The organism is Nocardia sp. NPDC058519 (assembly GCF_042719755.1).
Classification (GTDB): domain Bacteria; phylum Actinomycetota; class Actinomycetes; order Mycobacteriales; family Mycobacteriaceae; genus Nocardia.
The window spans coordinates 1-230686 of sequence record NZ_JBHXNK010000004.1; the positions used below are offsets into that span (position 1 = coordinate 1).

Sequence of the window (230686 nt, forward strand, 5' to 3'; positions counted from 1 at the left end):
CCGATCACCGACAGTCGCCGCCACGGCGAACATGATGCCCCACCCGAGGACCTATCGGACGAGAACCGGAAACTCGATTGGGAGACATGACCTAGTCCGTCGCCCAGGATTATGACGTCGCCACTGTCGACGGCCTTGGCCAGATGCTCGGCGAGTGGTGCCCGCTGGTCGATGTCCACGAAGTCGGCGATCGCTACGTCGATCAGCCGGGTGATAGTGATCTGTTCGGGTCGCCCTTCGAGCAGGCGTGGCAACGCGACTCGGATGGGAATCGGTGCATGAGGATGCGTCGCACAATGCGCCGCGATCTCCCGTAGCGCGACAGATTTGCCGGCGCCGGGTTGACCCATAAGCAACATACGTCGCCACCGCCGGACATATTTCAGCAGGTCGCTGCCTTGGCGTGAACCTCCGACTCGGACGCGCATGCCGGCGAGGAGGTTGTCGACGGCGATCGGTGGAAGATCATCCGCAAGCAGGCTCAGATCAACTCGTCCCGCACTGGAGGCGATCTGTTTCAGGTAGGCGGCGACAGCGGCTCGACGAGCGGCGATTCTGCCTCCTGCTGCGCCTTCCCAGTTGGGGGTGGGCGCCAGGCTGGCGATGGTGAGTGTGGTCACCCATTCTTCGATATCACTGCTGAGGGCTTTGCCAGCTCTCTGGTGCAACCGATCGGCAAGAACGGCGACTGCCTGGGGGCCATTTCGGCCGCCTACGATGGGATCCATCATCGCCGCTTGTACCGATCGCGCTTCGCCTGTTTCAGTCGCTCCCGAGATGGTGAGCACTCGTGCTCGGCTGAGGACCAGCTCGCGAACCTCTTCAGGGATCAGATCGGTCAGCACACGGAGCGTGCTCTGCTCTGCTTTGGTGTCCATCGGCTGACCTTTCCGGCGCCGCTGTAGAACGTTGTCGAGCTGCCGCGCGGAACCGGTGAACTCCTCGCCCGCAATGACGAGCAGATCCTGCTCACCGAGTAGCGGGGCCTGGCCGACCCAGCCCGCGATCGTCTTCTTCAGCGGATCGCCCGCGTTTACCGCTCGCTTGGCGGAGATGAACGCACGACGCCCGTCGGAGAAGGTCACACAGATGTCGTCTGTGGGGTCGGCGGTCTCGAAATCGAGCCGCACCGCGTAGACGTTGTCGGGGAGATCCAACCCGGGAATCGGGCGGCTGGCGAGCCCGAATACGGCGAGATGGGTGGCAACGACGTTGCGGAAGACGCTGCCGACCTCGTTGGCCTGACCCGCACGGCTCGCCACAGCCCGCCTTCCTGCTCAACCCTGTATGCCTAATGCCAGCGGATAGTTTGACACACCGAGCAGCTGGAACTCCCTGCCGCTGCCGAAGTGGTCTTCCTCGCTGACGATCCGCTGCGCCGGGTCCTGTGCCTCCCGGCAAAGGTGAGCACCGGACTCGTGAAGTGCACCCTAAAACACCGGGTTCTTCCCACATGGATAGCCGAGTCGTCGATGGCGGACACCATCCAGCGGTCCAACAATTGCTGCGAATCGTCGGCGCGCGGGATCGAGTCACGGAGCTGTAGCGCAGTCGTGGCGGATTCGGGAGGCGGGCTCGGCAACGGTTCTTCGCCGTGATCGAGGGTCGAGTCTCTGAACTGTAGTAGCGCACCGCCTGGATCGTCGTCCGCCAGTACACATTGGGCGAGCTGGAGAGCCCACAGAAACTCCACAGTTTTGACCGGAATCAATGGGAATTGATGCGAATCGATGAGAACGGTCGCTTCGCGAAAACGCGTGGTGCTGAGCACTATTGGGTACTGATCGGTAGGTTTCGGGCAACTGGAACGCGCGCCAAGTGGTCACAGGTTCAAATCCTGTCAGCCAGTGTCGCCGTGTCGCGGATGGTGGCCGCGGGTGAGCTGGTACGTGAGCATCGCGCCTACACGCTCGACCCCGCGTTGCGGGCGCGTCGGACCGAGCTCGCCGCGCCGCCTGTTCGTCTCTGGGGCGGTGACTGTGAGCATGTCGTCATCACTGTTGTGGGCCGTCCGTCGGCCGAGCGCGCGAGGCTGCTCTCGCTTCGTCTGGCCGAACTCCGCGAGGGAGTCTGGCTGCGGCCTGCCAACCTCGTCCGCGCGCTGCCCGCGGACCTGGCCACCAGGTGCGCGACGTCGGGTCGCGCCGGCCCGCGCATTTCGCCGATGCGGCGGCGTGCGAGGGCCGACGTGATCCTGAACCTCGCGCACCGGGCAGCGGTGCGCGGCGACGGGTGTCGGCGGCTCAGATCACCGTGCCCACGTCGGTGTGGACGATGTTGTCGAGCGCGCGTTCGGCGACGGCGGCGATCGTCATCGAAGGATTGCATGCCGCGGTGTTGCCGGGCATGAGTGCGCCGTCGATGACGTAGAGACCGCGCTGGCCGAGCACCCGGCCGTCCAGGTCGCAGACTGTGCCCATGTTCGCGCCACCGAGTGGATGCCAGGTGGAGGGGAATACCGAGCTGGTGTCGAGGAGCATGCTGTCGGGTCCGGCGATGCGGCGCACGGCGGGGTCGATGTGGCCGTCCTGGATTGCCCGGTCGCCGTCGCCGGGCCAGCGCAGGGTCGCGCTGTCGGTGCCCGACTCGTAGACGAACTCGCCGCGCCCGGTGCTCACGCCGTAGCCGACCAGCATCGTGCTGCCGGGGTCGACGGTCAGCGGTGGAATCGAGGCTTGGATGACGGTGAACGCCGCGTTCGGGTCGTCCCAGTTCTTGCTGCCGTATACGACCGGTCCGCCCTGCGCGGTGCCGAATCCGGCGGACGGGTTGCGCCACACATAGATTCGGTCCGCGTTGGTGCCCCAGCCGCCGCCGAGTCCGTCGGGCAGGTCGGGGATCTGGCCTTTCGCGCCTGCTCGCACGAGCAGCCGGGTGGTGTTGAGGCTGCCTGCCGCGAGAACCAGCGTGGGAGTGGTGATGATCTTGTTCTCGAGCACGGTGCCCGTGATGTCGAGTCGGTCGACGCGCACCACCCAACGGCCGTCGGGGGCGCGTTCGATGTCGGTGACCTCGTGCAGGGTCTGCACGTCGACCCGGCCGGTGGCCTCGGCCGCTGCGACATAGGTGACGTCGACGGAGTTCTTGCCGCCGTTGTTCACACCCATCGCGCCGTCGCCGTTGGTATAGGACGGCTTCATCTCGCCGCGCAGTTCGGCCAGCGCGTAGTCCCAGTCGATGGGCATCGGGATCTTCGACAGCGGCATGCCGGCGGCGCGCACACGATCGGCGAAAATCCTTGCCGCCAGGTAGTTCTCGTGGTTGACCAGCTCGTCGGGAGCGGTGGCCAGCCCGAGCATGCGGGCGACCCGTGGATAGTGAACCCGGTCCATCAGCCCCCAGTCGAGCTCGGCCGGGAAGTGCGTCTCGAAGACCTCGCGGGTGGGCTGCAGCGACATGCCCTGGTAGATCAGCGAGCCGCCGCCGAGGCCCGCGGCGCACAGTGCGGTCATCCCGGCCCCGGCCACCGCCTCCACCAGACCGGCGTACGGCTCGAACACCATCGGGCGGCCGAACAACACCGGGTTGGAGCGGTGCCAGAGCAGACGCTTGTCGGGTTGAGAAGCGCGCGGGAAGGTCTCGGAGTTGGGGCCGGTCTCCCACCTTCTGCCGCGTTCCAGCATCAGCACATCGACGCCCGCCTGCGCCAGTCGCAGCGCGGTCACGCCGCCACCGAATCCGGAACCGATGACGACGGCCCGGCGCTCGTGCCTGGTCAGCGGCACGCCGCCGGTGCGGACCGCGATGCCGCTGTGGGCCGAGGCGGTGCGCGAGGTGGCCAGGGCGAGCCCGGCAGCCGCGGCGCCGGTCAGCAGTGAGCGGCGGGTGAACTCGGACATGTCAGCAACTTTCATTCTTGGGGGTGGTTCGACGATCAGGAGCGGAGGTTCAGCCGCTACGTCGAGCGAGTAGGAGGTCGAGCAGACCGGCCTCGCGGCCCTGCTCGGTGAGCATGCCGCGCGCTGTGCGCTCGACTTCGCCGCCGGTGAGCAGTGCGTCGGCGGCGGCGGCCATCTCGATGCCGCCGTAGTGATGGCGCTGCATGAGCCGCAAGAACAGCACCTCGGCCTGCGGGCCGCGGGCGGCGGCGAGCTGGTCGAGTTCTGCGGTTGTCGCCATTCCCGGCATGGCCGAGTCGGGTGATGCGGCGGCAGCCCGATGAGGGTGTGTCCCGGACTGGTGCATCCAGGCCATCGGATGCGGGGCGGTGACCGGTGCGCCGGCCAACCGCAACCAGCCGAGCAGCATTCCCAGTTCGGTGCGCTGCGTGTCGGCGATCTGGCCGGCCAGCGTCGCCACCGACGGCTCCACGCCGGGGTCGAGCCGCTGCACCAGCATCAGTGCCTGACTGTGATGGGTGACCATGTCCTGCACGAAGCCGATTTCGGTGGCGTTCAGCACCGGCTGCCGCGTGGGTTCATCCGAGATCAGCACCGGCCGCAGCGCCATGCCCATCGCCAGCAGTAGGACGGCGAGACCGGCCACGGCCGACACACGGACAAGTTTGTGCCGGTTCATGACCCGGTGGTCGATGCCTGATCGGCAGGCGGGGTGTACACCGTCGGTGCGAGCTCGAGCGCCACGAAACCGTTGTCCGCACAGGTGGTCCACAGCTGGTTTCCACGCCATTCCGGCGGCGAGAAGCACCAGTCCGTGGACAGATCACCGAAAGTCAGTGTGCCGGTGCGCGAACTGAGGGCCTGCTGCGGATCGAACTGCCCCTGCAACATCGCCTGGGCCACGGTCGGGGCCGCCAGCAGCGGTGGCCCGATGATCGAGGCGAGCGCGTGCGGTGAGTTCCACAATTCGGCGTTCTCGTTGGTGCGCGCGGGCGGGTTGAAGTAGGCGATCTCGCGAATCGCCGCGGGATCGCGCACGTCGAACACGCGGATGCCAGAGGAGGTCCAGCTGCAGGCCAGGGCGGTGGGGTCGGTCGGCCGGTCGGCGGCGCAGTAGTGCGCGTCGTAGGCGAACAGTGAGCCGCCCGAGGCCGAGGCGATCAGGCTGTCCTGGTTCTCGGGCAGGTTGATCGCGAGTTTGATCGACTGCGTCAGCCGTGGTCGGCGCTCGTCGGTGACATCGATGAGCTTGACCCCGCCCGAGCCTGCCTCGTCGACGGCGAAGACGTACGGCGTTCCCCGGTAGGTCACGGGAACGGCATGCTGGGTGGCCCAGCCGTCGGACCACGGCATGTCGGCCAGTTCCTGCACGCGTGGTTCGGCGTCGCGGCGCTGCACCGCGCTGACATCGAGGATCTTCATCCCGCCGATGTTGTTGGCCAGATACATCCGGTTGCCGTCGGGTGAGATGCCGAATCCGTGCATCGACAACCCGGGCAGGCCCTGCCAGATCACCCGTGGGCTCGCCGGATCGGTGAGATCGACGGCGCTGAGCAGACCGGGTGCCGTTCCCGAGGCCCAGTAGGTGCGCCCGTCGGGGGAGAAGCCGCCCTCATGTGCGGTGATCGGCACCGGCAGCGCCAGATCGGTTCCGGGTCCCGGATTGAGCAGTCGCGGGTGCGCGCAGTCGGAGATGTCGTACACCGACAACAGCCCGGCACCGGTCAGTGCGGGAACACCCGCGCCCACCAGCAGTTTTCGCGCCGCGTTGACCTTGAGGCTCTCCCAAGTCCCCGCGAGCATGGCTGGTTCGGTGAGGGTCGTGGTCTGTACCGGCGCGGTCGGATCGGCGATATCGAGCACTCGCACACCCATGTCGGGGCCGAGCAGATTGCCAGGGAAGAAGGTGCCGATGTAGGCGCAGTGGTCGTAGGTCACCGAGGTGATGCCGCCACCACGGCCTGCGGAGCTGCCGAGCAGACGCATATTGCATCGGAATCCGTCACGGGTGCGGCCGCTGTCACGGTCGGCGGCGGGCACATCGCCCTGCAGTCCGGTTTCCGGGACGGAACCGGGTAGGCAGTCGGCCGGGCTCACTGCCTGCGCCGTCGGGGAACCGGCGGCAGGCTGGGTGGACGCCGCACCGAGCGGCATCAGCAGCGTTATCGCCGCGACGGCGGCGCAGCGTCGCGCCGTCCGTGTGAACAAGGAGGTCATGGGTTGGGTGTCGGCCCCGTCGGTGGGGCCGCCTTTCCGGGAAGATGTCGGGCGGCTGCAGTAGTTGGGTGCGGCTCGACGTCTGCCGCATCCATGAGTAACCGTGTTACTGGTGGCGCGACGCTACCACTCGGAGAACGGTGCCCGGACCCGATTCGCAGGTATTGGGTCGGTTCAGTCGTGGGTGGGCGCGGCTGCGGTTCGTTTCCGGCGTGCTGTCGTCTGTTCGATGCGCGGATCCTCGGTCACCGCGAAGTGCTTGACGTACTCGGACAGGAACGCCTGCAATGTCGCGGTGGCCGGGATGGCCAGGAGCGCACCGACCGCTCCGAGTAGCGCACCGCCTGCCAGTACGGACAGCAGTGCGATCGCGGCGTTGACGTCGACAGTGCGCGCGGTGATCCGGGGCTGCAGCAGATAGTCCTGGAACCACTGGTAGACGACCGCGAACAATAGGATCCACACCGCGTCGAGCGGGTCGACGGTCAGCGCGACGAACACCGGCACGATCGCGGCGATGTAGGTGCCGATGGTCGGGATGAACGCGGAGATCACGCCGAACCACACGCCGAGGGCGATGGGGTTGGGGATGTGCAGGATCGACAGGAACACCCCGTGCGCGATCGCGGAGATGATTGCCAGGAGCACCCGCGAATAGAGGTAGCCGCCGGTTTTGTCGATGGCGAGGTCCCAGGCGTGCAGGAAGGTCTGCTGACGGGCGGGTGGCAGGAGCGAGCACACGGTGCGCCGAACCCGCGGGCCGCCCGCGGTGAGGTAGACGCTGAACAGTGCGATGGTCAGGATCTGGGCCAGACCGCCGAGGACCGTTGTGGACACGCCCCAGGCGTTGTCGGCGGCGGTGTGGGCGTAGCCCTCGATCAGATCGGACTCGTGGAGCAGTCGCTGACTCAGATCGTGCACCGTGAAGTGCTGACCGAAGGTGTGATTGATCCAGTCGACGCCCTCGTTGAGCAGGCGCGGCGTCTCATGGGCCAGGTTGGTCGCCGTTTCCACCAGCAGCGTCACCAGCGCGGCGAGAAACGCAAGTACACAGGCGAAGGTGCCCACGAACACCAGGCCGGTGGCGAGTCCGCGCGGGACACCCCGTCGCACCAGCACCGCGACGGCTGGTTCCATCGCCAGGGAGACGAAGAACGCGACGAACAGGACGATCAGGAGCCCGGTCAGTCGGTGGAACGCCCAGTCGGCGAGCAGGAACAGCCCGAAGAACACCAGGGCCAGCACCATCGCCCGAGGCAGCCACTTCGGCATTCTGGTCCGCGCGGGCGCCTGCGGGGTGTTGTCCGGGGAGTCGATGTCCACGGCTCCCAGTGTCGCCCCGGACCTGCCCATTTTCCGGCACCAACGCGGCTGTCGGTGCCCGCAACGTCGACGTGGGATTCCCCGGTCGCGAATGGGCCGTTGTCGACGAGGTTCAGCCGTCGAGCAGGTGCGGGAGGCCGGCGCGGAAGCGATCGGCATCGATGGCTTTGGCGGCAGCGAACGCGGGCAGGGATACCAGCGGGAAGATCTGCGCGCGTGGACTCGGGTCGTCGGCGGCATCGAGGATGGCGTTGGCGGCGGCGCGGCCGGATTCGTTGGCTCCCTCCATGGTCGCCAGGTCGATGTGGTTGCGCACGTGATCACCACCGAAGTAGAGGTTGGGAATCGCGCAGTGCGCGTCGGGGCGATTGTCGTAGGAGCCGATCGTGTTGACCAGCAGTGGGGTTTCGTTGTGGATGTCGCCGCCGGACCAGGTGATGCCGGGGTCGAGGTGCCAGGAATGGATGTCCTCGTCGCGCAGCCAGTCGGTGCCGGTGTTGAGCCAGGCCTTGAGCTGAGCCCAGGTCTCGGTGGCGATCTCGTGCGCGGTGCATTCTTTTGCGGTGCGGCCGAAGCGGATTCCGGGTGTGTCCCAGTCGGAGATGTCGACCGACAGGCATTCCAGCACCGAGCCGTCGCCGTAGGTAGCGGAGAAATCGCCCACCCACATGGGCGCTTGGCGCAGGGCGGTGAGGGCCCAGGGGGAGCCGAGTGCGGCGATGTGTCCTTCGGGTATGTCGGTCGTGCGGCGTAGGTAGTACTGGATGCCGACCATGCAGTCGGTGACGAGGTTTCGCATTCCGCCCAGGCGTGGATCGGCGTCGATGATCGCCTCATCGAGGAGATCGACGGTGCGGTCGACGGGCATGGCGCACAGATAGTGGTCGGCGGTCACCGTAGTGCTCCCGCTCGTGCCGGTGACCGTCGCCGACGCGATGCGGCCGCCGGACATCCGCAGTGCGCCGAGTCCATGACCCAGCACGAAGCGGACCCCGAGCGATCGCAGATACTCGACCCACGGATCGATCCACGCGATGCTGGTCGGGCGGTTGAGAATACGGTCCACGCCACCGGAGAACTGCGGGATCGTGCCGGACGCGGCGAGGACGAGTGCCTCGCCGATCGTGCCGATGGTGCGTGCCGAGCTGGTCTGAGGTTTCGCGGCGACGGTGATCCGGGTGAGCGCGTTCACCAGATACTTCCGGTAGGCGGGCGACTTTCCTTCGGCGTGCATGATCTGTTCCCAGGTCACGTATTCCCACTGGCCGAAGCGCCGTTCGGTGCTGGAGGTGAACCACACGAGCATCTGTTTGGCGAAGAACGCCAGCTCGTGCGCGGGTAGTTCGGGGATGAACCCGAGCGCGCCGATGATGCTGTTGTGCAACAGTTCTGGCGTCAGCTGGCTCAGTCCACCGAGCTCGACAGGGGCGAAGATCGGCGGGAGGTCCTGGAATCCGGCGACCGTACCCTCGACCCGCACCAGGTTGTCGAGCACGCCGTTCGGGTTGCCGGGGAACGGGATTCGGCGCATCGTGTCGGGAACGTGCTGATAGCAGCCGGGGAAGAAGCGGAACCCGTGCTCGCCCGGCAGTTCCTGGCGACCGGGTGACGCCGTCCCCGGCACACCCATGCTGCGCGCCTTGCCGCCGAGGAACGCGGGTTCGTAGACCGTGACGTCGTATCCGCGCTCGGCCAGTTCGTGGGCCGCGCTCAGTCCGGCCATGCCGCCACCGAATATCGCCACCGTCTTGCCGCCGGAGCGCAACAGTGGCGAGCGCCGCGCGCTCGGCCCGGCGGCGGCGACCGGGGGAGCGACGGCGAGCGCGGCTCCGGCGACGAGTCCGGCGCGCAACGCGGTGCGGCGGGTGACCGGGGCTGACAACGGTGTCGGCTGATCAGGCATGGTGTTCTCCTGGACCTGCGATGGTGAGGGTAGAGCGCGGCGTGGACGGTGGCGCGGCGAGCGGTGCGCTGCCACGCAGAGTTGTTCGCGTGGTGCGCCGTTCGCGGGTCGAGTCGCGGATCTCGCGCGCCATGTCGGTGAGGACGGCGGGCAGGTGTGCTCGCTGATGGCGCAATGCGCGGACCGCGAGACCGAGCGCGCGTGTCGGGGTGTACAGCTCGGCGGGCCGGTGGGTGCGAGAGAAGATGCCCACGGTGATCTCCGCCAGCTCCGGATCACCGACGGCGGCGCGGTAGAGCTCGATCTCCAAGGGCCGCATGTTCTCACCACGGGCCAGCCGATTGGTCCAGTGGAAGATCTCGCGACACTCGATGACGCGACGGCACTCCCACTGCGACAGCGCGGCGTCGAGTGCGTGCGGGTCGTCGAGTGCTTCCACGACCGACTCCGCGAGCGTGCGTCCGTAGTGCAGCGCGTCGCGGATGCCCTGTGCGGTGACGGGATCCTTGAAATGTCCGGAGTCGCCGGGCAGAGCCCAACCAGGACCGGCCGAACGACGGAAGTACGAGGAGATGCCGGTGGCGGAACGAACCCGGCTCACCCGCTCACAGTCGCTCAGTCGGCTGGTCAGGTCCGGAATCCGTGCGAGAGCCTCGGTGTAGCGGCGTTCCGCCGCACCGGGACCGCGTCCGTGGTCGCTGACGGCGGGCGGCTGCACCAGACTGAGCACCAGGCCGTCATCACACGGGAAGGCGGTGCCGAGGTCGGCGCCCACACGCCACTGGGCGGCGATGTGGCGTGGGGCGTCGGCGGTGTCACGCCAGTACGCGAAGAAGCAGTCGCGCCCGCTGGGCACGGTCAGGAACGGCCGTTCGGCGCCCACCTCCCGGGCGATGGTGCTGCGCCGCCCGTCCGCGCCGACGACGAGCGCGGCCCGGAGCTCCACGGTCTTGCCCGCGGCGTCGAGATAACGCACACCGGCGCAACGGTTTCCGTCCCACACCACCGAGGTCACCCGACAGCGCGGCCGCACGTCGGCGCCCGCGGCCACCGCAGTGCGCAGCAGCGCGGCGTCGAGTCCGGTACGGCGCACGCACATCGCGTAGTCGATGCCGTCGACCGGCGGAAAGCCGGAGCCGACACCGTAGCCGGCGCCCTGTGCGTAGGCCCGCGTCAGACGTGGCGCGCCGAGGGCTTCGACTGCTGCCAACGCGTCGAGGCGCTGGAGTTCGGCCAGACCGCCCGGCCAGAGCAGATGGGTGGACAGCGTGTCCGACGGCAGAGCGGCGGCGTCGAGCACGACGACGTCGTGGCCCGCCTTCGCCAGTGTCGCCGCGGTCGCCGATCCCGCGCAGCGCGTGCCGACCACGACGACGCCGACTCGTTCGACCGCGGTGGCAGGGGCATCGACCATGGGAACCACCTCGGTCACTGAGTCTCGGACAGTATGTCCGATTGATGATGAGGCGGGCCGCGCGCAGGTGTCAACAGCGAACCGGGACAGGGGGATTGGCGCGGCCCCCACCCCGCCGCCCCGGCCGCCCGCCGCGCTACGGGCACAATGGGCGCATGGTCAATGTCAGCGCATCAGCTGCTGCATCGGCGACGGATCGCCGATGCCGTCGCTGACCCGTGTCCCGCGATCGGCGCGCAAACCCACCGACGATCGGCGGGCCGAATTCGAGCGTCGCGTACTGACCGCGGTCGAAGACCTGCTCGCCGACGGAACGCCGTTCACCGAGCTCGCCGTGCAGAAGATCGCGGCGGCCTCCGGGGCGGCCAGGTCCACCTTCTATCGCTACTTTCCGGACAAGAGCAGGCTACTGATCCGGATGGCGGAATTGGCGACCACCGATCTGTTCGCAGCGGCGGAATCATGGTGGCGCGCCGAGCACACCGATCAGCAGGCCGGCGTCGTGCGAGCGATGCGCGCGATGATCGGCGGTTTCTGCGACCATCGCTATCTGCTGCTCGCCCTCAGCGAAGTCGGCTCCTACGACCGGGAAGTCGGTGCCTACTGGCGTTCCAGGGTGGCGACCTTCGCCGAACTGGTGCGTGCGCGGCTGGAGGTCGAACAGGCCGCGGGCCACATCGGACAGCAGCTCGATCCCCGCGCTACCGCGCTGGTGCTCACGTCGATGGTCGAACGCACGATCTCGGTCGCCTTCGCCGCCGAAACCGGTATCGGGGAGGAGGAATTGGCCGAATCGCTCGGGCGCGCGATCTGGCTCGTCATCTATGGTGACGCTCCTTAGTGCGCGACCGGGCGCCGCGCTCGTTCCCCGATCAGCCGAGCGCCTCGAGCTCGCGTTCGATAGCTGCTGCCGCGTAATGCATCCCGGTGCCGCGCAGGTGCTCGATCCTGTTGTGCACCTTGTCGATCCCATACGATCGGACGACCTCGGCGATCCCGACCCTGCCGCACGAACCGGCGGCGAATCCCGCAGTCATGTCACTCATTTTCATTGTCCAGCCCCCAACGGGAATCCCTACCGATCCCCTCGTGAGTCTACGGCCATGCACGTGCATCTGCACGTGCAGAGCGTTGGGCATCGGGATGTAAGAGGTTGTGGCACACTCAGGTTCGCGAACTTGTTGCCGACAGGAGTGGTCGTGAGTGAGGATTTGAGCGCTGTCGCCGGCGCCTGCACCGGGCAGGATCCGGATGACGATCCTGCCCTGCTGCGCCGGGTACTCGGGGTTCGCCTGCGGCGGTTGCGTGAGGCGGCCGGCATCAGCGGCGACGCCGCCGGCCGGGCGATCCGCGCCTCGCACTCGAAGATCAGCCGACTCGAAGCCGGTCGAGTGGGCTTCCGCGTCGCCGACGTCGACGATCTGCTGACCGCGTACGGCGTGCGCGACGGCGATCTGCGCGACGAATACCGGCGACTCGTGCAGCGGGCCAATCGGACCGGACGGTGGCAGGCCGGTCCGGATCTGACGGTCGCGCGACCGGATACCTATCTGGCACTCGAGGACGCCGCCGCGATGATCCGTTGCTACGCGCCGAACCTACTGCCCGAACTGGTGTGGACGCCCTCGTACGCGCACACGGTCTTCGCGATCGCAGACCGGCAACCGGCCACCGACATCCAGCGCCGCATCGAATTGCTGGCCCGGCGGCAACGACTGCTCACCCGTCCTGATCCGCCCCGGGCGTGGTTTGTCATCGAGGAAGCCGCGTTGCGCCGCCCGATCGGCGGGTCCGAGATCTGGCAGGGGCAATTGGAACATCTCGCCGAGCTGGCGGACCGTCCCAACATCACTGTGCAGGTGCTACCCGACTACATCGGCGGCCCCGCTATCAGCGGTACCCCGTTCACCATGCTGCGGTTCGCGGCGCCCGAGTTGAGCGATATCGCGCACTTTCTGCACCTGTCGGGCCCCCAGTTCCTCGAGAAGCCCAGCGAGCTGGACCGATTCAACGGTGTCTGGGATCGGTTGTGCGTCTGCGCCCTTCCGCCCGAGCAGACCACTCAGCTCCTCGACACGCTCCGGCCGACCCCCACCACGGTCGACCTCTCCTTGTAGCCGAAACCGATCAGAACAGAGATCCGATGCCCGACAACGCCCTCGGTGCCCAGCTGTCCACCGACGTCGACACCACCATCGCCCACGAAGCACGCGTCTACGACTACTGGCTCGGGGGCAAGGACAACTACCCCGCCGACCGTGCACTCGGCGATGTCATCGCCGAGCATGTTCCCGCCATCAAGACGATGGCGCGCGCCAACCGCGCCTTCCTCAGCCGAGCGGTCCGCCACCTGGTCGGCGAAGCGGGGATCACCCAATTCCTCGATATCGGCACCGGAATACCCACGGCCGGAAACACTCACGAGGTCGCCCAGCAGCTGGACCCCAATGCGCGGGTCGTCTACGTCGACAAAGACCCGATCGTGCTCGCCCACGCCCGAGCGTTGATGAGCAGCACCCAGCAGGGGCGCACCCGCTTCATTCACGCGGACCTGCACGACCTGCGGTCCATCCTCGACCACCCCGACCTCGCGAGCACTCTCGACCTCACCGAACCGGTCGCCATCATGCTCGTCGCGATCATGATGTATTTCCCGGACAGCGACCGTCCGCAGGACATCATCGCCGAGCTGCTCGACGCGGTCCCCGCCGGCAGCTACGTGGTCATCACCCATCCCACCGCGGATTTCGCACCCGAGGCGATGGCCGGAGTCAAGGCCGCCGCGGAAGCTTCGGGCATTTCCTTTCACCCCCGCAGCAACTCCGAAACCAGCGAGCTGTTCACCGGAACCACCCTCATCGAGCCGGGTCTGGTCCCCGTAGCCGCCTGGCGACCCGAACTCGTCGACCGTCCTGTCGCCGTCGCCGATGCCGAAAGCGCCTGGTACTGGGCGGGTATCGGTCGCAAGGACTGAGTTCAGGTAGCGGCGCGCAGGGTCCCGATCTCCGCCAGGATCGCCCCGGCCGCGCGTTCTCCCGACCGCACCGCACCCTCGAGATACCCGGTCCACTGTGGCGCAGTTTCGGTGCCCGCCCAGTGGATCGGGCCGGTCGGCCTTGCCGCCCGCGTCAGGGCGTGGAGCGTCCCCGGCATCGGCAGCGCGCTGTAGCCACCACCCACGTGCGGGTCGTGATGCCACGACTTCTCATGCCAGCTCAGCGGGTTCATCGTCCGCGGACCGAAATGGTCGGCCAGCGAGGCCAATACGGTGTTGCGGCGATCGTCTACCGAGAGCCGATCCAGAGCGCGCGCGGCGCGGCCGGGGACCAATACGCACAGATGCCCTGGACCGTCGGTCGGTGAGATATCGAACGAGACGGGAACCGGACCGCTCAGGTCGAGAACTTCTCCGCTGTATCCGTTCTCGCGCCAGAACGGGGTGTCGTAGACCGCGACCGCTTTGTAGATCGTGCCCATCACTGTGCTGGTCTGAGCCCGCAGGCGTTCGGGGGGCAAGGGCGGCTCGTGCGCGATCGCGTCGGCGATCGGCGGCGGTGCGGTGACGATCGCCCGGATGGCACGGATCGGTCCGGACGGGGTGTCCACCAGGACACCGTCGGCCGTGCGCGTCATGGCCGTGACCGGTCGGCTCAGGTGCACCACCGGCCCGAGTTCGGTGGCCAGTGCGTCGGCGAGACCCCCGGCTCCGCCGGACAGGAGTGATTCCTGTGCGCCACCGGCGGTTCCGAGCATGACCCGCAATCCACCCGCCGACCGGATCCCGGTCCCGAGCGCCCCTACCGACACCTGGTCGAGGTCACACGCGAGCGCTTCGGACAGGACGACTTCGAGCAACCGCCGCGTCCGGCTGCCGGGAATCTGTGCGATCCAGTCGGCCACGATCACCTGGTCCGAACTCGCACGGAAAGGCAAGCGGGACAGCACCTCCAGTCTCAGCAGTGCCAGTCCGGCCGAGAGTGTAGTCAGCGGTGCGGATCCGATCCTGCGACCGCCGTCGACCAACAGCGGTGTTCCCTGCGAAGCGGTGGGGAACAGGCGGATACCGAATTCCGCCGCGAGTGCGGTCACTCGCGCGTGATCGTGACCGATCCACTGGCCACCCAGATCGACCGGCGTGCCAGCGGCGGATCGCTCGGTGTAGGCGCGTCCGCCCACCCGATTCGCCGATTCGAGCACGAGAACGTCCACACCATTGGAGTGCAGCGCCCGTGCCGCGGCCAGACCGGCGAATCCTGCCCCCACGATGACAACTGTTGTCTCTTCCATGACCGCCTCCCAGTTGTGCAACATGTGTTGTACAACAAGTGTGACATAACCGGGTAGGCTGTGGCTATGCCTCGACATGTCGATACCGCGGCCCGACTCGTCGCCGTCGGTGATGCGGTACTTTCCCTCGCGGTCGAACAGGGATTCGGCGCGGTGACAATTCGTGCGGTGGCCGACCGCATCGGCGCGTCCACCTCGGTCGTGACCCACTACGTGGGCGGCCGGGACAATATGCTGCGCCTCGCGATTCGTCGTCAGATCGACCTGCGCCGCGCCGAGGGCGAGGCAGTACTCGACGAGGTGAAGGGTGCGGCGGGCCTGCGTGCACTCGTCGAATGGGCGGTGCTGAGTCCCGATGAGCAGACGCACAGGGTGTGGCTGGCGCTCGTGCTCGGCAGTCGTGGCGACCCTGTTCTGCGTGCCGAACTCGATCTGTTCAACGACTGGTGGGACGGCCGGGTGCGGCGCCTGCTGGCCGACACGGGCATTACCGAGCCCGATATCGATGCCGCGTGCGACGTCCTCGATGTGATGGTCGACGGGCTGGTGCTCACAGGGTTCGACGAGGGGCGCCCGTGGTCGCCCGCACGTCGCAAACGCGCGCTGACCGCGCTCTGGAAGGCCCTCGACTTGTAATTATCCCCAGATACGCCGGGTCGCGGGCATATCGGCGTTCCCCGTTGCCTCCGGCACCACGCCGAGAACCTGGTGAATCCCGAGTCCGCCGTCCTCGAAGCCCAGCGCGGAGGCGGCCATATAGAGACGCCAAACTCGTGCTCGCCCCTCGCCGACCAGTGAAACCGCTTGTTCCCACGCGGTTTCCAGATTCGCGACCCAGTGGCGCAGGGTGCGCGCGTAGTGCTCGCGCAGGGCCTCCACATCACGGACCTCGAATCCGGCGCGTTCCATGGCCAGTACGACTTCGCCCACGTCGAGGAGTTCACCGTCCGGGAAGACATAGCGCCCGACGAAGGAACTGTTCCGCATCACGGAGCCGCCCGGGGAGGAGATGGCGTGGTTGAGCAGCCGCCCGCGCGGGCGCAGCAGTGCGCGCAGGGTGCCGAAGTACTCCGCGGCACGCCGGGAGCCGACGTGTTCGAACATGCCGATCGAGGAGATGGCGTCGAACTCTTCGCCGCGCAGGTCCCGATAATCGGCGAGCCTGATCTCGACGCTGCCCGACAGCCCCGCGTCGGCGACCCGCTTGCGGGCGAGTTCGACCTGGGCACTGCTGATCGTGACGCCCACGACCTGCGCCCCATAGGTCGACGCCGCGTGCATCGCCATGGACCCCCAGCCGCAGCCCACGTCGAGCAGGCGCATACCCGACTGCTCGGCCAAACCCAATTTGCGGCAGATCAGGTCGTGCTTGGCGCGCTGGGCGTCCGCCAGAGAGCTGTCGTCTTCCGGCACGAACCGCGCGCAGGAGTAGGTCATGCTCGGTCCGAGCACCAGCCGGTAGAAATCGTTGCCGACGTCGTAGTGATGACTGATCGCCGCCGCGTCGCGACGCTTGGTGTGCAATGGTCCGCGTGGCGGCCGGGCTTCCTCCGGCGGTCGTCGCGGGCGGCGACCGAGCGCCCCGAGTCGGCGCGCCGTGCCGATGGCTTGCCAGGCGGCTCCGGGACCGAGGCGTGCGTCGTTCGGCGCGGTCGACTGGAGGGCTCGAAGCATCGTGAAGATGTCGCCGTCGAGATCCACTGTGCCGGAGACGAATGCGCGCGCCAAGCCGAGTTCGCCGGGCGCCCAGACCAGGTGGCGCAGCGCGTCCTCGGATCGCAAGCGCATCGTGCCGGGGCTGTCACCGTCGGGCCGGATCGAGCTGCCGTCCCAGAATTCGAACCCCACCGCAGGGTGTGGGCCCAATGTGGCCCGCAGCAGTGGTTCGAACGCGGCAGCGATCGTGGCGTTGTTACCCATCCGACCACTATGGCCCGCGTCGCGCCGCTGCAGTGGCAACGACGCGGCGCCATCGGTTCCCGATCAGGGCGAGTCCAGCACGCTTGCCGGCACACCGTAGGGGAGAAACCGCACCCGACGACGATCGTCGGTGTTGTCGCGGTGGGCGCGTAATGCTTCGAGCTCGTTCGGAAAGACCTGGTCGATCCTGGCCTCACCGGTGTCCTCGACGGTGTAGATCGCCCATACTCCGCTGCCGGTCTCACCGGTGGTTTCGCCCTCCGGCGCCGGTGGACGTGTGCCCTGCGGCTGGACGAACTGACCGAGCAGCGACGACAGCGCACCGACGCCGGCCTGATCCACGCGATCCAGGTATCCGGCGGCCTTCCCGAACAGTTCGCTGAGTTCGGCTCCCGTCCCACGCAGTGCGCGTTCGAAGTCTTCCGGATCGATGCCGAACGGCCCAGTGTTTGCCATCGCGTGCCCTCCTGCGGACGAGTTGGCTTGTCTCTCCACAGTGTCCTCGCCGAACGGCATATTCGCCATGATGTCGCTGGTCGGTCCGCGGGTCGGTGCCAGGAATGTGTCCGTTTTGCTCGTAGGTTGATCACAGCCGTACCACTTCCACCACGAGAAGGGGCTCACACGTGTCGACTCACAAGATCGCCGTCGCCACCGGCATCCTCGCCGCTTTCCTGACCGCGGGCACTGTCTCCGCCCAACCATCGGCACCTGCCCCGCAGCAGCAACACAGTGATGTCGCCGGGAACGCGAATGGTGGCAAGGCCGATATCGCGGACGATCCCGGGAGCGAAGCCGACGACAAGGGCAAGGGCAAAGGTAAGGGAAAGTCAGAGGGCAAAGGTAAAGGTAAGGGCAAAGGCAAAGGCGAGGCGGATCGATGACCGCGATCGGATTGGTCTTCATCGGAGTGGCAGTGCTGCTGCACGGCTACATCTTCGTGATGGAGTCGCTGCGGTGGACCGAACCGCAGACGCGAGCGACGTTCGGGATATCCGCGGCCGACGCGGAGGCCACCAAGGAGATGGCCTTCAACCAGGGGTTCTACAACCTCTTCCTGGCCGTTGTCGCGGCGATCGGGATGGGGTTCACCGCGTTCGGCGACAAGGGAATCGGGCTCGCGCTGGTGCTGGCCGGGGCAGGCTCGATGGTGGCGGCCGGTGTGGTGCTGCTGGCATCGTCACCGAGTAAGGCGCGTCCGGCCCTGATCCAATTGATCCCGCCCCTGATCGGTTGCGTCGCCTTGGTGATCGCCCGGCTCTGAGCACGTCCACGGCGATCCGCAGACGAGGGCTATGCGCTGGGATCGGGTGATACGGCGGAGCCGGGCGACGGTGGGGCCACGACAGCGTCGTCCGGATCGGACTCGTCTGCCTCTGGTGGTGTTGCGGTGGCAGTGTCGATCTGCTCGCCGATGTAGCGGATCACCACCGCGACCATCGCGACCACCGGTACCGCGAGGAAGGCGCCGGTGATGCCGTAGAGCGAGCCGCCCGCGGCGACGGAGAGCAGCACGATAACGGCGTGCAATTCCATGCTGCGGCTCTGCAGGACCGGTTGCAGCACATTGCCTTCCAATTGCTGCACCGCGATGACGACGCCGAGCACGATCAGCGCGGTGGTGAGCCCGTTGCCGACCAGCGCGACAAGGACCGCGAGCGCGCCGGCGACGAAAGCTCCGACCATCGGGACGAATCCGCCGATGAAAGTGATCACCGACAGCACCAGCGCCAGCGGAACATCAAGGATGAACAGTGCCGCGCCGATGAGCACGGCGTCGACCATGCTGACGATCGCCTGCGTACGGATGAATCCGCCCAGGGTCGCCCAGACGCGTTCCAGGACGGCTTCGACGTGGCGGCCGCTGCGGTTGCCGAACACCCGATGCATCCAGGGCAGAAAACGTGTGCCGTCCTTCAGGAAGAAGAACACCAGCACCAAGACCAGGAACACGGTGATCAGGAGCGAGGTGGCCGTAGACACGCCGGTGAACACGCCGCTGGCGATCTGCGCGCCACTGGACTGGAGTCGCCCCACGATCGCTTCGACCGCGGAATCGAGTTGCTCGTCGCGAAGGCGCAGCGGTGGTCCCTGGATCCAGTTGCGTACCTGGTTGACCCCGGCGGTGGCTTTGTCGGCGAGTTCGGGTGCTTGATCGGCCACCGAAGGCACGATCAACGCGACGACCCCGGCCAGCAATGCCACGAACGTGAGCAAGGTGATCGACGCGGCCAGCGCCGGCCGTAGCTTGTGCTGGGTCAGCCAGCGGGTCGACGGCCACAGGATGGTCGTCACCACTATCGCCAGTGCGACGGGCAGGATCACCACCCAGAGCCGGGCGGTCACCGTACCGAGTACCCACGCGCCCGCCGCGATCGCCACGATGCACAGCGACCATTTCGCCAGCCACAGGATCCCGCCGCCGATCACGTCACCTCGCTCACGCGACGGCTTCCCGTTCGGTTGCGCCCCACTGGTTTTCTTCACCGGCCCGCTCACGTTGCTAGTTTGGCACGCCTGCCGGATCAGCGCGTCGTCGACGGCGGCTCGTCCTCGGCGCGATCGAGTTCTTCGTCGAGCGCGATGGCGGCGGTGATCAGGGCCAGGTGGGTGAAAGCCTGAGGGAAGTTGCCCAGCTGCTCGCCGGAGGGACCGATCTCCTCGGCGAACAGGCCGACGTGGTTGGCGTAGGTGAGCATCTTGTCGAAGGCGTAGCGGGCCTGTTGCAGGCGGCCGGTCCGGGCGAGGGCTTCGACGTAGAGGAAGCTGCACAGGTTGAAGGTGCCTTCGGTGCCGCGCAGGCCGTCGGGTGATGCCGCGGGGTCGTATCGGTAGACCAGGCTGTCACTGACCAGCTCCTTGTCCATCGCGTCGAGCGTGCTCAGCCACATCGGGTCGGTCGGGGACAGGAATCCCATCCGGGGCATGAGCAGCAGCGAGGCGTCGAGCACCTCGGTGGCGTAGTGCTGGACGAATGCCTGGCGTTTGTCGCTCCAGCCCCGTTCGACGATCTGCCGGAAGACCGCGTCGCGTTCGGCTGTCCATCGGGTCACGGCGGCGGGTCTGGCGTTCTCGGTCGCCATGCGGATACTGCGGTCGAAGGCCACCCAGGTCATCAGTCGGCTGTAGGTGAATTCCTGGCGGCCGCCGCGCGTTTCCCAGATGCCCTCGTCGGGGCGGTCCCAGTTGTCGGCGAGCCAGTCGATGAGACCGGTGAATGTCCGCCAGCCGGCAATGGCGGCCATATCCGATTCCTGCGCCAGCGCGTCGGCTGCCTCGCCGTAGATATCGAGCTGGATCTGATCAGCTGCGCCATTGCCCACCCGCACCGGTGCCGAACCCTGATATCCCTCCAGATGGGTCAGGGTCACTTCGTCCAGACGGGGGTCACCGTCGACGCAGTACATGATCTGCAGGGGTTCGCCGGAGGCGGTGCCACCCGCTTCGACCCGTTCGCGCAGCCAGCGACGGAAGGCATAGGCCTCCTCGGTGAAACCGAGGTCGATCAGCGCGCGCACCGACAGCGAAGCGTCCCGGATCCAGGTGTAGCGGTAGTCCCAATTGCGTTCGCCCCCGATCTGTTCGGGCAACCCCATGGTGGCCGCGGCGATCGGCGCGCCGCTCGGGGCGTAGGTGAGCAGTTTGAGGGTGATCGCGGAACGGTTGACCATGTCCCGCCAGCGCCCGCGGTAGGTGGACGAGCGCAACCAGGTCTGCCAGAAGTGACGGCACTGGTCGAACTCGAGGGCGATCGACTTCCACACCGGTGCCGAGGAGACTTCCGCGCCTGCGGGGGCGGTGGTCAGCACGACCGCGGCGCGCTCACCGGCTGACAGTGTGAATCGCGCGGTGATGTCCGCACCGTCGGGGTGCAGGGCGATCGGGTCGGTGGACTGCAGGTGGAGATCGGCGGTGGCGGAACGGAAGACGGCGGTTCGTTCGTCGACGCGATCGAGGGTGTGGGTGGCGCGTGCGTAGTCGAACCGGGGGCGGCACGCGAGGGTGAACGTCAGACTGCCGCGTACCACTCGCACGACCCGCACCAGCCTGTGCCGCGCGGCGGGTTCGGTGTCGCGAATCGGTTCCATGAAATCGGCGACCTCGCCCACACCGTCGGGCCCGGAGAACCGCGTCAACAGGACAGCGGTATCGGGAAGGTACAGCTGGCGGACGGTCACCGCGCTGGTGGTGGGTTCGACGGCGAGCGAACAATGTCCGCCCTTCTCGCTGTCGAGCAGCGAGGCGAACACGCTCGGTGAATCGAATCGGGGAGCGCACCACCAGTCGATCGTCCCGGTGGACGACACCAGCGCCGCGGTCTGCAAATCGCCGACGATGCCGTGCTCGTCGATCGGCGGGTACGTGTTCACGAACGCTCCTCGCCTCGGACCGCCGTCCGTGCGGGCGGTGAGATCCAGCAAACCAGCGAACATCGGTGACGCCCTCACCCGGAACGGGTGAATCCCAGTGCCGGGCCGTTGGATCACGTCGGCACGAGGTTGGCGCGTTCGGCACGAGGTTGGCGCGTTCTGTCCTTGTCGTGGTCCCGATGAAATTCGACACTTACGTTCGTATTGTCGGTCTGTGAACGATGGGAGTGTGCGGTGTCGGTTACGAGGGAGAGCGCCACCGCCTACGTGATCTCCGCGCTGGAGGCGAAGGGAACCGCCACCCGGGACGATTTCGATGTCGCCGGGATAGTGACGGCGTTCCGGGACATCATCGATGGGTGGGACTTCCGGCTGCTGGAGCGGGATACCTTCTGGCAGATCGCCTCGACCTACCTCAGGACGTGATGGTCCCGATCGGATGTGCACCCGCCGACCAGCGTCGAGCCGCCCGGCGCAACGAGCCCGCATCGGAGTAGCCGAGGAGCTCGGCCTGCTTGGTGCCGCTGAGCGACCCCGTGGACACCGCTTGCGACAACCTGGCGCTGCGGGCCCGATCCAGTTCGGCCCGCCACGTGGTACCCGATTCGGTCAGCCGTCGCTGCAGGGTTCGGGGGCTGATGTTGAGGATCCGGGCGACACAGTCGAGGGAGACCACGCCTGCCTCGATGGCCTCGTCCAATGCGGCGGCCACCCGTTCGGGCCAGGCCGAGGCGAGGGTCGGTGGGGGTGCCAGCGCGGCGGCCAGCGGCTGCAGGACCGCGGCCAGTACTGGATCGGCGGTGGTCAGTGGCAGATCCAGGTCAGTGGCGCGGAAGGTCATGGAATCGGTCGGTGCGTCGAATTCCAGTGTGGCGGAACCGAATACGTCGCGAAATCCATCGACACGCGCGGGAGCGGCCTGACGCAGCGAGATGCGCACCGGGTTCAATGGATCGTTGACGACCCGGCGTGCGCGGCTCAGGACGGCCGACAAGCCCCACAGCTGGGTGTGGTCCCGTCCTCGGCCTTCGCCGTCGAGCATCTCGAGATACAGGGTGGACTCGTCCTCGGTCTCGGAGACCAGGTCGAACCGGTGATTGGTGGTGACCGCGGTGACGTAGGGACCGCAGGTGGCCAGGCCGGCGCCCAAGGTCGGCGCGGACGCGAACAGATAGTCGTACAGGCCGAGGCTGGACAGCTTGTAGCGCCGGGCGACCTGCAGGGCGACGTCCGGACCGAGACGATGTTCGCCGACCTCCCACAGTCGGGAGAACGTCGAACTGGGTAGATGCACGTCGTCGCCGGTCATCGACCAATCCGGGACCCCGGTGTCGCGAATGAGCTGCGCACGGTCCAGCCCGGCAGCGTCGAACTGGGAAATGACGAAACGATGCAGCAAACTCTGGTCGGTAGCCATGACGTCTCCTCGTGGCAGCATGCCGATCTGCGAACGGGTCGCGGCTGCAGACGCCGACCGATGGGGGAGAGTCCGTCGGTCAACGTCTGTCGTTTCGAGATCGGCACCTCTGGTTTGATCCGGTTCTACAGTATTCGACCCCGTCATGTCCGTAGAGCGCCGGATATTCTCGAGCCGGAGTAGGCGTGTGCCCGCAAAAATGCGTGACGCATGGCACCTGTTCTCGGATCAGGCCTCTGACGCTGCGGCCCGCCGTGAACCTCGGGTGACGAAAACGCGTTCCAGGAGCGCGTAAAGACAGTCCCGGTCTTGGTCGGTGAGGCTCTTCAGGCCGTCTTGGGTGGCGCGCATTTTCGCCCGGATCGTATCGGTGACCTGCTCGCCCTCGGGGGTGATGACGAGGTTTGTGACGCGGCGGTCGGATGCGCTGGTCTCGCGGCGCACGAGGCCGCGTTTCTCCAGCCGGTTGATGATTCCGGTGACGTTGGAAGCGTCGCAGGCCAAGGTGTCGGCCAGGGCGCGCATCGCGACGGGACCCCGGCGCAGCACGGTGAGCGTTTTGCCCTGGCTCGCGGTGAGGTTCTCACTCGCCGCCGCGGCGGTGAAGTCCCCGTAATAGACGCCGAGTGACACCGAGAGCAGCTCCATGAGCTGGGCCGTATCGACGCGCGGAGCTTCTTCCATGAGAGTCAGCTTATCCGCAGAAACTTGACTATCTCAAATATTTGCCTCTAGCGTGTGGGCATTGCTTGAAGTTCTCAACCATCGATGTTGTCAAGTAGCTCTGAGGAGTAGCCAGTGATCGTCACCCCGTCCGAGGTCGCCCGTACGGCCGAGATCCTGTCGCGGCCCGTCACGCTGAACGGTCTGACTGTCCCGAACCGCATCGTGATGGCGCCGATGACGCGCATGTTCTCGCCGGGCGGCGTCCCCGGTGACGACGTGCGGTCCTACTACGCCCGTCGCGCCGCCGCCGGCGTGGGCCTGATCGTCACCGAGGGGACCTACGTCGGCCACGATTCTGCCGGGCAGAGCGATCGCGTGCCGCGGTTCCACGGCGAGGAGCAGTTGGCGGGGTGGGCGAAGGTCGCCGAGGACGTGCACGCGGCCGGCGGCACGATCGTGCCGCAGCTGTGGCACATCGGCATGGTCCGCAAGCAGGGTGAGGCGCCTTACCCCGATGCGCCCGCCGTGGGCCCCTCCGGCATTCGCGTCGACGGCACCGAGGGCACCGGCAAGGCGATGACCCAGCGTGACCTGGACGACGTCATCGGTGCCTTCGCCGAGGCAGCCGCGGCCGCCGAGCGCATCGGCTTCGACGGCGTCGAACTGCACGGTGCCCACGGCTATCTCCTCGACCAGTTCCTCTGGTCGCGGACCAACCGCCGCGACGATGTCTACGGCGGCGACGCGGTGGCCCGGACGAGGTTCGCCGCCGAGATCGTGGCCGCGGTCCGGTCGGTGGTCTCACCCGAATTCCCGGTGATCTTCCGCTACTCGCAGTGGAAGCAGGAGGCCTACGACGCGCGGCTCGCCGAGTCCCCGCAGGAGCTGGAAGCGATCCTGGCCCCGCTCGCCGCGGCCGGTGTCGACGCCTTCCACGCCTCCACCCGCCGCTACTGGCTCCCGGAGTTCGATGGCTCGGACCTGAACCTGGCCGGCTGGACCAAGAAGCTCACCGGCAGGCCGACCATCACCGTCGGTTCGGTCGGCCTCGACGGCGACTTCCTGCGTGCGCTCTCGGGCCAGGGCGCCGAGCTCGGCAGCCTGGACAACCTCCTCGACCGCATGGAACGCGACGAATTCGACATGGTCGCCGTCGGTCGGGCCCTGCTCCAGGACCCGGAGTGGGCGTCCAAGGTCCTGGCCGGTCGGACCGACGAGGTGCGGCCATACGACGGAGCGGCGCTCGAGACCCTGAGCTGAGCGACCATCGACCCCTGATCCCGCCGTGGGGATCAGGGCCGAGGCGGTCAGCCTGTGACGGCGCCGTGCGCGGCCGAGCTGACGAGCTTGCGGTACTTCGCCAGCACGCCCGAGGTGTACTTGGGTGGGAGCGGTTCCCAGCCGACCTTGCGAGCGGCGAGTTCGCTCTCGTCGATCTCGACGTCGAGGATGCGGTTGGCGACATCGAGGACGATCGGGTCGCCGTCGCGGACGAAAGCGATCGGGCCGCCGTCCACCGCTTCGGGTGCGACATGGCCGACGCACAATCCGGTTGTGCCGCCGGAGAATCGGCCGTCGGTGAGCAGTAGGACGTCCTTGCCGAGGCCTGCGCCCTTGATCGCGCCGGTGATGGCGAGCATCTCGCGCATACCGGGTCCGCCCTTGGGTCCTTCATTGCGGATGACGACCACATCACCGGCCACGATCGTGCCGTCCTCGAGCGCGTTCATCGCCCCACGTTCCCCGTCGAACACCCGAGCCGTGCCGCGGAAGACATCGGAGTCGAAACCGGCGCTCTTCACGACGGCGCCTTCGGGCGCGAGCGAGCCGTGGAGGATGGTGAGCCCGCCGGTCCGGTGGATCGGCCGATCGAGGCGCCGAATGACATCGCCGTCGAGGCCGAGTTCGATATGGGCGAGGTTCTCGGCCATGGTCGCGCCCGTGACGGTCATGACGTCGCCGTGCATGAGACCCGCGTCCAGCAGGGCTTTCATCACGACGGGGATGCCGCCGACTCTGTCGACATCGTTCATGACGTACCGACCGAACGGCTTGAGGTCGCCCAGGTGCGGCACCTTGTCACCGACCCGGTTGAAGTCGGCGAGGGTGAGGTCGACACCGGCCTCGCGGGCGATGGCCAGCAGGTGTAGCACCGCGTTGGTCGACCCGCCGAGCGCCATGACGACGGTGATGGCGTTCTCGAACGCCTCCATCGTCATGATGTCGCGTGCGGTGATCCCCTTGCGCAGCAACCCGACGACTGCTTCGCCGGACTTCTCGGCGTAGTCGTCACGACGACGGTCGGGGGCAGGCGGGGCGGCCGACCCGGGCAGGCTCATCCCGAGTGCCTCGGCCGCCGAGGCCATGGTGTTGGCCGTGTACATGCCGCCGCACGCGCCTTCACCCGGACAGATCGCCCGCTCGATGCGATCGACCTCGGCGGGGGTGATCAGCCCCTTGATGCAGGCGCCGACAGCTTCGAACGCGTCGATGATGGTGACGTCCTTGCCGTCGATATTGCCGGGCAAGGTCGACCCCGCGTAGAGGAAGACACTCGCCAGGTCCAGGCGCGCGGCGGCCATCAGCATGCCCGGCAGGCTCTTGTCACAGCCCGCGAGCAGAACAGAACCGTCGAGGCGCTCGGCCATCATCACGGTCTCGACGGAGTCGGCGATGATCTCGCGGCTCACCAGCGAGAAGTGCATCCCCTCGTGCCCCATCGAGATGCCGTCGGACACCGATATCGTGCCGAACTCGAGCGGGTAGCCACCCCCGGCGTGCACGCCGCGCTTGACCGCCTTCGCCAGCCGGTCGAGCGACAGATTGCACGGGGTGATCTCGTTCCAGCTGGATGCCACACCGATCTGCGGTTTGACCCAGTCCTCGTCACCCATGCCGACAGCGCGAAGCATGCCGCGGGCGGCAGTTTTCTCGAGTCCGTCCGTGACATCGCGGGAGCGTGGCTTGATATCGACGGGCTGTTCGGTGTCGTGTGCCATAGCGCAAGCCTACGATCCCCAGTCGCGAAATCGCCACGATGGCACAGCTACGAATAGTGCGGTCTACCCGATGGCAACCGAGGACGACGAAGTCCCGATAGCGCCAAGGTTCGCGGGACCTCGGGCATTGGCGATGGAACTGACTGTCGCGGTACCGAATACGCCTTTGCGGTCATACATCGCCGCGGTGCCGACCGCGATTCCGTCCTGGGTTATCCGGTCGAGGCCGACCAGTCCTGCTTCGTCCCCTTCTGGAAGCCGGGTCAAGGTGAGCGTGGCATCGGCGTTGATGAATTCCAGTCCGCTGCTGCCGAGGTTGGTGACCACATTCGTCACATCGGCCAGCCCTGCGACGAACTGGAAAGGAGTCGGTTGCTCACCGACCACGACCGCGATCGGATGGTGCCAGATCCCCGTGCGTGTGGCGTTGTGGTGGGTGCTCGGATCCGGACCCCACCCTTCTTCTTCGCTGAAATACACCCGATCCCGACCGGACGAGGGTTCCCGATCGGCAGGTGGAGGGTCCGCGGTCGTACCAGGCGACCAACAGATGCCATCAGGTGACGGTCCCGGGCGCAGGAACAGCGCCCCGGCACGGGCGACAGGTCGGTCGTCTTGGATCAGAATCGCATCGACCAGCGCCAACCGGCTGCCGTCTCGAACGACCTCGACGCGAGTTGTGCAGGGCCGCATGAACACTGGGCGGAACAGATCGAGCGTCCATCGCACCGGTCGAAGGTCGGCCCGCTCGCGGATGATCGGTTCCCGTTCCACCGCGCGTGCCAGGACCGCCCCGACAGCCATGCCGCGCAACTGTCGGCCGATCCACCCACTGCTTGCCTCGGGTTCGGGATGAAGTACTTCCGTGCGACCACTCGGGTCGGGTATTGCGCGAAAGAAGGCGTGACTCACCGGCGGACTCCTTGAACATGGGCAGTCTCGCTGGATACGCGGCATCGATGGCGCGCGACTGACAGATGCCCCAGGTCTGAAAGTCGGCGATATATCAATGATGCGCCCACCGGAAGTGGGCGGCCACCCGGCCGTGGAAGATCACACGGATGAACTGTGCGGGAACAACTCTCGGGGTTAGGCTCGGATATGGCCCGCCGATCTGTTGTTCTCGGTGCGATGCTCATCGCGATGTCGTTGCTCAGTGCGTGCAGTGTGTTCGGCCGGGGAGAGAACGATCCGCCCGCCGCGCGTGACGCGGACGTGTTGGTGTCGGTCGCGGAGTCACCGGGGTTCCTGCAGACCGAACGAGTGGGGAGCCGGCGCGTACCCTTCTTCGAATTACGGCGCGACGGTACGGTTTTCACCACCGTGGACGACGGCGCCGAGCAGAGCGCGTTCGGCGTGTACTGGGCTCGGCTCTCCGCGGAAGGCATCGAACAGGTTCGTGCCTGGATCGACGAACTCTCGTTCAACGATGACCACTACCGCGAGCTCTCACCGTCCACGGACCAGCCGACCACGTCGGTGTACGCGAACTTCGATGGGCCGGTCGGTGTGTCGGTCTACGGCTTGGACACCGAGCCCGGTGCGCGATCCGGTAATGGTGAGATGCGCAGGTTGGGGGGCGTGATCGATCGCTTGCGAGCTCTGCCCGACGACGAACAGCTCACGGTGCAGCGACGTGCGCCGTACACCCCGACCGCCCTCGATCTGGCGTTCCAGCCCGCGGTGCCCGTTGACGACGAGCAACTGCCCGCACCGACCAGCTGGCCGTTCGCGACCCCGCTGACCCAGCGCCCGCTGGGTATCGGCGGCTATGGGAAGGTGCTGTGCGCCACGATCGACGGCGCCGAAGCAGCCACGATCATCGAGCTCATGGCCGGAAACGACCAGGACAGCCCACCGCACTGGTCGACCGGGGCGGCACCGGGATCCGGACAACCCACCTCGGTCTTGGTGATGGTGAACGCACTGTTGCGCGGTCAATCCGGTTGCAGCGCGGCACAATCCACCCCGACAGCGTCGAACCGCGTTGTCGTCGAGCCGCTCCAGGACGTGGTACTCGCCGATCCGGCCGCCTGGAACGGCGTGTATCCGGCCGACCGGTTCACGACCGCGGCAAGCCTGGAACTCTATGCGGCGGTGCCGATTCTGGTCCGCGAACTCGAGAATCGGGAAGCAGTCGAGGATGCGAACGGCACCGGCGACAGCACCGAACTCCAGGTGCCGACCGGATCGGACCTCACTTGGTACGACTACCGATTCGTGGCCGCCGAAGTGGGCGGCGCCCGCTACATCGACCTCGAGGCCCGCTATCAGGGCATGGCACCCGATCCGTGGGAGCCGCCGACCTGGCATGCCCGCATCGCTCTCGGCCCCGAGACCGTCACCGACCTCGACCTGCGCTAACCGGCGCGGCGGGATCGAGCGAATTCAGGTCAGTTCGATCGGTCCGCGGAGCTGGCGGGCGACCGCGCTGAACCAGCCGAGGTGATAGCGGCCGCCTTCGGCGTCGAAACGGGAGCGCAGCTCGTACCAGCGCAGGCCGGGGTGCCGGTGGTGCACGTCGTGCAGGTTGAAGCTGAGGGCGAACCGTTCGAGCATGCGGGGGAGGCGCAGATTCATTGCCGCCCTTGGTAATTCGAGGTCGGTACCGTAATGGTAGGCGTTGTCCGACAGCGAGATGATGAGCGCGCGGCCGCCGATCGCGGCGAGCAGCATCCAGCCGTGTGCACCATAGGCGAGGAATGCGGCGGTGTGGATGACGACGATCGCGGCGGCGTCGGTGCGGAACCTTCCCAGCACCACCGGCTGGGCGACCCGTTCGAGCACAAGACCGCCCACCGAATCCGGTGCGTCCGCCCAACGTCCCAGCGCGCGAATGGCACGCTCCGGCATCGGCGCGAGGAGTAACGCGACCACTTCGAGCAGGTACAGACCCCCGAAGAGCTTGAGATAGAACAGCGGCGCGGCAGCCCGCCAGCTGGTCTGCGCCGGATCGTAGATCTCGCTGCGCTCACGGACCCGGCTGTACCGATGGTGCAGCAGGTGACCGGCTTTCAGCATCGCGAACGGCGACCCGTACACCACCGCCAGAATTCGTCCCATCCGGTCGTTGCGTGGCCGGCTCTTCAGTAGCGATCCGTGAATGGACTCGTGGATCAGCGACCAGAACGGGGTGATGGTCAGCGTAAGTGGCACCAAGGCCCAGCCCCACGCGGGGTTCCGTGGCAGCAGGACCAGCGGGATGACGTACAGCTGGGTGGCGCCGATTGTCAACGCCAGCACGAGAAGTCGGACATTCACCAGGTCGCCGCCGACTGTTCGCGGCACATCGGAGGGGCGCGGGGTGCGAGTTCGATTCATGGTGCAGTGGCGCTCCGGGTAGATCAGGCAAACTCCGCCCTCATCCTGCCATCACCGCAGGATGCGTGACAGGCCCGAAGGAGCCGCGAACCTGGTGTTCGCCCACAATTCAGAATGGCTGCTGATCGGGTTCGAGATCCAGCTGGAGCGGGAACTGGCTCACGGTCCAGGCGGCCACCGCGGTCGACGCCAGTACGTGGAGCAAGTAGATCGAGCCGACCAGGCCGATGCCGTAGTCGCGCATCCAGGCACCGAGCGGAATCAACGCCACCAGGTCGAGGCCGAGCATCAGCATCGAGAACAGCAGGGCGGGCGCTGCCCACGACGGCGGCCCTGGTTCGGCCGGCGAGTCACGCTCGGCAGCGGACTGGGCTGATGTGTCATCAAAGGGGTTCTCGGTGACCATGTTGTCCTCACAGGCAAGCCGGTGGTGCGGGTGGAGTGGTCGACACCGCGTCGTGTGCGTCCGATGGCGGGATGCTGCGTACTTGCTGATCTGTCAGGTATTCGGGGTCGCAGACGGCCTGGATCGGCGGGCGAGGTGAAAATCTCGGCATCCGCAATCGATCGGCAACATGGACACGAAAGGTGTGCCATGCGGGCAGCTTCCGGCTCCGAGAGTTCGATGGGACCCGTTGTCTCACAAGGCGGCAACCCTGATGAATCGGCACCGATCGGAACTTCGGTCGATGGGAAGACGGGTTGGTCCCGGATTTGCCGCGGAGGTCAGGCGCGCGAGCACCCTCTGCGCTTCCCCCTTCTACTGTATACACGATTCCGGGCCCTCATGAGGCGCTGATTCCTGGTCCATAATCGCTCGCGAAAGACCGAAAACACCAGGTGAGGAGTAGCGGGATGGCCTATGTGCTCGGGTTCGGTGAGATCGATCGGACGCAGATCGCGATCGTCGGCGGCAAGGGTGCGAACCTCGGTGAGTTGTCGCGAATCAACGGTGTCGAGGTACCGGACGGCTTCTGTGTGACGACCGATGCCTTCGCGCGGACGGTGGCGGGGGTGTCCTCGCTCGATGATCGGCTCGACGAGTTGTCGCGCCTCGAACCGGGGGATCGGTCGGCGATTTCTGTGCTGAGCGCGGAGCTCCGGCACACCGTCGAGGAGTTGGTCGTTCCCATGGAGGTAGCGGACGAGATCCTCGCCGCACACGCTCGGCTCGGCATCGATGGCGCCTACGCCGTGCGATCCAGCGCCACGGCCGAGGACCTGCCCACCGCGTCGTTCGCCGGTCAGCAGGACACCTTTCTGAATGTCATCGGATCGGCGGCGATCCTCGAGCAGGTGCGCCGGTGCTGGGGTTCGCTGTTCACCGAGCGGGCCGTCACCTATCGACTGCGAAATGGCTTCGACCAGAAGAAGATCCAGATGGGCGTTGTCGTGCAGCGGATGGTGTTCGCGCGTGCCGCGGGCATCTTGATGACGGCCGACCCCGTCACCTCCGACCGGACCGTCGTGTCCATCGACGCCGGTTTCGGTCTCGGCGAGGCTCTCGTCTCAGGTCTCGTGAACGCCGACGTCTACCAGGTTCGCGGCGACCACATCACCGGCAAGACGATCGCGACCAAGAAGGTCGCCGTGGAGTCGGTGCCGACCGGCGGAACGCAGGTGAGCGAGATCGCGCGGGAGCGCCGAAACGAGCCGGTCCTCTCCGATGCCGAGGTACTGCGGCTCGCACAGCTCGGCCGCCGCGTCGAGGCACATTTCGGCAGCCCTCAGGACATCGAATGGTGTGCGGACGGTGATGATTTCCGCATCGTGCAGAGCAGGCCGATCACGACACTGTTCCCGATCCCGGTCGCGGCCGACGGGGAGAACCACGTCTACGTGTCGGTCGGCCATCAGCAGATGATGACCGATGCGATGAAGCCACTGGGGATCTCGGTGTGGCAGCTGACGAGCAATGCGCCGATGCGCGACGCGGGCGGCCGGTTGTTCGTCGACGTCACCGCGATGGTGTCCTCGCCCGCGAAAGGCGCTGCCCTGGCAGCGGGCCTCGGCAAATCCGACCCGTTGATGGGGGACGCGCTACGGACGGTTCTCGACCGCGGCGATTTTGTTCGTCAAGTGCCGGAAGAGGATTCCGGTGCACCGGCCGCGCCGGTCGGTACCGCTCCCGCGCCGATCGAGACCGATCCCGCCATCGTCACCGAGTTGATCGCCGCGAGCGAGACTTCGCTCGCGGCCATGAAGCGCGATATCGGTGACCTGTCCGGCGCGGCGCTGCTCGATTTCATCCGGTCCGATATCCAGGAGGAACTGCGCCGGGTCCTGTTCGCGCCGCGGGGTTTACAGGTGATCATGGCCGCGATGGAGGCCACGGAGTGGCTCAACGAGCGGTTGCGAGAATGGCTGGGCGAGAAGAACGCCGCCGACGCGCTCACCCAGTCGATTCCCGGGAACGTGACATCGGAGATGGGTCTGGCGCTGCTTGACGTCGCCGACGTGATCCGACCGCATCCGGAGGTGGTGGCGTACCTGGAACGGATCGAGGACGACGATTTCCTGGTCGGTCTGGCCGATTACCCGGGCGGCGACGAGGCGCGCGCCGTGATCGAGGACTTCCTCGACACGTACGGCATGCGTTGTACAGGCGAAATCGATATCACCAGGCCGCGATGGAGCGAGAGCCCCGCCACGTTGGTGCCGACAATCCTGGGCAATATCAAGAACTTCGGACCGGGCGCGGGCAGCCGGCGCTTCGAGGAAGGCCTGCGCGACGCCGAGCAGAAGGCACAACAGATCCTGCAACGCCTGCGCGCCCTACCCGACGGGGAAGGAAAAGCCGTCGAGACCGAGCGGATGATCGAGCGCGTTCGCATCTTTTCCGGATATCGGGAGTACCCGAAGTACGGCATGGTCAGCCGCTACTTCGTCTACAAGCAGGCGCTGTTGCGCGAAGCCGAACGACTGGTGCGCTCCGGCGTGCTTCGCGAGTCCGACGACATCTTCTTCCTCAGGTTCGATGAGTTGCACGAGGTGGTTCGCACGCACCGAGCCGACCAGGACCTCGTCGACGCACGAAAAGACGCGTTCCGCTTCTATGAGTCCCTCGCCGCGCCGCGAGTGCTCACCTCCGACGGCGAAGCGCTCACCGGGGCGTACCGGCGCGAGGACCTGCCCACCGGCGCATTGCCCGGCTTGGCCGTGTCTGGCGGGACCATCGAAGGCCGCGCCCGCGTCATCGCCGATATCGCGCAGGCCGACCTCGAATCGGGCGACATCCTGGTCACCGCCTACACCGATCCCAGCTGGACCCCGCTGTTCGTCGGGATCGCGGGGCTCGTCACCGAAGTGGGCGGCCTGATGACCCATGGTGCGGTGATCGCCCGCGAATACGGCCTGCCGGCCGTCGTCGGCGTGGAGCACGCCACCGAGCTGATCCGCGACGGGCAGCGCATCCGAGTCAACGGGACCGATGGCTTCGTCGAGATCCTCTCGCAGCCGTAGCGGAGAAATCCTTCTGTCTCACGGAATGATGGCGGACATGCGCGTAGGTGTGGTCGGTTTGAAAATGGGGTTGTACCTTGCGACGTGGTGTCGCCGACTGGGTATGGAGGTGGTGGCTGCCTGCGATCGCGACCCGATCCGGCGGGCAGAAGCGGCCGACCTGCTGCCACGGGTGGCCCTGTTCGAGGACTGGAGTGCCCTGCTGCGCTACGACCTCGACGCGGTGGTGCTCGCCAACGATTTCGACGAGCACGCTCCCTTGGCCATCGCCTTCCTCGAACGCGGGATCCACGTGCTCTCCGAATCCGCCGCCTGCGTGGACGAGCGGCAAGCAACCGCCTTGCTCGCGGCCGAACGACGCTCGGCAGCGACGTACTCGTTCGCCGAGAACTACGTCTTCCATCCGCATGTCCAACTCATTCGAAACGCCGTGCGAGCGGGGGAGATCGGACGGGTAACTCTCGTAGAAGCGGACTATCTGCACGGGATGTCACCCGATGACGTGTCGAGCCTGATCGGCGACCCGAGCCATTGGCGTGGCCGCATCGAACCAACGGCGTACTGCACCCACACCCTGTCGCCGATCCTCGCGCTCACCGGCGAGCTGCCGACCGAGGTGACGGCTTTTCCGATCGACTCCACCGATTCGAGGGCCGCTGTGGTGATGCTGGTCCGGCTCAGCGGCGGCGGGTTGGCCATCAGCCGGCACGGATTCCTGCAGGGCGAACCGGACAGCCACTGGAGTTGGGTTTCGGTGCGCGGCACCGAAGGGCTCGCCGAATCGGTCCGAGCATCCGGCAGCCGCGCATGGTCGGTGCGCGTGCGCAAGGAAGGCTGGACCGATCGCAACGGCGTCACCCGCGACGAGGAACGGAGACCCGCGCCGTTGACTCTCTCTGATGGCACGCTCGTCGAACCGAAAGCAGAAGGGACGGTCCGAATCCTCGAAGGCTTTCGTGCGTGCGTCGAGACGGGTGCGCCACCGCTCGTGCCGGTCGGCCAGGCGGTAGCGGCATCGCTGGTCGGCGTTGCGGGTGCGCGCTCGCTCCGGGATGGATCACGCCCGGTATCGGCGCCGAACCTGTTGCTGTGAGCGGAGATTCACTGTCGGGTGGGCCGAGGGTGGCTGGATCAGCTTTTCGGCGGTCGTCGCACCGTCGGACGGGCCGATTCGATGCGGGCGGCGAGGTCGACCAGGTCGGCCGCGGGGCCCGACGGTGGGGTGCGGCGGTGCCAGATGGCGCGGAATTTCCGGGTCAGAACTATCGAGTCGGCCAGGTCCACCTCGTGCAGCGTGCCCGCACGTAGTTCGTGGGCGACGATCAGACGGCTGACCACCGCGGGGGCGAGGCCGCTGCGGGTGGTCGCGAGAATCGCCGCGGCGGAACCGAGCTCGGCCGCGGGACGCGCGGGGGTGCCGTGAATTTCGAGCGCCGCCCAGACGGTGTCCCTGGTGCCTGAGCCCTTCTCGCGCCACACCAGTGGCGTGTCGGCGAGTTCGCGTGGGCTCACCGGGCGAGCGCGGGTGGCCCACGGGTGGGTCGGTGCGACAACCACAACGAGCTCGTCGGCCACGAGTACCCGGCTACCCAATCCCGAGGGCGCCTGCGGCCCCTCGACGAATCCGAGCGCGACCTCGCGATCACGGACCGCCGTGGTCACCTGATAAGAATTCGCCACATCCAGTTCGACGGCAAGTTCTGGCCGAAGCTTCCGCAATGCCGCGAGCCATTGCGGAATGCGATGGTCGGCAATGGTTTTCGAGGCGATCACGTGCAGCTGTGGTGACAGCTCGCGGTGCAGGTTCGCGACACCGTCCATCAAGGCACGGCTCGCGGCAAGCACCGGCCGACCCAGTTCGACCACGGCCGCACCGGCATCGGTCAATGCCGAACCGGTGGGTCCGCGATCGAGCAGACGCAGATGCAGCCGCCGCTCCAACGCGCTGATGCGCATGCCGACCGCGGGTTGGCTGATGCCGTGTCTGCGCGCGGCGGCACCGAGGCTGCCCAGCTCCGCCACCGACACCAGGAGATCGAGCACCTCCAGATCAGGTGTTCCCGGCGGCAAGCTCATAAGGAAACCTTACGAGGTAGTGGATATCGGGGTCTACCCGACTGTGGGCGCTCGCAGCAGGATCGGTACTACCGCAAGTCGCGGGTCAATACAGCTGAGGAGAACACCGTGACGTTCGTGATCGGCGCCGCCTGCGTGGACATCCTGGATCGGGCCTGCGTCGAGGAGTGCCCGATCGACTGCATCTTCATCGGCGATCGGATGGCCTATATCCAGCCCGACGAGTGCATCGACTGCGGGGCGTGCGAACCGGCCTGCCCGGTGGAAGCGATCTATTACGAAGACGATCTGCCGCCGGGCCAAGATCAGTTCATCACCGAAAACGCCCGTTTCTTCCACGAACCACTGCCCGGCCGAGCGGAGCCACTAGGCCAGCCGGGCGGCGCGACATCGGTCGGTGTTCTCGGCGTCGATACGGCCTATGTGCGGGAGTTCCAGGCGTAGTTCTGCGAATCGAGGCGGTAAATCCCGCAGGTCGGCCCAGTTGTGCGCCAGAATGTCGCCATGCGGACATTCGCCAAGATGTTGCACGCCGTCACTGTCGGGGTTCTGATCGTCGCCGCTGGTCACGGCGTTGCGGCCGCCGCACCCTCCGGGAGTGCTGACGGTCTGCTGCCGTGGCCGGCGGCCGGGCCCGACGGTGTGCAGGCGTCGGGTGCAGCCCTGGCGGACGGGTTCACCGGGACGGTGGTGTGGTCGCGCGAGGCGAACACCCCGGTCCCGATCGCCAGTATCGCGAAGGTGATGACGGCGGTGGTCGTGATCGTCAGCGGTGACCTGGAACGGCCGGTGACGGTGCCGCAGGAAGCGGGCGCCTACTGCGCCAGGGAAAACGGAAGCACCGCGGGGCTGGTTCCTGGCGAGGTGCTCACCGCGCGCCAGCTCCTGTACGCGCTGCTGCTGCCGTCCGGCTGCGACGCCGCCTACACCGTCGCCGAGTCGTTCGGTCCCGGTCAGGGCGGTTTCCTGGCCAGAATGAACGACACCGCTCGGTTCATGGGTTTGGCGGGAACATTTTTCAGCGACCCGGCCGGCATGCCGTACCCCACCGACCACTCCACCTATTCCACACCGGCGGATCTCGTGGCACTGGGTGTCCGTGCGATGAACCTGCCGCTGTTCCGCGAGATCGTCGGTTCGCGGAACTTCCACGTTCCGGCCGGTCCCGCCAACCGCGAGCACCACTGGGAAACGACGAACCGCATGCTCGATGAATATCCCGGCACCATCGGCATCAAGACCGGCAACACCAACGCCGCGGGACACTGCTTGATGTTCGAGACGGTCCGTGCGGGCATACCGATGATCGGTGTGGTCCTGCACAGCTCGGACCACAGTAGCGCCGCGGCCCGACAGGACGCCGAGCGCATGCTGAACTGGGCCTACGACCCGATCATGCGCGTTCTGCAACCAGTCGGAGGCTGACGACCGGCGCGATCCGAGTACAACGCGTGTCGGGCCGACCCGGCCGTTCGGACGGCCGGTTCGAGCGTGTGCAGGACAGCTGGTAGTGACGGAATGCGAAGTCCGACTTGCCTATTGGGTAGCGTCGCTCAGATCATCGCCTTCCAGGTCGACCTGCAAATCCACCGAGAAGTTGTCGATCGGTAGCGGATTCCCCGACTCGGTCATCGTCAGATTCTCGGAGCCGAGCCCGATCCGGTGCAGGAACACCGTGGTGACGGTGGAGGCTGCCCGCGCCTGATCGCGCTCGGTCGGCCATATCCGCGTGGAGCTGCCGTCACCGCAGTCCACGAAGCCCAGCCGGTCCAGGTGTGGGCGGGTGGACTCGGTGGTGAAGGCGCGCAGGCGGATCTCGGTCGGGGACAACTCGAGTTGGGCGTAGCGGTCCGGCGTCTTGTCGCGGTCGAAGAAGTGCAGGACGAGGGGCTCGGGGCCGGGACCGAGCGCGCGCATGGCCAGGTGAACGCTGTGCAGCAGGTCGGTCAGTAGGCCGCGCAGGTGGCCGAGGGTGTAGACGCTCCAGATCGCGCTGCCGCGGCCACCCGAACCGGCAGACCAGGTGAAGCTGACCTCGTAATCGTCGGCGCTGGTGTGCTCGAGATCGTGCTCATCAGCCGGAATTCGGTCGTCCGCGTCGACGAAATCGGGGTAGTGGTACTGGGTCTTCCAGTTCCACCACCTGCTGTTGGCATCGGAATCGGTGGACTCGACCCGCACGAACAGGCCTCCCCAGTCGGCGAGCTCGAGCGTGCGCAGTGTTTCGCCGTCGACCCAGCCGACACCGAGATCCGACAGACCGCAATACCAGGTGGGCGGACCCCACGTGGCCACCGCGAGATCCAGGTAGCGGCGGAACTGTTCGGGCTCGATCGTCGCGACGTCGATGGTCAGCTGCGTTCGCTGGTCGCCGTCGGCATACGGATCGTGGTCGTCGCGTATCCGGCCACCGGTGGGTGTGTGCGGGATGTCGACCGCACCGTCGCTCGTCGGCATCCATCCCGCGCTGCGGCACACCTGTTCGACGTCGGCTCGGACGAACGTGCGGAAGTCGCTCGCACGCAACTGTGTCAGCAAGTCGGCGAAACGTCCATCGGGCATCGTGTCCATACCCGAGCACGCTAGCGATGACCACCGACACGAATCCGCCCCGGAACCGGCGGACCGGCCAACGGAAGCTGTTGTCGCGCTTGACTATCCGGTCCGGATGTCGGTGAGGGCCTCAGCTGAGCGCGGGTACCTGCTCAGCGGGCACCGGTGGCGGTGGCGGGGTGCCGTCGCCGAAGGGGCGTCCACCCAGTTCCTCGCGATGGTGCGGAGTGAGCCAATTCGACAGGTCCGGCCCCGCGGGGATGATTCCGGTGGGGTTGATATCGCGGTGCACGACGTAGTAGTGCTCCTTGATCTGCCCGAAGTCGATGGTGTCGCCGAAGCCGGGGGTCTGGAACAGGTCGCGGGCGTACGCCCAGAGCACCGGCATCTCGCTGAGTTTGGTGCGGTTGCACTTGAAATGGCCGTGATAGACGGGATCGAAACGGGCCAGCGTGGTGAACAGCCGCACGTCGGCCTCGGTGATGGTGTCGCCGACCAGGTAGCGCTGAGTGCTCAGGCGATCGGTGAGCCGGTCGAGCGCGGCGAAGAGCCGTGCGTAGGCGGCGTCGTAGGCGTCCTGATCGCCGGCGAAACCACAGCGGTAGACACCATTGTTGATGTCGCCGAACACTTCTCGGTTGATCTCGTCGATCTGGGCGCGCAGCGGTTCGGGATACAGCTGCGGGGCGCCCGGCCGGTGATAGGCGGTCCATTCGGTCGAGAAATCGAGGGTTATCTGCGCGTAGTCGTTGGTGACGACCTGCCCGGTCGCGATGTCGACCACGGCGGGCACGGTGATCCCACGCGGATAGTCCGGAAACCTGGCCAGATAGGCGTCGCGCAGACGGTGGATGCCGAGGATCGGATCGACTTCGCCCGGATCCAGATCGAAGGTCCAGCTGAGCTTGTCGTGGGTGGGTCCACACAGGCCCAGCGACAGCACCGGTTCGAGCCCGAGCAGCCTGCGCACGATCAGCGTGCGATTGGCCCACGGGCAGGCCCTGGCCGCGACGAGCCGGTACCGACCCGGTTCGACGGGGTAACCATCACCTCCGTCGGCGGTGATCCGCGTGGTGATGTAGTTGGTGTCGCGACGGAACTCGCCCGCCTCGACGTAGGTGCCCGCACCGGCATCGCTCACCGCCCCAGTCTCGCACACCGACACGGTGTGCGACGCGACGCGACGAGCGCGCATCGACGTGTGCGGCGTACGAACCTTCGATGAAATCGCGGTGCGCACCTCGTCGGGGAGTTTCGCGGTACGGCCGGTAGCGGGCGTGCGGCAACGACAAAAGGTCAGCAGGTGGCAGCGGGAATACCCCTGCCACCCTGGCACTTCCGCCGGGGATCGCCGATCCGACACCTCCGGGCGGTGTCCGCGGTGCGTCTGGCGTCCGGGTGACCCCGCCAGTACCCTGTGCCCGTGAGACCGATGGGCAATGCGCCGGGCGGGACGGCGCGACCGCGTGTCGCTCTGACCGCAGTCGCTGTAGTGGTATTTGTGACCTTCCTCGACACCACCGTCGTCAGCGTGGCGCTGGGGGAGATCCGGCGTGATCTGAGTGCCGACGTGACGGCGCTGCAGTGGGTGGTCAACGCCTACACCGTGGTGTTCGCCGGGCTGATGCTGGCCGGTGGGTCGCTGGGGGACCGCTGGGGGCGCAAGCGGGTGATGATCGTCGGGTTGGTGATCTTCTGTGCCGGGTCGGTGGTCTCCGCGCTCGCGAGCAGCGTCGCGATGCTCATCGCCGGTCGCGCGATCATGGGGCTCGGTGCGGCGGCGTCGGAGCCGGGAACACTGTCGGTGCTTAGGCACATCTTCCCGGACGACCGCAAGCGCGCGAAGGCGATCGGGGTGTGGGCGGCGGTGTCCGGACTGGCACTGGCGGCAGGACCGGTACTGGGTGGTGTCCTGGTCCACGCGTACGGATGGCGCTCGATCTTCTGGTTCAACCTGGTGATCGCGGCGGTGGCGCTCGCCGCGGCGCTGTGGTCGGTTCCGGAAAGCGCGGACCCACGTCCCGAACCGATCGACTGGGCTGGGGCCCTGCTCGGCGCGACAGCCTTCGGGTCGGTGATCTACGCCGCGACCGTCGGTCAGGATCGGGGCTACACCGCACCGTCGGTGCTCGCGCTGTTCGCGATCGGTGGTCTCGCGTTCGCCGCGTTCATAGCCGTCGAACTGCGAGCGCGCGCACCTATGCTCGACTTCCGCTACCTGCGCCTACCTGCCGTGCGGAGCGCGCTGGTGGTCGCCTTCGCCGTCTACTTCGGAATCTTCTCGATCTTCTTCTTCACGGCGCTGTATCTACAGGTGATGCAGTCGTATTCGGCTGCGCGCACTGCCACGGTCTTCGCGCCGATGGCCGCCACGATCGTGATCGGGTCGCTGGTCGCGGGCTATTGGGTGGCGCGGCGCGGCGCCCGCATCCCGATGATCCTGGGCTGTGTGGTCGGCGCGGGTGGGATCCTGCTGACCCGCCACATGCTGGCCGGAACACTGCACGATCCAACGCTCTCGGCCGCGATGGCGGTGGCGGGCTTCGGTTTCGGCATCGCGGTGGTGCCGTTGACCTCGGCGGTGCTGTCGGGCGTGCCGTCCGAACACTCGGGAATGGCTGCCGCGGTGACCAATACGATGCGCCAGGTCGGCTCGGCGTTCGGTGTGGCGGTCCTCGGAGCGCTGGTGAGCGGATTCCTGTCCGCGGACCTGAAGGCGCGCATGAACGAACTGGGTTTGCCGACGTCACTGCAGCCCGACGCCATTCAAGCCGTGGAACTCGGGAAAATCCCCGAGGGCGTCGACATCGGCCCGTATCTGAAATATCTGTCGAAGGTTTCCGAGGTGCTCAACGCCGGCAAGGCGGCCTTCCATCACGGACTCGATGTGGCTTTGCTGGTTTCGGCGTTGATGATCTTCGCCGCGGCGGCATTCACCGCGCTCGACGCGGTACGTCACCGCGAGGACATCACCTAGATCTTCTCTCGAATTCCGTACCGCGCCTCTGATTTCGACGGGTTCCGGCCGACGCGCATCGCGTCGGCCGGAACCGGCGTCAGGCGCTGACCGAAGCCGTCACTTCACGCGTCAGCCGCGACGACCACGGGCACCAGAAACAGCCGGGCAAGAATGCTCCGCATGCTTCGTCGAGGTGGTCCTCGGTGTACACGATGCTCGAGTCGCAGACCTCGATGGCCATGGTGAAGAAGGTGATGGTGTCGGGATCCAGGTGGAAGCTCCACCCGGGGTTGTAGCTCTGTGCGGTCTTACGGATCCTGCCCATCACGTGGATGGACATCGTCTCGTCGCCGGACAGGATCCGTCGCGCCTCCGCGATCCGTTGTTCGTTGTTCAGCTGGACGATGAAATCTTTTCCGCTGTAGTCGGTGAATGCAAAGAGCGCCATGACATTTCCCCTTTGTCGATGTGTTCGAGCGAACGGGTGTCGAGCGTGATGCGAGGTCGAGTGTATCGGCCGAATCGCGCCGCATGGGCGCATTGCGGTTGAAAACTATTGGGAAGCAACAGGTTTAGGGAATCGGTTGGTTTCTGTCTGTGAAACGGGGCAACGGGGAGCGCTTATCGGCGCGTCCCCGAGGCGAGCTCGTCTCGACGCGGTGACCGCCGACCCGAATCCGCCTTCGCCGAGGTGATCAACTCCCGGACCGCGATCGCGCCCCGGGCGACAGCGCCCGCGACCCGCCCGTCCGCGCCGATCAGCACCGCCGACGGCGTTCCCCGGACCCGGTATCGCAGGGCCGCTTCGTTGCCCTGCTGCACGAGGACCGGTATGTCGCCTACCTCCTGTGCACGGCCCCAGGCGGCATGCTCGGTGAGATCGCCATTGCCGACCAGCACGATCGTGAGTGCTTCCCGGACCCGTGATTGCCAGCGCGGCAACTCGCGGGCCAGCGCCGCGCACAGTTCGCAGCCGGGATGGACGAACACGAGCAGTACTGCCTTCCCCGGCGCCAGCAGCGACTCGAGGCTGATCCGCCCGCCCTCGACAGCCAGCAACTCGAACTCGGGTGCCACGGCGCCCACCGGCAGACCCTCGGCCCCGAGCGTGGACAGGGCCTGCTCGTCGACCCGCCGACGTAGTTCGCCCAGCTCACCGAGCGTCCAGAGCAGAACCATCGCCAGCACCGCGATCAGCGCGAGCCCCACGCTGGCCTCGGCGGGCAAACCGGCGGGGACCTGCGGATACCTCAGCGCGCCCACCGTGACCAGCGCCGCGAGCATCACAAGGAGTCCGTTACGCACCAGCGTCGCGGGCCCGATCGGCCCCGCGCTCACCGCACCGAAACAGGAGCAGTTCGGGTGCTCGCCCCGCAGCAGTAACCGCACGATCGCCGCGGTGAACACCGTCAACAGCAGTAGTGACACCGCGCCCGCGATTCCCGCCGTCCATGGCAGCACCATCCCCACCGCCACCAAACCCTCCGCCACCGGCAATCCGATCGCCACCCCGGGAACCCACCTGATGCCTATGCCGAAGTCGACCAACGCCTTCCGTGTCGCGGGCCCGTCCGCCAACTTCCCCCATGTCGACAGTCCGAAGGCCACGGCCAGTACCAATCGCGAACCCCACACTCCGTATTCGATCAGCATTGCGGCACCCTCCCATAGACGACCGGTTCTGAAATGCGATTTGCTGGAACAGCTTTCGCCCTGCGATCCCGCAGCGCGATGGATTGTGATTCGGCCGAACTCACTGCCCGCCGCGGTGACCGACCAGTGGCGACGTCGGTCACGAAGGTCCGCTCCTGGAGCGGATCGCCGGGGCGATCCGGTTGTCCGGCGAGCGAGAAACGCGGCGATGACCTGGCGATCCGGACGTCAGCCCCGGATGATTGGCAGGAAGTACCGGTGGCGACTCAGGATGCGCGAGGGAGAACGGTACTGCTGCAAGAACTTTCATGAAGCTGGACACGAGTGGTCCGGCATCAGTATGACATCACCGCGCACTCGTCGTCCGCGAATCGTGGGTGAGCAGGGTAGCGGAATTCGAGCCCTGCAGTAACCGTGTTACTCTCTGTCGGCGCTGGTGTGACAGGCATCATGATCTACTTACCCGGCGACCTGAGTCACTGCGGCGACGACGCCGGTCAGTGGTGTGCGACTGAGAGGTTCTCGATGAAGCGACAAGATCTTCGACGGGTGCGGCCGCGGGCCGGGCGCATCGCCGCGGTGTTGGTCTTGGCTTGTGCGACGGCGGTAGCCGGTGTGGTGACCCAGACACGGGAGGTCTCGGCCGAGCCGATCAGCTCGTTCTACACCCCGCCGGACCGGATTCCGCAGGAACCGGGCGCGATCATCAAGACTGCGCCGATGACCTTGTTCGTGACACCGCCCACCGAGCAGGGGTGGCCGGGCCGCGCGCAGCACGTGATGTACACGTCTCGACAGCAGGACGGGTCCGCGGTCGCGGTGAGCGGGACGTTCATCGAGCCGACCGGTCCGTGGCAGGGAGCGGGACCGCGTCCGACGGTGGTCATCGGCCCCGGCACCTCGGGTCAGGGCGACCGTTGCGCGATGTCGATGGCGTTCTCGACCGGGGTGGCGGTGTCCACCCAGCCGTTGGGGCTGTCGGCGAACCAGGAGCTGCCGTCGTCGACGGTGTGGAGCGGACTGGGTGCGCGTGTTCTGGTGACCGACTATATCGGTCTCGGCACACCCGGCATCCACACGTACGCCAATCGGTTCGACAGCGGGCACGCGATTCTCGATGGTGTTCGTGCTGCGAACAATCTGGGCGGGGTCGGACCGGAAACGCCGGTCGTGCTCTGGGGCTACTCCCAGGGAGGTGGCGCCACCGCGGCCGCAGCGGAAATGCAGCCGACCTACGCGCCGGAGCTCAATCTCAAAGGCACCTGGGCCGGCGGGCCGGTCGCCGACCTGCCCGCGATCCTGGAAAAGATCGATGGCGCGCTGATCGGAGGTGCGATCGGGTTTGCCGTCAACGGCATGCTCGCGCGCTACCCCGAACTGCAGCGTGCGGTCGACCAGGTCATCAGCCCGTCCGGTCGCGCCATGCTCGAGACATTGAGCAACTCCTGCATCGCCGACGTGATCACTCACCACCCATTCCTGAAAACCGAGTCGCTGACCAGGGACGGCCGGTCGCTGTCGGCCCATCTCGCCGAATTGCCCGAAGCCGCACCGGTGATGGCGGAACTGCGCATCGGCAACTCCACGCCGGCCACGCCGGTCCTGATCACCAGCGGTCTCAATGACGACACCGTCCCGTACGGTCAGGCCCGCCGACTCGCCGAGGACTGGTGTGGCAAGGGCGCGACGGTCACCTTCCGCACGAACGACCTCCCGCCGATCCTGCCCGGAACCACCATTCCGAATCATTTCGGTCCGGAGATCATCGATGGTTTCGGTCCCGACAACGCGTTCACCTATCTTCTCGATCGTCTTGCGGACAAGCCGGTCGCCGGCTGCAGCATCGACTGAGCAAGGATCGAATTGCGTCGGTGACAGGACGAGCCGATGGACTACTGTGGCGTGGTGGCTAGAAAGGGCGAAGGTGATCCCGCGCGCAAGATCACCGAAACCACCTTGTCGCTGCTCGAATCGGAAGGTTACGACGCGGTGCAGTTGCGTCGGGTGGCCCGCGTCGCGCAGGTGTCGCTGACCACGGTCTACAAGCTGTATCCCACCCGTGACGAACTCGTCCTCGCCGCGGTCGCCCAGTGGATGGCCACCAACACCTACACCGAACTCGAGCCGCCGCGCGCCGACGAATCACTCGCTGACGTGCTGATACGGGTGACCCGCTATGTGTTCGAACCGTGGGAGCGCCAACCCCGGATGCTGGCCGCCTACTCGCATGCCCGTTCCGGACCAGGCGGGCAGCGACTCGACGCCCAAGGCTTCGCCGCGGTGTTGCCCGCCGTCGGCACGATGTTCGCCAGTCTCGACGAGGACTACGCCGCCGATCTCGCACTCGTGCTGACCAACATGGTCTATGCCCTGTTAGGGCGTTTCGCGCACGGCAATCTCGCGATCACCGAGATCCTGCCCGCACTCGAACGCACCATCCTCCGATTGACGCAGGACAACGTTCCGTTCGCCGCGGCTGCCGAGCGGACCGCCGATTCGGGTGCGACGCCGTTCGAATGGGTCCCAGGCTTCAGTTCGCCGTACTCGCCGGGAACCGAGGCCGACGAGTCGTAGCCGTGCTCCGGACCGGCGGGTCCGCCAAACGTTTTCACGGCCCACCGGAGCAGTTCAAGCTTTGGCAATCCCGATAGGGGACCCTGGAGATTCGGCGCCACCGCCGTTGTCCAGGAGGAGGAGCCCGAGCGGATGGATCGCCGGAACCAAGCGTTCAGTCGGCGCCGCGTGCTGTGCGCGGCGGGGGCGGCGATCGCGCTGACCGCGGTGGGGCAGCCGACGCAGGTGGGGACGATCATCAGGGGCCGTTCTGCCGACCTCGGTGCGCGGGAGCGGGCCGAGCTGGCTGAACAGGCGATCGTGGAGCGGCATGTGCGCTCGCTCTGGGGGCTGCCACAGCGTCGGTTGGGCGCGCTCGTGTGGCCGGCGGATCTGGCCGAACGGGCGTTCGGGCGATGGTGCTATTGGTGGCAAGCGCACTTGCTCGACTGTGCGGTGGATGCCGCGCACCGCGCACCCACCCCCGAACGCATCGACCGGGTCGTCGCACTCGCGCTGGGTATCCGGACCCGCAACGTCACCGGTTGGACCAATCGGTACTACGACGACATGGCATGGATGGCGCTGGCGCTCGAACGTGCCGAGCGGCTGCTCGATATCCGGTTCGATGACGCGGTGGGGGATTTGCGGGCCGCCTTGCTCGATGGCTGGAATCCGGATGTGGGTGCGGTGCCGTGGCGGTCCGGCGACGGCTACTACAACACGCCGGCGATCGGTCCGACCGGTATCGCGATGGCTCGCCTCGGCGAGCTGTCCCGTGCCGTCGAACTCGCCGATTTCCTCGACACTCGATTGCGCGACTCCGACAGTGGCCTGATCCACGATGGTGTTCACGAGCCCGGCGGGCGAGTGGATCGAACCGTCCACACCTACTGTCAGGGCGTGACGATCGGGCTGGAAGCCGAATTAGCGCTGCGCACAGGCGAATCCGCCCATCGCTACCGCGCGGCGACACTCGTGGCCGCAGTCGGGAACCGGCTCACCGACGGGGGAGTGATCGCCGCGGCCGCCGGAAACGACTCGGGGCTCTTCATGGGAATCCTCGCGCGGTATCTGGCCGAAGCGGCACTGTCGCTGGGCAACACGACCGCGGCGGATATCGTGCACGCCTCGGCGCGGGCGGCATGGGCCAACCGCGCCGAGGTGGACGGCCTACCGCTGTTCGGCGCGGACTGGAACCGCCCGGTCGCGGTGCCGGAACATCCTGGAACCTTCCTCCAGCTCGCGGACGCGACCGCTGCCTCGTCGGCGAACCTGAGCCGCGATCTCTCGGTGCAGCTGAGCGGATGGATGCTGCTCGAAGCCGACTACCGGCTCACCGCCGCGGGCCGCTGAGCTCACCGCACGGTTCATCAGTCGCACAAGGCATCTCGACGGTGATCGGCGCTGCCGAACCGCGCGCCGGGGGCAAGCATCACACCCGCTGCGCGAACTCGGATACATTCGAGGGCATTCACCCGGCGAGAAGGGGCCTCGACATGTGGATGATGCCGCCGAACGACCTCGACTGCTTCTCCGAGGCGATGTTGTTGGCATGTGCGCTGATCGGTGCTGATCCGATCTATATCGACAGCAATCTGCAACTGCTGGAACAGTATTCGCGCTCGGCCCCGGCTGATCTTGCCGCTGTCTCGGAGGATCGCGAACGTGGCATCGAGAGCCTCTCCACGCATCTGCGGCACATCGACCGTGACGGGCAGGTGCGTGAGGGCTGGGCGCAGGTGCGTGCCGACCTGTCCGGGCGTCTACACGACACGCCGCCACCGGAAGCTGGGGCCTGGCGCACACTCGACGTGGACCTGACCCGAACGCCCGCGCGCGACCGGCTCGCCGCGCTGGCGCCTCGTGCCTGCCGGGTCGCCGATGAGCGCCTCGGGCAGTTACAGGCGTTCATCGGCAACGCCGTCACGATCACGGCACCCGGCGCGCGGCCGCCACTGCGAGGCGGGCTGCTCACCCTCATCCGGGAATTGCGCCTGGGCGAGCTCGTCCGTCCGGGAATGGATCCACTCGAGGTCGTCGCCGCGCAGGAGCAACGACTGGCCGGGGCGGTCTGGGAGCAGCGCGAACTCGGCTTGGTCGACGGTGCCACCGCCGCCGACGCACTGATCGCGATCATGCTCGCGGGCACCATCGCGCACACCGCGGACCCGGTGACCGGCATCGGCCTGTGGGCGCGCCAGCTCGCCTACGCGGACGCCTATATCACCGCAGGCCAGCCGATCGCACCACTGATCGAACGGGCGATCCGCGACGGCCATCAGGGGATCGTGGAGCAACTGGCCGAGGGATTCCTGGACTGCGGGGAGCAAATGCGTGACACCGCGATGAACCAGCCGACCTACGACCGGGGTGGCTTCGCCAAAGCCCTCTACGACACCTACCCCTACCTACATGCCGCGCGTACAGTCGCCGCGACACTGGCTTCGATCACCGCAGACGAGGCGCATACGCGCATCCACCAGGTCGCCGACGAGTGGGCCGTTCGCGTCGTCGACGGACTGTTCCATCAGTGGCTCGACCTCGGCAACGAAGGTTTCGATCAGGAACGCCGCATCATCGCCGCGGCCATCGCCGATGGCGACCAGCGTCGCGTCCGGCGTATTCTGCTCGACGGCGAGACAGCGCTGCTCCGACCCAAATCCGCACGGGCCCAACTGCTTCCGGCTACGAAAGGCGACACATGAGTGACCTCGAGGCCTCGGCCGCGGCGATCGCGGACGAACTGGCGGCGGATCTGCCCCGCCTGCAACCTTCGGGCGAGGTGCGCTTCGACCCCGCCACGCTCGGTGTCGTGGTCGGCCTGTGGCTGCTCAAGAATGTGGCGGACGGTATCGCGGAGGCGATCAAGGAACAGTCCCAAGTCGCCACTCAGACCCTCGCCCAGCGCATCGGTGCCGCCATCCGCCGCCGTGTCCGCCGTGACCTGCCCGAGGCCATGAATTCCGGCACCGACGACACCGCGCTGGACAACGCCGTCGCCGCGACCGAATCCGCCTGGACCGCGGCCCGTTCCGCCCGAACCCCCGAGATTCCCACCGCCGACCTCGTCGAGGAGGCAACGCTCAACGTCACCGCCGCCCTGATCGAAGCGGGCCTGCCGCCGCTGCCCGCCGACCGCGTGGCCGCCGCACTGCGCGCCGAGATCCGCAGGCTCCTCGACGAGAGGTAGAGCACGTCAGGGCATTTCGATCGTTTCAGCCCTGGCGATCTCGTTGATGGCGCGTTGAATGGACTGCTGCGTCGGTGTCCGGGTGAGCTCGGCGAGGTACTCGATCAGCAGTACCGCCGCGGGTTGGGGGTTTGTCCCGATGCGGTCCGGTACCGCCGACTCGTCGATCCCGAGCGCCCCGGTGAGCGCACTGATGACCGCGGCGGCATCGAGTCGGGGCAGCCAGGTGGCCGATCGCCGCACCACTGATTCCAGCACGGCACGCACAGCGTCGCCGGTGAGGCCGTCCGGATGCGCGGTCTCGAGGAGTTCTCGGACGATGGCCGACAGCACCGCGGTGACCTGATCGGCCGGGAGTTCGGACAGCTCAGCGGTGGTCGCGCTGAACCCGGATGCGTCGGCCGCCTTCGCCGCGGTGACGGCGGCCTCGACAGCGGTCGCGATCGCACGGGCGGACGAGGGCCAGTCGGACGGCCACATGGGTAGTTCTCCTCGCGGGTCGGCGCACGTGCCTCGCATCCCTGTGTATGCGGGCTGCGCTCAGCGTAGTCAGTGGTGACGCATGTGCCGCGCAGGCGTCATAAGTTACTGAGTATTCCGATCCTGATGCTGCCAGATGTGCCACCTGCGTTCCGAGCGGTCGGGGTCAGCAAACGCTCGATGAGGAGTGAGGTCATGGGTGGATTCGGCAGACGTACCGCGTTGAAGGCAGGCGGGATCCTGGGGCCCTCGGCCCGTGACGTCGCGCAGGTGCCCGCAGGTAGAAGTCGAGTGGTCCACTACTCGTGACCGGCACCGCGCCCGCGCCCCACGCTGAGTACCCCAGCACATTCTCCGGGCGAGGTGACCCATGGATACCGACAGTGAAGCACGCACCGCCGCGTGGCACGAGCAGATGGACGCCGCATCGCAGCGATTCGATGACACCGAGGCGGAACGCGACGAGGTTGCCCGCCGCCGTGAGGTGAGCGAGTCCGATGTCGTTGACACCGAGGAGCAGATCCTCGCCCGTGCCGACCGCCTGCTCGTCACCGGCGAAGTCCCCGCGCAGGCGGTGATCGAACTGGGCAGGCAGGACCCGGTCGACAGCATTCGCTCGCTCGAGCGGGTGATCGGCTTCGCCAACGAGTTGCAGGCCGCCAACTTCCTGACCCGCGGTGCGAGAGCCGCCGCCGCGGTGGCCCGAATCTCGTTGGCCGACAACGGACGTGAGGTGCCGATGGGCACCGGGTCGATGGTGTCACCGCAACTGCTGCTCACCAACAATCATGTGCTGCCGACGCCCGGGGCGGCCGAATCGGTGGTGATCGAGTTCCGCGCGGAGGCCGGTATCGACAACGTCCCTGGTCCAACGGTGCGCTTCCGGCTCGCGCCCGCCGATTTCTTCGTCACCGACAAACACCTCGACTACACCGTGGTCCGGGTGGCGCCGGGACCGGACGGTGTGGCACCCGGTACCGCGTTCGGCTGGAACCCGTTGATCGCCAAGCCGGGCAAGATCGTGATCGGCGAGGCGATGAACGTCGTCGGGCATCCCTCGGGGCGGCTCAAGGAGATCTCGATCCGGCACAACCGCCTGGACCTGCAACTCGACCATTTCCTGCACTACGCCTCCGATACCGAGCCGGGGAACTCGGGCTCGCCGGTCTTCAACGACCAGTGGGAGATCGTCGCGCTGCACCACGCCGGAGTCCCGAAGAAGGACGACAAAGGCCGGGTGCTGCGCAAGGACGGCAAATTGTGGCAGTCCGGCGACGGCGATGACGCGATCGACTGGATCGCCAACGAGGGCGCGCGGGTGAGCGTGCTGCTGCACGATCTGGGAAAGCGACAGTTCGATCCGGCACAGCGCGCACTACTCGACGAAATGGGGCTCGCGGCGATCGCGCCGCGCGAGCCAGCCACGACAACGCCGGTGCCGCACCGGGTCTCGGCCGCCGAAAGCCTGGTGCGCGGCATGCGTGGCAGGCCGAGCGCGTTCGGTGGCCGCCGCAGCGTGCTGTTCCTGCACGGGCGCGGACAACAGGGTCGCGACCCGGTCGAGCTGCGCCGCAACTGGACAGCCGGCTTGAACAAGGGACTCACCCTCGCCGGCCTGAGCCCCATCGACCCCGCCGATGTGCACTTCCCCTTCTACGGTGACCAGCTCATCGCGAGCATGGACACCCGCGAGGCCGTCGACACCGGTCCCGCACTGTACGAAAGCCTGGTCGCCGAGGCAGCTCGCCGTGCCGGGATGCCGACCGCCGAGGAACTGCCCGCCGACCCGCAGGCGCGAGAACTGTTCGGCGGATTCGGTCCGGTGGTGCTGGGGCGACTGCACGACCAGCTCAGCTGGATCGCCGCTCGCAGCGGCCTCGACTCCGCGCTCATCGGCGCCATCTTCAAAGATGTCGCCGCGTACCTCGACAACGAGCGGGTCCGCAAGAGTGTGCTGGACACGGTGCTCGTCGATGCGCCCGCCGCCGGCGAACTGATCCTGGTCAGCCATAGTCTCGGCACCGTGGTCGCGATGGATCTGCTCACCCAGCTGCCCCGCGAAGTGAACGTGAGCCTGCTGGTGACGGCGGGTAGCCCACTCGGAATGGACGGCGTGTATCGCAAGTTGCTGAGCGGCGGCGCGAATCGGCCGGAGCGGGTCGGCGAATGGCTCAACACCTGGTATGCCGGTGATCCGATCGCCATCGGCTGCCCGCTGCGCCAGGCCTGGGGGTCCCAGCTGCTCGAGCTCCCGGTCGAGAACCCCAAGGAACGGGCGCACGATATCGCCGAATACCTCGCCCATGCCGTTGTGGCCGCCACCATCGGGCACAAGCTGTCCGCCTGAGCGACAACACATTCACGCCGTCGCCGCGATCGACCTACCCGCGACGGCGGTGAGTCCGGCCGGGTCGGTGGCGGCGCGTTCGGCCACGTCGAGGATCGCTGATGATCGGCACCGCACCTGTGCGTATTGGGGTAGTGGATTACGCATTCGGGCCCACGTGCCGGCGCGCGACTATAGCTGCACACATTGTTTCGCCGAGAAAGGGCAGCGAAATGTTGGCGACGGATACGGAGGACGCGGTCGTGGCAGCGAGCGCGGATACCGAAGAAGAAGACGTGTTCGAGTCGGCGAAGATCGGCAACGGTGCCGAAGAAGCAGGAATGCGGGTGATCGGCCGGATGAATATCACGTCGATCTTCTGGGCACAGAAGATTTTGCGCACCCACGGAACGGGTGCCTGGGTATTCGGCTTCCCGAGTGCCGACGTGCGGGCCGACAGTCAGGTCTCGGTCAGCTTGACCGAGATCGACACCGACAACACCCCGTTCCTCGGGCCGGCCACCACCCAGGTCCTGAACGTGGTTCCGCATGCCGACGGCACCATGACGGTGCGATATCACGTCGGCTGGAGCAGCAATATCAGGGTGCTGTTCAACTTCATCATCGCCAATTGAGCCATCGCGATGGCAGTGTCACGCGCTACCTCGGATGCCCGCATCGACAGCGTGGTCGATTCGGGCTACCGGGCCCATGACAGTCGCAGGGCAGGTCCGCGTCGCCGACGAAGTCGACCAGGACCGGCCACCGACCCTCTGCCAGGAGTTACCCGAGCCTGCGTGCCGCCGCCAGTGCGGTGAGCACCTGCTCGGTCTTGGTGTCGCCCGTCGCGATCGTCAGGCCCAGCGTGCCCAAGGCGGCTTCGAGCGCGCGCTGGGCATCGAGCGCGCGTAGATGCAGATCGACGGGCGAATCACCCTGTCGGGGTACGACTTTGAGCGTCAGTTCGACGAGATCGAGACCGGCGGCGGTCCACCGTTCGACGTCGGCGGCCAGATTCCCCACCGATACCCCCGTCCACCGTGCCGAAGCGACCGGGCCCATCGCGCGCAGGTTGTCGACCGCTACGCCGGGGGGTGTGCAGCTCACCAGGAACTGCCGCTGGGCCGAGTTCAGGGTGTCGGTGACATCTACACCCTGGGTCACGGCGTCGCGCAGGGAACCGGGGGACCGCAGGCTGATCACCGAGGCCGACAGCATCCGCCGCTCGCCCGACCAATCGCTTTCGATGCGGTACCGGACTCCGGGCTCGGTGAAGGGCGCCGCCCAGCGGCCCGTCAGCTGGGAGCGCACGCACGGTCGCAGTTTCACGGTGAGGTCGTCTTCGTCGCCGCTGCGCAACCGGATGACGATGCGGCTCGACAGCAGGGTGGGCGCGCCGGTGGAACCGGGGCGCAGCGGCTCGGCGAACCAGATGTCGCGGTAGACCGCGGCGGTGTCGGCACATCGGAGCCGGTGCAGTGCGCCCGCGACATCCCCGTCGAGGTTCACTTTGATCTCGATCGGCGTGATCACCCGGGCCCCCTTTCTGTCGCTGTGACGGGTACCGCCCGCGGTGTGCGGGCGCCCTGGATGTCAGATTCGCCCATCGACCGGCCGTGGCGCGCGCGTAGTGCGCTACCCGATCAGGTCGGGCGTCCGGGTCGCGGGACGACCATCGACGACGGCAGCCACGGGTTCGGCGATGCGGTGCGGCTCGTCCGGCTTCGCGCGTAGTCGACTACTCGTGACAGGCCTGACCAGGTGTCGCCAGACTTGATCGATCAGTCCGGTAGGCGCCGAACCGGCGCCGTCCCGTGGAGGTTCTCGATGGTCGACGCACAGCAACAGACGCTGGTCACTCGCGCACTCGTCGCCGCGGCCGAGGCGCTCGACCGGCGTGTCGGATGGTTCCGGTTGCCGACGCCGCTGGGGTTGGCCGTGCTGGTCGGCCTGCGCAGCAGGCTACGGTCGCGCAACCTCTTCGATACCGGCCCGCACCCTGCCGGGCCACTACCCCCGGACGCCACCGGCGAATATCGGAACGCGCGCACCGTCGACGGCACCTACAACACCCCCGACGACCCGCGCGCGGGGTCGATCGGCTGCCGGTTCGGCCGCAATTTCCCGCTGGATGGCACCTATCCCGAGGATCCGGCGCGGATCATGGAACCCAACCCGCGCACGGTCAGCAGGCAACTGCTCACACGCGACCGATTCCAGCCTGCGACCACCCTGAATCTGCTGGCGGCGGCCTGGATCCAGTTCGAGGTACACGACTGGTTCGTCCACGACCCCGCCGAGCACGAACCCTTCACCGTCACCCTGGACGACGACGATCAGTGGCCGTACCCCGAGATGACGATCCCACGAACGGTGACCGCGGCTGCCCCCGGTCCGACCGACCCTCCGACCTTCCTCACCGGCGAGACACACTGGTGGGACGCCTCCCAGATCTACGGCAGCACCGCCGAATTCGCCGCATCTTTGCGCTCGGGAAAACACGGCCAGCTGGTGATCGACGAACTGGGACTCCCGCCGCTGGACGCCGAACGGCTGGTGGCGCTCTCGCCCGCGGCGACCAGTGCCTGGGTCGGCCTCGCGCTGTTGCACTCGCTGTTCCTGCGCGAACACAACGCGATCTGCGCCCGCCTGATCCGGCGCTACCCCGACATGGACGACCAGCAGCTCTACGACACCGCGCGACTGGTCAATTCCGCGCTGATCGCGAAGATCCACACCGTCGACTGGACACCGGCCATAATCGCCCATCCCACCACGGTCGCCGCCATGCGCGCCAACTGGTTCGGCGTGCTGGGGGAGCGGGTATCGCGTCGCTTGGGCGATCTCATCGGCAACGAAGTGCTGTGTGGCATACCGGGTTCCGCATGTGAGGACAACGGAGTGCCGTACTCGCTCACCGAGGAGTTCGTCGCGGTGTACCGCATGCATCCACTCATCCCCGACGAGCTCCTCGTCCGCAGGATCGCCGATGACACCGTGCTGGCCGAGCATCCCCTCCCCGAACTCGGCGTCGCCCACATCCGCGAACGTCTCGCCGAGACTTCGATGGACACCCTGTTCTACTCCTTCGGCCGAGCCAATCCCGGTGCGTTGACCCTGCACAACTACCCCGCGCACCTGCAAAAGCTCGAACGCCCCGGCCAGCCGCTGCTCGACCTCGCGACCGTGGACATCCTGCGGGTCCGTGAGCGAGGTGTGCCGCGCTACAACGAGTTCCGGCGCCAACTTCGGCTGCCACCGGTCACCTCGTTCGACGAACTCACCGACGATCCGCGGTGGGCGCGCGAACTCGAACAGATCTACGGCGACGTGGACGACGTCGACCTCATGATCGGCCTCTACGCCGAACCGAAGCCGCCCGGTTTCGGCTTCAGCGACACCGCGTTTCGCGTGTTCGTGCTGATGGCGTCGCGGCGGTTGTCGGCCGACCGGTTCTTCACCACCGACTTCCGGGCCGAGGTCTACACCGAGGCGGGCATGGCCTGGGTGCGCGACAACACCATGCGCAGCGTGCTGCTGCGCCATTTCCCCACTCTGGCGCCCGCACTCGACGGCGTCGGAAATCCGTTCGCACCGTGGCGGAGTCCGCGATGAGCTACCTGCGCTACCGCGACGACCTCGAACAACCGCGCCCCGATGAAGAGCAGATCATCGACAAGATCATCGCGGTGCTGCGCGACAACAACGAACGTGCCTACCGCAAGTACAAGCGCGGCATGCGCGACGCGCACGCCAAGAGCCACGGCATCCTGCGCGGCGAACTGACAGTGCCCGCGGGCCTGCCGCCCGAACTGGCGCAGGGCATGTTCGCCACCCCGGCCACCTATCCGGTGATCGCGAGGCTGTCGAGCACCTCCGGGGTGATCCGCAGCGATCAACTGCGCGGCGTCCGTGGACTCGGGATCAAGGTGCTCGGTGTGCACGGGCCGCGCGCGATGCCAGAGGACGAGGCGAGCACGCAGGACTTCGTCATGGTCACCCACCGCGAGTTCCTCTTCGCCGACGCGCACGCCTACCTCACCAAGGGCATGCCGACCGCCTGGGTGCTGGCCCGGCTGCCCGATGCCGCCCTGCGTGCGGGCAGCGACCTCGTCGCGGCGCTGAACACCCACGTCCTGCGCAGGATCGGGCGCAGCGTGCCACCGAATCTCGGTGTCTTCGTCGCACCCAACACCCACATCCTCGGCGAGACCTTCTTCACCTCGGCGCCCCTTCGGCACGGGGACTACGTGGCCAAGCTGCTCTACGCGCCGGTGTCGCCGGAAGTCGTTGCGCTGCAAGGGCAACCGGTCGACCCGGACGCGGGCGTCAATGTGCACCAGGAGCTGATCGTCGACTTCTTCGCCGGGCACAGCGCCACCTACGAACTGCGCGCGCAACTGTGCACCGATTCCGCCACCATGCCGATCGAGGACGCGACCGTGGCCTGGCCCGAGGCCGAGTCACCGCACCGCACCGTGGCGACGATCCGCTTCGACGTGCAGGATCCGTACACCCCGCAGCGACGTGCCTACGGCGACGATGTGCTCTCGTTCAACTCCTGGCGTGGCCTGGACGCGCACCGGCCGCTCGGATCGATCAACCGGCTCAAGAAGCGGGTGTACGAGGCATCGAGCAACTTCCGCCACGACGTCAACAACGCGCCGCGCGTCGAGCCGCGTGACGTCACCGAGCTCCCGCCGTGACCACCACGCCACTCGCACGTCCGTCGCGCGCGCTCGCCGCGCCGGTCCGCCCGCGCGCTACCCGTGTCGCGGGGCCGATTCGTTGTGACGGCGCCGGACGAGAACTACACTTTTCATGCATGGGCGGAATCTGGCAGCAGCTCGATCGCCCCACCGAATACGAAGCCGTCCGTAGCGCTTTGACGAACCCCGACACCGGCGGCGTGATCTTGGTCGGCGCCGCGGGCGTCGGCAAGACCACGCTGGCCCGCCTGGTCACCGCGGTGCTGTCCGAGCCGGTCCGCTGGGTGGCCTGTACCGCGTCGTCGCAAGCCATTCCATTCGGCGCGTTCGCGCCCTGGATCGCCGCATCGGCGTCGCGTGACCCGCTCACACTGCTGCATTCCGCAAGGGAAAACCTGCTCGCCCAGCCCGACACGGTGATCGGCGTCGATGACGCGCATCTGCTCGACACACTTTCCGCGACACTGGTGCACCAGATCGCCGTCGACCACCGGGCCCGCATCATCGCCACCGTCCGTACCGGGGAACCGCTGCCCGACGCGGTCACCTCACTGTGGAAGGACGGCTACCTCGAGCGGATCGAGCTGGCGCCGTTCACCAAAACCCAGTGCACCGAAATCGTCGAGACCGTGCTCGGCGGGACCTTGGAGGGGCTCAGCGCCGACGTGATGTGGGAATCCTCGGGTGGCAACCCGCTGTTCCTGCGCAACATGGTCGAGGGCGGTGTCGAGGCGAGCACCCTGACCGACGTCAACGGCGTCTGGCAGTTGCGCGGGCCCACCGCGGTGCCCTCGGGGCTGGTCGAGCTGCTCGACGAGCGGTTGAGCAGGGCAGGTGCGCCCGTGCTCGACGTGCTGGAGACGCTGGCCGTGCACGAGCCGCTCGATATCGACATCCTCAGCGAGCTCGTCGGTCCCGACGCCGTGGACGCCGCCGAAGCCACCGGACTGATCCGGGTCACGAGCCACAACGGCGTCGTCGACGTCCGGTTCAGTCATCCCCTGCTCGGTGAGGTGGTGCGCTGCAGGGTCGGCACCGCCGCTGCCCGCACCAGGCGCGGACGTCTCGTCGAGACGCTGCAGGATCGTGACCTGAGCACACCGGCACACCGGATCCGGCTGGCTCGGCTGTGTGTCGACAGTGACCGGCCGATCGACATTGTCTTGCTGATCGACGCCGCCAAGGACGCGGTGTTCCTGGCCAATCTGCCGCTGGGCGAACGGCTCGCGCGCGCCGCGTGGGAGCGGGGCGGTGGGCTGCGCGCGGCCGAACTGGTCTCCCGTGCGCTGCTGTGGCAGGGCAGGCCCCAGCACGCCGACGAGATCCTGGCCCGGTTCGATCCCGACCGCCTCGATCCGCTGCAACTGGTCCAGTGGGGTGTGGTGCGAGCCAGCTTGCGGTTCTGGTCGCTGGGCGATGTCGAACATGCCCGTGACTTGGTCGAGGTGCTGCGCGCCCGCGTCGAGCATCCGGCACTTCGCCTCACGGTCGAGGCGGCGGCGGCGGCGATGGCGGTGCACGAAAACCACCTCGCCGCGGGCATCGAAGCGGCCGAGCAGGTGATCGCCGACCCGAACTCGCCCCGCCAGGCCATCGATTTCGCCGCATTCGCCCTCGGCTTGGCGCTGCCGGTGGCCGGGCGCGGCGCCGATTTCGCGCCGATCGCGGCCCGGAGCCGAGCGCAGCAGAAGTCCACCGACGGGCTTATCCGGGTGATGGTCCGTTACGGCGACGTCCTCGCCCTGACCACCATCGGCGACCTCGACCTCGCCGAGCGTCGCGCCACCGAATACCGCGAGTTCTCCTCGGCGGGCCAGTTCGTCGGCTGGGCGATCGCGCGAATCGCCGACGGGGTGGTCGCCACCTATCGCGGTCGGTTCCGCGAAGCGATCGCCGCCTTCGAGCAGGCGCTGGCCGCGCTCAACGCCGAATCCTCGCTGCCGTGGAAATTGCCTGCGCGGCTGCTGCTGGCCCGCGCCTACGCGGCGCTGGGCGAGGTCGAACAAGCCGAACGGGTCCTCGGTGACGCCGACGAACACAGCGGCCCGCACATGGCCCTGCACGAACCGCAGCGGATGATCGCGCGTGCCTGGGTGGCCGCTGCCGAACACAGCGCTCACGCGGCGGTGGACCAGGCTCGCAAGGCCGCCGACCTGGCCCACAGTGCCGGTCAATACGCCATGGAAGCCGAAGCGCTGCATCACGCCACCCGATTCGGCGACCGCACCCTCGCCGCCCGGCTCACCACCCTCGCCGACCGCGTACAGGGGCCGGTGGCTGCGATCTATGCCCGCCACGCCGCGGCGCTCGCCGCTGCCGACCCCTGCGCGCTCGCGGCGGTGAGCCGCGAGTTCGAGTCCGCGGGCCTGCTGCTGTCCGCCGCCGACGCCGCGGCGCAGGCGGTGCCGATCTACGACCACGCCGGGCAGCGCAGGCCCAGCGCCCAGGCAGCCGCCCGCACGATGGCCCTGGCCGCCCGCTGCGACGGCGCGGGCACCCCCGCCATCACCGCCGCCGCCCGCCCCCTGCCGATCACCGAACGCGAACGTGAGATCGCTGCCCTGATCGGCCGTGGCCTGTCCAACCGGGCGATCGCCGAACGACTCTGCGTCTCGGTGCGCACCGTCGAAGGCCACATCTACCGAGCCTGCATCAAACTCGACGCCACCGACCGCGACCAACTCGCCGAACTCATCTGAATCGCCGCGGCAATCGGCTCGCGCTGGCAGCGATCGCGTCCACCGAACTAGGGGAGACCCGCGCGCGGGTGCGTAGGGATCATGGGCTCGGCTCCGGCAGCGTGCATTCGGAGACCCTCGGGTTCAATCCCAGGTAGTTGAGTGGGCCCGCGAGCACCGTGAGACCGATCGTGCCCAAGTCGCCGCAGTTGTTCGGCGTATTCGTGAAATAGTCTCGCTGCATCGCCGCGGCCAGTCCGGCTCCGAACCAGACCAGCATCAGCATCGACAGCAGGAACCTGGCGGCCTGGTGGGCCGGCCGCCCGCGGATTTCCCGTACTTCGCGAATTTCTCGATCACGTCGATTCCGTCCACCGCGCATCGTCATCGCATCCTTCCCACCGGCGAGTATCACACTGATACACCATGTGAACAGCGACAACCCTGCTGACGCCGTCACGACACGCGCGAAGTACTGCCATCAACAGTGCAGCCCGGCAACCGCACAGTCAATGGGCGGGGTCGGCCGAATTCCTCGCCGACGAAGCCGTCACGGTGGCTCGGGAAGGGTCGTTCAGGATGCGGGCACCGGTTGCTCGTCGACGGTCTGGGCACGCAAACTGCCCAGCAACCTGGTGAGCTTGCGGGAGACGCTCATCTGGGAGACACCGAGGCGTTCGGCGATCTCGCCCTGCGAGAGAGTGTCGTAGAAGCGCCAGATCAGCAACTGCCGGTCTTCCGGTGGCAGTTGCGCCAGCAGTGGCGCGACGGTGATCGTGTCTTCGGTGAGACGGTAGCTCGGGTCCTCGGCGCCGAAGGTCTCGGCGACGGTCATGCCGGGGTCGCCGTCGTTGTCGCGGGTGGGAGTGTCGAGGCTTCGCGTCTGGAATGCGTTGGCCGCCACCAGGGTGCGGGCGATGTCGGTGACCGGCACATCGAGCTCGGCGGCGAGCTCGATGGCGGTGGGGGAGCGCTGGAGTCGACGGCTCAACTCTTCGGTCGCCATCCGCACCTTTCCCTGGAGTTCCTTCTCGCGACGCGGCACGTGCAACGGCCAGATGTGGTCGCGGAAATGGCGGCGCACCTCACCCATGATGGTGGGCACCGCGAACCCGAGAAAGGGTGAACCGGTGGTCACGTCGTAGCGGTCGACCGCCATGACCATGCCGAGTCGTGCGGTCTGGAGCAGGTCGTCGAAGGCCTCGCCACGGCCGGCGTACTTGCGAGCGATGTGGTCGGCGAGTGGGAGGCAGATCTCGATGATCCGGTCCCGCAACGCGGCGTGTTCGGGGCCGCGGGGGTCGGTCAGCATCAAGTGCGCGAACAAGGGTTCGGCGTGTTCGTAGGTCCTGTTGTCGGTGGTCTTGGACATGAGGATCAGCTCCTGGCCTTCGAATGCGCTCCGGTTCGGCGGAGATCTAGAGTCTGTGCAGGCCGAGCATTCTGAAGGTCATGATCATGCCCGCGCCCAGGCTGACGGCACCGAAGATCGCGGCGGGCATCGACCCGGTGAGTGCTGCCAGGCCGAAGAGGAAGAACACGCAGGTGGCCAACATGATGGTGGTGCTGGTCAGATCCATGCTCGGCGTACTCGTTGTCCGATTACGTGAGGTGGTCATGAATCAAGGGTTCACCAACGCGGAGGTTATTAAACCGTTATTGGTTGACAGGGGTTGACAGAGCGACCGTTTCGGATTTGGATGTTTAACCCCACTGCGAAATGGGAAACATCAATTCGCCCCACGCACGCGCAAATCCCGGGCGAGGTGGTCGCGCTGTTCGATGATCAAGCGCCGCAGCGCGTGCGGTGCGTCCGCGTTCGCCGCGAGCCACCGGTCCACCTCGTCGAGCGAATCGGCGGCAGGGAAGAGCCCGATGACGATGCGACGGGCGATCTCGATGCTCCGCTGATCCCAGACCGCGCGCAGCGCCGCGAAGTACTCGGTGTCGTAGCGCGCGATCAGGTCGCGGCGCCGACCGGCGCGGAATCCGTCGATGGTGGCATCGAGGTGGTCATTGGTCAGGGTGGTGTCACCGAGCGCCGAATCCCACGCCGAGGCTTTGACTTCCGCTTCCGGGCGTGCCGCGAGCGCGCGCCGGTGAGCGGTTCGCCCCGACGCGGTGTCGTCTCGTGCCAGTTCGGCGTCCAGTTCGCCGAGCTGCGCCGCGCCGGTGGCGGCCAGCGCTGTCCACAGCGCCCAGCGCAGATCGGGATCGAGGGCCAGTCCTTCCGGTGCCCGGCCGAGGAGGATCTCCGCGATGTCGGTGGCACGGCGACCGTCGACGGTAGCGGCGGTCGCCGTCGCCCGCGCCCAAGCCAGCTGCGCGCCGGAACCCGGCGCCGACGAATGCAATGTGGCCCAGCATGATTCGAGCCACTCGCCGCGCCACCGATCCCGCGCCGGGTCCGGCAGATAATGCCCGATGGTGAACGACGCGTTCGACAGGACCGCGGTGAGCAGCGCCATGTTGGTTTCGGTCGGTGCGAAATCGCGAGCCATGGACAGGTAGCGTTCGGCGCCGAGTACCCCGTCGCGGGTGGCGTTCCACAGCGCCGACCAGATCAGTCCGCAGGCCAGCGGGTCGGTCACCCGATCCAGCGAACTCTCCACGGTGGCAATCGAATCCGTATCGAGGCGAACCTTGGCGTAGGTGAGATCGCCGTCGTTGAGCAGACGCAGCGCAGCCGGTGCGAGGGGGACCGGTGTGCGTTCGTCGACGATGTCGAGTTCCACGCGTTCGCGGATCACCAAGTCGCCCACGGCGTCGAAGTCGTAGAGCCCGACAGCCAGGCGGTGCGGGCGCGGATCGGTTTGCACGATCTCACCGTTTTCGATGGTCAGCGTGGACACCCCGGAGGTCTGCAACCAAGCTCGCGCCCAGCCCGCCAGGTCGCGGCCCGAATCCGCCGACAATTCTGTCAGCAGGTCGTCGAGGGTCGTATTACCGAAGGCGTGCTTCCGGAAATACCGGCGCACACCCGAGAAGAATTCCTCCCGGCCGACATAGGCGACCAACTGCTTGAGCACGCTGGCGCCCTTGGCGTAGGTGATGCCGTCGAAATTGAGCTTGGCGGCCTCGAGGTCGGTGATGTCGGCGACGATCGGATGCGTGGTCGGCAGTTGATCCTGCAAGTACGCCCAGGCCTTGCGGCGGTTCGCGAACGCCACCCAGGCGTCGGTCCATTCGGTGGCCTCGGAACTCGCCAGCGCACCCATATAGTCGGCGAAGGATTCCTTGAGCCACAGGTCGTCCCACCACACCATCGTGACCAGATCGCCGAACCACATGTGCGCCATCTCGTGCAGGATCGTGTTCGCCCGGCCCTCGTACTGCGCGGCGGTGGCCGCACCACGGAACACATAGGCCTCGGTGAACGTGACCAGCCCGGGATTCTCCATCGCGCCCAGGTTGTACTCGGGAACGAACACCTGGTCGTACTTGCCCCAGGGGTACGGGTAGTCGAAGTGTTCGGCGAAGAAGTCCAGACCCTGCGACGTCACCTCGAAGATCGTGTCCGCGTCCAGGTAGCGGGCCAGCGAGGCGCGGCAATAGATTCCGAGCGGAATCGTGAGTTCGCCTCGCGTCCAGGAGGATTCGACGCGATGGTACGGGCCTGCCGCCACCGCGGTGATATACGTCGAGATCGGCAGCGTGGGGGAGAATTCGACGTTCTGAATCACGCCGTTGTCCTGGATCGCCGCGAAAGGCCGGTTCGACATCACTTGCCAACCGGCCGGGGCCGTCACCGCGAACGTGAACGGCGCCTTCATATCCGGCTGTTCGAAGCACGCGAAAACCCTCCGCGCGTCCGCGGGCTCGTACTGGGTGTAGACGTAGGTCTGGCCGTCGACCGGATCGAGGAACCGGTGCAGCCCCTCGCCCGAACGGCTGTACGCACCGGTGCCACGGACGACGACGACATTCGTCTCGGTCAAGCCGCCGACAGTGAGTCTGGCCCCGTCGTACTCGACCGCCACGTCCGCACCGTTCACCGTCACCGACTCCACTGACAGCCCGATGAAGTCGAGCCACGTCTGCTCGACCGTGGCATCGAACGTGACGGTCGTCGTCGTGGCGAAACCGGCGCGGGTCCGGTCCGGGGCCGCTGACAGATCGAGTTCGACGCGGTAGTCGCCGACGGTGACCGCCGCTGATCGCGCGGCGGTCTCGGAGCGGGTCAGGTTCGCGGTGTTCACACCTAGATCCTGCCAGCCGAACCGTCGGCCACGGGAGCTCTATTCCACGGTGACGCTCTTCGCGAGGTTGCGTGGCTTGTCGACATCGCGGCCGAGGGCGATGGCTGTGTGATAGGCCAGCAGCTGCAGCGGGATCGTCAGCAGCATGGGGTCCAGTTCCGGTGCGACCCTGGGGACCCGGATCACTTCGTCGGCGGTATTCGGCGGCAGGTCGGCGTTCGTGACGGCGATGACCGGCCCACCACGCGCCTTGATCTGTTCGATGGTGCTGAGGTTCTTGGCCAGCAGTTCGTCGTCGGGGACTAGCACCACGCTCGGCATCTCCTGGTCGATCAGGGCGAGCGGACCATGTTTGAGTTCGGAGGCCTGGTAGGCCTCGGCGTGCACGTAGGAGACCTCCTTGAGTTTCTGCGCGCCTTCGCGGGCGACCGGCCACGCCCGCACCCGGCCGATGAAGAACATGCTGCGGGCCTTGGCGTATCGGTGCGCGATCTCGGCGATGGCGTCTTCGTCGGTGAGGACCTGGTCGATGGCGTCGGGCAGCGCGCGCAGCCCGTCGACGATCCGGTGGCCGTCGGCCGCCGAGAGATCGCGTACCCGGCCGAGCAACAGCGCCAGCATCGTGAACGACACGGTCATGTTGGTCAATGCCTTGGTCGAGGCGACCGAAATCTCCGGGCCCGCGTGCAGGAACACCCCGGCCCCGCACTGGCGGGCGATCGCGCTGCCCACCGCGTTGACGGCGCCGATGACCCGGCCGCCCTTGCGCTGCAGCTCCTGCACCGCGGCGAGGGTATCGAGGGTTTCGCCGGACTGGCTGATCGCGACATACAGCGCGTCGGGGTCGACGACCGGATTGCGGTAGCGGAATTCCGACGCGGGCTCCGCGGTGGCCGGGATCCGGGCCAGCTCCTCGATCAGCTGGGCGCCGAGCTGGCCTGCGTAGTAGGCCGAGCCGCAACCGAGGAAGACCACCTTGCTGATGCTGCGCAGTTCGCGGGCATCCATGTTCAGCCCGCCGAGGTGGGCGGTGGCGAAGCGGTCGTCGAGGCGCCCACGCAGCGCTCTGCGTACCGCCTCGCCCTGCTCGGCGATCTCCTTGCGCATGAAGTCCGGGAATCCGCCGAGTGCGTAGTCCTCGGCCACCATGTCGATGGTGGTCGGGGTCTTGTCGGTTTGCTCGGACTCGACTCCCAGTGTGCTGGTGCGGAATTCGCCGTCGCGGACCGTCGCGAGCTCGCCGTCGTCGAGGAACACCACGCGCTGGGTGTGGTGGACGAGGGCGGCCACATCGGAGGCCACGAACATCTCGCCGTCGCCGACGCCGAGCACGATGGGGCTGCCGTTGCGGGCGACCACCAGTTCGGTCGGGCGGCGCGCGTCGAGCACCAGCAGCCCATAGGTACCACGGACCCGGTGCAGTGCGACGCGAACGGCGTCCTCGAGGGATTCGGATTCCTCGAGTTCCCTGGCGACGAGGTGGGCGATCACTTCGGTATCGGTATCGGAGACCAGATCGATGCCGAGTGCGGTGAGCTCGGCCCTGAGCTGTTCGGCGTTCTCGACGATTCCGTTGTGCACCACGGCAATGCGCCCGCTGACATCGGTATGCGGGTGCGCGTTGGCATCGCTGGGCTCGCCGTGGGTGGCCCAGCGGGTGTGCGCGATGCCGACGGTGCCGCGCAGGGGAGTGGTGTCGGCCTTGTCGCGCAGGTCCTGCACCCGGCCCCGGGTCTTGCAGACGCGCGCCTTCCCTCGATGGGGCAGCGCCAAGCCGGCCGAGTCGTAGCCGCGGTACTCGAGCCGATGCAGGCCCTCCAGCAGCACGGGAACAGCTTGCCGGTGACCGATGTATCCGACGATTCCACACATGGCGTGATGAACCCCTTACCCGTAGACGATGCGACGTAGTTGCCGTTCGGTGAAGGACGGGGCCGCGACCGGACGCTCGGCGAGTTCGGCTTCGAGTCGTCGCCAGATCTCGGCGTTGCGCATCTCCCGAGACTGCAACTCGGCGTGCCTGCGCCGGACGAACTGCTCGGCTGTCTCGTCGAAGTAGCCGACGACATCGGCGACGACCCGGGCGGCCACCCGTTCGGGTAGGCCGGTGGAGGCCACTACGTAGCGGACCAGCTCGGTGGGTACCCCGTCATTCACTCGCACGATCTTGCCCCGCCGGACCCGGTTCGCCAACATCCCTGCCCGAATTCGGGCAAATAGTGTCTCGACAGGGTCTCGGCGGTGGTGTGTGGTGCGCGCGGCAGGCCCGGCCGATCCGCGCGGAGCTCATGCCGTTATCGCCTTGTGAGGTGTGAGCCGCGACTTGCGAACAATTTGCTGGAAGGCTGTCAAGGGGCACGGCAGGCTGCGCATCCGAGTGGAGGTTGTGGTGAGGCGACGAATGGGCGACGCATTCAGTGATCGGCTTTATTTCGCGGGCCCCGCGTCGGCCTCCGAGGCGGCCGGGGGTAGGCCCGAATATGTCGTCGACGCGGCAATAGTGACGATTGCCGAAGAGATCGTGCGGACGGGTTTCGATGCCGAAGATACCGTGCATCAGCGGCTGCGGAGATTCTGTGCGCACGCCAAAGCTGAAGGCGCCATGGTGAATTGCCTCCTCGGTGCGGCGACCGCCGTGGAAGACGGCGGGGTGGTGCCCTTTGTCGGCCGGGTCGTCGGCAGGCTCGGGCACGCGGAGTTGTTGTTCGATCTCGCCCTCGGTGAATCGGGCTTCGACCCGTTCGACGGTAATCCCGTGCTGAATTCGGTCGGGCCAGGCACGATGACGGAGCTGGATTTCGAATTCGTCATCGCTCAGGTGAGTGAGCTGGTGGATAGCTTGCTGCTGCCGAATTATCTGGCGTTGCTGGAATGGCGTGACCTCACCGGCGAGGCGCCGCGATCTCGCAGGCCGGAGCAGTCGGCCGCGCTGCTGTACGAGCTGAACGAACGGCTCGCGCCGGTCCTGGGCGAGATGCCGCTGGCCTGGCTACTTCTGCACTACGCGGAGTTCGGCGTCGCGCCGCTGGCGGACTCGATCCATCGCGCGCTGCTGCGCACCAACGCCGCCGACGCCGTGTCCGCCGCGCGGACGGCGGCGGCGGCGCTCGCCGCGATGTCGTTCGTCTCCTCGTCGGCCCGGCTGGGTGAGCTGCCGGTGGTGTCGCGCCGGCCACGCCATCAGCCGACGCTGGTCACCGGCAATCACGTCATGGCCGATCTCGTCTGCGCGCTGTCGCGGTGCGATACGGCGAACGGCTGGCAGGCCGACGCGAAACTGCTCCGAACCGCCGACGCGCAGACGGTCGGCTGGCTACTGGTCGAGGATCGCCGTCTTCGCCGCGAATCCCGCAGCAGCCGAAGCGATCTCATGGCATCGGCGATCGGGCTGGAGATCATGCTCGGTGTCGATCACACGTCGGGTTCGGCCCCGGCGGCGGTGCAGGCACCGACGGCGAGCGCGATCACTGCCGACCTGCTGCACGTCCTGCGCCTGCCGTGGGATCAGATCCCGGAATCTGCCCACTACACCCCGCGACACCTCGACGGTGCCCTGCGTTTGGCCTGTTGCGCGGTGGAGGCCATGGCGCCTGGCACCGAGGCTATGTCGGATATCCTGCGCCGCGCGGCCGACCGAGCGATCCCCGCGCTGAGCGCCCGACCGGAACCACCGGTCTATCTCCAGGGCGCACTGGCACTTCTCGAGGCCTGGCATCGCGGCGGAGCGCCCCGGACCCGACCCTTGCTCGAGGCCACCGAGCCCATCGCGCCCGTAGTCTTCACCACGCTCTTGCTGATCGGCGCGGCACTACTCGAAATGCTGGCCGAGGAGTTCGACGCGGACGTGACGCACGTGCTCGACGCGCTCGAGACGCGACTACGAGCACGCGACCGCTTGTCGGATTGACGACGGACAGACCTCAGTGTAGGTAGCCCGTGAGTTGAGGGACCGCGTCGACGACATGCTGGGCATTGATCGACCGGCCGATCACCGTGAAGGCCCAATCCTGGTGGGGGCGGCGCAGTGTGGCGACGACGATACCGGTGTGGGCGCCGATGCTGTCGAGGTCGAGGCGGACCAATTCGATGCCGGTGACATTGTCGACGACACGGCAGAAGCCGTTGGCGATCTGGTCGAATCGCTGGCCGGTGTAGCAGGTCACGAGGAACACGATCGTGGTGATCGCGGGATCGAGAAGGGTCAGGTCGACCACGATGACTTCGTTGTCACCGTCGCCATCGCCGGTGACACTGTCGCCGAGGTGGCGCAACGCGCCGTCGCGCGAGGTCAATTGATCGTGGAAGGCGGCGTCGACGAAGTTCTGACCCGCGAACGACAGCGCCGCGACATTGAGATCGATGTCCCTGCGGGCGGAGCCGGTTCCGTCGGCGTGGGCGGGGTCCCAACCGAGGCCGATGCTGAGGTGGGTGATGGTGTGAGTCATGCGGTACTCCTGGCCGAACGAGTGGGTTTCCGTCACTGATCGCACCCCACTCGGCCGAGCTCGAGCCGGGCCGCCGACCAGGCTCCCCGGCTCGCCTACCCGTAAACATGCCGTAAAGACCACGCCCACCACAAATCTCAGGGCGCCGCCCGGCCCGTCGTCGGCCGGAATCCGGCTATCGCAGGACTACCGTGACGGCGATGAGCGCACGCTTCGAAGAACTCGGCTGGCGGCAGACTCCGATCGGGGAGATCAGTTTGCGTCGGCGGTTCGATCCGACGGTGCGTGCCGATGTCTACGAGGTGAAGCTCGGCGACGAGTACCTGATGTCGAGCTTGTTCACCGTCGCCGAACGTGAGCTGTCGCGGCTGGGGTTGGCACGGACTCCGGGCGACCGGCTCGATGTGCTCGTCGGCGGGCTCGGGTTGGGGTACACCGCGCGAGAAGCGTTGACGGACCCACGCATTCGTGAGCTCACCGTGATCGAGTACTCCGACGCGGTCATCGACTGGCATCGACGGGATCTGCTGCCAGACACCGCCGGGTTGGCTGCCGACCGCAGGGTCGAGCTCGTCTGCGCGGACTTCTTCGCCGCGGCGGCGGGGCCGGTGGGATTCGATCCGGCACACCCCGGCCGTACGTACGACGCGCTACTGCTCGATATCGACCACTCGCCACGCCACGTCCTGCACGGCCCGAATGCCGCGTTCTACACCGGCGAGGGCATACGCGCGGTCGCGAACCACCTGACCGACGGCGGCACCTTCGCCATGTGGTCCGACGACGCGCCCGATGACGAGTTCTGCGCGATTCTCGAATCCGTCTTCGTCGATGTCGAGGCACAGCCGATCGTGTTCGACAACCCGCTCACCCGCGGGCAATCCAGCGCGACGATCTACCTCGCTACTCGGCCCGACCGCACATCGGGCACAGGTCACGACCAGGCAGTATGTGACTAGGTACAAGAATGCGTCCAGGTGATTGCCATCGGTGTCGATGAGGTCGATCGTAGGTATCTGGGAGTAGTCGTCCCACACACCGAACCGCTGGCGTCGCCTCATGACCGGCCGGTTCGGGATCGAGCTTTTCGGATTCGACATCGGAGTCAGATGAACAGCTTGCTCGAAAACCATCGCGGATGGGTCGCCGATATCTTCGCGGATGGGTTGTACGGACGCAGCGACACCCCCCGAGCCGCGCGCGACGGTAGCGATCGACGCCCAACCGCTGTCCCCGGACGATCGGCACCCGCGCCGGCCGGAGGAGGTGATCGGGTGGCGGGCACTGTGCTCCTGCGAGAGCTGGCATGGGCGAACCTGGCTACGCGCCGACCGGTTCGACGACCATGCCCCGTCCGCGCGGGTCCTGCATTGCTCGACCGGCCGACTCGACGCGGACCTGTCCCGCTTGGTGCTCGCGGAATGGGACTACCACCAGCTCGAGATGCAGGCGCTGATCCCGGTGCGGCTGGCCTTCGAGGACACCGCGTCGGCACAGCAACGACTCGTCGAAGCCGTCCGGTTCGTGCGCGCGTCGGGAGCGTCGTGGGAAGCGGTCGCCCGGGTGATCAGCGCACCGTCGGCCGAAGCCGCCGAAAAACGATTCAGTAGTTGGTCCGCTCCTGGACACAACGGGGCGGAACTGCGCATTCCGTAAGTCCGTCTATGACGGCATCGATTCCGCTCACCCTGAATCCAATGCTGGTCGCGGCCCGTTCCTGGTGGTTTCGTGTGACCAGATCGTCCAGGTTCGAGCGAGAGGCCTTCGTATGTCCGTCGATGACGCAGCCGTCCCAGGTGTGCGGGTGGTGAAGCTCGGTGCCCACATCGGCGCGCGGATCGACGGTGTCCGGCTCGGCGGTGACCTGGACGCGCGGTCGGTGGCTGCCATCCGCGCCGCGCTCGACGAGCACAAGGTGATCTTCTTCCGGGGCCAGCACCACCTGACCGAGGACGGGCAGTACGAGTTCGCGCAGTTGCTCGGCGATCCGACCACCCCGCACCCGACCGTCACCTCGGCCGGTGCGAAGAGCCTGGCCATCGATTCGCACCAGACCCGCTCCAATGTCTGGCACACCGATGTCACCTTCGTCGATCGTGTCCCGCAGGCCTCCATCCTGCGCGCGGTCGCATTGCCCAGCTACGGCGGTTCGACTACATGGGCCTCCACCGTGGCCGCCTACAATGCGCGCCGGAGCCGCTCAAGCGCCTCGCCGAGAGCCTGCGCGCGCGGCATTCGAACCGCTACGACTATGCCGCGGAGATCGAGGACCGATCCGCCGACACCGACCGCGCCTACCGTCGCGAGTTCGAGTCCACCTATTTCGAGACCGAGCACCCCGTGGTGGAGGTCCATCCCGTGACGGGCGAACGAGCCCTGCTGCTGGGCTGCTTCGTCTCCGAGATCGTCGGGGTGTCGAGCAGTGAGTCGCGGGCGCTGTTCCGCCTGTTCCAGGACCGGGTCACTCGGCTCGAGCACACCACCCGCTGGGATTGGTCGCTGGGCGACGTCGCGATCTGGGACAACCGGGCCACCCAGCACTACGCCATCGACGACTACGACGGCAGCGAGCACCGCAGGCTCACCCGCATCACATTGGGCGGGCCGGTGCCCGTCGGTGTCGACGGCTCCGTGAGCACGGTCATCGCGGGCGATGCCGAGCCGTACGCTGCTCCGCTCGAGCGTGCGGCATAGCCATCGTCGACCGCCACGACGTCGCGCGCGTCCCCGGACGAACACCCGGTATCGACTATTCTTCGACGGCACATTCGACCGTTGATCACGCGCGAACAGGTACCCGCTGGCCCAGTCCGACGATCGGAATGCCGTGAATTTGTGGAGCTATGTCCGGGGGCGGGGCGAGGTTCTCACCTTCCTCACCTATCAGCACGCGTCGCTGGCGTTTCAGACGGTGCTGGTCGGAACCGTCGTCGCGATCCTGATCGCCGTGGCGGTGTACCGGTTACCGCTGGCGTCGGCGCTGACGCTGACCTCGAGCCGGGTGGCACTGACGATTCCCTCGCTGGCGCTGCTGGCGTTGCTGCTCGTCCCGTTCGGTCTCGGTGTGGTGCCGTCGTTCATCATGCTGGCGTTCTTCGCCGCCCTGCCGGTGATCGGTAACGCGATCGTCGGCCTGCGATCGGTGCCCGCCACGGTCGTCGAATCCGCGCGCGGCATCGGGCTCTCGCGGTGGCGGATCCTGCTGACCGTCGAACTGCCGATCGCCTGGCCGGTGATTCTCACCGGGATCAGGGTCTCGACCCAGATGATCGTCGGTGTCGCCGCGATCGTGGCCTACGTCCTCGGACCCGGCCTCGGCTCGCTGATCTTCAACGGTCTGTCCCGCCTCGGCGGCGCCAATGCCCTCGAAATGGCGCTCACCGGAACCATTCTCATCGTTGCCATCGCGTTGGTCTTCGACGCGCTCCTCGTCCTGCTCGGACGCCTCACGATTGCCAAGGGACTGTGATGACCGATGTGACCAGCCAGCAGGCGCCGACGGCGCCGCAGCGCAATGTGACCGGTGATTCCATCACCTTGGACGGGGTCGTCAAACGGTACAAGGGCCAGGACACCCCCGCCGTCGAGCGCCTCGACCTCGAGATCGACGCCGGCGACATCGTCGCGTTCGTCGGACCGTCGGGGTGCGGAAAGACGACCACGCTCAAGATGATCAACCGGCTGATCGAGCCGACCGAGGGGCGGATCTTCATCGGCGGCCGCGATGTCACCCGCGAGGATCCCGACAAGCTGCGCCAGTCGATCGGCTATGTCATCCAGTCCGGTGGCCTGTTCCCGCACTGGTCGGTCGCCAAGAACATCGGCGCGATCCCGCGGGTGCTCGGCTGGGACAAGAAGCGGATCGCCGAACGCACCGAATATCTGCTCGACCTGGTCGGTCTCGACCCGGCGACGTTCGCCGACCGGCTGCCCAAGGACATGTCCGGTGGCCAGCAGCAGCGCGTCGGCGTCGCCCGCGCGCTCGCCGCCGACCCGCCGGTGCTGCTGATGGACGAACCGTTCGGCGCGGTCGATCCCATCACCCGGGTTCGCTTGCAGGACAGTCTGATCGCGATCCAGCACGAACTCGGCAAGACCATCGTGATCGTCACCCACGACTTCGAGGAAGCCACCAAACTCGGCGACAAGGTGCTCATTCTGTCCGAGGGCGGACACGTCGAGCAGTACGCGACGCCGGAGGAGATCCTCACCGATCCGGCGACGCCGTTCGTGGAGGAATTCGTCGGATCCGGCGCGAAACTGGCCTATCTCACGGTGTCGCGGGTGCGCGACGTGGAGGTCGACCCGGTGACTATCGCCCGGATCGGGGAATCGTCGCAGGTCGTGCTCGGGCGGGCGAAGGCCGCGGGGAACACCTGGGTGGTGGTCGTCGACGAGGCAGGGCGGCCGCGGTCGTGGCCCTCGCTGACGGAGGTGGCGAGCAAGCCGGAGGTCTCGGACTATCTGGATCGTCGTCTGCCCGTGGTGGCCCATTCCTCCACGCTCAACGACGCGCTCGACGCCATGCTCGCGGCGAGTCAGGGCGCCACCCTGGTCACCGACGGTCGCGGCGCCGTCGTCGGCTCGCTGAACATCGGCTCGGTGACCGATGTGATCCAGACCAAGCTCGCCGAGGGCCATGCCGCCGTCGAGGACCCGTCCTACGAAACCTATGTCGACGGTTCCGATCCCACGCCCACTCCGGTCGTCGCCGCCGACGAACCCGGATCGGCCGGACCGGCATGAACCGGCTGCGCCGGGTCCCGATCGATGTGTGGTTCGAACCGCTCATCATTGTGGTGATCGGCATCGGGTACCTGCTCTGGTATCGGTCGTCGACGTTCACCGCGACCGAACAGGCCTCGCTCGGCTGGGCCAATCTCCAGACCACGATCCTCGAACACATCCGGCTCACGGTGGTCGCCACGTTGATCGTGGTGGTCGTCGCGATTCCCCTCGGTATCGCGCTGACCAGGCCCGCGTTGCAGCGGTTCGAGCCGATCGCCGTCAACGTCGCCAATATCGGCCAGGCCGCGCCCGCCGTGGGTCTGCTGGTGCTGTTCACCTTCTGGCTCGGCACCGGATTCCGCACGGCGGTCGTCGGTCTCGTCGTCTATGCCATCCTGCCGATCCTGCAGAACACGATCGTCGGCCTGCGGCAGGTGGACCATCGAACCATCGAGGCCGCTCGCGGTATCGGCTTCTCGGCTGCACGGACCCTGGTACAGGTCGAGTTGCCGCTCGCGGTGCCGGTGATCCTCAACGGAGTGCGCACCGCGCTGGTCATCCTGGTCGGCACCGCGACGCTGAGCACCTTCATCGGCGCGACCAGCCTCGGCACCCTGATCACGACCGGTGTCACCCTGTTCCTGCCCAAGCTGCTCATCTCCGGCGCCGTGCTCGTCGGCCTGCTGGCGCTGATCATCGATTGGCTCGGCCGACTCGTCGAACTGGCCGCGACCCCACGAGGTGTCTCATGAGACGGGTTCCGTTGATTTCCGCGCTGGTCGCGACGATCTCGTTGCTCGCCGGGTGTGGGCTGGTGAGTTCGTCGGGCACCTTCCACGACGCGACGCTGCCCGGCGGTGAACGTCCGCTCGACGGCGCGAAGCTGACCGTCACCTCGAAGAGCTTCACCGAGGGTGTGCTGCTCGGCAAGATCACCGCGACCTATCTGGCCGCGGCGGGTGCCTCGGTCACCGATCTGACCGGCGCTCCGGGTTCGGCTTCGTCGCGGCAGGCCCAGCTCAACGGCGACGCCGATGTGCTGTGGGAGTACACCGGCACCGGCTGGGTCAACTACCACAACGAGACCGAGACGATCGCGGATCCGCAGGAGCTGTGGCAGCGCGTCCACGATGTCGAAAAGCGTGACTACGACCTGGAATGGCTCGCCCCGTCCAACTTCAACGACACCTACGCGTTCGGTGCGTCGGCGTCCACCGCGCAGCGACTCGGCGTGAAGTCGCTCTCGGATGTGGCCGCACTACCGGTCGCCGAACGCACCTTCTGCGTCGACGACGAATTCTTCAGCCGTTCGGACGGTTTCATTCCGATGCTGCAGAAATACGGCATCCCCTACAACGATCCCAACGGGGTCCCCGCGGGCAACGTCACCCGCATGGACGCCGGCGTCGTCTACACCGCGACCGCCAAAGGCACCCCGTGCCATTTCGGTATGGTCTACACCACGGACGGCCGCGTCAAGAACCTGAATCTGCTCGTCCTGGACGACGACAAGAAGTTCTTCCTCCCCTACAGCGGCACCGCGGTCGTCCGCGCCGCCGTCCTCGACGCCAACCCCGCGTTGCGCGACCTGCTCGACACGATCTCCGAACGGCTGACCGACGACCTGATGCGAGAACTCAACGGCCGCATCGACATCGACGGCGAAGACCCCGCCGACGTCGCCTACGACTGGCTGAAAAGCGAGAACCTGATCGAATAGCTGTCGTAGGTCACGACAGCTGTTCGGCGTCGGCCGCTGCCGTGGGGATGGCGTTGTCGACGAGGACGGCAGCGATGGCTGCGGCGGTGGCGAAGGTGTCGGTGTCGAGGACGCGACTGCGGGCTGACGCGCCGTCCAGGAGCAACGCCAGTTGCTCGCCGAGCTGTTCGGGGTCGGCGGCGCCGGCCTCGCGGGCGGTATCGGTGAGCCGGGCGGCAAAGCCCTTTTTGTAGTCGCGCGCATATACGCGTGCTGGGTGGCCCGGGTCGGGGATCTCGACGGCCGCCGCGATGAACGGGCACAGGGCCGCGTGCATGTCGAACGCGGCGAGGAGTCGTTCGCGAGGTGTGAGGTCGGTGCGGTCGAACACTTCGGGCACGATGTCGGGATCGAATCGGCGCAGGTATTCGGCGATCAGCTCGTCCTTGCCGGTGAAGTGCTGGTAGAGCGCAGTTCGAATCCGTGATCCCGCGGCGCGAGATGGGCCGCCCTGAAGAGATCGCTTCGGTCGCGTTGTTCCTCGCCTCCGACGACTCGAGCTACGTCAATGGCATGGAGCTGGTTGTCGACGGTGGCACCACAGTGATCTGAGCGTGGCGCCGCCAGTAAGACCCCCACGACCAACTCGTCCATACACAACAAGGGAATACACGTCATGACCACGATCAGCATCATCGGCTCGGGCAACATGGCCGCCACCATCGGCACCCGGGCGGCGAAGCACGGCCACACCATCGAGCTCATGAGCCGCAACACCGACAAGGTTCAGGCGCTCGCCGACCGGATCGGCAACGGAGCCACCGTCGGCACGTTCGGCTCGAGGCCGGCGGGTGACATCGTCATCGTGGCCGTCCTGTACACCGGCGCGGTTGACGTGGTCGCGCACTACGGCGATGCGCTGGCCGGCAAGATCCTCGTCGACATCACCAACCCGTTCAACGCCGAGGGAAGCGGACTCGTGACTACCGTGGGCAACTCGGTGTCCCAGCAGATCGCCGCCGTCGCTCCCGCGGGTGCGCACGTTGTGAAGGCATTCAATTCGATACTCCGCGGCGTCCATGCCGCAGACAAGCCCCTTGACGTGTTCTTCGCCGGCGACAGCACCGAGGCGAAGGCACGTGTCGCGGCGTTTCTGGAGAGCTTGGACATGCGGGCCCTCGACGCAGGAGGGCTCGAGATGGCCTACGCCCTCGAATGGGCCGGCATTCTCCTGGTGAGCCTGGCACGCAACGGTGCCGGCTTCGACATCGCCTTGGGCGCCGAGGTCCCCTGAAGATTGTCTCCAGGAAGTCACCCACGGTGAATGTGAGGGCTGGGCAGTCTATTTCGTGAGCGGCAGGCCGGTCGGTGCGGGGATCTGGTCGACGGTCAGCCGTTTGCGGAAGACCCAGTAGGTCCAGCCCTGGTAGATCAGGACCACCGGGGTGGCGAGTACTGCTGCCCAGCTCATCACCTGGAGGGTGTAGCGGCTGGAGGAGGCGTTGTTGATGTTCAGGTCGAAGGCGGGGCTGATGGTGGAGGGCATCACGTTCGGGTACAGGGAGCCGACCAGCAGGATGGTGGCCGAGGCGATCGTGAGCGTGGTGCCGATGAAGGCCCAGCCGTCGCGGCCCGCGGCGGTCGCGCCACCGGCGACGACGAGGCCGAGTACCGCGGCGCCGAGGGCGACCCAGGTCCAGCCGGAGCCGTAGGCGAGCTGGGTCCACAGGCCGAAACCGCCGACGATCACCACGGTCGGAACGAACAGGATCCGGACGTACTTACGGGCATCGTCGCGGACTTCACCACCGGTCTTGAGCGCCAGGAAGATCGCGCCGTGTAGGGCGAACAGGATGGCTGTGGTCGCCGCGCCGAGCAGTGCGTAGGGGCTGAGCAGATCCCACACCGAGCCGACGATCTGCCGCTTCTCGTTCAACGGCACGCCACGCACGAGATTGGCGAACACCCAGCCCCACGCCAGCGCCGGAATCCAGGAGCCGATACCGATACCGACGTCACACCAGGCCCGCCACTTCGGCGAGTTGATCTTGGACCGCCATTCGATGGCGCAGATCCGCATGATCAAGGCCACCAGCAACAGCAGCAGGGCAAGGTAGAAGCCGGAGAACAGGCTCGCGTACCACTCGGGGAACGCCGCGAACATCGCACCACCCGCGGTGATCAGCCAGACCTCGTTGCCGTCCCAGACCGGGCCGATGGTGTTGAGCACGACGCGTCTGCGCACGTCGGAACCCTTGCCGAGGATCGGCATCAGCATGCCGACACCGAAGTCGAATCCCTCGAGGATGAAGTAGCCGGTGAACAGCACGCCGACCAGCACGAACCAGAATTGCTGCAAACTCATCGTCGTCTCCTAGTACGCGAAGGACAGCGGCTCGACAGGTTCGGCGCGGTGCCTACCGCCACCACCGTCGTCATCGGGACCGGACTGATCGTCGGACGCCGACGGCCCAGGCTCCGGCCCGACCACGGTGTAGCGGTGCATCAGGTAGAACCAGACCACGGCCAGCGCGCCGTAGAGCAAGGTGAAGACGACCAGGGAGAACACGACGGTGGCGGTCGCGTGCTCCGAGACGCCCTGGGCCACCGTCATCCGAATGGTCTTGTCGCCGGTGGGGTTCGGCACCACCACCCACGGCTGGCGACCCATTTCGGTGAAGACCCAGCCCGCGCTGTTGGCCAGGAACGGGGTCGGGATGGCGATCAGGCTCAGCCACGAGAACCAGCGTTTGTCGGGTACGCGACCGCCGCGGGTCAGCCAGAAACCGGCCAGCAGCAACAGCACCGATCCGGCCAGCAGGCCGATCATGGCGCGAAAGCTCCAGTAGGTGACGAAGAGGTTGGGTCGGTAGTTGCCCGGCCCGAAGTCCTCGACATAGGAGCGCTGCAGATCCTCCACCCCCTGCAGGGTCACCCCGCTGAACTGACCTTCGGCCAGGAACGGCAGCACGTAGGGAACCTCGAGAACGTGTTCGACACTGTCGCAGTTGTTGTGCGTGCCGACGGTCAGAATCGAGAAGTCCGGGTCGGTCTCGGTGTGACACAGCGATTCCGCCGACGCCATCTTCATCGGTTGCTGCTCGAACATCAGCTTGCCCTGGATATCGCCGGTGATCGCGACCACCACGATCGACGCGGCGACAACCCAGAGGCCGAGCCGGGCCACCGGGCGCCACATCACCTCGGCCTCGTCGAGTTTCGCCGCGTCGCCGCTGCGCGCGTTGCGCACCATGAACCAGCCCGCGATGCCGGCCACGAAGGTACCCGCGGTCAGGAAAGCACCGGCGACCACGTGGGGGAACGCCGCCACGGTGGTGTTGTTGGTGAGCAGCGTCCAGATGCTGTCCAGCTCGGCACGCTTGGTCTCGGGATTGAACTTCGCACCGACCGGGTGCTGCATGAACGAGTTGGCCGCGATAATGAAATAGGCGGACAGGTTGACGCCGATAGCGACGATCCAGATCGTCGCGAGGTGAACGAGTTTGGGTAATCGAGTCCAGCCGAAAATCCACAGACCGATGAAGGTCGACTCCAGGAAGAAGGCGATCAACGCTTCCAAAGCCAGTGGGGCACCGAAGATATCGCCGACGAATCGGGAATACTCACTCCAGTTCATCCCGAACTGGAACTCTTGCACGATGCCGGTGGCGACACCGATGGCGAAATTGATCAGGAACAGTTTTCCGAAGAACTTGGTGAGCCGGTACCAGTGCTCTTTTCCGGTGATCACCCACGCCGTCTGCATGATCGCGATGAGCGGTGCCAGGCCGATGGTGAGCGGCACGAAGATGAAGTGGTAGACCGTGGTGATACCGAATTGCCATCTCGAGACATCCAGTGTGCTCATTGCCAGCGAACTCATCTTCGGATCTCCTGCCATCGCAGTGAACTTCTGCCGAAAGAATTCGTCTGGATTTTAGGTGACGGAGCCGCGAATTCCGGTCAGGACTCGGCGATCGTCTTCGCGCGCAGCAGAATGTCTTCGATCATCGCGGGGCTCACCCGGCCGGTGGCGGTATTGCGCTGGCTCACGTGGTAACTGCCGAGCACGGTGACCGATCGGCCGTCGGGGTGGGTGAGGACGACTTGCGCGCCGTGGGTGAAACGAGGACGTGGGCGTGGCACAGTCCAGCCGCCTGCCAGCAGGACGGCGAACAGCGCATGCCAGCCGAAGGCGCCGAGGACGACGATCACCCGCAGCGTCGGGGCGAGCAATTCCAGTTCCCGGCTGAGGAAAGGCGCGCAGCGGCGCCGCTCCTCGGGTGTCGGCTTGTTCTCGGGCGGGGCGCAGTGCACGGGTGCGGTGAGCCGCGTGTCCACCAGTTCGATGCCGTCGTCACGGCTGACCGGATGCGCGCCGCTCGCCAGACCGACCGCGTGCAAAGCGCCGAACAAGACGTTGCCGCTCGGGTCGCCGGTGAACATGCGCCCGGTCCGGTTACCGCCGTGGGCGGCGGGAGCGAGGCCGACCACGAGAATTCGCGCATCGGCGGGGCCGAAGCCGGGTACCGGCCGACCCCAATACTCTTCGTCGCGGAACGCCGCCCGCTTGACGACGGCGACTTCTTCACGCCAGGCGACGAGCCGGGGGCAGGCGCGGCAGGTGGAAACCAAGCGATCTACGGCGGCGATATCGGGGGAGTATTGCGCCGCCTGCGGGGCTTTTTCCGGATCCTCGCCGGTCATCGGCACAGTCTAGTCCGCAGCGCGGATGCGACTTCGAGACAGTTCGCCGACCGAACCAGCTGCGCGGTACCGTCGGTACCACGTACATTCGAGGGATGTTGTCCACCGAGATCGTGAGCGCCGACGGAGTCGTGCGCGGTCGTGCGGGTCGTCGAATCGCCCGCTGGCGTGCCCTGCCCTACGCGGCCCCACCCATCGGAGCGCTGCGTTTGCGCGCTCCCCAGCCCGTTCGACCGTGGACGGGGGTGCGGTCGGCGACCGAGTTCGGTTTCGCCGCGGTGCAGAACCCGAACGGAGCCCGCGTCGGGCCGCGAACCTGGCAACCCACCGGCGAAGATTGCCTGACGCTCAATGTCACCGCCCCGGTGACGACATCGGCGACCCCGCGCCCGGTGATGGTGTTCTTCCACGGTGGGGGATACCTGATCGGCACGTCGAGCATGTACTCCGGCGCGCGGCTGGCCGCGCGGGGCGACGTGATCGTGGTGTCGGTGAACTACCGCCTCGGTGCCCTCGGGTACGTCGACTTCAGCGAATTCTCCACGCCGGACCGACCTTTCGATTCGAACCTCGGACTTCGCGATCAGGTCGCGGCGCTGGAATGGGTGCGTCGCAATATCGCCGCGTTCGGCGGCGACCAGGACAACGTCACCATCTTCGGTGAATCGGCCGGTGCGCACGCGGTGGTCAGCCTGCTGGCGACCCCCGCCGCCCGCGGCCTGTTCCATCGGGCGATCGCGCAGAGCGCCCCCGCTGACTGGACCTCGACACCGGACGAGGCGCGCCGCTTCGCCCGCCGCTGCCTGGACCGGCTCGGCGCCACTGCTGCCGACGCCGCGACCGTCCTGAGCACCGTGTCCGCGAAAGACCTGTCCCGGGCGGGCGACCGTGCGCTCGGCCGGTCGCTGCGCGAGGAGCCCGGCAGTTTTCCGTATTCCCCGGTAGCCGACGGCGACTTCCTGCCGGAGACGCCCTTGGACGCGATGGCGGCGGGCCGCGCGCATCCGGTGCCGTTGATCATCGGCACCAACCGCGACGAGGCGACGCTGTTCCAGCGCTTCGCCAAGTCGGTGCCGCACACCCCTGAACAGCTCAAAACAATCTTCGAACGCTACGAGCCGGGCACCGAACAACAGGTGACCAGCCGCTACCCCGGCTACCCGGCCGCGCGTACCGCAGTACGTGTCGGTGGCGACCACCTGTTCCTACGCCCGACGCTGGCCGTCCTCGAAAACCACAGCCGATACGCCCCCACCTACGCGTACCGGTACGACTACGCCCCGCGCGCACTGCACCTGGCGGGCTTCGGTGCAACCCACGCACTCGATCTCGTCCCGGTCTTCGGCTGGGTCGACGGACCGGTCGGCCGCGCGATGACAGCAGCCGGCGGCAGGCGCGCGTTCCTCTCGGTCCAGGACTACATCCAGGACAACTGGCTCAGCTTCGCCCGCACCGGCCGACCGCTGTCGCCGTGGACGCCCTACACCGCCGAACGCCGGACCACCTGCATCATCGACAATCCACCGCGCGTGCTGGTCGACCCGGAGTCCGCGCAACGTGAAGCATGGCAAGGCATTCGGAAGTGTGAAGCATGACCGTAGAGCTCGACGCGGGCCGGCTCGCTGACCGCATCAAGGCGCTCTATGCCGAAGACGGGCAGGTCCGTGCGGCGCGGCCTGCCGAGGACGTTCACGCCGTCGTGACGACCCCCGGACTTCCCACAGCACGCATCGTCGAGACCGTCATGACCGCCTATGCCGACCGTCCGGCGCTCGGCACCCGGCGTACCGAGCTGGTCGGCATCGGCGGACGATCCATCCGAAAGCTGTTGCCGGAGTTCGAGGTACTGACCTACGGGCAGGTGTGGGAGCGTACTCGCGCGCTCGCCGCGGCCTGGCACCGCGACGGCGTCGTCGCGGGGGACTTCATCGCGGTGCTCGGGTTCACCAGCGCCGACTACACCGTGCTCGATCTCGCCACGATCCACCTGGGCGGGGTCGCGGTGCCGCTACAGGCGGGCGCGGGTCTGGAACAGTTGCGGTCGATTCTCGACGAGACCGAGCCGACGGTGTTCGCGGTCGATACCGCGCACCTGGACATCGCCGTCGATGCGGTCCTGGCCGGTGCCACGCCCCGCTCGCTGATCGTGTTCGACCATCACGCCGACGACGACGATCACCGCGATGCCCTCGATGCGGCCCGCGCCCGTTTGCGGGCCGGGGGAGCGGCGCTCGTGCTCAGCACGCTCGACGACACCATCGAACGGGGCCGCCTCGTCGACGCGGCTCCACTGAACGTGCCCGCCGACGGCGAGGATCCCCTCGCCCTGCTGATCTACACCTCGGGCAGCACCGGTACACCCAAAGGCGCGATGTACACCCAGCGCCTGGTCGCGGTGGGCTGGCAGCCCGCGCGGCCGCTGACCGCGATCAATGTCAACTTCCTGCCGATGAGCCATATCGCCGCCCGGCTCACCCTCAACAGCGTGCTGGCCCGTGGCGGCACGGCGTATTTCGCGGCGGCGCCGGACCTGTCCACGTTGTTCACCGACATCACACTGGTGCGGCCCACCGAGATCTTCCTGGTGCCGAGGGTGTGCGACATGATCATGCAGCGCTTCCGCCGCGCGGTCGCCGAGCGCGGCGACGCGGCGACCGACACGGTGAAAGCCGAACTGCGCGAACAGTTCCTCGGCGGCAGGCTGATGTCGGCGCTGTGCGGCAGCGCGCCGATCGCACCCGAGTTGCGTGCCTTCGTCGAATCGGTGCTGCAGCTGCGCTTACACGACGGTTACGGCTCCACCGAGACCGGCGGCGGGGTGATCTTCGATACGAAGGTGATGCGCCCACCGGTACTGGACTACAAACTCGTCGACGTGCCCGAACTCGGCTATTTCGGCACCGATAAGCCGTACCCGCGCGGTGAGCTGCTGCTCAAGACCACCACCATGATCGCGGGGTACTACCGCCGCCCCGAGGTGACCGCCGAGGTCTTCGATGCCGACGGGTTCTGCCGCACCGGTGACGTGGTCGCCGAGCTGGCGCCCGACCGGCTGGCCTATGTCGACCGCCGCAACAATGTCCTCAAGCTCTCCCAGGGCGAATTCGTGACGGTGTCGCGGCTGGAAGCGGTGTTCGCCGGCGCGGACCTGGTGCGCCAGATCTATGTGTACGGCAATAGTGAACGGTCCTATCTGCTTGCGGTCGTGGTGCCCACCGAGGCCGCGCTCGCGGGGCCTGCCGACGAGTTGCGCGCCGCGGTGAGTTCGTCGCTGCACCGCGCCGCTGTCTCGGCCGAGCTCGAGCCGTACGAGATTCCGCGTGACTTCATCATCGCGGCAGAACCGTTCTCGACCGCCGACGGGATGTTGTCCGGAGTCGGGAAACTGTTGCGGCCCAAGCTGAAGCAGCGGTATGGGGAGTACCTGGAGAAGCTCTATGCCGACCTCGAGCGGGGTCAGGAAGACGAATTGCAGCGGTTGCGTCGCGATGCACCCGGGCTGCCGGTGTACGACACCGTCGCCCGTGCCGCTCGCGCGGTGCTCGGTGGCGATCCGGCGGATCTGCGTCCGGACGCCCGCTTCGGTGATCTCGGCGGTGATTCGCTGGCGGCCCTGTCGTATTCGACCCTGCTGCGGGAACTGCTCGCCGTGGACGTGCCGGTGAATGTACTGCTCGGACCGGACAGCGACTTGGCGCGCATCGCCGACTACGTGCGACGTGAACGCGAACCCTGCACGCACAGAACCGATTCCGATGCGGTGCACGGCGTCGGCGCTACCGAGATTCGCGCCGCGGATCTGACACTCGAGAAGTTCTTGGATGTCACAGCTGCGGCGCGCGTGCCCGCAGCCGCGCAGGCGAAGACGGTATTGATCACCGGCGCGAACGGCTATCTCGGACGTTTCCTGCTCCTGACCTGGCTGGAACGGCTCGCCCCGCAGGGCGGCAAGGTGATCTGTGTGGTCAGGGGCGGCGACGCGGTCACCGCCCGCGAGCGCCTCGACGCGGCCTTCGACACCGGCGACAGCGAGCTCGCCACCCACTTCCGGGCTCTCGCGAAGGACACCCTGGAAGTACTGCCCGGTGATATCGGTGAACCGAATCTCGGTCTGCCACAGCCGACATGGGACCGGTTGGCGACCGAGGTCGATCTGATCGTGCACTCCGCGGCACTGGTGAACCATGTGCTCCCGTATGCGCAGCTGTTCGGCCCGAATGTGGTCGGCACGGCCGAGATCATCCGGCTGGCGTCGACCACTACGCGCAAGCCGGTGAGCTATCTGTCGACGGTGGCCGTCGCGGCACAGGGGGAGTCCTTCACCGAAAACGGTGACGTGCGAACCATGAGCCCGGTCCGCCGACTGGACAGTTCCTATGCCAACGGCTACGGCAACAGCAAGTGGGCGGGCGAAGTTCTGCTACGCGAGGCGGCTGAGCGATTCGGACTGCCCGTCGCGGTATTCCGCTCGGACATGATCCTGGCGCACAGTCACTTCCGCGGCCAGCTCAATGTGCCCGACGTCTTCACCCGGCTCCTGCTGAGTGTGCTCGTCACCGGGATCGCGCCGAAGTCGTTCTACCGCCCCGATTCCGGCGGGCAACGACAGCGCGCCCACTACGACGGACTGCCTGCCGACTTCGTCGCCACGGCGATCACCGAACTCGGTGCCGCCGCGACGAGCGGTTACCGCACCTACGACGTCCTCAACCCGCACGACGACGGCATCTCGCTCGACGTCTTCGTCGACTGGCTGATCGAAGCAGGCCACCACATCGATCGCATCGACAACTACGACGATTGGTTCGCCCGCTTCGAAACCGCGCTGCGCGCCCTCCCCGAACCCCAGCGCAAACACACCCTGCTCCCGCTACTCGACGCCTACCGCAAGCCCGGCCGTCCACTGCCCGGCTCGGCCCTGCCCGCCGACGGGTTCCGCGATGCCGTCCGCGCCGCACAGATCGGCCCCGACGACGACATCCCGCACCTACCGGCAGAACTCATCGCCAAATATGTTCGCGACCTGACCCATCTCGGACTCCTGGAGTAGCCCTCACCGGTTGGGCCGCGCGATCCAGGAGTGCCACCCGCTGTCGAGGATCAGGTCGGCCAAGCTCTGGTAGCCGCCACTACCAGGGTGTGCGCCGTCGCCGGCGGTGGCTTCGCGGGTCCAGATCCTGCCTTCGGCCAATTGCCTTGTGGTGGCGACGAACGGCACCTCACGTGAGCCGCACAGATCTGACATCTCGTCGGCGAGTTCCGCTGTGCGATGCAGGTGCTCCCCGCCGCCGTCGATGACAGGCGGTGGGCCGATCACCAGCGGATGGATCGCGCGCTCCCGGCTTTCGGAAAGGATGGTCGCGAGGTTCTCGAGGCAGCGTGCCTTGCCCACCCGAACGCTGCCGTCCTCCACGACGGCGTCATTGCTGCCGAAGGAGATCACCAGGCGGTTGTCGGTGTCGGGCAGGATGCGCGGGTCGACCTCGCGCCAGCAGCGGCGCAGAACGTCGGCGGAGGTGTTACGCCGGATGCCCAGGTTGAACGCGGTGATGCCGGGGCCGGTCGCGGCGAGCACGCGGCCGACCCAGCCGCGGTACTCCGGGTCACCGATGCCCTGGACGAAGGAGTCGCCGATGAAGCAGATGCGTAGATCCTCGTACATTCCGGCAACTGTACGAGGTGGGGGAGCGGGCCGAGCTGCTCGGTCTGACCGGTGGCGGGAGCGGAGTAGCGCAGGGGCAGTACGGGTTTCAATCGTGCAGGTGGTGGTGATCTCCAGTTGCGGTGCACCTGTCTGCGTTTAATTAATCGCGATACTGCGATATGCGCATCTAACTATGTGTTTCATTGCTACATCATCGCCACCTCAGCGGCCAAGCAGTATCCAAAAACACAAGGAGGTCAGGGGGCAACCATGCGCGCGACGGCAGACACCGTCGCCGCGCGCTGCTCTGCCAGGCGGTCACGGCCGGCAACGACGGATCCGGCCCGTGCATGGGTAGCCGAGGTGCGGGCAAGGTCGGTGAGCATGCGGAGCAGGATCGGGGCCGGGATATCGGTGGTGATGAGTCCTTCGTGCTGGCCGCGGCGGAGTTCAGCGATTTTCATGTCGATGGTGCGGCGCAGAACCTGGGGGATATCGCCGGACGGCTCGAGTTCTGCCCAAGCTTGTAGTCGGGCGTTGTCGGGGTGGGCGATGAAGTGGTCGAACAGGCGGCCGACATAGGCGGGAAGGTCGTCGGCGGACATGGCCGCTTCGGTACTGGTCTCGCTGGTCCAGCGTTCGGTGACGGCCGCGTAGAGCTCGTTCTTGCCGGGGAAGTAGGCGTAGAGCCGGTCCTTGCTGGCATGTGCGGCGGCCGCGATGCGGTTGATCCGGGCACCGGCGATACCGAATTCGGCGAACTCCGCTTTCGCCGCGGTGAGTATTCGCTCCCTTGTCGCCTGACCTGCCGCCCGCATGCGCCGCATCGTACCTCTTGCCGAACCATCTGGTTCGGAACTATGGTCCAATGCGGAACCGTACGGTTCTGAACTCTGTGAGACGAGGGCTTGATGAGCGCGGACAAACCACGGTGGCAGCAGCTCCGGGACCAAGCCGACGGTGTCACGACCGGCGACCTGGACCAGCTGTGGACCCGGCTACGCCCGGCCCGCGCCGAGGAGATCCTCGGCGAATGGTGCGGCGACGCTTTTCAGACCGGTCACCCGCTGTGCCGCGCGCTGCCCGCCAGCCGGTGGTACGGCAAGAACTTTCTAGCCCTCGACGACGCGAAGCCGCTGATCTGCCGAGCCGAGGACGGCACCCTGTTCTCGAATGTCGAACTGGGACAGGGCGAAGCGACCCTGTGGAATATCGAGTTCCGCGGTGAGGTCACCGCGACCATGGTCTACGACGGCCGCGCGGTGTTCGACCACTTCAAGTGGCTCGACGACACCACCCTGATGGGCATCATGAACGGGCGCCCCGAACTGGTTCTCGCCCACGGCGAATACTTCTATTTCCTGCTGGAACGGGTCTCCTGATGCTGACAACGGCGGTGTTGTCGCGCGATCCGGCGGCGGGGTTCTCGATCGAGCCGATCGAGGTCGACGAGCCGCGCGCGGGGGAGATCCTGGTGCGGATCGTCGCCGCGGGGATCTGCCACACCGATCTGGTGAGCCGCCGCGCGGGTGCTGTGGATCGTCCGATCCTGCTCGGACACGAGGGCGCGGGTGTCGTCGCGGCGGTCGGGTCCGAGGTGCGGACGGTCCGGCCCGGCGACCATGTCGTGCTGACCTTCCGGCACTGCGGTGCCTGTCGTAACTGTTCGGCTGGGCGCCCTGCCTACTGCGACCGCTCGACCGCGCTCAACCAGTTCGGACGACGCGCGCACGACACGCCCCGGGTCCTTGTCGACGGTTCCCCGATCCTGGACGGGTTCTTCGGCCAGTCGAGTTTCGCCGGCTACGCGCTGACCACCGAGGACAACACGATCGTGATCGACCCGGCGATCGACCTGGCGGTGGCGGCGCCGTTCGGCTGCGGATTTCAGACCGGCGCGGGCGCTGTGCTCAACGCGCTGCGGCCGGAGTCGGGGGCGTGGGTCGCCGTGTACGGTGCGGGCGCGGTCGGGATGGCGGGTCTGCTCGCTGCTCGTACGATTCCCGACGTCCGCGTGGTCGTTGTCGAGACATCGGCTGCGCGGCGGGAACTGGCTGTCGCGCTAGGCGCTGACGCCGCGCTGGATCCCGCCGACGGGCCCACCGCGCCACGTATCCGCGAACTCACCGATGGTGGTGCGACCCACGCGCTCGACACGACCGGCGTCGCGATTGTTCTCGCCGATGCCGTCGCCGCGCTGGCTGTCGGTGCCACGGTGGTAGCCGTCGGCCTCGGTCGTGGCACGCCGCCAGTCGATATCGGCGATCTCGTGCTGCACGGCAAGGTGATTCGTGGCTGCCTCGAAGGCGACAGCGTGCCCGGCACCTTCATTCCCCACCTGCTCGATCTGTTCGCGGCCGGTCGTTTCCCGGTCGAGCGCCTCATCGCCCGGTACCCGCACACCGAGGTCGGCACCGCGCTGGCCGACCAGCGCGCGGGCGCTGTCGTCAAGCCGGTGCTCACATGGTGAACACCCTCGAATCCCCGGACGTCCCATGACACTTCTCTACAACGACATCCCGACCGTCGAGGGCGCCGAGACGGCTGCCCGCACCCAGCGACGACTCGCGGTGCTCAGTGCCGCGCGTGCGGTCTTCGTCGCCCATGGTTACCACGGGGCGAGCATGGACGACATCGGTATCAGGGCCGGGATGAGCAAGCCGGTGCTGTACACGCACTACGCGAGCAAGCTCGACCTCTATCTCGCGGTGCTGCAGGGTTATCTGGATCGGATGGTCGACGGTATCCGGGACGCGCTGGCCGACGCCGACGGCCAGGAGGACAAGGTGCGCCGCGCGGTGCTCGCCTATTTCGATTTCGTCGACGAGGACGCCGGTGGGCACACCCTGGTCTTCGAGTCTCCGGTCCCGAGCGAGCCGTGTGTGCGGTGGCGGGTGCGCAACGCGATGGGCGAATGCGCGGTGCTGGTCAGTGCCGAGCTCCGGGCCGCGGGTATGGATGATGTCCGGGCCTACGCGTGTGCGTTCGGGGTGGTCGGCGCCAGTCACCTCGCGGCCCGGCAGTGGCTGGACGCGGGTCAACCGATTCCGAAGGGCGACGCTGTCGACACCGTCGTCGCGCTGTGCTGGAACGGATTGTCCGGAGTGTAGACCACGGGCGACTAGGGACGAGCTCTTCGGCCTGGAGAGAAGCCGAGCTCAGTTCAGCGCCACCGGCAGTGGACTTCCGTCGAGCAGTTCATCGCTGGGTAGCTGTCCGATGAGCACGGCGAGCGCACGCTTCCATCGGCGCAGCACCGCCTCGCGTTCGCCGAGTGTGCCGGTGAGCATGGCGGTCATCGAGAGCCCGGTGAGCAGGTCGATGGTGAACTCGACCAGGACCTCGGCGCGCGGATCCGAGGCATACGGTTCGCCGAGTACTTGCAGGTAGAGCCGGCGCATCTCGGTGAATACGCGACGTTCCTCGGTGAGGAGCTGGTCGCGGAGTTCGGCGTCGGTGCGCGCGGCGACCCACAGGTCGAGTGCGGTGAAGAAGGCGGGACTGTTCAGGTCACGCCAGGCCAGGTCGACGACGGATTGCAGCCGGTCGCGGCCGGGTGGGAGGAGCTCGGCTTCGCGCCGGAACTTCTCGAGCCGGGTGTCGACCACCTGGGTGGTGGCGGCGATGAGCAGTTCGGCTCTGGTGGGGAAGTGGTGCTGCACGGTGCCGCGGGCGAGCCCGGCGCGTTCCTGGACCGCGCTGACGGTGGTCGCCGCGTAGCCGCGTTCGAGCAGGCATTCGGCGGTGCAGGCCAGGATTCTGGCGCGGGTGGATGCCCGACGTTCGGCCTGGGTGCGGCGCGGTTGTTGCACGGTCACGTGAGAAATCGTACGTGCTGCCGACAAGATTCGGTAGATTGGTGAGAAAGTGTCGGCCGTCACCCCTTGACGACGGCGTATCGAGCTGATGCAATCAAGAAACCGTACGTAGTAACTGTTTATCTGGATGAAGGGCTGCGATGACGCAGATCTCTCACCTCCGCCGGGGCAGTGGTTCGCCGATCGTGCTCGTGCACGGTCTCGGCAGTCGCCGGCAGGTTTTCGCGCCGATCATCGATCTGCTGGCCGAACAGCACGAGGTCATCGCGATCGATCTCCCCGGCTTCGGTGACTCGCCCGCCCTCGACGAGGTGCGGCCGGGTCCGCGTGGGTACGCCACCTGGCTCACGCAATGGTTGGCGGACAACGGGATTCGGCGCCCGCATGTGGCGGGCAGTTCCATGGGCGGCGGTATCGCCATCGAACTGGGCCGCGCGGGGGTGGCGTCCGGGGTCACCGCGTTCGCGCCGGTCGGCTTCTACGGGCCTGTCGGACGGCGGTGGACCCAGTGTCTGCTCACCGGCATGCGTGGTGCCGCGCGGGTCGCCGGGCCCGCATTGGACCGGCTGGTCGAGTATCCCGCGGGCCGCGTGGTCCTGCTCTCGAGCATGTTCGGTCACCCGGTCCGCGTGGACCCCGATGCCGCCCGCACCGACTTGGCGGGGCTGGCCGGTGCCACCTCCTTCGCGGCCGCCCGCGATGACTTCGCCAATTACGTCCTCGATCCCGGCGACGACCGTGGATCGTTGGGCGAGATTCCGGTGACGATCGCGTGGGGCACCCGCGACATCGTGCTCGTGCACCGCACCCAGAGCGCCCGCGCCCGCGTGGTGTTGCCGTTCGCGCGTCATCTCGACCTCCCCGGCTGCGGGCACCTCCCGTTCAGCGACGACCCCGATACCTGCGCTCGCATCGTTCTCGAAGGGACCTCATGACACCGTCCATTGCAGTCATCGGCAGCGGGTTCGGCGGCCTGGCGGCCGTCATCGAACTGAAGAAGCGCGGCTTCGACGACATCGTCGTGTTCGAGAAGGCCGACGATGTCGGCGGCGTCTGGCGGGAGAACACCTATCCCGGTGCCGCCTGTGATGTGCCGTCCCCGTTCTACTCCTACTCGTTCGAACCGAATCCGCGCTGGCCGCACCGATTCTCGCGGCAGCCGGTGATTCTCGACTACATCAGGCATGTCGCCGAGAAGTACGATGCTCGCCGCCACATCCGCTTCGGCACCGAGGTTCTCGGCGCCGCGTTCGATGACGAGACCGGGAAGTGGACGGTTCGGCTCAGCGGCGGGGACACGGTGGTGGTCGATGTGCTGGTGTCGGCGGTCGGTCAGCTCTCCCGACCTTCTGTGCCCGCGATCGATGGACGGGACAGCTTCGGCGGCAGCAGTTTCCACTCCGCGCAGTGGGATCACGACGTCGACCTGACGGGCAAGCGTGTCGCGGTCATCGGCACCGGGGCGAGCGCGATCCAGTTCGTTCCCGAGGTCCAGCAGCAGGTCGAGAAGCTGACGGTGTTCCAGCGGACCGCGCCGTACATCATCCCGCGCCCCGACCGCGAGTTCTCGGCGCGCCATCAGCGCGTGTTCGAGAAGTTGCCGGTGACCGAGCTCGCCGAACGCGGCACCTGGTACGGCGTGGTCGAAGGGCTCAGCGTCGCGTGGGTGTACGCCAAACCGCTCGCCGCCGCGATCAAGGCCATGTCGAAGTGGCACATGCGCAGGCAGACCAAGGCCAAACCGGGCCTTTTCGAGAAGGTGTGGCCGGACTATCCGGTCGGTTGCAAGCGAATCCTGTTCTCCGACAATTACCTTCCGGCGCTGACCGAAGCGAATGTGGAGGTGACCACCGAGCGGATCGCCGAGATCACCCCTTCGGGGGTGCGCACCGCGGACGGGCGTGACCACGAGGTCGACGTCATCATCTGGGGGACCGGTTTCACCAGCACCGAGTTCCTGGCCCCGATGACCATCACGGGCGCGCAGGGCAGGGAACTGACGCAGGAGTGGGACAGCGGCGCGCACGCCTACTACGGCATGACCGTGCCACGGTTTCCGAACCTGTTCATCATGTACGGCCCCAACACCAATACCGGTGGCGGCTCGATCATCTACTTCCTCGAGGCGCAGGCGAAGTACCTCGGCGACTATGTCGCCCATCTGGCGGCGTCCGGTCGTGCGCTGACGGTCCGTCCGGACGTGGAGCAGGCCTATGACGAGCGGATTCAGTCCCAGCTCACCGGGAGCGTGTGGAGCCGGTGCTCGTCGTGGTATCGCCAGGCCGACGGCCGGATCACGACCAACTGGCCACTGCTCGGAATCCAATACAAGAAGCAGGCGCGGTTCGATCCCGCCGACTACGAGGTGGTGTCGCGATGAGTGACTACGACTACGACGTGATCGTCGTCGGTTCCGGCTTCGGTGGCAGCGTGACCGCGCTGCGCCTGACCGAAAAGGGTTACCGGGTAGGTGTTCTCGAATCCGGCAGGCGCTGGAACGCCGAGGACTACCCGAAGACCAACTGGAACATCCCCAAGGCCATCTGGGCGCCGCGCCTGGGTCTCACCGGACCGCAGCGGATCAGCGCGCTCGGCAAGTGCCTGGTCTTCAGCGGTTCGGGTGTGGGTGGCGGTTCGCTGATCTATGGCAATACGCTCTACGAACCGTTGCCGGAGTTCTACAGCGATCGTGCGTGGGCGCACATCACCGACTGGAAGTCCGAGCTCGCGCCGTACTACGACCAGGCCGCGCGGATGCTCGGTGTGGTCGAGAATCCGCGCGTGGGGCCGAAAGACGATGTGCTGTTGCAGGTCGCGCGCGATCTGAAGGTGGCCGATACCTTCCATCGCACCCATGTCGGTGTCTTCTTCAACGAGGGTTCCGAAGGTGTCGAGGTCGATGACCCGTACTTCGGTGGCGCGGGTCCACGCCGGGCGGGCTGTATCCACTGCTCGGAGTGCTTCACCGGCTGCAAGCACAATGCCAAGAACACCACCACGCTCAATTACCTGCACCTGGCCGAGAGCAATGGCGCGCAGGTGCATCCGTTGACCACGGTGACGTCGGTGGCACCCGACGGCCACGGTGGCTATCGCGTCGAGACGGTCGCGTCGAACGGCTGGCTGCGCAAGGAACGACGCACTTTCACCGCCGAGCAGGTGGTGTTCGCGGCGGCGGCGCTGGGCACCCAGAAGTTGCTGCACAAGTTGCGTGGCGACGGCACACTGCCCGAGCTGTCCGCGCGGGTCGGTGAGCTCACCCGCAGTAATTCCGAGGCGATCATCGGGGTCACCAGCAAGTCCCGGCGTGACTTCGCCCAGGGTGTGGCGATCACGTCTTCCATCCACCCGGAGCCGCAGACGCACGTGGAGGTGTGCACCTACGGGAAGGGGCAGAACGCACTGTTCTTGCAGACCGTGCCGATGGTCGACGGCGGGGCGTTCCGGTTCCTGCGGCTGTTGCTGACGATGATCTTGCATCCGGTGCAATTCCTGCGTTCGCAGAACGCCCACGGCGCCTCGGAGCGGTCGGTGATCCTGCTGGTCATGCAGTCGCTGGACAACTCGCTGACCTCCTACCTGAAGGGCAAGCGGTTGGTGACCAAACAGGGCAGTGGGGAGCCGAATCCGGAGTGGATTCCCATGGCGCACGAGATCGCCCGCCGATACGCGGCCGAATCCGACGGCATCACCGGCAATATCGCCACCGATATCTTCAACATCCCCGCGACCGCGCACTACATCGGCGGCTGCACGATCGGCGATTCCCGCGATACCGGCGTGATCGACCCCTTCCAGCGCGTCTACGGCTATCCCGGCCTGCACATCGCCGATGGCAGCGCGATCACCGCCAACCTCGGCGTCAACCCGTCGCTCACCATCACCGCGCAGGCCGAGCGGGCGATGGCGTTCTGGCCCAACAAGGGTGAGCCGGATCCGCGTCCTGATCTCGGTGCCGCCTACCAGCGGATCCGTCCGGTCGCCCCGGATCAGCCCGCTGTGCCCGCTTCCGCGCCCGGTGCGCTGCGACTGCCTGTCTGAGACGAGGATTTTCATGACGATTGACCAACTCACCGCGCTCGAACCCGCCTGTTCCCGGGATGCGGCGCTGGCGCTGTTCGACAGTCTCGAGCCGGTGCCCGCGACGCAGCTCAGTGGCGGGTGGCACGGCCGCGAGCTGGCGACCGGGCATCAGCTCGACGGTCTGCTCGTAGCGTCCGGGTGGTACGGCAAGCAGTTCGACGGGGTGGACAGTGTGCATCCGCTGCTGTTCCGCGGTCCTGCGGGCGATATCTTCGCTGTCGATCCGCAGCGAGTGCCGTTGGGGCTGGTCGGCAAGGTGCCGAGCATGATCGTCGACCGGGGTCGGGGACTGCTCGGAGTGTTGAAACCTGCGTTGCGCGCTCGTGGATACCGGGCGCGGCTGCGGGTGGTCGAGCATCGTGGGGTTGTCACCACGGCGATGGTGTACGACCATCTGCCGATCATCGATGTGTTCCGCCGGGTCGACGACGACACCGTGTTGGGCCTGATGGACTACCGCAATTTCCCCGAGCCGTACTTTTTCGTCCTCGTTCGGGAGAACGCGAGCGATTCTGCCGGTTTGCCCGATTGAATCGGGGGTACGCGCCGAAAACGGAGAACTCTCGTCGGAAGGAGGCCGTGCCATGACCGACTACATCGATCCCCATCAACACAAGTTTCCCGACACCGAGCGCACGACGCGCTCACACGCGGGTGAGTCGATTCAGGACTCGCTCAATTGGCCGGGGCTGTTCCTCGTCGGAGTCGGCATCGTGATGCTCGCGGCCACTCTGACGGCCGCCGGTTCCGGATTTGTCGGATGGGCGGTGATCGCCGGAATCCTCAGCGGTGTGTGCTTGCTGTTCGGGGTGGGAATCGTGCTCGCCGAGCATCGCCGGATCAAGGTCGGCGAGGGGCTGCACCTCACCGATCCGTGTGGTCACTGAGGTCGGAGCGCGGAAAGGACGTCGATGAACGAACGCGCTGAGCCGGGACGGATCATCGTCGACTATTCGCATCTGTTCCCCGGTGTGGTGGTGCGCGCCGACCGCATGGCTGACGAGTTCGATGTGGTGTTCTCCGACGGGGTGCGCACCGAGGCCGGCATCCTGCAGGACGACGAGGGGGTCGCGGCACTCGACGTCGTCGGTTACGCCACAGCCGCGGGCACGATGCAGCCCGGGCGGGTGTGGCCGATCACGTCGATCGAGGATGTCGGCTCCGAGGTGAATATCAAACTGGGGCCGTACTTGCGCTAGCGGCGAGGCTCGAAGGGGCCGACTGGACCGGCGTCCATCTTTGCCGCGATGATGACGAACATGAGCGAGCATCCCGCGCAACGGCGCACTCTGGCCGTGTTGGTCGCGGCGCAGATTTTCAGTGGCGCGGGACTTGCTGCCGGTATCACCGTCGGTGCTCTGCTGGCGCAGGACATGCTCGGATCGACCGGATTGGCGGGGTTGCCCGCGGCGATGTTCACGGTCGGGTCGGCCGCGGCAGCGGTCGGGGTGGGTCGGATTTCGCAGCGGGCGGGTCGCCGGGCAGGCCTCACCCTGGGCTACCTGACCGGTGCGCTGGGGAGTTTCGGGGTGGTGGCGGCCGCGGTGACCGGGAGCCTGCCGCTGCTGTTCGTGTCGCTGATCGTGTACGGGGCCGGCACCGCAACGAGCCTGCAAGCGCGATACGCCGGCGCCGATCTGGCGCAGCCCGCACATCGGGCACGCGCGATCAGCACGGTGCTGGTGGCGACGACGGTCGGTGCGGTAGTCGGGCCGAACCTGACGACACCGATGTCGAATATGGCTGTGGGCTGGGGTATTCCGGCGCTTTCCGGTCCGTTCGTGCTGTCGGGGGTGGCGTATGTGCTGGCGGCGCTGGTGCTGTGGGTGATGTTGCGTCCGGATCCGCTCGTGCTCGCCCGCGCGATCGCGGAGCCGCCCGGCGAGGTTGTCGTGACGGACGCTCCGACCCGGTGGTCGGCGCCGATCGTGGCCGGGACGACGGTGATGGTCGTGACCCAGTTGGTCATGGCCGCGGTCATGACGATGACACCGATCCATATGCAGCATCACGGGCACGGTGTCGGCGCGGCGGGCTTCGTGATCGCGGTGCATGTCGCGGGGATGTATCTGCCGTCGTTGCTGTCGGGGATGTTCGTCGATCGGTTCGGGCCGGGGTTGGTCGCCGTGGCGGCAGCGGGCACGCTGGTCGCGGCCGGTGTGGCCGCGGCGCTCGCTCCGCCGACATCGGTGGGGGCGCTGGCGGTGGCGCTCGGGCTGCTCGGGGTCGGCTGGAATCTGGGGTTGGTCGCGGGGACGACGATGATCGCGGATGCGACGCCGGTCGCCACCCGTGCTCGCACACAGGGCACGGTCGATGTGGGGATCGCGATCGCGGGTGCCGGTGGTGGGCTCGGATCCGGGGTCATCGTCGCGGCCGCCGACTACCCGGGTTTGGCCTTCCTCGGTGCGGGGATCGCACTGCTGATCGTGCCCGCGCTGGCCTGGGCCACGCGCCGCCCACATATCCGTGACGAGAGTCCGCCCGCGCGTGTCGACAGCTGATCGCGATGGTGGTTCGTCGCGACTCCGCGGTCGGCCCGTGGGATGATCTCGCGATGAAAGGTCAGACGAGTACCGCCCGGCTGTTGACCCTGTTCGGCGGCGTCGCCCTCGTGATGCTGATGGTCAACTGGAGTCTGATGCGCGCTGTGGCGTTCGCGGTGATCTGGGCGGTCGCGGCGGGGGTGCTGGTCTTGCGCGATCGGCGCCGTGGAACCGAGGACGCCGAGGTTTCCGACGCCGCGGCCTCACACCCCGGCGAGCGCTGAGGCCAGATCCGGCACATCCAAGACCTGCATTGTCTGCTCACGCACGTCAGGGCAGTGCTGCTGAGTGACCGTATCGATAACCTCGCGATTGCGAGCGACCGCGACATTGATGCCGCCATTACGCGCCGCCCAATTCTGCACAGTGGCATTGAACGACACCCGCGCCAACCTCGTCCCCTGCGCACGCCAGCTGTCGAGATCCGGGGCCATTATCTCGCACAGGTGCCCGGCAGCGTCATCGGAAATCTCGGGCGCACCCGAGGTCGACGGCGGCAAACCAGGATCCGGCGCCTCGGTGCTGGTAGCGCAGCCGGCAACAACCAGCAGCCCGACCAACACGACCCCTCGTAGATATGTGAACACGGAGCTGTCCCTCCGGTAGAGGATTGTCCTTGCTCAGTGCGTATGCCCGCACCGGGAAAGGTTAAACAGCGGTCTCCCGGTCGGAAATCGGTGGGGGAGGAAGGGTTTCGTCCCGCTCGATCCACTTGAAGAAACCCGGACAGACCCTGGGTGAGGCGCTCGAAAACCAGTGGAACAACACCTCGGTGCGTCATTACCATGCTCCCGAACCAAGTCATCGAGTCGAGGACGTGCCGTTGTACATCCTGTGAGACCTCCCGAGCAGTGAAATTTCGCGCGTCGCGCATGTGCGCCGCGCTCCCTTTCGCTGCGGACTTCTCACCGAACGGGTGTACTTCTATGCTCAAAATCTGGGTCGTCGCGCCCACCTGCCTGCCGCTCATTCGCCGCCGTTGCCATGCGTGCGCGTCCGATCGCTTCCGGGCCAGCAAGAAATTTCGAGTCAACGCAAACCACAAGCTCCTCGATGCGTGGCTCCTCGCGCGCTGTATTGCATGCGGGGACACCACAAAACTCGCGATCATGGAGCGGGTGAATGTGCGTTCTGTGCGATCTGAACTGCTGGACCGGATGCACTACAACGATCCTGGTCTGACCGCTGAGTTGCTCCAGGATCCGGTGGTGCAACGTCGCAATCGGATAACTCTCGACTGGGACAACGCCTGGCGCCTCGACACCGGCGGGTCGGATCACCTCGACAGTGAGGTGATCGATGTGTCGGTGCTCTTTGCGGCGCGGATTCCTCTTCGGCCGGTGCGACTGATCGCTGACGGTTTCGGGTTCTCGCGAGCCGAAGTCGAGAAGTTGATCGCCGAGGGAACTCTTGTCTCAGCAGTTCGCCTGAGCGGCAAGCTTTCTGGAGACTTCACCTTCACCCTCAAGCGCTGAGACCGGCTGGGGCCGTCCGGCGGATCTGCCGGACGGCCACTGGCCTCAGCAATCGGTCAACGGGTATCCGATCTTGGGATGCGGATACCGGCGGCGCGGAGCTTGGTCTCGAAAACCGCTCGCGTCGTGGCCGATGTCTGATCTTCGCCGTGGCGGGCGATCAGCGTGTAGCGGGTCGCGGCGTCGGTGTGGGCTTGCAGAGCGGTCACGATCTTCAGGTGTGCGGGGTTGGCGAGGTAGTGCTCGGCCATGGCGGTGGCGAGCTCGGTGACGCGGGGATCGTCGGGGTCCCAGGCGGCGGCCTCGCCGGCGCGCTTGATCAGGGCGACGTATTCGGGGTCGTCGAGGGCATGCTCGACATGGGTGAGGTAGTCGTCGAAGCCGTCTGGGACAAGGGCTTTGGCCAAGACCCAGCCCTCCCGGCCGGTCGCCACCTCGTCCGCTGGGAAGCCGAGGCCGGTCATTCGCTCCAGCAGTGCGACCGCGCGGTCGCCCAGCAGCGCCCGGTCGCCGTCGGCGAGCCGCTCCAGCGTGTCACGTCGCACGGTCAGCTCGTCGATCCGTTCGGTGAGCTGCCGTCCGACATCGGCGAGCGTGGCGGCGAACTGCGTGGCGTCGGCGTCGAGCAGGGGCCCGATCTCGGCCAGCGGCACCCCGGCGGCGGCCAGGGTTCGGACCTGCACCAGCCGTAACAGATCGGCCGATCCGTACCGCCGAAAACCGGAGCTGTCACGCATCGGCTCCTCGATCAGGCCGAGCTTGTGGTAGTGCCGCACCGTCTTCACCGTGACGCTGACGAATGCCGCCGCCTGCCCGATCGTGACCCCGTTCCTCATCTGCTCAGCCTGCCTTGTGCTCGAAGCCGCCGCGCCACCAGATGTAGCCGGCTACTGACCCGGATCGGACTGACCGCCGCCGAACACCTCGGCGAGGAGCTTCTGCTGTGCGTTCTGGAACGGCACCGCCACCGACATTGCGGAGTCGTCCACACAGGTCAGCGAGGCGGTCATGGTCTTGCTGCCGTCGGGGGTGCTGTACATCAGCGTCGCGTAGCCCGCATGGCCGCCGTTGTGGGTGATGACGATGCCGCCCTCCGAACCCAGGTCCCGCACGAACACCCCCAGGCCGTAGTCCATCGTCGGGATGCCCGTCGGATGCGGCGTGCACATTTCGGCCAGCAGCTCGGCAGGCAGGAGCTTGCCGCTCAACAGCGCGGAGATGAACGTGGCCAGATCCTCGGTGGTAGAGATCATGTCACCACCGCAGGGGTTCCAGGACGGGTTATGGCGGGTGACATCGACGGTCATCTCCTCGCCGTTCTGCTCGTACCGGTAATAGGCGTGGGCGTGCGGCTCGGGGATCTCCGGCGAGGTTTCCGGCACCACGGTGCCCGACAGCCCGAGCGGATCCAGGATCAGCCGCCGCATCTCCTCGGCGAACGCGCGGCCGGTGGTCTTCTCGATCAGCAGCCGGGCCAGCACATAGTTGGTGTTGGAATAGCTCCAGCCGGTTCCCGGTTCGAACCGCGTCGGCTTGGCCAACGCCAGCTCCACCAGCTCCTGCGGCCGGTAGGTCTTGAACCGGTCCTGCACCCATTCTTTGCCCAAGGGAGTTCCCGGGGCGGGAATCCCCAGCACGATCGTCCCGTCCTCGTACATCTCGCCGGTGAAGTTGAACACCCCGCTGGTGTGCTGCAACAGCATCCGCACCGTGATCCGCCCGTCCAGCCCGAACTCGGGCAGGTAGTCCACCACCGGGACGTCCAGACCGATCTTGCCCTCGGCCACCAGCTGCAGCACCAGAGCCGCAGTAAAGGTCTTGGTATTGCTGGCGATCCGGACGTGCCCGTCGATCGGCGGCTTCGCGGTCCCACCCAGCTCGGCCACCCCAGCGCTGCCGACCCACTCGCCGCGCTCGTCGTGCACGCGCATCGACACCCCGAGGAACCCGGACTCGACGATCTCCTCGATCGCCTTCTGCAACTCCGGGCGCTCCTGCCCGACAGCGACATTCGCCACGGCCGCCCCGGTGGCGTCGAGGGCGGCGGTGATCTTGCGGGCCATCTCGGCCGTCGCGGGGCGGGGCCGGCCCGGGTTGTCCTGGGCTGCTTCGATGGCGACAAGGACGGTGCTGCGGAAGTTGTCGGCCTCGGCTCGATCATGCTGCGCGAGCAGATGCATGGCCGCGGTCAGCGCCGGCAGCACCTGATCGGCGAGCTCGGCCACCGACTTGCCCGCCAGGTCGATGTCCTTCGATTTCGCGGCGAGTACGTGCCCGACCATGCCGGTCGCGGTATGCAGCGCGACCGAGCCTTCGGTGGCGATCTTGTGGGGCTTGCCCGCGGCACCGGCGGCGGCCATCAGCGCGACGGCACCGTACGCGGCAGTCCGCAGAGTGCTCTTGCACTGGTCGGAAAGGGTGATCGACATGGTGGTTTGCTCCATCGAATCTGTTGTGCCCGTTCGGCTTCGCGCCGCTGCGCCCAGCTTCCACCCTGACCTAAGGTCAACTGCAACCATGATCTAGATCACATCTACCTCCAAGGTGGGCCGTCCTGTTCGGGCTCGATGGTGAAGGCCCGCGCGCCGGCCGCGGTGAGCGCGTCGATTTTCGTGCCGGAGATACCGCACACGGGTTCTGACCCAGGCCGGACAAGCCCGAACTGGGAGGACCGGGCGGCGGCCACTCCCGCTGTGCCACACAGCGGACATGCCCGAGGAAGGCCGGTTGCCGTGCTCGGTGTCTTTATCGCGGCGTGAGCTGGTCTCGCTGCGCGAGGGCATCGAGGACCTCGTGAGCTACGCGGGTGCCGGATTCGATGGCACCGTCGAGGTAACCGGGGTGATCGACCGCGGTTTCGGTACCGGCCCAATGAATTTCGCCTACCGGCGTGAACGGCAGCGGCATGAGCGCGTCGGTGGCGCCCGGTTCGGGAACGGCGAAGTAGCCGCCGCCGACGTTGTCGTCGAGATGCCAGGCTTTCTCGTGCCAGCTCACCGGCTCGAGGACCTCGGTGCCGAGCCAGGAAACCAGGGGACCGAGGATTGTTTCGCGGCGAGAGGCGGCGTCGAGCTGGTCGAGTGCCCGTGCGTGCGGGCCGCCTACCAGCATGCACAGGTGGCCGGGACCATCGGGCGGGCTGGTGTCGAATACGGCGATCCTGGGAGCATCGAGGACCACGATTTCCGCATTCTTGCCGCGGTCTCGCCAGAACGGCCGGTCGAAGACCGCGATCGCTTTGTAGACCGACCCCATGTAGGTGCGGGTGGCGGCGGCGACCCTATCGGGCGGCAGGGACGGCTGGAAGCTGATGCGGTCCAGCAGCGGCGGTGGAACTGTCACCACGACTTTGGTGGCGTGGACCGTACCCGCGGTCGTGGCGAGGGTGACGCCGTCGGCGCCCTCTCCGATCGAGGTGACTCGGTGCCCGAGACGAACACGGGGGCCGAGTTCGTCGGCGAGGCCATCGACGAGGGTACCGACACCTTCGACCAGCAGATCCTCCTGCGCGCCGCCGGTGGTCGACAGCATGGTCCGCAGTCCGCCCTGCAGGCGGATCAACGTCATCATCGTCTGCACCGACAACCGGTCGAGGTCGGCGGTCCACGAGATCAGGGCGGCCAGTTCCAGCAGTCGTCGTGGTGTGCGCCCGGGCACCTTGGCCAACCAGTCCGCGACGGTCGTGGTGTCCCACCGCCGGCGTGGATGGATGTGGGACAACACTTCCAAGCTCAGCAGAAGACCTACGGTCGCCAGCGTCGACGGCGCGCCCGGCAGTACCCGGCGAGCGCCGTCGAGGATGGTTGGCACGGGGGTGGTGTGCATCCGAAACCTGGTGGCACCGAATTCGGTGGCCAGCGCCGCGAGGCGGTGATGATCGTGGCCTATCCACTGCCCGCCCAGATCCACGCGTGACCCCAGTGCGGTGGTTTCGCTCATCGCGCGCCCACCCAACCGGTCGGCGGCCTCGAGCACGAGTACATCGACACCTGCCCGGTGCAGGGCGCGGGCCGCTGTCAGTCCCGCCAATCCTGCCCCGACCACAGCCACGGTCGTGGTGGTCGGGGCCGAACCCGAGGGTGCCTCAGTATGCGTGGGGTCTTCGCTGTTCATCTCTGCCTTTCCGGGCGGAGGAGACCGCCCTGTCCAAATGTGAGTCGGTCGTGGTGTCGCTGTGTCGTGATGGCCTTCTCTTCGCGAGCAACGGAATCGGCGGTAGCTGTCATTTGTCCGGCACAGCGGCAGTCAGGGCGCTGTGGATCTCTTCGGCGACGCGGTGGCCGGACTCGGCGGCACCGTCGATGTAACCGGGCCAGCGGGTGGCGGTTTCGGTGCCTGCCCAGTGCAGCGGGCCGACGGGGCGGCGCAGTGCGGGTCCGAAGCGCGTCAGGGTGCCGGGGGTGGTGAATGCGCCGTAACAGCCGCGGCTGTATTCCTCTTCGGCCCAGTCTTTTTCGATGTAGTCGATGGGTTTGCGCGCCGGCGGGCCGAAGTATCCGGCCAAATCCTCGAGCACCATCGCGCGCCGATCGGCCAGGCTCAGACGAGCGCCGGCGTCGGCGTGCCGACCCTCGAGGAACCCGACCAGTACGCCGGGCCCACCCATAAACGGGGTGTTGTCGAAGACGGTGCCCAGGGCTCGCCGGTCGCTGTTGGCCTGACCGGACCAGCCCTCGGCCCGCCAGAACGGCTCGTCGTAGGCGACATTGACCTTGATCACCCGGCCCATCGGCATCCGCTGCACGAGCTGGTCACGATCACCGGGCAGGCCAGGGGTGAACCGGATCCGGGCGACCAGCGGCGGCGGCACGGCGATCACGGCCCGGCGCGCACGCACCGTCACACCCTCGGCGCGGACTCGCACTCCGGTGTCGTCCCAATCGATGTCGGTCACCGGGCTGTCGAGGACGATCCGGTCCCCGAGTTCCTGGGCCATGGCCAGCGCGATGGTCTGGGTGCCGCCCACGACCCGGTCCTGCTGGGCGCCCCCGGCGACGTTGATCAGCGCGTCGAGCCCACCGGCTGCGCCGATGTAGAAGTTCGCCCACAGCGCCGACATATCCTCCGGTCCGGTGGCGAACACGGCCTCGGTGATCAATCGGAAGAAGGCTCGCCCGTCGGGGGTGTGGGCGTGGTTACGCAGCCAGGTGTCGAAGGTCTGCGCGTCCAGGGACTCGGCCAGCTCGTACTCCCACGGCTCGGTCCGGACGACCTTGCTCGCCAACCGGTCCAGCCGCAGCTGGGTCTGGACGATATCGAGCAGCGTCAGCGGGTTCACCCGGGGAATACGACCGGTGTACTCCGAGCGGGAGCGGCCCAGCTCGACGATGTGATGCCCGGCGGTGTGGGTGGGGTAGGTCCGCAGGCCCAGCTCCTCGATCAGGGCCATCACCTGATGCTGGGTCGGGCCGACCCACTGGCCGCCGACCTCGATCGGCGAGCCGCCGGGCAGTTCGGCGTTGAGCAGGCGGCCGCCCACCCGGTCCCGCGCCTCGAGCACCAGCACCTCGGATCCGGCGCCCACCAGGTCACGAGCAGCGACCAAGCCCGCGGCACCAGCGCCGACGATCACGACATCCACCGACTTGTCCATACCCACAGCTCCGATCCATGCACTGTGCATCTGTCATACACGCTGTATGTGCTAAACATAGCGTATGGCGTCGTTGCGTGACAAGCATGTCGAGAACACCCGGCAGACACTGCTCGAGACCGGGGCTCGCCTCTTCGCCGAACGGGAGTACGCCGATCTGTCGGCAGAGGAGCTGGTGCGGGCCGCCGGCCTGACCCGCGGCGCGCTCTATCACCACTTCGACGGCAAGAAGGGGCTGTTCGAGGCGGTCATCGACGATCTGGAACAACAAGCAGCACAACGCATCCGAGCCGCAATCGACTCCTCGACCGATCCGGTGGAACGCGTCGACCGCGCGATGGGAACCTTCCTCGACATCTGCACCGAACCCGCGTATCGCCACATCGTGCTGCTGCAGGGTCCCGTCGCGCTGGGCTGGCGACGCTGGCGTGAAATCGACCAGCGCCACCTCAGTGGGCTCGTCGTCGAAGGCGCCCAACACCTGCTCGATGCCGGCCGTATCCAGCCGCACCCGCCCGAACTACTCGCCAGCGCCATCTACGGCGCCCTCACCGAAATGTCGCTCACCATCGCCGAATCCGACGATCTCCCCCTGGGCCGCGCCCGAGCGGCAGACCTGGCCCGCGCCCTGCTCGGCGGGCTTATCCTGATCTCGGCACCGCACACTGCTGAATCCAGCTGATATGGGCCAGCACCTCGTCCTCGACGCGGCGGCCAAGCCAATTACCAATCACGGTGCCCCGCAGGACAAATCAGGAGCTCGCTATCTCCGCTGGTAAAGCCAGTGTCGTTGTCTTGTCCGATTACTACTGGGACCCCGAAATACCGAATCAAGTAGAGGATCAGGCATTGCCGATCGGCCGTCGGGGCCGACTCTGAGGTTGCCGGTGATCTATTCGACGGTGCCGATCGCAAGACCCTCACATGAAAGATCAAGCACCCATTGGGCTTCGCATCAAACGCCATCGCGAACGCGTGGGGATCAGTCGACCGGTGCTCGGAGACCGGATCAACCGGTCTCCTGACTGGGTGAAACAGGTCGAGAACGGCGTTCTGCAAACGCCGGAGCTGCCGATGCTGTTGGCCATTGCAGACGCCCTGGGACTGGCAGACCTCGCCGAGCTGACGGGCAACGGGCACGCTGTCTCGGTGAATTTGTACGCAGGGGCGAAGCACGCGGCCCTCGGCGACGTCCAGGCCGCACTCACCGACTTCCGTCGACCGTTGCACGGTCGCGCCCACAACGTCGGGCACCTGGCTGAGCGGCTTCGCCTGGCATGGGAGGTCCGACACACCAGCCCTGACCACCGCACGCAGCTTGGCGCCATCCTTCCGAGCTTGATTCGCGATGCTCAGGAGGCGGCGCGCACACCAGACCCCGTTCGACGGGAGGCACGTCGAGTTCTGGCCGGTGTCTACCAATCGGTGGACTTTTTTGTTGCCTATCAGCGGGACAGTTCGTTGGTCTGGATGGTCGCTGACCGCGCGTTGGAGCAGGCGTACGAAGCCGACGATCCATACCTGGTTGCAGCGTCATCGTGGTCGATGGTGCAGGCGCTACGGGATTCCGGCCGGTGGGACGAGGCGCTCGCCCTGATCGAATCGGGCACCGAGATCCTCGTCCCCTACCTAGAGCGCGACGACACCCCCGACGATTGGCGGGGCATCACCGGTGCGTTGCAAGCCGAGAGAGCCCTGGTGCAAGCTCGCCGCGGCCGACACGGTGATGCCTGGGCGGCATGGGACCGTGCTGACCGCTGGGCGCAGCAGTTGGGCCCGGACTACCGGCACATTCAGACCAGCTTCGGGCAGGCAGTCCAGGGCGCGAACGCGGTCACCATCGGCGTGGACCTGCGTAGGTCCGGTGAAGCGCTGCGGGTGGCACGTGCGCTCGATGAGGACACGATCGTGTCGGTGCCGCGTAGGTCTCGTCATCTGATCGAGGTGGCCCGCGCCTATGACCAGCATGACGAGGGCGTCGCCGTGCTGGCACTGTTGGGCAAAGCGCATCGCACCGCACCGGAGACGGTCAGCTTCAACGGGTTCGCGAAGGAACTACTGCTCGGACTGTCAAAGCGTCCACCGGTGGGGATGACGAAGGACGTGCGGGAGTTGTGCGAGAGCGTCGGTGTGGCGGCCTGACACAGTTATGTCCGCGCTCCCTTCACAGGGGGGCTCGGCCCCACGCGCGGACCGTGGGCGGGGCGTAGAACCATCGATGCTCGTCCTCCAACTCGGCCTGCGCGGCGGCAATGACCTTGTGTGAGACCCCTTGCGCTACCAACGTTTCGTGGACCTGTATCCAGGTGAGGTTCCACATGCGCGCCATCGGCGAACCGCCGCGAAACATCGGGATCCCCGCCTCTGCTCGGACGTCGACGAGCCCCAGCGACTCTAGGTGTCTGGGCAAGCTCCGGGCCCAGGCTTGGTTCGCTCCAGCGTTCTCGGTCGAACGTGCAAAGGTCCGCCAGACGTCTCCGAACGCACCTGGCATTTCATCGAGGACGCCGAGCCCATCGCCTTCCTCGAGAACGAGAACGCCGCCTGGTGCCAACGCCCCGACCAGTCGCTCCAAAACGATGTCTCTTTGGGCAATGTGCAGCAGCACGAACCGTGTGTGGACGAAATCGAATGCGCCTTCGGGCAGTTCGTCGGCGACGAGTTCGATCTGGGCGACTTCGCCGCCACGGTCGGGCAGGTCCGTCAGGTGTCGTGCGTCAGCGTCAACCGCGAGCACTCGACCACCTGGCAATGTGACGCTGCATAGCCATCGAGCGAATGACCCGCCGCCGGCTCCAGCGTCCAGACACCGCCATCCCGCACCCACGCCCAGTCGTTGAGCAAGCGCGATGCTCTCAGGGTCGAAGGCCGCGCCCAGCAGTGCAAGGCGTTCCTTCGCGAAATCCCAATCGTTGGGGAGGGTGTAGTGCGGATTCCGTGGCGATGAGGTTGGCGATGGTTCGGTCATGATCAGACGCTAGGTCGAGCGATCTGGGCTGATGGAGGAACTGAGCCGTTTCGTCAGACCGAGTGATCGAATGCACAATGGCATCAGGCCGAGTCGCGCAAAGGGGTGGGTGGATGACGTCGGATTCCGAGTTGGATCCTGCGGCTATCGAAATCGGGAGTTTCTTCGCGCAGCCGCCGGGGGTGGTGTGGCGGGCGTTGACGGAGCCGGGGTTGCTCGAGTTGTGGTTGATGCGGTCGATCGGGTTCTCGGCCACTGTGGGGTCGCATTTCATTCTTGTGGTGCCGTCGGAGCCTTCGGCGGAGATCGCGTGTGAGGTGTTGGTGGTGCGGGACGAGGAGCAGTTGACGTTCAGTTGGGTCGATCTTCGGGCGGAGCGGCCGGCGCGGTGGGTGCTGGATTGGACGATTCAGGCGCAGGGGCGGGGGACTCGGTTGTTGTTGACGCAGACGGGATTCGATATCGGGAACAAGAGGCAGAAGATGGCGCGCAACGCGTTGGAGCGGGGGTGGCGGCGGACGGCGATGGGGCGGTTGCGGGATGTGCTCGAGGCCGAGGCGTCGGAATCGTGGTGAGTGCAACCGGTGACCGGTGGTCACGTGTTCGGTTAGCGTTCCGGCGGTTGGGTTCGGTGGATAGGAGGGTGTGTTGACGGTCGACGTCGATATCGCGGTGCATCCGCTGGATGATCCGGTGCGGGGTTCGTTGCGGGGGGAGCACAGTCGGTTCGCGCGGTGGACGGGGCGGATCGGGCGTTATGAGCCGGAGGTGGCGCGGTTCGTCGGGCATCCGGCGGTGTTGGATGGGCAGGATTGGGTTGATCTGGGGAGCGTGCTCGGGGCGGGTGGCAGTGCGGGGATACGTGGGACAGGGCATGTTCTGCCGTCGGGATGGGCGGTCGTGGCCGAGTTCGACACGGTCCAGATGGATGGTGCGGGGTTGCGGGTTGCCGTCGATCCCGAACTAGAGATACTCACTGCCGCTGATGTTCCCGAGATTCTGGCGCTGATCGCCCGTACCGAACCGGGGCCGTACGCGCCGCGCACCATCGAGATGGGCACCTATCTGGGGTTGCGGGTCGAGGGTCGGTTGGTGGCGATGGCGGGGGAGCGGCTGCATCCGCCGGGGTGGACCGAGATCAGTGCGGTGTGCACCGACGCCGAGTTCCGGGGGCGTGGGATCGCGTCGCGGTTGATTCGGGCGGTCGGGGCGGGGATTCGGGCGCGGGGAGAGACGCCGTTTCTGCATGCGGTCGCGCACAACACGTCGGCGATCAGTTTGTACGAGACATTGGGGTTCACCGTACGAAAGAAGTCGAAGCTGACGCTGGTGCAGGCGCCGTAAGTCAGTGGGTGGGCGCGGCGAATTGTGTTAGGTCGTCGGCGATTTCGGTGACACTGGGCATCGCGGCGATTTCGGTGGCGACCGCGCGGGCGTTGGACGCCAGGTCTGGATTGTCGATCAGGGCGTTGAGGTGCGTGGCGGTGATCGAGCGGGCGGGCACCGACAGTCCGGCTCCGCGTCGCTGCACCGCGAGGGCGTTCCAGGCGCGGTCCCCCGGGGCGGGAGTGGCGATTTGGGGGACGCCCGCGTGCAGGGCGGCGTAGACCGAACCGGCACCCGCGTGGTTGACCACGGCCGTGCAGTGGGGCAGGGCTTCGTGCAGGGCGATCCAGCCGGTCGTACGGATATTCGCGGGAAGTGTGTTGGTGCGCATCGTCTTTCGATCGGGTCGGACGATGACGATTTCGGCATCGACAGAGTGGGCCGCCCGCACGATCGCACGCAGCATGGGGTCCGGACCGTCGCCGAGCATGGTCGAGCGGGTGACGAGGATGCGTCGGCGAGTCGATGGTTCCCGCAGAAATTGTGGTGTGTCCGCGCCGGGAGGCGAGTACGGGGTGTAGCGCATCGGGCGGCCGTCGATACCGACGATGCTTGGCGGGGCGATGGACAGGGTGGTCACCGGTGCGGGCAGGGCGGTGCCGGTGAGTAGTCGCAGCAGTTCACGGCGGATGACGGTGCCGTTGTCGAGGGCGATGTTGTGCAGGACCGTGGGGACACCGAGTCGGTCGGCGGCGATCGCCGCCGCCGAGGCGAACGGCTCGTGCACGATCACCTCCGGCCGGAACTCGGTGGCGGCGAGGAACAGCGGCTCGATCATCGGCCGATTGGTGACAGCGAAAACGTGGGCACCGCCGCGCGCATCCGCCATCCCTTTGCCCGACCGCAACGCCAGCATCGGATGCCTGCCCAGCCCGCGCATCGCGGCCCGCAGGTAGTCGATCGGCGGGGCGACATCGGCCACCGGCAAGTGCGCCCGCACCGCCGTGGCGGCGTCCCCACCGGTGGCCACCATGACGTGATGCCCACGCTCGCGTAACTGCTGCGCCAACGGCATCATCGGGAAAAGATGCCCGATCAACGGCATGGCCACGAACAGCACTCGCATCCGATCTCCGTCATCGCCCCGGCGGCCGCGCGCTCGGCCTGCCCAGTGATACGAGGTTGCCGCACCGATGGTTCACCATCAGGGGCCCGGGCCAACTGCCTTGGGCGGCTGGGTCGCCGGAGCCCGTTACGAGGCCGCGGCGCCGTGATAGAAGAAGTCGCCGAGGCCGACAGTGAACACCAGGATGCCGTACAGGGCGTGTTCTACCGAGGTGGTCAGCAGCGAGCGTGTTCGCCGGTACCGGATGGCGAAGAGAACACCCGCCGCGGCGCTCAGCAGCACCGAGATCCAGTTGCCGACGATGAAGTGGGCGAAACCGAACGCGGTGGCGCTGGCGGCGATCATGCGGGGACCGTCGCCGAAGATCGGGGTGTAGCGGTGGAAGAGGAAGGCGCGGAACAGTAGTTCCTGCGGATAGACGCTGACCAGTGGGTAGAACAGGAGAATCAGCACCCAGATCAGGGGACGTTCGCGGGGCAGATCGAACAGGAAGCCGGGGCGCAGGACGGCTACCGCGGCGGTGAGGGCGACGGCCGAGACCGCCCACAGCGTGAGGATGCCGGGCAGGGCGGGCCGCAGCGCGTCGGCTCGCCAGAAGGAGCGGCGGTCGAAGCCGGTGCGGCGCAGGTAGATCACGATGCCGACGGTGATCCCCAGTAGGAAAGGCAGCGGGCCGACGCCGCGCAGGAACAGTGCGTACAGCCCGGTCAGGCCGAAGAAGAGGGCGACGAATTCGACTGTGAGCCAGGCCTTCCGGCTGTCCAGGCCGGTGTCGACGGTCATGCCCCGAGCCTACTGGGTGCGGGCGGGTACGAAGTCCCTAGCGGTGCTCGGCGCTCGTCGTGGCCAGCGTTGCCAGCAGGGCGGGCAGGGCGGTGCCGATGGGTTCGCGGATGACCTCGTCGGCGAGGGCGTCGTAGGGGGTGGGTTCGGCGTTGATGATGATCAGGCGCGCGCCGTGTTCGGCGGCGACACCTGCCAGCGATGCGGCGGGCTGGACCTGCAGGCTGGTGCCGACGGCGATGAAAACGGTGCAGGCCTGCGCGATCGCCATGGCGTGCCCGAGCACCTCGGGGTCGAGTGCTTGGCCGAACATGACCGTCGCGGTTTTGAGGATGCCGCCGCAGCGCAGGCAGGCGGGGTCGGGTTCGCCCGCGGCGATGCGGTCGAGGGCCTGCTCGGTGGTGGTGCGGTCATCGCAGGAAGTGCACAGCACGGTGCGGGCGTTGCCGTGCAGTTCGAGGACTTTGCGGTCGGGCAGGCCGGCGAGCTGGTGCAGCCCGTCGACGTTCTGGGTGATCACGCGCACCGCCGTTCCGGTCGCGGCCAGCGTGGTGACGGCCTCGTGCGCGGGGTTGGGCTGTGCGCGCCAGGCGGGGTGTTCGCCGCGCATGAGCCAGGATCGGCGGCGGATGTCGGGATCGGTCATGTAGTAGTCGTAGGTGACCAATTTCTGGGCGTCGGGGTCGCGCTGCCACAGGCCCGCCGGGCCACGGTAGTCCGGGATTCCGCTGTCGGTGGAGACACCGGCGCCGGACAGGATCGCGACGAGTTGCTTGGTCATGAGACCCAGCGTAGGGCTGGTCGAACGCCGCGGTCGATGGGATTTCGGTCGTTATCTCGGCATAGGACTGTTCGATCTGGCTATTGGACGCTAAAGTCTGCCTGGAGTGGACTACAGCGGAAGGTGACAGACGAATGACGTCGGCAACGGTCAAACGGCAGGTGCTCGAACTCGGCGGGGCGTTCATGATCTCGCGCGAGGCCAGGGCATTCGGGGAGACGACCGGGGTAGCTGGGTTCCACGGCGCGTACACACGGGGACGTGGCGGGGTGCTCGGTGATGTCGACGCCGACGTCGTGACCGCGGCGTTCGGTTTCTTCGAGCCCGGATGCGTCCGTGCCGCGTGGGAATCGGTGCCGATGCCCGCCGCCGACGCCGCGGTGGACTACATGGGCGCATGTCGCGACTTCGGGCAGCGCAAGCTCGCCGCGTTCGAACAGTCCGACCGGCTCGCCGAGTTGCTGCGGCGCGTGGTCGAGGCCGCACCCGCGACCGGGTTGCCGTTGTTCGCCGGGTGGCGGGCGATGCCGGTGCCGGAGGACGGGCGGGCCGCGGTCCTGCAGCTGACGCATGTGCTGCGTGAACTACGCGGCGGACTGCACCTGGTCGCGGTGATGGCCAACGGGCTCACCCCGCTGCAGGCGATCCTGGTCGCGGGCTCACCGATCTTGGACGGACCAGGCCACGCGAAATTTCTCGGCTGGACCGAACCGTTCGAGACGGTCACCGACGATGTGCGAGGGCGCTGGGAGGCGGCGGAGAAACTGACCGACGAACTGATCGCACCCTGCTTCGACGTGCTCGACGAGAAAGAGTTCGACGAGCTCACCGTGCTGATGCTCGAAGCCCACCGGGTCGCCTTGAGCCGCTAGACTTTTCACGAACCGATGACGTCGCGCCCGCGGCCCACGATCAGTGGGTCGGCGGTGCCGACGATCTCGAGATCCTTGTTGTCGTAATCGAACCCGTTCAGCACGTGCCGCATCGCGTTGAGCCTGGCGCGCTTCTTGTCGTTGCTCTTGACCACGATCCACGGCGCGTGGTCGGTGTCGGTGTGCTCGAAGTTCTCTTCCTTGGCCTCGGTGTAGGAGTCCCACTTGTCGAGCGAGGCCAGGTCCATCGGCGAGAGCTTCCAGTGCCGCACCGGGTCGACCTGGCGGATGGCGAAGCGAGTGCGCTGCTCGAGTGGCGAGACCGAGAACCAGAACTTGACCAGGTCGATGCCGTCGTCGACGAGCATCCGTTCGAACAGCGGCACCTGCGACAGGAAGCGTCGATGCTGTTCGGGCGTGCAGAAATCCATCACCCGTTCGACACCCGCGCGGTTGTACCAGGAGCGGTCGAACAGCACGATCTCGCCCGCGGCGGGCAGGTGCTCGACGTAGCGCTGGAAATACCACTGGGTGGATTCGCGCACGGACGGCTTTTCCAGTGCCACCACCCGGGCCCCGCGCGGATTGAGGTGCTCCATGAACCGTTTGATGGTGCCGCCCTTGCCCGCGGCGTCGCGACCCTCGAACACGATGACGACGCGGCGACCGGTCGCCTTCACCCAGTTCTGCAATTTCAGCAGTTCGATCTGTAGTAATCGCTTGTCGAGGTCGTACTGCAGGCGTGAGAGACGCTCGTCGTAGGGGTAGCCCTCGCGCCAGGTGTCGACGACCAGGCCGCCGGGTTCGGTGAGCAGGATCGGATCGTCGTCGTCGCTGTCGTCGACGGTGAATCCGGTGGTGTCGGCCAGGTTCACGACGGTCGCGAGATCGGCGATCTCGCTGACATCACGGGGGATCGGGCGAATCTCGACATCGGTCATCCCTCGGACGCTAAATGATGCGCGTGTCGCCCAGATGAACGCGCGGTGCCCGGCCGGGCGATGTCGCCCACGCCAACCCGGCCGCACCACGAATGGGCAAGGTGCACAATCGGAGGATGTTCGACTCAGCAATCCGTACGGCGGCTCCATGACCGGGCGCAACAGTCGACGCCCCGGTTCACCGACGGCGCTGCGGGATCAGAACCGGGCGCGTGTGGTCGATGAGTTGCGCAGACAGGGGCAGGCCACCCAGGCCGACCTGTCCAGGGCGACCGGCCTCGCCCCTGCGACGATCTCCAACATCGTGCGTGATCTCGCGGGCGTGGGCAGTCTGCGCATCGAAAAGCGCAGTGGCAAACGCAATTCCGTGCGGCTGACCGGGGGATCGGGGTTCGTTGTCGGCGTGGATCTCGGGTACCGCCATCTCACCGTCGGCATCAGTGATCTGACCCATCACGTGGTGGCACGGACACACACCGCGTTGCCTGTCGGCCTGTCGGCGGACCACGCCATGGACCATGCCCGCCGACTGGTGGACACCGCGCTCGACGAAGCGGGCATCGAGCGGGCCGGTGTGGTCGGTGCCGCGCTGGGACTGCCCGCGCCGATCGACCGCACGACGGGTCACGTCGGTTCACCGTCGATCCTGCCCGGTTGGGTGGGTGTCGATGCGAGCACGCTGGTCGCAACGGCTTTGGCGTTGCCGGTGCGTGTCGTCGTCGACAACGACGCGAATCTCGGTGCGCTCGCCGAACATCAGTGGGGGGCCGGGTCGGGGACGACCGACATGGTCTATCTGAAGCTGTCCGAAGGCATCGGCGCCGGGCTGATCGTGGGCGGGCGCCTGCACTGCGGGTTCGGCGGCACCGCCGGCGAGGTCGGGCACACCACGGTCGACGAATTCGGTGCGGTGTGCCGGTGCGGCAATCGCGGGTGTCTGGAAACGGTGGTGTCGGCGCGTCATGTGGTTTCGTTGCTGGCCCCCATCCAAGGGGATCTCTCGATCGAGGAGGTCGTGCGCCGGGCGATCGCCGGTGATCGCGCGTTCGTGCGCGTCCTCGACGATGTCGGCAGGCAGGTCGGCACCGCCGTCGCCGGGGTGTGCAGCGTCCTCAATCCCGAACTGCTGGTCCTCGGTGGCGAACTCGCCGAGGCCGCCCAGATCCTGATCCCCTCGATCCAGCGGGTGGTCGATCGCTGTGGGGTGCCCTCGGCGGCGGCCGCGTTGCGTATCCGCCCCGCGATGCTCGGCACGCAGACCCATCTGCTCGGCGCGATCGCGCGGGCGATCGCCGATGCGGACCACTCGGTGTTCATTTCCTGAACGGCAACACGGCGATCTGGGCTCGGTATCGTGAATTCCTGCAGATGCCACCTCATTCGGGGGACACTGTGAGCTGATTCACGCCGCTACTCGCGAGGCAATGCTGCCCGCCGTGGAGAGGACGAAGCCGATGCACGATGGAGGCTCCTTCACCGACCGGTCCGCTCTCCCCGACGGCGAGGGATCCTCGGGCAGCCGCGTGATCCGGATCGCGTCCGTCGCGGCGCTCGGCGGATTGTTGTTCGGCTTCGACAGCGCCGTGATCAACGGCGCGGTCTCGGCGATCCAATCCGAATTCGATGTCGCCGACGCCGTTCTCGGCTTCGCCGTGGCCTCGGCTCTGCTCGGTGCGGCCGCGGGTGCGATGACAGCGGGCCGGATCGCCGATCGCATCGGCAGGCTCAAGGTGATGAAGATCGCCGCGGTCCTGTTCTTCGTCAGCGCCGTGGTCACCGCGTTCGCCCCCGATGTCTGGGTTCTGGTCGTCGGCCGGGTGATCGGCGGTGTCGGTGTCGGCGTGGCCTCGGTCATCGCCCCGGCCTATATCGCCGAGACCTCGCCCGCGCGCATCCGCGGCAGGCTCGGATCATTGCAGCAGCTCGCCATCGTGCTCGGTATCTTCCTGGCGCTGCTGGTGGACTACGTGCTCGCTCACCTAGCGGGTGGTGCGAGTGAGACGCTGTGGTTCGGCCTGGACGCGTGGCGCTGGATGTTCCTGTCCATGGTGGTGCCCGCCGTGGTCTACGGCGTGCTGGCCTCCACGATTCCCGAGTCGCCGCGCTACCTGGTGGCCACGCACAAGATCGGCGAGGCGCGGCGCGTGCTGTCGATGCTGTTCGGTGCGAAGAACCTCGAGATCACCATCGGCCGCATCGAGGAGAGTCTGCGCAGCGATACCAAACCGTCGTGGAAGGACCTGCGCCGCTCTGGAGGCGGGCTCTACCCGGTCGTGTGGGTGGGGCTGATGCTGTCGGTGTTCCAGCAGGCGGTGGGCATCAACGTGATCTTCTACTACTCGAACGTGCTGTGGGAGGCCGTCGGCTTCGAGGAATCCCAGTCGTTCCAGATCAGTGTGTTCACCTCGGTGGTCAATATCGCCACCACCATCGTCGCGATCATGCTCATCGACAAGGTCGGGCGCAAACCGCTGCTGCTGACCGGCTCGATCGGCATGACCGTCACGCTGGCCACGATGGCGATCTGCTTCGGCGCCGCCGACCAGGTACCCGACGCCGAGGGGGTCATGGAGCCGCATCTGACCGGTGCGCTCGGACCGATCGCGCTGGTCGCGGCCAACCTGTTCGTGGTCTTCTTCGGCATGAGCTGGGGCCCGGTCGTGTGGGTGCTGCTCGGTGAGATGTTCCCGAACCGGATCCGTGGTGCGGCGCTGTCGCTCGCCGCGGCGGGACAGTGGGCGGCGAACTGGGCGATCACCGTCTCGTTCCCCAGCCTGAAGACCTTCTCGCTCGGGTTCGCCTACGGGATGTACGCGGTGTTCGCCCTGCTGTCGCTGGGTTTCGTCGCCAAGTTCGTGCCAGAGACCAAGGGGATGTCCCTCGAGGACATGGACGAGGCCGCCGGCTTCGAACGCCCCACCGCCAGCGCCTGATCACACCCGCGACGAGGAAGGCTGCGCGATGTACCTTGCGGTGTACCGGTCGCCGGCGGAGACGAACCGGCACGTGCGTGCGGGATGCGGCGCCGAGGCGGTGGCGCAGTGAACACACCCACCCCGACGAACGGCTCCGCGACCTGGTCGGTGGTCGAGGACGGCTGGAACCCGCAGCGCGCCAACTACTTCGAGGCGATCTTCACTGTCGGCAACGGGCGCCTCGGTACCCGCGGGTCGCTCGAGGAGCGGCACACGGGCGCGTTGACGGGCACGTTCATCGCCGGTGTCTACGACGCGTACGACTCGCCGGTCATCGACCTGGTGAACGCGCCGGATTGGCTCGACAGCGAGGTCTTCGTCGACGGTATGCGCCTGGACACCGAGTCGGCGCAGGTCGTCGAGCACCGTCGTGAACTGGACCTGCGCAGCGGAGTCCTGCACCGCGACACCGTGTTCGCGCTGCCCGACGGCGCACGGGTCCGGCTGCGGACCCAGCGTTTCGCCAGCATCGCCGATCGTGACCTGTGCGGTTTGCGGATCGAGGTGAGCTGCCTGGATCGGGCGGGGGCGGTGACGCTGCGGACCGGTATCGATGCGAACCGGCGCAATCGCGAACGATTGCCGACCTACCGCGAACAGACCGCGTTCGGCTATGAACGCAAGTGGGACAAGTGGGCCAAGTCCACGCACCTGGTTTCGGTCGGTGCGGGATTCGACGGTGCGGTCGGTGTGATCGAGAGCCGCACCATCGACAGCGGGGTCGATCTCGCCTACGCCTTCACCTGCGCGGCCGTCGGCGGGCGGGGTCAGCAGCGCTCCCGGCACGACGCCATCGAGATGGAGTGGCAATTCGACACCGGCGCAGGCGAATCCGTGCGGGTGGACAAACTGGTCGGGATCGCCACCAGCCGCGACTACCGATCGGTGAACCCGCCAAGGGAGCGGGCCGTCGACACCGTCGCGCGGGCAGGCTCCTTCGATACCGCCGCGGCGGCGAGCCGGGCGGCGTGGGATCGGGCGTGGGCCGACGCCGATTGCGAAGTGGTCGGCAACGATCGGGTGACCCAGGCGTTGCGGTTCGCGATCTATCACCTGATCATCGCCGCCGACCCCGACGACCCGACCGTGAGTATCGGCGCGAAATCGCTGTCCGGCGAAGGGTATCGGGGCCATGTCTTCTGGGACACCGAGGTGATGTTGCTGCCGTTCTTCCTGTTCACCCAGCCGCGCGCAGCCCGCGCACTGCTGGGCTACCGCCACCACACCCTGCCCGGTGCGCGGGAGGTGGCCGCCGCCAACGGAACCGGGGGCGCTCGCTTCGCGTGGGAATCGGCCGATACCGGGCGGGAGGAATGCCCGCAGTACACCCCGGACGGCAAAGACCGCTTCTACACGCGCGAAGAAGAACTCCACATCACCGCCGACGTTGCCTACGCGATCATGCGCTACGCCACCGTCACCGGCGACGACGACTACCTGTTCGGTGAAGGCGCCGAGATCCTGTTCGAGACCGCCCGCTTCTGGGTGCAACGGTGCGTCGCAGAGGGGGATTCGCTCGTTCTCCGGACGGTGATGGGACCGGACGAATTTCACTCCCACGTCGACAACAACGCGTTCACCAACAAGCTGGTGCACTGGCATCTGCAGCAGGCGGCGGCGGTGTACGAACGCATGTCGCGGGAACGTCGCGAGCAACTGCACGAGCTCATGGCCTCGATCGGGCTCGACCCGGGCGAACCGGCGCAGTGGCTGGCCACCGCGGACCGGCTGCGGGCACCGACCGATCCCGACTGCGGTGTCATCGAACAATTCGACGGCTATTTCGATCGCACGGACGTGCCCATCGTCGAATGGGACGACCACGATATGCCGCGATACCCGGTCGGCTGCACTCCGTTCAATTGCGAGGAGACCTCGCTGCTCAAACAGCCCGACGTGGTGATGCTGCTGCATATGCTGCCCGACGACTATTCGCTGTCCACCCGGCTGCTGAACTACGAGTTCTATGAGCGGCGCACCATGCACAAGTCCTCGCTGAGCCCGTCGATCTACGCGATCGTGGGTTTGCAGGTGGGCGATTCCCGCATGGCGGAACGGTATTTCGGGCGGTCGGCGTTCGTCGATCTCGACGACAACCAGGGCAATACCGAAGAGGGAATTCACATCGCGTCGGCGGCGGGAACATGGCAGGTCGCGACGCACGGTTTCGGGGGCTTGCGGGCCGCCGCCGACGGGTTGCGTTTCTCGCCCGCGCTGCCGCCGTCCTGGCAACGGTTGCGGTTCTCGGTGCACTGGCGGGGGCGCACGGTGCGGGCCGATCTCGGACATCGGGACGCGCGATTCGAGCTGGTCGGCGAGGGGCCCGCGGTGGAGATCACCGTGTGGGAGCGGCCGGTGACGCTCGAACCCGGTGATGTGGTCGAGGTCGAGGCGCCATGACACGCGTGTTCGATGCGCAGGCGGTGCTGTTCGATCTCGACGGCGTGCTCACCGACACCGCGGCGGTGCACCGGCGGGCGTGGTCGGCGCTGTTCACCGAGTTCCTGCCGAGGGTCGCGCCCGAGGCGGCCCCGTATACCGACGCCGACTACTTCGAACTGGTCGACGGTAAGCCGCGTGCGGCGGGTGTGCGGTCGGTGCTCGTCTCCCGCGGCGTGCGAGTGCCCGACGGGGAGTCGGAGGACCCGCCCGACGCGCAGACCGTGTACGGCCTGGGCAACCGCAAGAACATCTGCTTCACCGAGATCATCCGCGGCGACGGTGTCGAGGTGTTCGAAGGGTCGTTGCGTCTGGTGGACGAGCTCGCGGCCGCCGGTATCCCGATGGCCGTGGTGTCGAGCTCGCGTAATGCGGTACTGGTGCTCGGGACCGCGGGTCTGTTGGACAGGTTCGCGGTGGTTGTCGACGGTGTGCTCGCTCAGGACGAGCGCCTCGCGGGCAAACCGGCACCCGACATGTTCCTCACGGCCGCACGGGTTCTGGGGGTGGATCCGGCACGGACGGTGGTGATCGAGGACGCGGTGTCCGGGGTCGAAGCGGGGCACCGGGGTGGGTTCTGGGTGATCGGGGTCGACCGGGGGAGCGGACCGTCGGCGTTGCGCGCGGCCGGCGCCGACATCGTCGTCGGTGACTTGGCGGAGCTGGTCGACGATCCGCGCCGGGGAAGCTGAGTTACTCCACGTAAACTGAACATTTGTCCAAATTGGGCAAGTGTTCATTTGAGCGGGGCTGTTTCGGACACCAGGCGGCAATAGGTTCGGATCGCACGATTCACCCTGTCATCCTCTGGTCGGAGATCACCGCGCATGCGAATGCCCCTGCCCCGCCTCGCCGCGCCCTGTGCCGGTTCCCTCGCCGCATTGACCCTCGTCGCGGGCATGATGCTCGCACCTGCCACCGCGCAGGCGGACGTGTCCGAGACGCTGGCGGCGACGCCGATCAGTGACGCCGCGGCCCTGTGTACCAGTGGCGCACCGACTTTCGATGATGTGGTGACCGCCGCGGCATCGGTGCTGCGCGGCACCGTCGGGCCCGCGCAGGTGCTCGCCTACGACCAGCAGGTCGCCGATTTCCGGGCCGGGATCGCCGCGCTGCGGGTGCATCGCGATGGGCTGCCCCTGCGTCCGGAACAGGTCGGCCCGCGGCCGGCCGAACTCGACGATCCGATCGTCACCTACCTGGTGAACGGCCTGGACGCGGTGCGCACCGGGCGCATCGACGAGACGATGTCGGTCTCGCAACTGACCGTCAATGACGCCATCGAGGTGTTCATCCTGGCGACCGGCATCGTCAAGATCCCGGCCAAACTGGTCGCGGGCATGGTGCCCACCGTCGGGATCTTCCTCAAGCCGGTCGTCAGTGCGATGTTCACCGGGACCAAGGCGCTGGCCCGCGCGGTGCAGAATTCGATCGACGCGGGCTGTGTGGCGCCGAATGTGTATCCGCCGCTCGAAATCGGTGACGCCGTCATCGAGCCGGTGCGGGTTCCCCAGCCCATCGAGGATCTGGCCGCGCTGGTCATGAACGCCGACGGCACCTGCACGCCCGTCGCGGAACTGACCATGGCCACCGTCGTCGAACGCGCACGCGCCTTCCTCGACAGCGGCGCCGTAGCGGTGGACCGAATCGCGATGAATGAGGCCGCCGACGCATTGCAGGTGTTCCTGGCGAGCAACCGGGTGGCCAAGGTAATGCTCATGCGCCGCGCCGACGACCTCGGACCGCTGGTCGAGGCTCTGGACATGGGCCCGCTGACCTTCCTGGCCAATCTCGGTGCCGACGTCGCCGAAGGCACGGCGCTCGACACGGTGCCGTTGGCGCAGGTCCGGGTCGAGAACGCCTTCGATCTCGCGACACTGACCCTCGACATCACCAGCCTGCTGTTCTCGGCGGGTACCACCATCGCCGGGTTCACCGGAATCGCCGGAACGGTCACCACGCCGCTGTCGGTCGTGCAGAAACTGGTGTTCGCGCCGACCGATTACGGCGCGCCGATCGTGCGTGGTGTCATCCAATCGATGTGCGCCGTCTAAGCTGCGGCGGCGCGGCGATCATGGCACTGTGCTTCGATCAGGTCAGTTGTCCAACAGAGCTACTACCCAGAAGGTGAGCATGCACGATCAGTTCTCGTCCGGAATCGGCCGTCGTGAAGTTCTGGCCGGGGCGGCCGGTGTTGTCGCGGGCGTGTCATTGGTGGGGCTCACACCCGCCGCCGCGGTGCCCGCCGAGGTGCCCAAATTCGCCCCGAAAGCCGGGCGCAGCGTGCGGGTGCTGATCACCGGCGACGCGGGCACCGGCACCCGCACCCAGTGGGCGGTCGCCGACGCGGCCCGTGCGTTCCACGCGCGTGAACCGTTCGCGATGGCGGTCGGACTCGGGGACAATATCTACGACTCCGGTCCCAGCGGCCCCGACGACGTCCAGTTCGCCACGAAATTCGAGGATCCCAATGCGGGACTGGACTTTCCGTGGGCCATGGTGCTGGGTAACCACGACACCTCCGGGATATTCCCCGGTGACGGCGGCTGGCTCGCGCGCGGCAATCACGAGGTCGAATATCACGCGAAGTCGTCGCGGTGGTGGATGCCCAGCCGCTACTACTCGGTGCGGGTGCCCGAGCAGAACCCGGTCGTGGAGTTCTTCGTCCTCGATCTCAACCCGCTCGCGGCCTACATTCCACCGCTGCTCGACCCCTACTGGGCGGTGGACGGTCCGTACATGAACGCCCAGCGCGCATGGCTCGACGGGGCGTTGGCCGAATCGACCGCACAGTGGAAGATCGCCTGCACCCACCACCCCTACCTCAGCAACGGCCCGCACGGCGACGCGGGCAATTACGAGGGCCTGCCCATCGAGCCGCTCAACGGCGTGCACGCCAAGCGTTTCTTCGAAGACCATGTGCTCGGCAAGGTGTCGTTCCTGCTCTCGGGCCACGACCACACCTTGCAGGTCCTCGAGCCGACACCGGCGACCAAGGGCACCCGCCAGATCGTGTCGGGTGCGGCGGGTAAGACCTCGGGCGGGCAGCCGCGCCTGACGGCCGGTGGTCACGGCGCACTGTTCGAAACCCAGCACGAACTGGGGTTCATGGTCATGGACCTCACGGCGAACTCGGTGAACCTGCGCGTGCTCACCGTCGACCCGGCCTCGGGCGCGAGCACCCAGGTCTTCGACCGCCGACTCGGCTGAACTCGACCGCCGGCGGTGGCGGGAGGATGATCGACGGATGGGCTTCTATACCGATCGGATCCTCCCGCACATCGTCGACAAAGTGTGCGGGGTGGCCCAGAACGGGCCATTACGCGAGCGGGCATGCGCCGCATTGCACGGCACTGTTGTCGAGGTCGGCTTCGGGTCGGGCAACAACATCGGGTTCTATCCCGCCGCGGTCGAGCGGGTCAGTGGGGTCGAACCCGCGGACACCGCGTGGAAGATCGCGGCGAAACGTGTTGCGGCGAGCTCGGTTCCGATCGAACGCGCCGGTCTGGACGGTGAGTCGCTACCGTTTCCCGACGCCACCTTCGACACCGCGCTGTCCACCTTCACCCTGTGCACCATCCCCGATGTCGCCGCGGCACTCGCCGAGATCCGCCGGGTACTGCGACCCGGTGGCACGCTGCACTTCGTCGAACACGGGCTCGCGCTGGAGGAGTCGGTGCAGACCTGGCAGCACCGACTCGACCCGATCCAGCAGAAGATCGCGGGCGGCTGTCACCTCAACCGTGACATCGCGGGCCTGATCACCGGCGCGGGCTTCGAGATCACCGAACTCGACCGCTTCTACCAGCCGGGCGCCCCGAAAGCCTTCGCGGCGTTGTCCCTCGGTGTCGCCGGACGGCCCTGAGACCCGCACCGCCGATCACCACGATTCGACCAGCGGGGCGTCATGTTCGCGCCGCCGCCATTCGTCGGTGAGACGGCCCAGCCGGTGCGGTGCGGCGATGCTGCGCAGGCTCGCGATCTTGTCGTCGCGCAACTCGAGGATCGCGACGCCGAGGACTCGATCGTCGAGCGTGACGAGCACGGCCGGGCAGCCGTTGACCACGACGGCGTGGATCGAGGGTGAACCACCGGCGAGTCGGCGCTTGGCCTGCGTCGGTGTGAAACCCGCCCGCACCACGCTGGCGAGCCGCTGCGGGGTCGCGTAGCGGATCAGCTTGACGGCCAGCCCCCCGAAGCCGTCGGAGATCCCGGTCGCGTCGTCGGTCAGTAGCGCGATCAGCCGATCGGTGCGGCCCGAGGTGGCGGCATCGACGAACGCCTCGACGATGTGACGCGCGGCAGCACGGTCGAGGTGAGTGGCGTTGCGGGCGACGGTGATCCGCCCCCTGGCACGGTGGAGGTGTTGCTGGCTCGCCGAGACGGTGATGTCGAGGATCTCGGCGATCTCGGCGTGCCGGTACGCGAAGGCCTCGTGCAGCACGTACACGGCGCGTTCGGTGGGCGAGAGCCGTTCCATCAGGGTCAGCACCGCCAGGGTCACCGATTCGCGCTGCTCGACGGTGTCGGCGGGGCCAAGCATCGCGTCGCCGTCGAGGAGCGGTTCGGGCATCCAGGTACCGACCGCGCGCTCGTGGCGCGCCTTCGCCGAACGGAGTCGGTCGAGCGCCAGATTGGTGACGATCTTGGTCAGCCACGCCTCCGGCACCTCGACGTACTCGCGGTCGGCGGCCTGCCACCGCAGGAACGCGTCCTGCACCGTGTCCTCGGCGTCGGCGGCCGAGCCGAGCAGGCGGTAGGCGATCGAGGCCAGCCGGTGACGGCTGGCCTCGAAGTGCGCCACGGTGGCAGTGTCCATGAGCACGACTCTAGGCGGCGACCGTGTCGGAGGAGTGCTCGTGGCCGGTCGCCAAACGGTACTTGTGCGTCGGCTTTCCGAGGTTCGGGCGGCTCAGGGTCCAGGCGGACATCCCGAGGATCGACGACTTGACGCGGACGGCGGGCCGACCGAGCAGAGCCCACGACCTCGATCGCGCGTCACCGTCGACCAGCTGGAAGATCGCGTCCTTGCGGCCGAGGCTGATGTGGTTGCCCACGTAGGACAGCGTGGTCTTCGAGACCTTGCGCCCGGTGCGGTCGCCGATGATCGCGGCCGTCGCCTGCATGCTGGTGAACCCCGCGGAAGCGCACGACATCGGCAGCGGTCGGCCGTTGTCTCCGATGACGAAGACACTGTCACCGGCCACGTAGACATCCGGGTGCGAGACCGAGCGCATCTGACGGTCGACGGTGATCTGGCCGTTGGGTTCCACCGCGAGGCCGCTGGCCGCGGCGATCGGGTGCACGGCGAAGCCCGCGGCCCACACGGTCGCATCGGCGACGAACGTGGTGCCGTCGGCGGCGATCGCGGCCGACGCCTCGACACGCTCGATGGTGGTGTGCTCGTGGATCGCGATTCCGAGCCGGTCGAAGGTGCGCAGCAGGTGGCGGCGGGCCCTGGGGCCCAACCAACCGCCGAGTTCACCGCGGGTGGCGAGGCTGACTCGAAGCCCCGGCCGGGATTCGGCGATCTCGGTGACGGCCTCGATCGCGGTCAGGTTGCCACCGACCACCAGCACATGACCGTGCTCGCCCAGCTCGTCCAAGCGTGCGCGCAGCCGCCGCGCCGCCGGCCGCGCGGCCACGTGGAAGGCGTGCTCGGCGCCGCCGACCACATCGTGATCGGCGGCGGTGCTGCCGAGCGCGTAGAGCAGGGTGTCGTATTCCAGCCGGTCGAGGCCATCGCCGTCGGCGACAGTGACAATCCGACGCTCGACATCGACGGCCTCGACCCGCGCCACCCGCAACCGGATGCCGGTGCCCGCGAAGATCTCCGCCAGCGGGCGGTGCCGCAGATCCTGCCCGGCCGCGAGCTGATGCAGGCGCAGCCGCTCCACGAAATCGGGTTCGGCGTTGACAACGGTGATCTCGAAGTCGTCGGAGTGGAGTTGGCGGGCCAGGTATCCGGCGGAGAACGCTCCGGCATATCCGGCCCCGAGGACGACGATACGGTGCTTCATGATTCGCTCCTGTCTGCTTCGCGTGCACCCTGAACGAGACAGCTCGCGATTTCCTGACAGGCTCGACATGTGACGTGGGTCACCTCAGGGTTGCCCCGGGTCGATTCCGGACCGAATGTCAGCGGTTGGCGGTGGTGGAGGCGAGGAATTCGGTGATGGCGGTGGCGACGGTGATGGGTTGGTCGAGCATGGACAGGACGTAGGCGTCGTCTATTTCGACGAGGCGGGAGTGGGGGATGAGGGAGGCCAGACGGGTGCCGTGGGATCGGGGCATGACTTTGCCTGCGCTGGACCAGAGGATGAGGGTTTCGCCGGGGAAATGTTGGAGGGCTTCGGTGTTGGCGACGAGTTCGCGTTTGTCGAAGCCCGAGCGGGTGTAGGCGAGGAGGTCGGCACGGATGCCGGGGTCGCGCAGGCCCGGTTCGGTCCACGCGTGGACGAGAGCGTCGGGGAGGGGGAATTTGGCCATCCAGCCGAACATCAGAGGGCTGCGGCGGAGCCAGCCGATGCGCATCTGGCGCAGGGCCAGGGTGACGCCGCCGGGCAGGGCTGAAGCGAGGGTGGCGGTTTTGCCGGGGAGGCCGGGTGGGAAGTTGTCGAAGGCTTCGCTGGGGAAGATGATCAGCCGGCCGACGCGGTCGTCGAGGCCATAGGCGGTGAGGAACAGGGCGCCGCCCCAGTCGGAGTGCACGAGGGTGACATCGTGCAGGTCCAGCGCGGTGAGGAAGTCGGCGACGAGCTGGTTGAGGCCGCGCAAGCTCAGGTCGGTGCCTGGGCGCAGCGGTTCGGGGTGTGCGCCCAGTGGCAGGTCGGGCAGGACGTAGCGGAAGCCGGTGGGCAGGTGGTCGATGACCGAGTCCCAGACGGTGTGGTTCATCAGCAGCCCGTGCAGCAGAACCACCGGAGGACCGTCACCGAGTTCGCGATAGTGGATCCGGCCCGCATCGAGTTCGACGGTCGGCATGACAATCCTCCCTTGCGCTCACGGTTAGAGCATTCACTCTAGTGCGTTTGCTCTAGTCTGGTGGGGTGAGCGAGCAGATGTCAACGAGTACCCGTGAGCGCCTGGTGAGCGCGGTCGCCGAACTGATGCGTGTACACGGGTACAGCGCGATCACCGTCAAACAGATCACCGCCGCCGCCGATGCGCCGATGGGGTCGCTCTACCACCACTTTCCGCAGGGCAAAGTGCAGATCGCGGCCGAGGCGCTGCGCGGCACCGGCGCGGTCTACATCCAGCTACTGCCTCTGCTGATGGACCCACACGAGGACCTGCGGGTGGCCGTGCCCGCCGCGTTCGACGACGCCGCGCGCACACTCGAGGAGTCCAGGTGGATGAACATGTGCCCGGTCGGCACGGTCGCGGGCGAGATCGCCGACAGCGAACCGGCATTGCGCGAGGTCGCCGCCGAGGTGGTGCGGGACTGGATCGACCGGGGCACAACATATTTCGTCGGCCGTGGGGTCGAGGAATCCGCGGCACGCGAGCTGATCGTGGCGATGCTGGCGGCGTTGGAAGGGGCTTTCATTCTCGGCCGCACACTGCGTTCGGCCGAACCGTTGCGGGCGGCAGGTCGGGCGATGGCGGCGCGAGTGGATATCGTGCTCGCCGAGCGCGAGGGCTCTGCCATCGATCGTTGATCACCTGACACGCCACGCGGCCGTGTCACGGGCCCTGTGACACGGCGGTGGTTGTGCGAGTGGATATTTCATCACGCGGCGGCGAGCGCTCCGGTGATCTTGCGGGTCATCTCGGCCATCGTCGTGTTGGGCTGGGTCTGATAGAGCTGGGCGGTGTCGATGGCGACGGCGATGGTGTTGCGGAAGTTCTCGGCCTCGACCGGGTCGTGCTCGCCGAGCAGGCTCATCGCCGCGGTGAGGGCGGGCAGCACCTGATCGGCGAGCTCGGCGACCGACGAGCCGCTCAGTGCGATGCGTCCGGATTTCTCGGCCAGCACATGGCCGACCAGACCGGTCGCCGACGACAGCGCGATGCTGCCGGTCGTGGCGATCTTGTGCGGCTTGCTGGTAGCCGCACCCGCGGCGGCGAGGAGGGAGACGGCGCCGTACGCGGCGGTCCGCAGGGTGGTCTTCTCCTGGGTGGTGAGGTTGACAGACATGGTGGTTCTCCTTGGGTTGTGTTGCGAGGGAAGGGGATCGGTGCTGGGTCAGCGGGTCGTGGCGGTGGTGGTGATGGTCTCGATCTCGCGGACGGCGTCGGCGACGGCGCGGAAGTCCTTGCGCAGGATCGCACCGTGGTTGCTGGCGACCTTGGCGCTGACGCGGATGTTCGGGTTGCGGACCAGTGCGTCATCGAGGCCGGCGCGGATCTTCTCCTGCTCGTCGCCACGGCTGCCGAACGAGGTTCCCGAAGCGACCACGTACCGCACCGGGACGGTGATCGCGTCCAGCACCGGGCCCAGCGCGCTGACGCGGGAGAGTTTGCCGATCTCGATATTGCTCTCGGCCTGCTGCTGTGCGGTCAGCCGTGGTGCGAGGCCGGTCGGGCGAGCCAGCGGCAAGATCCAGCTCAGCCGCTTGAACAGCTTGCGGATCCGCAGCTCCATCGCCTCGTCGAGCCAGTCGTAGGGGAACGCGCCGTCGACGAGGACCGCGCCGAGGGCGCCGTCGGGATAACGGCTGGTCCAGTGCGCTCCGAGGACCGCGCCGTAAGACCAGCCGACCAGGATCGGCTTCTCGGTGATGCCCCTGGCCGCGAGGACGGCGTCGATGTCGCGCACGCAGGTGTCGAAGGAGTAGTCGGCCGATTTCTTCGACTTGCCGCGGGCCCGCTCGTCGAAAGTGATGTGGCGGTAGCCGGGACCGAGCTCGGCGATGACCTTGCGCCAGTAGCCCTGGGTGGCGAACTGGCCGTTGAGGTAGACCACCGGGGTGCCGGTGCCGCCGGTGTCGGTGACGGCCAGTTCGGTGTCGTCGATCGACACCATGCCGGTCCATGCGGTGGTGGTCGGGCTGGTGGGGTTCGAGGAGGTCATTGCCATGTCCTTGCGTTGCGCTGTTCGGGCTTTACTGAATGATTAAGACAGTAGGTTGCGTTCACTGTTCTGTCAACATCAGATGTCACCCAAAAGGCGTGCTGGAGAGCATTTGTGCAGAATCATTGCAATGAATATGACAGTGAATGCAAAGAAGAAGCACGTTGCACGTTGCAATGAGATGAGGGTGAATGCATACTTGGTGCGGTACGGGTGACGAGCCGAGTACCTGTCGACAGAGAGGTGACCAGTAGCGATGCCCGGAGGCAGACTCGACGACGTGGACCGCAGGCACATTGCCGCGGGCCTGGCCGAAGGACTCGGATACGCCGAAATCGGGCGGCAGCTGGGTCGGCCCGCCTCGACCGTCATGCGCGAGGTGACCCGCAACGGCGGACCCGACGACTACCGACCCGAACGCGCCCAGCAGGCCACCGAACAGCGCGCGCGCCGACACAAACAGGCCAAGCCCCCGGCACCCCCGATCCCGGACAACGCGCACGGGCGCGACCCCGAGGCGGTAGCGGAGTTCACCGAATCGTTCACCACCCTGCTCATCGAGCAGGGTCTGCCCAGGATGGAAGCCAGAGTGCTTGCCTGCCTGCAGATCACCGACTCGGGGGCGCTCACGGCCGCCGAACTGGTCGAACGACTGCGCGTGAGCCCCGCCTCCATCTCCAACGCGGTGGCCTTCCTCGAACAGCAGGGAATGCTGCGCCGCGAACTGGTCCCCGGCGCACGGCGCGAGCGCTACGTCATCGACGACGACATCTGGCTACGCAACCTCGTCGCCTCCGTGCAGATGCAGAACGCCCTGGCCGCGATCACCCGGCGCGGAGTCGAGATCCTCGGCCCCGACACTCCTGCGGGCGCACGCTTCGAACAATCCGCCGAATTCGTCGTCATCGTGGGCGCGGCGCTGCGGCAGGCGATGGAACAGTGGCGAGAGCGGTTGGCCGAGCGCAGCGCCTAACGAGGGCGATCGAGGACCAGGCGGGCGACCAGCGCTCGGTGATCGGCGCCGGGCAGTGCGACGGTTTCGACGGTGGTGGCGTGCGCGTCGGCGACGAGGAAGTGGTCGATCCCCACGAAGGGGGGCACGCGTTTGTCGGTGGGGTAGGTGACCAGATGGCCCGCGCCCGCTTGTTCGGCGGCATCGGCGAAACGGCCCGATGCCATGGCGCGGAAGCGTGCGTGATCGTAGGTGGCGTTGAAGTCGCCGCCGACGATCGCCGGGCGGTCGGTGGGGGACCGGCGCAGGATCTCGTGCAGGCGGGAGAGCTCGTCGGCCCAGACGCCGATGTCGTAGACGGGCGGGACGGGGTGGAAGGCATAGACCGCCACCGGGCCGAGATCGGGGATGGTCGCGGTGGCCGAGATCTGGTTGAGGACATACCCGTCGTATTCGACGGTGTCGGACAACGGGTATCGGCTCCAGATGCCGGTACCGCTGGCCGTCTGGCCGGGGGCGAGATAGCGGTGGGGCAGGAGCTGGTCGAGGCCTGCGCGAGACAGGCTCTCGACGGCCGGGCGGGTGAGCTCGTTGACGGTGAGAATCGCGATGTCACGGGCCCGCACCTGGTCGACGAGCGCGCCCGGATCGGCACCGTCGAAGAGCAGATTGGCCTGCATCGCCATGATCGGATGTCCGTCACCACCGGTCTGCGCGACATACAGCGGCGCCTGCGTCGCGATACCCGCGCCCGCCACGACCACGGCCACCCCGGTCGCGATCCACTGCCTGGTCGCCGCGAAACCGACGGCACCGAGCACCGCACCGCCCATCAGATACGGTGCCCCCGACGCCGCCAGGACGAGTGGTTCCAGCGTCCACCGGTTGAAATGCAATGCGACCCCCGCCGCCCCGGCCAGCGTCGCCGCCCCGGCCAGCAGGCGGACACCGCTCCGAACTACCTGCGCTCTCACCTCGCCAGCCAAGCACGCGCCGGCGATGTAGGCGAATTCGTCTTCGGATCCGGCGGAGTTCTGCTCACACCGAGTCTGTGGCGCCGAGCAGCGGCGCAACGGTCCCGAGCAGGGTAGGTGGCGCGTCGGGTGCGCGAATGGTGGTAGGAAAGGGGGCGTGTCGGCATCTGGTGAGAATTCTGGTTCGAACGGGCGGTCCCGCGCGGAGGACGAGGTGGTGGAGCTGGTCAGCAAACTGATCCAGTTCGACACCTCCAATACCGGCGAGCTGGCCACCACCAAGGGCGAACGGCAGTGCGCCGAGTGGGTGGCACAGCAATTGCACGAGGTCGGCTACGAGACCGAATACGTCGAGTCGGGTGCGCCGAGGCGCGGGAATGTGTTCGCGCGGTTGCAGGGCGCCGATTCGAGTCGCGGCGCGCTGATGATCCACGGGCACCTCGACGTGGTACCCGCCGAGGCCGCCGACTGGAGCGTGCACCCGTTCTCGGGTGCGGTCCGCGACGGCTACGTGTGGGGGCGCGGCGCCATCGACATGAAGGACATGGTCGGGATGACCCTGGCCCTGGCCCGCCAGTTCAAAGCCGAAGGCACAGTGCCGCCACGGGATCTGGTGTTCGCGTTCCTCGCCGACGAGGAGAACGGCGGCAAATGGGGCTCGCAGTGGCTGGTGGACAACCGGCCCGACCTGTTCGACGGTGTCACCGAGGCGGTCGGTGAGGTCGGCGGGTTCTCGCTGACCGTCCCGCGACCCGACGGCACCGAACGCAGGCTCTACCTGGTGGAGACCGCCGAGAAGGGCCTGGGCTGGATGCGGTTGCGCGCCAAGGCCCGCGCCGGGCACGGGTCGTTCCTGCACGAGGACAACGCGGTCACCATCCTCGCCGAAGCCGTCGCGCGCCTGGGCCGCCACACCTTCCCGGTGGTGCTCTCGGATTCGGTGGCCGAATTCCTCGCCGCGGTCAGCGAGGAGAGCGGGTTGGCCTTCGACCCGCACGGACCCGATATCGAAGGCCAGCTGGCCAAGCTGGGCACCATCTCGCGCATCATCGGCGCCACCCTGCGCGATACCGCGAATCCGACGATGCTGCAGGCCGGATACAAAGCCAACGTCATCCCGCAAACCGCGGAAGCCGTGGTCGACTGCCGAGTGGTGCCGGGGCGGCAGGCGGCGTTCGAACGCGAGGTCGACGAACTGATCGGACCCGATGTGGAGCGGGAATGGATCACCAAACTCGACTCCTACGAGACCACTTTCGACGGCCACCTCGTCGACGCCATGAACGACGCGGTCCTGGCCCACGACGCACAGGGGCGCACCGTGCCCTACATGCTCTCCGGCGGCACCGACGCGAAAGCGTTCGCTCGCTTGGGGATTCGCTGCTTCGGTTTCGCGCCGTTGCAGCTGCCGCCGGAGCTGGACTTCACCGCCCTGTTCCACGGGGTGGACGAGCGGGTGCCGGTGCAGTCACTGGAATTCGGAACCCGCGTGCTGGAACACTTCCTTCTGCACAGCTGACCTCGACCCGAAAGGTCCTCCATGAGTTACCACCCGTATGACGCGCTGCCCCAGGTGCCCTCGTTCACCGTCACCTCCGCCGACATCACCGACGGTCAGCCCTTGGCCAACGATCAGGTATCGGGGGTGTTCGGGTCGGGCGGCAAGGACATCTCACCACAGCTGAGCTGGTCCGGATTCCCGGCAGAGACCCAGAGTTTCGCGGTGACGGTGTTCGATCCGGACGCACCGACCGCCTCCGGGTTCTGGCACTGGGCCGTCGCCAACATTCCCGCCTCGGTGACCTCGCTCGACGTCGGCGCGGGCAGCGAGGGCGGGGTCTTGCCCGCCGGTGCGGTCACCCTGCGCAACGACGGTGGATTTCCCGGCTTCGTCGGTGCCTCCCCGCCGAAAGGCCATGGCCCGCACCGGTATTTCGTGGTCGTGCACGCGGTCGATATCCCCGAACTCGAGATCGGACCGGACGCGACGCCCGCCTACCTCGGGTTCAACCTGTTCTTCCACACCCTGGCCAGAGCCACCCTGATCGGCACCTACGAACAGCACTGAGACACACAACAGCGGTGGCCCTGAGACTTCCAGGGCCACCGCTGTTTTCGCAATCACTTCACGTTGACGACATGCTCCGGCGGGGTCGCGGCGTAGAGCTCGGAGATGGTCTCGGCGTACTTGTTCGAGATCGGGGTCCGCTTGAGCGACATCTTCGGGGTCAGCTCGTCACCGCCGGGCTCCCACAGGTTCTCCACGATCACGAAACGCTTGATCTGCTCCACCCGGGAGAGCTTGCGGTTGCCCGCGAGCACCGCTTCCTTGACCTCGTCGACGATCTCCTGACGCCGGGCCAGTTCCGCGTGGGTGGCGTCGGTGGCACCGAAGTCCTTGGCGCGCAACGCCGCCACGTCGGGATCGAGCATGATCAGGGCGGTGATGTAGGCGCGGGCCTCGCCGATCGCGACGGCCTGGCCGATCATCGACGAGGCGGCCTTCATGGCGTTCTCGATATTGGAGGGGGCGATGTTCTTGCCCGCTTCGCTGATGATCAGTTCCTTCTTGCGATCCACGATGCGCAGATAGCCGTCGGCATCGAGGGTGCCGATATCGCCGGTGTGCAGCCAGCCGTCGTCGTCGATCGCCTCGGCGGTCTTGTCGGGCATATTGCGGTAGCCGGGGGTGATGATCGGGCCACGGATGAGGACCTCGCCGTCGGCGTCGAGACGCAGCTCCACACCGTCCATGACGCGTCCGACCGAACCGGGGCGCGGCTTGTCGATCTCGGTGTAGGTGCCCACGCCCGCGGTTTCCGACATCCCCCACACCTCGCTGACGGCGAAGCCGAGGCCGAGGAAGTACTCGAGGGTCTCCGGCGGCACCGGCGCGGCACCCGACGCCGCGACCTTCAGCTCGGCGAATCCGAGCGCCTCGCGCAGCTTCGACAGCACGAGGGTGTCCGCGATCTTGTGCTGCACGCCGAGCAGCAGCGAGCTCTCACCGGCCAGGTTCGCCTTGGCCTGCGCGACACCGACCCCGATCGCCCAGTTGGCGAGCGCCTTCTTGACCGGGCTCGGTTCGACCGCGAGCTTGTTCTCGATACCGGCCTTGATCTTCTGCCACACCCGCGGCACACCGAAGAACACCGTCGGGCGGGCATCGGGCAGGGCGGCGGCGATCTCGCGCGGGTCGGTGACGGTGGTGATCTGGATGCCGGTGAGCAGGCTCATCGCGTGCGCGGAGATGCGGTCGGCGACGTGCGCGGCGGGCAGATACGACACGGCCCGGTCGTCGAAACCGACCGGCAGCGGACCCGAGACCAGGCCGACGACCTGGGCGATCACATTGCTCTGGGTGAGCTCGACGCCCTTGGACGGGCCGGTGGTGCCGGAGGTGTAGATCAAGGTGGCCAGGTCGCCGGGCTGGACCGCCTGCCAGGCCGCGTCGAAGTCGAAGTCCGGTGCGGGATCGGATTCGAGCTGAGTCAGCGTGACGGTGCCCTCGGCGGTGCCGTCGACGATGACCGTGTGCTCCACCACGGCACCCGAGGCGCGGATCGTGTCGAGGAACGCCTGTTCGGTGATGACCACCTTGTTGCCCGCGTTGGCGAACACGTGCGCGATCTGTTCGGTGGAGCTGGTGTTGTACACCGAGAACGGGATAGCGCCCAGGTGCAGGGCGGCGGTGTCGATCAGGTTGAACTCGGGCCGGTTGGTGAGCATGATGCCGACCGCGTCGCCGTGGCGGACCCCGAGTTTCGCCAACCCCGCGGCCAGTGCGCGCACCCTCGTCGCATACTCGGCCCAGGTGATCTCCTGGGTGCCGCCGACCGTGCGCAAGGCGATCTGGTCGGGCCGCAACGCGGCGGTTTGCTGGAAGGCGGCGGGCACGGTGTGCACCGTGACCCCGGATGCGTGCGCGAAACCGATGTCTGTCATATCCCTGTTCCCATAGGCCGAGCTGGACTCCGAGCCAATGCGAGTGAAACTGTCTCGTTATCTCGAGACGAGGACGTCGGCAGTGGCGTGGCTCACTTATCGTAACCGGACATACGGGATTGCGAGGGGGGTTACCGGCGACTGCGCGGCCGCCACCACGACCGCACCCGGCCCGATCGCTCGTCGTCCGCGAGCGGATCGGCGGGGATGGTGTGCTGGCGGTGGCGCCGTTTGGCCTGCAGGTATTGCCTGCCGCGCGAGGATTGCAGGGCGATGGTGAGGGCGATCGGCTCGACGGTGATCCCGGCCTCGGTCAGTGCCAGGCACTTGTCGGGGTTGTTGGTGAGCAGCCGGACCCGGGTGAGTTCGAGGTCGCGCAGTGCGTGTGCGGCGGGTTCGTAGCGGCGGGTGTCGGCGTCGAGACCGAGGCGCCGGTAGCTGTCGAAGGTGTCGACGCCGGACTGTTCGCTTTCCCGGTAGCCGCGGGCTTTCCAGATCAAGCCTGCCCCGCGGCCCTCCTGTTCGAGGTAGACGAGCACACCCGCGCCCTCGGCCTGGATGCGGTCCATCGACTCGGTGAGTTCCCCGCCGCAGTCGCAGTCGTCGGAGCCGAGGCCCTCGCCGTAGAGGCAGCGCGAATGCATGCGTACCAGGCACCCGTCGCGGGGTTCGCCGAAGATGAACAGGTGCCCGCCGTCGTCGCGGTCGGGGATCTCGATGACCCGGATCGGCAGCTGCGTGCCCCGGCGACCCAGTCGGTGTGCGGTGTCGGCACCGGCTCTCCCGGTCCTGGCACCGCCGAACGACAGTATGGTCAACGATCCTCCGTGCGTGAACAGGGCGGCGAGGCGCCGGTGCCGGACAGGCGCGAGCTGAATGTCGCGACCTTACCCCCGGATCAGACCGACGGCGCGTACAGACGCACGATGCGGTCGATCTCTTCGGTACTCGGCATCGACACCGCCACCGCGCCCAGATTCTGGGTCGGGATCATCGCCGCAGTGGCCCACACGAAATCAGTTGCGGTGAGCGGGGTTCGGGAGTTGACGAGCCGATAGGCCAGCGCGCCGGTGAAGGCGGCCGCGGCGCCGACCGAGGCCTTGAGTACCTGCGGGAAATGGTCGATGACCGTCTCGATCGTGTCGGAAGCGACCACACACCGGAAGTTCTCGACTGTGCACACGGTGCCGACGCCGAGGCCACGCAGCAGCCGGGCGATATCGGCGGCGGATTCGGCCGGTACGTCGGGCAACAACGCGTCGAGATCCGCGGCAGCGCCGACCAGGTAGTCGACCGCGCCCAGGTACCGGTAGAGGCTCTGCGGCACCGGCATACCCGGTGTCGGACACACGATGACGGGCGGTTTGGGTCGCATCTGCGACACCACAGACAGCACCTGCTCGATCACCGTCGGTGGTGGTTCGAAGCTCAATATCACCACATCCGAGGCTTCCAGAGCGGCGCGCAGTTCGGGGCGGTGCAGGTCTTCGTCCTGGAGCTGGACGCGGTTGTCGCGGCAGCCGATGATGCGGCTCTCCCCGTTGGGTGTGATCACCACCGCGGTGACCAGCGAGGTCGCGAACGGGACCACCTTGACCAGATCGAGGTGGACGCCTTCGGATTCGATGAATTCGAGGATGCGCCTGCCGTATTCGTCGCCGCCTACGGCACACACCAGGTGCACACCGATGCCGAGGCGGGCCGCGGCGACCGCCCGGTTGAGTCCTTTGCCGCCGGGGTGCCCGGTGAAGCTGCCGCTGGAGGCGTTGTCGGCGTCGGGGAAGGTGTCGACTCGATAGAGATGATCGATGACGGCGTCCCCGAAAACCGTGACGACACCGCGTCGTGCGGGGACGGTGGCGGGCTGCACGACCGACGGCCCGGACATCGGATAACCCGAATCGGTGGCGAGCAGACCGGCGAGCGCGGTGAACGCATGGTGCTCGGACACCGTGCGCAATCGTTTGACGGTGGGCACATCAGGAACGGGGTCGACGTCGAGCAGGGTGTGCAGGGCGACCCACTGTTCGGTCAAGGCCTCTCGACGTTCCCCGAGGTTATCCGCATAAAGGCGTTCGATATCGATACCGACGCCCTCGCGGTCCCGGAACAGGCCCAGCGACAGCACCGCATCCACGATCAACCGGTCCGTCGGCGGCAGCCACTGCACGACCTCGCGCACCACGGGCAGAATCGACGCCTCGGCGGTGACCCCGTTGCGGCGGGCGTGCCGACGCACCGACAGCAGCTCCAGCAGCGGCGCAGCGTCGATCTCGGTGTGGCGCAAGCGTTCTGCGCTCAGGCCCGCATACTTGCCCAACCTGGCCAGGATGCTGCGGATCGCGGCGACGCGGGCATCTTGGGGAACCATCGGCATGCTGCCTCCCGTCAACTTCTCGACGCCGGCGCGCACCGATCGGGGCGGACGCCGCACTGCGATCGCCACAATGCCGGGTTTGCCACGCCCGAAATCCGGCAATTACCTACTAACAATGGCAATTGACCAAGACAAATGGCAAATGCCACACTGGATTACGGGGAGGATGCCCCGCCAGACGCTCGGGGAGGGCGCAGCGCCCCGCCGGGGAAGGCAGGTCCGCGATGGTTATTCATGGCACCGACGACACGTTACGCAGCGACCGCACGCCGGAGTTCGCCGAACGAACCGACACCGGCGGCTGGCGATTGAGCTGGTTGCCCGAGTACACCCTCAGCCGTGAGCAGGCCTGGGCGGGCATGGAACTCGACGAACTCGTCAGCGATCTCGCTGCCGTCCACGACCGGCTCGCACACGCCGAGATCAGTGCCCGTGCCGACCTGCTCGGCATCATCTGGCAGCAGGCACTGATCAAGCTCGCCAAACGCATCGACGCCCGGCAACGCGGCGACAACCCGGCGGCGGGGGAGTCGTTCCACGATCCACCGGCGCAACTGTCGCGGCTACGCCCGGCGCGACCGATAAGCGAGGACCGGGCGCCCCAGGCGTACTACGGCTGAGACCTCAGACCGAGTGGGCGCGGTGTTCGGCGCCGACCGCGTCGGACAGGCAGGCGTAGCCGTTCGCACGCAGGTTGGCGGCGATGCCGCGATGGATGCGGGTGGTCCAGAAGGGGCCGCCGTAGATGAAGCCGGTGTAGCCCTGCAGGAGGGTGGCGCCGGCGAGGATGCGAGCCCAGGCCTGGTCGGGAGTTTCGATGCCGCCGACCGAGATCAGGACCACCCGGTCGCCGACACGGGTGTAGAGACGGCGCAGCACTTCCAGGGACCGTTCGGCCACGGGGGCGCCGGACAGGCCGCCCGCGCCCATGGCTTCGACCTCGGGGGTCGGGGTGTCGAGCCCGTCGCGGCGGATGGTGGTGTTGGTGGCGACGATGCCTGCCAGACCCAGTTCGACAGCGAGGTCGGCCACGGCGTCGATGTCGTCGTCGGACAGGTCGGGGGCGATCTTCACCAGGACCGGCACCGAGACACTGTCGAGCACGGCCTGCAGGATCGGGCGCAGGGATTCGACGGCTTGCAGATCACGCAGACCGGGGGTGTTGGGGGAGGACACGTTGACCACGACGAAGTCCGCGAGCGGGCCGAGTAATCGGGCGCTGGTCGCGTAATCACCTGCGGCGGCGTCGGGTTCGGTGACCTTGGTCTTGCCGATGTTCGCGCCGATCGGGACGGTGGGGTGCGCGCCGTGCAGGCGGGCGGCCGCGGCGGCGGCACCGTGATTGTTGAACCCCATCCGGTTGATCAGGGCGTGGTCGGCGGGCAGCCGGAACAGGCGCGGCGTGGGGTTGCCGGGCTGGGCGTGGGCGGTGACGGTACCGATCTCGGCGAAACCGAAACCGAGTGTGCCCCAGGCGTTCGCGCCGTCGGCGTTCTTGTCGAAACCGGCGGCGAGGCCAAGCGGTGCGGGGAAGTCGACACCGAACGCGGTGGTGGCCAGGATCGGGTCCTCGACCACGGTGAGCTTGCGGGCCAGCCAGCGGGTCGGCGGGAACCAGGTGGCGAAACGCAGGGCGGTGAACACCAGGTGATGCACCCGCTCCGGCGGGATCAAGAACATCAGGCGTAACAGGAGGGCGTACATGGTCGGCTCACAATCCGGGTTCGGGCACAGGCAGGACGGCGTTTTTGCGGCGGCGCAACAGCACCCGGCGACTGCCGTCGGTGTAGGCGCGCACCCGGGACAACTCCCAGCCACCGAATTCGGCCTGGATGGCCAGCCGCATCGAGGCGGTGACCCGGTTGACCTCCGGTGGCAGCCGCAGGGGCACGTATTCGTAGTCGTCGTTGCTGGTTTCCCAGCTCGGCGGTGTCACCGAGCGCGAACTGCGAGATCTGGGAGATTCGGCCATCACTGCCCTCTCTTCCGCTCGTCCGCGCCGATCCGCTGCAGGCCATCACCCACGGCCGAGGCCACGAACAGGTCGCCGGTGCGTTCGTCGACGGTCATGGAGTCGGGCTGGCGCAGCGTCGCGAGCCTGGCCACCTCGACACCGATGCCGGTCGACAGGTCGTAGCCGACGACCTCGTTGCTCTGCGTGCAACTCACCCAGACCAGCTCCGAACGCGGGTCGTAAGCGAGTGCGTAAGGCGACGATGATACCGGGAAACGCTGGCGCAGCACGAGCGGACCGGCCGAGTAGACGAGCAGTTCGCCACCGGCGGTGTCGGCGACGATGATGCGGCCGTGCGGGTCGGTGATGGCGTTGGTGGCGCCGTCACCCGCGCGCAGCATCAGGCCCAGCGCTTCCTCGCCCACGGCGACGACAGCGGTTTGCTTGCGATCGAGGACGGTGATGTTCTCGCCGGTCAACGCGATCGCGTCGGCGGAGACGAGGCCGGTGATCGTGCGGGTGACCGTGCCGTCGGCGTTCAGTTCGCGCAGGGTGCCGTCGGCCGTACCGACGACGAGCGTGCCGTCGGTGCGAGTTTGCACGCTGTGCACGTCACCGTCGACGGGGATCTCGGTGAGCGTGCCGGTGGTCGCGTCGACCCGCAGTACCCGGTCGGTGGCGGCGACGAGCACTTCGCCCGGGGCGCCCTGGGCCAGCGACACGCCGGCGGCAGGCAGGCTGATCGTGCGCGGGGTGGCCGGTGCGGCGGGGTCGATCAGTGCGAGCGCGGTCCCGGCGGTGTCCAGGGCGGCGAGGCGGCCCGTCGAGCGTTCGGCGAGCAGGGCTTTCGTCGCGGCCGCCGGGAAAACCTGACCGGCCGGGTTCGCGGCGGTAGCGGGCGAGACGGCCGCGGTGGCCGGGGGCCTGGTCGGGACATCGGGACCGCCGTCTTCACCGCTGCACCCGGTCAGTACCACCAAAACCGCCGCGCCGACCAACGCAGAGGCGACCGAGCCACGAGGGCGCATGCACCGAACTCCTTCAATCCGCACGAGGTGACTCCGTTGATCACCATCTGACCATGATGACTCACCAGTAGCTTCGACCGGGTGCTCGCGTCGGAGGTGTCGGTGACGCACGTTACTGTTGACGCGTCGACAATTGATTGCCACACAGCGGCAGGAGATCCCCACGATGACCGACCGGACACCAGCGGGTTTCGGCATCGATGACATCTCCGTCGGACCGTTCGCCCACGGCTTCGGCACCACCGACGACGGCCGCCCCTTCGCCTTCCGCACCGACCGCGCCACCCTGACCGTGCAGATATATCGCGCCGACCTGGGCGATGCGGTACCGGGATCCGACGACGTGGTGGCCCAGGCGCACGCTCAGGTGACCGACATCGACCTCGGTGACGAACGCAGCGTCAGCGCCTTCGTGCGCGATCTGCTCCCCGACGCCCACCCTGTCGCGGGGGCGGCGACCAGTGACATCTCCACAGTTCGCGCCATCCTGGGACGGATCAGTGCCGTCATTGATGGTATGTAGATGGTGATGTCTTCCACACTTTTCGCCAGGGCCGCTGCGGCCACCGCCTGCCTCACGGCCCTCGTCGCCCTCGCCGCGTGCGCGGGAACCGCCGACGAGGCCTCGGTCGACGCCGCACGGTCTTCGGCCAACGCCTCCCTCGCCTCCTCTGTCGCGATCTCGGCCAGCAAGGCCAATGTGCCGCTGCCGACCGCCCAGCAACTCGACGCGCAGATCAAGCGCGCGCTCGACCCGAGCCTGCCCGATGTCGAACGCACCGAACTGATCGAAGACGGCGCCGCGTTCTCCGACGCCATCCCCGACATGTACAAGGCGCTGCGCGACAACCCCCACGCGGTGTACGGCGTCGTCGACCCGGTGTTCGACAACCGCGACGGCACCCTCACCGCGACCATGCGCCTGGACAAGGACGGTTCGGGCGCCAATGTGCGTACCACTATCGTGCATTTCGTGCTGCTCGACGGGAAGTGGAAGATCTCGCGCACCGACCTGTGCGGCATCCTGCGCTCGGCCGACTATCGCACCGCCGCCTGCGGCTGAGATGCGCGAATCTCGATCCATGCGGTGGGGCAGGTTCGTCCACCGCCACCGATTCCTCGTGCTCGGCTTCTTCGTGCTGACCGTGCTGGTTTCGGGGTGGTTCGGTCGCGACCTGGCCGACCGCTACACCCAGGAGGGCTGGTTCGACGAGTCGAGCCAGTCGGTGGCGGCGTCCAAACTGGCCGACGAGACCTTCGGCCGTGACACCGACGGCGATCTGATCGTCATCTACACCGCCCCACCCGGCACCACCGTCGACGATCCCGCCGTGCGCGGACCGGTGACGGCGGCGCTGGCCGACCTGCGCAAGCAGTACGGGGAGCGGATCCACAAGATCGACAGCTATTGGGACAGCCCGTTCTCGGCCAATGCCTCCGATCCGACCAAACAGCACGCGTTCGCCAGTATCGGGCTGGCAGGCGGCGGCGGGACCGCGACGGTCAACAACTATCTCGCGTTGAAACCGCACCTGGACGCCGGTGTGCCCGGCGGTGGACCGGGCGGGACCACGGTGCAGCTGGCGGGGCTGCAGCCGGTGGTCGAGGGCATCAATATCGGGATGCAGCACGACATCAAGCGCGCCGAGATCATCGCCTTGCCGATCGTGGCGATCCTGCTCTACTTCGTGTTCGGCGGGGTGATCGGCGCGCTGCTGCCGGTGCTGATCGGTGGACTCACCATTCTCGGCACTTCCGGGATCTTGCGGGTGCTCACCGCCCAGATCGAGGTCAACGTGTTCGCCAGCGCGGTGATGACGCTGGTCGCGCTCGGGTTGGCGATCGACTACGGACTGTTCACGGTGACCCGGTTCCGGGAGGAACTGGCCGCCGGACGCTCCGTCGAGGACGCGACCGCACGCACCGTCGCCACGGCGGGGCGCACCGTGCTGTTCTCCGCGGGGATCATCGCTCTGAGTCTCGGTGCGCTGTTCATCTTCCCGAACGGGGTGCTGCGGTCGGTGCCCTACGGCGGTATTTCCGCGGTGATGCTGGCGGCGCTGTTGTCGGTCACCGCACTGCCCGCCGCGTTGAGTATCGCCGGACACCGGATCGACTGGCTGGGCTGGAAACGTTTCTCGCGCAGCAAGACCGAAGCCCAGATCGATGCCGGGTTCTTCTCCCGGCTGGCACAGTGGGCGATGCGAAGGCCATGGGCGGTGGTCATCCCGATCGTGCTCGGCCTGCTGGCACTGAGCATTCCGTTGCGCCACATCGAGTTCGGTGGCATCAGCGAGAAATATCTGGCCGCCGACAATCCGGCGCGGGTGGCCCAGGAAGACTTCGATCACCTGTTTCCCGGATTCCGCACCGAACCGTTGAAGCTGATCGTGGTCGGAGCGTCGCCGCAGGAGCTGAGCGATATCCGGTTCGAGGCCAATCAGGTTCCCGGGCTGACCGGGCGGTTCGAACCGGCGGCGCCGACCAAGGACAACGTCAATGTGCTCTCCGCCGGGCTCGGTGACAAACGCGACGCCGACCGGGTGATCGACGCGTTGCGTTCGCTGCCAGCGCCACCGGGCGTGCAGGTGATGGTCGCCGGTATCCCCGCGCTCGAACGCGACAGCATCAACGGGTTGATCGACGGGCTGCCGCTGCTGTTGGCGATTCTGATCGCGGCGGCGCTGGCGCTGATGATCGTGGCATTCCGGTCGGTGATCCTGGCGGTGAAGGCCGTCGCGATGAGTGCGCTCAGTTTGGTCTCGACCCTGGGCGTGCTGACCTGGATCTTCGTGGAAGGGCACGGGTCGGAGGCCTTCCAGTTCACGCCCGGACCATTGATGTTCGCGGTGGTGGCGTTGATCGTGACGGTGATCTTCGGGTTGTCCACCGACTACGAGGTGTTCCTGCTGTCCCGGATCGCCGAGAAACGGGCCGCGGGTGCCGATGCCGCCGAGTCCATCCGCTACGGCGTGGCCCACACCGGCGGGGTGATCACCTCGGCGGCGGCGATTCTGATCGTGGTCACCGGGGCGTTCGGGTTCTCGGATCTGGTGCTGATGAAATACATCGCCTACGGGATGATCGTGGCGCTGGTCATCGACGCCACGATCATCCGGATGGTGCTCACCCCGGCGCTGCTGAAGATCATCTGGAAGTAGCCGGGACACAGGGGTGGATGTGGCGTTGGCGAGACCGCGGGTGAATCCTTCGGATCTTGGATAGCTCTGGAGTTGCCAGGTGTGCGGGCCTATGATGAAACGGCTTGTTCAACTCGCTACGTGGGCTTCCCACGGCCCGATGGGAGCGCGGAAGGGAGCAAAATGGCCGCCGCCTCGGCGCCGACGCTCGTTCGCCGATTGAAACCCCGGGGAGATCAGCGATGGGCTCGTTTCTGCACTGTGGGTCGTCCGGGCAGCAGCGAGCTAGGGGTTTGAAACGGATCGTTCCGATCTGTCCCCCGCCTGCAACGGCATCCTCGGTGCCGAACCGACGGCGCGAAAGATCGCGGCTGCCGAATTCCCCGTACTTGCCTCCTCGATCGGATCCCGGCGCGTAGGCAGCGGGGCTGCACCGACTGCAGAAGGGCTCCGATGATTGTCTCCGAACGGGTTCCTCCTGAAGCGTTTCCGCTGTCGCCCGCGCAGCACGGGATATGGATGGCGCAGCAGCTCACCCCCGACGTTCCCTTTGTCATTGCCCAATACGTGAAATTTCACGCAGAGCTGGAACTCGATCTGTTGCGGGGTGTCATCGCCGCGATCGGTCGCGAGTTCGAGACCGCCTGTGTGCGTCTGATCGAGGTCGATGGGCAACCGTTCCAGATCGTCGATCGAGGGCTCGACGTTCAGCCGCAGGTCCTGGACTTCCGCGACGAGGACGACCCGATGTCGGCCGCCGACGAGTGGCTGCACCGCGACACCGAACGTCCGATGGATCTGCTGGTCGATCGCCTGTGCGTGATCGCGGTCCTGTACGTCGGCGACTCCGACTTCCTGTTCTATGTCAAAGCCCACCACATTGTGCTGGACGGCTATGGGGCGATGATCTTGATGAACAGGGGGGCGGAGCTGTACTCGGCCGCGCTCGCCGGCCGCGAGGACGATTACCGACCGTCGACGAGTCTGCGCGCCCTCTACGACAGGGATCAGCAGTACCGCGCCTCGCGTCGTTTCGCCGCCGATCGTGACTACTGGGCGCAGCGAACTCGCGATATGCCGGCCGCGAGCCTGAACGACGACGTTGCTCCGGCCGCTCGTTGCCTCACCGAGGTTGCCGCCCTGTCACAGACAACCACCGAACACCTGGCCGGATCCGTCGAGCACCTGCACACGAATCCGTCGGTGGTGGTGCTCGCGGCCCTCGCCTGCTACATCTCGCGCCAGTCGGGAAGCCACGAAGTACTGGTCAACATTCCGGTGTCGGCTCGAACGACCGCACCATTGAAGCGGGCGGGCGGCATGCTGGTCAATGTCGTCCCGCTTCGGATACGGATTCATCCCAACGACCTCCTCGGCGAGGTGATCGGGCGGATTCAGGTCGAACTGCTGGGAGCCCTACGCCATCAAGGCTGTGGGATCGAGGACATCCGACGCGCCACGGGTGACACCCTGTCACGATTTTCCGTGCCGCTGGTCAATGTGATGCTCGTCGACCTGGAACTGAGACTGGAGACGGTCACCGGCACTTTCCACCCACTGTCCCGCGGACCGGTCGGAGACCGCCTGATCAGCGTGTATCGCAGTGGTGAACCGACGATGACCATGGTCGAGTTTCGTGCCAACCCGAATCGTTATCGAGACGATGAGGTGCGTGAGCAGTGCGCACTCATCGTGGAACTGCTCGACGAGTTGGTCACCGCGGATCCGGACACGCCGCTCCACCTCATTCACCGCGCAAGCGCGGAGCAGGCGGAACGCCGATACCGGGACACAGAGGCGCTGGACTACTGGACATCGGCGCTGGGCGGGCTGTCGGAACTGCCGGAACTGCCGACGGGCGCTTCCTGCCCGGGCATGGTGACGGGGGAGCGAACGTCGGTCGAGTTCGCGATCGACACCGAGTTGAACCGGGCCGTGGTCACGCTGGCCGCCGAACATCGTGTCGATTCGTTTGTCGTGCTGCACGCGGCGGTCGCGATGCTGGTCGCACGACTCGGCGGTGTCGATGATGTCGCGATCGGCACTCCGGTCCTTCGCACCGAACAGGCCGGGCCCGAAGACCCTGTCGTGGACATCCTCGTGCTGCGCACTCGTGTCGACGCGACAGCCACTGTCGCCGACCTGCTCGAACACATCGGCCGGGTCGACCGGGGTGCCTTCGCGCACGCCGATATGCCGTCGCACCGGCTGGCGGCGGCGCTGCGGCGCACCGGGCCGCACACCCCACTGTTTCGGGTGGTGTTCGAGCATCATGCCGGCGGGCGGCCGCCCGCCGTCACGGACGACGCGGTCGCGGCAGCACAGGACGACGACAGTTGCCTCGGCACAGCGGACCTGCAGTTCTGCGTGACCGAGCACTTGGATCGAGACGGCCGGGCCGCCGGCATGAGCGTAGAAGTGCGGTATCGGACCGATCTGTTCAACGACGAGATCATCCGGGGATTCGCGAATCGGTGGTTGCGGATCCTGGTGTCGGCGACGGCGGAGGTGTCCGTGCGGGTCGGCGACATCGATCTGCTCGACCCGGCCGAGCGACAGACCCTGGTACCGGTGCGTGGCGCGCCCGGGTTCCCCCCGCGGCTTCTGCCCGAGATCCTGGCAGCCGCGACGTCCGTGGATCCGGCGGCCCCGGCGGTATCGTGCGGAGATCTCCGGATCTCCTACGGAATGCTCGACGAGCGGTCCGACCGGTTGGCACTGCTGCTGATCGGCCTCGGCGCGGGCCCGGAACGCTTCGTAGCGATCGGCATGCCGCGGTCGGTTGAATCGGTACTGGCGGTATGGGCGATAGCGAAGACGGGCGCGGCGTTCGTGCCGTTGGATACGACCTATCCCGCCGAACGGATAGCGGTCATGCTCGACGATTGCGGCGCCGTGCTCGGACTGACGGTCGCCGCCGAGCGCGATCGGATGCCCGGCAGTATTCCGTGGGTAGTGCTCGACGATCCGCAGGTGGTGCACACGCCCGCGCGGCCGTCGAGCGCGGTGACCGATACGGACCGGACGGCCACCCTGCGGTGGGATCACCCGGCCTACCTGATCTACACCTCGGGGTCGACGGGAACACCGAAGGCAGTGATGGTCACCCATCGGGGACTGGCGAATCTCGTTGCGCACGGGGCGACACTGGCCGATGCCGGGGACCGGGTGTGGCACGGCGCCTCACTGAGTTTCGATCTGGCCGTGTTCGAGCTGTTCGTCGCGTTCGGTGCCGGGGCTGAGCTCGTGATCGCGCCGCCCGGGGTGTTCGGCGGCGCCGAACTCGCCCGGCTGCTCGCCGCCGAGCGAATCACCCACTGGTGCACCACGCCTGCTGTCCTTGCCACCCTCGATCCGACGGATCTGGACAACCTCGCCTTCGTGAGCGTCGGGGGCGAGGTATGCCCGCCGAGTCTGGTGCAACGGTGGGCGCCGGGTCGGCGCATGGTCAACGGGTACGGGCCCAGCGAAACGGCAGTGCAGGCGACGACCGTCGACTTGCAGTCCGGCGACGACGTGACACTGGGCAGTCCCGGACGTGGATTCCAGGCCGTGGTGCTCGACGCACGCCTGCATGCGGTGCCCGTCGGCGTCGTGGGCGAGCTCTACCTGTCGGGACCTGCTCTCGCTCGTGGGTATCACCGGCGGTTCGGGACGACCGCGGAGCGGTTCGTGGCTGATCCGTTCGGTGCCGCGGGACAGCGAATGTATCGAACCGGCGACCTGATGCGGTGGACAACCGGCGCGAGCGCCGCCGGGACTTCGGTACCGCGGCTCGAGTATGTCGGGCGGGCCGATCTTCAGGTGAAGCTGCGGGGCAGGCGGATCGAGCTCGGTGAGGTGGAGGCGGCGTTGCTGCGGCACGAGCGGGTGGCCCAGGCGGTGGCCGAAGTCCGCGTCGAGGCCGGAATCGAACACCTCGTCGGCTACGTGGTGCCAGAGGCGGGCGAGAACCTCGACGGGCCGGAGGTACTGGCCTCGGTGGCGTCGGTGCTGCCCGGCCACATGGTGCCCGCCGTGGTGATGGTGCTGGCGGTGATGCCGATCACCGGCAACGGCAAGATCGACCGGAATGCGCTGCCGAAACCGGAGTTCCGGGCAGCGGTGTACCGGCCGCCGCGCACGAGCGTGGAACGAGCAATGGTAGGCGTATTCGCCGAGGTACTCGGCCTCGCGCCGGATCGGGTCGGCCTCGACGACGGCTTCTTCGATCTCGGTGGCGACTCGCTGCTGGCGACGGGGCTCGTCGCCCGGATCCGCTCGGCGCTCGGGGCCGAGGTGCCGATCCGGACGATCTTCGAGGCGCCGACGGTCGCCGAACTGGTACCGCGGCTCGCGGTGAGCGGCGTGGCGCGCCCCGCGCTGGTCCCGCAGCAGCGACCGGCGCGGATTCCCTTGTCCTACGCGCAGAATCGCCTGTGGTTCATTCATCGATACGAGGGTCCGTCCGCGACGTACAACATCCCGATGGCGGCGCGTCTGCGCGGAGATGTGGACGTCGCGGCTATGGCCGCGGCTTTCGCCGATGTGGTCGCCCGCCACGAAAGTCTGCGCACGGTGTTCGAGGAGGACGACGGAGTTCCGTTCCAGCGGATCCTGCCTGCCGACACCGTGTCGCTGTCGTTGTCGATGACAACGGTGACACCCGAACGGATCGCCGAAGCGATCGCGACGGAGGCCGGGTACCGTTTCGATCTGTCGGCCGAGATTCCGGTTCGTGCGGCGCTGCTGCGACAAGCTCCCGACGAACACGTCCTGGTCCTGGTGCTCCATCACATCGCCGGAGACGGTGCCTCGATGGTCCCGCTGGTGCGCGACGTCATGACCGCGTACAGCGCCCGGGCGGCGGGTCAGGAGCCGGGCTGGGATCCGTTGCCGGTGCAATACGCCGACTACACGCTGTGGCAGCGGACGCTGCTCGGTGCGGAGAACGATCCGGGCAGCCTGGTGTCGCGCCAATTCGATTATTGGCGAGCCGAATTGGCGGACGCGCCACAACAGCTCCGGTTGCCGACCGATCGGCCACGGCCGCCGATCCAGTCCTTCCGTGGCGGGCTGGTCGAGTTCACCATCGACGAGTGGCTGCGTGCGGCGGTCGACGATCTCGCCCGATCGCGCGGAGCGACGGCATCGATGGTGGTGCAGTCGGCGCTCGCGGTGCTCCTGCACAAGCTCGGCGCCGGAAGCGACATCACCATCGGCGGTCCGGTAGCCGGTCGCACCGACGAGGCGCTGACCGACCTGATCGGCTTCTTCGTCAACTCCTGGGTGCTGCGCGTCGATCTCTCCGGGATCGGCGAGTTCACCGACGTCCTCGACCAGGTCAGGGCGAAAGCGCTGGCGGCATACGAGCATCAGGATGCTCCGTTCGAACGGCTCGTCGAGTTGCTCAACCCGGTGCGATCCACCGCCCATCACGCGCTGTTCCAGGTCGCGATGGCATGGCAGAACCTCCCGGTTCCGGTGCTGGACTATCCCGGCTTGCAGGTGACGGTGGAGCCGGTGACGGCGGAGGTGGCACGCGTCGACCTGTTCTTCAGCCTGTCCGACCGCTCGGCGATGCCCGGCTCGCCGGGTGGAGTGCGTGGAACGATCGAGTACGCCAGCGACCTGTTCGATCGCACGACCGTCGAGCACATCGCCGCTCGCTTCGTCCGGGTCCTCACCGCGATGGTGACCCATCCGCACGGTCGGTTCGAGCTGGTGGATCTGCTCGATCCGAGTGAGCGCGCCGGGGTGCTGCGGGAGTGGAACGGCACCACGGTCGCCGTCCCGGACACCACTGTGCCGATGCTGTTCGCCGAACAAGCGTCGGCAACTCCCGATGCGGTGGCGCTGTCGTTCGGTACCGAACACTGGACGTACCGCGAGCTCGCCGTTCGCGCGAACCGGTTGGCCCGCCGGTTGATCGCCCAGGGTGTGGGTCCGGAGTCGGTCGTGGCGATTGTGCTGGACAGGTCGGCGACACTGATCGTGGCGATGCTGGCGGTGTCGACCGCAGGCGCAGCGTACCTGCCGATCGACCCTAGCTATCCCAGCGAGCGCACCGCATTCATCCTCGAGGACGCCGCCGTGCACCTGATGGTGAGCGAGTCGGGCGTCGCGCGGCAACTGCCTTCTCCTGCCTGCCCCGTACTGTTGCTGGACGACACCGCCGTGGCCTCGGTCGACGACCCGGTTGCGGGGGAAGGTTCGGTGACCGATGCCGACCGGAGCAGGCCCCTGCTGCCCGAACACCCGGCGTATCTCATCTACACCTCTGGTTCGTCCGGTGTTCCCAAGGGTGTGATGATCACCCACCGAAACCTGGTCCACCTGGTCGCCCACGGCTGGCCGACGATCCCGACCCGGCGGCGGTTGACGGCATCATCGCCGGGGTTCGACGCATCCGTGCACGAGATCTGGCCGACGCTGCTCAACGGCATCGAACTCGTACTCGCTCCGCCCGGAACCCCGGATCCGGCTCGCATCGCGCAGACGGTGCTCGACCACGGCGTCACGTCGATGTTCGTGTCCACTCCGATGTTTCACCTGCTGACCGATCCGGCCATCGCGCCGGACCGACTGTGGGAGCAGGTCGACCTTGTCATCACCGCCGGTGAGGCGCTGTCCCCGGTGGCCGTCGACCGCTTCCGTAGCGCGCATCCACACACCCTGGTGGTCAACGGCTACGGCCCTACCGAGACCACGGTCTGCACCACCCTGTACACCGTTCCCGGCACCGACGACGCAGCCCTGACCGGGGTGCCCATCGGGACGCCCATCGAGGGTGTGCGGGTGTACGTCCTCGATGCGGGCCTGCAACCGGTACCCCTCGGAGTACCCGGAGAGCTGTACATAGCCGGGGCCGGTGTCGGACGCGGCTACCACGGCCGACCGGCACTGACAGCCGACCGGTTCGTCGCGTGTCCGTTCGGGGAGGCCGGGAGGCGAATGTACCGGTCGGGAGACCTCGTCACCTGGATGCCCTGCGAGCGCACCGAGGCAGGGGAGGTCACGGCTGCGCAACTCGGCTTCCTCGGCCGCGTCGATGCGCAGGTCAAGATCCGGGGATTCCGGGTCGAGCCAGGAGAGATCGAGGCGGCTCTGACGTCGCATCCCGCGGTCGCCCAGGCGACGGTGATCGCGCGCCGGACCCCAGGAGACACCGCGAGCAAACAACTGATCGGGTACGTCGTGCTCGACCGCGAGCTGACCATGCGTGCGGACACCGATCGAGAATCAGAAGTGGTCGAGAGCTGGCAGACGCTGTACGACGACGCGTACTCGGCCACACAGGTCACCCACCCCACCCCGGCAGGGGTTGCGCTCGCGGCGGACTTCAGCGGCTGGAACGCCAGCGACACCGGCGAACCGCTGCCGCTCGACGAGATGGTGCAGTGGCGGGACGCGACCGTGCAGTCGATCCGCCGGCTGCAGCCGCACCGGCTGCTCGAAATCGGTGTCGGCTCCGGGCTGCTGCTCGCCGAACTGGCCCCGGAATGCGACGAATACTGGGCGACCGATTTCGCCGCACCGACGATCGCCTCCCTCCGCACCAAGGTCGCCGAACAACCGTGGGCGGAGCACGTGCGGCTGCGCGTCCAACCCGCGCACGAGACCGACGGGCTCCCCGAAAGCCACTTCGACACCATCGTGCTCAACTCGGTGGTGCAGTACTTCCCCGACGCCGCCTACCTGCTCGACGTGCTCGGCAAGGCTCTGCGACTGCTCGCGCCCGGCGGGGCGCTGTACATCGGCGACGTCCGGAACCTGAATCTGCTGCCGCAGTTCACCGCTGGGGTCGAGCTCGCGCGGGCCGATGGGACCGACACCGCCGCGATCGTGCGCGAGCGGGTACGCCGTGCCCAGCTCGCCGAGCGGGAACTGCTGCTCGCCCCCGAGTTCTTCGTCGCCCTGCCGCAGCACCTCATCGGCATCACCGGAGTCGACATCCAGCTCGGCCGGATGGCAGCGGTCAACGAACTCGGTCGCTACCGCTACCAGGTGGTCCTGCACACGGCTCCGGCCCGCTCGCTCGCCGCTGCGCCGACACAACCATGGACCAGGTGGGGGACCGCGACGGCCATGGGCGAGCACCTCCGGACAGCCGGACCGGACATGATGCGTGTCACCGGAATACCGCGCGCCGGGCTGGGACAAGTGGTCACGCTGGCCACCGCACTCGACGACGCCCCCGACGTGATGACGGTACGGAATCTGCTCGACGCGGCCCGCGCCGGAGACGGGTCGGCGCCGCACGACGCCGACCGCGTCGGATCGGCGTTCGGATATTCGGCTGCGGTCACCTGGTCGTGCACACCGGGCTCGATGGACATCGTCTTCATCAAGGAAACCGGTGATCATGGTCGTGGCGGCCTGACCGATGTGTACCTGCCTGCCCACCCGATCGGCGCACTCGCCCGCTACGCCAACGACCCCGGTGCCGGCGCACGTCTCGAGGAGATCCGCCGCTTCGCGGACGAGCGTCTGCCCGACTTCATGGTCCCCGCTGCGATCGTGCACATGGCAGCTCTTCCCCTGACGGCACACGGGAAAGTGGATCACCGGGCACTGCCCGCGCCGGAGTTCGCGGTCCAGAGCACGGGCTACCGAGCGCCGTCCACGCCGGCCGAGGAAACACTGGCCGGGATCTTCGGCGAGGTCCTCGGACTCGGAAGCGTCGGAGTGAACGATTCGTTCTTCGCGCTCGGCGGGGACTCGATCATGTCGATTCAGGTGGTCTCCCGGGCCAAATCGGCGGGATTGGTGCTCTCGCCGCGAGAGGTGTTCGAGCACAAGACCGTTGCGGCGTTGGCCGCCGTTGCCGCGTCCGTCGCGGCGCGGCCGGGGCCACTCGAGGAACTGCCCGGCGGCGGCATCGGCGACATCACCGCACTCCCCATCTGGCGATGGCTGCTCGAGCACGGCGGTCGCTTCGACCGATTCTCCCAGTCGGTGCTGCTGAACCTGCCGGACGGGGCCGACGAGAACAACCTGGTGGCCGCACTGCAAGCCGTGGTGGATCGACACGACATGCTTCGCGCCCTGCTGCCCACCCCGTCGGATCCGGGATCGGGCGGGTGCCTGCGAGCACGGCCGGTAGGGGCGGTGGATGCCGCCGAGCTGCTCCGGCGGATACCAGTCGAGTCCGTGACTGGACCGGACTTCGTCACCACGGCCCGGGCCGCTCTCGATGCCGCTGCGGGCCGACTCGACCCCGCCTCCGGGATCGTGCTGCAGGCGGTGTGGTTCGACGCGGGCACCTCCGGCCGAATGCTGTTGGTAGCCCATCACTTGGTGATCGACGGTGTGTCGTGGCGCATCCTGGTGCCGGATCTCGCGACCGCATGGGGACGGATCATCGCCGGACTCGATCCCGAACTCGAACCAGTCGGCACGTCGATGCGCCGGTGGGCACACGGATTGCGCGAGGAAGCCGACATCGACTCCCGGCGCGACGAACTGGCGCTGTGGCAGCAGATCCTCTCGGTCGACGAACCGCCGGTGGGATCGCGGCCCCTCGATCCGGCGACGGACACCGGCGCCACCATCGACACGATCACTGTCGACATTCCGACCCGCACCACCGCGACCCTCCTGACCACACTGCCCGACACCGTCCATGCGGGAGTGGACAGCGGTCTGCTCACCGCTCTCGGGCTGGCGGTCAGCACGTGGCGACGGGGCAGAGGCAACGACACCGACCAGGTACTGATCGGGCTCGAAGGCCACGGTCGAGAAGAACAGGTGATGCCCGGCGCCGACCTGTCCCGCACCGTTGGCTGGTTCACCAGCATGTACCCGTTGCGAGTGGACCTGTCCGGAACAGACGCGGACGAAGTGCTCGCTACCGGCGCGCGGACAGGAACGGCGATCGCGGCGGTCAAGGCGGTCAAGGAACAACTGCTCGCCGTGCCGGACCACGGGATCGGATTCGGCGTGCTGCGCTATCTGCACGACGAGTTCGGGCCGGTGCTCGCCGCCCGCCCCGATCCGCAGATCATCTTCAACTATCTCGGCCGGATCACCGCCACACCGCCCGGAATCGCGCGCGAGACCGGATGGCTACCGGTCACCGACGTCGACCTCGGTGGCGGTATCGACCCGGACCAACCCGCGACCGCGGCGGTGGCCGTCAATGCCGTCGTCGTCGACACCGACGCCGGGCCGGTGCTGCGCACCTCGTTCGCGTTTCCGACGGGCGTGCTGACCGCCGCCGAGGTCACCGATCTGGCGGACCGATGGCAGCGAGCTCTGACCGCAGTCGCCGTCGGCGCCACCGAGCCCGGCGCGGGCGGACACACCCCGTCGGACCTGCCTTTGGTGTCGCTGACACAGCGGGCGATCGAGGAGCTGGAACATCGGTATCCCGGACTCGAGGACGTCTGGCCGTTGACGCCGCTGCAGAGCGGTCTGTTGTTCCATGCCTTGCAGGCCGACTCGATCGATGCCTACCTGGTACAGATCACCTTGCATCTGGAGGGCCGGGTCGATGCGCGGCGGCTGCGGCGCGCCGCCGAGGCCGTGTCGCGGCGGTACCCGAACCTGCGCGCCGCCTTCGCGGTGCACGACGGCAATCCCGTGCAGGTCGTCTCACACGGGATCGAATTCCCGCTCCGTGAGGTCGATCTGACGGGCGGCGAGACCACCACCCGCGCAGCCGATGTGGATCGGATCCTGACCGAGGATCTGGCCGTTCGTTTCGACTCCACCAGCGCGCCACTGTTGCGGCTGACCCTGATCCGGCTGACAGACAACGAATTCCGGCTGGTGTTCACCAATCACCACATCCTGCTCGACGGCTGGTCGGCGCCGCTGCTGCTGAAGGAGATGCTCGTTCTCTACGCGGGCGACGGCGACGCGTCGGTGCTGCCGCGGCCCCCGGCCTACCGGGACTATCTTGGCTGGCTCGCCCGACAGGACGCCGACGCCGCGCGCACGGCGTGGTCGCGCTACCTCGCCGGGATCGACCGCCCGACCCTGCTGGCCCCGGGTCGGCGCGGCGCGCCGGTGGGCGCCGTCTCCGAGGACACCTCGGTGACCCTCGACGAAGACCGGAGCCGAGGACTCGAGACCTTTGCCCATGCACACTCCTTGACGCTGAATCTGCTCGTTCAGGTCGCCTGGGGCATCGTGCTCGGCACACTGACCTCGCGGCGCGATGCGGTGTTCGGTGGCGCCGTCTCCGGTCGGCAGGCACCGGTTCCCGGTATCGAGGAGATGGTCGGCCTGTTCGTCAACACCGTGCCGGTGCGAGTCACCCTCGACCCGAACAAGACCCTCACCGAGTTGCTCGACGCGGTCCGCACCGACCAGGCGGAGCTACTGGACTACCACTACCTCGGACTGGGCGACATCCAGCAGGCCGTAGGTCCGGGCGCCGTCTTCGACACATTGACGGTGTTCGAGTCGTATCCGGTGGACCGGGCCGCGCTGAGCCGCGCCACCGACATCGCCGGCATGCGCGTGACCGACGTGAGCGGCCGAGACTCCGGACACTATCCCCTGACCCTGATCGCGCACATGGACACTCGGTTGCACCTGCGGGCCAGCTACCGACCCGACCTGTACGCCCGGGCCGACGCCGAGCGGGCACTGACCCGGGTGGTCCGAGTGCTCGACGCCCTCGTCGACGAACCCGAGATGCTGCTCGGACGGCTGAATCTGCTCGACGAGACCGAACACCGAAACCTGGCTCCGGTCACCGATTCCACCGCGGTTGCGGTGCCCGAGGCGACCTGGACCGCGATGTTCGCCGACCAGGTGGCCCGCCATCGGCGAGAGGTCGCGGTCGGAAACGGGAAACAACTGACCTACGCGGAGTTCGGCGCCCGGATCAATCGGCTGGCGCGATGGTTGATCTCCCGAGGTGTGGGTCCCGACGTCCACGTGGCCGTGGCGATGCGCCGATCCACCGACCAACTGGTGGCGATGCTCGCGATCGTCGAGGCCGGCGGCGCCTACGTACCGATCGACGCTGATCTCCCGCCGGCACGTACCCAGCACATTCTCGACATGGTTCAGCCGTTGTGTGTGCTGACCTCGACGGGCACCGGGTTCGCGGGAACCGGCTCGGGTGTGTGCATCGACGAGCTCGACACCTCGGGCTCGGATGCCTCCCCGCTCACCGACGCGGACCGGCTCGCACCGGTCCGGCCCGACAACATCGCTTACGTGATCTTCACGTCGGGTTCGACGGGCGTGCCCAAGGGCGTGACGGTCACACACCGGGGCCTGGCACATCTGGCGGCACGGTTATCCGGTCTGGCAGACAACCGCTCGCGCGTCCTGCACGTGATCTCACCGAGTTTCGACCCGTCGCTACTGGAGTTCTTCACCGCCTTCGGCGCGGGAGCGCGACTGGTGGTGGCGCCACCCACGGTGAACGCAGGCCCCGAACTCGAGACTCTGCTCCTGACCGAGCAGATCACCCACCTGTTCACCACCCCCGCGGTGCTGGCCACCCTCGATCCGATCAGGCTGCCCGATCTGGAATTCGTGAGCGTCGGCGGTGAGAGCTGTCCGTCGGCGCTCGTCGAGCGGTGGGCGAGCGGCAGGCGCATGGTCAACGGGTATGGGCCGACCGAGATCACGGTGACGTCGAACATCCGCGATCCGTTGGCGGCGGGCGATCCGATCACGATCGGTGCCCCGCTGCCGGGATTCGCCGAGGTGCTCCTCGATGACCGACTGCAACCGGTACCGGTCGGGGTGGTCGGCGAACTGTACGTCGCAGGTCCGGGAGTGGCCCGCGGATATCACGAGCAACCGGGGATGTCCGCGCACCGGTTCGTGGCCGATCCCTTCGGGGCGCCGGGCAGGCGGATGTACCGGACCGGAGATCTGATGCGGTGGACCGACGGCACCGGCCGACTCGAACTCGACTATGTCGGGCGGGCCGACTTCCAGGTCAAGGTGCGCGGGTTGCGCATCGAGTTGGCGGAGGTGGAGGCGACGCTGTTGCGCCAGCCCGCGGTCGCTCAGACGGTGGCGGTGGTCCGCGACGACGGCGGCGGCGATCGGCTGGTGGCCTACCTGGTCCCCTCCGATCACGGCCACATCGACACGGCCGAGGTGCTGCGATCGTTGGCCTCGGTGCTGCCGTCGTACATGGTGCCGACAACACTGACGGTGCTCCCCGCGATGCCGGTGACCTCGACCGGGAAGGTCGATCGCACGGCGCTACCGGTTCCGGAGGTCGCCCGGACGCAGTACCGGGCTCCGCGAACCGACACCGAGCGGACCGTCGCGGAGGCCTTCGCCGAGGTGCTCGATCTCGACCGGGTCGGATGTGACGACAACTTCTTCGATCTCGGCGGCAACTCGCTCAGCGTCATCCGCGTGGCATCCATCCTGCAGGCCGCGCTGTCGCGGGACGTCGCGCTGCCACTGATCTTCCTCGATCCCACTCCCGCGGGCCTGGCGCGCCGACTGGATGCCGGGTCCGGCGCGACGACGTCGATGCCCGAGGCACTCGACGTGCTGATCCCACTGCGCGCGGAAGGTAGCCGGACACCGCTGTTCTGTGTACATCCGGCGATCGGCATCTCCTGGGTGTATGCCGTTCTGCTGCAGTACCTTCCGGACCGGCCCGTGTACGGCCTGCAGTCGCCGACGCTGTCCGGCGGTCCGACCTACGCGTCTGCGCGCGAGCTCGCCCGCCGCTACGTCGACGAACTCCGAGCCGTTCGTCCGCACGGCCCCTACCAACTGCTCGGCTGGTCACAGGGCGGCCTGATCGCGCACCACATGGCGGTTGCGCTTCGCAACGCGGGAGAGACCGTCGGCCTGGTCGTTCTGGACTACTACCCGATCCAGCGCAGCAGCAGGGACCTCACTCTCGCGGAGATGCTCGCGAGCCTGGGAATCGACCCCGGTGACGACACGCAGACAACACTGTCCGCCGAAGCCGCAGTCGCGCAGGTGAATCGCTCGTTCGGTCACGAAACCGGGCTCACGGCTTTCGAACTCGAACGTATCCTGGCAGCGTATGCCGAGGTACACCGCAGCGCAGGCGCGGAACTCGAGCTGGACATCTTCGACGGCGACATGCTGTTCTTCGCCGCAGCGGACTCACTGGCCGAGTCCGCTGAGGTGAGCCCGAAGTTGTGGCGGAAAGCCGTCGCGGGGACGATCTTCGAACACACCGTCGAGGGAGATCACCTGCAGATGATGACTCCGGAATCGACCTCGATCATCGGTCCGCTGCTGGCAGACCATCTCGAGCGCGGAGATGACCCGCGACGGCGATGCTGAAGATCATCCGGAATCAGCCGCCTCAGAACTGCTGATTGCCGTAATCGCGGAACCAGGCCACGATCTGGTCGTGCTCGGTGGTTCTGGCCAGCGCCAGCAGGAGTAGCAGGCGTGCCTTCTTCGGCGCGAGGTCGCCGCCGCTGACGACGCCCATCTTCGGGTCGACGGTGATCGCGCCGGAACCGTAGGCGTTGGCGGCGACCAGGGCGACACCCTTGGTCGCCAGCGCGGCGCTCGCCTGGTTCGGCGAGGGAGTGCCCGCGAACACGATGCCTTTGGCGCCCGCGGTGACGGCCGCGGTGATGGACTCGGCGGGGGCGTCGAGGTAGCTGTGGGCGATGTCGACGCGCGGGAGGGTGTCGCGGTTGATCGTGCTCAGGTCGAACGGGGTCATCCAGCGGGCGGGGTCGTCGCAGCGCTGGACGCGGGCGGGCGCGCGTTGCAGTCTGATGCCCGCCCCGTCGATGGTGCCGAGGTCGCCGTATTCGCGGGTGGCGAAGGTGTGCACGCGGGTCGAGTCGGTTTTGGTGGCGTCGCGGGCGGGCAGGATCTGGTCGTTGAGGGCGATGACCGTGCCGAAACAGGTGGTCCGGTTGCTCGCCGCGAGGCGGATCGCGTTGTACAGGTTGACCGGTCCGTCACTGCCGATCGCGGTCCACGGTCGCATCGCACCGGTCACGACCACCGGTTTCGTGCTGCGTACGGTGAGGTCGAGGAAGTAGCTCAGCTCCTCCATGGTGGCCGAACCGGTGCTGACCACGACCGAATCATGGTCGTGGAGACGGCGTTCGACCAGTTGCGCCAGATCGTAGAGGTCGGTGACGGTGTAGTCGCCGGATCCCTTCTGCCCGAAGTCCTCGGTCGACAAGGCGGCGATCTCACCGATTTCGGGGCGAAGGGAGTCGACGAGTTCGGCGATCGGCCGCGTGCCCGGCCGATAGGTTTCGAGGTCGGTGCGCCGGTCGGAGGTTCCCGCGATGGTGCCACCGAGGCCGATCACCGCCACCCGCGGCGCCGCTCCCGCCGGTGCGGAATCCGCTGAGCTGACACCGATTCCGGCACTGGAGACTGTTCCGGCGAGAGCGATCGTGGCGGCGATTTTCGCGACTGTGGGCATGCGACTGACGCTACGAACGGCCAGTACGCGACCACATCACCCTCGCGCAGTACCTCGATCCGATACCGGGGTACTGCGCGCGACGGGTGAGATCGTCTCGATGGTCGGAGGCGGCTACTTGCCGATGATGCCGAACGGGTTGCCGTCGGTGTCTTCCAGGACGCAGATGCGGGTGCCGGGGCTGACCTCACGAGGCGCGGTGCGCTCGGTGGCGCCCGCGGAGATGGCCGCGTCTCGGGCCTTGTCGACATCGTCGACTCCGGCGTACGCGACGGGTCCCGCCGCTACGTCGCCACTGGGGTCGAGGCCGATCTGGACATCGCCCACCGCCCAGCCGACGTAGTAGGGCTCGTCGGTGTGCGGAGCTCCGTACAGGGTGGTGTAGACGGCTTTTGTCGCGGCCAGATCGGATACAGGGATGACGACGCTGGCGATGGTGGGGCTCATCGGATCTCCTCTGCGATGGGAGCGAGCCACGTTCGCGGGCGACGAGTAGACCGATCGTCGTCGGCGATGGTGACCGCGATGGACGAATGACCTCGGTGCCCACCCTACTCAGGCGGGCTCGGCCGTCCGCCTCCGCTGAATCCGCGTGTCGAGGAGTGTTCTCAGCGGCGCCCGCGTTCGATCCGGCGGTTCGTCAGTGGTGACCGCGTTCGGGCAAGACGAGTTGGGCGCCGGTGGTCGGGTGATCGAAGACGTCGACGGGGTGGTGGTAGACGGTGGTGAGTAGTTCGCGGGTGAGGATCTCGCGTGGCTTGCCGTCGGCGGCGACGCGGCCCGCGTCCAGGACGGTGACGCGGTCGGCGTAGGCGGCGGCCACCCCGAGGTCATGGACGACGACGACCACGGCGGCGCCCTCGGCGGCGCGGGTGGCTGCCAGGCGCAGGACGGCTTCCTGGTGGCCGAGGTCGAGGGCGGCGGTCGGTTCGTCCAGCAGCAGGGTGGCGGTGTCCTGGGCCAGCACACGAGCCAGGGCTACGCGGGCGCGCTCGCCGCCCGACAGCGACGGGAAGACGCGGGCGGCGAGGTGGGTGACGTCGGTGGCGGCCAGTGCCGCGGTGACGAGTGCGTCGTCGTTGGCGGCGGCCGCGGTGTGCAGCCACGGGGCGCGGCCCATGGCGACGACCTCGCGGGCCGTGAACGGGAAGCCGACGGCGTGGGATTGGGGCAGGACCGCGCGGCGGCGGGCCATGTCGGCCGGGGTCCAGTGGGACAGCGCGTGGCCTTCGAGCTTCACGGTGCCGGTGCTTGGCTCGAGTTCGCCGGCCAGGGCGGCGAGCAGGCTGGACTTGCCCGCACCGTTCGGACCGACCAGAGCGACGATTTCCCCGGCCGCGACCTGAAAGTCGACCGCTTCGAGGACGGTACGGGTGCCGCGCCGCACGGTGAGCCCGGTGGCGCGCAGGGTGACGGTGCCGAGTTCGGGGCGCGCGGGCACGTCAGGGGTTCGTGCGAACAGCGAACGCCAGGAGGCTCGGCGTCCGAGTGCGGCGTCGGTCATCCCCAGCCTCCTGCTCGGGCTCGGGTGCGGCGCAGCAGCCAGAAGAAGAACGGGCCGCCGATCAGGGAGGTGAGCATGCCGAGCGGCAGGTCGGCATTGTGGACCAGCGTGCGGGCCACGACGTCGGCGCCGAGCAACACCACCGCACCCACGATCGCACTGAGCGGAACGAGCACCCGATGGCCGGGCCCGACCATCATCCGCACCAGATGCGGCACGATCAGCCCGACGAACAAAATGATGCCGCTGAACGCCACACCCGCCGCCGTGAGCACGGCGACCACCACGATCACCTGCCTGCGCAGCCGTTCCACATCCACCCCGAGGTGGCGTGCGGCGGAATCGCCGAGTGCGAGCAGATCCAGGCGCGGCGCGATCAGGATCGCCGCCAGGATGCCGACCGCGGACAGCACCGCCACTACCGCCACCGACGGCCAAGTCGCGCCGTTGAGGCTGCCGAGCTGCCAGAACACGATCTGATCCCGCGCGGCGGGACTGGCGACGAACAACAGCAGCGCGATCAAGCCGCCGGCGAAGGCGTTGATCGCCACACCGGTGAGGATCAGCGTCACCACCTCGGTGCGCCCACCCGACCTCGACAGCACATAGACCAGCGCGGTGGTGATCAAACCCGCCACGAACGCCGCGGCCGCCACCGACCAGGCCGCGACGAACGCGCCACCGACCACGATGACGGTCCCCGCTCCGACCGCGGCACCCGCCGACACCCCGATAACACCGGGTTCGGCGAGCGGATTGGCGAACACCCCCTGCAGCAACGCACCCGCTGTCGCGAGGGCAGCCCCCACCAGGATCGCGAGGGCCACCCGGGGGAACCGCACCTCCCACAGCGTCACCTCACCGGCCGGATGCGCCGGCATCGGCCCGATGTCGAGGCCGATCCGATGCGCCACACTGCCGAGGACCTCGGCGGCGGTCGTCGGTACCTGTCCGAGCACCGCCGACACCACGGCCAGCACTACCAGGGCGAGCAGCGCGACAGCGAACACGACTGTCACGCGCGTGCCCCGGTGCCTCGTGGGCGGCAGGGGATCCGGGGTGGCGTCGGTGATCCGCGGGGCGTCCGCGGACTTCGTCAGGTGGGGGCCATCGCTCATGCCGGTTTGCCGTAGACGGCGTCGGACAGCGCGGAGACGACGCGGCCGGTGTTGGGGCCGAAGCTCAGGATCACCGCGTCGGACATGTCGACCACGCGCCGGTTGCGGCCCGCGGGAGTCTGGGCGATGCCGGGCACCTTCTCCAGCCCGTCGACGCCGCCCACCGATTTCAGCCCGTCCGACATCACCAGCAGCACATCAGGTGAGGCCGCGATCATCGCCTCGCTGGTGATGGAGACGAACGGCTCGTTCACGCCGGCGGCGGTGCCCGCGTCGACGCCACCGATCGCGGTGATCAGCGAATCGGCGCCCGAACCGCGGCCCGCGATCATGGTGATGGCGGCGCTGCGCAGGTACAGGAAGGCGATCTTGGGCTGCGGATCCTGCTTCGGGACGCGGGCTGTCGCGGCGGCGATCTCGTCGTGGGTGCGCGCGCCGAGCTGCTTGCCCGCCTCGGGAACACCCAGCGCGGTGGCCACTGCCTCGATCTGCGGGACGACACCGGCCATGCTGCGCTCGGGGTCGAAGTAGACGACGGTCACCCCGGCCGCCCGTAACTGCTCACGCACGGCGGGGGCGGCGCTGGTGGTGTCGGTGAGGAACACCGACGGGCGCAGATTCAGGACCGCTTCGACGCTGAGGCTGCCGTTGCCGCCCGCCACATTGGGCACGGACGCGACGGCGGGGAACGAGGCGGAGGTGCTGCGGCCGACGAGGTTCGCGCCCAGACCCAGCGCCCACACGGTTTGGGCGAGGGTGCCGTACCGGTCGACGGCGATGATGCGCGAGGTGTCGGCGATCGTCACGTCGCTGCCGTCGTAGGACTTCACCGTCACCGGCAACCGCGGCGTCGGCGCCGGCCCGATCGGGACGGGGTCCAGGTCAGCGAGCTGTGCCGTCACCGGCCCGCCCGAATTGGCAGTCGATGCAGGATTGCTCGCGGTGCAAGCGACGGCACCGGTCAGCACCGTCGCCGCGAGCATCGCCGTCAGCACACCACGCAGTTTCATATAGGTGAGGCTAGCCATCATTCGGAACGGGCGCTCACATCGTCCAGGGCCGCCGCGATCGCTCGCGGCAACTCGAGGGTTTCGGCGGCCAGCACGCCGGTGAGCTGACCGATATCGCGGGCACCGACGATCATGCTCGCGATGCCGGGCCGATCACGGATCCAGGCCAGCGCCACCGCCAGCGGCGACGTGCCGAGCCCGTCCGCGGCGGTGACCAGCGCGTCCACCACTCTGGTCGCGCGATCGTCATCGAGCCTGCGCCGGATCTCGGCCGCGGTCGCCTCGTCGGCACCCCGCGAATCCGCCGGGACACCGTCGCGATACTTGCCGGTCAGAATCCCACCGGCCAGCGGCGCCGACGCGATGATGCCCACCCCGTGGTGGCGGCCTGCGGGAATCGCGTCGTTCTCGGTGCCACGCGCGAGCAGCGAGTACGGCGTCTGCGCGGCCGTGATCGGCGCGATCGCGGCCAGGCTGGCCAGCTGCCACGCCGTGAAACCGCGCACACCCGCGTACCGGGTGCGGCCGGTCCGCACCGCGGTGTCGAGGGTGGCCGCGACCTCGTCGAGCGGCGTGTACGGATCCCAGGCGGCGATGCTCCAGATGTCGAGATGGTCGGTGCCCAGTTCGAGCAGGGTTCGATCGAGTTGTTTGAGCAGCGTGCGCCGCGACGCGTCGACCACCGGGCCCACCGCGGCGGGCGCGGGCACCGAGTCGCCGACCCCGGCGCCGGGCGCGTGCATCACCACACCGGCGCTGCCACTGAGCACCAATTCGTCCCGCGAGACCAGGTCGCCGAGCAGATCCGCCAGGATCCGCTGCGCCGCGCCCTCGCCGTAGACGGGGGAGATGTCGACGAGCGTGCCACCGGCCTCGGTGAACGCCGCCAACTGCACCGACGCCTCGTCGGCATCGGTATGTGTCCCCCAGGTATGGGTCGCCAACCCGATTCGCGACACCCGAAGTCCGCTGCGTCCCACCGTTCGCTGTTCCATCACCGCGCCCGCGCATTCGTCACGGCGACAGCCTAATGGGCGCACCACAGCTGCCCCGTTCACCGACCCGCACCGGGATCGGCGGGATCCGCCTCGATGAGGTCCGCGGGCGGCGACCGGACACAGCGACGGGTAGGGTCGCTGCGAGATCGTGGCCGTGCGGGTTGCGGCTAGTGCAAAAGCCCAGGAGGACGCGGTCTTTCGGGCGCGAGTCAGCAGGAGGACGTGGTGGGCGAGTCGATGACCTGGTTCCAGGCATTGGTACTCGGATTGGTGCAGGGACTCACCGAGTTCTTGCCGATCTCGTCTTCGGCGCACCTGCGCATCGTGTCGGGCGTGTTCTTCGGCGACGACGCGGGCGCGTCGTTCACCGCGGTCACCCAGCTCGGCACCGAGGCCGCGGTGCTGGTGTATTTCGCCAAGGACATCTGGCGGATCGTCATCGCGTGGTTCACCACCCTCGGCATGCGCTGGCAGGAACGGTCCCAGCGCGAGGTCGCGGTGGGGGACCGGGTCACCACGAAGCTTCCTGTGATGGACCGCAGTGCCCGTGACGCCCACGAACGCGACACCCAGCGCGAACTCGACTACCGCATCGGCTGGTACGTGATCATCGCCACCATCCCGATCGGGGTGCTGGGGTACCTGTTCAAAGACGAGATCCGCACCGGGGCCCGCAATCTGTGGCTGGTGTCGTTCATGCTGGTCGCGTTCGCGCTGGTCATCGCCGCGGGTGAGCACTTCGGCAAGAAGGAGCGTTCGATCGAGCAGCTCACCACCCGCGACGGCATCATCATGGGCCTTTCGCAATGCCTGGCGCTGATCCCCGGTGTCTCGCGTTCCGGCGCCACCTCGACCGCGGGCCTGTTCCTCGGCCTGCAGCGCGAAGCGGCCGTGCGGTTCTCGTTCCTGCTGGCCATCCCCGCGGTGACGGCATCCGGCCTGTTCAGCCTGCCGGACGCGTTCGAACCGGCCGGTGAGGGTCTCAATGCCAGCGGCCCGCAGTTGCTGGTGGCCACCGTGCTGGCGTTCTTCGTAGGGTATGCCTCGGTGGCGTGGCTGTTGAAGTTCGTCGGCAAGCATTCGTTCTACTGGTTCGTCGGCTACCGGGTCATCCTCGGCCTGACGATGCTGGCCCTGTTGTCAGCCGGCGTCGTCTCCGCCACCTGATCCCGACCCCGACCCATGGTTAGGCTGGTCCCATGACGGTGATCCTGCTCCGGCACGGAGTGTCGACCTCCAACACCGCGCGCACCCTCGCGGGCCGCGCCCCCGGCGTCGAACTCACCGAACGCGGCACCGAACAGGCCGCCGCGGTGGCCGACCGGCTCGCGATGCTGCCGATCGAACACATCGCCAGCTCACCGCTGCTGCGCTGTCAGCGCACCGTGGCGCCGCTGGCCGAGAAGCTGGGCCTCGAACCCGACCACGACGAACGGCTCATCGAGGTCGACTACGGCGACTGGACCGGGCGCCCGATCGCCGAACTGCTCACCGAACCGCTGTGGCGGGTCGTGCAGGGTCATGCCTCAGGTGCGGTGTTTCCGGGCGGGGAAGGGCTGGCCCAGGTCCAGCAGCGTGCGGTCGCCGCGATCCGCGATACCGAACGCACACTGGCCGAGAAGGCGGGCCGGGATGTGCTGTGGGTGGCGTGCGCGCACGGCGACGTCATCAAATCGATCCTGGCCGACGCCTTGGGCTTGCACCTGGACAGTTTTCAGCGGATCGCGGTGGAACCGGCCTCGATCAGCGTTGTTCGCTACAGCCCACACGGGCCGTCGGTGTGGAAGTTCAACGACACCGGCGCCGATCTTTCCGCGCTGGCCGTGGCGGCACCGACGACACCGACGCCCGGTGGAGAGGTGCCGACTGCCGCGAACGCGGATAATGGGAATGCGGGGCACCGCGATTCTCCTTAGAGGAGTGTGTTCGTGAGTGTCGATCAGGGTCACGTATCAGGAGGTGCATGTGTCACGCGCAATCCATGTATTTCGCACCCCCGATCGTTTCGTCGCCGGGACCGTCGGTGAACCGGGCGATCGTTCGTTCTACCTACAGGCCGTGCAGGAGCCGTTGGTGGTGAGCGTGCTGCTGGAGAAGCAGCAGGTGAAGGTGCTCGCCGACCGGATGGGTCTGCTGCTCGACGAGGTAGCGCGTCGCTTCGGCGCCGAGGTGCCACCCGAAGGGGAGGACGTGCGCGATGTCGCGCCGCTGGTCACCCCCATCGACACCGAATTCCGGGTCGGCACCATGGGTCTGGGCTGGGATTCCGACGCGGGAGCTGTGGTGGTCGAGTTGCTCGCTATCACCGAGACCGAGGTCGACGAATCGGTGGTGCTCGACGACACCGACGAAGGTCCCGACGCGGTGCGGGTTTTCCTGACCCCCATCCAGGCGCGCGAATTCGCGTTGCGGTCGGCGCGGGTGATCGCGGCGGGGCGCCCGCCCTGCCCGCTGTGCGGGGAACCGCTGTCCTCGCGCGGGCACATGTGTGTGCGCACCAACGGGTACAAGCGCGGCGAGATCTTCGGCGCTGCCGAGCTCGAAGAGGAGTGATCTCCTGTGCCGGTACTCACCGAAGGTGAACTCGACATCGTCGGTCGGATCGGCGTGGCCAGCAATCTGACACTGGTGTGCGAGATCGCCGCACCCGAACCCGACGGTGCTCCGCTGCGGGTGGTGTACAAGCCGGTGCGCGGTGAACGACCGCTGTGGGACTTCCCCGACGGCACCCTCGCGGGCCGCGAGGTCGCGTCGTATCTGATCTCCGAACACCTCGGCTGGGGTGTCATCCCCGAAACGGTGCTGCGCGACGGGCCTTTCGGGCCTGGCATGGTGCAGCGCTGGGTCACCTCGGTCGACAACCGCACCGATACCCGTCAGCGCCTCGACCTCGTCGACCTGTGCACACCGGGGACGGTGCCCGCGGGATTCTGTGAAGTCCTGCGCGCGCTCGACGAGCAGGGCAACGAGGTCTCGCTCATCCACGCCGACGATCCGCGGCTGCAACGGATGGCGGTGCTGGATCTGTTGCTCAACAACGCCGATCGCAAAGGCGGGCACGCGCTGGAAGGTGTCGACGGTCAGGTCTACGGCGTCGACCACGGCATCTGCCTGCACACCGAACCGAAACTGCGAACAGTGCTGTGGGGCTGGGCGGGGCGACCGGTGCACGAGTCACTGATCACCGACATCGCCACCTTCGCCGCGAATCTGCCCGGCGCCGTAGCTGATTCGCTGGCCACCCACATCACCGACGCCGAGATCGCCGCGCTCACCGAACGCGCGAAGGCATTGCTCGAACATCCGGTGATGCCGGTGCCCAACTCGTCACGCCCGATTCCCTGGCCGGCTTTCTGATTCGAGCCGGTTGTGTAGCAGGATTTCGGAAGCGCACGGGTTACACCGAGTGTGAGGATCGCCAGACATCGATCCGAGGAGAAATCATGCGACGACATGCTGGTCCGGCCTTGTTGGGCCTCACGCTGCTACGGGATGAGCGCGCTGTCGCGCACAGGCTGCCGGTTGTGGGTCGGTGATGAGAACCGTTGTGCTCTGCCTGGTCGGTGTGCTGTTCGCGGGGATGGGACTGTACGCGCTGGCGGCTCCTGCCGCGCTGGCCCGGCCGTTCGGGTTGTCGGTGTCAACGGCGGTGAGCCGGTCGGAGATTCGCGCGGTGTACGGCGGTTTCGGGTTGGCTGTCGCAGGCGTGTTGTTCTGGTCGGCGTTCGGTGCCGATGATCTGCGAACCGGGGCAGCGCTGACAGTAGGGTTCGCCCTGGCCGGGATGGCCGGCGGCCGCGTCATCTCGCGGCTGGTCGACAGCGGGGTGCGCTTCTATCCGATCTGGTTCTACTTCTCGGTCGAACTGGTCGGCGCCGCGCTCGTGCTCGGTGTCGCCTGAGTTCACGATCTACGTTATGCAGGAACGGTCCGGTGAGTGTCGAGCACGAAGGAGGTCTACACAGTCATGAGGAAACTGATCTACGGGTTCGGCGTGTCCCTGGATGGTTACGTCAACGACCGCGACGGCAGCATCGACTGGACCGACCCGGACGACGAGCTGCACCAGTTCCACAACGACAGGTTCCGCGGGCTCGACGTCGCGCTGAACGGTCGTCGGCTGTACGAGCTGATGGCCGAGTACTGGCCGTATGTGCCCGAGGACGCGCCCCGCATCACACGCGAGTTCGGCGAACTCTGGACGGCCAAGCCCAAGGTCGTCTTCTCCCGGACGCTCACCGAGGTCGAGTGGAACAGCACGCTGGTCAGCGCGAACGCGGTCGAAGAGGTTCGCAGGCTCAAGGCCGACGGTGACGGCGTCATGGAGGTCGGTGGCGCGAGCCTGGCGGCCTCGCTGATGCCACACGGGCTCATCGACGAGTACCAGGTGTTCGTCTCGCCCGTGGTGCTCGGCGGCGGCACACCGATGTTCCCGTCACTGGACAAGCGGATCAGGCTCCGATTGGTCGAGACGAGGCGCTTCGATACCGCGGTGCTGCTGCGCTACCTCGTCGACTGAGGTCGGTGCTCCGCTGCGGTTTCTCGCGGGTGCCGGGGCTCTGTTGCCTGGTCAGTGCCGGTGCTAGTGTGCTCCAAGCACTTTCGTTATCCCCGCGAGATCTGAGGAACCACATGTCGACCCGTTCAATCGTCACCACCTCCGCCGCCGCGCTGCTGCTCACCGGTGCCGCCGCTGCCATCGCCGCACCCGCGCAGGCATTTCCGGCCGGCTGGTGGAGCGAGAAGACCTTCGTCTGCACCGCCACCGACCGCGCCGGTGCGCCACTGCCCGACGTCACCGTGAAGGCCGCCGACCAGGTCGGTGCCTCGTTCTACGCGCTGCCGCAGTTCGGCCCGGATGCCGACACCGCGAATGTGCAGTGCTACCAGCAGTGATGTGATCTCGTTCGGTGTCGCCGCACGTCGGGGAGCGGTGGCACCGAAGTATCACCCGGCGTGCGTCAGCACGAATTCCCGTACCGCCGCAGTTTGATTCACCAGAGCGTGTCCGACGCCGGGGAGCAGACGCACCTCGCCTCGCGTGAAAGCACCGCGAGCGCGTTCGGCGGTGCGCGCCGAATCGAACAGGGCGTCGCGTTCGCCGACGATTACCAGGACCGGGATGTCCACCTCGCGTAGTTGTTCGTCGCGGAAAATGGGCAGACTGACGGGGCGTGGCGTGAAATGCGCGAAGGTCAGCGCTATGTCGTCGATGATCGGGTCCGCTTCCGGCCCGTCGAGGCCGAGACCGATGCGCGCCATGTCACGCGCGCTGTGCCTGCCGATCATCCGCAGGCCGATCGCCTTCACCAGCCAGCCGTAGCGATGCTTACCCAGTCCACCCGGGCACAGCAGGACCAGTGTCGTGACCCGGCCCGGCCTGCGCAGCACGTAATCGAGTGCGGTCCACCCGCCGAGTGACATGCCGACCAGCGCCACGGTGTCGAGGCCGAGACCGTCGATCACCTCGTCGAGCCAGCTCGCGGTCGCATCGCTGTCCAGCGCCAGCCGGGTCGGGGCGCTGAATCCTGGCTCGCCGGGCAGATCCACGGCGTACACGCGGAAACGGGTCGACCAGTCGGCGATGTCGGCGCGCCAGGTACTCGCATTGGCTCCTGAGCCGTGCAGCACGACCAGCGGCGGTGCGTCCGCGGGCCCGGAGACCACGACGAACGTTTCGCCTACACCGGTGTCGATGCGCAGTTCCTCGCGCGGGACCGGCCAGGCGTCGAGGTGCTCGCGGTAGCGCTGCTGGACGAGCTGCCGGCCTTCGTCGGACTTGTAGATCATGAGCTGAGGATTCCGTCCAGATAGTCGAGCAGGCGGGAGCTGTCGGCGAGGCTGCCGAGCAGGATCACTTTGAGGCGATGGCGGGCCGGGTCGTAGCTGGTTTCCACGCGCATGCGCTGACCGCCCGCGCCCCGGGTTCCGGCGGTGGCGGTGAGCAGGGTGGTGATCCGGTCGACGGTGGCGCGGTCGATGTCGTCGATTTCGACGATGCAGGAGGACTCCGCATGCCGCCCCGGCGCTGTCTGCGGTGTGGTGATCGGCAGCCCGGTGAACGCTTCGAGGTCTTCGTGGGTGATGCGGTACTGCTTGCCGATGCGGGCGGCGGGGAGTTTGCCGTCGCGCACATAACTACGCACGGTGCGCACATGCAGTCCGAGTAGTTCGGCAACCTGCTCCACCGAATAGAGACGATCAGTCATGAAACAACCGTAAACGAAGGTACCTATAGGGATCAATAGGGAAGTTCAGGGAACTGTGGACTGTGACAATGATCGCGATGGCAACCGTTCGCCCAGCTCGGAACGCACACTGGGCACGACACGCCCGATTTGACCCGTTACCGCCGTGACCAGCGGATCTGCTCGAGTGCAAACCTTGACGCGGGCGCCACAACACGTTTGTGTGCAGGTAGCGGGCCGTGTCGCGACGCCGCGAGCAACCCCATGGGCCGGGCCGCGAGCCGAGCCCCTCGGCAGGGGCTCTACCCTCGAAGACATGCAGTCCTGGTCCGATATCGCCCTGCCGACCGTCCCCGGAACAGGGCCGCCGTTGCGTTTGTACGACACCGCCGATCGTCAGATCCGCCCGGTCACCCCGGGCGAGACCGCGAAGATGTACGTCTGCGGCATCACTCCCTACGACGCCACCCACCTCGGTCACGCCGCCACCTATCTGACGTTCGACCTGGTCAACCGGATCTGGCGCGACGCGGGTCACGACGTGCACTACGTGCAGAACGTCACCGACGTCGACGACCCGCTGTTCGAACGCGCCGATCGCGACGGCATCGACTGGCGCGACCTCGGCAGCCGGGAGATCGACCTGTTCCGCGAGGACATGACCGCGCTGCAGGTGCTGCCGCCCCGGCACTACATCGGTGCCATCGAATCGGTCGAGGAGGTGGTGGAGCTGGTACAGAAGCTGCTCGCCGCCGGCGCCGCGTACATCGTCGACGATGCCGAATTCCCCGATATCTACTTCCGCACCGACGCCACCGAGCAGTTCGGCTACGAATCCGGGTACGATCGCGCGACCATGGAGACGCTGTTCGCCGAGCGCGGGGGCGACCCCGACCGGGCGGGCAAGCGCGACACCATCGACGCCCTGCTGTGGCGGGCCGAGCGCCCCGGTGAACCGTCGTGGGAGGCACCTTTCGGCGCGGGCCGCCCCGGCTGGCACATCGAGTGTGCGGCGATCGCGCTCAACCGCATCGGCGCCGAATTCGACATCCAGGGCGGCGGCTCGGACCTGATGTACCCCCATCACGAGTACTCCGCCGCACACGCCGAAGCGATCACCGGCACCCGCCGCTTCGCCCGCCACTACGTGCACGCCGGGCTGATCGGCCTGGACGGCGAGAAGATGTCGAAGTCGCGGGGCAATCTCGTGCTCGTGTCGAAGCTGCGCCGCTCCGGTGTCGACCCCGCCGCGATCCGCCTCGGCCTGCTCGCCGGGCACTACCGGTCCGACCGCATGTGGACCGACGAGGTACTCACCGCCGCACAGAACCGCCTCGACCGCTGGCGTGAGGCCGTGTCGCTGACCGCGGGCCCCTCGGCTACCGACACGGTCGCCCGGCTGCGTCAGCACCTGGCCGACGACCTCGACACTCCGAAGGCCCTCGACGCGATCGACAACTGGGCCGAACAGGCCATCGCCTACGGTGGCACCGACACCGAAGCCCCCACCCTGGTCCGCACCGCCGTCGACGCACTCCTGGGTATCACGCTCTGACGAGATCGCGGTCGGCTGGAAGCCGGGCGCGCGGGCTGTCGCTGCGCTCGGTGGCACAGCACCGGTAGAGCCTTGCGGTCTGGCCGATCCATGCCGGTTGCCCGCAGTGTGCTGCGCTTATACTGTGGGCCACAGCGCAGCTGACCTGCCGTCGATCGGAGAGCGTCACATGGGGTGCTACCAGCGCATCATCGTGGGAACCAACGGCTCGGAGTCCGCGCAGACAGCGGTAGCGGTGGCGGGGGAGTTCGCGGTGCGCCTCGATATCCCGGTCACCGCGGTGAGTGTGTGGAAGGACGCGGGGCGTAAATCGGGCACCGACGCCGAGTGGGCCGAACAGGCCACCGCCGCGGCCGCGGAAACTCTCACCGCCGCCGGTGTGCCCGAGGTATCGCGCACCGAACTCGACGGCGCCGCGGGCGCGTTGCTGCTCGAGCTCGCCGAACAGGAACCCGACACCCTGCTCGTCATCGGTGGGGGCAGCCTGGGCAGTTCCAAGGCGCGCCTGCTCGGCTCGACAGCCAATCACGTGTCGCACCACAGTCAAACCGATGTCGTGTTCACCAGCAAGGTGCCCAAACGCTGGACCACCATCGGCCTCACCACCGACGGATCGGCGAGTTCGCTGACCGCGGTCCGTCGCGGCTACGAACTCGCCCTCGCCCTCGGCGCGCGCCCGTTCCTGGTGACTTCCGCCAAAACCGACGACGACGGTGCCGAGGTCCTGATCGACGTGGAGGGTCAGATCGAGGTCGAGGACCCGGAACTGTTCGGCCGCGACGTCCTCACCGGAGTCCCCGCGGCCGAGGCGATCTGCAACTCGGCCTGGAAATACGACCTCGTCGTGATCGGCAACCGCGGAATGAGCGGCCCCGCACGCCTTTTGGGCTCGGTAGCCAACAAGGTAACCCACGACATCGACACCAACCTCCTGCTGGTCAACACCACGCATTGATTCGCCGGCCACCGAGGGCATCGAAGTTTGCTCCGGTTTAGCGGGTAACGGCGGAACTTGCCCGGACCGGGGAGTTCGGTCGCCTATGATGACCGTACGTGCGATGTTCGCCACACAACGGAGTGGACGCCGGATGAATGCTGGGATCGAGGCGGCGGGGTTCTTCGGCCTGCTGGACTGGGAGCAGATGACCGGTCTGAGCAAGTTCTGGGTCGAGATGATCACCATCCCGATCTTCAGCGCCATGGCCGGTCTGATCACCAACTGGACCGGAGTGATCATGCTGTTCGCGCCGGTGCGCTTCACCGGCTTCTACGTGCCGGGGCTGAAAACGATCTTCCCGCTGCTGCCGCGCAAGGTACAGATTCTGCCGACCTTCGCTCCCGGCGGCATTCTCGGCTTCCAGGGGTTCATTCCGGCCCGCTCGGAGAAGATGGCGAGCCTGATGGTCGACAACGCGGTCGCCAAGATCGGCACCGCCAAGGACTTCTTCGATCAGATGGATCCACGTAAGATCTCCGCGCAGGTCGCGCAGGTGGCGCTGCCGAACGTGCGCTCGATGGTCGACTCGATCATGGTGGCCGAGCACCCGCGGCTGTGGGCCGACATGCCACCGCGCGCACGCGAAGCCGTCTACACGCGGGTGGAGGCCGAGCTGCCCGCGATCACCGATCGCGCGTTCGACTTCATCGGCGCGAACATCGACCAGCTCCTCGATGTGAAGCTGATGGTCGTCGGTTATCTGCGGCGCAGGCCCGAACTGTTGAAGGACGTGATCTACGGGCTCGGTGCACCGGAATTGCGGTTCATGGTCCGCAGCGGGGTGCTGGGGTTCCCGTTCGGGGTGATCGTGGCGCTGTGGTTGTCGTTGCTGCACTACAGCACTCCCCATGGCGACACCCCCGCGGTGATCTCGCTGCCCGGCTGGCTCTACGACCTCCTGCACTTCCTGCCCGCGTGGGCGTGGGTGATCGCCGGTGGTGCGGTGGTGGGTGTGCTGGTCAACATCATCGCGATCAAGGTGGTGTTCGAACCCGCCGCGCCGCAACCGCGCTACCGATATCCGTGGCGGGTCGCGAAATTCGCGAAACGGCAGTACCAGGCCGCGGCGGATCTGGGGCACGCGATCGGATATCAGATCGTCACCCTCGACGTCGTCACCGAGCAACTGCTCGACGGGCCGAGCGGCGACAAGACCCGTGCGGTCATCGCCCACTTCCTCGAGGCCGAGATCGACCGAATCCTCGGCCCGTTGCGCTCGGTGACCCGGCTCGCGATCGGGCCACGCCACTTCGACGCCATCCAGGCCACCGCGGGCGCGAGCCTGGCCACCGAGATGAAGCCGTGGCTGGTCGAAGACGTCGAGTTCTCCCAGACCACCGCGGCCAGCGTCGACGGGCTCGCCACCGAGAAACTGCGCGAACTGCCGCCGGAGGAGTTCGTCGAAATGCTCTACACCGCCATCGAACAGGACGCCTGGCTGCTGTATCTGCACGGCGGCGTGCTCGGTGCCTTCATCGGTGCACTGCACCTGCTGATCTTCGGAGTGTGAGCATGGAGCCCACGCCTGATCGCGAACCCAGCATCCCCACCGATCTGCTCGGATTGGCCCGGATCGCGGGACTGTCGTTGCGCCACATCGCCGGAGCGGTGACCAAAGGCGCCGTGCACACCGCGACCGATCTCGTCGACGACCTCCGCTCGGGCGAGCCGATATCGCAGATCCTCGACGAACGCGTGGACGTGTTGCGCCGCACCGCGTTGAGCGTGCTCGGCCTGACCAGCACCGCCACCGGTGTCTACGGCCCGGTCGAAACCAAAGTCGATGCCGCCGACCTCAAGGCGATGGGCGACGCGATGATCACCGAGGGCTGGGATTGCGCGCAGCAACCGCGCGACCTGCACCCCTCGTTCGTGCCGATCCTGCACGACCTGACGCCCGACGAAGCGCGGATCCTGCGTTTCCTCGCCGTCGCCGGACCGCAGCCCGCGATCGACATCCGCACCAAGGCGCCGTTCGGGATCGGCTCGCAACGGCTGGCCGACGGCATCAACATGATCGCCGCGATGGCCGGGTGCGCGCTGCCCGATCGCGACCACCACTACCTGGGAAACCTGAGTCGCCTCGGGCTGGTCCGCTTCTCCACCGAACCGGTCGCCGACTTCCGCCGCTACGCGTTCCTCGAAGCGCAACCACCGGCACAGGCGGCGTACAAGTCGGTGAAGATGCGGGCGATCAGCTCCTACCGCAGCATCTACCTGACGGTGTTCGGAAAGCAGTTCTGTGACGCGTGTTTCGTGCTGGGCGACTACACCGGGGGCGGTTGGGCAGGCGATGACCGTGGCGACATCTACCTGGGCAAGGGCCCCCGGCTGCCCTGATCGGTTCAGGCGCCCAGCTCAGTCCCGGCCGCGCAGCGCGTCGAGGACACCGGCGAACATCACCGATTTGATCGCCGTCATCGTGGTTTGATCCTTGCCGCCCAGCGGCGCGACCAATGCCAGTGCGGCATCGAGGACTTCGCCTTCGGCGGCGGTGGCGTCGACCAGGTCGAGGGCCAGTGCGTCGGCGCCACCGAAGCGGCGGGCCGTGGTCATGCTGGCGACGGCGGTCTTGGGCGTCACCTTGGCTTGGATGAGCGCGGCCATGCCGTTGGTGAAGGGGATCCGGATGTCGGCCTCGGGGAAGCAGAAGTACCCGCGGTCGGCGCGCATCACCCGGTAGTCGTGCGCCATGGCCACCATCGCGCCCGCTCCGAAGGCGTGTCCGCCGATGGCGGCGACCGTCGGCATCGGCAAGGTGAGGACCCGGGCGAACAGGTTGTGCACCGCTTCGACGTATTCGGCGGCCCGGTCGCCGTTGGCCGAGAGCCAGTCCAGATCCAGGCCGTTGGAGTAGATCTTGCCGGTGGCGGTGGTCACCAACGCGTGTGCGCCCTCGGCGACGGCGGTGTCGAGGTGGGTCTGCACTTCGGTGAGGAAGTCGGGGGAGAAGCGGTTCTCGCCGTCGCCGAGGTCGAGTACGGCGATCGAATCGTGGTGGCGCAGTGTGGGCACAGGATTTCCTTTTCAGTGGGGACCGAGGTCGAGTACGGCACGCACGGCAGCACGGAGCTGAGCGCGGGCGAGGGGATCGGTGAGCCGGTCGCGGCGCAGCAGCAGCGCGGTGGGCAGGTCTACCAGGCAGGTGGTGACGGTGGCGACGCCGCGCCGGTCGGCGCGACCCCACAGGGCACGCGCGAGCCGGTTGAGTGCGGCGACGAGTGCCTTCTCGGTGTCGGCGATCTCCTGCGCCAGCGCGGGCGCGATGTCACCGGCGAGCAGTTCGGCGCGATCGACGAGCAGGAGCAGGCGTGCGGAGTCGGGATGGGCCTCGGCCAGCCGCGCCGGGGCCTCGGCGGCGTCGAGGACGGCATCGATGCGGGTCTCGGGGTCGGCTGCGGTGACGGCGCGGTCGATGTCGGCCGACTGGAGGGCGAGGAATCGGTGCGCGGCGCGTAACCAGGTGCGCGCCAGTACAACCTGTCGAGACTGAAATGTGTGATAGAGCGCGCCGTTGGATACTCCGGTAGCGGCGGCGACTGCGCGCACCGTGACACCGGCGGGACCGGAACGGGCCGCGAGCTTTTCGGCGGCGTCCAGCACCGTCTGCGGGTCGTGCGTGCGCGGTCTCGGCATGAACAAAAGTTTACAGAGCGTCCGCTCTGCTATTCCATTCGGATGCGGTTTTGGGCCGTTGTGCACGTATTTCGTTCCGCCACTTGGTATTTCGTCGCTCGATGTGCCGGTTTTGACACAGCGTAGACAACGTTATGTACGCGCGGGGGCTCGATACGATGGGGTACTGTTCGCATTCTTCGGCCCCTGCCCGCACGAACAGAACGGCATCGCGATGTCCCGAGTGGTCACCAAGGAGCAGTACTTCGACACCGCGGTGGCGGTGCTCGCCGAGTTCGGTTTCAAAGGTCTCAACATCGGGGTGCTTTGCCGCCGCCTCGGCGTCACCAGCGGCTCGTTCTATCACCACTTCGGCTCCTGGCAAGGCTTCGTCGACACCCTGCTCGAACACTGGGAGAACCGTCAGATGGTCGAGCTACGCGCGCTCGACGTCGGCCACGGTGACGCCGACGCCGACGTGCGCGCCATGTCGGTGCTCGCCAGCGGACTCGAACACGGCGCCGAAGCCGCGCTGCGCGCCTGGGCGGCCAACGACGAATCGGTACACGTCACCGTCAAACGGGTCGATGAGTCGCGGCGGCGCACCGTGCACCGCGTGATCGACGGCGTGGTCGACGACGCGGCCACCGCCACCGTCGTCACCGAATTCGGCATGGCGATGATCATCGGCTACCAACAGCTCGCCGCCGCAGGTGAACCCACCGAACTCGACCACCTGCTCGCCGAGTACGCCCGGCTGATCTACTCCCACCGCGGCTGACCGAGCACGGCTCGGCGCCTGTCCTCTGTGCCGCACAGCCGGCCGGGCACTCCCGTGAGTTACCCGAGCAGTTGGTCCACGTAGCACCATCGCCATGCTTCGCCCGGCTCCACACTGCGCATCACCGGATGTGTCGAGGTCTGGAAGTGCGCGCTGGCGTGGTTGCCGATCGAGGACTCACAGCAGCCGATGTTCCCGCAGTCGGTGCACATTCGCAGATGCACCCAGCGCAGACCCTCGTCCAGGCATGTCCGGCACACCAGCTCACCGGTAGGTGGCTGCGCCAGTATCGGAGCCTCGTCGAGGTGCGCGCACCCGCGCGCACCGGCCGCGGTCGACAGCGTTTCGGCGCGGCGCTCGTCATCGCTTTCGTCGAAGCGGTCGATCATCGATTCCTCGAGGTCCAGCCGGGCCAGCACATGTTGCAGCACTTCGTAATCCACGGCTCCCGCGTCGCGGACCTTCAGCACCGCATCGCGTTCGGCACCCAGCATCGCCAGCCGTAGCCGTCGGTACTCCGCGGTCGGTGTCACCAGTTCCGCTTCCGGGCGGCCCAGCCGTTCCCACGCGGCATTGGAACGCCAGGTCAGCCGTTGCCGCAGCGATTCGATCACCGGTTCGGGGGTGTCCGGTCCGATCTTGCGGTCGAGTTCGGCCAGACCGGCGGTCGAAGCCTGTTGCAGCAGATCGGCTTTCGCGAGCGCGTCCTCCTCGCGACTGGGCCCGCGCAACCGCAGCAATCGCACCAGCCACGGCAACGAACTGCCCTGGACGAGCAGCGTGCCGCCGACCACCACCAGGGCGAGCAGCTCCAGGACCGGCAACTGCGGCGTCGAGTCGGGCAGCAGCAACACCGCCGCCAACGTCACCACCCCGCGCATCCCCGCCCACGACACCACCGCCGCGTGGCTCAACGGCTCGGTCGTGCGCCCGAACAGCCTGGCCACCAATACCGGTGTGAACACCCATACTGGGCGCGCAAGCATCACCGCGGCCAGCACACCCACCGCCGTGACGACGAGGGTGCCGTGATCCAACCCGCTGTGCCAGGCGCCCTCGACGATCCAGCGCACCTGCAACCCGATGATCAAGAACACCGCGCTCTCCAGAATGAACTGGATGGTGCGCCAATTGGTGGTCTCGGCGACCCGTGAGGCCGCCCCCTGCCACCGTTGCGCGCCGTGCCCGAGGATCATCCCGCACGTCACGACCGCGATCACTCCCGATGCGTGAAAATGCTCGGCAGGCAGATACGCCACGAACGGGGCGAGCAGCGACACCGAGGTATCGAGCACGGGGTCGGTGATCCGCCTGCGCAACATCACCAAAGCCGCCGCCACCACGGCCCCGATGACACCGCCACCGACGGCCGCGAGCAGGAAATCACCCCCGATCTGCCACGCGGTCACCGCACCGGCCATCGCCGCGATGGCCGAGCGCAACGCCACCAGCGCGGTCGCGTCATTGAACAGCGACTCGTCCTCGAGCACCGTCACGATGCTGCGCGGCATCCCGGTGCGTCGCGCCACCGCGGTCGCGGCCACGGCATCCGGGGGAGCGACCACCGCACCCAACGCGACCGCCGCCGCGAACGGCACCGGCAGCAACCACCACACCACCAATGCCACCGCGAACGTGCTGAACAGAACCAGCCCCACCGACAGCGACGCGATGGTGCGCAGGTTGTCCTTGAAATCGACCAGCGATGTGCGCAGCGCGGCGGTGTAGAGCAGCGGCGGAAGCAAACCCAGCAGCACCACCTCCGGCTCGAGATGCACCTGCGGCACCATCGGCAGATACGACGCGGCCACCCCGGCCAACGTCAGCACCAGAGGCTCGGACACCCCGAATCGCCGCGCCAGCGCCGCCAGCGCGGTCGCCGAGCCGATGAGGACAACCAGACCGATCGCGACATCCACCCGCGCATTCTCCCATCGACAGACCGGTCAGTCCGTCGACGCCGCCCACGGCAGCCGCGTGCCGGATGGGCCCTATCCTGTTTCCTCGTCGATCTCCAGGCGGTCGATCTCCAGATGGTCGACCGAGCCCCAGACACGCAATGCCAGTCGCGGGCCCTCGCGCCGCCACTGCGACACCGACGCGTTCGGTACCGGTTCGAGCGAATCCGGTACCGGCGCACCGAGTCCCTCGAGGATGTAGCGCAACGACACAACCACCGCGTCATGGGTCACCACCAGCACCTGCTCGCCCGCGGCGACCACATCCAGCTCGTCGAGGAAACTGCGCACCCGCAACGCCACATCGGCCAGCGATTCCCCGCCCGGCGGGCGATACACCCAGTTGCCTACCAATTCACGGCGCGCGCCCTCCTCGGGTGCACGTCGGCGGATCGCCCGATACGGATGCAGTTCGAACACCCCCATCTCCCGATCGCGCAACCGCTCGTCGACCAGGGTGCGGATCGGGCGCAGGTGCCGATTGCGGGTGGCGGCCGCCTCGGCCATCACCGCCCAGGTGACTCGGGTGCGCAGGTAGGGGGAGCAGACCACCAGTGTGGGCCGCTGCACTCCGGCCAACCCGGCCAGCCAGTCTCCGAGACATTGCGCCTGCCACTGCCCGTACTCGGTCAATTCCACCCCGGAGTCGGTCCCACGCATCGGCCGCTGCTCGGTCGCCGGGTCGGCGAACCACGCGTTGGCTTCACTCTGCGCGTGCCGCACCGCCCACAGCCCACCCAGCGCGCGCGGCACCACCAATCCTTCGGGCACCTGCACCCACCCCCTCCGCTGCTCGAACCCCATCGATGTCCTTCGTGCTCGTCCCGTCGTGCCCGGACGCGCCAGGGAATAGCGGCTTCTTTGCCGGCGTTGCACTCCCCGAATTCGAACGCCTGTCCAGAACTGTTCGGCGGACCGCCGCCGCACTCGAGATGTGCCGCAGGAGGCCCGCTTGTCCACCACAGTAGAGATCTGGACCGACATCAATTGCCCGTTCTGCTACCTGGGTAAGGCCCGCTTCGAACAAGCGCTGGCCGACTTCGCGCACCGTGACGACGTCGACGTGGTGCACAGGTCCTTCGAACTCGACCCGACGCTGCCCGCCGGTTCCACGCGCCCGGTCATCGCGGCGATCGCCGAGAAATACGGCATCACCGTCGACCAGGCCGCCGCCAACGAACGCGGCATCGGCGCCCAAGCCGCGGCGATGGGACTGCCCTATCAAACCTCGGGCCGCGACTCCGGCAACAGCTTCGACATGCACCGGCTCCTGCACTTCGCCCTCGACCAGGGTAAACAGGAGGCCATGCTCGACGCGCTCTACGCAGGCAACTTCGCCGAGCCCGAACCCGTCTTCGGTGACACCGAACGTCTCGTGGCGCTGGCCGTGCGCGCGGGCCTGGATGAGGACTCGGCCCGCGCGGTGCTGGCCGACCCCGACGCCTACGCCGACGCGGTCCGCCGCGACGAAGCCGAAGCCGCCGCACTCGGCGCCACCGGTGTCCCGTTCTTCGTTTTCGACGGCAAGTACGCGGTCTCGGGCGCTCAGCCTCCCGAAACTTTCACCCGGGCACTGAATACCGCGTGGAACGATCGACCCACCCCCCAGCTCATCGCCGACGGCGACGCCTGTGGCCCCGACGGCTGCGCGGTGCCCGCCACCGAATCCGCGGCGGCCGACTGAGCACCGCGGACTGACGGAGTCAGGCCAGGTCGATGACGACCTTGATATCGGACCCACCCGGATCGAACGCCTCGATCGCCTTCTCCAGCGGCAGTCGCCGGGTGATCAGCCGTTCCAGCCACGACGCGTCCGCTTTGGCCAGCGCCTCCGCTCCCTGCTCGTAGTGGTGGCGGTTCGCGTTCACCGAACCGAACACCAGTGTGTTGCCGAGCACGATATTGCGGTTCAACCCGCCCATATCGACTTCGGTGTCGACACCGGGCGTCGTCACCCCGGTCAAGCAGATGATCACCCCGGGATTGTCGATCTCCATCGCCTGCAACGCCACCGCGGGCGCACCGGTTGCCTCGATCACGATGTCGGGCCGGATCGCCGCCGCGGCGGCCGCCGTCGTCCCCGTGTGGAACGTGGCGCCCAACGCTGTGACCAGCTCTTCTTTCAACCCGCCACGGGCGCGGTCGAGGACGTGCACGTCGAGTCCGCGTTGCTGCCCGAGCAAGGCCGCCAACAAGCCGATCGGCCCGGCGCCGGTGACCAGGACCGTGCGCGGATCGAACCAGGCGCGGTTGTTGATCTTCTCGATCTGATCCCACGCTTTGGCGACCACTGTCATCGGCTCCAACAGCACGCCGACCTTCTCCAACGCCGGATCGAGCGTGACCGCGAAGTCCTCGCGCACAGCCCAGACCGTCGACCCGTACCCGTCGATCTCCTTGATCCCGCGCTCCACATACAGCCCGTTGCGGCACATGTCCCACTGCCCGCGCGCGCACGCCCCACACGGCACCGGATCCGGCCTGCGCACGATCCCGACGACGAGATCGCCCGGAGCGAACTTGCTGCCGTCCGGCACCGTCTTCACTCTGCCCAGAGATTCGTGGCCGAGCACCATCCGTGACTTGCCCGGGGGCAGCCAGCCGTAGTTGCCCTGCGCGATATCGCGGTCGGTTCCGCAGATGCCCAGCGAGATCCCGTCGACGAGCAACTCGCCGGGGCCGACGTCCGGATCGGGTACGTCCTCCACCAGCAATGATTGCTTCTGCATGGGAACCACGGTCAACGCACGCATTTCGGCATCCCTTCCGCCCGCACGGGCCAACGGTCGACGTCTGCACGAACCACATCCACGACACCCGGGGAGCACCCCATCGCGAACTCGCCGCGAATACGGACTACCTGCGGCAACGGTACGCGAACAACCCACCGATCGGTCGATACGAGACCATTCGCGAACAATCGGCGTCATCGACCGCCGCCGCACGTACGCGACACTCGTGACGGCACCGGGTATCTCCGACACAGCAATCGTGTCGGCTGCCTCGGCTACGGTGGACAGCGCTCGCACCGATCGACCCGTGGCCAGCTGGAGGCTTCTTGCGCATCATCGTCCGGATCCTGCTCGTGCTCGCCGCGCTCGTGTGCGCGCTCGCACCGGCCTCGGCCGCCCCGTCCGTCGACGATGCCACTGCCCGCAAGATCGACGAACTGCTCACTGTGCGTGCCGAATCGGGCAATCTCGGCCGTGGCGAACTCATCGAACGCCTCTCCGCACGCCTGCTCGGCACCCCCTATGGCGCGAATATGCTGATCGGCTCTGCCACCGAGCCCGAACAGCTCGTCGTCGACTTGCGCCGCGTGGACTGCTTCACCTACCTCGACTACATCGACGCCGCCTCCCGCTCCGCCGACCGCGACCAGTTCCTCACCAACCTGATCGCCACCCGCTATATCGACGGCCGCGTCGAGTTCGCCCAGCGCAAGCACTTCTTCACCGACTGGGCCACCCGGGAGCGCCTGGCGGCCACCGACATCACCGCGAGTCTGAGCCCCGCCGCCGTCACCACCACCAAGCATCTCAACGCGAAAGCCGACGGCAGCACCTACCTGCCCGGTGTCCCCGTGGTCGAGCGTGCGGTCACCCATATCCCCTCGGCTGCGGTCGACGGGTCAGTGTCGGGCGCCCTCCGCACAGGTGACTACCTCGGTGCCTACACCCCGGATGCCGGCCTCGATGTCACCCACGTCGGCTTCATCGTCCAAACCCCCACCGGCCCCGTCTTCCGCAACGCCTCCTCCCTTGCCGCGAACAACCAGGTCGTCGACACTCCTTTGACCGACTACCTGCGGACCGTTCCCGGCATCGTCGTCCTGCGCCCGCTCTGACCACCGCCAAAGGAATCGCCATGACCACGCTGCCCAACCGTCCGAACACCGCGCTGCTGGTCGTCGATGTCCAGAACGGTGTCGTCGACGAAGCGCATCGCCGCGACGAGGTCGTCGCCAACATCAGCACTCTCGTCGACCGGGCACGCATCGCTGATATCCCGATCATCTGGATCCAGCACCGCTCCGAAGACTTGGTCGAGGGCACCGACCCCTGGCGCTACGTCCCCGAACTCACCCGCGCCGACAGCGAGCCGCTGGTCCACAAACGCTACGGCGACTCGTTCGAAGACACCGAGCTCGAGGTGCTCCTCGCCGCCGCGAACGCGGGCCACCTGGTCGTCACCGGCGCCGACACCGACGCGTGTGTCCGCTCCACCATCCACGGCGCCTTCGTCCGCGGCTACGACGTCACCCTGGTCGCCGACGCCCACACCACCTCGGACAAGACCCGTTGGGGCGCACCGAAACCCGAGGATGTCATCGCCCATACGAACCTGTACTGGCAGTTCCAGCAAGCGCCGGGGCGCACCGCCACCGTCCGCCCGACCGGAGAGCTTGACTTCAAGTCGGCCTGAACACGCACGGTGGTCCCATGACCACCTTCGGATACGAACAGAGCCTCGGCTACGACCGTCGCGCCACCCGGCTCCTCACCGGCCTGTACCGCCGGATCGCCACCGACATCGACGCCCGCACCACCCACTCGGCCACCGTTATCGACCTCGGTACGGGTCCGGGAAAGCTCCTGTCGCGCTTGGCAGCTCGCCGACCCGACCTGCACCTGCACGGGATCGACCTGTCCCCGCACATGATCGAGATCGCCCGCCGCACGCTCGCCGAGCACACGGTGGAACTGGCCGTCGCCGACGTCAGCGACCTGCCCGACCCCGATGCCAGCATAGACCTCGCCGTCTCGAGCCTGAGCATGCACGAATGGCCGGACCTGCCCGCCGCCGTCACCGAACTGCATCGCGTGCTCCGGCCGGGCGGCACCGCCGGGATCTACGATTTCCGCTTCGCCCGAACCCGCGAGATCCGACGCGCCCTCGGTACGGTCTTCGGCTCGGTCGACACCGAAACAGTCCGTCTCCCATGGCATCCCGCCGCCGTGATCACCTGCTTCCGCGTCACCGCATAGGCTCGGCGGATGGCCGAGGAACACACCACGATCGGTGCGGTGGCGGCGCGGTTCGGGCTGGCGACCCACGTCCTGCGCCACTGGGAAGACCGCGGACTGCTCTGTCCACCCCGTGACTCGGCCGGACGCCGCCACTACCGCGGCACCGATATCGACACCATCGCGATGATCGTGCTCGGCAAGAAGGCCGGCTTGTCCCTCGACGATCTCGCCGTCCTGTTCACCCACGCCCCCGACCGCACCACCCGCCGCGAAGTACTCGAGGCCCACCGTGACCGCCTCACCGAAAAGATCGCCCGCACCCGCTCCGCCCTCGATGCCGTCACCCACGTCCTCGAGTGCGACGCCGAGGACTTCCGCACCTGCCCCCACTTCCGCGCCGAACTCACCATGGTCCTCGACACTCGCCGCGGGCCGCTGTCCTGAAAATCGCCCCGACGTGGGACGATCGCGGATATGACCGGCACACCCGCGAAACCACAGCATCTGCGCGACCTCGCGCTGCTGCGTCGCGTGCGCGACCGCATCGACCGCGAATACGCCCAGCCACTCGACGTCGAAGCGCTCGCCCGCGGCGTACACATGTCGGCCGGACACCTCAGCCGCCAGTTCCGGCTCGCGTATGGCGAATCGCCGTATTCCTACCTCATGACCCGCCGTATCGAACGCGCCATGGCACTGCTGCGTCGCGGCGATCTGAGTGTCACCGAGGTGTGTTTCGCGGTCGGCTCGTCCTCGCTGGGCACCTTCAGCACCCGCTTCACCGAACTCGTCGGCGTGCCGCCCAGCGTCTACAAGCAGCAGCAGGACGAACAGACCGCGGGGATGCCGTCGTGCGTGGTCAAGAAGGTGACCAGACCGATCAGGAATCGAGAAGCTTCGGCTCCGACCGGCAATTAGCGTGGTCGCCATGAACCTCACCATTCACCAGACCTACCTGCCGCAGGACGACCCCGACGCCGCCCTCGCCTTCTACCGCGACGCCCTCGGCTTCGAGGTGCGCAACGACGTCGGCTACAACGGGATGCGGTGGATCACCGTCGGCCCCGCGGGCCAGCCAGACACCTCGATCGTGCTGCATCCACCGGCCGCCGACCCCGGCATCACCGACGAGGAACGCCGCGTCATCAGCGAGATGATGGCCAAAGGCACCTACGCCGCCATCAACCTCGCCACCGAAGACCTCGACGGCCTGTTCGAAAAGCTGCAGGAAGGCGAGATCGAGGTCGTCCAGGAACCCACCGATCAGCCCTATGGTGTCCGCGACTGTGCCTTCCGTGACCCCGCCGGAAATATGGTCCGGATCCAGCAGGCCAAGTAGGCCACCGCGCCGGTAGATTCGATATCCGGCGATGTCGACTGATCGAGGGAGACCCATGAGCACGGCCAAGAAGACCGGCACCACCATAGAGCCGGCCGACAGCCACGACCTGATCCGTGTGCACGGCGCACGCGTCAACAACCTGCGCGATGTGAGCATCGAGATCCCCAAGCGCAGGCTGACCGTCTTCACCGGCGTTTCCGGATCCGGCAAGAGCTCCCTGGTCTTCGGCACCATCGCCGCCGAATCACAGCGCCTGATCAACGAGACCTACAGCGCGTTCGTACAGGGCTTCATGCCCAGCCAATCGCGCCCCGACGTCGACGTGCTCGAGGGACTGACTACCGCCATCCTGGTCGATCAGTCCCGTCTGGGCGCGAACCCACGCTCCACAGTCGGCACCGTCACCGACGCCAACGCGATGCTGCGGATCCTGTTCAGCCGCCTCGGCGACCCGCACATCGGGTCCTCGCAGGCGTTCTCCTTCAACGTCGCCTCGATCAGCGGCGCGGGTGCGGTCGAAGTCGAGAAGCACGGTGTCACCGTCAAGGAACGCCGCAGCTTCTCCATCACCGGCGGCATGTGTCCCACCTGTGAGGGCAAGGGGCACGTCAACGACATCGACCTCACCCAGCTCTACGACGAGAACAAGTCACTCGACGAGGGTCCGTTCACCATCCCCGGTTACAGCATGGACGGGTGGATGGGCCGAATCTACAAGGGCAGCGGCTTCTTCGACCCCGCCAAGCCGATCAAGAAGTACACCAAGAAGCAGCTCGCCGACCTGCTCTACAAGGAACCGACCAAGGTCAAGGTCGAGGGCATCAACCTCACCTACGAGGGCTTGATTCCCAAGATCCGCAAGTCGATGCTGTCCAAGGACGTCGAAGCGCTGCAGCCGCACGTGCGCGCCTTCGTCGAACGCGCCGTCACGTTCGGCACCTGCCCCGACTGCGACGGCACCCGGCTCTCGGCCGAAGCGCGCTCGTCGAAGGTCAACGGCATCAGCATCGCCGACGCCTGCGCCATGCAGATCACCGACCTCGCCGACTGGGTCAAGGAGGTCGACGACCCGTCGGTGGCGCCGCTGCTCGAATCGCTGCGCCAAACCCTGGACTCGTTCGTCGAGATCGGCCTCGGCTACCTGTCGCTGTCGCGCTCCTCGGGCACCCTGTCCGGCGGTGAAGCGCAGCGCGTCAAGATGATTCGCCATCTCGGCTCCTCCCTCACCGACGTCACCTACGTCTTCGACGAGCCCACCGCGGGCCTGCACCCGCACGACATCCAGCGGATGAACGGGCTGCTGCTGCGCCTGCGCGACAAGGGCAACACCGTGCTCGTCGTCGAGCACAAGCCCGAAACGATCGTGATCGCCGACCATATCGTCGATCTCGGGCCTGCTGCGGGCTCCAAGGGCGGCACCATCTGCTTCGAAGGCACCGTCGAGGGGCTGCGCGCCAGCGACACCGTCACCGGCCGCCACTTCGACGACCGCGCCTCGGTCAAGGACTCGGTACGAAAGTCCGACAGCGCCTTGCAGATTCGCGGCGCCACCGCCAACAACCTCAACAAGGTCGACGTCGACATCCCCCTCGGCATCCTGGTCGCGATCACCGGCGTCGCGGGCTCGGGCAAGAGCTCGCTGGTCCACGGCTCGATCCCGACCGACGAAGGCGTCATCAACATCGACCAGACCCCGATCAAGGGCTCGCGGCGCAGCAACCCCGCCACCTACACCGGCCTGCTCGACCACATCCGCAAAGCCTTCGCCAAGGCCACCGGCGCCAAACCCGCCCTGTTCAGCGCCAATTCCGAAGGTGCCTGCCCCAACTGCAACGGTGCGGGCGTAGTCTACACCGACCTGGCGATGATGGCCGGCGTCTCGACCATGTGTGAGGTGTGTGAGGGCAAACGCTTCATGGCCGAAGTCCTCGAGTACACCTTCGCGGGCAAGAACATCAGCGAAGTGCTCGCCATGCCCGTCGACGATGCCCGCGACTTCTTCGGCGAAGGCGAAGCCCGCACTCCAGCCGCCCACAAGATCCTCACCCACCTCACCGAAGTCGGGCTCGGCTATCTCACCATCGGCCAGCCACTGACGACCCTGTCCGGCGGCGAACGCCAGCGCCTCAAGCTCGCCACCCATATGTCCGACAAGGGCGGCGTCTACATCCTCGACGAACCGACCACCGGCCTGCACCTGGCCGACGTCGAACAACTCCTCGGCCTGCTCGACCGACTCGTCGAATCCGGCAAGTCCGTCATCGTCGTCGAACACCACCAGGCCGTGATGGCCCACGCCGACTGGATCATCGACCTGGGCCCCGGCGCAGGCCACGACGGCGGTCACATCGTCTTCGAAGGCACTCCCGCCGACCTCGTCGAGGCGCGCTCCACCCTCACCGGTGAACACCTGGCCACCTACGTAGGCGCCTGACCGAGTGCGGCCGGACTCACCTCGAGCCCGGCCGCACTTACTCTGGACCGATGCTCGAGATCTCCACCGATCCCGCCGCCGTCGACCTCGACTGGCTCCACCATCGCCTGTCCACCGACGCCTACTGGGCCCTCGGCCGCAGCCGCGACCGCATCGAACGCCTGGTCGAGAACTCCCTGCCCTACAGCGTGTTCCAGGACGGCTCTCAAATCGCCTTCGCCCGACTGGTCACCGACCGCACCACCTTCGCCTGGCTCTCCGACGTCTACGTCGACCGCCCCCAGCGCGGAAAAGGCATCGGCAAACTCCTCCTCGACCGCATCATGGCCGACGCGGACACCTGGGGCCTACGTCGCATGGCCCTGGCAACCGGCGACGCCCACGACCTATACCGCCCCTACGGCTTCACCCCCCACCCCAAACCGGACCAGTGGATGGAAAAGAACTGGCCGACCAACCCCGCCTGAACCGCAACCGACCACTCGCCGAATCGGGAGTCCGCCGGTCGCGCAATCAGCTCAGAACCTCGATCAGCTGGTCGGTCGCTTGGATCAACCAGCCGGGATCGCCGTGGCGACGGCCCCAGAGCGCAGCCTTGACCGCACGCACCTGCGCCCAACGACGAGCACGATCACGGTCGATCCCTGCCGCCTCGCAATACAAGTCAAGTCCGCGACCGATACCGGCGCCCGGATCAGGTGCGAACAGCAGAGGTGCGAACCGATAGCTACGGATCACGGTGATCGTGTCGTACGCAGGGTCACCGACATATCCCTTGGGATCTATCGCGAGCCAAGGCTCACGTTCTCCCGCCAGGACATTCGCATCGTGGAGGTCACCGTGGACGAGCGTCTGGGGCTGATCTGGACCGAGATCGCGCAAGGTCTCTGCGACCGCATCCAGAACGCGACAGGGGATCGGATCGCCCAATTCGGCTGCGGTTGTTCGGATCTCGTCCGGCCAGTCGGCAACCACCTCGCTCAAACGCGGCAGCCCGGCTGGAGCATCGATAGCCAGACGACGCGACAGTTGCCCGAGCGTGCCGACAGCCTCGTCGAAGTCGGAGATATCGGCCAGGGTGCCGCGTCCTGTCCGCTCGAGGAGCATCGCGAACCGCTCGTCATCGCGTTCGAACAACCGCACCGCACCCCGCCCGTTCCAAGTAGCGAACGCGTCGGGCTCGAACACATTGCCCGGGTGCGGAAAGGAGATCTTCACGACAGCGGGCGGATGATCCAGATGCCGCACCGGTAGGACGATCCCGACGTTGCCGTGCATGACCGGCCCCTCCGGCGTACACGACCACCGTTGCAGTAACTCATCCGCCAGGCAGGGGAGTGCCGCGATCCATGCCCGCCCGGGTTCCCCTTCGCGACTGATCGTTTCGCCGGCGAAAACCTCTGGAATGTCGATCATTTTTCGACCCTAGGTGCGTTCGGCAGGTCGTGGCCACTGCCGATGTGATGTATCTCGCCGTTGTCGAGCCTGGTCTGGGCAGGGATCGGCGGCATAGCCTGTGATCTCGCGCGTAGTCGAAATCTATTGCACTAGAAGGATATTCGGTGCAAATCGGACAGGTTGACGGCTTGCTGATTTCGGTATGCGCGGACTGCCGTCCCGGGATGCGTCATCGGCTCGGGCCGACGGCAGAATCCTGGCAAGGAGCTGCACCGTGTCGGTTCGTCGCAATGACCTCAGCCCCGTGATCACCCGCCGCAGCGCACTCGCCGCGTTGGCACTGCTCGGCGTCGCGGGCTGCGGTGGTTCGGTAGCGGCCACAACCAGCGCACCGCACTGGGATTACAACGGCGAGGGGCCCGAGCACTGGGCCGATCTCGACCGTGGCTTCGCGACATGTCGAGTCGGGCACGCCCAATCACCGATCGACCTGGACAGCCCCACCGAACTACACCCGTCCGACCACATCGAGATCGGCTATCGGCCGATGGCGTCGGTGCCTTTACTGAACAACGGGCACACGATCCAGGCAACCGTACCGGCGGACTCCGGCAATCACATCGTCGTCGACGGGACACCGTTCACCCTGACCCAGTTCCACTTCCACCTGCCCAGTGAGCACACAGTCGACGGCACCGTCACCGCCATGGAGCTGCATCTCGTCCACACCGCCCGGTCGGGCCGCCTGGCAGTTCTCGCCGTCCTCCTGAACGCGCACACCGGCCCCACCCCGCTGAGCCGAATACTCACCGCCACACCGAACCGCTCAGGTCTCACCCGCACTGTCGCCACCGTCGACCCGCGCGAATTCCTGCCCACCGACCTCGCCCAATTCCGCTACCAGGGCTCCCTGACCACGCCCCCGTGTACCGAAGGTGTCGAGTGGATCGTCCTGCGCCACCCCGCCCCGGTCGCCGTCGCCGACGTCGACAACTACCGCGCACTGTTCCCGCACAGCAACCGACCGACGCAGCCGCTCAACGGCCGCCCGGTAGTCCTCGCCGGATCCAACTGACAGGGATTCGTTCGCACGTGATCACTGTCGACGGCCCGCGCCGCATTCTGTGATCGTCAGCTGGGGGAGGACCGGGGGAGTAGGCCCAGGGTGAGGTGCCGGACCAGGTCGTCGAGTAGCTGTTCGGAGTCGTAGTCGGCGGTGTAGCCGGAGCCGACGAAGGTGGCCAGGCCCTGAAGGGCGGCCAGGGCTGTGACACCGAGACGTTTCGGGTCGCCCGCGACGATCTCGCCCGCCGCCTGACCTTCGGCGATGAGGGCGATCGGGACCGCGAAAGCGCGGTCGACGGCCTGCTGGATGTCGGCGGACGTGGAATTGTGCCTGCGCGCGAACATCAGCGGCAGGAGTTCGAGGTTGTCGACGGCGAATCGCAGGTAGGCATAGGCGACCGTCTGCAGGCGTGCCGTGATCGGCCCATCGATCACGGCCTGTTCGAAGCAGGCGCCGAGACGCTCCAGCCCGGTGACGGCGAGTGCGTCCAGTAGTGCCTGCTTGTCGCGGAAATGCCGACTCGGCGCCGCATGGCTGACGCCGGTGTCGCGGGCCAGCTGGCGCAGGGACAGCCCATCCACACCGGCCTCGCGCAGCGTCGACTCGGCGCGCGTCAGCAGCGCGGCGCGGAGGTCGCCGTGGTGGTAGGGGGTGTGCAGGGACATGGTACGAGCAGGATATCCGACGGCCACCCCAATGTTTGCGTTGACTACTTTGTTGTCGCTGACTACATTGACGTAGGCCATGACTGACAACACCGCGCCCACCCGCAAGCAGCGCAGCATGCCGATCCGCGAATGGCTGGCCCCGATCACCCTGGTCACCATCCTGGCGGCGCTGCTGGGCACCATGTACCTCGGCTACACCGCCGACCCCGAGAAGCATCTGCACGACTTCCCGATCGCCCTGGTCAACCAGGACGTCGGCGACACCGTCGGGGGCAAGCCCGCCAACATCGGTGAACAGATCGCCTCGGCACTGAGCGACAACATCCCCGCCGACAAGATCGACCTGCGCCCACTCGGCATCAACGAAGCCCAGCGACAGCTGCAGAACGGCGAGGTCTACGGCGCCATCGTCATCCCCGGCGACTTCACCAAGCGAGTCGCCATCCTCGGCGCCGCCTCGATCGTCCCGGGCGAGGTCGAGCAGCCGATCATCTCCGTGCTCACCAACCCACGCGCGGGCACTCTCGCCGCACAGATCATGAACACCGTCGCCGACCAAGCCATGACACAGGTGAACAGCACCGTCGGCGCCCAACTCGCCGAGCAGGTCAGCGCCTCTGCCGGCACCACACCACTCAGCGGCGCGGCCCGACTGCAACTCACCGAGCCGATCGACGTCGTGGTCACCGCCTATCACCCGCTCCCCGAAGGCACCGGCCAAGGCCTGGCGGCGTTCTTCTACACCCTGGTCCTGCTGATCGTCGGTTTCAGCGGCGCGATGATGATCAATTCGCTGGTCGACGCCTCACTCGGCTACATCCCCGCCGAATACGGCCCATGGCACAAGGCCACCTCGCCTGCCCCGATCAGCCGATGGCGCACCCTGCTCGTCAAATGGGGGATCGCCGCCATCAGCGCCCCACTGGCATCCGGTGTCTTCCTCGGCGTCGGCACCCTGCTGAACATGGCGATCGAGCGACCACTGATGCTGTTTCTCTATGGCACACTGGCGGTCGCCGCCATCGCGGTCACCGCTCTGTCGGTGATGGCCGCCTTCGGCACGGCAGGCCTGATGATCAACCTCATCGTGTTCGTGGTGCTCGGTATCCCGTCGTCCTCGGGCACCATCCCGCTCGAGGCGACCCCGCGCTGGATCGCCGACATGGCCACCTTCGAACCCATGCACCAGATCTACCTGGCCGTGCGCGCCATCCTGTTCTTCGACGGACACCTCGAAGCAGGCATGGCACAGGGTCTGTGGATGACCCTCGCCGGACTCGCGATCGGCCTGATCGTCGGCGCGGTCGCCACCAACGCCTACGACCTGCGCGGAATGCTGCGTCTGGGCATCGAGCACGCGCCCGCGCAGTAACTGATCAACCCACGTGGAAGGCCCCCTGTGATGCATGAGTTCGAAGCCCCGGCTTCCTACACGATTCCGGAACACGCGAACAACTCCGACAGTGTGTTCCTGCACGCCGAGCGCTCACCCCGCACGGTGCTGTTCAACGTCTCGAACGGCAGCGGCGGCCTCACCGACGTCACCGCTGCCGAATTCGCGCGAACAGTCACCGACGTGGCCAAAGGTCTCATCGCCACCGGCATCGAACCGGGCGACCGCGTGGCCATCATGGCACCCACCCGCTACGAGTGGGTCGTGCTCGACCACGCGATCTGGGCCACCGGCGGCTGCACCGTCGCCATCTACGACAGCTCCGCCGCCGAACAGGCCAAGTGGATCCTGCAGGACTCCGCGACGAAGCTGCTGATCGTCGACAGCGACAAACACCGCAGGATCATCGAGGAAATCGACGCGAGCGCACTGCCCGAGCTGCGCGAAATCCTGCAGATCGACAAAGGCATCGTCGAGGAATTGACCACTCGCGGCGCCCATCTCGATGACGCGACCGTCCACACCCGCCGCGCGGAGGTCGGCGCGAGCTCCCCGGCGACCTTGATCTACACCTCTGGCACCACCGGCCGCCCCAAAGGCGTCATCCTCACACACGGGAACCTCTACGCGGAGTCGAAATCCGACCGCATAGCGCTGGGCGAGTTCGTCACCCAGGGCAACAAGACACTGATGTTCCTGCCGCTCGCTCATGTCTTCGCGCGCGCGGTGACGCTGGCCGCGCTCGATGCGAAGGTGGTCGTCGCATTCAGTTCCGACTGGTCCACGCTCGTCGACCAATTCGGCAGCTACCGCCCGCATTTCATCCTCGCGGTGCCGCGCGTGTTCGAAAAAGTCTTCAACGGCGCGAAGCAGAAGGCGCACGCCGGCGGTAAAGGCAAGATCTTCGACCTGGCCACCGAGACCGCCATCGCCTGGAGCGAATCGCTGGACACCGGCGGCGCCGGTGTCGTGCTCAGACTGCGCCACGCCCTGTTCGACAAACTCGTCTACCGCAAACTGCGCCTCGCGCTCGGCGGACGGTGCGAGGCGGCGGTGTCCGGTGGCGGACCACTCGGCGCGCGGCTGGGTCACTTCTTCCGCGGCGTCGGCATCCCGATCTACGAGGGCTACGGACTCACCGAGACCACCGCCGCGATCACGGTGAACACCCCCACGAACACCCGGGTCGGCACCGTCGGCCGCCCGACCGAGGGCCACGCCGTCAAGATCGCCGAGGACGGCGAGCTGCTGCTGCGCGGCCCGGTCGTATTCCACGAATACTGGGGCAACCCCCAGGCCACCGAGGACGCCTTCGCCGACGGCTGGTTCGAGACCGGCGATCTCGGCACCATCGACCGCGACGGCTACCTCACCATCACCGGCCGCAAGAAGGAAATCATCGTCACCGCGGGCGGAAAGAACGTCTCCCCGGGACTGATGGAGGATTCGCTGCGCGCCCACCCGCTGATCAGCCAGGTGATGGTGGTCGGCGACGGCCGCCCGTTCGTCGGCGCCCTGATCACCCTCGACCCCGAGGTACTCCCGGCATGGAAGCAGAGTCATAACCTGCCCGCCGACACCTCGAACGAGGCCCTGATCGAGAACCCCGATCTCGCTGCGGAGATCGACGCGGCGGTCGCCGACACCAACAAGAAGGTGTCACATGCCGAGGCGATCAAGAAGATCCGCATTCTGCCGGTCGACTGGACCGAGGCAACCGGCGAACTGACGCCCAAGATGTCACTCAAGCGCGCAGCGGTCATGAAGAAGTACGCCACCGAGGTGGACAAGATCTATCACCCAGCCACGGCAAGTAGTGGTTCCTACGCTTCTACGCGACCGCCTGAATGAGCCTCATAGTCCCCGCATTCTGCCGTGATCTCGGCAGTCGCTTGCGCCGCGATGAAGAAGTCATCGGCCAGCGGCGAGATGCGCGATGCCGCCATCGCTAGGCACACCTGGTCGGGCGCGAGTTCCGGAATAGGTACGTAGCTGATGTCCGGACGTGAGTAGAACAGTGTCTCCGAACGCGCCACGAACGAGATGCCCCGGCCTGCCGCGACGTGCTCGAGCTTCTCCTCCACGCCGCGCACCCGGAGCCCGGAGTCCGGGTGCGGGCGCCTGGTCGGCTGCGTGCTCGGGTCGGCATGCCAGACCAGCGGCTCACCGGCTAGGTCGGCTTCGGTGACTTCCTCCTTGCCTGCCAACCGGTGGCCTACCGGCAGCACCACCATGAGCGGCTCTGTGTACAGCGGGGTCAGGCGCAGGCCGGTCTCGTCGATGGGTAGCCGCACATAGCCGACGTCGATGCGGCCGTCGAGCATCATCGAGGCCTGGTCATCCCATTCGATCCGCTGCACGTCGACGACCACGTCCGGATGTCGGGCCCCGAACGCCCGGGCCGCCGGGATGACGGGAATGCCGGTCCGGAAGCCGACCGCCAGCCGCCGGCCTCCGTGGGCGGCCACGGTCACCCGGTGGCGGACCGCGTCCGCGGCGGCGAGCAGCGGACCGGCGTCGGCCAGCAGTTGTCTGCCTGCGTCGGTCAGCGCAACGCCGTGGCGATCCCTGGTGAACAGCGAGGCGCCGAGATCCTGTTCCAGCGCGCGGATCTGCCGACTGAGCACTGGCTGCGCGATATGCAGCTCTTCAGCGGCGCGGCCGAAGTGCAGCCTGTCGGCGACGGCGAGGAAGTAGCGCAGTTTGCGCGGGTCCAGATCCATGGAACCTCCCTGTCCGGTGATGCCTTCAAGGTATCACCACGGCTGAAATAGGTCTTGGACGCCCACTCGGGTCGAATGGCATCCTCAATAGGTACCTACTTGATCGGCACCTATTGGGGCCCAATCGAATTCGGTATTGGTATTCGACATCGGGACTTGATCTCCGGGCCCGGAATCCGAACGCACATTTCATGAATTCAGCCGGGCTCATTACGTCATTCGACGACAAACGTTGACAAGGACGGTATGGGCACGGCGTCCTATCCAGCTCCAGAAAGCAGGCACACCAATGAGCAGCGTCAGCATTATCGGCCTGGGGAACATGGCCCGCACGCTGGCTGACCGGGCGCTCGCCGGCGGCAACGCCGTTGAGATCATCGGCCGCGATCCGGCCAAAGCCAAGGAAATGGCCGCCGCGCTCGGCGGCGGTGCCACAGCCGGGACATTCGGCACCACCCCGGTCGGCGACCTCGTCATCCTCGCCGTGCCGTACGCCGGCGCCGTGCCGATCGTCGCCAAGTACGGGGACGCGCTGGCCGGCAAGGTCATCATCGACATCTCCAACACCGCCAACGCCGACGCCACCGGGCTGGTCACCCCGGACGGCACTTCCGGCGCGCAGGAGATCGCCGAGGCCGCCCCGGCGGGCGCGTACATCGTGAAGGCGTTCAACACCGTCTTCGGCCACATCCTGGCCCAGGGCGGCCCGCTGGACGTGCTCTTCGCCGGTGACGACGCGCGGGCAAAGGCGAGCGTGTCGGCGTTCATCGAGAGCCTCGGGCTGCGCCCGCTGGATGCCGGCGGCCTGGAAGTGGCGCGCTGGATGGAAGGGGTAGCCGTGCTGATGATCAGCCTGGCCCGTAATGGCGTGGGGGACTTCAACTTCTCGCTCGGCGTCAACCTTCCCGGCTGAGCGCACCCGCACCACCACTTCTCGCGTGTCAGTCGATCTACGGCACGAGACCACACATCCTCAGAAGGACAGCAGCATGCGCGTTTTCGTCACTGGCGGGACCGGCCATTCCGGTTCGTACATCATCCCCGAGCTCATCAGCGCGGGACACGAGGTCACCGGCCTGGCCCGGTCGGACACGGCCGCGGCGGCCCTGTCCGCGCTCGGTGCGAAGGTGCGTCGCGGCGACCTCGAGGATCTCGACGGACTGAAGGAGGCGGCCGCGGAATCCGACGGCGTCATCCACGTCGCGCACAGGCAGGACCTGCTTCCGTCCGGCGGGCTCGACGCCGTGGCCGCCGCGGAGCTCCCGATCATGCTCGCTTACGGCGAGGCTCTCGCGGGAACCGGAAAGCCACTGGTCGCGGCGGGGAGCATCGGTTCGCCCGGGAACCTTGGCCGACCGGCCACCGAGGAGGACCCGGCCCTTCCCGGCGGCGATGAGTACACGGGCACTCTGCGGGTTCGCAACGTCGTGGAAACCGCCGTAATCGACCTCGCCGAGCGGGGGGTGCGGTCTTCGATCGTGCGGATTGCCAACATCGCGCACAGCACAACCGATCGTGCCGGCTTCCTCGTACAGCTGATCGCGCTGGCGAAGGAGAAGGGCTTTGTCGGCTACCCCGGAGACGGCGCGAACCTATGGAACGCCGTGCACATCCGCGATGTCGCCTCCGTGTTCCGCTTGGCACTGGAGAAGGGACCGGCCGGCAAATATTGGCACGCGGTGGGGGACGGGGCGATCCCGCTCCGCGAGATCGCCGAGGCCATCGGCAGCCGTCTTGGCCTGCCCGTCGTGAGCGTTCCCGCGGACGTACTGATGGTGCCGGGATACTTCGGGTTCCTCGCGAACATAGTCACGCAGAGCTACCCGGCGTCCAACCTCATCACCCGCCGGACCCTCGGCTGGGAACCTGCTCAGCCCGGCCTGCTCGCTGATTTGGACAACGGCCATTACTTCTCCGCCAACTGACGGCAGGGCGCCACTGGTCACTGACACCGCAATCACGGCCCCCTTCTGTAATGTCTAACCAATTACCGCTTACCGCACCGGATCGACCCCTCGAGTTCGTATTCTCACCAGGATCGCGCGCCCGGCGTGCGGCACCGGAACAGAGGTTGAAACAGCAGATGGCTATATCTGACGTCGAGGCGTACACACATCTCTCGCCGACCGATATCGAAGAGTTCGGGCAGCGCCTGGACGCGTTGCGCTGGCGGATCGAATCCAGCTTGGGCGAGCGCGACGCGCAATACATCAAGACCGTCATCCGCGTTCAGCGAGCGTGCGAGATCGCCGCCCGCCTGGTACTGCTCGACTCCGGCCGGAAAAGCAGTTGGTGGTGGGGGACAGGCCTGCTCACCTTGTCGAAGGTGCTCGAGAACATGGAGATCGGGCACAACGTCATGCACGGCCAGTGGGATTGGATGAACGACCCGGAAATCCACTCCACCACCTGGGAATGGGACCATTCCATGCCCGCCGCGCACTGGAAAGAAGCGCACAACTACCGCCATCACGTATTCACCAACGTGCTCGGGCTGGACCCCGACGAAGGATACGGGCTTCTCCGCATCACTCGTGACCGGCGCTGGCGCCCGTACCACCTGGGGAACTTCGTCTACCTTGTCCCGGTGTCGCTCCTGTATGAGCTCGGCATGTGCGTGTACCACCTGGAGATCCCGCGCGTGCTGGCGGGCAAGAAGGACAAGAAGAAGTTCCGGCAGGCTCGTGACGAAATCGTCCAGAAGGCAGGAAAGCAGCTGCTCAAGGACTACGTCGTCTTCCCGGCGATGACCGGCCGGAACTGGAAATCGACCATGCGTGCGAACGTCACCGCCAACCTCACCAAAAACGTGTGGGAGCAGATCGTCACATTCTGTGGGCATTTCCCCGACGGTGCGGAGAAGTTCACCAAACGCGACATCGAGGGCGAGACTCGCGGCGAATGGTATCTGCGCCAATATCTGGGCAGCGCCAATATCGAAGTCGGTCCCCTGATGCGGATACTGTCCGGCACGCTCAGTCATCAAATCGAACACCACCTGTTCCCGGACCTGCCGAGCAACCGACTCCCCGAAATTCAACGTGAAGTGCGCAAACTCGCGGCCGAATATCGGCTGCCGTACACCACCGGCAGCCTGGTCCGTCAATATGGTCTGACATTGCGCACCATCGCAAAACTTTCGTTGCCCGATAAGTACCTCACCGCGGACGCCGACGACGCCCCGGAAACCAGCTCCGAAAAAGCCGCCGAATCTCGCCGCCTCACCCCTGTCCTGGCCTGATACTTATGGCGCACCGCATCATTTCGGTGCGGTGCGCCATCCGGGAACTCTCGATACTTTCGTCACTGTGACGAATTGGGGCCGGGGAAGTGGACGGGGGAGTGTCAGCCTTCAGGTGGCCGCATCGGTTTTCCGGGGATATCGGGCCCAGATCTGCCGATTGGCACATTCAGCCCGAACGGTCATTTATCGACCGAATCCTAGAATCACCCGAATTTCGTCAACTTTCGTCCCGCATCGCGAAATGTCATAAACAAGCGCAGCGAATGCTGGTGCGCAGAGAACGATAATCCGGACCGGCGACAGTGAGCGGCATTCAGCGCGCGGTGCGACTCGGCACACGCCGCAAACATCCCGCGAAACCCCTCCGTGACCGGCCGCCTTCAAACGCCGATAATGCACATTATGTCAAGTAGAGTGGTGCGTACCGCACCCCCGCTGAGCTCGTGCTGATCAGGTTCGGCCGCCTGGCATCCCCTGCACCGCCGCGACAGCCGCCGTGCCGGTAGCGGATCTTCCACCGCCGCTGGATAACTGGCACACGGTTCAGTTTTATTCGCAGTTGCTGAAAGTGCTTTTCCATCGCGCGGTGATTGGGTATTCTAGGACGCCTAGGTGCACGCCGCCGAGACCCCGCCCCGTCGCCCTGATCCATAGTCGTCCCTAACCCCGACGACTATGTGCGAGCAATTGCCGACGGCGACGGGAGCGTTGAACCGGGCGCGGATTCCATTCTGCGCGATCTCATTTCAGTGGCATTGTTCTCGGCCACCGTTCGGGTGTTTCGACGTCCGGACATGATGCGGGTGATCGGGGTCCCCGCGAGTTATCCAATCCGGTGTGCGGAACCGTTGTCGTTCTTGCGCATTGGATCAATGTGTCGAGCTGTCGTGTGCCTTCGCGCGTACGATTGCCGACCGGCGAACCGAGGATCTCGATGATAGATACACATGTATGGCTGACCCGCGCGTTCCATGCGATGGTCGTAACAGCCGCCCTCGCATCGGCGACGGTGGTCGCCGGCACCGGAACTGCGGCAGGGTACGCGAACCAGCTTGTCGACAGCTCCGGACGCACCGTACAGGCGGTCGAATCGGACACCAGAATCGACTTCGTCGCCCCACTCGACGGGAATCCCCTCACCAGGGAGTGGTTCCACTCCGGTAAGGCCGGCTATCAAATATCCGGTCCCGGCGCCGATGATTTTCGCGGACGAATCACCATCGGCTATCAAGTCGGCTACCCGGCGTCCTTCGCCGGGAGGCTGAAATTCGAGTGGATGACCCCTGATCTCGGCCTGTCGATCGGGGGCAGCTCCCCCGGCCTTTCGGTCAACAGCCTTCTGCCCAGAGCCGGCGTAGAGATGGAGCTCGGGTTCGGACCCGGCATCATCGACGTCGACTGCGCCACCGGCTCGATCTCGGGCAGTGCCGGATTCATCCAGCTGTCCGCGGTGCACGCCTCGGTGACCGGCGCGGTCGGCTCGGTCAACATACGGCCCTACGTCACCGTCATCAGCGAGACCGGTGACACCGTCGTCGCCTACGGGCCTGCCACCAGCCACTGACCGCAGCTCCGCTGGTCGGGCTCGCGCGGTGTAACATTCGTCACCGTCGTTGCGACAATTCAGTCAGCACACACCGTCCCAGACCCCGCCGGTGCTCTCGACCACCTCATCGCGGGAAGGGTTAGTGGAGATGGCTCAAGAATTCTCCCGAATGCGCCAAGAGCGCCCGCGCTGCCATCGCAGCGGCAATCACGGTGAGCACTCACCGCCACTGAACTGATAGCCGGTACTTCGCATTCTGCAGTCTTGCCGCACCGTGCACAGCTCGCACGGCACGGCGTCAGATGTGTTTTGAATACCTATAGCTTCGGCCGCCGTGTGATGACCGGCGTCCCCAGATGAGGTGTGTCCCATGGTTGAACCATCCCCCACGATCGATCCCGACAGCAGATCCGCCCCCTCGCCGGATCAATGGTCGAGCAGTCCCCCGAAAACTGCTGTCAGCCTGGTCATTCCAGCACGCAATGAAGCACGCAATATCGCGTGGGTGCTGGAGCAGATTCCGGCCAGCATTACCGAAATCATCCTTGTCGACGGCTCGACGGACGCGACGCTGATCACCGCCCGCAGCTCCCGGCCCGATATCAAGGTAGTGCCGCAGCAGGGCAGCGGAAAGGGTTGCGCGCTGCGCGCCGGATTTCTCGCCGCGACAGGCGATGTGATCGTGATGATGGATGCCGATGGCAGTATGTCGCCGCAGGAGATCTCGCATTACGTGCACTTCCTGGAAAACGGCTACGACTTCGTCAAGGGGTCGCGTTTCATCGGCGGCGGCGGTTCACTCGACATCACCCGGATCCGGCGTTGGGGCAACCGGTTCCTGCTGATGGTGTTCAACGCGATCTATCACACGCGCCTCACCGATTTGTGCTACGGGTATTGCGCGTTTCATCGGCGCTATCTCGAGCATCTCAATCTGTGTGCGACCGGCTTCGAGATCGAGGCCGAGATGACTGTGCGCGCGATGCAGGCGGGTTTGCGGATCGCGGAGGTGCCCAGCCTGGAGCTACCGCGGCGGGCAGGCCAGTCCAACCTGCGCGCGATCCACGACGGTACCCGGGTCCTGCGGACTGTGGTGCGTGGTCATCGGCTGGAGACCATGCGGGCGGGTGGTGCTCAACCGGCACCGAACACACCTCCCGGCGTCGCGATGGGATCGTCATGATCGCCGTGACCAAGCACCTGAAGCCGCACAGGGAATTCAAGGAGGCGGGTGCGGCCCGTGCGCTCGAGCAGACCGATCTGCCGATAGGGCGAACCGATGTCGAGCTGAGCGTGCCGGACAGCGAACTCGTGCTCGCGGATCCGTCGGTGCGGCCTGCGAAGATCTTGGCGCTGCTGCGGTTACACGGGCACCCGGTCGGGATCGCGGTGCTGGATGGGAGGCTCGGCCTGTCCTGGCACAGGCATGTCCCGGAGGTCTGGGCGGCGGTCGGCGGCGCCGTCAACGCGCACTTGGCCGCGGACGGGCTGCCTCGAGTGGAGTGCCTGGCGGAGGTGGCGTGCGAGCCGGTGGTGTCGGCGCAGTGTCTGCGCTGGCATGAGGAGTTGCTGCTGCACGCTCCGGTGATCACCGTGGTCGTCGCCACCCGGGATCGGCCGGACAGTGTGTGCGAGTGCCTGGACGCGCTGTTGCTGATGGAGTATCCGGCCTTCGAGATCGTCGTCGTCGATAACGATCCGACCACCGAGGAGACCGCCAAGGCGATCTCGCGGCGTTTCGGTGCGCGCGTGCGGTATGTCCGCGAGAACCGGCGTGGTCTGGCGGCGGCACACAATCGGGGACTGTCCGCGGCCCGCGGCGAGATCGTGGCCTTCGTCGACGACGATGTGGTCGTCGACCGCCATTGGCTGACCGGGATCGCCGAAGGGTTCGCTTCCGGACCCGACGTCGCCTGCGTCACCGGCTTGATCCTGCCCGCTCAACTCGAAACGCCTGCGCAGCTGTTGCTCGAGCAGCACGGCGGGTTCGACAAAGGCTTCGAACTCCACGTCTTCGATACCAGCCTCAACCGGCCCGCGGATCCGTTGTTCCCGTTCACCGCGGGCAGGTTCGGTTCCGGGGCCAATATGGCGTTCGATACCGCGGTCTTGCGCAGGCTCGGCGGGTTCGACCCGGCGATCGGGGCAGGCACGTTCGCCCGTGGCGGTGACGATCTGGCCGGGTTCTTCCGTGTCGTCGTCGCCGGGCATCAGCTGGTGTACCAGCCCAGCGCGGTGGTGTGGCACCGCCACCACCGGGATATGGCGGCGCTGCGCAATCAGGCCTACGGCTATGGCGTCGGGCTCGGCGCGTACCTGACCAGTGCGCTGATCCACGAGCCCGCGATGGTCGCGGGGCTGGTGCGGCGATTGCCTCGTGGGCTCGGGTACACCTTCGGCGCGGCCTCGGATCGCAATCGCGGCCGCTACGACGGACTGCCGGGCGATCTCGCTTGTTTGGAGAAGCGTGGCGTGTTGTTCGGGCCGGTGGCGTACGCGATCAGCCGGTGGCGTACCCGTGGGGCGCGCACTACGGCGGGTAGCCGGGGCGGTCGGCAGTGAGTGTCGGGATGGCACGGCGACGGGCGCTGTCGGCAACGCCCGCACCGACCATGCTCGGCACCTTCGCCCGGGATTGGCGTAAGCCGCTGCTGCGCAACGGTTTACTGCTGACGGCCAGCTCCGGGCTGTCGGCGCTGATCGGGTTCGCCTTCTGGGCGCTCGTCGCACGGCATTACGACGCCGCCTCGGTGGGCAGCAACGCGGCCGCGATTTCGATGGCGGTGCTCGCAGCCACGGTCGCTCAGCTGAACCTGTCCAGTGCCATGGTCCGGTTCGTGCCGACTGCGGGGCGTCGCACGACCGCGCTGATCGCGGGGGCACATGTGGTCAGCGCGACCCTTGCCCTGATCATCGCTGTGGGTTCGGTGCTGGCGGTCGGGGTCATCGCGCCTGGCACTACCTTCCTGTCCGATGACCGGGCCCAGGTGCTGTTCGTCGCAGGCACAGTCGCGGTCACCCTGTTCGTCCTGCAGGACGGTGTGCTGGTCGGTTTGCGGCGCACTCCCGTTGTCCCACTGGCCAATATCGTGTTCGCGGTGGCCAAGCTGGTGCTGGTCGTAGCCGTGGCGGCGACTTTGCCCCGTTATGGCATCTTCGCGTCGTGGACGGTGGCTTCGGCGGCCGTCGTCGTGCTCGTCGGCGCCTACCTGTTCCTGTGGGCTGTCCCCCGCCGGGTCCGGGCGGCGGATGCCACCGAGACGCTGCCGCCGATGCCGCAGATCGCTCGCTTCGTGGGGGTCGACTATGTCGGATCGGTGTGCTCGATCGGTGCGGCGATGCTGTTGCCCATCCTCGTGCTCCACGCATTGGGCCCCGTGCCGACCGCCTACTTCTCGATCGCCTGGGCCATCGCGAACGTCATCCACTTGATCAACGTCAACTTCGGCACCTCCCTTGTCGCGGAATCCGCGACCGATCCGTCACAGCTGGCCCGCAATGTGCACCAGATCCTGGTCCACGGCGCCAAGCTGGTGCTCCCGATCGTGGCCGCGGTGCTCGTGCTCGCCCCGGTCGTGCTCGCCATCTTCGGCAGCGAGTACCGCGCGGGAGCCGATGTGCTGCGCGTGCTGGCGTTCGCGGCCGTCCCCGGTCTGCTGGTCTCGACGGCGATCAGTTCGGCACGGGCGAATCGCCGGTTGGGTCTGCTCCTGACGATCCAGGCATCGAACTTCGTCCTCACCATCGGTCTGGCCTGGGTGCTGCTCGACCTCGTCGGCGTGGTCGGGGCGGGTGTGGCCTGCCTGCTGAGCCAGACCGCGATCGCCTGCGCACTGCTTGTGCGCCGCGACCTCTGGTGGTCCGTCGACGCGCCACACAGGACTGTCGCAGCGCCGATGCCGGTCCGGTTACGCAGTGCAGCAGCACTTTTGGTGCTCAGGTCGGCCGGAGCCACGCGTCGACGGAAGACCCTGGACCGGGCGAGGACAGTGCTGCGCAGGCCGGATTCAGCCGGCGCGAGTGGCGACCTGGTGCGCCGGGCCGCACAGCTGGACACCGATCCGCCGTCGAAGGCATGGACCCGCGCTCGGACCGTCCGGACAGTTACCGACGTCGCGGTCGCCTACCTCGGTCACGATGACGGCCCGCCGACCGCGGTCCTCAAAGTCGCCAGGTCGCCGCTGGCCGCCGCCGACCTGCGTCGGCAACGGGAGATCCTGGCGACCCTGTCCGCCGGCTCCCCGCTCGCCGATTGGCCCCTGCTCCCCCGCGTTCTCGCGTTCGGCGACGACGCCGACGGGGTGGCCTCCATCGAGACATACCATCCGCGAGGAGATCTGACCACGGTCCTGACCACGCACCCGGAGCGGTTCGAGCCTCTGACGACGCTCGCGCTCACCTCGATCGACGAGTTGCACCGCCGCACCGGACGCCTCGCCGTGGTGGACGACACCATGCTCACCCAGTGGGTCGACGAGCCCGTGCACACTCTGACCGAGATGTGCCGGACCCTCTCCCCCGCATCGATCGACACCGCCGAACGGATCAGGACCGTGGCGCGCGCCGCACTGACCGGCCACATCCTGGTGACCGGCTGGGCGCACGGAGATTTCCACGGCGGCAACGTCATGCTGGAATCCGGGCGCGTCACTGCCATCATCGACTGGGGTGGCGCGCGGCCGGAATGGCTCTGCGCGCTCGACGCCTACCACCTGGTCTTGACGGCGTCCTGCACCGTCGAACAGCGCGAACTCGGCTCGGTGCTGGCCCGGCGGTTGCGCGCAGGCGGCCTCACCGAGCGCGAGCGTCGTCGGCTCGACCTCGTCGGCGGTGCCGCGGCGCGCGGCGACCCGCTGGACGAGCGGATCGCGATCCTGCTGACCTGGCTGCATCATGTCGCGGCGTTGTCCCGCAAATGCGGCGTCTATCGCGAGCACCGCGTCTGGTGGGCGCTCAACGCCGAACCCGTGCTGCGCGCGTTCGCCGACCTCGCCCCGAAACTCGAGGCGCAACAGCGCACCATGGAACTCGTCGGTGCCGTCGACCGATCGGATCGGCCGGCATCGGCAGCCGCTGCCACACCGGCGGATCTCGCGGAATTCGAAGCCGAATGGGACCCCGACACCACCCCGGCCCCGGTACCGGATTACGGAGGGCGGTCCGACCAGCTCAGCGTCTCGGTCGTCGTCTGCTCCTATGCCGAGGAACGTTGGGACACTTTGGTTCTCGCGATCACCTCGGTCAAGGCGCAGTCGCGGCCCGCCGAGGAAATCGTGGTGGTGATCGACCACAACACAGCGCTACTGGATCGCGCACGCGCCCTGCCCGGCGTGACTGTCGTTCCGAACCGCAACGTGTCAGGGCTGTCGGGCGCCCGCAACACCGGAACAGCGGTCAGCACAGGCGATATCGTGGTGTTCCTCGACGACGACGCCTTCGCCGACGCCGACTGGCTGGCCGAACTCGCCGCGCCCTACGCCGACCCCGCTGTGCTCGGTGTCGGCGGCCTGGTCACCGCGAACTGGCTCACCGCACGGCCGTCCTGGTTTCCCCCAGAATTCGACTGGGTGGTCGGCTGCACCTACCGCGGCATGGCCACCGGGCGCGCGGCGGTGCGCAACATGATCGGCGCCAATATGTCGTTTCGGCGTGAGCTGCTCGTCGAATCGGGCGGATTCCACACGGATCTGGGCCGGGTGGGGGCACGGCCACTCGGCTGTGAGGAGACCGAGCTGTGCATTCGCCTGCAGCGCGGTCACCCGGATGGTGTGCACTTGTACGAACCCGCGGCGCGGGTGTGGCACAGCGTCCCCGGCACTCGTGCGACGTGGTCGTATTTCCGCTCGCGTTGCTATTCCGAAGGCCTGTCCAAGGCGAGAGTCAGCGTTCTGGCGGGCTCCGATCAAGCCTTGGCCAGCGAATGGTCGTATCTGAGATCGACGGTGCCGCTAGGGGTGCTGCGCAACCTCGGTGCCGGATTGCGTGGGCGCCTCTGGGGATTCGTCACCGCGGTCGTGATGCTGGTGGGGGTTATGGCCACCGCGATCGGCTATGCCGCAGGCGCCCGCGCGGGACGTCGCCCACCGGCGCCGCGGCCCACTTTCCGGCAGGCAGGCGCCTGGCGCTACACCGGCGTGGTGGTAGCGACAGCATTGTGGCTGGTATCGCTGCCCCGCATCGAGCTCGATCGGATCGGTGACTACGGCCTGCTGCCGCTGCTGCCGTTCACCTTCTGGGCGGCACTGGCTGTGCTCCTCGTGAGTTTCGGTGTGCTGGTGCAAGCTAAGGCGACGACGCGGCTGTTGGCCGCGCATGTTGTCGTCCTGATCGCGATACTGCATGCGACGCCGTCTGCGACCTACGAGACGTTGCGCTATTCGTGGGCGTGGAAGCACGTGGGCATCGTCGACTTCTTCCAGCGGCACAACGGCGTCGACACCACGCTGAACGAGCTGGCGGTGTACCAATTCTGGCCGGGGTTCTTCAATCTCAACGCGATGCTGGTGAAAGCCGGTGGGTTGGAGTCCTCGCTCGGCTACGCCGCTTGGGCGCCGCCGGTGTTCAACCTGCTGCTGATCGGCCCGCTGTATCTGATCTTCACGACCTTCAGCGCTGATCGGCGCCTGATCTGGTCGGCGATCGTGATCTACGTCCTCGGCGCGTGGGTGGGCCAGGACTATTTCGCCCCGCAGGCATGTGCCAACTTCCTGTACCTCACGATCGTGGCGCTGGTCTTGCGGTATCTGCGCCGGGAGTCTCTGGCCGTCGACCGGCGGGTGATCGCGGTGGTCGCGATCGTGCCGATGATGGCGGCGATCGTGCCCACCCATCAGTTGACGGCGCCGATGGTCATCCTGGCTCTGGGTCTGCTCGCCGTGTTCCGCGTGCGGCGAGTTTTCGTGTTGACGGTCCTCATGGTCGCTATGACGGTCGGCTGGGATCTGCTCGTCGCCGGGCCCTGGCTGAGCGAGAACGTCTCCGGCCTGTTGGCGAACTTCGGCAATGCCGAGTCGAATGCCGGGGCGAATTTCATCGATCTGGATGCGGGCAGCCGCAGTCAGGTCGTGGTCGCCGAGGTCGACCGTGCGCTGAGCGCCGCGATCTGGCTCATGGCCGTGATCGGATTCGCCCGGCGTTTCCGCGGGCGCGGTGAACTCGCACTGCCGCTGCTGGCTGTCGCACCGCTGCCGCTGATCCTCAGCAACGACTACGGCGGCGAGATGGTCTTCCGGGTCTACCTGTTCGGGCTGCCCTTCGTCGCCTTCTACGCGGCGGCCGCCTTCTTCCCACGCCCAGCCGTCGACGCACCCCGCGCGCGTGGACGCCGGCTCGGCCGGTTGGCGCTGCCGGTGGTGTTGCTGCTGCTCGTGACAGGGTTCGGTTTCGGCTACTACGGCAAGGAGCAAACGGCCTACTTCGCGCCGGAGGAGTACGCGGCGGCTCAGTTCGTCTACGGCATCGCTCCGCGCGGGTCGCTGGTCATCGGCGCGACGAGCGGCTTTCCCTGGGCGTTCAAGAATTTCGAGTTCTACGACCACATGTGGTTCGCCACCTTCGACGCCGATGACCGGGAAGCCATTGTCGCGGAGCCGGTTTCGCAGTTGGGCGACATGATGTCCGCGCAACGCCACCATCACTCGTATCTCATCCTCACCCGCAGCCAGAGCGCCGGGATGACGCTGTCCGGTGACCTCCCGGGCGACGCGCTCGCGCGGATCCAGCAGACCCTGTCCGAGTCACCGAGATTCACCGAGCTCTACCGGAATACGCACGCCGTGGTGTTCACCCTGACCCAACCAGCACCGGAGTGAGAAGATGACGCGAATTCCCGTCGGCCTCAGCCGGTATCGGCTTCCCGATCCCGCGGCATTGCGACGTGGTCTGCGTGCGACGCCGGCCGCCACCTGGGTACTGGCCGGTTCGGGATGGGTCACGCTGCTGGCCGTCCACGCCATCTCCCCCGATTCACCGCTGTCGGTGCTGCGGACGCTCGTCGCCTTCGCGTTCGTGCTGCTGTGCCCCGGTCTCGCCGTCGCGATATTGCTGCCATTGCGCGAGGACATCGAGGTCTGGGTGGTGGGGATCGCGTTGAGTATGTCCTTCGGCTTGCTGGTCACTGTCGCGTTCACCGCGGCGCGCAACGATTCGACGATGTCGCGGCTGGTGTCGCTGGCGGTCATCACCACCGCGGCGGTCGCGGTGCAGATCTTTCGATCGGCGCGGCCATGACCATCGTCCCGATCCTGCTCTACCATTGCGTGTCGGACGATCCGGCAGGGTGGATCGCACCCTATGCCGTGTCGCCACGGACTTTCGCCCGGCACGTCGAGCTGATGGCGGCGAGTGGCCGAACGCCGATGACCGTCACCACTCTGATCGACACGCTCCGCGATGGACGAGAGCTGCCCGCACGCCCGCTGCTGGTGACCTTCGACGACGGCTTCGCCGACTTCGCGGACGCCGCAACGGTTCTCGCCGCCCATCAGATTCCGTGCACGCTCTATGTGACGACCGGCGCACTACGCGGACCGCAGCAGTCCTCGCGGCTGTGCCTGCCGCCCGCCCGGATGCTGGCGTGGTCGCAACTTCCCGAGCTGGCCGAGCACGATGTCGAGATCGGCGCCCATACCCACACCCACCCGCAGCTCGACACCCTGCGAGAACGGGTGGCAGCGGCCGAGATCCGCGAGTGCAAGGACCTGCTCGAGGACGCGTTGGGCCGGGAAGTCCGCAGCTTCGCCTACCCCCACGGCTTCCGCTCGTCACGGGTCAAGCGCCAGGCGCACGTCGCGGGCTACACCTCGGCAACCGCGGTGGGCAATGCCTTCAGCTCGACCGCCGACGATCCTTTCGCACTGGCCCGGCTCACAATTCGCTCGACAACCACCATCGACGAACTGAGGGCCTGGCTGGCGGGCCGAGACGCTGCTGTCGCGCCGTTTCCGGAGGCGTGGCGAACCAAGGCGTGGCGAACCTACCGCCGGTTGCGCGGTCACCGCTCGACGCGCGGAGTCATCACGATGCCCGTCCGGCCATCGAGACCACCAGGAGGTATCTGACCATGCGCACCCTCGTCACCGGCGCTGCCGGATTCATCGGTTCGAATCTGGTCGACAGTCTGCTCGCCGACGGCCACACCGTCGTCGGTATCGACAATCTCGCCACCGGTCGAATAGGCAACCTGGACAGCGCGTTTCGACACGATACTTTCGTCTTCGTCGAGACCGGCGTCGCGCAACGCGAGCTCGCCGAGATCGTGCGCGAGGTCGCGCCGGACGTGGTGTTCCACCTCGCAGCCCAGGTCGACGTCCGCAAATCGGTTGGTGATCCCTGCTCCGACGCGGGCACGAACGTGCTGGGCACCATCAATGTGGCCGAGGCGTGCAGGCAGGCCGGGACTCGCCGCGTTGTCTTCGCCGCCTCCGGCGGATCCCGTTACGGCACACCCACCGCACTGCCGATCGGCGAGGACGCGCCGCCTCACCCTCTCTCGCCGTATGCGGCTGCCAAGGTCGCCGGTGAGCTCTACCTCGCCGCGTACGCCGATATGTACGGGATGGCGCCGATCAGCCTCGCCTTGTCGAATGTCTATGGGCCACGCCAGGATCCGCGCGGGGAAGCAGGCGTCGTCGCGATCTTCGGCAATGCGTTGCTGCACGGATATCCGGGGACCATCTACGGCGACGGCACCGCCACCCGCGACTACGTCTACGTCGGTGACGTTGTCGACGCATTCCGGAGCGCGGGCACGGCGCCGGAATCGCTGACCGGCACCTTCAATATCGGCACCGGAGTGCAGACCACCACCACCGAGTTGCACCGCATGATGGCGGCGGCGCTGGGCATCGACGATCCCCCGGTGTACGCACCGGCACGGACCGGGGAGATCCAGGCCATCGCGCTCGATCACACCGCGGCCCACCAGCGTTTGGGCTGGGATCCGCATGTCGACATCACCGCCGGGATCGATCACACCATCGCCTGGCTGCGCGACACCCTCGATCTCAGCGGCAGCGCGACCGTCACCGCGTGAACGGAGCTGGATATGGCGCCAACGACAAGCACGATCGGCTCATCGGCACCTCGGGTGACCGTCGGGGTGTCACGCGAGGTGTGGTCCGAGCTGCACCGGGCGGACGCGCTCGCCGTGCCAACCCAGACGCTGGAATGGCTGGACTGCCTTGTCGCTTCAGGTGGCTACCGGGACGCGAGCAGACTGTACGAAATGCCCGACGGCCGCCGGGCGCTGCTTCCGCTGGTTCGACGGACTTATCCGACCGGCGGGGCGTCGGTCCTGCAGTCGCTGCCCAAGGGCTGGGGGTACGGCGGGCTGATCGCGCCCGACGGCGTCACACCCGATCTCGTGTCCGCGGTGTTCGACGACCTGTCCGCGACACCCGCGCTGCGGATACATCTTCGCCCCAATCCGATGCATGCCGCCGCGTGGGCCGAGGCGGCCGCGGCGCACACCGGTATCACTGCCGTTCCCGCACGCGCGCACATCCTGGATTTGGACGGCGGTTTCGAGCACGTGTGGCAGCACCGATTCAAGGCCGCGACGCGCACCGCCGTCCGGCGCGCCGAGCGGGCCGGGGTGACGGTCGAGACCGACACCACCGGTCGCCTCGTTACGGTGTTCTACGACCTGCTGCAACGCTGCTTCGATCGGTGGGCGCGGCAGCAGCACGAACCGGTGCGGCTCGCCAGACTCCGTGGGCGACATCGGGATCCGGTCGGCAAGTTCGCTACGATCGCCGCGCACCTCGGCGGGCGATGTCAGGTGTCGGTGGCCTGGTTCGACGGCCGCCCGGTGGCCGCGATCCTCGTGCTGCGCGGCGGAGTGAACGCGCACTACACCCGCGGAGCGATGGACGAATCGCATGCCTTCCCGACGGCGAACCGGCTGCTGCACACCGTGGCGATCGAAGACGCGTGCCGCAGCGGCTGTCGCAGCTACCACATGGGAGAGTCCGGTGCCTCGCCCGGTTTGGCCCGATTCAAGGGCTACTTCGGCGCCGAACCCTACGACTACTGCGAGTACTGGCTCGAGCGCGTCCCCGTCTACCGCGCCGACCAGGCTCTGCGGGGCTGCGTCAAACGCGTGATCGGTTTCCGCGATGTCTAGGCCCGCGCTTCGGGCGCGCGTGCGCGCGGCGCTGTTGGTGAGTGTCGTCGCCGCGACTGTGGCCGCGTGTGGCACAAGCGCGCCCGACCCTGTCGATCCCTTACCGCGCGGGCGCTATGTCCTGCTGGCCAACGCGCAGACCAGCGATGTGCGCGTGCTCGACGCGTCGACTTGGACCGGGCAGGGGGACCCGATCGAGGTCGGTCCCATCCCGTCCGACGTGGTGGTGAGCCCGACCGGCGACCGGGCCTATGTCGTCAGTCCCACGGCCAGCGTGGTCACGGTGGTCGACATCGCCACCCGGCGCACCGTCGGTGACCCGATCCGGGTCGGCACCTATCCGGCGGGCGTGGTCGTCAGCCCGGACGGTGGTCGCCTCTACGTCGCGGGCGGTGAGACCGACGACGTGCGCGCCTACGACACCACCACCCATCGCATGCTCGGCAAGCCGATGAAGATCGGCGACGCGCCGGGCGGTCTGGCGATCAGTGCGGACGGGCGGTGGATCTTCGCCACCAGCCAGTACCAGAACGACGTGCGCGTGATCGATACCGAAGCGCTGGCCGTCGTGGGCAACCCGATCGTCGTCGGCAAGGCACCGGCGCGGGCGGCGGTGAGCCCGGACGGGCGTCGCGTCTATGTCGCCAACGCCAATTCCGACGATGTCTCGGTCGTCGACACCGAAACCCGGCGGGTCGTCGGGGAGCCGATTCCGGTCGGCAGCTATCCGACCGGGATCGTCACCAGTGCCGACGGTAGGCGCGTCTTCGTCGCGAGCCAGAACTCCAACGATGTGCGCGTCATCGATACGACAACACTGCGGGTGATCGGGGAACCGATAAAAACCGGCGCCGCGCCCGCCCAGATGACGACGAGCCCGGACGGGCGTCTGCTCTACGTCGCCAATGTGTACTCCGACGATGTGACCGTGATCGACACCCGGACACTGCGGGCAACCGGCTCGGGCCCGGTCGGCCGGACCCCACGAGGCATCGCGGTGGTGGCGACATGACCATTCGGCACCACCGTGCGTCCTCGCGCCTCGGCATCGCGGTGGCCGTCGCCCTGCTCGGTGCGGGCTGCGGCCAGGCCTCGACGACCGTCGACCAGACCCGGCCGACATTCGCCGACGAGTTCGACGGCCCGCCCGGCGCAGCACCCGATCCGTCGATCTGGCGCCCCGATGTCGGCGGAACCGGCTGGGGCAACGAGGAATTGCAGTACTACACCCGCGGCGCCAATACCGCCCTCGACGGCCGGGGAAACCTCGTGATCGAGGCCCGCGAAGGATCGGACGGTCACTCGTGCTGGTACGGGCGCTGCCGCTACACCAGCGGAAAGCTGACGACCCGGCAACGGCGCGGTGTCGCCTTCGCCCAGAGCTACGGCACGTTCGAAGCACGGATCCGCATGCCGAGCGGGGCCGGGCTCTGGCCCGCCTTCTGGCTACTCGGCGAGAACATCGACGCCGTCGGACATCCCGAGGCGGGCGAGATCGACATCGTCGAAACGCTGGGCGCGCGAACCGATTCGGTGGAGCAGCACGTGCACGGGCCCGGACTCGACTTCGGTGCCGACTTCCGCCTCCCGGCCGGACAGTCGGTGACGGACTGGCACACCTATGCCGTCGCGTGGGCGCCGGACCGGATCACCTGGCTGGTGGACGGACAGGCCACGCGCACGCTGACCCGGGCCGAAGCCGGTCCCGGCTGGGTCTTCGATCACCGGTTCTACCTGCTGCTCAATCTCGCCGTCGGTGGCGAGTGGCCGGGATCGCCGGACCGCGACACCGTGTTCCCGGCCCGGATGCTCGTCGACTACGTCCGGGTCTATCCCGGGGAACGGTACTGAGACGATGACAACGCTGAAGTGGGACGTGCAGACACCGCAGGGCCCAGCACGGGTGACCAGTCCGGCCCCGCGCGCGGTGTGGGACGAGATCGTCGCCGCCGATCCCCTTGCTGGACCGTCACATCTGCCCGCCTGGTCGGACTCCGTGTGCCGAGCCGACGGATGGACCGAAGCCAGCAGGCTCTACGAACTGCCCGGCGGCAGGCAGGCTGTGCTACCCCTGGTTCGCCGTGCCATCGCCGGATCACCGGGCGACCCGAAGCTGCTCACCGTGCAGGCCTCGTTCCCGCACGGCTGGGGGTCGGGCGGAATCGTGGCACCCGGCGGTCCCACGGTCGGCGATGTCGCGGTGGTCCTGGCCGACCTTGCCGCGGGCCGAGAGCTCCAAACACTGCTGCGGCCCGGTTTCGCCGCGGCAGCGGCCTGGCGTGAGGCATGCTCGGGGGCGAGCGGCCGTGTCCCGGTTCGGATTCCGGTGCAGACCCATGTGCTCGATCTCGACGGTGGGCTGGACGAGGTCTGGTCGCGGCGGCTCAGTTCGAAGGCACGCACCGGCATTCGCAGCGCCCGCCGCAAGGCCGACAGTGCCGGGCTGGTCATCGAGGTCGGCAGTTCCCCCCAGCTGGTCGACGACCTGTACGACGTGTACCTGCGGTGGGTGGCCCGGCGGGCAGTGCAGCGGCGGATGCCGCGCCGGGTGGCCCGGCTACGGGCGATGCGAGCCGAGCCGCTGCGCCGGTTCCGCACCGTCGCAGCGGCATTCGAGGATCAGTGCCGGATCTGGGTGGCGCGCCTGGACGGGATCCCGATCGCCGCCGCCATCGCGGTCTTCCACGGCGGGGTCGGTGTCGGCTGGCGGGCCTTCAGCGACCGCGAGCTGGCCGGGCCGCTGCGGGCACACGAGTTGATGCAGTTTCTGGCCGTCGAACATGCCTGCCGGATCGGGTGCCGCTACTTCGACATGGGCGAATCGGGCGGAGTCAGCACGCTCGCCCACGTCAAGGACCGGCTCGGCGGCACCAGACAGCACCTCGCCGAGTACGCCTTCGAGCGGGTTCCGCTCAGTCGCTTCGACAGTGGGTGCATCGCCCTGCGCGGCTACGTCGAGCGACGCGTGCTCGCGATGGACCACGCCGCGGATCGGCCTCGCCCATGAGTGAGCGGGTGGCACCGCTGGATCTGCTCTGCACCGCGCAGACGGTCACCGACCTGCTGGGCCGGGCGATCGCCGACCGGGACCGGCTCGACACCTTCCTGCTCACCGCCGGATTGAACCAGCTGGTCGAGGACCGTCTCCATCCTGATCCACTCCAATTGCACCGCGTCGCGGACTTTCTCGACGACAGCGCCGCCAGGGGCGCCCACCTCGCCGCCGCCCTGGCCCGCGGTGCGGCGCTGATGCTGCGCCCGATCGCCGTCGGTCGGGGTGCGGGCGAGCTGCGGCGGCTGCGCGATGCGCTCGGTGACACGTCGACCCGGTGCGGACACAGTGTCCTCGATCCCGCCGCCGACCTGACGATCGGCCGCACGGCACTGCCGACAACCCGGCGGCTACGCGGGGAAATCCTGCGGATTCCCACGTGTTTTCGCAGCTTCGACCAGCACCCCGACGATGTCGTCGAGCTCGCTCACCGGTTGCTGAAGGATGCCGATCGCTCGACGCCGATCTGCGTTGTCGGCGTTCGGACCTCGGGAAGTTATCTGGCTCCGCTGTGCGCTGCCGCGCTCGAGCTGGCCGGAGCGACGGCAGTGTCCGTGTGCACCTACCGCCCCGGCCGCCCATGGCGGCGCGCCGAGGCCGCGCAGCTGCGCGCGGTCGTGGCCGCGGGCGGCACGATCGTGGTGATCGATGATCCACCGGTCACCGGAACCGCGTTGGCCCAGACGGGACGAGCAGTCGAAATGCTCGGTATCCCCACACGCGCGATCGTCTTTCTGCTGGCCTTGGCCGGAACCGATCCGCCGACGACGATCCGGCGGTGGCACACGATCACGCTGCCATGGCCCCAGTGGAGTGTGCACCAGCGGCTGACCGACGAGGCTGTCGGTGCGACGCTGGCCGGGCTGCTCGGTCCCGGACATGAAGTGGTGGCCCGGCATCGGCCAGGAGCGCACGGACGCAGCCGGGCTCGCGTGCGCGAACGGTACGCGGTGGAGATCGCCACCGATGGCGGCGTGACTCGCCGCGAGATCGCCGTCGAGGGAGCGGGTCTCGGCTACTTCGGGCGGCACGCACTGGCGGTGGCAGCCGCCCTGCCCGGCCATTTCCCTCCGGTGTACGGGCTCGTCGACGGCTTGCTCTACCGCGACTGGGTCCCTGGCACCGACCCACCCGGCGACATCGCGGTGGCCGAGCAGATCACCCGCTATGTGGTCGACCGTCGGCGCGCGCTGCGGGTCGGCACCGACCCGACCACCCGTTTGCGTGGGCGCAGGCCCGCCTGGGAGGTCGCGGCCGGGCTGCTGAGCGGGGAGTTCGGCCGACTCGGGCCTGCCGGGCAAACCGTGCTCATCGATCGGATCGTCCGGAACCTGCTGCGGGTCGACACGGCGAGCATCGCCGACGGCCACACCCATGCCCGCTACTGGCTACGCGCCGAGCCGACCGGAGCACTGCGCAAGGTCGACTTTCACCAGTTCTCCTTCAGCAACCTCGAAATGACGTGCTACGACGCGGTTTTCGACCTCGCCGGCGCCGCCGCCGATCCCCCCTCCAGCACCTTCGAATCCCAGCTGCGCAGCGCCTATCTCGCGCAGACCGGCGAACCGATCGATCCCGAAAAGTGGTTGCTGTATCGGCTCACGCACCTGTGGGGGCTCGGCCGGGCCGACGAGCTGGACGGTCCCGACATCGAGGACCGTTGCGCGGAGGCCGTCCACGACTACCTGGCCACGGTCTTCGCCGTTCCCCAGCCGACGAGAACCCCAAACGCAGCGCCGATCTGCGCACTCGACCTCGACGGAGTCCTCGAGACCGACCCGCTCGGCTTTCCGTGCACCACGCCGACCGCCGCGTTCAGCTTGCGGGCCCTGCTCGTGCACGGGTACCGGCCGGTCCTGGTGACCGGACGCAGCCTGCCAGAGGCGGCGACCCGGTGCAGACAGTTCGGCCTGGCCGGCGCGGTGGTGGAATACGGCACCGCGATCTACGACCACCGGAATCGGCACTGCGCCGACCTGCGTGACGGCAGCGCCACGCAGACCATGCTCGAGGTTCGCCGCTACCTCGACGCACACGAGGGCATCGAGGTGGACCGGCGCTACCGCTACAGCGTGCGCGCCCGGTCGCGGCGCGGACCGATCCCCGCCGAGCTGACCCGCGCGATCACCGCGATGACCGGCGGGGCGGTGCGCATCGTCGTCGGGGCGGGACAAACAGATTTCGTCCCGAACGGGATGGACAAGGGCACCGGTCTGCGCGCACTGTCAGCTCGGCTCGGCGGTCATGTCGCGCTGGCTGTCGGTGACACCGCCGAAGACCTGTCGGCCTTCGCCGAGGCCGTGATCTCACGAGCGCCACGCAACGCGGACGACACGGTGCGCGCCGCCGGGATTCCGCTGACCAGGGGCTCCTACCAGGCCGGATTCGCCCAAGCGTGCGCCGCACTGCTCGGGCACCGACCCGGCGCCTGCCCGCTGTGCCGCATGCCCGTCCTAGGTCCCCGGACTTCCGCACTGTGCGGGGTGCTCGGGCTGCGGGAGAACGGTGTGCGCGGGCTGGCCACCCGCACAGCTGTTCTGGCCGCTGTCACAGCCACTCACAATCGCAGATGAAGTTCGACGATCGCCCTCGCCACCGCCTGCACGGTGACGTGGTGGCTGCGGGCATGGTTGCGGATCAGCGCGAACGCCTGGTCCATATCGATGGTGTTCTCGTTGGCGAGGATGCCCTTGGCCTGCTCGATCACGATCCGTGTGTCCAGGGCACGCTGAAGCTGCTCGGTGAGCTGCCGCTGGTGGTGCTGGACGGCGGAGTTGACCAGATACCCGCCGGCGATATCGGCCAGCACCCGTGCCGCCTCGAGGTCGGCTCTCCACCATGTTCGCTGTTGAGCGGCGTAGAGGTCGAGCACCCCGACCCCTTCGGTGCCGTGGGTGATCGGGATGGCGGCCACCGCGGCGATACCGACTCGGCGGGCGGCGGCCACGTAGCCCGGCCACCGCACGGTGTATTCCCCGACATCGGTGACCGGCACCGTCACACGGGTCGTGTGCGCGACGCAGCACGGCCCCGACCGAAACTGCTCCTGACATCGCTCCAGCTCGGCGGCGGGTTCGGACGCGGCAGTGACGTAACGCAATTGTCCGTCGGTAGCCAAACTGATTCCGGCTCCCGTCAGGTCGAGAAGCCCGGTGACGGTCTGGGTCAGATCGAGCAACACCGCATCGGTGTCGTTCGAGACCGGCAGCCGGGCGAACCGTGACACCGCCCCGATAAACGATTCGATGTCATCCACACTCACAGTCCTCAGCTCGCACAATCAGCTATCTCACCGTTACCATCGGCGAGAACGAGAACCCTATTACATCGGCTGTGTCGCCGAGGGCGAACCGACATCAGCGGCCAGCACTGCCGCGAGGCCCTCTTGTAGGTCCTTGACGAAATACTCGGGAACCTCCAGCGACGGGAAATGCCCCCCGGCTTCCGGCGAACTCCATCGGACGATCTGCCGGTACCGCTCCTGTGCCCAGGGGCGCGGGCACTTCTCGATGTCGCGGGGATACATCGTGATCGCCGACGGGACATCGACCCGAAGTTCGGGATCGAGGGAGTTGTGGCTTTCGTAGTAGATGCGGGCCGCCGATGCGCCGGTCCGCGTCAACCAGTACAGGGTGACGTCGTCGAGAACCCGGTCGATGGAAATCGTCTCGAACGGGCTGTCTTCGGTATCTGTCCAGTCAGCGAACTTGTCCAGGATCCAGGCGAGAAGCCCGACCGGTGAGTCGACGAGCGAGTAGCCGATGGTCTGCGGTCGGGTTGCCTGCTGCTTGGCGTATGCCGCGCGGTGGTGCCAGAAATCGCGGGTTTCCTCGGTCCACCGGCGCTCGACCGCCGTCAGGCCGTCCGTTGTCAGCCCGGGCGGTGCCTCCGCGAACGTTGTGTGAATGCCGAGAACGTGCGCCGGGAACCGGCCGGCGAGAACCGTGGTGATATTGCCTCCCCAGTCGCCGCCGTGGGCTGCGAACCTGCGGTAGCCGAGCCTTCTCATCAGTTCCACCCATGCGGCCGCGATCTTTTCGGTTCCCCACCCGGTGGTGGCCGGCTTGTCGCTGTAACCGAAGCCTGGCAGCGACGGGACTACGACGTGGAACGCCGGCGCGTCCGCGTCTTTCGGATCGGCCAGCTCGTCGACTACATCGATGAACTCGGCAATGCTGCCCGGCCAGCCGTGCGTCAAGATCAGCGGTGTGGCGTTCGCACGCGCGGATCGGCGGTGCAGGAAGTGGATTCCCAGATCATCGATGGTCGTACGGAACTGGCCGATCTGGTCGAGGCGCTCTTCGAACGACCGCCAGTTGTACTCGGTACGCCAGTAGTGCACGACATCGACGAGGTCGGCGAGGGGAACGCCCTGTTCCCATCGGTGAGGGTCGGGCGCGGCGCGGTAGACCGTCTCGGCTTCCGGTAGTCGTGCGGCGGCTAGTCGCGCCTGCAGATCGTCGAGGTCGGCGTCGGTTGCGTGGGCTTCGAATGCGTGAACGTCGCTGGTTGGACGGTTCATGAGACCTCCTGGCCATCGCGGAACCGGCTAGGAACTGACGAACCGGCTTAGACGGTTCTAACAGTCGTCGATGCCTGCGCGCAACCGGCTAAGGTGGTTCCATGCGCTCCGAGTTCCCTGATTTTCGCCTCGGTAATGTGTTGGCGACCAGCTTCACGGCGACACTGACGGAGCGTCATGGCGACGCGGTCGAGCGCATTCCCACGCCGCAGCGACTCGTCGACTGGCTGGCAGTGAGCGGCCTTGCCGTGGACTCCTGCACCCCCGCCCAGCTCGAACTCGCTCGGGAACTGAGGGAATCAATTCACGCCGCCGCGACAGCGACCGCGATCGGAGACACTCCTCCCGCGTCTGCTGTCGAAGTCATCAACGACCGCAGTATTCAGGGTCGGGCGGCGGCAGTCCTGACGCTCGAGAGCGCTCGGCAATGGCGACTCAGTTCGGCTTCGTGCGTAGAAGATGCGCTGGGCGTCATCGCCGCCGACGCGATCAGCATCATCGCGGGCGAACGCGACGGCAAATTGGCCCTGTGCGCGTCGCCGACGTGCCGAGCCGCCTTCTTCGACACCAGCCAGAGCCGCACCCGCAAATGGTGCGACATGAATACGTGCGGGAATCGTCAGAAGAAGGCGCGCTTCAACGCCAACCAGCTCAGGGACGGTCGACGTCGCGAATGATGGTCTCGGGCTTGAAGATCACCTTGTAGTGGTAACGGCTCACCTCGGCGGCCTCTAGCTGTTCGACGAAGTAGCTCACGTTGTCCGAGAGGCCGAGGAAGTGCTTCTTGTATTCGTCGTCACCGGTCTTGCACGTCACCTCGAGCTGGTTGTTCTCGTCCTTGATCGAGCACTTGCCTTTGATGGACAGCAGATACTTGTCGGTGATTCCGTTGAAGAACACCACGCGACGGTCGATCTTGAACTGGTCCGACTCCTTGGACAGGTTCTTGGACACCACGTCGGCGTCACTCGAACACCCGGTGACCGCGATGACACCCGCCGACAGAGCCGCGGCCGCAGCGATGAGCTTGTTGTTCATGTTCTACCTTCACCTCACTGGTGGTGAATCCCGCCCCGCGCGTGAACTCCCCTTCTCCACCATCATGGACGTCGGTGGCCGAGACTGCCAGCGCCAGAGGCGATTTCCGCCCGATCGAATCGGGGTCAGGTCAGCAGGCGGATCAGGCCGCCTGCCAGGTAGATGACCTGGTCGTCGAAGAAGCGGACCAGGTCGTCGGCGCTGGGGATCGCGCCGCGCCGGTGATTCCATTCCTCCGCTCTGCTCAGTGCCTGGAGGAAGACCATGAGCGCGATCGCCCAGCGCTGTTCGAGCCGAGTCTGGTCGGTGTCGGGAAATGTGCGGCGGACCTGCTGCAGCAGGACCGAGCGTAGGTCCTGTTCGGCGGCAGCGAGCGCGGGATGGTTCTGGGCCGATATCTGGGCGACGATATTGATCCAGCGCATGCCGCGAGTGCGATGGCGCGACAACAGTTCCCGATACGGGACGGTGACCGCGTCGACGAGCTCGTCGACGGTCGGCGCGTGCTCGCGGTCGGCCAGCGCGTTCACATTGGCGCGAATACGGTCGCGCACACCGGCTCCGAGGTCGAGCAGCACCGCGGCCAGCAGGTCGTCCTTCGTGCCGAAGTGGTAGTTGACCGATGCGGGCCCCAGCCCGGCGGCGGCGTTGACCGCACGGACCGAGACAGCGTCGACGCCGTGCGTCGCGAAGAGTCGTTCGGCGGTCTTCACCAAACGGGTGCGGGTCGCGTTTCCCTGGCGATTGGCGGCAGGGGTTGCCGGATTCGCGTCGACCATCTCTGTCATTGCGGCTGCCACCGGCAGTGCGCGCGCACGCTCAGACCGGACTCGTCGAACCAGCCCTCGGCCAGAGCGAAGTCGAGCATGTCGGTGAATCGCTCCCGCCATGTCAGGTCGGAGCCGAAGTGGTCGCCGAGTTCGTCTTCCAAGCGCTGTGTGCTCAGCCACACGTAAGTCCCGTCGAACTCTCCCCAGCCGCTGAGCACATCCTGTAGCCGAACTGCCTCCGGTGTCGCACGGACGAGCACCGACAGCGAGGCGAAGTCCGCGGACTCGGCCAGCGTGACGGGTGGTTCCCTCCGTGGATCGATATCGAGAAACATGGTGGGGAACTCCTCGGGAATCGACGTCTGCGACCGCCGGAAACTTGGATCAGATGATCCAATCATCAAGGTCTGGTCCCGCCGGTGTCAACGGTCAGAACGGATATCTCTTCGGCGAATCGCAGGATCTCCCGCTGAACGGGACGACCACTTCTGGATCAATTGATCCATGTCGAAGCTGAGACGACGCCGTGAGCCGAGCTCACCGCACCGTTTCGATGAGGAGACCCACCATGTGGAGACCGAGTTCGATCAGATTCGGCGCTTTCCTGGCCCCCTATCACCCACTCGACGCCGACCCAGCCCTCCAGCTGCGGCGCGACATCGACCTGATGGAGCACCTCGACCATCTCGGTTTCGACGAGGCGTGGATGGGTGAACACCATTCCACCGGCGCCGAGATCGTGCCCGCTCCAGACCTGTTCATCGCCGCGGCCGCCGAACGCACCCACCGCATCCGATTCGGCACCGGCGTGGTGTCGCTGCCCTACCATCACCCGCTGGTCACCGTCGACCGCATCACCCAACTCGACCTGCAGACCCGCGGCCGGGTCATCTTCGGCACCGGGCCGGGCAAGATCCCCCTCGACGCCCACATGATGGGCATCAATCCCTCTGACCAGCGGCGTCGCCAAGGCGAAGCCCTGGAAGCGATCCTGCGGCTGCTCCGCGGTGACGTGGTCGACATGCGGACCGACTGGTTCACGCTGCGCGACGCGCGGGCCCAACTGCCCACCTACGACCCGGCAGGCATCGAGGTGGCCACCGCCTCCACCATCTCACCGAACGGATCGGTACTTGCGGGCACGCACGGACTGTCGCTGCTGTCGCTGGCGGCGGGTTCACCCACCGGTTTCGCAGCGCTGGACCGCAATTGGGGCGTCTACGAGAAGACCTGTGCCGAGCACGGCCATCTCGCCGATCGCGCGAACTGGCGACTGGTCACCCCGATGTTCCTGGCCGAATCGCGCGCCGAGGCCGAGCGTGCGGTATCGCGGCGCATCGGGTCCATGGCGGCCTACGTCAACCGGCAGACCGGGCAGCGCCCGGACTGGGCGGACACTTCCCACGGCATCGTCGAGCAGTGGCGCAACGACACGCTCGGTGAATTCGGGCAGGCCGTCATCGGCACACCGGACGAGGCCATCGCGCAGATCCAGCGGTTGATCGACAAGACCGGCGGTTTCGGCACGTTGTTGGTACTGCACGTGGACATGGCCGATTGGGAAGACACCAAACGCAGCTACGAACTGTTCGCCGCCGAGGTCGTCCCGCATTTCAAGAATCGCAATGCCGGACGCGCGGCCAGCCTCCAGTTCGCCGAGGACCACCGCGATCTGCTGATCGGGCAGCTGGTCACCGCGATCACCAAGGCCAACACCGACTACTACGGCTCCGACGCCGTGACAGGAGCGTGAGCATGCGCGCCGTGCGATTCCTCGACGGAGAATTCACCGTCGGCGATGTGCCCGACCTGCCAGAGACCGGTCCCGGCCAAGTTCGAATCGCGGTGGCCGCCTGCGGAATCTGCGGCAGCGACCTGTCCGTGTCCAAGGATGCTTGCCGGTTCGTCGATGTCGCGCAGGCAGGCGGCTACCCGCTGGCCTCGTTCGACGCCGAACGACCGGTGGTGCTCGGGCACGAGTACGCCGGGGTGATCACCGAACTCGGCACCGGCGTCACGGATTTCGCGGTGGGCGACAGGGTGGCGGGCATCGGCCTGGCCACCGATGCGACCACCGGCATCCCCACCATCATCGGGTACTCGAACACCTATCACGGGGCGTTCGGCGAGGCGATCGTCGTCGATGCCTTCTGGGTGCGCAAAGTCCCCGACGACCTGCGGCTGGACCATGCCACCCTCGCCGAACCCCTGCACGTGGGTGAGATGCATGTCCAGCAGTCGGGGCTCACCGCCGCGGACTCCGCGCTGGTCATCGGTTGTGGCACCATCGGTCTGGGCGCTGTCGTCGCGGCCAAGTCCGCCGGCGCGAAGATGGTGATCGCCTCCGAGCCCTCGCCTCGACGCCGGGAACTGGCCGCGCGCATGGGCGCCGACATCGTCGTCGACCCCACCGAGCGCAACCCCATCGAGGTGTGGAACGCCCTGATCGCCGACGGTAACTCCGTCGTCGGCGCGGCCGCGAACGGAATCCTCATCGCCTACGAATGCAGTGGGCGCGCAGGGATCCTGAACGAGCTCACCCATCAGATGCCGTTCAATTCGCGTATCCAGGTGCTCGCCGCCGGGTTCACGGCCGAATCCATCACCCCGGTCGTTCCCCAATTCCGGCGCATCGCCATCAATTTCGGTCACGGGTCCTACCAGGACGCCTATGACATCACGCTGCGGCGACTGGCCGCCGGGTCGATCGACGCGGAAGCGATTATCACCGGCCGCGTCGACCTCGACGGTGTCGCTGACGCTTTCACGGCCCTGCGGACCCCGCAGGAACACGTGAAGATCATCGTTCGACCCGGCCTCGCCGCGGACTGACTCCATCGGCCGGCACGACGAGTCGGCTGCGTTCATGCGGGAGGCTTGCGCCGCGACTTCTTTCGCTACGTCCGTGGCTCCCACACACCGGGAGCCACGGCCACAGCGACTCAGCCGTTCAGGTCGACGACCGGTGGTCCCGCGGTCCAGCCGCCGTCCACGGCGATCTCGGCGCCGGTCGTGTACGACGCGGCATCGCTGAGCAGATACGTCACCGCACCGGCGAGTTCCTCGGGGCGGCCCACCCTGGCCAGCGGCGCGTTCGGAAAGCCGCCCTCCGCCAGGCTGATACCGGTCGGCGCGGTCATCGGGGTGAGCACCATGCCGGGATGCACCGAGTTCACCCGGATCCGGTCGCGCGCGAGCTCGACCGCCGCCACCTTGGTGAGCCCGCGCACGCCCCACTTGGCGGCACCGTAGGCACCGGTGTGTGCCAGACCGACCAGCCCGGCAGCCGAGGAGATGTTGACGATGGATCCACCGCCCGCCGCCCGCAGCGCGGGCACCACCGCGTGGATGCCGATGTTCACCGACACCAGATTCACCTGGATCACCCGCTGGAAAGTCTCGAGCGGCTCCTCCACCAGCGGCACACCCGATGCGGTCACCCCGGCATTGTTGACCAGGCCGGTCAACGACCCGAAGGCGCCGACTGCGGTGTCGACCGCGCGCTGCCACGCCGCGGGATCGGTGACATCGAGAGGCACGAACCGAGCGCGCGCCCCCAGCTCATCCGCGACCGCGGCACCATCCTCCTCGAGGAGGTCACCGATCACGACACTGCCGCCCGCGGCGACGATCCCGCGAGCGAAGGCCGCTCCCAGCCCACGCGCACCACCGGTAACCAGCACAACTTTTCCCGAAAGGTCCATCACAGATTCCTCCTTGCTCATCAACGCTTACTCATCGGACGCCGAAGATCGCGCCGCCACCGAATGCCGCGCGATGCGACACCGGCTGTCCACCATCGAGATCGGTGATCCCGTACTCGAGGGCCGCCTCCGCGGTGATCACCGTGCTGCCGCTGCGCGCGCCGACTTCGGGATCGGTGGCCAGGGCGAGCACGACCCGGCCGACGAATTCCGGTGTCTCCGCACCCGCGATCGGAAACCCCTCGATGTCCTCGACACCCATCGCCAGCACCTGCTCGGTGCGTACGATCCCGGGCCACAGCGACAGCGAACTCACACCGGTGCCGCGCAGTTCCACGGCCATGTCGGCCGCCATCTTGTCCAGCCCAGCCTTGGACATCCCGTACAGCACCGAGTGCAGGTATCCGCGGGTGCCGAACGAGGAGATGTTGGCGATCACGCCACTGCCGCGCGGCACCATGAGCCGCGCCGCCTCGACCGAGGCCACGTAGTGGGCCCGCAGGCCGACCCCGATCAGCGTGTCCCAGTCGGTGACGGGCCGCCGCCAGAACGGATCACTGAAACCGGCGAACCCGTCGGGATTGGCCCAGACGTTGTTGACCAGCAGGTCGAGCCCGTCGCGCTCGGCGGCGATGCGGGCGAACACCGAGGCGATCTGCGCGTCGTCGCGATGGTCGCAGTGCACGGCGATGCCGGTGCCGCCGCGAGCGCTCACCTCGGCGGCGGCGACCTCCAGTGGTCCGCCGTCACCCGCGGTGCCGCGGCCGGTCAGATACACCGTCCAGTCGGCGGCGCCGAGCGCCAGCGCGATTCCCTTGCCGACGCCACGGCTCGCGCCGGTCACCAGAGCGATCTTCGACATGCTCACTCCTACTGTGCGATCCGGGTGGCGTCATCGAGCGGGCGGGTGATCGCCCACAACTGGTGGAATGTGCACGTCGCGATCTTCCAGCGACCGTCCTGCACCCGGTATTCGTCGGTGTACTCGCCGGTGGAGACGGTTTCGGTGCGCTCGATCAGGTTGACCTGACGAAAGCGCAGCGTCCACCGGCCGCTCGCGGTGCCGTCCTCGCGCACGGTGATGTCGGGGTGCACACCGTGATGCATGTCGAGAATCGCGTGCTTGCCGTCCACCTGCTGCAACGCGATCGACGCGAAGACCGCCGCCATGCCGTCGGCATCCATCGCACCGAGCTCGCCGTAGTCCAGTGCCGAGCCGACCGCGACGAAACAGTCACGGAACCCGACCGGGTCTTTGGCGTCGCAGGCACGGAAATAGCGGTGCTTGAGCGCGGTGATCGACTCGATCGCCGCCGACCGCGCGAGGTACCTCGTCAAGTCGTCGGGGTGCGGTGTTGCGGACATGAAGCTCCTTGGTCGACTCGACAGATCAGACGTGAAGGAGCTCGAAATGGCCGGTGAGCGTCCACTTCCTCTCCTACGTCCCGCGGCCGCCACCGTACGACCGGGACGAGGTCATCGCGTGTCCGGCTTCCCGCTGATCGGGAACGCCAGCGGGAAGCTCACGTTGTCCGAGAGACCGAGAAAATGCTTCTTGTATCTGTTCCCGGTCCCGGTAATACGGGTAGTCCGATACTCGTTGCCGATCCAATTGACACGGTTCAGACTGGAATCGTCTCCCAGCGTCGAAATCCCGGACGCGCATTTTCGTTGCAGGCGACGGGCCATCAGACAGTCAGCGAATTGAACCTCGTAGTCCTCGCCACAAACCGGTCTGATAGATGGAGAATGGCATGACACAAACAGTGAGCTTCGATTCCTTGAATTCCGCGACCGATGGCCGGGTCCTCGTCCCCGGCGATCCGGGCTACGACGAGGCACGCACCCTCTGGAACGGTGAGATCGACAGACGACCCGCGGTCATCGTCGAGTGCCTGTCCGCCGCCGACGTCGCCGCGGCGGTGACGTTCGCCCAGGAACAGGCGCTCGAGATATCGGTCCGCGGCGGTGGACATTCGTTCAGCGGAGCCTCCGCAGGCGAGGCCGGCATGATGATCAACCTCGCTCGAATGAATCAGGTGGTCGTCGATCCGGAGGCCCGGCGGGTGCGCGTTGGTGGCGGCGCGACGATGGCCGACATGGACGCGGCGAACCAGGCGTACGGGGTCGCCGTGACCGGCGGCGTCATCAGCCACACCGGGGTCGGTGGCCTCACGCTCGGCGGCGGGATGGGCTGGCTGACCCACCTGATGGGGCTCGCGATCGACAACCTGGTCTCGGCCGAGGTCGTCCTGGCCGACAGCAGCATCGTGCGCGCGTCCGCTGACGAGCATCCCGACCTGTTCTGGGCGCTGCGCGGGGGCGGCGGCAATTTCGGCGTGGTCACCGAATTCGAATACCGCACTCAGCGACTCGGGCCCGAAGTGCATGTCGGACTGTTCTTCTGGTCCATGGACAACGGGTCGGCCGCGCTTCGTCTGGCCCGGGAATTCCTTCCCACACTGCCCGCCCGAGCAGGAGCCGTGATCGGTGCCGGGATGTCCGCGCCGCCTGCCCCGTTCGTTCCCGAGCAATATCATTTCGCCCCCGGGTATGCCCTGATCGTCGCCGGATACGGCACTGCGGCCGAGCATGCCGCCATGGTCGCGCCGATCCGGGACTTGCTTCAGCCGCTGTTCGAATTCGTGTCCCCGCTGCCCTACGCCGGTTTGCAGCAACTACTCGACGATTCCGCGCCATGGGGCATCCGCGGCTATGAGAAGGCCCTCGATATCACCGAACTCTCCGACGAGGTGATCGCGGTGATCACCGAGCATGCAGGCAAGAAGACCTCGCCCATGTCGTTCATGCCGATCTTCATCCTCGACGGCGCGTTCACGGCGGTCGGTGAGGACGAGACGTCGTTCGGCGGTGCGCGCACTCGGCACTATGTGTGCAATATCGTGGCTGCCGCTCCGGACAACGACACGCTCTCGATCGACCGGACCTGGGTCCGTGAGACCTGGGAGGCGCTGCGTCCCTTGGCGTCGAACTCAGCCGGCTACGTGAATTTCATGGCGGAGACCGACGACGACCGCGTCCGAGCCGCCTACGGCGCCAAGTACGAGCGGCTCGCCGACATCAAGTACCGGTACGACCCCGCCAACGTGTTCCACCGCAACGCCAACGTCAAGCCTGCTCGATCGTCCTGATTCCCGGGATTCGTCCCTGGACCGGCTGTGCGGCACGCACAAACCGCCTGGACTCAGATTGTCCGAGTCAGGATGTGGCGGTACCAGCGGCAGACGCCCAAGGCGAAGCGAAGTTCGAAGGTGTCTGTGTCGACCGCGATGCCGTAGCGGCCGGTGACCTGTTGGATGCGGTATTGGACGGTGTTGCGGTGGACGTCGAGGACGCGGGCGGTGCGTGAGTAGCTGGCGCCTTCGGCGAGGAACACGTCGAGGGTGTTCCTCAGTAGCTCCACCTTGGCACCATCGCCTGCCAGCGGGCCGAGAACGCGGTGGACGAGGCCGGCCAGTTCGTCCGGGTCGTCGGACAACAGCGCGAAGGGTGCGATCGTGTCGTAGTCGATGACCGTGGGTGCGGTCTCCCCGGCCGAAATGACCAGCGACTTCGCTCGTGCCGCACTGCGGGCCGAGCGACGGAACCCGGGCAGCCCGTCGCCGACCGGGCCGAGAGCGACGCGGATCGGCAGGCCGGAGGCCTCGACCTGTTCGGTGAGTTCGCCGAGCACGCACGGCCCCTGGACCGGGAACCAGATACACATGGCGCGGTCCCCGGACGCCGCGACCAATTCGGTGCCACCGGTCCGCATCGCCGTGGACAGCAGCTGTCGTGCCTGCTCGAGCGCGCGCACAGCGTCCGTGCCGGTGACCGTCGACCACACCTCGGCCGCGTGGTGGCGCTGGTCGAGTCGATAGCCGAGCACTTCCTCGGCCGCCGCGACGTCGACATCGTCGTTGTCGAGCAGACGGGCGATCCACTGCTGTCGAGCGGCTTGTCGACGGCTGAGCCAGCGATCCCGTTCCGCCTCGTAGATCCGGCCCATCGACGAATTGAGCCGATCCAGGTAGGTCCCCGCGAATTTGAGCAGCTCCGCGATCCGGGCGGGTTGGTCAGGGCCCGGAACGGCGAGGATCAGCCCGATCGCCGCGTCGAGGACCCGGTACTGCCCCAGCCCGTAGGCGCGCAGCAGAATCGTCAGCGGTACACCGCGCCTGGCCAGGCGCTGGGCGTAGGCGGCAGCACCGGCGGGCGGGCCGACGGTTGCCGGGTCGATACTGTTCGCCAGGACGTACTGCACGGCGGCGATGTTCTCCGCGATGCTGGCGGCCCGCATCTCGGCCAGGTCGGCGGCGACGTCGTTGAGCGGGATCATCTGCTCGGTCACCCGGATGAGGTCGTCGGTGATGGCGTCGACACGAGGACCGAGGGCCTGTCCCACCCACACCAGAGATCCGTACGCTGCCACGGCCGCTTCCATTCGTTGAACAAAAACCGTCGGGATGATTGTGCCATCAGCACAAATTTCTGATCGATTCGGTCTGGGCGTCGGTAAACAAACCGGTCATGTGGTCGTGACAGCGTGACATGTGGTGTCATGGTCGCCGAACGCCCCGATATCGACTCCTTCTTGCTTGTTCGACACTGGTCCGCCCCGGTAGGCCGAATCCGACAGGGTTCGTGGGTCATCGCAGAGCTGTGGGCCGGACAGATGAAGGATGTTGTACTCGAATGCGTGAAGTGCGCACCTCTCCACGTGAAGCTCGTCGTGCGCCGCGCGGTCGAGGCAACCGGAAGTCGAGTACTCCTCTCTTCACCCAGCTGCTGACCGCCGCGGTCGACACCGCGGGCGATGCCGTCGCCGTGTCCTACTCGCCCGTCGACGGTGAACGCCGCGAACTCACCTACACCCAGCTCGACGAGTACTCGTCGCGGCTGGCCAGAGACCTGCTCGAACGCGGGATCGGCCCCGGCGATGTCGTCGCGCTCGGATTCACCCGTTCGATCGAATCGGTGGCGGCGGTGTGGGCCGTGGCCAAGACCGGTGCCGCGTACGTCCCCGTCGATCCGGCGCTGCCCGCGGAGCGGATCGCCTACCTCCTCGAAGACTCCGGCACGATTCTCGGACTCACCTGCACGGCCCATCGGGACGCACTCGGCGAATCCGTCGAGTGGCTCGATATCGATGCCACGGCCCACCGCGACCGCATCGCGGCGCACCCCGCCCACCCGATCTCCTACCTCGACCGGGTCCGCCCGCTGACCGATCAGCACCCGGCCTATGTCATCTATACCTCGGGTTCGACGGGCCGACCCAAAGGTGTCGTCGTCACCCACACCGGTCTGGGCGCCCTGGTCGCGGCCGCCAGGGAACGCTATTCGGTCGACGGCGGCGACCGCGTCCTGCACGTGTGCTCCCCGAACTTCGACGTCTCGGTACTCGAGCTGCTGCTGACGTTCAATTCCGGTGCCACGCTGATTGTTTCACCGTCGACGGTCTTCGGCGGCCCCGAACTCGCCGAGTTGCTCCGCCGCGAACGGGTGACCCACATGCTGATCACCCCGGCGGCGCTGGAATCTGTCGACGCGCACGACCTCGAATCGCTGCGGGTGGTAGTCGTAGCGGGTGACGCGTTCGGCCCGACCCTCGTCGACCGCTGGGCCGTGAACCGTGCCTTCTTCAACGGCTACGGCCCGACCGAGGCCACCATCCTCGCCACCGGCACGACAGAACTACTGCCGGGCCGGCTCATCACGATCGGTTCGGCCTTCGCCGGAGTCGGTGCGACAGTGCTGGATTCGCGCCTGCGCCCGGTCCCCGCGGGCGTGGCCGGTGAGCTGTATCTGTCCGGTCCCGCGCTGGCCCAGTGCTACCAGGGCAGGCCCGCTCTCACCGCCGAACGATTCGTCGCCTCACCCTTCAGCAGTTCCCGCATGTACCGGACCGGCGACCTGGTCCGGCGCACCGTGGACGGCGATTTCGAGTACCTGGGCCGCTCCGATTTCCAGGTGAAGATCCGCGGTTTCCGCGTCGAACTCGGCGAGATCGACGCCGCCCTGACCGCCCACCCCGACATCGAGTACGCGGTCACCCTCGGCACGAAAGCCGACTCGGGCGCGACCGTGCTGGTGTCGTATGTGCTCCCACGGCACGGCATGTCGATCGATACCGACGAAGTTGCCCGCTTCGTCGGCACGTCACTGCCCGGCCACATGGTGCCGACGGTCCTGATGACCCTCGACGAGATCCCGTTGACCCCCAACGGCAAACTCGACCGAAATGCTCTGCCCGCCCCGGTTTTCGGAGCGGTCGGTTCCCGAGCGCCCGAGGGTCCGGTCGAAACCGCTATCGCCGAACTGTTCGCTCAGATCCTCGGTCTGGAGCAGATCGGTGCCGAGGATTCGTTCTTCGCCGCAGGCGGCGACAGTATCCTGTCCATCCAGCTCGTGTCGCGAGCACGCGCTGCCGGCATTTCCTTCACCCCGCAGGCGGTGTTCGAGCACCGGACCGTCGCCGGGTTGGCGCGGGTGGCGGTGCTGGGTGCCGAGTCCGCGCCCACCTTGACCGAACTGCCCGGCGGTGGTGTCGGTGAGATGCCGTTGACGCCGGTGCTGGCCGCTTCACTGGCCGGTGGGCGTGTGTTCAGCCGCTTCACCCAGCAGATGGTCCTGGCCCTGCCTGCAGGTATCGATCGAAAAGCCCTGGTGGACACCCTCACCGTGGTGCTCGACCACCACGACATGCTGCGTGCCGGTCTGCGACAGGTCGAGGGCACGTGGGAGCTGCACGCACTGCCGCCGGGTGCGGTGGATGTGAACGACCTGCTCATCCGCGTCGATGTCCCGGCAGGCACCGACCGGCTCGACGACATCGCCGACAGCGCGATGGATACCGTGCTCGCGTCGCTCGATCCGCAGGCGTACCGGATGATCGGCTTCGCCTGGCTCGCCCGCGAGGACGGCCCGGACGGGCTGATCGTCGCGGCGAACCACGCGGCGATCGACGGCGTGTCGTGGCGAATCCTGTTGTCGGACTTGGTCGCCGCGTGGGCCCAGTTCGGTCAACGGGTCGTCTTGCCGCCGGTCGGCACGTCGTTCCGGCGATGGGCGCACGGCCTGACCGACGCGGTGACGAGCAGGCGCGAGGAACTGGACCACTGGCAGCAGACCTTGTCGGTGCCCGACCCGCTGCTGGGCGATCGTCCGCTCGGCCCCATCGATACCGCGTCCACGGTGCGATCCATCAGCGTCGAGGTGCCCGACGACGTCACCCAGGCGGTCCTGACCGACCTGCCGACGATGTACCGCGCGGGCGCTGAGGACGGCCTGCTCGCCGCCTTGGCGATGGCCGTGCGCACGTGGCGGGCCCGACGTGATGTCGACGCACCCGCGACACGAGTCCGTCTGGAAGGTCACGGCCGCGAACAATCGACGGTCGACGGTGCCGATCTGACCCGCACGGTCGGCTGGTTCACCAGCATGTATCCGGTCGCGCTGGATCTGAGCGGGGTCGACCACGAAGCCGCCTGGCACGGTGGCGATGCCACGGCCGCCGTGGTGAAGGTGATCAAGGAACAGCTCCGCGCGGTGCCGCACAAGGGCATCGGTTTCGGCATGTTGCGCCATCTGGACCCCGAATCCGCCGCGCTGCTCGATGGCTCCCTCGGCCAGGTCGGCTTCAACTACCTGGGACGCGTTTCCGCGGGCGATATGGCCGATGCCGACCACAGCTGGCTACCCACCGCCGACTGGGGCGAGCCCGTCGCGGAACAGGACCCCGCCCTGCCCGCTGCCGCCGTCATCGACATCAACGCCCTCGCCACCGGCACCGGCCTGCGACTGCGCGCGTCGTTCTCCTATGCCTCCGGGATCATCGACGAGGAGTCGGTGCGCGAACTGGCCGACTGCTGGACGGCGGCCTTGTCGATCCTCGCCGACCACCTTCGTGATCCTGCAGCGGGCGGCCTCACCCCCGCCGACGTGCCGCTGGTCCAGGTTACCCAGACAGAACTCGATACCTGGCATCGCGAACGCCCGCGCCTGACCGATGTGCTGCCGTTGGCACCTTTGCAGCTCGGTCTGATGTTCCTCGCGCAGGTGTCTCCGGCCGACCCCTATATGGTCCAGCTCGCGGTGGAGCTGACCGGCGAGGTCGACACCGACCGCCTACGCCGAGCAGCCCAAGCGGTCCTCGACCGCCACGCGATCCTCCGCACGGCCTTCGGCTCGTCGGCAGCGGGGACTCCGGTCGGTTTCGTGGCCGAGGGTGTCACGGTGCCGTGGCGGATCGTCGACACCGACGGAGCCGACGCCGACGAGTTCCTGGCCGCCGAAGCGCGGATCGGTTTCGAACTGTCCGTAGCGCCGCTGCTGCGTTTCACCCTGTACCGCCGCGCCGACGGCATGCACCTGGTGTTGACCGCGCACCACCTGCTCGTCGACGGCTGGTCGATGCCGCTGCTGATGCGCGAACTGCTCCTCTGCTACGCCACCGACGGCGCCCCCGCAGTGCTCCCACGCGTGCGCCCCTACCGTGACTACCTCGCCTGGCTCGCAGACCAGGACCGCTCCGCCGCCTTGCGGAATTGGCGCGAGGCACTGTCCGGACACGAACCGAGCCTGCTCACCGCCGCGGTCACGGCGCCGAACGAGACGACCGACGGGCACGGCATGTGCACCGTCGAGCTGTCACCGGCCGAGGCCGAGGAATTGGCGGTCTGCGCCGCGGCCAACGACGTCACCGTCAACACCCTGTTCCAGGCGGCGTGGGGTGTGGTGCTGGCCGGTGCGTTCGGCCGCGGCGATGTCGTGTTCGGCGCGGTGGTCTCGGGCCGCCCACCGCAGCTGGACGGCGTCGACGGCATGGTCGGACTCTTCGCCAACACCATCCCCGTCCGAGTCCACTTCGACAAGTCCGAACCACTGCGAAACATGTTGTCGCAGCTACAGTCCGAACAAATCGCCTTGCTGGACGGTCATCACCTCGGCCTCGCCGAGATCCAGCGGGCCGCAGGCGCGGGCGAGCTGTTCGACACGCTGATGGCCTACGAGTCCTACCCCGTCGACACCGAGGGAATGCGGCGCGCACACGGCTCTATCGACAGCCTCGAAATCGTCGATGTCCGAGCAGCCAACGCCACGCACTATCCGGTGGCCGTCGGTGTCGAGGTGGGCGACGGGATCCGCGTCGGTATGCAGTACCGCCTGGACCTGATCGACAGCGGCATCGCGCAAGCCCTCGCACACCGCCTGCGCGCCACCCTCGACGCCTTCGTCCGGACGCCGGACCACACCGCCGCACAGCTCCTGGACGAACTCGATCGATCCGACGACCCGATCACGGAGTCGACCTACTGGCGTTCCGTCCTCGCCGATCTCCCCGAGGACCTGAACCTCCCCACCGATCGCGCCCGCCCCGCAACTCCCGTAGCAACCGACGCGCGCACCTCCTTCGAGATCCCCGCGGATCTCCATCAACGAATGCACGACTTCGCCCTGTCCCACGAAACAACCGTGTTCAGCCTCGTGCACACGACCTTCGCGGTGCTCCTCGCCCGACTGTCCGGCACCGAAGACATCGCGATCGACACCCCCTGCCCGCAGTCCCCGGATGCCCGGCTGGTGTTACGACTACCGGTGCGCGGCGCCACTCCTGTCGACGAGCTGCTGGCCTCGGCGACCACGGTTGCCCGGCGGGCATTCGCGCGAAGCGGGTCGCCGGACGCACAGGACGGGCATTCCCGTGTACGGGCGATGCTGGTGTCGGACGATCGCTCGGACGTGGATGCGGTCGATCGGGATCTCGTGCTGTCCCTGCGCGCGCCGAGTACCGCGCACCACGCCGCCAACGGCGAAGGTGCCATCGCCGCCGAGTTCGTTTACGCCAGTGCTCTTTTCGACCCGGCGACAATCGCGGTGTTCGCGCAACGACTGGTTCGTCTGCTGGCAGCGGCGATCGAGCACCCCTGTTTCCCTGTCGGGGACCTCACGCTGCTCAGTGCCGAGGAGCGAGCGGCACTGAGCGAGTGGGACGCCGATCCTGAAGGCGCCACCGCACTGTTCCCGGAGTTGGTCTCGCGCGGATCAGCCCTCGGTCCGGATCGGGTCGCCGTCCGGTACATGGACCGCTCGATCACATACGGCGAGCTGAACGAGCAGACCGCCCGACTGGCCCGCGAGCTCATCGCCCGTGGTGTCGGGCCCGAAGTCGCTGTCGCCGTTGCCCTTCCCCGGTCCTTCGACATGGTCGCCGCCGCACTGGCCATCGCCGCGGCAGGTGGCGTGTACGTGCCGATGGACCCGCGCAATCCCGCCCAGCGTCTCCAGCACCTGGTCACCGACTCGGGTGCGAAGCTCGGCATCACCGCCGCCGCGCACTTCGATGACCTGCCCGACGACCTGACCTGGCTGACCCTCGACGACCTCGACCGAGCCGTCACTGCGCACGAGACGACACCGATCACCGACGCGGACCGCCTAGCACCCCTGCGTGTCGACCACCCTGCCTACATCATCTACACCTCGGGTTCCTCGGGTCTGCCCAAGGGCGTCACGGTGACCCACGCCGGCCTGGCCCCCTTGGTCGACGAAGCCGTCCACCGCTACCACCTCGAGTCCGACCACCGCTTCCTGCACATCTGCGCCCCCTGGTTCGATCCTTCCGTCCTCGAATGGCTGTGCGCCTTCGCCACGGGAGCGACGCTGGTCGTCGTACCGTCCGATATCGCGGGTGGTGTCGAACTCGCGGAGCTGCTGGCCGCCGAGTCCGTCACCCACGCCATCATCACCCCCGCCGTCCTCTGCACCGTCGACCCGGCCGGGCTGGACTCGCTGGAATCGTTGTCTGTCGGCGGTGACGTGACCACCCCGGAACTGCTCGCGAAATGGCAGCCCGGTCGCCGCTACCTCAACGGGTACGGTCCCACCGAGACCACGATCATCTCGTCCTACGCCGAACTCACTGCCGGACAACCCATCTCGATCGGCAGCCCGGTGCATGGCACGCACGCGATGATCCTGGACGCCCGCCTGAACCCGGTCCCGCCGGGCGTCACCGGTGAGCTGTATCTGACCGGTCGCGCGTTGGCACGCGGCTACCGCAATCAGCCGACGACGACCTCGGCCCGATTCGTCCCGGACCCGTGGGGTGCGCCCGGCACCCGCATGTACCGCACGGGCGACCTGGTGCGCCTTCGCATCACCGGCGACATCGACTATCTCGGCCGCGCGGACACCCAGTTGAAGGTGCGCGGTTTCCGGATCGAACCGGGTGAGATCGATGCCGTGCTCGTCAGCCACCCCGATGTCGAGTTCGCGGTGACCGTGGGCAGGCAGACCCCGGCGGGATCGACAACGCTGGTGTCCTACGTGCTCGCGGCGCAGGATCATTCGGCCGACCCCCAGGCGCTCACCGAGTACGCGACAGACCGTCTGGCCGCGCATGCGGTGCCGTCCGCGATCGTGGTTCTCGACGAGCTGCCCCTGACGTCCAACGGCAAACTCGACCGCAATGCCCTGCCAGAACCGGCCATCGCGACGGAGCCCGCCGCCGCGCCGACAGGCACGATGCAAACCCTCCTGGCCGAGCTGTTCGCCCGCGTCCTCGGCGTGCCCCAGGTCGGTGTGCACGATTCGTTCTTCGCGATCGGCGGCGACAGCATCCTGTCGATCCAGCTGGTCTCGCTGGCCCGCACGGCAGGCATCGTCTTCAGCACCCGTGACGTGTTCGAACACCGCACCGTGGCAAAGCTGTCCGATATCGCCGCCCTCGACAGCCCGAACGCGCCCGTGCTGGCA

At 67.3% G+C, this 230686-nt stretch carries 199 protein-coding genes and 2 pseudogenes (1 of these 201 cut by a window edge); 114 read left to right on the forward strand and 87 right to left on the reverse strand.

Annotated elements, in window-relative coordinates:
- The 7 genes from ACFWPK_RS06150 to ACFWPK_RS06180 form a co-directional block, all read right to left on the reverse strand.
- The coding region (locus tag ACFWPK_RS06150) for a hypothetical protein (protein WP_378913481.1) at positions 1-1085 on the reverse strand (1085 nt) is incomplete at its 3' end.
- 1158 nt (positions 1086-2243) lie between these two features.
- Positions 2244-3839, reverse strand: coding sequence for a GMC oxidoreductase (locus ACFWPK_RS06155; protein ID WP_378913482.1), 1596 nt, complete (start codon positions 3837-3839; stop codon positions 2244-2246).
- A 49-nt stretch (positions 3840-3888) separates the two neighbouring features.
- Entirely contained in the window at positions 3889-4494 is a 606-nt protein-coding gene (locus ACFWPK_RS06160; protein ID WP_378913483.1) for a DUF305 domain-containing protein, read from the reverse strand.
- A gap of 20 nt (positions 4495-4514) precedes the next feature.
- Positions 4515-6056 (reverse strand): LVIVD repeat-containing protein, encoded by a 1542-nt coding sequence (locus tag ACFWPK_RS06165; RefSeq protein WP_378913484.1) that lies wholly within the window; start codon positions 6054-6056, stop codon positions 4515-4517.
- 174 nt (positions 6057-6230) lie between these two features.
- Positions 6231-7379 carry an AI-2E family transporter gene (locus ACFWPK_RS06170; protein ID WP_378913485.1) on the reverse strand — a complete coding sequence of 383 codons (1149 nt, stop codon included), beginning with the start codon at positions 7377-7379 and terminating at the stop codon, positions 6231-6233.
- A gap of 112 nt (positions 7380-7491) precedes the next feature.
- Complete coding sequence (locus tag ACFWPK_RS06175) at positions 7492-9282, reverse strand: FAD-dependent oxidoreductase (protein ID WP_378913486.1); 1791 nt, start codon at positions 9280-9282, stop codon at positions 7492-7494.
- A complete protein-coding gene (locus ACFWPK_RS06180; RefSeq protein WP_378913487.1) occupies positions 9275-10696 on the reverse strand; it encodes an NAD(P)/FAD-dependent oxidoreductase in 1422 nt (473 codons plus the stop codon). The genes ACFWPK_RS06175 and ACFWPK_RS06180 overlap by 8 nt, the downstream gene beginning before the upstream one ends.
- A gap of 202 nt (positions 10697-10898) precedes the next feature.
- Between ACFWPK_RS06180 and ACFWPK_RS06185 the strand changes: the two genes are divergently transcribed.
- A complete protein-coding gene (locus tag ACFWPK_RS06185; RefSeq protein ID WP_378913488.1) occupies positions 10899-11537 on the forward strand; it encodes a TetR/AcrR family transcriptional regulator in 639 nt (212 codons plus the stop codon).
- A gap of 31 nt (positions 11538-11568) precedes the next feature.
- Here the strand turns inward: ACFWPK_RS06185 and ACFWPK_RS06190 are convergent, their stop codons facing one another.
- Positions 11569-11733, reverse strand: a complete 165-nt coding sequence (locus tag ACFWPK_RS06190; RefSeq protein ID WP_378913489.1) for a hypothetical protein — start codon at positions 11731-11733, stop codon at positions 11569-11571.
- A 162-nt stretch (positions 11734-11895) separates the two neighbouring features.
- On the opposite strand from ACFWPK_RS06190, the gene ACFWPK_RS06195 reads away from it, so the two are divergent.
- Positions 11896-12813, forward strand: coding sequence for a helix-turn-helix domain-containing protein (locus tag ACFWPK_RS06195; protein WP_378913490.1), 918 nt, complete (start codon positions 11896-11898; stop codon positions 12811-12813).
- Positions 12814-12839: 26 nt separating this feature from the next.
- Positions 12840-13670 (forward strand): SAM-dependent methyltransferase, encoded by an 831-nt coding sequence (locus tag ACFWPK_RS06200; RefSeq protein ID WP_378913491.1) that lies wholly within the window; start codon positions 12840-12842, stop codon positions 13668-13670.
- 2 nt (positions 13671-13672) lie between these two features.
- Here the strand turns inward: ACFWPK_RS06200 and ACFWPK_RS06205 are convergent, their stop codons facing one another.
- Complete coding sequence (locus ACFWPK_RS06205) at positions 13673-14983, reverse strand: flavin monoamine oxidase family protein (RefSeq protein ID WP_378913492.1); 1311 nt, start codon at positions 14981-14983, stop codon at positions 13673-13675.
- A 66-nt stretch (positions 14984-15049) separates the two neighbouring features.
- Here ACFWPK_RS06205 and ACFWPK_RS06210 point away from each other — a divergent pair, with 66 nt between their 5' ends.
- On the forward strand, positions 15050-15619 hold the full coding sequence (locus ACFWPK_RS06210; RefSeq protein WP_378913493.1) for a TetR/AcrR family transcriptional regulator: 570 nt from the start codon (positions 15050-15052) through the stop codon (positions 15617-15619).
- On the opposite strand, the gene ACFWPK_RS06215 is transcribed toward ACFWPK_RS06210, so the two are convergent.
- Both ACFWPK_RS06215 and ACFWPK_RS06220 read right to left on the reverse strand, forming a co-directional pair.
- Positions 15620-16903 carry a class I SAM-dependent methyltransferase gene (locus ACFWPK_RS06215; RefSeq protein ID WP_378913494.1) on the reverse strand — a complete coding sequence of 428 codons (1284 nt, stop codon included), beginning with the start codon at positions 16901-16903 and terminating at the stop codon, positions 15620-15622.
- A 63-nt stretch (positions 16904-16966) separates the two neighbouring features.
- Positions 16967-17359: a hypothetical protein gene (locus ACFWPK_RS06220; protein ID WP_378913495.1), complete on the reverse strand. Its 393-nt coding sequence runs from the start codon at positions 17357-17359 to the stop codon at positions 16967-16969.
- A 170-nt stretch (positions 17360-17529) separates the two neighbouring features.
- Between ACFWPK_RS06220 and ACFWPK_RS06225 the strand changes: the two genes are divergently transcribed.
- Complete coding sequence (locus ACFWPK_RS06225) at positions 17530-17787, forward strand: hypothetical protein (RefSeq protein ID WP_378913496.1); 258 nt, start codon at positions 17530-17532, stop codon at positions 17785-17787.
- Positions 17784-18167: a DUF1304 domain-containing protein gene (locus ACFWPK_RS06230; protein WP_378913497.1), complete on the forward strand. Its 384-nt coding sequence runs from the start codon at positions 17784-17786 to the stop codon at positions 18165-18167. The genes ACFWPK_RS06225 and ACFWPK_RS06230 overlap by 4 nt, the downstream gene beginning before the upstream one ends.
- 29 nt (positions 18168-18196) lie before the next feature.
- Here the strand turns inward: ACFWPK_RS06230 and ACFWPK_RS06235 are convergent, their stop codons facing one another.
- Both ACFWPK_RS06235 and ACFWPK_RS06240 read right to left on the reverse strand, forming a co-directional pair.
- Positions 18197-19402, reverse strand: a complete 1206-nt coding sequence (locus tag ACFWPK_RS06235; RefSeq protein WP_378913498.1) for an AI-2E family transporter — start codon at positions 19400-19402, stop codon at positions 18197-18199.
- Positions 19403-19428: 26 nt separating this feature from the next.
- Complete coding sequence (locus ACFWPK_RS06240) at positions 19429-21273, reverse strand: glycoside hydrolase family 15 protein (protein WP_378913499.1); 1845 nt, start codon at positions 21271-21273, stop codon at positions 19429-19431.
- Positions 21274-21507: 234 nt separating this feature from the next.
- Here ACFWPK_RS06240 and ACFWPK_RS06245 point away from each other — a divergent pair, with 234 nt between their 5' ends.
- Positions 21508-21699 carry a hypothetical protein gene (locus tag ACFWPK_RS06245; RefSeq protein ID WP_378913500.1) on the forward strand — a complete coding sequence of 64 codons (192 nt, stop codon included), beginning with the start codon at positions 21508-21510 and terminating at the stop codon, positions 21697-21699.
- On the opposite strand, the gene ACFWPK_RS06250 is transcribed toward ACFWPK_RS06245, so the two are convergent.
- A complete protein-coding gene (locus ACFWPK_RS06250) occupies positions 21689-22690 on the reverse strand; it encodes an AraC family transcriptional regulator ligand-binding domain-containing protein (RefSeq protein WP_378913501.1) in 1002 nt (333 codons plus the stop codon). The two genes, ACFWPK_RS06245 and ACFWPK_RS06250, sit on opposite strands and share 11 nt — an antisense overlap.
- A gap of 228 nt (positions 22691-22918) precedes the next feature.
- Positions 22919-23374 carry a MarR family winged helix-turn-helix transcriptional regulator gene (locus ACFWPK_RS06255; RefSeq protein WP_378913502.1) on the reverse strand — a complete coding sequence of 152 codons (456 nt, stop codon included), beginning with the start codon at positions 23372-23374 and terminating at the stop codon, positions 22919-22921.
- Positions 23375-23488: 114 nt separating this feature from the next.
- Here ACFWPK_RS06255 and ACFWPK_RS06260 point away from each other — a divergent pair, with 114 nt between their 5' ends.
- Complete coding sequence (locus tag ACFWPK_RS06260; RefSeq protein WP_378913503.1) at positions 23489-24616, forward strand: NADH:flavin oxidoreductase; 1128 nt, start codon at positions 23489-23491, stop codon at positions 24614-24616.
- 47 nt (positions 24617-24663) lie between these two features.
- Here the strand turns inward: ACFWPK_RS06260 and ilvD are convergent, their stop codons facing one another.
- The gene (ilvD, locus tag ACFWPK_RS06265) at positions 24664-26355 is read right to left on the reverse strand and encodes a dihydroxy-acid dehydratase (RefSeq protein ID WP_378913504.1); all 1692 of its coding nucleotides are present in this window, start codon (positions 26353-26355) and stop codon (positions 24664-24666) included.
- A gap of 63 nt (positions 26356-26418) precedes the next feature.
- The gene (locus tag ACFWPK_RS06270; RefSeq protein WP_378913505.1) at positions 26419-27312 is read right to left on the reverse strand and encodes an acyl-CoA thioesterase domain-containing protein; all 894 of its coding nucleotides are present in this window, start codon (positions 27310-27312) and stop codon (positions 26419-26421) included.
- Between the two features lie 186 nt (positions 27313-27498).
- Here ACFWPK_RS06270 and ACFWPK_RS06275 point away from each other — a divergent pair, with 186 nt between their 5' ends.
- Positions 27499-28719 (forward strand): hypothetical protein, encoded by a 1221-nt coding sequence (locus tag ACFWPK_RS06275; RefSeq protein WP_378913506.1) that lies wholly within the window; start codon positions 27499-27501, stop codon positions 28717-28719.
- A 24-nt stretch (positions 28720-28743) separates the two neighbouring features.
- Here ACFWPK_RS06275 and ACFWPK_RS06280 read toward each other — a convergent pair whose 3' ends face one another.
- On the reverse strand, positions 28744-29676 hold the full coding sequence (locus ACFWPK_RS06280; RefSeq protein ID WP_378913507.1) for a fatty acid desaturase: 933 nt from the start codon (positions 29674-29676) through the stop codon (positions 28744-28746).
- Positions 29677-29785: 109 nt separating this feature from the next.
- Positions 29786-30082: a hypothetical protein gene (locus ACFWPK_RS06285; RefSeq protein ID WP_378913508.1), complete on the reverse strand. Its 297-nt coding sequence runs from the start codon at positions 30080-30082 to the stop codon at positions 29786-29788.
- Positions 30083-30531: 449 nt separating this feature from the next.
- Between ACFWPK_RS06285 and rph the strand changes: the two genes are divergently transcribed.
- Together rph and ACFWPK_RS06295 are read left to right on the forward strand one after the other, a co-directional pair.
- Positions 30532-33138 carry a rifamycin-inactivating phosphotransferase gene (rph, locus tag ACFWPK_RS06290; protein ID WP_378913509.1) on the forward strand — a complete coding sequence of 869 codons (2607 nt, stop codon included), beginning with the start codon at positions 30532-30534 and terminating at the stop codon, positions 33136-33138.
- Positions 33139-33175: 37 nt separating this feature from the next.
- Positions 33176-34231 (forward strand): Gfo/Idh/MocA family protein, encoded by a 1056-nt coding sequence (locus ACFWPK_RS06295; RefSeq protein ID WP_378913510.1) that lies wholly within the window; start codon positions 33176-33178, stop codon positions 34229-34231.
- 38 nt (positions 34232-34269) lie between these two features.
- On the opposite strand, the gene ACFWPK_RS06300 is transcribed toward ACFWPK_RS06295, so the two are convergent.
- Positions 34270-35214, reverse strand: coding sequence for a LysR family transcriptional regulator (locus ACFWPK_RS06300; RefSeq protein WP_378913511.1), 945 nt, complete (start codon positions 35212-35214; stop codon positions 34270-34272).
- A 108-nt stretch (positions 35215-35322) separates the two neighbouring features.
- Between ACFWPK_RS06300 and fdxA the strand changes: the two genes are divergently transcribed.
- Both fdxA and ACFWPK_RS06310 read left to right on the forward strand, forming a co-directional pair.
- Positions 35323-35658: a ferredoxin gene (fdxA, locus tag ACFWPK_RS06305; RefSeq protein WP_378913512.1), complete on the forward strand. Its 336-nt coding sequence runs from the start codon at positions 35323-35325 to the stop codon at positions 35656-35658.
- A 60-nt stretch (positions 35659-35718) separates the two neighbouring features.
- Complete coding sequence (locus ACFWPK_RS06310; protein ID WP_378913513.1) at positions 35719-36639, forward strand: D-alanyl-D-alanine carboxypeptidase family protein; 921 nt, start codon at positions 35719-35721, stop codon at positions 36637-36639.
- Between the two features lie 111 nt (positions 36640-36750).
- On the opposite strand, the gene ACFWPK_RS06315 is transcribed toward ACFWPK_RS06310, so the two are convergent.
- Positions 36751-37785, reverse strand: coding sequence for a hypothetical protein (locus tag ACFWPK_RS06315; RefSeq protein WP_378913514.1), 1035 nt, complete (start codon positions 37783-37785; stop codon positions 36751-36753).
- A 112-nt stretch (positions 37786-37897) separates the two neighbouring features.
- Positions 37898-38908: a glutathione S-transferase family protein gene (locus ACFWPK_RS06320; protein ID WP_378913515.1), complete on the reverse strand. Its 1011-nt coding sequence runs from the start codon at positions 38906-38908 to the stop codon at positions 37898-37900.
- Between the two features lie 291 nt (positions 38909-39199).
- Between ACFWPK_RS06320 and ACFWPK_RS06325 the strand changes: the two genes are divergently transcribed.
- Complete coding sequence (locus tag ACFWPK_RS06325; protein WP_378913745.1) at positions 39200-40744, forward strand: MFS transporter; 1545 nt, start codon at positions 39200-39202, stop codon at positions 40742-40744.
- Positions 40745-40823: 79 nt separating this feature from the next.
- Here the strand turns inward: ACFWPK_RS06325 and ACFWPK_RS06330 are convergent, their stop codons facing one another.
- The gene (locus ACFWPK_RS06330) at positions 40824-41174 is read right to left on the reverse strand and encodes a calmodulin (protein ID WP_378913516.1); all 351 of its coding nucleotides are present in this window, start codon (positions 41172-41174) and stop codon (positions 40824-40826) included.
- A 173-nt stretch (positions 41175-41347) separates the two neighbouring features.
- Positions 41348-42379, reverse strand: a complete 1032-nt coding sequence (locus ACFWPK_RS06335; RefSeq protein ID WP_378913517.1) for a MauE/DoxX family redox-associated membrane protein — start codon at positions 42377-42379, stop codon at positions 41348-41350.
- Between the two features lie 525 nt (positions 42380-42904).
- On the opposite strand from ACFWPK_RS06335, the gene ACFWPK_RS06340 reads away from it, so the two are divergent.
- The 5 genes from ACFWPK_RS06340 to ACFWPK_RS06360 all read left to right on the forward strand — a co-directional run bounded on the left by ACFWPK_RS06340 (position 42905) and on the right by ACFWPK_RS06360 (position 48125).
- Entirely contained in the window at positions 42905-44230 is a 1326-nt protein-coding gene (locus ACFWPK_RS06340; protein ID WP_378913518.1) for a lipase family protein, read from the forward strand.
- Between the two features lie 54 nt (positions 44231-44284).
- Positions 44285-44953 (forward strand): TetR family transcriptional regulator, encoded by a 669-nt coding sequence (locus tag ACFWPK_RS06345; protein WP_378913519.1) that lies wholly within the window; start codon positions 44285-44287, stop codon positions 44951-44953.
- A 132-nt stretch (positions 44954-45085) separates the two neighbouring features.
- On the forward strand, positions 45086-46288 hold the full coding sequence (locus ACFWPK_RS06350) for a glycoside hydrolase family 76 protein (RefSeq protein ID WP_378913520.1): 1203 nt from the start codon (positions 45086-45088) through the stop codon (positions 46286-46288).
- Positions 46289-46431: 143 nt separating this feature from the next.
- Positions 46432-47640 carry a hypothetical protein gene (locus ACFWPK_RS06355; RefSeq protein ID WP_378913521.1) on the forward strand — a complete coding sequence of 403 codons (1209 nt, stop codon included), beginning with the start codon at positions 46432-46434 and terminating at the stop codon, positions 47638-47640.
- Positions 47637-48125, forward strand: a complete 489-nt coding sequence (locus ACFWPK_RS06360) for a hypothetical protein (RefSeq protein ID WP_378913522.1) — start codon at positions 47637-47639, stop codon at positions 48123-48125. The genes ACFWPK_RS06355 and ACFWPK_RS06360 overlap by 4 nt, the downstream gene beginning before the upstream one ends.
- A gap of 6 nt (positions 48126-48131) precedes the next feature.
- On the opposite strand, the gene ACFWPK_RS06365 is transcribed toward ACFWPK_RS06360, so the two are convergent.
- Entirely contained in the window at positions 48132-48605 is a 474-nt protein-coding gene (locus ACFWPK_RS06365) for a hypothetical protein (RefSeq protein WP_378913523.1), read from the reverse strand.
- A gap of 370 nt (positions 48606-48975) precedes the next feature.
- On the opposite strand from ACFWPK_RS06365, the gene ACFWPK_RS06370 reads away from it, so the two are divergent.
- Together ACFWPK_RS06370 and ACFWPK_RS06375 are read left to right on the forward strand one after the other, a co-directional pair.
- Entirely contained in the window at positions 48976-50952 is a 1977-nt protein-coding gene (locus tag ACFWPK_RS06370; RefSeq protein WP_378913524.1) for a trypsin-like serine peptidase, read from the forward strand.
- Positions 50953-51053: 101 nt separating this feature from the next.
- Positions 51054-51566, forward strand: a complete 513-nt coding sequence (locus ACFWPK_RS06375) for a hypothetical protein (protein ID WP_378913525.1) — start codon at positions 51054-51056, stop codon at positions 51564-51566.
- 148 nt (positions 51567-51714) lie between these two features.
- Here the strand turns inward: ACFWPK_RS06375 and ACFWPK_RS06380 are convergent, their stop codons facing one another.
- Positions 51715-52464 carry a hypothetical protein gene (locus ACFWPK_RS06380; protein ID WP_378913526.1) on the reverse strand — a complete coding sequence of 250 codons (750 nt, stop codon included), beginning with the start codon at positions 52462-52464 and terminating at the stop codon, positions 51715-51717.
- A gap of 57 nt (positions 52465-52521) precedes the next feature.
- Between ACFWPK_RS06380 and ACFWPK_RS06385 the strand changes: the two genes are divergently transcribed.
- From ACFWPK_RS06385 to ACFWPK_RS06400, 4 genes are all read left to right on the forward strand, one after another.
- Complete coding sequence (locus ACFWPK_RS06385) at positions 52522-52665, forward strand: hypothetical protein (protein ID WP_378913527.1); 144 nt, start codon at positions 52522-52524, stop codon at positions 52663-52665.
- 93 nt (positions 52666-52758) lie between these two features.
- Positions 52759-54546 carry a peroxidase family protein gene (locus ACFWPK_RS06390; protein ID WP_378913528.1) on the forward strand — a complete coding sequence of 596 codons (1788 nt, stop codon included), beginning with the start codon at positions 52759-52761 and terminating at the stop codon, positions 54544-54546.
- The gene (locus ACFWPK_RS06395; protein WP_378913529.1) at positions 54543-55637 is read left to right on the forward strand and encodes a catalase family protein; all 1095 of its coding nucleotides are present in this window, start codon (positions 54543-54545) and stop codon (positions 55635-55637) included. Before ACFWPK_RS06390 ends, ACFWPK_RS06395 begins: the two co-directional genes overlap by 4 nt.
- Positions 55638-55756: 119 nt before the next feature.
- The gene (locus ACFWPK_RS06400; protein ID WP_378913530.1) at positions 55757-58339 is read left to right on the forward strand and encodes a LuxR C-terminal-related transcriptional regulator; all 2583 of its coding nucleotides are present in this window, start codon (positions 55757-55759) and stop codon (positions 58337-58339) included.
- A 79-nt stretch (positions 58340-58418) separates the two neighbouring features.
- On the opposite strand, the gene ACFWPK_RS06405 is transcribed toward ACFWPK_RS06400, so the two are convergent.
- The 6 genes from ACFWPK_RS06405 to ACFWPK_RS06430 all read right to left on the reverse strand — a co-directional run bounded on the left by ACFWPK_RS06405 (position 58419) and on the right by ACFWPK_RS06430 (position 64674).
- Entirely contained in the window at positions 58419-58706 is a 288-nt protein-coding gene (locus ACFWPK_RS06405) for a hypothetical protein (RefSeq protein ID WP_378913531.1), read from the reverse strand.
- Positions 58707-58892: 186 nt separating this feature from the next.
- Complete coding sequence (locus tag ACFWPK_RS06410; RefSeq protein WP_378913532.1) at positions 58893-59690, reverse strand: SigB/SigF/SigG family RNA polymerase sigma factor; 798 nt, start codon at positions 59688-59690, stop codon at positions 58893-58895.
- A 46-nt stretch (positions 59691-59736) separates the two neighbouring features.
- Positions 59737-59937, reverse strand: coding sequence for a hypothetical protein (locus tag ACFWPK_RS06415; RefSeq protein ID WP_378913533.1), 201 nt, complete (start codon positions 59935-59937; stop codon positions 59737-59739).
- Between the two features lie 111 nt (positions 59938-60048).
- Positions 60049-62517, reverse strand: coding sequence for an aminopeptidase N (gene pepN / locus ACFWPK_RS06420; RefSeq protein WP_378913534.1), 2469 nt, complete (start codon positions 62515-62517; stop codon positions 60049-60051).
- Between the two features lie 39 nt (positions 62518-62556).
- Positions 62557-64389 carry a glutamine--fructose-6-phosphate transaminase (isomerizing) gene (gene glmS, locus ACFWPK_RS06425; protein WP_378913535.1) on the reverse strand — a complete coding sequence of 611 codons (1833 nt, stop codon included), beginning with the start codon at positions 64387-64389 and terminating at the stop codon, positions 62557-62559.
- Positions 64390-64404: 15 nt separating this feature from the next.
- Positions 64405-64674, reverse strand: coding sequence for a hypothetical protein (locus tag ACFWPK_RS06430; protein ID WP_378913536.1), 270 nt, complete (start codon positions 64672-64674; stop codon positions 64405-64407).
- A gap of 244 nt (positions 64675-64918) precedes the next feature.
- Between ACFWPK_RS06430 and ACFWPK_RS06435 the strand changes: the two genes are divergently transcribed.
- Positions 64919-66424 (forward strand): hypothetical protein, encoded by a 1506-nt coding sequence (locus ACFWPK_RS06435; RefSeq protein WP_378913537.1) that lies wholly within the window; start codon positions 64919-64921, stop codon positions 66422-66424.
- A 13-nt stretch (positions 66425-66437) separates the two neighbouring features.
- Here the strand turns inward: ACFWPK_RS06435 and ACFWPK_RS06440 are convergent, their stop codons facing one another.
- On the reverse strand, positions 66438-66962 hold the full coding sequence (locus ACFWPK_RS06440; RefSeq protein WP_378913538.1) for a TerD family protein: 525 nt from the start codon (positions 66960-66962) through the stop codon (positions 66438-66440).
- A gap of 200 nt (positions 66963-67162) precedes the next feature.
- On the opposite strand from ACFWPK_RS06440, the gene ACFWPK_RS06445 reads away from it, so the two are divergent.
- The 7 genes and pseudogenes from ACFWPK_RS06445 to ACFWPK_RS06475 all read left to right on the forward strand — a co-directional run bounded on the left by ACFWPK_RS06445 (position 67163) and on the right by ACFWPK_RS06475 (position 73410).
- On the forward strand, positions 67163-67921 hold the full coding sequence (locus tag ACFWPK_RS06445) for a spermidine synthase (protein ID WP_378913539.1): 759 nt from the start codon (positions 67163-67165) through the stop codon (positions 67919-67921).
- Between the two features lie 202 nt (positions 67922-68123).
- Positions 68124-68618, forward strand: a complete 495-nt coding sequence (locus ACFWPK_RS06450) for a hypothetical protein (RefSeq protein WP_378913540.1) — start codon at positions 68124-68126, stop codon at positions 68616-68618.
- Positions 68619-68730: 112 nt separating this feature from the next.
- Positions 68731-69656: pseudogene (locus ACFWPK_RS06455) on the forward strand (TauD/TfdA dioxygenase family protein).
- Between the two features lie 133 nt (positions 69657-69789).
- On the forward strand, positions 69790-70431 hold the full coding sequence (locus tag ACFWPK_RS06460; protein WP_378913541.1) for an ABC transporter permease: 642 nt from the start codon (positions 69790-69792) through the stop codon (positions 70429-70431).
- Positions 70431-71708, forward strand: a complete 1278-nt coding sequence (locus tag ACFWPK_RS06465) for an ATP-binding cassette domain-containing protein (RefSeq protein ID WP_378913542.1) — start codon at positions 70431-70433, stop codon at positions 71706-71708. The genes ACFWPK_RS06460 and ACFWPK_RS06465 overlap by 1 nt, the downstream gene beginning before the upstream one ends.
- On the forward strand, positions 71705-72442 hold the full coding sequence (locus tag ACFWPK_RS06470; RefSeq protein WP_378913543.1) for an ABC transporter permease: 738 nt from the start codon (positions 71705-71707) through the stop codon (positions 72440-72442). The genes ACFWPK_RS06465 and ACFWPK_RS06470 overlap by 4 nt, the downstream gene beginning before the upstream one ends.
- The gene (locus tag ACFWPK_RS06475) at positions 72439-73410 is read left to right on the forward strand and encodes a glycine betaine ABC transporter substrate-binding protein (protein ID WP_378913544.1); all 972 of its coding nucleotides are present in this window, start codon (positions 72439-72441) and stop codon (positions 73408-73410) included. The genes ACFWPK_RS06470 and ACFWPK_RS06475 overlap by 4 nt, the downstream gene beginning before the upstream one ends.
- 10 nt (positions 73411-73420) lie before the next feature.
- Here the strand turns inward: ACFWPK_RS06475 and ACFWPK_RS06480 are convergent, their stop codons facing one another.
- Complete coding sequence (locus ACFWPK_RS06480) at positions 73421-73780, reverse strand: hypothetical protein (protein ID WP_378913545.1); 360 nt, start codon at positions 73778-73780, stop codon at positions 73421-73423.
- 74 nt (positions 73781-73854) lie between these two features.
- Here ACFWPK_RS06480 and ACFWPK_RS06485 point away from each other — a divergent pair.
- Both ACFWPK_RS06485 and ACFWPK_RS06490 read left to right on the forward strand, forming a co-directional pair.
- Positions 73855-74001: pseudogene (locus tag ACFWPK_RS06485) on the forward strand (SDR family oxidoreductase); the annotation flags it as partial.
- Between the two features lie 64 nt (positions 74002-74065).
- A complete protein-coding gene (locus tag ACFWPK_RS06490) occupies positions 74066-74683 on the forward strand; it encodes an NADPH-dependent F420 reductase (protein WP_378913546.1) in 618 nt (205 codons plus the stop codon).
- A 48-nt stretch (positions 74684-74731) separates the two neighbouring features.
- On the opposite strand, the gene cydB is transcribed toward ACFWPK_RS06490, so the two are convergent.
- The 3 genes from cydB to ACFWPK_RS06505 all read right to left on the reverse strand — a co-directional run bounded on the left by cydB (position 74732) and on the right by ACFWPK_RS06505 (position 78096).
- Positions 74732-75754 (reverse strand): cytochrome d ubiquinol oxidase subunit II, encoded by a 1023-nt coding sequence (cydB, locus tag ACFWPK_RS06495; protein WP_378913547.1) that lies wholly within the window; start codon positions 75752-75754, stop codon positions 74732-74734.
- Positions 75755-75763: 9 nt separating this feature from the next.
- Positions 75764-77257 (reverse strand): cytochrome ubiquinol oxidase subunit I, encoded by a 1494-nt coding sequence (locus tag ACFWPK_RS06500; RefSeq protein WP_378913746.1) that lies wholly within the window; start codon positions 77255-77257, stop codon positions 75764-75766.
- 95 nt (positions 77258-77352) lie between these two features.
- Positions 77353-78096: a uracil-DNA glycosylase gene (locus tag ACFWPK_RS06505; protein WP_378913548.1), complete on the reverse strand. Its 744-nt coding sequence runs from the start codon at positions 78094-78096 to the stop codon at positions 77353-77355.
- 95 nt (positions 78097-78191) lie between these two features.
- Between ACFWPK_RS06505 and ACFWPK_RS06510 the strand changes: the two genes are divergently transcribed.
- Positions 78192-79691, forward strand: a complete 1500-nt coding sequence (locus ACFWPK_RS06510) for a carboxylesterase/lipase family protein (RefSeq protein ID WP_378913549.1) — start codon at positions 78192-78194, stop codon at positions 79689-79691.
- Positions 79688-83146, forward strand: a complete 3459-nt coding sequence (car, locus tag ACFWPK_RS06515) for a carboxylic acid reductase (protein ID WP_378913550.1) — start codon at positions 79688-79690, stop codon at positions 83144-83146. Before ACFWPK_RS06510 ends, car begins: the two co-directional genes overlap by 4 nt.
- Before the next feature lie 3 nt (positions 83147-83149).
- Here car and ACFWPK_RS06520 read toward each other — a convergent pair whose 3' ends face one another.
- Together ACFWPK_RS06520 and ACFWPK_RS06525 are read right to left on the reverse strand one after the other, a co-directional pair.
- Positions 83150-83758: a GDSL-type esterase/lipase family protein gene (locus tag ACFWPK_RS06520; protein ID WP_378913551.1), complete on the reverse strand. Its 609-nt coding sequence runs from the start codon at positions 83756-83758 to the stop codon at positions 83150-83152.
- Between the two features lie 239 nt (positions 83759-83997).
- Positions 83998-84558, reverse strand: a complete 561-nt coding sequence (locus ACFWPK_RS06525; protein WP_378913552.1) for a TetR family transcriptional regulator — start codon at positions 84556-84558, stop codon at positions 83998-84000.
- Positions 84559-84651: 93 nt separating this feature from the next.
- On the opposite strand from ACFWPK_RS06525, the gene ACFWPK_RS06530 reads away from it, so the two are divergent.
- The 3 genes from ACFWPK_RS06530 to ACFWPK_RS06540 are packed head-to-tail and all read left to right on the forward strand — an operon-like array spanning position 84652 to position 86850.
- Positions 84652-85122 (forward strand): DUF4334 domain-containing protein, encoded by a 471-nt coding sequence (locus ACFWPK_RS06530; protein ID WP_378913553.1) that lies wholly within the window; start codon positions 84652-84654, stop codon positions 85120-85122.
- A complete protein-coding gene (locus ACFWPK_RS06535) occupies positions 85122-86210 on the forward strand; it encodes an NAD(P)-dependent alcohol dehydrogenase (protein WP_378913554.1) in 1089 nt (362 codons plus the stop codon). The genes ACFWPK_RS06530 and ACFWPK_RS06535 overlap by 1 nt, the downstream gene beginning before the upstream one ends.
- A gap of 25 nt (positions 86211-86235) precedes the next feature.
- Positions 86236-86850 (forward strand): TetR/AcrR family transcriptional regulator, encoded by a 615-nt coding sequence (locus tag ACFWPK_RS06540; RefSeq protein ID WP_378913555.1) that lies wholly within the window; start codon positions 86236-86238, stop codon positions 86848-86850.
- Between the two features lie 48 nt (positions 86851-86898).
- On the opposite strand, the gene ACFWPK_RS06545 is transcribed toward ACFWPK_RS06540, so the two are convergent.
- On the reverse strand, positions 86899-87558 hold the full coding sequence (locus ACFWPK_RS06545) for a TetR/AcrR family transcriptional regulator (protein WP_378913556.1): 660 nt from the start codon (positions 87556-87558) through the stop codon (positions 86899-86901).
- A gap of 140 nt (positions 87559-87698) precedes the next feature.
- Between ACFWPK_RS06545 and ACFWPK_RS06550 the strand changes: the two genes are divergently transcribed.
- Genes ACFWPK_RS06550 through ACFWPK_RS06585 form a run of 8 tightly spaced genes read left to right on the forward strand, consistent with a single transcriptional unit; the run spans position 87699 to position 94411 of the window.
- Positions 87699-88493, forward strand: a complete 795-nt coding sequence (locus tag ACFWPK_RS06550; protein ID WP_378913557.1) for an alpha/beta fold hydrolase — start codon at positions 87699-87701, stop codon at positions 88491-88493.
- Complete coding sequence (locus ACFWPK_RS06555; RefSeq protein ID WP_378913558.1) at positions 88490-89938, forward strand: flavin-containing monooxygenase; 1449 nt, start codon at positions 88490-88492, stop codon at positions 89936-89938. The genes ACFWPK_RS06550 and ACFWPK_RS06555 overlap by 4 nt, the downstream gene beginning before the upstream one ends.
- Positions 89935-91599 (forward strand): GMC oxidoreductase, encoded by a 1665-nt coding sequence (locus ACFWPK_RS06560; RefSeq protein ID WP_378913559.1) that lies wholly within the window; start codon positions 89935-89937, stop codon positions 91597-91599. The genes ACFWPK_RS06555 and ACFWPK_RS06560 overlap by 4 nt, the downstream gene beginning before the upstream one ends.
- Before the next feature lie 13 nt (positions 91600-91612).
- On the forward strand, positions 91613-92173 hold the full coding sequence (locus ACFWPK_RS06565; RefSeq protein ID WP_378913560.1) for a DUF4334 domain-containing protein: 561 nt from the start codon (positions 91613-91615) through the stop codon (positions 92171-92173).
- 52 nt (positions 92174-92225) lie between these two features.
- Positions 92226-92528 (forward strand): hypothetical protein, encoded by a 303-nt coding sequence (locus ACFWPK_RS06570; RefSeq protein ID WP_378628955.1) that lies wholly within the window; start codon positions 92226-92228, stop codon positions 92526-92528.
- 24 nt (positions 92529-92552) lie between these two features.
- Positions 92553-92840 (forward strand): hypothetical protein, encoded by a 288-nt coding sequence (locus tag ACFWPK_RS06575; RefSeq protein WP_378913561.1) that lies wholly within the window; start codon positions 92553-92555, stop codon positions 92838-92840.
- Between the two features lie 60 nt (positions 92841-92900).
- A complete protein-coding gene (locus ACFWPK_RS06580) occupies positions 92901-94145 on the forward strand; it encodes an MFS transporter (RefSeq protein WP_378913562.1) in 1245 nt (414 codons plus the stop codon).
- 5 nt (positions 94146-94150) lie between these two features.
- Positions 94151-94411 carry a hypothetical protein gene (locus tag ACFWPK_RS06585; protein ID WP_378913563.1) on the forward strand — a complete coding sequence of 87 codons (261 nt, stop codon included), beginning with the start codon at positions 94151-94153 and terminating at the stop codon, positions 94409-94411.
- Here the strand turns inward: ACFWPK_RS06585 and ACFWPK_RS06590 are convergent.
- Entirely contained in the window at positions 94391-94750 is a 360-nt protein-coding gene (locus ACFWPK_RS06590; protein WP_378913564.1) for a hypothetical protein, read from the reverse strand. The genes ACFWPK_RS06585 and ACFWPK_RS06590 overlap by 21 nt on opposite strands.
- Positions 94751-95113: 363 nt before the next feature.
- Here ACFWPK_RS06590 and ACFWPK_RS06595 point away from each other — a divergent pair, with 363 nt between their 5' ends.
- Complete coding sequence (locus ACFWPK_RS06595) at positions 95114-95662, forward strand: DUF1062 domain-containing protein (protein WP_378913565.1); 549 nt, start codon at positions 95114-95116, stop codon at positions 95660-95662.
- A 56-nt stretch (positions 95663-95718) separates the two neighbouring features.
- Here ACFWPK_RS06595 and ACFWPK_RS06600 read toward each other — a convergent pair whose 3' ends face one another.
- The 4 genes from ACFWPK_RS06600 to ACFWPK_RS06615 form a co-directional block, all read right to left on the reverse strand.
- Positions 95719-96498: a MerR family transcriptional regulator gene (locus tag ACFWPK_RS06600; protein WP_378913566.1), complete on the reverse strand. Its 780-nt coding sequence runs from the start codon at positions 96496-96498 to the stop codon at positions 95719-95721.
- A gap of 51 nt (positions 96499-96549) precedes the next feature.
- Positions 96550-98091 carry a serine hydrolase domain-containing protein gene (locus ACFWPK_RS06605; RefSeq protein ID WP_378913567.1) on the reverse strand — a complete coding sequence of 514 codons (1542 nt, stop codon included), beginning with the start codon at positions 98089-98091 and terminating at the stop codon, positions 96550-96552.
- 316 nt (positions 98092-98407) lie between these two features.
- On the reverse strand, positions 98408-99775 hold the full coding sequence (locus tag ACFWPK_RS06610; protein WP_378913568.1) for a flavin monoamine oxidase family protein: 1368 nt from the start codon (positions 99773-99775) through the stop codon (positions 98408-98410).
- Between the two features lie 109 nt (positions 99776-99884).
- A complete protein-coding gene (locus ACFWPK_RS06615) occupies positions 99885-101255 on the reverse strand; it encodes a flavin monoamine oxidase family protein (RefSeq protein WP_378913569.1) in 1371 nt (456 codons plus the stop codon).
- A 64-nt stretch (positions 101256-101319) separates the two neighbouring features.
- Between ACFWPK_RS06615 and ACFWPK_RS06620 the strand changes: the two genes are divergently transcribed.
- A complete protein-coding gene (locus ACFWPK_RS06620) occupies positions 101320-101937 on the forward strand; it encodes a TetR/AcrR family transcriptional regulator (protein WP_378913570.1) in 618 nt (205 codons plus the stop codon).
- Positions 101938-102179: 242 nt separating this feature from the next.
- A complete protein-coding gene (locus ACFWPK_RS06625) occupies positions 102180-103397 on the forward strand; it encodes a helix-turn-helix domain-containing protein (RefSeq protein WP_378913571.1) in 1218 nt (405 codons plus the stop codon).
- A gap of 22 nt (positions 103398-103419) precedes the next feature.
- Here the strand turns inward: ACFWPK_RS06625 and ACFWPK_RS06630 are convergent, their stop codons facing one another.
- Positions 103420-104223: a class I SAM-dependent methyltransferase gene (locus ACFWPK_RS06630; protein ID WP_378913572.1), complete on the reverse strand. Its 804-nt coding sequence runs from the start codon at positions 104221-104223 to the stop codon at positions 103420-103422.
- Between the two features lie 113 nt (positions 104224-104336).
- Between ACFWPK_RS06630 and ACFWPK_RS06635 the strand changes: the two genes are divergently transcribed.
- Together ACFWPK_RS06635 and ACFWPK_RS06640 are read left to right on the forward strand one after the other, a co-directional pair.
- The gene (locus ACFWPK_RS06635; protein ID WP_378913573.1) at positions 104337-104798 is read left to right on the forward strand and encodes an SRPBCC domain-containing protein; all 462 of its coding nucleotides are present in this window, start codon (positions 104337-104339) and stop codon (positions 104796-104798) included.
- 70 nt (positions 104799-104868) lie between these two features.
- A complete protein-coding gene (locus ACFWPK_RS06640; RefSeq protein WP_378913574.1) occupies positions 104869-105567 on the forward strand; it encodes a GNAT family N-acetyltransferase in 699 nt (232 codons plus the stop codon).
- Between the two features lies 1 nt (position 105568).
- On the opposite strand, the gene ACFWPK_RS06645 is transcribed toward ACFWPK_RS06640, so the two are convergent.
- The 3 genes from ACFWPK_RS06645 to ACFWPK_RS06655 all read right to left on the reverse strand — a co-directional run bounded on the left by ACFWPK_RS06645 (position 105569) and on the right by ACFWPK_RS06655 (position 108239).
- Positions 105569-106675, reverse strand: coding sequence for a glycosyltransferase (locus tag ACFWPK_RS06645; protein WP_378913575.1), 1107 nt, complete (start codon positions 106673-106675; stop codon positions 105569-105571).
- A gap of 126 nt (positions 106676-106801) precedes the next feature.
- The gene (locus ACFWPK_RS06650; protein WP_378913576.1) at positions 106802-107458 is read right to left on the reverse strand and encodes a CPBP family intramembrane glutamic endopeptidase; all 657 of its coding nucleotides are present in this window, start codon (positions 107456-107458) and stop codon (positions 106802-106804) included.
- Between the two features lie 37 nt (positions 107459-107495).
- A complete protein-coding gene (locus ACFWPK_RS06655) occupies positions 107496-108239 on the reverse strand; it encodes an NAD-dependent deacetylase (protein WP_378913577.1) in 744 nt (247 codons plus the stop codon).
- A gap of 134 nt (positions 108240-108373) precedes the next feature.
- Here ACFWPK_RS06655 and ACFWPK_RS06660 point away from each other — a divergent pair, with 134 nt between their 5' ends.
- Positions 108374-109111 carry a hypothetical protein gene (locus ACFWPK_RS06660; RefSeq protein ID WP_378913578.1) on the forward strand — a complete coding sequence of 246 codons (738 nt, stop codon included), beginning with the start codon at positions 108374-108376 and terminating at the stop codon, positions 109109-109111.
- Between the two features lie 5 nt (positions 109112-109116).
- Here ACFWPK_RS06660 and ppk2 read toward each other — a convergent pair whose 3' ends face one another.
- On the reverse strand, positions 109117-110052 hold the full coding sequence (gene ppk2, locus ACFWPK_RS06665) for a polyphosphate kinase 2 (protein ID WP_378913579.1): 936 nt from the start codon (positions 110050-110052) through the stop codon (positions 109117-109119).
- Positions 110053-110200: 148 nt separating this feature from the next.
- On the opposite strand from ppk2, the gene ACFWPK_RS06670 reads away from it, so the two are divergent.
- From ACFWPK_RS06670 to ACFWPK_RS06700, 7 genes are all read left to right on the forward strand, one after another.
- Complete coding sequence (locus tag ACFWPK_RS06670; RefSeq protein ID WP_378913580.1) at positions 110201-111376, forward strand: ROK family protein; 1176 nt, start codon at positions 110201-110203, stop codon at positions 111374-111376.
- A 130-nt stretch (positions 111377-111506) separates the two neighbouring features.
- Entirely contained in the window at positions 111507-112985 is a 1479-nt protein-coding gene (locus tag ACFWPK_RS06675) for a sugar porter family MFS transporter (RefSeq protein WP_378913581.1), read from the forward strand.
- Between the two features lie 108 nt (positions 112986-113093).
- A complete protein-coding gene (locus ACFWPK_RS06680; RefSeq protein WP_378913582.1) occupies positions 113094-115427 on the forward strand; it encodes a glycoside hydrolase family 65 protein in 2334 nt (777 codons plus the stop codon).
- On the forward strand, positions 115424-116158 hold the full coding sequence (locus tag ACFWPK_RS06685) for an HAD family hydrolase (protein WP_378913583.1): 735 nt from the start codon (positions 115424-115426) through the stop codon (positions 116156-116158). The genes ACFWPK_RS06680 and ACFWPK_RS06685 overlap by 4 nt, the downstream gene beginning before the upstream one ends.
- A 135-nt stretch (positions 116159-116293) precedes the next feature.
- Entirely contained in the window at positions 116294-117520 is a 1227-nt protein-coding gene (locus ACFWPK_RS06690; protein WP_378913584.1) for a hypothetical protein, read from the forward strand.
- A gap of 79 nt (positions 117521-117599) precedes the next feature.
- Positions 117600-118676, forward strand: coding sequence for a metallophosphoesterase (locus ACFWPK_RS06695; RefSeq protein WP_378913585.1), 1077 nt, complete (start codon positions 117600-117602; stop codon positions 118674-118676).
- Between the two features lie 37 nt (positions 118677-118713).
- Positions 118714-119331 (forward strand): class I SAM-dependent methyltransferase, encoded by a 618-nt coding sequence (locus ACFWPK_RS06700; RefSeq protein ID WP_378913586.1) that lies wholly within the window; start codon positions 118714-118716, stop codon positions 119329-119331.
- 15 nt (positions 119332-119346) lie between these two features.
- On the opposite strand, the gene ACFWPK_RS06705 is transcribed toward ACFWPK_RS06700, so the two are convergent.
- The 3 genes from ACFWPK_RS06705 to ACFWPK_RS06715 all read right to left on the reverse strand — a co-directional run bounded on the left by ACFWPK_RS06705 (position 119347) and on the right by ACFWPK_RS06715 (position 122450).
- Complete coding sequence (locus ACFWPK_RS06705) at positions 119347-120285, reverse strand: sigma-70 family RNA polymerase sigma factor (RefSeq protein WP_378913587.1); 939 nt, start codon at positions 120283-120285, stop codon at positions 119347-119349.
- 10 nt (positions 120286-120295) lie between these two features.
- Positions 120296-121486, reverse strand: a complete 1191-nt coding sequence (locus ACFWPK_RS06710; RefSeq protein ID WP_378913588.1) for an NAD(P)/FAD-dependent oxidoreductase — start codon at positions 121484-121486, stop codon at positions 120296-120298.
- Positions 121487-121604: 118 nt separating this feature from the next.
- Positions 121605-122450, reverse strand: a complete 846-nt coding sequence (locus ACFWPK_RS06715; RefSeq protein WP_378913589.1) for an alpha/beta fold hydrolase — start codon at positions 122448-122450, stop codon at positions 121605-121607.
- Between the two features lie 65 nt (positions 122451-122515).
- On the opposite strand from ACFWPK_RS06715, the gene ACFWPK_RS06720 reads away from it, so the two are divergent.
- Positions 122516-123127, forward strand: a complete 612-nt coding sequence (locus ACFWPK_RS06720; RefSeq protein ID WP_378913590.1) for a TetR/AcrR family transcriptional regulator — start codon at positions 122516-122518, stop codon at positions 123125-123127.
- Between the two features lie 71 nt (positions 123128-123198).
- On the opposite strand, the gene ACFWPK_RS06725 is transcribed toward ACFWPK_RS06720, so the two are convergent.
- Both ACFWPK_RS06725 and ACFWPK_RS06730 read right to left on the reverse strand, forming a co-directional pair.
- A complete protein-coding gene (locus ACFWPK_RS06725) occupies positions 123199-123606 on the reverse strand; it encodes a hypothetical protein (RefSeq protein ID WP_378913591.1) in 408 nt (135 codons plus the stop codon).
- Positions 123607-123654: 48 nt separating this feature from the next.
- Complete coding sequence (locus ACFWPK_RS06730; RefSeq protein ID WP_378913592.1) at positions 123655-124482, reverse strand: alpha/beta fold hydrolase; 828 nt, start codon at positions 124480-124482, stop codon at positions 123655-123657.
- A 256-nt stretch (positions 124483-124738) separates the two neighbouring features.
- Here ACFWPK_RS06730 and ACFWPK_RS06735 point away from each other — a divergent pair, with 256 nt between their 5' ends.
- Complete coding sequence (locus ACFWPK_RS06735) at positions 124739-125455, forward strand: MarR family transcriptional regulator (RefSeq protein ID WP_378913593.1); 717 nt, start codon at positions 124739-124741, stop codon at positions 125453-125455.
- Here the strand turns inward: ACFWPK_RS06735 and ACFWPK_RS06740 are convergent.
- Positions 125452-126408 (reverse strand): endonuclease/exonuclease/phosphatase family protein, encoded by a 957-nt coding sequence (locus ACFWPK_RS06740; RefSeq protein WP_378913594.1) that lies wholly within the window; start codon positions 126406-126408, stop codon positions 125452-125454. The genes ACFWPK_RS06735 and ACFWPK_RS06740 overlap by 4 nt on opposite strands.
- A 157-nt stretch (positions 126409-126565) precedes the next feature.
- Here ACFWPK_RS06740 and ACFWPK_RS06745 point away from each other — a divergent pair, with 157 nt between their 5' ends.
- Both ACFWPK_RS06745 and ACFWPK_RS06750 read left to right on the forward strand, forming a co-directional pair.
- A complete protein-coding gene (locus ACFWPK_RS06745) occupies positions 126566-127927 on the forward strand; it encodes a M20/M25/M40 family metallo-hydrolase (RefSeq protein WP_378913595.1) in 1362 nt (453 codons plus the stop codon).
- Positions 127928-127948: 21 nt separating this feature from the next.
- Positions 127949-128476 carry a YbhB/YbcL family Raf kinase inhibitor-like protein gene (locus ACFWPK_RS06750; RefSeq protein ID WP_378913596.1) on the forward strand — a complete coding sequence of 176 codons (528 nt, stop codon included), beginning with the start codon at positions 127949-127951 and terminating at the stop codon, positions 128474-128476.
- 53 nt (positions 128477-128529) lie between these two features.
- Here ACFWPK_RS06750 and ACFWPK_RS06755 read toward each other — a convergent pair whose 3' ends face one another.
- The 3 genes from ACFWPK_RS06755 to ACFWPK_RS06765 all read right to left on the reverse strand — a co-directional run bounded on the left by ACFWPK_RS06755 (position 128530) and on the right by ACFWPK_RS06765 (position 132730).
- Positions 128530-130353, reverse strand: coding sequence for an AMP-dependent synthetase/ligase (locus ACFWPK_RS06755; RefSeq protein ID WP_378913597.1), 1824 nt, complete (start codon positions 130351-130353; stop codon positions 128530-128532).
- Between the two features lie 131 nt (positions 130354-130484).
- Positions 130485-131171, reverse strand: a complete 687-nt coding sequence (gene ribA / locus ACFWPK_RS06760; protein ID WP_378913598.1) for a GTP cyclohydrolase II RibA — start codon at positions 131169-131171, stop codon at positions 130485-130487.
- Between the two features lie 80 nt (positions 131172-131251).
- Positions 131252-132730: a PfkB family carbohydrate kinase gene (locus ACFWPK_RS06765; protein WP_378913599.1), complete on the reverse strand. Its 1479-nt coding sequence runs from the start codon at positions 132728-132730 to the stop codon at positions 131252-131254.
- A gap of 224 nt (positions 132731-132954) precedes the next feature.
- Between ACFWPK_RS06765 and ACFWPK_RS06770 the strand changes: the two genes are divergently transcribed.
- The gene (locus ACFWPK_RS06770; protein ID WP_378913600.1) at positions 132955-133350 is read left to right on the forward strand and encodes a hypothetical protein; all 396 of its coding nucleotides are present in this window, start codon (positions 132955-132957) and stop codon (positions 133348-133350) included.
- 4 nt (positions 133351-133354) lie between these two features.
- Here ACFWPK_RS06770 and ACFWPK_RS06775 read toward each other — a convergent pair whose 3' ends face one another.
- From ACFWPK_RS06775 to ACFWPK_RS06785, 3 genes are read right to left on the reverse strand one after another with little or no spacing between them, the layout of a single operon-like run.
- Positions 133355-134434, reverse strand: coding sequence for a quinone-dependent dihydroorotate dehydrogenase (locus ACFWPK_RS06775; protein WP_378913601.1), 1080 nt, complete (start codon positions 134432-134434; stop codon positions 133355-133357).
- 7 nt (positions 134435-134441) lie between these two features.
- The gene (locus tag ACFWPK_RS06780; RefSeq protein WP_378913602.1) at positions 134442-134702 is read right to left on the reverse strand and encodes a DUF5703 family protein; all 261 of its coding nucleotides are present in this window, start codon (positions 134700-134702) and stop codon (positions 134442-134444) included.
- Positions 134702-135712 (reverse strand): hypothetical protein, encoded by a 1011-nt coding sequence (locus ACFWPK_RS06785; protein ID WP_378913603.1) that lies wholly within the window; start codon positions 135710-135712, stop codon positions 134702-134704. The genes ACFWPK_RS06780 and ACFWPK_RS06785 overlap by 1 nt, the downstream gene beginning before the upstream one ends.
- 166 nt (positions 135713-135878) lie before the next feature.
- On the opposite strand from ACFWPK_RS06785, the gene ACFWPK_RS06790 reads away from it, so the two are divergent.
- From ACFWPK_RS06790 to ACFWPK_RS06805, 4 genes are all read left to right on the forward strand, one after another.
- The gene (locus ACFWPK_RS06790) at positions 135879-136235 is read left to right on the forward strand and encodes a hypothetical protein (protein WP_378913604.1); all 357 of its coding nucleotides are present in this window, start codon (positions 135879-135881) and stop codon (positions 136233-136235) included.
- A 6-nt stretch (positions 136236-136241) separates the two neighbouring features.
- Positions 136242-136775, forward strand: coding sequence for a hypothetical protein (locus ACFWPK_RS06795; protein ID WP_378913605.1), 534 nt, complete (start codon positions 136242-136244; stop codon positions 136773-136775).
- Between the two features lie 19 nt (positions 136776-136794).
- Positions 136795-138873, forward strand: coding sequence for an MMPL family transporter (locus tag ACFWPK_RS06800; protein ID WP_378913606.1), 2079 nt, complete (start codon positions 136795-136797; stop codon positions 138871-138873).
- A gap of 432 nt (positions 138874-139305) precedes the next feature.
- Complete coding sequence (locus ACFWPK_RS06805) at positions 139306-153090, forward strand: amino acid adenylation domain-containing protein (RefSeq protein WP_378913607.1); 13785 nt, start codon at positions 139306-139308, stop codon at positions 153088-153090.
- 22 nt (positions 153091-153112) lie between these two features.
- Here the strand turns inward: ACFWPK_RS06805 and ACFWPK_RS06810 are convergent, their stop codons facing one another.
- From ACFWPK_RS06810 to ACFWPK_RS06835, 6 genes are all read right to left on the reverse strand, one after another.
- Positions 153113-154207, reverse strand: coding sequence for an asparaginase (locus ACFWPK_RS06810; RefSeq protein ID WP_378913608.1), 1095 nt, complete (start codon positions 154205-154207; stop codon positions 153113-153115).
- Positions 154208-154321: 114 nt separating this feature from the next.
- On the reverse strand, positions 154322-154654 hold the full coding sequence (locus ACFWPK_RS06815) for a VOC family protein (protein WP_378913609.1): 333 nt from the start codon (positions 154652-154654) through the stop codon (positions 154322-154324).
- A gap of 193 nt (positions 154655-154847) precedes the next feature.
- Complete coding sequence (locus tag ACFWPK_RS06820) at positions 154848-155711, reverse strand: heme ABC transporter ATP-binding protein (RefSeq protein WP_378913610.1); 864 nt, start codon at positions 155709-155711, stop codon at positions 154848-154850.
- Positions 155708-156829 carry a FecCD family ABC transporter permease gene (locus ACFWPK_RS06825; protein ID WP_378913611.1) on the reverse strand — a complete coding sequence of 374 codons (1122 nt, stop codon included), beginning with the start codon at positions 156827-156829 and terminating at the stop codon, positions 155708-155710. The genes ACFWPK_RS06820 and ACFWPK_RS06825 overlap by 4 nt, the downstream gene beginning before the upstream one ends.
- Complete coding sequence (locus ACFWPK_RS06830) at positions 156826-157839, reverse strand: hemin ABC transporter substrate-binding protein (protein ID WP_378913612.1); 1014 nt, start codon at positions 157837-157839, stop codon at positions 156826-156828. Before ACFWPK_RS06830 ends, ACFWPK_RS06825 begins: the two co-directional genes overlap by 4 nt.
- Before the next feature lie 17 nt (positions 157840-157856).
- Positions 157857-158834, reverse strand: coding sequence for an aldo/keto reductase (locus ACFWPK_RS06835; protein WP_378913613.1), 978 nt, complete (start codon positions 158832-158834; stop codon positions 157857-157859).
- 228 nt (positions 158835-159062) lie between these two features.
- Between ACFWPK_RS06835 and ACFWPK_RS06840 the strand changes: the two genes are divergently transcribed.
- The 7 genes from ACFWPK_RS06840 (at position 159063) to ACFWPK_RS06870 (ending at position 163733) form a co-directional block, all read left to right on the forward strand.
- Positions 159063-160004: an undecaprenyl-diphosphate phosphatase gene (locus ACFWPK_RS06840; protein ID WP_378913614.1), complete on the forward strand. Its 942-nt coding sequence runs from the start codon at positions 159063-159065 to the stop codon at positions 160002-160004.
- Positions 160005-160036: 32 nt separating this feature from the next.
- Complete coding sequence (locus ACFWPK_RS06845) at positions 160037-160753, forward strand: histidine phosphatase family protein (RefSeq protein ID WP_378913615.1); 717 nt, start codon at positions 160037-160039, stop codon at positions 160751-160753.
- 49 nt (positions 160754-160802) lie between these two features.
- Positions 160803-161390, forward strand: a complete 588-nt coding sequence (locus tag ACFWPK_RS06850) for a DUF3090 domain-containing protein (protein WP_266288581.1) — start codon at positions 160803-160805, stop codon at positions 161388-161390.
- Between the two features lie 6 nt (positions 161391-161396).
- Positions 161397-162194: an SCO1664 family protein gene (locus tag ACFWPK_RS06855; RefSeq protein WP_378913616.1), complete on the forward strand. Its 798-nt coding sequence runs from the start codon at positions 161397-161399 to the stop codon at positions 162192-162194.
- Positions 162195-162372: 178 nt separating this feature from the next.
- Positions 162373-162738 carry a DUF4345 family protein gene (locus ACFWPK_RS06860; protein WP_378913617.1) on the forward strand — a complete coding sequence of 122 codons (366 nt, stop codon included), beginning with the start codon at positions 162373-162375 and terminating at the stop codon, positions 162736-162738.
- Between the two features lie 66 nt (positions 162739-162804).
- Entirely contained in the window at positions 162805-163356 is a 552-nt protein-coding gene (locus tag ACFWPK_RS06865; protein WP_378913618.1) for a dihydrofolate reductase family protein, read from the forward strand.
- A 113-nt stretch (positions 163357-163469) separates the two neighbouring features.
- Complete coding sequence (locus ACFWPK_RS06870) at positions 163470-163733, forward strand: hypothetical protein (RefSeq protein ID WP_378913619.1); 264 nt, start codon at positions 163470-163472, stop codon at positions 163731-163733.
- 51 nt (positions 163734-163784) lie between these two features.
- On the opposite strand, the gene ACFWPK_RS06875 is transcribed toward ACFWPK_RS06870, so the two are convergent.
- Positions 163785-164627: an alpha/beta fold hydrolase gene (locus ACFWPK_RS06875; RefSeq protein ID WP_378913620.1), complete on the reverse strand. Its 843-nt coding sequence runs from the start codon at positions 164625-164627 to the stop codon at positions 163785-163787.
- Positions 164624-165046 carry a helix-turn-helix domain-containing protein gene (locus tag ACFWPK_RS06880; protein WP_378913621.1) on the reverse strand — a complete coding sequence of 141 codons (423 nt, stop codon included), beginning with the start codon at positions 165044-165046 and terminating at the stop codon, positions 164624-164626. Before ACFWPK_RS06880 ends, ACFWPK_RS06875 begins: the two co-directional genes overlap by 4 nt.
- A gap of 295 nt (positions 165047-165341) precedes the next feature.
- Here ACFWPK_RS06880 and mshC point away from each other — a divergent pair, with 295 nt between their 5' ends.
- From mshC to ACFWPK_RS06900, 4 genes are all read left to right on the forward strand, one after another.
- A complete protein-coding gene (gene mshC, locus ACFWPK_RS06885) occupies positions 165342-166580 on the forward strand; it encodes a cysteine--1-D-myo-inosityl 2-amino-2-deoxy-alpha-D-glucopyranoside ligase (protein ID WP_378913622.1) in 1239 nt (412 codons plus the stop codon).
- A 124-nt stretch (positions 166581-166704) separates the two neighbouring features.
- Positions 166705-167535, forward strand: a complete 831-nt coding sequence (locus tag ACFWPK_RS06890; RefSeq protein WP_378913623.1) for a universal stress protein — start codon at positions 166705-166707, stop codon at positions 167533-167535.
- Between the two features lie 133 nt (positions 167536-167668).
- A complete protein-coding gene (locus tag ACFWPK_RS06895) occupies positions 167669-169087 on the forward strand; it encodes a hypothetical protein (protein WP_378913624.1) in 1419 nt (472 codons plus the stop codon).
- A gap of 2 nt (positions 169088-169089) precedes the next feature.
- Positions 169090-169917, forward strand: a complete 828-nt coding sequence (locus ACFWPK_RS06900; RefSeq protein ID WP_378913625.1) for an Abi-alpha family protein — start codon at positions 169090-169092, stop codon at positions 169915-169917.
- Positions 169918-169935: 18 nt separating this feature from the next.
- On the opposite strand, the gene ACFWPK_RS06905 is transcribed toward ACFWPK_RS06900, so the two are convergent.
- Positions 169936-170592 carry an enoyl-CoA hydratase-related protein gene (locus tag ACFWPK_RS06905; protein ID WP_378913626.1) on the reverse strand — a complete coding sequence of 219 codons (657 nt, stop codon included), beginning with the start codon at positions 170590-170592 and terminating at the stop codon, positions 169936-169938.
- Positions 170593-170604: 12 nt separating this feature from the next.
- A complete protein-coding gene (locus ACFWPK_RS06910) occupies positions 170605-171213 on the reverse strand; it encodes a TetR family transcriptional regulator (RefSeq protein WP_378913627.1) in 609 nt (202 codons plus the stop codon).
- A 214-nt stretch (positions 171214-171427) separates the two neighbouring features.
- Here ACFWPK_RS06910 and ACFWPK_RS06915 point away from each other — a divergent pair, with 214 nt between their 5' ends.
- Positions 171428-171973 (forward strand): TetR/AcrR family transcriptional regulator, encoded by a 546-nt coding sequence (locus ACFWPK_RS06915; protein ID WP_378913628.1) that lies wholly within the window; start codon positions 171428-171430, stop codon positions 171971-171973.
- A gap of 59 nt (positions 171974-172032) precedes the next feature.
- Here ACFWPK_RS06915 and ACFWPK_RS06920 read toward each other — a convergent pair whose 3' ends face one another.
- Both ACFWPK_RS06920 and ACFWPK_RS06925 read right to left on the reverse strand, forming a co-directional pair.
- Complete coding sequence (locus ACFWPK_RS06920) at positions 172033-173892, reverse strand: Na+/H+ antiporter (protein WP_378913629.1); 1860 nt, start codon at positions 173890-173892, stop codon at positions 172033-172035.
- 72 nt (positions 173893-173964) lie between these two features.
- Positions 173965-174708, reverse strand: a complete 744-nt coding sequence (locus ACFWPK_RS06925; protein WP_378913630.1) for a histidine phosphatase family protein — start codon at positions 174706-174708, stop codon at positions 173965-173967.
- A gap of 175 nt (positions 174709-174883) precedes the next feature.
- Between ACFWPK_RS06925 and ACFWPK_RS06930 the strand changes: the two genes are divergently transcribed.
- Entirely contained in the window at positions 174884-175615 is a 732-nt protein-coding gene (locus tag ACFWPK_RS06930; protein ID WP_378913631.1) for a DsbA family oxidoreductase, read from the forward strand.
- Positions 175616-175634: 19 nt separating this feature from the next.
- On the opposite strand, the gene ACFWPK_RS06935 is transcribed toward ACFWPK_RS06930, so the two are convergent.
- Positions 175635-176684, reverse strand: a complete 1050-nt coding sequence (locus ACFWPK_RS06935) for a glucose 1-dehydrogenase (RefSeq protein WP_378913632.1) — start codon at positions 176682-176684, stop codon at positions 175635-175637.
- A 305-nt stretch (positions 176685-176989) separates the two neighbouring features.
- Here ACFWPK_RS06935 and ACFWPK_RS06940 point away from each other — a divergent pair, with 305 nt between their 5' ends.
- Genes ACFWPK_RS06940 through ACFWPK_RS06975 form a run of 8 tightly spaced genes read left to right on the forward strand, consistent with a single transcriptional unit; the run spans position 176990 to position 183144 of the window.
- Entirely contained in the window at positions 176990-177778 is a 789-nt protein-coding gene (locus tag ACFWPK_RS06940) for a DUF1460 domain-containing protein (protein ID WP_378913633.1), read from the forward strand.
- A 20-nt stretch (positions 177779-177798) separates the two neighbouring features.
- A complete protein-coding gene (locus ACFWPK_RS06945; RefSeq protein ID WP_378913634.1) occupies positions 177799-178356 on the forward strand; it encodes an isochorismatase family protein in 558 nt (185 codons plus the stop codon).
- Positions 178357-178373: 17 nt separating this feature from the next.
- Positions 178374-178919, forward strand: coding sequence for a class I SAM-dependent methyltransferase (locus tag ACFWPK_RS06950; RefSeq protein WP_378913635.1), 546 nt, complete (start codon positions 178374-178376; stop codon positions 178917-178919).
- A 9-nt stretch (positions 178920-178928) separates the two neighbouring features.
- Positions 178929-179345 carry a MerR family transcriptional regulator gene (locus tag ACFWPK_RS06955; RefSeq protein WP_378913636.1) on the forward strand — a complete coding sequence of 139 codons (417 nt, stop codon included), beginning with the start codon at positions 178929-178931 and terminating at the stop codon, positions 179343-179345.
- 30 nt (positions 179346-179375) lie between these two features.
- Positions 179376-179819: a helix-turn-helix transcriptional regulator gene (locus ACFWPK_RS06960; RefSeq protein WP_378913637.1), complete on the forward strand. Its 444-nt coding sequence runs from the start codon at positions 179376-179378 to the stop codon at positions 179817-179819.
- Between the two features lie 10 nt (positions 179820-179829).
- Positions 179830-180240: a VOC family protein gene (locus ACFWPK_RS06965; RefSeq protein WP_378913638.1), complete on the forward strand. Its 411-nt coding sequence runs from the start codon at positions 179830-179832 to the stop codon at positions 180238-180240.
- 55 nt (positions 180241-180295) lie between these two features.
- Positions 180296-182677: an ATP-binding cassette domain-containing protein gene (locus ACFWPK_RS06970; RefSeq protein WP_378913639.1), complete on the forward strand. Its 2382-nt coding sequence runs from the start codon at positions 180296-180298 to the stop codon at positions 182675-182677.
- 50 nt (positions 182678-182727) lie between these two features.
- Positions 182728-183144 carry a GNAT family N-acetyltransferase gene (locus ACFWPK_RS06975; RefSeq protein WP_378913640.1) on the forward strand — a complete coding sequence of 139 codons (417 nt, stop codon included), beginning with the start codon at positions 182728-182730 and terminating at the stop codon, positions 183142-183144.
- A 46-nt stretch (positions 183145-183190) separates the two neighbouring features.
- Here ACFWPK_RS06975 and ACFWPK_RS06980 read toward each other — a convergent pair whose 3' ends face one another.
- Positions 183191-184093: an aminoglycoside phosphotransferase family protein gene (locus ACFWPK_RS06980; protein WP_378913641.1), complete on the reverse strand. Its 903-nt coding sequence runs from the start codon at positions 184091-184093 to the stop codon at positions 183191-183193.
- A gap of 256 nt (positions 184094-184349) precedes the next feature.
- Here ACFWPK_RS06980 and ACFWPK_RS06985 point away from each other — a divergent pair, with 256 nt between their 5' ends.
- Entirely contained in the window at positions 184350-185150 is an 801-nt protein-coding gene (locus ACFWPK_RS06985) for a carbonic anhydrase (protein WP_378913642.1), read from the forward strand.
- Positions 185151-185206: 56 nt separating this feature from the next.
- Here ACFWPK_RS06985 and ACFWPK_RS06990 read toward each other — a convergent pair whose 3' ends face one another.
- Complete coding sequence (locus tag ACFWPK_RS06990; RefSeq protein WP_378913643.1) at positions 185207-185806, reverse strand: TetR/AcrR family transcriptional regulator; 600 nt, start codon at positions 185804-185806, stop codon at positions 185207-185209.
- 79 nt (positions 185807-185885) lie between these two features.
- Here ACFWPK_RS06990 and ACFWPK_RS06995 point away from each other — a divergent pair, with 79 nt between their 5' ends.
- Positions 185886-187181, forward strand: coding sequence for a DUF3533 domain-containing protein (locus ACFWPK_RS06995; RefSeq protein WP_378913644.1), 1296 nt, complete (start codon positions 185886-185888; stop codon positions 187179-187181).
- A 30-nt stretch (positions 187182-187211) separates the two neighbouring features.
- Complete coding sequence (locus ACFWPK_RS07000) at positions 187212-189053, forward strand: AMP-dependent synthetase/ligase (RefSeq protein WP_378913645.1); 1842 nt, start codon at positions 187212-187214, stop codon at positions 189051-189053.
- Here the strand turns inward: ACFWPK_RS07000 and ACFWPK_RS07005 are convergent.
- Entirely contained in the window at positions 189026-189925 is a 900-nt protein-coding gene (locus ACFWPK_RS07005; RefSeq protein WP_378913646.1) for a LysR family transcriptional regulator, read from the reverse strand. The genes ACFWPK_RS07000 and ACFWPK_RS07005 overlap by 28 nt on opposite strands.
- A gap of 289 nt (positions 189926-190214) precedes the next feature.
- On the opposite strand from ACFWPK_RS07005, the gene ACFWPK_RS07010 reads away from it, so the two are divergent.
- From ACFWPK_RS07010 to ACFWPK_RS07080, 15 genes are all read left to right on the forward strand, one after another.
- Positions 190215-190838, forward strand: a complete 624-nt coding sequence (locus ACFWPK_RS07010) for an NADPH-dependent F420 reductase (RefSeq protein WP_378913647.1) — start codon at positions 190215-190217, stop codon at positions 190836-190838.
- Between the two features lie 76 nt (positions 190839-190914).
- Positions 190915-191850, forward strand: a complete 936-nt coding sequence (locus tag ACFWPK_RS07015) for an SDR family oxidoreductase (RefSeq protein ID WP_378913648.1) — start codon at positions 190915-190917, stop codon at positions 191848-191850.
- 158 nt (positions 191851-192008) lie between these two features.
- Positions 192009-193166 (forward strand): fatty acid desaturase family protein, encoded by a 1158-nt coding sequence (locus ACFWPK_RS07020; protein WP_378913649.1) that lies wholly within the window; start codon positions 192009-192011, stop codon positions 193164-193166.
- A gap of 937 nt (positions 193167-194103) precedes the next feature.
- A complete protein-coding gene (locus ACFWPK_RS07025) occupies positions 194104-194733 on the forward strand; it encodes an MspA family porin (RefSeq protein WP_378913650.1) in 630 nt (209 codons plus the stop codon).
- Between the two features lie 352 nt (positions 194734-195085).
- Positions 195086-195898, forward strand: a complete 813-nt coding sequence (locus ACFWPK_RS07030; RefSeq protein ID WP_378913651.1) for a glycosyltransferase family 2 protein — start codon at positions 195086-195088, stop codon at positions 195896-195898.
- Positions 195895-197277 (forward strand): glycosyltransferase, encoded by a 1383-nt coding sequence (locus tag ACFWPK_RS07035; RefSeq protein WP_378913652.1) that lies wholly within the window; start codon positions 195895-195897, stop codon positions 197275-197277. The genes ACFWPK_RS07030 and ACFWPK_RS07035 overlap by 4 nt, the downstream gene beginning before the upstream one ends.
- Positions 197278-197285: 8 nt before the next feature.
- Complete coding sequence (locus ACFWPK_RS07040) at positions 197286-202526, forward strand: glycosyltransferase (protein WP_378913653.1); 5241 nt, start codon at positions 197286-197288, stop codon at positions 202524-202526.
- 4 nt (positions 202527-202530) lie between these two features.
- A complete protein-coding gene (locus ACFWPK_RS07045) occupies positions 202531-202944 on the forward strand; it encodes a hypothetical protein (RefSeq protein WP_378913654.1) in 414 nt (137 codons plus the stop codon).
- A complete protein-coding gene (locus tag ACFWPK_RS07050; RefSeq protein WP_378913655.1) occupies positions 202941-203774 on the forward strand; it encodes a polysaccharide deacetylase family protein in 834 nt (277 codons plus the stop codon). The genes ACFWPK_RS07045 and ACFWPK_RS07050 overlap by 4 nt, the downstream gene beginning before the upstream one ends.
- A gap of 2 nt (positions 203775-203776) precedes the next feature.
- Positions 203777-204748, forward strand: coding sequence for an NAD-dependent epimerase/dehydratase family protein (locus ACFWPK_RS07055; protein ID WP_378913656.1), 972 nt, complete (start codon positions 203777-203779; stop codon positions 204746-204748).
- A gap of 12 nt (positions 204749-204760) precedes the next feature.
- The gene (locus tag ACFWPK_RS07060; RefSeq protein ID WP_378913657.1) at positions 204761-205840 is read left to right on the forward strand and encodes a GNAT family N-acetyltransferase; all 1080 of its coding nucleotides are present in this window, start codon (positions 204761-204763) and stop codon (positions 205838-205840) included.
- A complete protein-coding gene (locus ACFWPK_RS07065) occupies positions 205833-206852 on the forward strand; it encodes a beta-propeller fold lactonase family protein (protein WP_378913658.1) in 1020 nt (339 codons plus the stop codon). The genes ACFWPK_RS07060 and ACFWPK_RS07065 overlap by 8 nt, the downstream gene beginning before the upstream one ends.
- The gene (locus ACFWPK_RS07070) at positions 206849-207691 is read left to right on the forward strand and encodes a family 16 glycosylhydrolase (protein ID WP_378913659.1); all 843 of its coding nucleotides are present in this window, start codon (positions 206849-206851) and stop codon (positions 207689-207691) included. Before ACFWPK_RS07065 ends, ACFWPK_RS07070 begins: the two co-directional genes overlap by 4 nt.
- A gap of 4 nt (positions 207692-207695) precedes the next feature.
- On the forward strand, positions 207696-208847 hold the full coding sequence (locus tag ACFWPK_RS07075; protein ID WP_378913660.1) for a GNAT family N-acetyltransferase: 1152 nt from the start codon (positions 207696-207698) through the stop codon (positions 208845-208847).
- Entirely contained in the window at positions 208844-211465 is a 2622-nt protein-coding gene (locus ACFWPK_RS07080; RefSeq protein WP_378913661.1) for an HAD family hydrolase, read from the forward strand. Before ACFWPK_RS07075 ends, ACFWPK_RS07080 begins: the two co-directional genes overlap by 4 nt.
- Here ACFWPK_RS07080 and ACFWPK_RS07085 read toward each other — a convergent pair.
- Together ACFWPK_RS07085 and ACFWPK_RS07090 are read right to left on the reverse strand one after the other, a co-directional pair.
- Entirely contained in the window at positions 211450-212148 is a 699-nt protein-coding gene (locus ACFWPK_RS07085; protein WP_378913662.1) for an ANTAR domain-containing protein, read from the reverse strand. The genes ACFWPK_RS07080 and ACFWPK_RS07085 overlap by 16 nt on opposite strands.
- A 66-nt stretch (positions 212149-212214) precedes the next feature.
- The gene (locus ACFWPK_RS07090) at positions 212215-213414 is read right to left on the reverse strand and encodes an epoxide hydrolase family protein (protein WP_378913663.1); all 1200 of its coding nucleotides are present in this window, start codon (positions 213412-213414) and stop codon (positions 212215-212217) included.
- Positions 213415-213515: 101 nt separating this feature from the next.
- Here ACFWPK_RS07090 and ACFWPK_RS07095 point away from each other — a divergent pair, with 101 nt between their 5' ends.
- Positions 213516-214091, forward strand: a complete 576-nt coding sequence (locus tag ACFWPK_RS07095; protein ID WP_378913664.1) for a CGNR zinc finger domain-containing protein — start codon at positions 213516-213518, stop codon at positions 214089-214091.
- Here the strand turns inward: ACFWPK_RS07095 and ACFWPK_RS07100 are convergent.
- The 3 genes from ACFWPK_RS07100 to ACFWPK_RS07110 form a co-directional block, all read right to left on the reverse strand.
- Positions 214066-214452 carry a hypothetical protein gene (locus ACFWPK_RS07100; protein ID WP_378913665.1) on the reverse strand — a complete coding sequence of 129 codons (387 nt, stop codon included), beginning with the start codon at positions 214450-214452 and terminating at the stop codon, positions 214066-214068. The genes ACFWPK_RS07095 and ACFWPK_RS07100 overlap by 26 nt on opposite strands.
- Positions 214453-214577: 125 nt before the next feature.
- Positions 214578-215240, reverse strand: a complete 663-nt coding sequence (locus tag ACFWPK_RS07105; RefSeq protein ID WP_378913666.1) for a TetR/AcrR family transcriptional regulator — start codon at positions 215238-215240, stop codon at positions 214578-214580.
- Entirely contained in the window at positions 215237-215557 is a 321-nt protein-coding gene (locus ACFWPK_RS07110) for a hypothetical protein (protein ID WP_378913667.1), read from the reverse strand. The genes ACFWPK_RS07105 and ACFWPK_RS07110 overlap by 4 nt, the downstream gene beginning before the upstream one ends.
- 233 nt (positions 215558-215790) lie before the next feature.
- Between ACFWPK_RS07110 and ACFWPK_RS07115 the strand changes: the two genes are divergently transcribed.
- Together ACFWPK_RS07115 and ACFWPK_RS07120 are read left to right on the forward strand one after the other, a co-directional pair.
- A complete protein-coding gene (locus ACFWPK_RS07115; protein ID WP_378913668.1) occupies positions 215791-216975 on the forward strand; it encodes an LLM class flavin-dependent oxidoreductase in 1185 nt (394 codons plus the stop codon).
- A gap of 2 nt (positions 216976-216977) precedes the next feature.
- Positions 216978-218054: an alcohol dehydrogenase catalytic domain-containing protein gene (locus tag ACFWPK_RS07120; RefSeq protein WP_378913669.1), complete on the forward strand. Its 1077-nt coding sequence runs from the start codon at positions 216978-216980 to the stop codon at positions 218052-218054.
- Between the two features lie 110 nt (positions 218055-218164).
- Here ACFWPK_RS07120 and ACFWPK_RS07125 read toward each other — a convergent pair whose 3' ends face one another.
- The 3 genes from ACFWPK_RS07125 to ACFWPK_RS07135 are packed head-to-tail and all read right to left on the reverse strand — an operon-like array spanning position 218165 to position 220291.
- Positions 218165-218926, reverse strand: a complete 762-nt coding sequence (locus tag ACFWPK_RS07125) for a glucose 1-dehydrogenase (RefSeq protein WP_378913747.1) — start codon at positions 218924-218926, stop codon at positions 218165-218167.
- A 31-nt stretch (positions 218927-218957) separates the two neighbouring features.
- Complete coding sequence (locus ACFWPK_RS07130; protein WP_378913670.1) at positions 218958-219788, reverse strand: SDR family NAD(P)-dependent oxidoreductase; 831 nt, start codon at positions 219786-219788, stop codon at positions 218958-218960.
- A gap of 8 nt (positions 219789-219796) precedes the next feature.
- Positions 219797-220291, reverse strand: coding sequence for a nuclear transport factor 2 family protein (locus tag ACFWPK_RS07135; RefSeq protein WP_378913671.1), 495 nt, complete (start codon positions 220289-220291; stop codon positions 219797-219799).
- 389 nt (positions 220292-220680) lie between these two features.
- Between ACFWPK_RS07135 and ACFWPK_RS07140 the strand changes: the two genes are divergently transcribed.
- Positions 220681-222078, forward strand: coding sequence for an FAD-binding oxidoreductase (locus tag ACFWPK_RS07140; protein WP_378913672.1), 1398 nt, complete (start codon positions 220681-220683; stop codon positions 222076-222078).
- Positions 222079-222131: 53 nt separating this feature from the next.
- Here the strand turns inward: ACFWPK_RS07140 and ACFWPK_RS07145 are convergent, their stop codons facing one another.
- The gene (locus tag ACFWPK_RS07145) at positions 222132-223358 is read right to left on the reverse strand and encodes a PucR family transcriptional regulator (protein WP_378913673.1); all 1227 of its coding nucleotides are present in this window, start codon (positions 223356-223358) and stop codon (positions 222132-222134) included.
- A gap of 263 nt (positions 223359-223621) precedes the next feature.
- Between ACFWPK_RS07145 and ACFWPK_RS07150 the strand changes: the two genes are divergently transcribed.
- Positions 223622-230686, forward strand: partial view of an amino acid adenylation domain-containing protein gene (locus ACFWPK_RS07150; RefSeq protein WP_378913674.1) — the beginning only. 9498 nt of this gene lie beyond the right edge of the window; the window shows 7065 of its 16563 coding nt (coding positions 1-7065); it begins with the start codon at positions 223622-223624; the stop codon falls past the right edge of the window.

Bases quoted from the DNA above. Each gene is read 5' to 3' on its own strand.
- ACFWPK_RS06155 (WP_378913482.1), bottom strand. From the start codon at position 3,839: ATGTCCGAGTTCACCCGCCGCTCACTGCTGACCGGCGCCGCGGCTGCC.
- ACFWPK_RS06165 (WP_378913484.1), bottom strand. From the start codon at position 6,056: ATGACCTCCTTGTTCACACGGACGGCGCGACGCTGCGCCGCCGTCGCG.
- ACFWPK_RS06175 (WP_378913486.1), bottom strand. From the start codon at position 9,282: ATGCCTGATCAGCCGACACCGTTGTCAGCCCCGGTCACCCGCCGCACC.
- ACFWPK_RS06180 (WP_378913487.1), bottom strand. From the start codon at position 10,696: ATGGTCGATGCCCCTGCCACCGCGGTCGAACGAGTCGGCGTCGTCGTG.
- ACFWPK_RS06185 (WP_378913488.1), top strand. From the start codon at position 10,899: ATGCCGTCGCTGACCCGTGTCCCGCGATCGGCGCGCAAACCCACCGAC.
- ACFWPK_RS06190 (WP_378913489.1), bottom strand. From the start codon at position 11,733: ATGACTGCGGGATTCGCCGCCGGTTCGTGCGGCAGGGTCGGGATCGCC.
- ACFWPK_RS06200 (WP_378913491.1), top strand. From the start codon at position 12,840: ATGCCCGACAACGCCCTCGGTGCCCAGCTGTCCACCGACGTCGACACC.
- ACFWPK_RS06205 (WP_378913492.1), bottom strand. From the start codon at position 14,983: ATGGAAGAGACAACAGTTGTCATCGTGGGGGCAGGATTCGCCGGTCTG.
- ACFWPK_RS06210 (WP_378913493.1), top strand. From the start codon at position 15,050: ATGCCTCGACATGTCGATACCGCGGCCCGACTCGTCGCCGTCGGTGAT.
- ACFWPK_RS06215 (WP_378913494.1), bottom strand. From the start codon at position 16,903: ATGGGTAACAACGCCACGATCGCTGCCGCGTTCGAACCACTGCTGCGG.
- ACFWPK_RS06220 (WP_378913495.1), bottom strand. From the start codon at position 17,359: ATGGCAAACACTGGGCCGTTCGGCATCGATCCGGAAGACTTCGAACGC.
- ACFWPK_RS06230 (WP_378913497.1), top strand. From the start codon at position 17,784: ATGACCGCGATCGGATTGGTCTTCATCGGAGTGGCAGTGCTGCTGCAC.
- ACFWPK_RS06250 (WP_378913501.1), bottom strand. From the start codon at position 22,690: ATGGCTACCGACCAGAGTTTGCTGCATCGTTTCGTCATTTCCCAGTTC.
- ACFWPK_RS06255 (WP_378913502.1), bottom strand. From the start codon at position 23,374: ATGGAAGAAGCTCCGCGCGTCGATACGGCCCAGCTCATGGAGCTGCTC.
- ilvD (WP_378913504.1), bottom strand. From the start codon at position 26,355: ATGGCACACGACACCGAACAGCCCGTCGATATCAAGCCACGCTCCCGC.
- ACFWPK_RS06270 (WP_378913505.1), bottom strand. From the start codon at position 27,312: ATGCCGCGTATCCAGCGAGACTGCCCATGTTCAAGGAGTCCGCCGGTG.
- ACFWPK_RS06275 (WP_378913506.1), top strand. From the start codon at position 27,499: ATGTCGTTGCTCAGTGCGTGCAGTGTGTTCGGCCGGGGAGAGAACGAT.
- ACFWPK_RS06280 (WP_378913507.1), bottom strand. From the start codon at position 29,676: ATGAATCGAACTCGCACCCCGCGCCCCTCCGATGTGCCGCGAACAGTC.
- ACFWPK_RS06285 (WP_378913508.1), bottom strand. From the start codon at position 30,082: ATGGTCACCGAGAACCCCTTTGATGACACATCAGCCCAGTCCGCTGCC.
- rph (WP_378913509.1), top strand. From the start codon at position 30,532: ATGGCCTATGTGCTCGGGTTCGGTGAGATCGATCGGACGCAGATCGCG.
- ACFWPK_RS06295 (WP_378913510.1), top strand. From the start codon at position 33,176: ATGCGCGTAGGTGTGGTCGGTTTGAAAATGGGGTTGTACCTTGCGACG.
- ACFWPK_RS06300 (WP_378913511.1), bottom strand. From the start codon at position 35,214: ATGAGCTTGCCGCCGGGAACACCTGATCTGGAGGTGCTCGATCTCCTG.
- ACFWPK_RS06310 (WP_378913513.1), top strand. From the start codon at position 35,719: ATGCGGACATTCGCCAAGATGTTGCACGCCGTCACTGTCGGGGTTCTG.
- ACFWPK_RS06315 (WP_378913514.1), bottom strand. From the start codon at position 37,785: ATGGACACGATGCCCGATGGACGTTTCGCCGACTTGCTGACACAGTTG.
- ACFWPK_RS06325 (WP_378913745.1), top strand. From the start codon at position 39,200: ATGGGCAATGCGCCGGGCGGGACGGCGCGACCGCGTGTCGCTCTGACC.
- ACFWPK_RS06330 (WP_378913516.1), bottom strand. From the start codon at position 41,174: ATGGCGCTCTTTGCATTCACCGACTACAGCGGAAAAGATTTCATCGTC.
- ACFWPK_RS06335 (WP_378913517.1), bottom strand. From the start codon at position 42,379: ATGCTGATCGAATACGGAGTGTGGGGTTCGCGATTGGTACTGGCCGTG.
- ACFWPK_RS06340 (WP_378913518.1), top strand. From the start codon at position 42,905: ATGAAGCGACAAGATCTTCGACGGGTGCGGCCGCGGGCCGGGCGCATC.
- ACFWPK_RS06350 (WP_378913520.1), top strand. From the start codon at position 45,086: ATGGATCGCCGGAACCAAGCGTTCAGTCGGCGCCGCGTGCTGTGCGCG.
- ACFWPK_RS06355 (WP_378913521.1), top strand. From the start codon at position 46,432: ATGTGGATGATGCCGCCGAACGACCTCGACTGCTTCTCCGAGGCGATG.
- ACFWPK_RS06360 (WP_378913522.1), top strand. From the start codon at position 47,637: ATGAGTGACCTCGAGGCCTCGGCCGCGGCGATCGCGGACGAACTGGCG.
- ACFWPK_RS06365 (WP_378913523.1), bottom strand. From the start codon at position 48,605: ATGTGGCCGTCCGACTGGCCCTCGTCCGCCCGTGCGATCGCGACCGCT.
- ACFWPK_RS06370 (WP_378913524.1), top strand. From the start codon at position 48,976: ATGGATACCGACAGTGAAGCACGCACCGCCGCGTGGCACGAGCAGATG.
- ACFWPK_RS06375 (WP_378913525.1), top strand. From the start codon at position 51,054: ATGATCGGCACCGCACCTGTGCGTATTGGGGTAGTGGATTACGCATTC.
- ACFWPK_RS06385 (WP_378913527.1), top strand. From the start codon at position 52,522: ATGTCAGATTCGCCCATCGACCGGCCGTGGCGCGCGCGTAGTGCGCTA.
- ACFWPK_RS06390 (WP_378913528.1), top strand. From the start codon at position 52,759: ATGGTCGACGCACAGCAACAGACGCTGGTCACTCGCGCACTCGTCGCC.
- ACFWPK_RS06395 (WP_378913529.1), top strand. From the start codon at position 54,543: ATGAGCTACCTGCGCTACCGCGACGACCTCGAACAACCGCGCCCCGAT.
- ACFWPK_RS06400 (WP_378913530.1), top strand. From the start codon at position 55,757: ATGGGCGGAATCTGGCAGCAGCTCGATCGCCCCACCGAATACGAAGCC.
- ACFWPK_RS06405 (WP_378913531.1), bottom strand. From the start codon at position 58,706: ATGACGATGCGCGGTGGACGGAATCGACGTGATCGAGAAATTCGCGAA.
- ACFWPK_RS06410 (WP_378913532.1), bottom strand. From the start codon at position 59,690: ATGTCCAAGACCACCGACAACAGGACCTACGAACACGCCGAACCCTTG.
- ACFWPK_RS06415 (WP_378913533.1), bottom strand. From the start codon at position 59,937: ATGACCACCTCACGTAATCGGACAACGAGTACGCCGAGCATGGATCTG.
- glmS (WP_378913535.1), bottom strand. From the start codon at position 64,389: ATGTGTGGAATCGTCGGATACATCGGTCACCGGCAAGCTGTTCCCGTG.
- ACFWPK_RS06435 (WP_378913537.1), top strand. From the start codon at position 64,919: ATGGGCGACGCATTCAGTGATCGGCTTTATTTCGCGGGCCCCGCGTCG.
- ACFWPK_RS06440 (WP_378913538.1), bottom strand. From the start codon at position 66,962: ATGACTCACACCATCACCCACCTCAGCATCGGCCTCGGTTGGGACCCC.
- ACFWPK_RS06445 (WP_378913539.1), top strand. From the start codon at position 67,163: ATGAGCGCACGCTTCGAAGAACTCGGCTGGCGGCAGACTCCGATCGGG.
- ACFWPK_RS06450 (WP_378913540.1), top strand. From the start codon at position 68,124: ATGGGTTGTACGGACGCAGCGACACCCCCCGAGCCGCGCGCGACGGTA.
- ACFWPK_RS06465 (WP_378913542.1), top strand. From the start codon at position 70,431: ATGACCGATGTGACCAGCCAGCAGGCGCCGACGGCGCCGCAGCGCAAT.
- ACFWPK_RS06470 (WP_378913543.1), top strand. From the start codon at position 71,705: ATGAACCGGCTGCGCCGGGTCCCGATCGATGTGTGGTTCGAACCGCTC.
- ACFWPK_RS06475 (WP_378913544.1), top strand. From the start codon at position 72,439: ATGAGACGGGTTCCGTTGATTTCCGCGCTGGTCGCGACGATCTCGTTG.
- ACFWPK_RS06490 (WP_378913546.1), top strand. From the start codon at position 74,066: ATGACCACGATCAGCATCATCGGCTCGGGCAACATGGCCGCCACCATC.
- cydB (WP_378913547.1), bottom strand. From the start codon at position 75,754: ATGAGTTTGCAGCAATTCTGGTTCGTGCTGGTCGGCGTGCTGTTCACC.
- ACFWPK_RS06500 (WP_378913746.1), bottom strand. From the start codon at position 77,257: ATGAGCACACTGGATGTCTCGAGATGGCAATTCGGTATCACCACGGTC.
- ACFWPK_RS06505 (WP_378913548.1), bottom strand. From the start codon at position 78,096: ATGACCGGCGAGGATCCGGAAAAAGCCCCGCAGGCGGCGCAATACTCC.
- ACFWPK_RS06510 (WP_378913549.1), top strand. From the start codon at position 78,192: ATGTTGTCCACCGAGATCGTGAGCGCCGACGGAGTCGTGCGCGGTCGT.
- car (WP_378913550.1), top strand. From the start codon at position 79,688: ATGACCGTAGAGCTCGACGCGGGCCGGCTCGCTGACCGCATCAAGGCG.
- ACFWPK_RS06520 (WP_378913551.1), bottom strand. From the start codon at position 83,758: ATGTACGAGGATCTACGCATCTGCTTCATCGGCGACTCCTTCGTCCAG.
- ACFWPK_RS06525 (WP_378913552.1), bottom strand. From the start codon at position 84,558: ATGCGGGCGGCAGGTCAGGCGACAAGGGAGCGAATACTCACCGCGGCG.
- ACFWPK_RS06530 (WP_378913553.1), top strand. From the start codon at position 84,652: ATGAGCGCGGACAAACCACGGTGGCAGCAGCTCCGGGACCAAGCCGAC.
- ACFWPK_RS06535 (WP_378913554.1), top strand. From the start codon at position 85,122: ATGCTGACAACGGCGGTGTTGTCGCGCGATCCGGCGGCGGGGTTCTCG.
- ACFWPK_RS06540 (WP_378913555.1), top strand. From the start codon at position 86,236: ATGACACTTCTCTACAACGACATCCCGACCGTCGAGGGCGCCGAGACG.
- ACFWPK_RS06550 (WP_378913557.1), top strand. From the start codon at position 87,699: ATGACGCAGATCTCTCACCTCCGCCGGGGCAGTGGTTCGCCGATCGTG.
- ACFWPK_RS06555 (WP_378913558.1), top strand. From the start codon at position 88,490: ATGACACCGTCCATTGCAGTCATCGGCAGCGGGTTCGGCGGCCTGGCG.
- ACFWPK_RS06560 (WP_378913559.1), top strand. From the start codon at position 89,935: ATGAGTGACTACGACTACGACGTGATCGTCGTCGGTTCCGGCTTCGGT.
- ACFWPK_RS06565 (WP_378913560.1), top strand. From the start codon at position 91,613: ATGACGATTGACCAACTCACCGCGCTCGAACCCGCCTGTTCCCGGGAT.
- ACFWPK_RS06570 (WP_378628955.1), top strand. From the start codon at position 92,226: ATGACCGACTACATCGATCCCCATCAACACAAGTTTCCCGACACCGAG.
- ACFWPK_RS06575 (WP_378913561.1), top strand. From the start codon at position 92,553: ATGAACGAACGCGCTGAGCCGGGACGGATCATCGTCGACTATTCGCAT.
- ACFWPK_RS06580 (WP_378913562.1), top strand. From the start codon at position 92,901: ATGAGCGAGCATCCCGCGCAACGGCGCACTCTGGCCGTGTTGGTCGCG.
- ACFWPK_RS06585 (WP_378913563.1), top strand. From the start codon at position 94,151: ATGGTGGTTCGTCGCGACTCCGCGGTCGGCCCGTGGGATGATCTCGCG.
- ACFWPK_RS06595 (WP_378913565.1), top strand. From the start codon at position 95,114: ATGCTCAAAATCTGGGTCGTCGCGCCCACCTGCCTGCCGCTCATTCGC.
- ACFWPK_RS06600 (WP_378913566.1), bottom strand. From the start codon at position 96,498: ATGAGGAACGGGGTCACGATCGGGCAGGCGGCGGCATTCGTCAGCGTC.
- ACFWPK_RS06605 (WP_378913567.1), bottom strand. From the start codon at position 98,091: ATGTCGATCACCCTTTCCGACCAGTGCAAGAGCACTCTGCGGACTGCC.
- ACFWPK_RS06610 (WP_378913568.1), bottom strand. From the start codon at position 99,775: ATGAACAGCGAAGACCCCACGCATACTGAGGCACCCTCGGGTTCGGCC.
- ACFWPK_RS06615 (WP_378913569.1), bottom strand. From the start codon at position 101,255: ATGGACAAGTCGGTGGATGTCGTGATCGTCGGCGCTGGTGCCGCGGGC.
- ACFWPK_RS06620 (WP_378913570.1), top strand. From the start codon at position 101,320: ATGGCGTCGTTGCGTGACAAGCATGTCGAGAACACCCGGCAGACACTG.
- ACFWPK_RS06625 (WP_378913571.1), top strand. From the start codon at position 102,180: ATGAAAGATCAAGCACCCATTGGGCTTCGCATCAAACGCCATCGCGAA.
- ACFWPK_RS06630 (WP_378913572.1), bottom strand. From the start codon at position 104,223: ATGACCGAACCATCGCCAACCTCATCGCCACGGAATCCGCACTACACC.
- ACFWPK_RS06635 (WP_378913573.1), top strand. From the start codon at position 104,337: ATGACGTCGGATTCCGAGTTGGATCCTGCGGCTATCGAAATCGGGAGT.
- ACFWPK_RS06645 (WP_378913575.1), bottom strand. From the start codon at position 106,675: ATGCGAGTGCTGTTCGTGGCCATGCCGTTGATCGGGCATCTTTTCCCG.
- ACFWPK_RS06650 (WP_378913576.1), bottom strand. From the start codon at position 107,458: ATGACCGTCGACACCGGCCTGGACAGCCGGAAGGCCTGGCTCACAGTC.
- ACFWPK_RS06655 (WP_378913577.1), bottom strand. From the start codon at position 108,239: ATGACCAAGCAACTCGTCGCGATCCTGTCCGGCGCCGGTGTCTCCACC.
- ACFWPK_RS06660 (WP_378913578.1), top strand. From the start codon at position 108,374: ATGACGTCGGCAACGGTCAAACGGCAGGTGCTCGAACTCGGCGGGGCG.
- ppk2 (WP_378913579.1), bottom strand. From the start codon at position 110,052: ATGACCGATGTCGAGATTCGCCCGATCCCCCGTGATGTCAGCGAGATC.
- ACFWPK_RS06670 (WP_378913580.1), top strand. From the start codon at position 110,201: ATGACCGGGCGCAACAGTCGACGCCCCGGTTCACCGACGGCGCTGCGG.
- ACFWPK_RS06675 (WP_378913581.1), top strand. From the start codon at position 111,507: ATGCACGATGGAGGCTCCTTCACCGACCGGTCCGCTCTCCCCGACGGC.
- ACFWPK_RS06685 (WP_378913583.1), top strand. From the start codon at position 115,424: ATGACACGCGTGTTCGATGCGCAGGCGGTGCTGTTCGATCTCGACGGC.
- ACFWPK_RS06690 (WP_378913584.1), top strand. From the start codon at position 116,294: ATGCGAATGCCCCTGCCCCGCCTCGCCGCGCCCTGTGCCGGTTCCCTC.
- ACFWPK_RS06695 (WP_378913585.1), top strand. From the start codon at position 117,600: ATGCACGATCAGTTCTCGTCCGGAATCGGCCGTCGTGAAGTTCTGGCC.
- ACFWPK_RS06700 (WP_378913586.1), top strand. From the start codon at position 118,714: ATGGGCTTCTATACCGATCGGATCCTCCCGCACATCGTCGACAAAGTG.
- ACFWPK_RS06705 (WP_378913587.1), bottom strand. From the start codon at position 120,285: ATGGACACTGCCACCGTGGCGCACTTCGAGGCCAGCCGTCACCGGCTG.
- ACFWPK_RS06710 (WP_378913588.1), bottom strand. From the start codon at position 121,486: ATGAAGCACCGTATCGTCGTCCTCGGGGCCGGATATGCCGGAGCGTTC.
- ACFWPK_RS06715 (WP_378913589.1), bottom strand. From the start codon at position 122,450: ATGCCGACCGTCGAACTCGATGCGGGCCGGATCCACTATCGCGAACTC.
- ACFWPK_RS06725 (WP_378913591.1), bottom strand. From the start codon at position 123,606: ATGTCTGTCAACCTCACCACCCAGGAGAAGACCACCCTGCGGACCGCC.
- ACFWPK_RS06730 (WP_378913592.1), bottom strand. From the start codon at position 124,482: ATGACCTCCTCGAACCCCACCAGCCCGACCACCACCGCATGGACCGGC.
- ACFWPK_RS06735 (WP_378913593.1), top strand. From the start codon at position 124,739: ATGCCCGGAGGCAGACTCGACGACGTGGACCGCAGGCACATTGCCGCG.
- ACFWPK_RS06750 (WP_378913596.1), top strand. From the start codon at position 127,949: ATGAGTTACCACCCGTATGACGCGCTGCCCCAGGTGCCCTCGTTCACC.
- ACFWPK_RS06755 (WP_378913597.1), bottom strand. From the start codon at position 130,353: ATGACAGACATCGGTTTCGCGCACGCATCCGGGGTCACGGTGCACACC.
- ACFWPK_RS06765 (WP_378913599.1), bottom strand. From the start codon at position 132,730: ATGCCGATGGTTCCCCAAGATGCCCGCGTCGCCGCGATCCGCAGCATC.
- ACFWPK_RS06770 (WP_378913600.1), top strand. From the start codon at position 132,955: ATGGTTATTCATGGCACCGACGACACGTTACGCAGCGACCGCACGCCG.
- ACFWPK_RS06775 (WP_378913601.1), bottom strand. From the start codon at position 134,434: ATGTACGCCCTCCTGTTACGCCTGATGTTCTTGATCCCGCCGGAGCGG.
- ACFWPK_RS06780 (WP_378913602.1), bottom strand. From the start codon at position 134,702: ATGGCCGAATCTCCCAGATCTCGCAGTTCGCGCTCGGTGACACCGCCG.
- ACFWPK_RS06785 (WP_378913603.1), bottom strand. From the start codon at position 135,712: ATGCGCCCTCGTGGCTCGGTCGCCTCTGCGTTGGTCGGCGCGGCGGTT.
- ACFWPK_RS06790 (WP_378913604.1), top strand. From the start codon at position 135,879: ATGACCGACCGGACACCAGCGGGTTTCGGCATCGATGACATCTCCGTC.
- ACFWPK_RS06795 (WP_378913605.1), top strand. From the start codon at position 136,242: ATGTCTTCCACACTTTTCGCCAGGGCCGCTGCGGCCACCGCCTGCCTC.
- ACFWPK_RS06800 (WP_378913606.1), top strand. From the start codon at position 136,795: ATGCGGTGGGGCAGGTTCGTCCACCGCCACCGATTCCTCGTGCTCGGC.
- ACFWPK_RS06805 (WP_378913607.1), top strand. From the start codon at position 139,306: ATGATTGTCTCCGAACGGGTTCCTCCTGAAGCGTTTCCGCTGTCGCCC.
- ACFWPK_RS06810 (WP_378913608.1), bottom strand. From the start codon at position 154,207: ATGCCCACAGTCGCGAAAATCGCCGCCACGATCGCTCTCGCCGGAACA.
- ACFWPK_RS06815 (WP_378913609.1), bottom strand. From the start codon at position 154,654: ATGAGCCCCACCATCGCCAGCGTCGTCATCCCTGTATCCGATCTGGCC.
- ACFWPK_RS06820 (WP_378913610.1), bottom strand. From the start codon at position 155,711: ATGACCGACGCCGCACTCGGACGCCGAGCCTCCTGGCGTTCGCTGTTC.
- ACFWPK_RS06825 (WP_378913611.1), bottom strand. From the start codon at position 156,829: ATGAGCGATGGCCCCCACCTGACGAAGTCCGCGGACGCCCCGCGGATC.
- ACFWPK_RS06830 (WP_378913612.1), bottom strand. From the start codon at position 157,839: ATGAAACTGCGTGGTGTGCTGACGGCGATGCTCGCGGCGACGGTGCTG.
- ACFWPK_RS06835 (WP_378913613.1), bottom strand. From the start codon at position 158,834: ATGGAACAGCGAACGGTGGGACGCAGCGGACTTCGGGTGTCGCGAATC.
- ACFWPK_RS06845 (WP_378913615.1), top strand. From the start codon at position 160,037: ATGACGGTGATCCTGCTCCGGCACGGAGTGTCGACCTCCAACACCGCG.
- ACFWPK_RS06860 (WP_378913617.1), top strand. From the start codon at position 162,373: ATGAGAACCGTTGTGCTCTGCCTGGTCGGTGTGCTGTTCGCGGGGATG.
- ACFWPK_RS06865 (WP_378913618.1), top strand. From the start codon at position 162,805: ATGAGGAAACTGATCTACGGGTTCGGCGTGTCCCTGGATGGTTACGTC.
- ACFWPK_RS06870 (WP_378913619.1), top strand. From the start codon at position 163,470: ATGTCGACCCGTTCAATCGTCACCACCTCCGCCGCCGCGCTGCTGCTC.
- ACFWPK_RS06875 (WP_378913620.1), bottom strand. From the start codon at position 164,627: ATGATCTACAAGTCCGACGAAGGCCGGCAGCTCGTCCAGCAGCGCTAC.
- ACFWPK_RS06880 (WP_378913621.1), bottom strand. From the start codon at position 165,046: ATGACTGATCGTCTCTATTCGGTGGAGCAGGTTGCCGAACTACTCGGA.
- mshC (WP_378913622.1), top strand. From the start codon at position 165,342: ATGCAGTCCTGGTCCGATATCGCCCTGCCGACCGTCCCCGGAACAGGG.
- ACFWPK_RS06895 (WP_378913624.1), top strand. From the start codon at position 167,669: ATGAATGCTGGGATCGAGGCGGCGGGGTTCTTCGGCCTGCTGGACTGG.
- ACFWPK_RS06900 (WP_378913625.1), top strand. From the start codon at position 169,090: ATGGAGCCCACGCCTGATCGCGAACCCAGCATCCCCACCGATCTGCTC.
- ACFWPK_RS06910 (WP_378913627.1), bottom strand. From the start codon at position 171,213: ATGCCGAGACCGCGCACGCACGACCCGCAGACGGTGCTGGACGCCGCC.
- ACFWPK_RS06915 (WP_378913628.1), top strand. From the start codon at position 171,428: ATGTCCCGAGTGGTCACCAAGGAGCAGTACTTCGACACCGCGGTGGCG.
- ACFWPK_RS06935 (WP_378913632.1), bottom strand. From the start codon at position 176,684: ATGCGTGCGTTGACCGTGGTTCCCATGCAGAAGCAATCATTGCTGGTG.
- ACFWPK_RS06945 (WP_378913634.1), top strand. From the start codon at position 177,799: ATGACCACGCTGCCCAACCGTCCGAACACCGCGCTGCTGGTCGTCGAT.
- ACFWPK_RS06950 (WP_378913635.1), top strand. From the start codon at position 178,374: ATGACCACCTTCGGATACGAACAGAGCCTCGGCTACGACCGTCGCGCC.
- ACFWPK_RS06955 (WP_378913636.1), top strand. From the start codon at position 178,929: ATGGCCGAGGAACACACCACGATCGGTGCGGTGGCGGCGCGGTTCGGG.
- ACFWPK_RS06960 (WP_378913637.1), top strand. From the start codon at position 179,376: ATGACCGGCACACCCGCGAAACCACAGCATCTGCGCGACCTCGCGCTG.
- ACFWPK_RS06965 (WP_378913638.1), top strand. From the start codon at position 179,830: ATGAACCTCACCATTCACCAGACCTACCTGCCGCAGGACGACCCCGAC.
- ACFWPK_RS06970 (WP_378913639.1), top strand. From the start codon at position 180,296: ATGAGCACGGCCAAGAAGACCGGCACCACCATAGAGCCGGCCGACAGC.
- ACFWPK_RS06975 (WP_378913640.1), top strand. From the start codon at position 182,728: ATGCTCGAGATCTCCACCGATCCCGCCGCCGTCGACCTCGACTGGCTC.
- ACFWPK_RS06980 (WP_378913641.1), bottom strand. From the start codon at position 184,093: ATGATCGACATTCCAGAGGTTTTCGCCGGCGAAACGATCAGTCGCGAA.
- ACFWPK_RS06990 (WP_378913643.1), bottom strand. From the start codon at position 185,806: ATGTCCCTGCACACCCCCTACCACCACGGCGACCTCCGCGCCGCGCTG.
- ACFWPK_RS06995 (WP_378913644.1), top strand. From the start codon at position 185,886: ATGACTGACAACACCGCGCCCACCCGCAAGCAGCGCAGCATGCCGATC.
- ACFWPK_RS07000 (WP_378913645.1), top strand. From the start codon at position 187,212: ATGCATGAGTTCGAAGCCCCGGCTTCCTACACGATTCCGGAACACGCG.
- ACFWPK_RS07005 (WP_378913646.1), bottom strand. From the start codon at position 189,925: ATGGATCTGGACCCGCGCAAACTGCGCTACTTCCTCGCCGTCGCCGAC.
- ACFWPK_RS07010 (WP_378913647.1), top strand. From the start codon at position 190,215: ATGAGCAGCGTCAGCATTATCGGCCTGGGGAACATGGCCCGCACGCTG.
- ACFWPK_RS07015 (WP_378913648.1), top strand. From the start codon at position 190,915: ATGCGCGTTTTCGTCACTGGCGGGACCGGCCATTCCGGTTCGTACATC.
- ACFWPK_RS07020 (WP_378913649.1), top strand. From the start codon at position 192,009: ATGGCTATATCTGACGTCGAGGCGTACACACATCTCTCGCCGACCGAT.
- ACFWPK_RS07025 (WP_378913650.1), top strand. From the start codon at position 194,104: ATGATAGATACACATGTATGGCTGACCCGCGCGTTCCATGCGATGGTC.
- ACFWPK_RS07030 (WP_378913651.1), top strand. From the start codon at position 195,086: ATGGTTGAACCATCCCCCACGATCGATCCCGACAGCAGATCCGCCCCC.
- ACFWPK_RS07035 (WP_378913652.1), top strand. From the start codon at position 195,895: ATGATCGCCGTGACCAAGCACCTGAAGCCGCACAGGGAATTCAAGGAG.
- ACFWPK_RS07040 (WP_378913653.1), top strand. From the start codon at position 197,286: ATGGCACGGCGACGGGCGCTGTCGGCAACGCCCGCACCGACCATGCTC.
- ACFWPK_RS07045 (WP_378913654.1), top strand. From the start codon at position 202,531: ATGACGCGAATTCCCGTCGGCCTCAGCCGGTATCGGCTTCCCGATCCC.
- ACFWPK_RS07050 (WP_378913655.1), top strand. From the start codon at position 202,941: ATGACCATCGTCCCGATCCTGCTCTACCATTGCGTGTCGGACGATCCG.
- ACFWPK_RS07055 (WP_378913656.1), top strand. From the start codon at position 203,777: ATGCGCACCCTCGTCACCGGCGCTGCCGGATTCATCGGTTCGAATCTG.
- ACFWPK_RS07060 (WP_378913657.1), top strand. From the start codon at position 204,761: ATGGCGCCAACGACAAGCACGATCGGCTCATCGGCACCTCGGGTGACC.
- ACFWPK_RS07065 (WP_378913658.1), top strand. From the start codon at position 205,833: ATGTCTAGGCCCGCGCTTCGGGCGCGCGTGCGCGCGGCGCTGTTGGTG.
- ACFWPK_RS07070 (WP_378913659.1), top strand. From the start codon at position 206,849: ATGACCATTCGGCACCACCGTGCGTCCTCGCGCCTCGGCATCGCGGTG.
- ACFWPK_RS07075 (WP_378913660.1), top strand. From the start codon at position 207,696: ATGACAACGCTGAAGTGGGACGTGCAGACACCGCAGGGCCCAGCACGG.
- ACFWPK_RS07080 (WP_378913661.1), top strand. From the start codon at position 208,844: ATGAGTGAGCGGGTGGCACCGCTGGATCTGCTCTGCACCGCGCAGACG.
- ACFWPK_RS07090 (WP_378913663.1), bottom strand. From the start codon at position 213,414: ATGAACCGTCCAACCAGCGACGTTCACGCATTCGAAGCCCACGCAACC.
- ACFWPK_RS07095 (WP_378913664.1), top strand. From the start codon at position 213,516: ATGCGCTCCGAGTTCCCTGATTTTCGCCTCGGTAATGTGTTGGCGACC.
- ACFWPK_RS07100 (WP_378913665.1), bottom strand. From the start codon at position 214,452: ATGAACAACAAGCTCATCGCTGCGGCCGCGGCTCTGTCGGCGGGTGTC.
- ACFWPK_RS07105 (WP_378913666.1), bottom strand. From the start codon at position 215,240: ATGACAGAGATGGTCGACGCGAATCCGGCAACCCCTGCCGCCAATCGC.
- ACFWPK_RS07110 (WP_378913667.1), bottom strand. From the start codon at position 215,557: ATGTTTCTCGATATCGATCCACGGAGGGAACCACCCGTCACGCTGGCC.
- ACFWPK_RS07115 (WP_378913668.1), top strand. From the start codon at position 215,791: ATGTGGAGACCGAGTTCGATCAGATTCGGCGCTTTCCTGGCCCCCTAT.
- ACFWPK_RS07120 (WP_378913669.1), top strand. From the start codon at position 216,978: ATGCGCGCCGTGCGATTCCTCGACGGAGAATTCACCGTCGGCGATGTG.
- ACFWPK_RS07125 (WP_378913747.1), bottom strand. From the start codon at position 218,926: ATGGACCTTTCGGGAAAAGTTGTGCTGGTTACCGGTGGTGCGCGTGGG.
- ACFWPK_RS07130 (WP_378913670.1), bottom strand. From the start codon at position 219,788: ATGTCGAAGATCGCTCTGGTGACCGGCGCGAGCCGTGGCGTCGGCAAG.
- ACFWPK_RS07135 (WP_378913671.1), bottom strand. From the start codon at position 220,291: ATGTCCGCAACACCGCACCCCGACGACTTGACGAGGTACCTCGCGCGG.
- ACFWPK_RS07140 (WP_378913672.1), top strand. From the start codon at position 220,681: ATGACACAAACAGTGAGCTTCGATTCCTTGAATTCCGCGACCGATGGC.